Source organism: Kitasatospora sp. NPDC094015 (genome assembly GCF_040304075.1).
Taxonomy (GTDB): domain Bacteria; phylum Actinomycetota; class Actinomycetes; order Streptomycetales; family Streptomycetaceae; genus Kitasatospora.
In genome coordinates this window covers 113,058-343,743 of record NZ_JBEOUL010000005.1, presented here as the reverse complement: position 1 = coordinate 343,743, position 230,686 = coordinate 113,058, and the positions used below count along the sequence as shown (strand labels likewise).

The window sequence follows — 230,686 nt, the reverse complement described above, 5'->3', positions numbered from 1 at the left end:
GGGTCTCGAAGCCCGCCTTGACCAGCGCGGCGGTGCCGCCGCACAGGACGGCCTGCTCACCGAAGAGGTCGGTCTCGGTCTCCTCCGTGAAGGTGGTCTTGATGACGCCGGCCTTGGTGCCGCCGATGCCCTTGGCGTACGACAGGGCCAGATCGAACGCCTTGCCGGTGGAGTCCTGCTCGACCGCCACGATGCAGGGGACGCCGCGGCCCTCCTCGTACTGGCGGCGGACCAGGTGGCCGGGGCCCTTGGGGGCGACCATGCAGACGTCGACGTTCTCCGGCGGGGTGATGAAGCCGAAGCGGATGTTCAGGCCGTGGCCGAAGAACAGGGCGTCGCCCGCCTTCAGGTTCGGCTCGATCGACTCGGCGTAGACGTCGGCCTGGATCGGGTCCGGCACCAGGATCATGATGACGTCGGCCTCGGCCGCGGCGGTGGACGGGTCGGTCACGCGCAGCCCGGCCTCCTCGGCCTTGGCACGGGACTTCGAGCCCTCCAGCAGGCCGACCCGGACGTCCACGCCCGAGTCCCGCAGCGACAGCGCGTGGGCGTGGCCCTGGCTGCCGTAGCCGATGACCGCGACCTTGCGGCCCTGGATGATGGACAGGTCGGCGTCGTCTTCGTAGAACAGCTCGGCCACGGGGGCACATCTCCTTGCGTGGTGGTGGTGCCGGTGCGTACCTACGGTACGTGGACCCGGCGGTGGGGCGGGGCGGTGCTTCAGGGGGTGAGACGGCGGGGTGCGGCGGCCCGTCAGGCGCTGCGGTCGAGCGCCCGCAGCGAGCGGTCGGTGATCGACCGGGCGCCGCGCCCGATGGCCACCAGCCCGGACTGGACCAGCTCCTTGATGCCGTACGGCTCCAGCATCTTGAGCATCGCCTCCAGCTTGTCGGAGCTGCCGGTGGCCTCGATGGTCACCGCGTCCGGCGAGACGTCGACCGTCTTGGCGCGGAACAGCTGCACGATCTCGACGATCTGCGAGCGGCTCTCGGCGTCGGCCCGGACCTTGACCAGGACCAGCTCGCGCTGGACCGCCTGGCTCTGGTCGAGTTCGACGATCTTTATCACGTTGACCAGCTTGTTCAGCTGCTTGGTGACCTGCTCCAGCGGGAGGTCCTCCACGTTGACCACGATGGTCATCCGGGAGATGTCCGGGTGCTCGGTCGGGCCGACGGCCAGCGAGTCGATGTTGAATCCCCGACGGGAGAACAGCGAGGCGATCCGGGCGAGGACGCCGGGCTTGTTCTCGACCAGGACGGAGAGGGTGTGCTTGGACATGATGGTCATGGTCTCTCTATCGGTGAGGTCGGGCCGTCAGTCGAGGTCGTCGCCGAAGTCCGGGCGCACGTCCCGGGCGGCGAGGATCTCGTCGTTGCTGGTGCCCGCGGCCACCATCGGCCAGACCATGGCGTCCTGGTGGACGATGAAGTCGATGACCACCGGGCGGTCGTTGATCTCCATCGCCTGCTTGATCACGGCGTCCAGGTCCTCCGGGCGCTCGCAGCGCAGGCCGACGCAGCCCATCGCCTCCGAGAGCATCACGAAGTCGGGGATCCGGGTGCCCTGGGCCGGCGGCTGCTTGCCGTCGTGCTCCGGGCCGGCGTGCAGCACGGTGTTGGAGTAGCGCTGGTTGTAGAACAGGGTCTGCCACTGGCGGACCATCCCGAGCGAGCCGTTGTTGATGACCGCGACCTTGATCGGGATGTTGTTGAGGGCGCAGGTGACCAGTTCCTGATTGGTCATCTGGAAGCAGCCGTCACCGTCGATCGCCCAGACCGCGGTGTCCGGCTTGCCGGCCTTGGCACCCATCGCGGCCGGGACCGCGTAGCCCATGGTGCCCGCGCCGCCCGAGTTCAGCCAGGTGGCCGGCTTCTCGTAGCTGATGAACTGCGAGGCCCACATCTGGTGCTGGCCGACGCCGGCGGCGTAGATGGCGTCCGAGCCGACCAGCTGCCCGATCCGCTCGATCACCTGCTGCGGCGACAGCTCGCCCTCGGGGGCGGGCTCGTAGCCCAGCGGGTAGGTGGTCTTCCACTGGTTGAGCTTGACCCACCAGTCGGCGTAGTCGCCCTTGTGGCCGGCGTCGAACTCGGCCTGGACGGCGACGATCAGATCGGCGATCACCTCGCGGGCGTCACCGACGATCGGCACGTCGGCCGGCCGGTTCTTGCCGATCTCGGCCGGGTCGATGTCGGCGTGCACGACCTTGGCGAACGGCGCGAAGCTGTCCAGCTTGCCGGTGACCCGGTCGTCGAAGCGGGCACCGAGGGTGAACAGCAGGTCCGACTTCTGCAGCGCGGTGACGGCCGGGACGGAGCCGTGCATGCCGGGCATGCCCAGGTGCTGCGGGTGACTGTCCGGGAAGACGCCGAGCGCCATCAGGGTGGTGACCACCGGGGCGCCGGTCAGCTCGGCCAGGATCCGCAGCTCGGCGCTGGCGTTCGCCTTGAGCACGCCGCCGCCGACGTACAGGACCGGCTTGCGCGCGGCGACCAGCATCTTCGCCGCCTCGCGGATCTGCTTGGCGTGCGGCTTGGTGACCGGCCGGTAGCCGGGCAGCGAGGTCTCCACCGGCCAGCGGAAGACCGTGGTGGCCTGGAGCGCGTCCTTGGCGATGTCGACCAGGACCGGGCCGGGGCGGCCGGTGCCCGCGATGTGGAAGGCCTCGGCGATCACCCGGGGGATCTCCGCCGGGTCGGTGACCAGGAAGTTGTGCTTGGTGATCGGCATCGTGATGCCGCAGATGTCGGCCTCCTGGAAGGCGTCCGTCCCGATCGCCTTGGAGGCGACCTGCCCGGTGATCGCGACGATCGGCACCGAGTCCATGTAGGCGTCGGCGATCGGGGTCACCAGGTTGGTCGCACCGGGGCCCGAGGTGGCCATGCAGACGCCGACCCGGCCGGTCGCCTGGGCGTACCCAGTGGCGGCGTGGCCGGCCCCCTGCTCGTGCCGGACCAGGATGTGCCGCACCTTGACGGAGTCCATCAGCGGGTCGTACGCGGGCAGGATCGCCCCGCCGGGGATGCCGAAGACGGTGTCGGCGCCCACGGCCTCGAGAGAGCGGATGAGCGACTGGGCGCCGGTCATGGTCTCGGTGGTCTGGTGACCCGGAGCGTGGGCTGCCGGGGTGTCCCCGCGGCGGGGGGATGCGGCGTGCTCAGTCATCTGCCTGTCTCTTCTCGGGTTCTGCCGGCCCCGGCAGTTGAGGGTGCTGCCGTCCGGGGGCCGATCTCCGGCTCTGCCCCAATCGTCCCGTTTTAGGACGCTCAGGGCCAGGGGTATCGCGGTGGTGGAGCAGTTCCAGTGCAACAAAAAACCCCTCGTGCCCAGGGCATGCGAGGGGTGGCGCGTCGGTCTGTCATGAGGCAGGCACAGCAGCCCGCTCAGCCGACGCGCCCGCCAAGTACGAGAATTCGGGTGCGCATGGCACCGACCTTCCTCCCGCGTGGGGGCGAGTGTCAAGCTGGTGGGATCGACGTCTCGCCATGCGGACCCCCGGACGGACCCCCCACGGTATGGCGTTGTGGCAGGTCGAGGGGCCCGTGGTGGTGCGCGGAGCGGCCCGGGACGGGCTCCGGGCAGCCACCCGTACGGGCCTCCGGCGCCAGGTGCGGCCGGCGCCCGGTGAGCGACCCGATCGGGCGCGGCAGCGGGTAGACCCGGCGCACCAGGGCCCGGCTCAGCCGGGGGCCGTCCAGCGGCTGCGCGAAGGCCAGCCCCTGGGCCCGGCGGCAGCCCAGCTCCTGCAGCACGGCGACCTGGCGCGGGTGGTCGGCGCCCTCGGCCGCGGTGACCAGCCCCAGGTCGCGGCCGAGCCGCAGCGCGTTGCCGGCCAGCGCCCGGGTGAGCGCCGAGTCGGCCAGGTCCTGGACCAGGCTGCGGTCCAGCTTGAGCACGTCGAAGGGCAGCCTGGCCAGGGTGCCGAGCGAGCCGCCGCCCACCCCGAAGCCGGCGACCGCGGTGCCGACGCCCAGCCGGCGCAGCGCGGCCAGCCGGCGGCCCAGCTCGTCGGCGCTCTCGTCGGCGTCGGTCCGGGCCAGCTCCAGCATCAGCAGGCCGGGCGGCAGGCCGCTGTCCCGCAGCGCGGAGGCCACCGCCTCGTACATGCCGGGGGCGCAGAGCCGCTCGCCGGTCAGCCGGACCGAGACCGGGACGTCGGGGGTGCTCGGGTCGGCCCAGCGGCCGGCGGCGGCCCGGATCGCCTCCTGGAGCATCCAGCGGGCGAACCTGGTGGCCGCGCCGCCGTGCTCGGCGGTCCGCAGGAACTCGGCCGGGGTGAGCAGCAGGCCCTGCGCGGAGCGCCAGCGGGCCTGCGCCTCGACCACCGCGACCTGGCCGGTGGCGAGGTCGACCACGGGCTGGTGGAGCAGGGTGAAGCCGCCCTCCCGGACGGCCAGCCGCAGCCGCTCCTCCAGCTCGGTGCGGCGCTCCAGCTCGGTTCTTATCGCCGGGGTGTACAGCACCACCCGGCCCTTGCCCTCGGACTTCGCCCGGTACATCGCCAGGTCCGCGTTGCGCATCAGCTCGTCGGTGGCGGCCCTGGGGTCGGCGTCCGGGGCGTGGTCGCGGGGGGCGAAGGCGATCCCGATGCTGGCCGCCACCCCCAGCTCGGCGCCGCCGATCCAGTACGGCTCGGAGAGCGCGGTGCGCAGCCGCTCGGCCAGCTCCAGGACCTGGGTGGCGGCCAGCCGGCCGCAGACCAGGGCGGCGAACTCGTCGCCGCCGAAGCGGGCGACCGTGTCGCCGGAGCGGACCGCGCCCTGGAGCCGCCGGGCGGCCTGCACCAGGAGCTCGTCGCCGACCTGGTGGCCGGCGGTGTCGTTGACCGCCTTGAAGCCGTCCAGGTCGAGGAAGAGCACCGCCACCGTGCTGCCGTCGGCCGGCCGGTGCCCGCGCGGGCCGTCCGGCTCGCCGAGCCCCAGCGCCGCCCGCACCCGCTGGGCGAACAGCGCCCGGTTGGGCAGGTCGGTGAGCGGGTCGTGGAAGGCGTGGTGCTGGAGCTGCGCCTGCAGCCGGACCCGCTCGGAGACGTCCCGGCTGTTGAGGATCAGCCCGTCCCGGTAGCGGTTGAGGGTGGACTCCACGTGCAGCCACTCGCCCTCGCCGGAGCGGATCCGGCACTCCACCCGGGCGGACGGCTCCGCGCCGCCCTCCCGGCGGGACGGGGTGCGGCCGCGGGCGAGGATCCGGCCCACCTCGGAGAGCACCCGGTCGACGTCGTCGGGGTGGACCAGGTTGAGCAGGTTGCCGCCGACCAGCTCCTCGGGGTCGCGGCTGTAGACCCGCAGCGCGGCCGGGCTGACGTAGGAGAGCACGCCGTTCGCGCCCGCGATCATGATCACGTCGCTGGAACCCTGCACCAGCGAGCGGAAGTGCGCCTCCTTCTGCGTGAGTTCCTGCGCCAGCGAGAGGTTGTCCAGCAGCATCACGCCCTGCCGCAGGATCAGCGCGAGACCCACCGTGCAGGCGGCGGCGACCACTTCGCGGTCCACGAAGTGGCCCACGATGGCGTTGTAGAGGATGCCGGCGGTGCAGACCGCGGCGGCCACGTACGGGGTCAGCGCGCTGAAGGTGGTGGCCACCCGGCGGCGCGGCACACCCCCCGCGGAGGGGTGCTCGCCGCGGCCGGAGTCGCGCGGGGAGTGCGACCAGGGCGCCCGGGCCAGCAGCACGCTGCCGGCGAACCAGCCGGCGTCCAGCAGCTCGCCCGAGCGGTAGCTGCTGTGCAGCTCCGGCGCGGTGAACAGGGCGTCGCAGACCACCGTCACGGCCAGCGCCACCATCGCGGTGTGCACCGCCGCGCGGTTGCCGTCCCGGCTCCGGAAGCGCAGCCCGACCACCAGGCTGACCAGCAGGATGTCCAGCACCGGGTACCCGAGGCCGATCGCCAGCTTGAGCGGGTCGCCGCCCTCGCCGGTGGCCACCCGGCCGAGCGCCAGGCTCCAGCTGAGGGTGAACAGCGAGCCGCCGACCAGCCAGCCGTCCAGCAGCAGGCAGAGCCAGCCGGCCGCGGTGCGCGGGCGCTGGGCGAGTACCAACAGGCCGGTGATGGCGAGCGGGGCGAACAGCAGGAAGGCGAAGTCGGCGATCGAGTCGGCCGGCACCTCGGTGCGCAGCACCACCTCGTACCAGCCCCAGGTGCCGTTGCCGACGGCGACCATGGCGGAGGAGAGGCCGAACAGCAGCCAGGCGGGGCGGGACGGGCCGGCGACCGAGCAGCCGTGCGCGAGGCAGGACAGGGCGGCCGCCAGTGCGGCGCCGGCCAGGCCGAAGTCACCCATGAACAGGGCGACCGAGGGGGATCCCCAGCCGAACGCGGCCCCCACCGTGTACCCGAGGCAGAGCAGCGCGAGCAGAGCGCCGGCCGGGCCTGCGGTGCGCGCCTGGTGGACCAGCGAGGTGCGCAGCCGGGCGGCGCGCGGGGTGATCCGGGAGGCGGGCAGCACCGCATCGGTGGAGTTCAATCGACATCTCCCCCTCCGACCCCAGGACCTGTTCGGCCCGGGCCTCGGCTGTGCGGCGCTCCGCGGTGCCGTACCGGTGTTCCCGATCCGGACCCTACACCACTTTCGTCACTCAACGACACGCTCACTCAACTTAGAGTAATGACGTGCAGGGACAGCCTGGTGGCGGTGGATCGGGATCGCCCGATCGGCAGCGGCGCACGCCCCCCGGCGCGCTCCCGCCATCCGGTGCGCCGTCGAATGCGCCCGTCCGGACCGCCGGCGCGGGCCGGTGAGGCAGCGCGGGTGGCTCAGCGCTCGCCGGCCACCGGTGCCGGGTCCGGGAACAGCCGCCAGCGGTGGGCCAGTGCGGCCGCCTCGCCGCGGCCGGTGACCTCCAGCTTGGCCAGGATGTTGGAGACGTGCACGCTGGCCGTCTTCGGCGAGATGTAGAGCTCCTCGGCGATCTGCCGGTTGGTCCGGCCGAGCGCCAGCAGCCGCAGCACGTCGCGCTCGCGCGGGGTCAGCCCGAGCGCCTCCAGCACCGGCGGCCGCTGCGAACTCCCCTCCGCCGTCGGTGCGGTGGCCCGTCGGGGGCGGCCCGCCGTCAGCGGCAGCGCGGCCCGCTCGGCCAGCAGGGCGGCCTCCCGCTCCAGGTGGCGGTCACCGCGCCGGCCGGCCAGCGCGTGCGCCTCGCGGAGCAGCTCCGCCGCGGCGTCCCGCCGGCCGTCGGCGAGCTCCCGCTCCGCGGAGCGCAGCAGCGCGTACGCCAGCGGGTGCGCCAGACCGGTGGCGCGCAGGGCGTCCACCGCGGCGGCCCAGTGCGCGGCGGTGTCCGCGCCCTGGGCCCTGGCGAGTTCGCCGTCCAGCAGCCGGGCCCAGCCGATCTGCAGTTCCACCCGGGGCCGGTACTGGGCGACGGCGGCGGCGATCCGGGCGAGCACCTGCTCGCGGCCCGGCTCGGTGGCGGGCAGCCCGCGGGCGTCCGCCTCGGCGGCCGCGGCCTGCACCAGCAGCGGCAGCAGCAGGGCTTCCTGCCCCGGGTTGGTACCGGCGGCGAGCAGGTCGAGCAGGTCCTCCCGGGCGGCCAGCGGGCGGCCCTGCCGGGCGGCCAGCGCGATCCCGATCCGGAGCGTCGGCAGGACGTGCTGCGGCTGCTGGTTGCGCCCGGCCGCCCTGGTCTGCGCGTACGCGGCCTCGGTGGCGGGCAGGTCGTCGGCGAGCAGGGCGAGTTCGCCGCGCAGCCGGCCGAGGAACTCGTGGTGCGAGTCCCGGGACGGGTCCTCCGCCCAGCCGTCGAGCAGCGCGCCGGCCTCCTCCAGCCGGCCGAGCGCGATCAGCGCCTCGGCCCAGTTGCCGGTCAGGATCGCCCCGGTGTTGCCCAGCAGGCCGGTGCTGCCGGCCGCCTCCAGCCCCTCCCGGGCGGCCGCCGCGGCGTCCTCGGCCCGGCCGACCATGTTGAGCAGGCTGGCGAGGTTGTTCAGGCCCCGGCAGAGCAGGTCGGGCACCCCGAGCGAGCGGGCCTGCGCGACCGCCTCGGTGAGCTGGGCCAGCCCGTCGGCCGGCTCCTCGAAGTCGGCGAGCAGGCTGCCCAGGGTCATCCGGGCGTGCGCCTCCACGCTGGACGCGCCGACCTGCCGGGCGATCCCGGCGGCCCGCTCGGCGATCGCCAGGTGGGCCCGGGTCGGGCGCCGGAGCATCGCGTGCGCGGCGTCCAGCGCCAGCACCTCGGCCTGCACCGCGGAGGGGCCGAGATCGGCCACCAGCCGGTGCGCGTACGCGAGTTCGTCGCTGCCGCCGGGCCGGTCCAGGTGGCCGAGCATCCGGGCCCGCTGCATCCGGAACCAGGCCGCCCGGGTCGGGTTCTCCTGCTCGTCGACCAGCTTGATGCCGCGCTTGGCCAGGCTCAGGCCGCGTTCGCGCTCACCGCTGCGGCGGGCCGCGACCACGCCCTCGGCCAGCACGTCCACCACCCGCAGCCGGTCGCAGGAGGCGTCGTGGGTGCCCGGGTCGCAGGCGCAGGGCGGGTAGGTCTCGGCCCAGTCGTACGGGCGCAGGGTGTGTTCCAGGACCTCCTCGGAGACCTCGTCCCAGAGTTCCAGGGCGCGTTCCAGCATCTTGAGCTGCTCGGCGAAGGCGTTGCGGCGGCGGGCCTCCCGGGCGGCTTCCAGGGCGGCCGGCAGGGCGCGGGCCGGATCGTGCGCGTGGTACCAGTAGTTGGCCAGCCGGGCGGGCCGGGCGTCGCAGCCGACCAGCGACGGGTCCGCCTCCAGCACGGCGGCGAAGCGGCGGTTGATCCGGTGCCGTTCGCCCGGCAGCAGGTCGTCCGAGACCGCCTCGCGGACCAGCGCGTGCCGGAAGCAGTAGCCCTCGCCGTCCGGGTCGGGCCGCAGGATGTTGGCGCCGACCGCGGTGCGCAGTGCCTCGATCAGCGGCTCCTCGCCCTCGTCCAGGACGGCCGCCAGCAGCTCGTGCTCGACGCAGGAGCCGCCCTCGGCGGCGAACCTGATCACCTGCTGGGTCTCGTCGGGCAGCGCCTCGACCCGGACCAGCAGGATGTCCCGCAGCGAGTCGGTCATGCCGGCCGGACAGCCCTGCTGGTACGCGGTGGCGAGCTCCTCGACGAAGAACGGGTTGCCCTCGGACCGGCGGTGGATCCGGTCCACCAGGGCCCGGTCCGGCGCGCCGGTGCCGAGGATGCCGGCCAGCTGGGCGGCCACCTCGCCCTGCCCGAAGCGGTCCAGCTCCAGGCGCTGCACCGTGCGCAGCCGGTCGAGTTCGGCGAGGAAGGGGCGCAGCGGGTGGCGGCGGTGCAGGTCGTCGCTGCGGTAGGTGGTGACGATCAGGACCCGGGAGCCGTGCAGGGTGCGGATCAGGTAGGCGAGCAGTTCCCGGGTGGAGCGGTCGGACCAGTGCAGGTCCTCCACCGCGAGCACCAACGTCCGTTCCACGGAAAGCCGTTCGAAGAGCCGGGCGGTGTGCTCGAACAGCCGGGCCCGGCCGAACTCGTCGTTCGGCTCCCCGTCGGCCTCGCCGAAGCCCGGGAGCAGCCGGGCCAGATGGCCCTCCATCCCGGCCGCGGCCTGCTCCAACTCCCGCCCCAGCAGCCGGTGCAGCCGGCGCAGCGCGGCGGCCAGCGGCGCGTACGGCAGGCCCTCGGCGCCGATCTCCAGGCACCCGCCGAGCGTGCTGAGCGCGCCGGCCGCGGCCGCGCTGCCGAGGAACTCCTCCACCAGCCGGGTCTTGCCCACCCCGGCCTCTCCCCCGATCAGCACGGTCTGCGGCTCGCCGGCCTCGGCGCGGCGCAGGGCCGCGGCCAGAAGGTCGGTCTCGCTGCTGCGCCCGACGAAGACCGGGCTGACCGATATCTGCTCCATGTCGGCGAGCATGCCACAGGGCGGTGACCCCGGCCGAGGCGTTATCCCGGCCCCCGGACGGCCCGAAGGGGAGGCGCCGTGGGCGTCCTCCCCTTCCGTCCCGGTTCCGGCACCCGGGATGTGCCTTTCTGTCAGCATTCGCCGAGGCGGGCGGCGCGGACCTGGCCGGCGCCGGCCACGGCGCCGTCGGTGCGGCGTACGCTGCGGGCGAACCTGGCCCGCAGGCCGGGGCGGGCGGCGGGCGCCGCCACGGACCTGGCCTCGCGGACCAGCCGGGCCCGCTCGGCCTCCTGCTGGAGCTGCTGCTGGCGCTGGCGGATGATCTCGTACTCGAACACGGTGGTGGTGTCCCCCTGGTCGGGCCGCGTCCCGGCCTCGGTCGGCCGGTCCGTCGTCCGGGGTCAACCTTTCCGTCCCAGTGGGGGCCCGGACATCGGCAGCATGCCCGATCTTCCGGGGCGCCGGCGCCTTAGGGACCGGCCCCGGAATGCCGGACGGCCCGTCCGCGCCCCCTCGGCGGGGGTACGGACGGGCCGTCCGGTCTAAGGCCGGCCCGGGGTCGCCCGGGATGGGCCTAAGGGGTCCTCAGGAGAGCCGGGCCAGCAGCAGGTCCTTGACCTTGGCGGCGTCGGCCTGGCCGCGGGTGGTCTTCATGACCGCGCCGACCAGGGCACCGACCGCCTGGACCTTGCCGTCACGGATCTTGGCCGCGACGTCCGGGTTGTCGGCGATGGCCTGGTCGACGGCCGCACCGAGTGCGGAGTCGTCCGAGACCACGGCCAGGCCGCGCTGCTCGACGACCGCGTCCGGCTCACCCTCGCCGGCCAGCACGCCCTCGATCACCTGGCGGGCCAGCTTGTCGTTCAGCTTGCCCTCGGCGACCAGCGCGCAGACCCGGGCCACCTGGGCCGGGGTGATCGGCTGCTCGGCCAGCTCGGTGCCGGTCTCGTTGGCCCGGCGGGCCAGCTCGCCCAGCCACCACTTGCGGGCCTGGTCGGCCGGCGCGCCGGCGGCGATGGTCTGCTCCAGCAGCTCCACCGCACCGGCGTTCAGCACCGACTGCATGTCCTTGTCGGACAGCGCCCACTCGGCCTGCAGCCGGGCCCGGCGCACCCGCGGCAGCTCGGGCAGCTCCGCCCGCAGCTCCTCGACCCACGCCCGGGCGGGGGCCACCGGCACCAGGTCCGGCTCCGGGAAGTAGCGGTAGTCCTCGGCGTTGTCCTTGATCCGGCCGGCCGTGGTGCTGCCGTTGTCCTCGTGGAAGTGCCGGGTCTCCTGGACGATCGTGCCGCCGTCGGTCAGCACCGTGGCGTGGCGCTGGATCTCGAACCGGGCCGCCCGCTCGACGCTGCGCAGCGAGTTGACGTTCTTGGTCTCCGAGCGGGTGCCGAAGGTCGTGGTGCCGTTCGGGCGCAGCGACAGGTTGACGTCGCAGCGCATCTGGCCCTTGTCCATCCGGGCCTCGGAGACGCCCAGCGCCCGGATCAGCTCGCGCAGCTCGGCCACGTACGCCTTGGCGACCTCGGGCGCGCGCTCGCCGGCGCCCTCGATCGGCTTGGTGACGATCTCGATCAGCGGGATGCCGGCCCGGTTGTAGTCCAGCAGCGAGTGCGTGGCGCCGTGGATGCGGCCGGTGGCGCCACCGACGTGGCTGGACTTGCCGGTGTCCTCCTCCATGTGGGCGCGCTCGATCTCCACCCGGAAGGTCGAGCCGTCCTCCAACTGCACGTCGAGGTAGCCGTTGAAGGCGATCGGCTCGTCGTACTGCGAGGTCTGGAAGTTCTTCGGCATGTCCGGGTAGAAGTAGTTCTTCCGGGCGAACCGGCACCACTCGGCGATCTCGCAGTTCAGCGCCAGGCCGATCTTGATCGCGGACTCCACGCCGACCGCGTTGACCACCGGCAGCGAGCCGGGCAGGCCGAGGCAGGTCGGGCAGGTCTGCGAGTTGGGCTCGGCGCCCAGCTCGGTCGAGCAGCCGCAGAACATCTTGGTCTTCGTACCCAGCTCGACGTGGACCTCAAGGCCCATCACCGGGTCGTACGAGGCGAGTGCGTCCTCGTACGAGACCAGACTGATGACGCTCACAGCGTCCCCTTCACTTGAGTCTTGGAGGTCCGTCAGCCCAGCAGCACGTCGTCGTCGCCGAGCCGCTTGAGCTCACGGACGAGGAGCGCGGTGCCGGTGATCAGCGCGGCGGCGCCGACCAGGGCGTTGATCAGCTTGAGGGTGTCGTTGTCGCCACGCGCCTTCTTGACGTCCTTGACGATCGAGACCGCGCCGAAGGCGCTCGTCCCGATGGACAGCCACAGGCCGGGCTTGGAGTGCTTGAACCCTTTGGCCTTCGCAACGGTGCTCACAGTGCCGGTGCCTCCTCCAGCAGGGGGTGTCCCCACTTGTCGTTGAGTGCGGCCTCGACGGCGCCGCCCACGCGGTACAGGCGGTCGTCCGCCATCGCGGGTGCGATGATCTGCAGGCCGACCGGGAGATTGTCCTCCGGGGCCAGGCCGCAGGGCAGCGACATGGCCGCGTTGCCCGCCAGGTTCGACGGGATGGTGCACAGGTCCGCCAGGTACATCGCCATCGGGTCGTCGGCGCGCTCGCCGATCGCGAAGGCGGTGGTCGGGGTGGTCGGCGACACCAGCACGTCGACGCCGGCGAAGGCCGCGTCGAAGTCGCGCGAGATCAGGGTGCGCACCTTCTGGGCCGAGCCGTAGTAGGCGTCGTAGTAGCCCGAGGACAGCGCGTAGGTGCCCAGGATGATCCGGCGCTTGACCTCGTCGCCGAAGCCGGCCTCGCGGGTGAGCGCGGTGACCTCCTCGGCGGAGCGGGTGCCGTCGTCGCCGACCCGCAGGCCGTAGCGCATGGCGTCGAAGCGGGCCAGGTTGGAGGAGGCCTCGCTCGGCGCGATCAGGTAGTACGCCGGCAGCGCCAGGGTGAAGGACGGGCAGGAGACCTCGACGACCTCGGCGCCCAGCTCGCGCAGCAGCTCGACCGACTCGTCGAAGCGCTGCATCACGCCGGCCTGGTAGCCCTCGCCGGCGAACTCCTTGACCACGCCGATCCGCATGCCGCGCACGTCGCGCATCTTCGCCGCCGCGACCACGGCCGGCACCGGCGCGTCGATCGAGGTGGAGTCCAGCGGGTCGTGGCCGGCGATCGCCTCGTGCAGCAGCGCCGCGTCCAGCACCGTACGGGCGCACGGGCCGCCCTGGTCCAGCGAGGAGGAGAAGGCGACCAGGCCGTAGCGGGAGACCGAGCCGTAGGTCGGCTTCACGCCGACGGTGCCGGTCACGGCGCCGGGCTGGCGGATCGAGCCGCCGGTGTCGGTGCCGATCGCCAGCGGGGCCTCGTACGCGGCCAGGGCCGCCGCCGAGCCGCCGCCGGAGCCGCCGGGGATCCGGGAGAGGTCCCACGGGTTGCCGGTCGGGCCGAAGGCCGAGTTCTCGGTGGAGGACCCCATGGCGAACTCGTCCATGTTGGTCTTGCCGAGGATGACCACGCCGGCGTCCTTCAGACGCCGGGTCAGGGTCGCGTCGTAGGGCGGGATCCAGCCCTCGAGGATCTTCGAACCGCAGGTGGTCGGGATGCCCTCGGTGGTGAAGACGTCCTTCAGCGCCAGCGGGACGCCGGCCAGCGGGCCGAGCTCCTCGCCCTTGGCACGCTTGTCGTCGACCGCGCGGGCGGCCCGGAGCGCGCCCTCGGTGTCGACGTGCAGGAAGGCGTTGACCTTCTTGTCCACGGCGTCGATCCGGTCCAGGTGCGCCTGGGCGACCTCGACGGCGGAGACCTGGCCGGAGGCGATCGCGCCCGCCGTCTCGGCTGCGGTGTAGCGGATGAGATCGGTCATGGTGATCAGTCCTCCCCGAGGATCTGGGGCACGCGGAAACGCTGCTCCTCGCTGGCCGGGGCGCCGGCCAGCGCCTGCTCCGGGGTGAGCGAGGGCCGCACCTCGTCCGCGCGCATGACGTTGGTCAGCGGCAGCGGGTGGGAGGTCGGCGGGACGTCCTGTCCGGCGACCTCGGAAACGCGGGCGACCGCGCCGATGATCACGTCGAGCTGCTCGGCGAAGTGGTCCAGCTCTTCGGCCCGCAACTCCAGACGCGACAGCCGGGCGAGGTGGGCGACCTCCTCGCGCGTGATGCCAGGCATGCAGCGATCCTCAAGGTGAGTTCTGGTGAGGCCGGAGCGCGCTTGCGCGGTGCCCGGCCCGGACGGGCGGGCGCCGGGCGCACCCCCGTCCTCTTGGTCTGTGGCCCCATCCTATGGGGCGCGGCCCGGCCACCGGCCACGCCGACCGGGCGGCGGGCGGGAAAGCACGGCCGCGACAGGGTAGGAACGCCCGGTCGCGGCGGGCCGGGAACGCCGCGGCCCCGCCCACCCCGGCGAGGGGCGGACGGGGCGCGTCGGCGGCGGACCCCCGGCAGCGGACGCCGGCAGCGGACCTGCGGCGGCAGCCGGTCACGGCTGGCTGGTCGGGGCCCCCAGTTCCGGCTTGGGCTTCGCGCCCGGGCGGACCTGCGGCGCCGGGCGCACCTGGGTCGCCGTCAGCCGCTCCACCGAGGGTGCGCCGGTGCTGTGCACCATCAGCCAGGCGGTGGCCTGGTCGGCCGGCAGCGCGGCCGACACCAGCCAGCCCTGGACGGCGTCCACCCCCATGGCCTGCAGCCGCTCCCAGGTCTCGTCGTCCTCGACGCCCTCCGCGACCACGGTCAGCCCCAGCGAGTGCGCCAGCTCGACCGAGCAGCGCACCACGGCGGCGTCGTGGTCGTCGGCGACCATCCGGGAGACGAAGGAGCGGTCGATCTTCAGCTCGCCGACCGGCAGGCTGCGCAGCCGCACCAGCGAGGAGTGCCCGGTTCCGAAGTCGTCCAGCGACATCCGCACGCCGTAGCGGCGCAGCTCGTCCAGGGTGTCGGCGGCCCGGCGGGAGTCGTCCAGCAGCAGCCGTTCGGTGATCTCCAGCTGGAGCGCGTCGGCCGGCACCTGGTTGCGGTCGAGGTGGCCGGCGACCCGGGCGGCGAAGCCCGGGTTGAGCACGTCCCGCGGCGAGACGTTGACCGCGACCGGCACCTTGAGGCCCTGGGCCCGCCAGATCGCCAGCTGACCGACCGCCGACTCCAGCACGTAGTCGGTGAGCCGCGGCATCAGCCCGCTGGACTCGGCCAGACTGATGAACTCGTCCGGCGCGACCCGGCCCTGGCCGGCCCGCTCCCAGCGCAGCAGCGCCTCCAGGCCGACCACCCGGCCGTCGAACGCCACCTTCGGCTGGTAGTGGAGCTTGACCTCGGCGGTCTCCAGCGCCCTGCGCAGGTCGCCGAGCAGCCCGATCCGGTACGGGGTGTCGATGTCCCGCGACTCGTCGTACTGCTCGACCCCGCTGCGGCTGCGCTGGGCGTGCGCCATCGCCACGTCGGCGCGGCGCAGCAACGATTCGGCGTCCTGCGCGTGGGTCGGGTAGACGCAGACCCCGGCGCTGGCCTCCAGCACCAGCAGCAGCCCGTCGAGCCGGATCGGCGCGGCGAGCTCCACGATCAGGGCCTTGGCCACCCGCTCCATGGTCTCCGGGCTGCCCACCCCGGGCAGCAGGACGGCGAACTCGTCGCCGCCCATCCGGGCCACCACGGCCTGCCCGCTGCGCTGCACCGACGGGGGCAGCGCGCCGAACACGTCCTCGGTGTCCGACCCGCCGGGGCGGGCCTGGCCGGACTGCGGCGCCGGGCCTGAGCGCAGCGCGCGGTTCAGCCGGCGGGCGATGTGCACGAGCAGCCGGTCGCCCGCGGTGTGGCCGAGGGCGTCGTTGAGCGAGCGGAACCGGTCCAGGTCGAGCAGGATCAGGCCGACGCTGTAGCCGTCCTCCCCGTCGTGCTGGGCGATCGCCTCCTGGGCGGCGAGCAGCAGGGCCTGCCGGTTGGGCAGGTCGGTGAGCGGATCGGTGAGCTGGTCCCTGGCCCGGTCGCGGGCGATCCGCCAGGCCGCCACCAGGACGGCCAACGGGACCGCGAACAGCGGCAGCAGCTCGGGTTCGTAGCGGTAGACCAGGACGGCGAGCGGGATGAGCGGCGCGGCCCCGGCCAGCACAACGCCGAGCAGCAGGACCGCACCTGCCACCCCCTGCGGCGGGCGTGTGGGCGCACCGCCGGTCGTACGATCCATAAGCCCTGTCCTCCGTCGGGCCCGCCCCGTCAGGCCGCCTTACGGTGAGGCACCGTACCGGTGCCGATGGACGTCAGGTGACGGGATGTCCCCACGGGCGCCGGCCGAAACCGGTGCCGCCCACCCCTGCTGACTCTCTGTTGCGCTCCAGGGTATGCCGGGGTCGACCGGGAGGGCAGACTTTCGGACATCCCTGAGCGCGCCACCGGCCGGACTTCCCCGTCGGGAGAGGCCGGCACCGCCGCACAGTGACAGAATGCCCGAACTCTTGCGGGCGGGCGCCGGTGACGTCGCATCAGGAGGATAACGACCAAGGGGTGGACAGCCCGTCACCGGTCGGCGGGGCTCTCCTCCCCGGTGACCGCCGCGGGGGCGGCGGCCGGCCCGGCCGGCTCCGCCGGCAGGCCCAGGTGCGCCCTGGCCGCCTCGGGGCCCTGCTCCAGCAGCACGGCGAAGCCCGCGTCGTCCAGCACCGGCAGGCCGAGCTGGACCGCCTTGTCGTACTTGGAGCCCGGGTTGTCGCCGGCCACCACGAAGTGGGTCTTCTTCGACACCGAACCGGTGACCTTGGCTCCGCGCGAGGTCAGCGCCTCCTTCGCGCCGTCCCGGGTGTGGCCGGCGAGCGTGCCGGTGACCACCACCGTCAGCCCCTCCAGCGGCCGCGGACCCTGCTCCTCGGCGCCCTCCTCGACGAAGCGCACCCCGGCGGCGCGCCACTTCTCCAGCACCTCGCGGTGCCATTCCTCCTCGTACCACTCCTTGACGGAGCGGGCGATGGTCGGGCCGACGCCCTCGGCGGCGGACAGCTCCGCCTCGTCGGCGGCGAAGATCCTGTCCAGATCGCGGAACTCCCGGGCCAGCGCCTGGGCGGCGACCGGGCCGACGTGACGGATCGACAGGCCGTTGACGAACCGCCACAGCGGGCGGTCGCGGACGGCCGCGAGGTTGTCCAGCAGGAGCGTCAGGGACTTCTTCGGCTCGCCGCGGAGATTGGCGAAGAAGGCGACCACCTTCTCCTCGCCGGTGCGGTCGTCCAGCTTCGGCATGCCGGTCTTCGGCTCGCGCACCAGCACCTTGATGGGGAGCAGCTGGTCGACGGTGAGGCCGAAGATGTCCCCCTCGTTCTTGACAGGCGGATCGGCCGGCTCCAGCGGCTGGGTCAGCGCGGTGGCCGCGACGTACCCGAGCCCGTCGATGTCCAGCGACTCGCGGCCGCCGAGGTAGGCGATCCGCTCGCGCACCTGGGCCGGGCAGAACTGCGCGTTGGGGCAGCGCAGGTCGATGTCGCCCTCGGACATCGGCCGCAGCTCGGTGCCGCACTCGTGGCAGTGCGAGGGCATCACGAACTCCTGCTCGGTGCCGTCCCGCAGGTCCTCGACCGGGCCGAGGATCTCCGGGATGACGTCACCGGCCTTGCGCAGCACCACCGTGTCGCCGAGCAGCACGCCCTTGGCCTTGACCACCTGCTGGTTGTGCAGGGTCGCGTACTGGACCATCGAGCCGGCCACCTTCACCGGCTCGGCCAGCACCGCGTACGGGGTGGCCCGGCCGGTGCGGCCGATGCCGACCTTGATGCTGGCCAGCTTGGCGGTGACCTCCTCCGGCGGGTACTTCCAGGCGATCGCCCAGCGCGGGGACTTGGAGGTGGCGCCGAGCCGGCCCTGGAGCGCGATCTCGTCGACCTTGACCACCACGCCGTCGATCTCGTGCTCGACCGAGTGGCGCTGCTCGCCGTACTGCCGGATGAACTCCCGCACCTCGTCCAGGCTGCCGACCACCCGGTTGTGCCGGGCGGTGGGCAGGCCCCAGTCGCGCAGCAGCCGGTAGGCGTGCGACTGGCAGTCGATGTCGAAGCCGACCCGGGCGCCGATGCCGTGCACCACCATGTGCAGCGGGCGGGAGGCGGTGACCTTGGTGTCCTTCTGGCGCAGCGAGCCGGCCGCCGCGTTGCGCGGGTTGGCGAACAGCTTCAGCAGCGCCTGCGGGCGCTTGCCGGCGCGCTCCCGCTCGGCGTTCTCCGCCTTGCGGCGCTCGTTCTCCGCGGCCAGCGAGGCGTTCAGCTCGGCGAAGGCCTCGGTGGGCAGGTACACCTCGCCGCGGATCTCCACCAGCTCGGGGATGTCCTCGCCCTGGAGCTGGTGCGGGATCTCCTTGATGGTGCGGACGTTGGCGGTGATGTCCTCGCCGATCCGGCCGGTGCCCCGGGTGGCGGCCAGCACCAGGCGGCCGCGCTCGTAGGTGAGGTTGACGGCCAGGCCGTCCACCTTCAGCTCGCACAGGTAGTGGTAGTCGATCCCGGCCAGCTCGCCGGCGACCCGCTCCGCCCAGGCGGCCAGCTCCTCGTCGTCCATCGCGTTGTCCAGGCTGAGCAGCCGCTCGCGGTGCTCGACCTTGGCGAAGCCCTCGGTGGCGGTGCCGCCGACCTTCTGGGTGGGCGAGTCGGGGGTGACCAGGGCCGGGTGCTCGGCCTCGACGGCCTCCAACTCCCGCATCAGCGCGTCGAACTCGGCGTCGCTGACGATCGGGGCGTCCTGGTCGTAGTACCGGACCCGGTGCTCCTCGATCTCGGCCGCCAGCTCGGCGTGCCTCGTGCGCACCTCGGCCGGGATCTCCTCCCAGCCCTCAACACCCGCCACCCTGGGCCCTCCTGCCGTGCTACTCCGGGTTGTCCACCAGGCTCTGCGCCGCCTTCACGCTGAGTGACAGCGCCCGCCTGGCGTAGTCGGGGGAAGCCCCCGCCAGCCCGCAGCTCGGCGTCACCAGCACCCGGCGGCCCAGCAGCTCCGGGTCGAGCCCGAGCCTGCGCCACAACGTCCTGACACCCTGGACACTACCGGCAGGGTCGGACATTCCCTCGTCGCCGGAGGGCACCACACCGGCCAGGATCACGGTGCCGCCCTCGATCGCCTCGCCGAGGTCGTCGTCGTCACGCTCCGTCAGGAACGAGAAGTCCAGCGAGACCCCCGCCACCCCGGCCCGGCGCAGCAGCGCCAGCGGCACCCGCGGGGCGCAACTATGCACCACCACCGGCACGTCCAGCGCCTCCACCACACCGCGCAGCACCTCCTCGGCGCGCTGCCGGTCGACCGTGCGCAGCCGCTGGAAGCCGCTGGCGGTGGGCACCGAGCCGGCCAGCACGGCCGGCAGCGAGGGTTCGTCGAGCTGCAGGACGGGCTGCGCGCCGGGGATCCGGGCGCGGACGTCGTCGAGGTGGCGGCGCAGCCCCTCGGTCAGCGACCCGGCGATGTCCCGGCAGGCACCGGGGTCGGCGAGCGCCTTCTCGCCGTGCCGCAGCTCGATCGAGGAGGCCAGCGTCCACGGGCCGACCGCCTGGAGCTTCAGCGGACCCTGGTGGCCCTGGGTGAACTCCTCCAGCGCGTCCAGGTCCTCGCCCAGCCAGGAGCGGGCCCGCCGGCTGTCCCGCCCCGGGTGGTCGGCGAACCGCCAGCCGCTCGGCTCGACCTGCGCGAACAGCTCGACCAGCAGCCCCGCGCCGCGGCCGATCATGTCGGCCCCGGGGCCGCGGGCGGGGAGCTCCGGCAGGTGCGGCAGCAGCTCCAGCGAGCCGGTCACGGTCCTCGCCGCCTCGCGCGCGTCGGTGCCGGGCATCGACCCGACGCCGGTCGCGGCGCCGGGCCTGGTCCGCAGGGGGTTCTGGGTGCTGTCGGTGCTCTCGGTGCTCACCCGCCCGAGCCTAGTGCGCGAGCACCCGCACGATCACCGCGAAGGCCCGGTCAGGCTCCCGGGCGGACGGTGATCTCGGTGATCGCGGCGTCGCGGGGCAGGTCGAGGGCGGTGAGGACGGCGGTGGCGACCGAGGCCGGGTCGATCCAGCGGCTCGGGTCGTACTCCTTGCCCTCCTGGTGGTGGACCTTGAGCTGCATCGGGGTGGCGGTGCGGCCCGGGTAGACCGAGGTGACCCGGACGCCGTTCTCCTGCTCCTCGGCGCGCAGCGCGTCGGCCAGCGCCCGCACGGCGAACTTGCTGGCCGCGTAGCCGCTCCAGTTGGCGTCCGCGCGCAGCCCGGCCCCGGAGTTGACGAACAGCACCTGGCCGCGGGCCTGGCGCAGCGAGGGCAGGAAGAGCCTGGTCAGCTCGGCGGGGGCGACCGCGTTGACGTTCAGCTGGTACTGCCAGGCCTTCACCGGCAGGTCGCCGACCGTGCCGAGCTCGACCACCCCGGCGATGTGCAGCAGGGCGTCGACCTCCACCGGCATCTCCTGCTGGCCGAGCGCCCAGGACAGCTTGGCGGGGTCGGCGAGGTCGCCGACCAGGGTGCGGGCGCCGGGGTAGCGGGAGCGCAGCACGGCCGCGCGCCTGGCGTCGCGGGCCAGCAGCCACAGCTCCTCGCCGCGGGCGGCGAGCCGCTCGGTGACGGCCGCGCCGATGCCGGAGCCGGCGCCGGTGATCAGGTGTACACCCATGATGTCCCTCGGGTCGTGGTGGCGGTGTCCGCGCGGGTCGCGGCGGGCGGCCGACGGCGGCCGGGGCCGGGCGGGGCCGGCCGGAGCGCTCCTCGGGCCGGTCAGCGGGCCCGGTCGAGCCGGTCGAGCACCTCGGCCGGGGTCCGCGCGAAGGTGATCAGCTCGGCGAGCGGACGGGGCAGGAAACCCTCCGCGTCCATCCGCTCCAGCTGGGTGCGCAGGCCGGCGTAGAAGCCCTCGGTGTCGAGCACCACGACCGGCTTGTCGTGCAGGGCGTGCTTCTTCAGCTCCAGCACCTCGGTGACCTCGTCCAGCGTGCCGAGCCCGCCGACCAGCACCACCACGGCGTCGGCGCGGGCCAGCAGCTGCGCCTTGCGGGCGGCCAGGTCGACGGTCATCACCAGCTCGTCGGCGCCCTCGTAGGTCTTGTGGGCGAGCAGCTCGACCGAGATGCCGACCAGCCGGCCCCCGGCCTCCTTCACCCCGTCGGCGAGCAGGCCCATCAGGCCGGCGTGCGAGCCGCCCCAGACCAGGGTGTGGCCGCCGGCCCCGAGCAGCCGGGCGAACTCGGCGGCGGGGGCAGTGTAGTGGGCGTCCAGCGAGTACGCGGAGCAGAAGACGGTGATGTTCATGATGGCCTCAGGTCTACCACGGCCGGCGGCGCGCCCGGGAACCCGTCGGCTCAGGCCGGGACGCCGCGCCGCTCGGTGGCCGCGATGGTGGCCGAGCCGACCACCCGGGTGCCGTCGTAGAGCACCACGGCCTGGCCGGGCGCGATGCCCCGGACCGGCTCGGCCAGCCGGACCACCAGCTCCTCGCCGACCACCGCCGCGGTGACCGGCACCTCGCCGCCGTGCGCCCGCAGCTGCGCGGTGTACGCGGCCTCGCCGACCGGCGCCGCGCCGCACCAGCGCGGCCGGATCGCGGTCAGCCCCAGCACGTCCAGCCCCTCGGCGGGGCCGACCGTGACGGTGTTGTCGACCGGCGAGATGTCCAGCACGTAGCGCGGCTTGCCGTCGGCGGCCGGGCGGCCGATCCGCAGGCCCTTGCGCTGGCCGATGGTGAAGCCGTAGGCACCGTCGTGCTCGCCCAGCTTGCTGCCGTCCACGTCCACGATGTCGCCGGTGGCGGTGCCCAGGTGCTTGGCCAGGAAGCCCTGGGTGTCGCCGTCGGCGATGAAGCAGATGTCGTGGCTGTCGGGCTTCTTGGCGACCGCGAGACCGCGCCGCTCGGCCTCCTCCCGGATGGCGTCCTTGGTGGTGTCGCCGAGCGGGAACATCGAGTGCGCCAGCTGCTCGGCGTCCAGCACCCCGAGCACGTACGACTGGTCCTTGGCCGGGTCGACGGCGCGGTGCAGCTCGCGCCCGCCGTCCGGGAGGTCGACGACCCGGGCGTAGTGGCCGGTGCAGACCGCGTCGAAGCCGAGCGCGACGGCCTTGTCCAGCAGCGCGGCGAACTTGATCTTCTCGTTGCAGCGCAGGCACGGGTTGGGGGTGCGGCCGGCCGCGTACTCGGCGACGAAGTCGTCGATCACGTCCTCGCGGAAGCGCTCCGCGAGGTCCCAGACGTAGAACGGGATGCCGATCACGTCGGCGGCCCGGCGGGCGTCGCGGGAGTCCTCCAGGGTGCAGCAGCCGCGGGCGCCGGTCCGGAAGGACTGCGGGTTGGCGGCGAGCGCCAGGTGCACCCCGGTCACCTCGTGGCCGGCCTCGGCGGCGCGGGCGGCGGCCACGGCGGAGTCGACCCCGCCGGACATCGCGGCCAGCACGCGCAGACGGCGGCCATCGGACGGGGCGGTCGGGGCACCGGGGAAGTCACTCATGATGCGACCAGCGTACGTGCTCGCGCCGGGCGGGCGGTAAGGGAATGCGGCTGCCGGCCGCCCCTGGGCACCGGCCCCGCCGGTGCCGCTCAGCGCCGGGCCGCCGCCGCCAGTCCGGCGTTGCGGGCCCGCTCCACGGCCGGGGTGATCGCCGCGGTCAGCGCCTCGACGTCGGCCCGGGTGGAGGTGTGGCCGAGCGAGAACCGCAGCGAGGCGCGGGCCAGCAGCGGATCGGCGCCCATCGCCAGCAGCACGTGGCTGGGCTGCGGCACCCCGGCCGAGCAGGCCGAGCCGGTGGAGCACTCGACGCCCTGCGCGTCCAGCAGCATCAGCAGCGCGTCCCCCTCGCACCCGGGGAAGGAGAAGTGCGCGTTGGCGGGCAGCCGGCCGGCCGCCGCCGGGTCGCCGTTCAGGACGGCGTCCGGCACCGCGGCGCGGACCGCGGCCACCAGCTCGTCGCGCAGCGCGCCGACGCCGGCCGCGTACGGCTCGCGGCGGGCCACGGCCAGGGCGGCGGCGGTGGCGAAGGCGGCGGCGCCGGGCACGTCCAGGGTGCCGGAGCGCACGTCGCGCTCCTGGCCGCCGCCGTGCAGCAGCGGCACCGGGTGGGCCTGACGGGCCAGCACCAGCGCGCCGACCCCGTACGGGCCGCCGATCTTGTGGCCGGTGACGGTGAGTGCGGTCAGCCCGGACTCCGCGAAGGAGACCGGCACCTGACCGAGCGCCTGCACCGCGTCGGCGTGCATCGGGATGCCGAACTCGGCTGCCACCGCGGCGAGTTCGGCGACCGGCTGGAGGGTGCCGACCTCGTTGTTGGCCCACATCACGGTGACCAGCGCGACCGAGCCGGGATCGCGCTCGATCGCCGCGCGCAGCGCCTCGGGGTGCACCCGGCCGAAGCCGTCCACCGGCAGGTAGTCGACCAGCGCGCCCTCGTGCTCGGCCAGCCAGTGCACCGCGTCCAGCACCGCGTGGTGCTCGACCGGGCTGCACAGCACCCGGCGGCGGGCCGGGTCGGCGTCCCGGCGCGACCAGTACAGGCCCTTCACCGCGAGGTTGTCCGACTCGGTACCGCCGCCGGTCAGCACGATCTCGCTCGGGCGGGCGCCCAGCGACTCGGCGAGGGACTCCCGGGACTCCTCGACCACCCGGCGGGCCCGGCGGCCGGCCGCGTGCAGGGAGGAGGCGTTGCCGACGACACCGAGCTGCGCCGTCATGGCGGCGACAGCCTCGGGCAGCATCGGAGTGGTCGCGGCGTGGTCGAGGTAAGCCATAGCGGGACCAAGTGTAGGCGTCGCCGCGGGGGCGACCGGCCGAACACCGTCCCTGGGTCACGATTTGGCCATTGCACCCCCTGCAACGCGCGATTAGCCTCCTGCCACTGCCGGGCGTGGAGGGGGGGACGTGATGTCCCAGACGGTGGACCGGGCGTTGACCATCCTGGCGGCCCTCGGGGAGGGGCCGAGCTCGCTGGAGCAGGCGGCGAACCGGATCGGCGTGCACAAGTCGACGGCCCTGCGGCTGCTGCGCACGCTGCAGGAGCACGGCTTCGTCACCCGCCAGAGCGACCACCGCTACCGCCTCGGCGGCCGGCTGTTCTCGCTCGCCCAGCAGGCGCTGGAGACCATCGACATCCGGCAGGTGGCCGCGCCCTACCTGGCCTCGCTCAACGAGCGCTACGGCCACACCGTGCACCTGTCGGTGCTGGAGGACGGCAAGGTGCTGCACCTGGACAAGGCGCAGAGCCGCTACCCGGACTGGCCGGGCCCCCGGCTCGGCCCGGACGGCCGGTTCGGCCACCGCGCACCGGCGGTCGCCAGCGCGATCGGCAAGGTGCTGCTGGCCGATCTGCCGGACGACCAGCTGACGGCGTTCCTGACGGCCCAGCAGGCCGGCGGCCAGGAGATCGGCTCGACCGCCGACTTCCGCGCCGAACTGGCCGCCGTACGCCGCCGGGGCTGGTCGATGGACGAGGCCGACGGGCCGGCCGCGGTCGGCCTGATCGCGGCACCGATCGCCGGCACCGAGGGCCGGGCGATCGCCACCTGTTCGATCTCCGCCCCCGCGTACGAGGCCTCGACGGCCGAGCTGAGCCGGCTGGTGCCGGAGCTGCTGTGCACGGTGGAGGCGATCTCGCTGGCCTACGGCGGGACGCCTACTCCTCGCTGGTGCGAGAACCGTTGCGGTGCCAAGCACGCGGAGCGCGCCAGCCGTACCTGAGCGCCAGCATCCGGATCACGAACGCGCACAGCGCGGCGGCCGAGGCGTTCAGCGAGGTGAGGCGGTCGGTGGCGATCAGCACCGCGACCACGGTGGACCCGATCAGCGCGGGCACGGCGTAGATCTCGCGGTCCCAGCGCAGCAGCGAGGGCTGTTCGGTGGCGAGCACGTCGCGGATCACGCCGCCGCCGGCCGCGGTCAGCATGCCGAGCGCGACCGAGGCCACCGAGCCCAGCCCGTAGTCGTGCGCCTTGATGGTGCCGGAGACGCAGAACAGGCCGAGGCCGGCCGCGTCCAGGGTCTGCACCGCCGTGTTGATCCGCTCCACCTGCGGGTGCAGGAAGAACACCACCACCCCGGCGGCCAGCGGGGTGGAGAAGTAGCCGAGGTTGGTGAAGGCCGCCACCGGCGTGGCACCGATCACCAGGTCACGCATCACCCCGCCGCCCAGCGCGGTCGCCTCGGCGAGCACGCAGATACCGAAGATGTCCATGTTCTTGCGGACGGCCAGCAGGCCGCCGGACAGGGCGAAGACGAAGATGCCGACCAGGTCCAGGGTCTGCTGCACCCCGGGCGAAAAGATTTGCGATGTCACCGGCTCAGTGTCCATGCCGGCTCCGCGGGCCGCCCAATCGGCCGCCGGCCCGTCCGGTGCGGGGCGCCCGGGCGCCCGGCACCGGGGCGGGCTCAGACGAAGGACTCACGCGGCGGCGGGCCGCCCAGGGCGTCCAGCCGGTCGGGCATCTTCAGCGTGGTCATCCGGTGCCACCCGCCGATCAGCTCGTAGGCGAACACGCCGTGGATCCCGGCGGCCAGCACCGCCGACTTGGCGGTCGGCCAGCGCAGGATCCGCCCCATGTGCGCCATCACCGCGAGGCTGACGTCCCGGTAGGTGCGGATCTCCGCCCGGGCGGTCTCCTGGAGGGTCTGCAGGATCCGCCGGCCGTGCCCGGCGGCGGCCAGCCGGAGCAGTTCCTCGTGGCAGTAGGCGAGGTGGTTGTCCTCGTCGTCGGAGATCATGCGCACCGCCCGGCCGAGCTCCGGGTGCTGCCCGAACACCTTGCGCAGCAGCCGCATCTGCTCGGAGGCGCGCTGCTCGGTGACCCGGCTGTGCGCCAGGTAGGTGATCACGTCCGCCTCGCCGAGCGGCTCGTCCCGGCGCAGCCGGTTGTGCGCCAGACCGATCCCCTGGCGCTCCAGCATCATCGTGTAGTCGGTGTCGTCCGGGACCTCGACCGGCGCGAGCCCGCGCTTGTGCAGCAGCGCGTTGAAGATCCGGCCGTGCTTGTCCTCGTCGGCGCCGTGCCGGGCGATCCGCGGCGCCAGCCACTGGTCCGCCACCAGCCGGGAGATCCGGCCGTTCTCCCAGCCGCCCTGGTCCTCGCCCTTGGCCGCGATGGAGCAGAACAGCTGGAACGCCTCGTCGTGCGCGTGGATCTCCTGGAACAGACTGCGTGCGGACAGCACCGGACAGACCTCCCAGCTGCCCGGCCGGGGTCGGGCGTCGATCGGATCGCAACACCGCTCAGTGAACGCAGCGGGCCGCCCCGCCCGCAACAGCAGCGGCCGCCGCCTGCTCCGTACGGAGGACCACCCGTCCCGCAGAAGGCCTACCGCGGGCCGCCGGCGGCCCCGGGAGCGGGCACGGCGAAGGCCCGGACGCGCGCACGCGTCCGGGCCCCGTCCGGATCGTTCGGACCGACCGGATCAGCCGGTCGCCTCGGTCGCGGTCACCGGGTTCTCCGGGAAGTGGCAGGCCACCTGGTGGCCGCTCTTCGCCGCGACCAGCGGCGGCTCCAGGCTGGAGCAGACGTCCTGCGCCTTCCAGCAGCGGGTCCGGAACCGGCAGCCGCTCGGCGGGTTGAGCGGCGAGGGCACGTCACCGGTGAGCAGGATCCGCTCGCGGCGCTCCTTGCGGCGCGGGTCCGGGACCGGCACCGCCGACATCAGCGCGTTGGTGTACGGGTGCATCGGCGCCCGGTACAGCGAGTCCCGGTCGGCGATCTCGACGATCTTGCCGAGGTACATCACCGCGACCCGGTCCGAGACGTGCCGGACCACCGAGAGGTCGTGCGCGATGATCAGGTAGGTCAGGCCGAGCTCCTTCTGGAGGTCGTCCAGCAGGTTCACCACCTGCGCCTGGATCGACACGTCCAGCGCCGACACCGGCTCGTCCGCCACGATCATCTTCGGCCGCAGGGCGAGCGCGCGGGCGATGCCGATGCGCTGGCGCTGGCCGCCGGAGAACTCGTGCGGGTAGCGGTTGTAGTGCTCCGGGTTGAGGCCGCAGAGCTCCAGCAGGTCCTGGACCTGGCGCTTGAGGCCGTGCTCGCTCGGCACCTTCTGGAGCCGGAACGGGGCGCCCACGATGGTGCCCACGGTCTGCCGCGGGTTGAGCGAGGAGTACGGGTCCTGGAAGATCATCTGGATGTCGCGGCGCAGCGGCCGCATCGCCCCGACGCCCAGGTGGGTGATGTCGGTGCCCTCGAACTCGATCTTCCCGCCGGTGGGCTCGTCCAGCCGCGTGATCAGCCGGCCCATGGTCGACTTGCCGCAGCCGGACTCGCCGACCACGCCGAGGGTCTCGCCCGCGTTGACCGTGAAGTCGATCCCGTCCACCGCGCGCACCGCGCCGGTCTGCCGGCGCAGCAGGCCCTTGGCGATCGGGAAGTGCCTGGTCAGACCGGTCACCCGAAGCAGCGGCTCCTGGTCGCCGGCGGGCGCGGGTGCGGGGATCGTCGCCGTCGATGAGTCCGTCATCGGTTCTCTCCAAAGGGGTGGTACGTGCTCACAGCCGGGGCGCGATCTCTTCGGTGAAGATCCGGTGGCGTTCGGCGATCGGCAGGTGGCAGGCGGCGAAGTGCCGCGTGGCGGCCTCGGCCAGCACCGGACGCTCGGTGGTCGAGCGACCGCCGGTCTGCTCCGCGTACGGGCAGCGCGGGTGGAAGGCGCAGCCGCTCGGCACGTTGATCAGGCTGGGCGGGGAGCCCTTGACCGGGATCAGCCGGTCCTGGAGCTCGCGGTCCAGCCGCGGCATCGAGCCGAGCAGGCCCCAGGTGTAGGGGTGCTCGGGCGCCTCGAACAGGGTCGCGGCGGGGCCGCGCTCCACGCACCGGCCGCCGTACATCACCAGGATGTCGTCGGCGAGCTCGGCGACCACCCCGAGGTCGTGGGTGATGATGATGACGGCCGAGCCGAACTCCTGCTGGAGGTCGCGGATCAGGTCCAGGATCTGGGCCTGCACGGTGACGTCGAGGGCCGTGGTGGGCTCGTCGGCGATCAGCAGCGAGGGGTCGTTGACCAGCGCCATGGCGATCATCGCGCGCTGGCGCATGCCGCCGGAGAACTCGTGCGGGTAGGCGTCCACCCGCTTGTCCGGCTGCGGGATGCCGACCCGGTCGAGCATCTCGATCGCCCGCTTGCGGGCGTCCTTCTTGCTCGCCTGCGGGTGGTGCGCCCGGTAGGCCTCCACGATCTGGGTACCGATCGTGTAGTACGGGTGCATCGCGGTCAGCGGGTCCTGGAAGATCATGGCCATCTTCTGGCCGCGCAGCCGCCGGACCCGGTCGGGGTCGGCGGAGATCAGGTCCTCGCCGTCCAGCCGGACCTCGCCGCTGATCTGCGGGGCGCCGCGCTTGGTGCCCATCCGGTGCAGGCCCATGATCGACAGCGAGGTGACGGACTTCCCGGAGCCCGACTCGCCGACGATGCCGAGGGTCTTGCCCTGCTCCAGGTCGAAGCTCAGCCCGTCGACGGACTTCACCAGGCCGTCGTCGGTCGGGAAGTGCACCTTGAGGTCGCGGACCGAGAGGAAGGCCGAGGAGGTCTTCCCGGTGCCCGTGTCCACCGGCGTGATGGTCTTCTCGGTGTTGCTCATGCCAGCCTCACCCGGGGATCGACAACGGCGTACAAGACGTCAACCAGCAGGTTGGCCAGGATGATGAAGAAACCGGCGAAGAGGGTCACACCCATGATCACCGGTAGGTCGCTGGCGCTGATCGCGGCGACCGCCTCGTAGCCGAGGCCACGGAAGTTGAAGGTCGTCTCGGTCAGCACCGCGCCACCGATCAGGCCGCCGAGGTCCATGCCGAAGACGGTGAGGATCGGGGTCAGCGTGGATCGCATGGCGTGCTTGCCGATGACGGTCCGCTCGGTCAGGCCCTTGGCCCGCGCGGTGCGGATGTAGTCCTCGCCGAGCACGTCCAGCAGGGTGGCCCGGGTGAGCCGGGCGTACGTCGCCGCGTACAGGAAGGCGAGCGTGATCCAGGGCAGCACCAGGTTCTGGAACCACATCAGCGGGTCGGTCCCGAGCTCGACGTAGTCGTGCGGGAACCAGCCGAGCTGGTAGACGAAGATCGCGCTGGCCAGCATGCCGGTGAAGTAGATCGGCAGCGAGACGCCCGCCAGGGCGGTGGTCATCGCGAAGCGGTCCAGCAGGGTGCGGCGGCGCAGCGCCGAGACGACACCGGCCAGGGTGCCGAAGACCAGCCAGAGCACCGAGGCGCCGGCCGCGAGCGAGGCGGTCACGCCCAGCCGGTCGAGCAGGACGGGCCAGACCTCCTGCTCGGTCTTGAAGGAGTAGCCGAAGCAGGGGGCCGCGCAGTGGGTGACGTCGACGCCGGTGCTGTAGTCCCGGCCGACGAACAGCCCCTTCAGGAAGAGGAAGTACTGCTCGACGATCGACTTGTCGAGGCCCATCTTGTGGCGGATGCCCTCGACCGCCGCCTTGTCGGCGATCTTGCCGACGTACAGCAGGGCCGGGTCGCTGCCGGTGAGCTTCGGCACCATGAAGAAGATGCCGAAAGTGACCGCGGAGACCACCAGCAGCATGGCGACGACGTTGATGAGCCGTCGGATGAAATACACGAGCACTGCGGTCGACCCCGCCCCCGGCCGGCCGGGAACCCCGGTGGGGGTTCCCGGCCGACCCGGGCGGAGCCTTCACCTGCCCTTCGGACTAGCTGTGCGAACTACGGGAGCGGGCGGGGCAGGTCACTTGCCGTCGGAGACACCGAGCGCCTGGAAGTCGACCTCGCCGAAGGCCTGGTTGACGAAGACGTTGGTGAGCCGCGGGTTGCGGTAGTTCAGCGCCTTGTCGGCCACGATCGGCAGGTAGACCGCGGAGTCGGTCACCTTGTGGTTGATCTTCTTGTAGAGCTCGGCGGCCTTGGCCGGGTCGGTCTCCGCGGCGGCCTGGTCGAACCAGGCGTTGACCTCCGGGTCGTCCGTCTCGGCGTAGTTGCTGTTGCCGTTCTTGACGATGAAGCGGCCGTCCATGAGGGGCTGCATGTAGCCGGCGCCGTTCGGGTAGTCGGCGCCCCAGCCGACGACCAGCAGGCCGTAGTTCTTGCTGTGCACGACGTCCGGCGCACCGGCCACCGAGGCCAGCAGCTTGCCGTCGTACTGGTCGACGGTGACGTCGACGTTGATGGCCTTCAGCGCGGTCTGGAGGGCAACCGCGGAGTTGACCTCCTTCTCCTTGTTGCCACGGACCGCGATGGTGGTCTTGAAGCCGTCCGGCTTGCCGCAGGCCGCCAGCTCCTCCTTGGCCTTGGCCAGGTCGGGCTTGCCCTTGGTCAGGCCGAACGGGTCGTAGTCGTCCGAGCCGAGGATGTTCGGGGGCAGCATCGAGCCGTAGGTCGAACCGGCCACCGAGCCACCGCGGGCGGTCTGCAGGGCGGTGGTGTCGGCCGCGTACAGGACCGCCTTGCGGCAGTGCTCGTTGTCGAACGGCGCGACCTTGGGGACGATCGTGAAGTAGCGGATGAAGCCGTTGTACGGGTCGTCCGTGTTGGCCTTGAGCGCCGGGTCCTGCAGCACCTTGACCTGGGCGGCCTGGGAGAGGCCGGTCTGGCTGAAGTCGATGTCCGCGCTGCCGTCGAGCAGGCGCGCGTCCATGTCGTCGGCGTTGGAGGTGATGGTCAGCTTGACGGTGTCCGGCAGCGCCTTGCGGAACGGGTCGGTGGCCGCGTCCCAGCTCTCGTTGCGGACCAGCTCGACCGACTTGCCGGGCTCGATCGACTTGAACTTGTACGGGCCGGAGGAGACCGGGTGGTCACCGTACTTGCTGCCGGTGTCCAGCTTCTGCGGGACCGGCGAGGCCGAGCCCATCGCGAGCAGGTACGGGAAGGAGGAGTCGGCCTTGTCCAGGTGGAAGACGATGGTGGTGTCGTCCGGGGTCTCGACCGTCTTCAGACCGAGCTTGTTCGGGTCGGTGTCGGTGTAGGGGCCCTTGTAACCCTGGCCCTGGTCCAGCGAGTTGATCAGGTAGGTCGGACCGCCGGAGACGACGTCCTGCGCGAAGATGCGCTCGATGCCGTACTTGATGTCCTTCGAGGTGATCGCCGAGCCGTCCTCGAACTTCACGCCGGGCTTCAGCTTGAAGGTGTAGGTCTTGCCGTCGGCCGCGATGGTCGGCTGGTCGGCGGCCAGGTCGGGAACGAGCTTCAGGCCGTCCTTGCCCGGCTTGGCGTCGAAGGCCAGCAGGGTGCGGGCGTAGAAGCGCTCGAAGTTCCAGACCGAGGCGTAGTAGGCGCGGCCCGGGTCCCAGGAGTCGGCATCCGTGCTGGTCCAGAGGTTGAGGGTGCCGCCCTTCTTGTCGGACGGGTTCACCACCTTCTCGGCAGCGGCGTTGAAGCCCGCGGCGGCGGCCTTGGTGGCCCCGCCGTCACCGGTGCCGCCACCCTTGCTGCCGCCGCACGCGGCGGTGGTGAGGGCCAGCGAGGCCACCAGGGCGGCGGCGGCGAGCGTCCTGTTACGCGTCATGGGAACTGAATCCTCCTGGAGATGTGCGGGCCCGGACGGTCCGCCGGGGCTGACGCCCCGTGGGGGTGTGGCAGGAACGGACAAGCCCTGCCGGGACTGAGGACTGTGCGGGCTCAGGTGCCCTTGGGGTCGAGCGCGTCACGCAGGCCGTCACCGAAGAGGTTGAAGGCGAGCACGGTGACGAAGATGGCCACACCGGGGACGACCATGTAGGTCGGGTCGGCCTGGTAGATCTTGGTCGCGGCGGACAGCATCTGACCCCAGGACGGCGTGGGCGGCTTGACGCCGGCGCCGAGGAAGCTGAGTGCGGCCTCGCTGAGGATGTTGGTGGGGATGATCAGGGTCGCGTAGACCAGGATCGGTGCCACCAGGTTGGGCAGCAGCTCGCGGAAGAGGATGTGCGCCCGGCCGGCGCCCAGGCTGCGCGCCGCGTCCACGAACTCGCGGTGCCGCAGGGAGAGGGCCTGGCCGCGGACGATGCGTCCGATGTAGGGCCAGCCGAAGAAGCCGATCACCAGGACCAGGATGCCCATCCGCAGCAGGCTACCGTCCAGTCCCAGAAGGGAGTTGGGCATCACCGAGACCAGCGCGATGCTGAACAGCAGCTGCGGGAAGGCGAGCAGCACGTCCATCACCCGGCTGATCACCGAGTCGACCCAGCCGCCGAAGTAGCCGGCCGCGATGCCCATCACCACGCCGATCACCACGGAGACGATCGCCGCGGAGAAGGCCACGCCCAGCGAGATCCGGGCGCCGTAGATGATCCGGCTGAAGACGTCCCGACCGAAGGTCGGGTCCACGCCCAGCAGGAAGTCGCTGCTCATCCCACCGAAGGGGTGGTTGGGCAGGCCCAGGTCGGGGTTGATCTGGTCCGGGTGCGGCTCGTCGACCGGGTGGCCGAACAACGCGGTGAGGACCGGGGCGAAGAGCGCCACCAGGATCAGCAGGATCACCACGATGCCGCCGGCCAGGGCGACCTTGTCACGCTTCAGGCGGTCCCAGGCGATCCGGCCGGGGGACCGTCCTTCGATCTTCTTGGACGGGCCGGCGGCCGCGACGGGCGTCGCCTCGGCCTCGGGACCGGTGGTCTCGGTGGGTGTGCTCATGAGTCAGTTCGTTCCCCTCGCCGACGGTGGCCGGCCCACGGTGTCGCCTCCCCCGGCCGGGTCCGGGCCCGGTCCGGGCCTGGCCCCGGGTGGCCCGGGATCGTGACAGGTGCGTGTGCAGAGCGGTGCGGTGGTACCGAAAACCGTTGCGGCGGTGCAGAGTTCGTTTTCAGGGGGAGCCGGCCGCTGACTCGGCGTGGGGGTCGGGTCAGAGGAGGCTGGACTTCGGATGGTGCCGGTGGTGCGGGGCGGTGCAGATGTGCGCGGTGCGGCCCGACGGAATGCTCGTCGCACGGACCTGTGACTTCGGCTGGCGCGCTCGCCTTCGTGGGGCTCGTTCACGCGCTCTGCATTGCGCAGAACTCTGTGTCATTCGGACAGCTTTGCGCCAGACCCCACCGGTGAAGGATGCCCAACCGTGATCTGCCCGCATGCACGACTGTTTCCACCGCATATCGCTCTTCACACAGCGGTTACTCGCCTGTCAAGACGCATGCTGACGGAAGGTCGCCAATGGCGGAGAACTGCCAGGTGGCCGCCGCCCGGGCAGCACGGAGCACCCGCCCGGGAAAACCCGTCGGGTGCTCAGGGAAATGGTGTACGAACCTGTTTCAGCGGCCGGGGTAACCGGGCCACGGCTGCTGCTGCCAGCCCGCCACGGACTGCCCGTGCTGCGGGGGCGGATAGCCGTACCCCGGATACGCCGGGGGTGCGGCCTGCGGGTGGCCGTAGTGGCTCTCCCGGTCGAAGATCGGGCGCGCGTTGGCAAGCAGCCACATCGCGACCGGGTCGAACTCGTCGGCCAGCATCACCGTGGACACCGCGGTGCCGTCCGGCACGTGCGCGACCGCGCGCTGGACCAGCGCCCGGGCCGCCTCCACCGCCGGCGGCGAGGTGTCGTACAGGTCGAGGCCGATCGCCAGGTACGGCTCGCCCAGTGCGGGCCGGACCCAGGCCTGGCGCAGCGCGCGCAGCGGGCGGACCTCCGCGGCCTGCCGGACCAGCACCTCGTAGAACTGCGGCGCCTGCAGCTGCGGCTCGCCGAGCTGGAGCGGCCCGGCCGGCAGCCGGTCCAGGCCGACCGCGATCCGGCGCAGGTCGGCCCAGGGCACGCCGACCCCGCCGCCGGGCACGTGCGGGTCGAGCCACAGGCCCCAGCGGGTGCGGTAGAGCGCGTTGGCGATCTCCAGGCCGGAGATCACCTCGTGGCCGCGGGCCCAGCCGCTGGCGGTGAGCTGCCCGGGGGAGGTGACCGCCGGGGCGTAGCCGTGGCCGCCGATGTCCATGTTCCCGTACTGGGCGTCCGGGCTGCCGGGCTGCCCGTGCCAGAGCAGCATCCAGACCTGGCCCTCGGCCAGCGCGCGCAGCAGTGCCTCGTAGGCCTCGTACCGCTCGGGCGCGACCTGGCCCAGGGCGCGCTCGATCGCGCCCGGGTCACCACCGGGACGCGCCGCGCCGGCCGGGCCCCACTGGCCCGGCGCGCTGCCGCCTGCCGCTCCCGCGCTCACGCGTCCACCTCGCTCTCGCCCGTCCCGTCGCCTGCGCGCCCCCCGCCGCGCGGGGTCGTCGGCAGCAACCCTATTGGGCCGGGCCGACGAACGTCATACCGCCATCCCCTACCGGAGAGTTGCTCCCCCGCCCGGCGACCGGCCCGGCGCCGCCCGTGGATCAGCCCCGGACGTAGAACGGCCGCACCCGGGCGAGCAGCCAGTCGACCACCGGGTCGGCGGCCAGGTCGAGCAGCACCAGGTGGACGCCCCAGGCCGGAGCGGCGGTCGCGAGCGCCCGGCCGAGCGCCTCCCCCACCCGGGCCGGGTCGGCCGGCAGCCCCGGGTCGAACTGCACGCCCAGGTAGAGCAGGGTGGCCTCGCCCTCCACCTTGGCCAGCGCCCGGCGGGCCGTCAACACTTCCGGCAGCAGCGCGAGTTCGGCGCCGGCCGCAGCCAGGAAGGCGTACGGCTCCTGGTGCGGCTCGGGCTCCTTCAGCGCCACCCGGGCGCCCTCCAGGACGGCCTCCCCGCGCTCGCCCTGCGGCCCGCGGCGCAGCTCCCCCACGCCCTCCGGCGGCACCGGGATGCCCACCGGCGCCTCGGGGTTGACCGCGATCCCGATCCCCAGCGGCAGCCCGCGGGCGAACTCCCACATCGGCGCGATCGCGAACGCCATCCCGGGCGCCTGGCGCAGGAACTCCTCCTGCGAGGAGAACACCGGCACGTACGGGGCGCCGGCCAGCTCGATGGTGGGCAGGTCCAGCGACTCGCCCTGGCGGTCCGCGCCGGCCGGCAGCGGGATCCAGACCTGGCTGCGGGCCAGCACCTCGATCACCCGTGGCGTGGCGCCCGGGTCACCGAGCGCCGCGGTGAGCACCTGTTCCAGCTCGTTGACCGGCCAGCTCCCGCCCTCGGGAGCCGAGCCCGGCTCCGTCCAAGGCTGCGCCTCGCCCGCCGGGTACCCCATCCGCTTGTGCCCCTTCCAACCTGGCCGGGCGGGCCACCTGCCGCGCGGCCCGTGCGCCGGCCGAACGACCGTCCAGCAGAGCGTATCGCCCGGCCCCCCTCCCCCCGGGCCCCACCGGCATGCCATGATGACCCCGATCCAACTTCATACTGGCCGCTCGAACCCGCGCGGGAGAGTCCGGAGTGCCTGATGCAGGCAGGGCCGGCGCCGAAGGAGCAAGTCCTCCCCGGAATCTCTCAGGCCACCCATACCGCCCGGGCTAGGCACATCTGGAAAGTGGACACGGCCGCGCCGTGCGCCCACCCACGGTGCAAGCCGCCATCCTTGGTTGCGGTGAAGCTCTCAGGTTGTGACGACAGACGGGGAGACTCCGCCCCCGCATGCCCGCGTCCAGACGCGGGTGCGCTCCTGTCAGTGCCAGCCGAGGAGTCCCGCCACCATGTCCCTGCGCCACACCGCACTCGACGCCCTGCACCGCTCGCTGGGCGCCACCATGACCGACTTCGCCGGCTGGGACATGCCGCTGCGCTACGGCTCCGAGCGCGAGGAGCACCTCGCGGTCCGCACCAGGGCCGGCCTGTTCGACCTCTCGCACATGGGCGAGATCACCGTCAGCGGCCCGCAGGCCGGCGAGCTGCTGGACCACGCGCTGGTCGGCTTCATCTCCGCGCTCGGCGTGCTGCGCGCCCGCTACACGATGATCTGCCGCGAGGACGGCGGCATCCTGGACGACCTGATCGTCTACCGCACCGGCGAGACCGAGTACATGGTGGTCGCCAACGCCTCCAACGCCCAGGTGGTGCTGGACGCGCTGACCGAGCGGGCCGCGGGCTTCGACGCGGTGGTCCGCGACGACCGCGACGCCTACGCGCTGCTGGCCGTCCAGGGCCCGGAGGCGAACGGCATCCTGGCCTCGGTGACCGACGCCGACCTGCCCGGCCTCAAGTACTACGCGCTGCTGCCCGCCACGGTGGCCGGCCGCCAGGTCTGGCTGGCCCGCACCGGCTACACCGGCGAGGACGGCTTCGAGATCTTCTCCGCCCCGGCCGACGCCGAGCACCTGTGGCAGGCGCTGACCGAGGCCGGCGCCGACAAGGGCCTGGTGCCGTGCGGGCTGTCCTGCCGCGACACCCTGCGCCTGGAGGCCGGCATGCCGCTGTACGGGCACGAGCTCTCCACCGACCTGACCCCGTTCGACGCCGGCCTCGGCCGGGTGGTCCGGTTCGACAAGACCACCAACGACGGCGAGTTCGTCGGCCGCAAGGCGCTGGAGCAGGCCGCCGCCGCGGCCGAGTCCAACCCGCCGCAGGTGCTGGTCGGCCTGGTCTCCGAGGGCAAGCGCGTCCCGCGCGCCGAGTACGCCGTGGTCTCCGCCGACGGCACCCCGATCGGCCGGATCACCTCCGGCTCGCCCTCGCCGACCCTGGGCAAGCCGATCGCCATCGCGTACGTGGACGCGGCGCACGCCGCCCCCGGCACCGCGGTCGCGGTCGACGTCCGCGGCAAGCACGAGCCGGTCGAGGTCGTCGCGCTGCCGTTCTACAAGCGCGCCCGCTGAGGCCCACGCACCCCCGGTTCCGGTCCGCACAGCGGACTGCTTCGCCCTACCCTCTTGCGATCCTGGAGAATGACGTCATGAGCAACCCCACGCACCTGCAGTACACCAAGGAGCACGAGTGGCTGACCGCGGCTGACGCGGACGGCGTCTCCACCGTCGGCATCACCAAGCACGCCGCCGACGCGCTCGGCGACATCGTGTACGTCCAGCTCCCGGAGGTCGGCGAGACCGTCACCGCCGGCGAGACCTGTGGTGAGCTCGAGTCCACGAAGTCGGTCAGCGACCTGTACTCGCCGGCCACCGGCGAGATCGTCGAGATCAACCAGGCCGTCATCGACGACCCGGCGCTGGTCAACGGCGAGCCGTTCGAGGGCGCCTGGCTGTTCAAGCTCAAGGTCGAGGCGACCGACGAGCTGATCGACGCCGAGGCCTACACCGCCTTCACCACCGGCGGCTGACCACCGCGTGCAAGGGGGCCGGCCGCAGCGCGGCGGGCGGCCCCTTCCCCTCAGGTAACCGCCCAGCCCTACGGGAAGACCCCATCATGACGGTTCTCAACCAGTCCCTGCACGCGCTCGACCCGGAGATCGCGACCGCGGTCGACGCCGAGCTGCACCGCCAGCAGACCACCCTCGAAATGATCGCCTCCGAGAACTTCGCCCCGGTGGCGGTCATGGAGGCCCAGGGCTCGGTGCTGACCAACAAGTACGCCGAGGGCTACCCCGGCAAGCGCTACTACGGCGGCTGCGAGCACGTCGACGTGGTGGAGCAGATCGCGATCGACCGGATCAAGGAGCTGTTCGGCGCCGAGCACGCCAACGTGCAGCCGCACTCCGGCGCGCAGGCCAACGCCGCCGCGATGTTCGCCCTGATCCAGCCGGGCGACACCATCCTGGGCCTGAGCCTGGCGCACGGCGGCCACCTGACCCACGGCATGAAGATCAACTTCTCCGGCAAGCTCTACAACGTGGCCGCGTACCACGTCGACGAGAAGTCCGGCCGGGTCGACATGGCCGAGGTCGAGCGCCTGGCCAAGGAGCACCAGCCGAAGCTGATCGTCGCCGGCTGGTCCGCCTACCCGCGCCAGCTGGACTTCGCCGAGTTCCGCCGCATCGCGGACGAGGTCGGCGCGCTGCTGATGGTCGACATGGCACACTTCGCCGGCCTGGTCGCCGCCGGCCTGCACCCGTCCCCGGTGCCGTACGCGGACGTGGTCACCACCACCACCCACAAGACCCTGGGCGGTCCGCGCGGTGGCGTGATCCTCTCCAAGGCGGAGTGGGCCAAGAAGATCAACTCCGCGGTCTTCCCGGGCCAGCAGGGCGGTCCGCTGGAGCACGTGATCGCCGCCAAGGCGGTCTCCTTCAAGGTCGCCGCCTCGCCCGAGTTCAAGGAGCGCCAGCAGCGCACCCTGGAGGGCGCCAAGATCCTCGCCGAGCGCCTGCTGCAGGCCGACGCCACCGGCGCCGGCGTCTCGGTGCTCTCCGGCGGCACCGACGTGCACCTGGTGCTGGTCGACCTGCGCAACAGCGAGCTGGACGGCCAGCAGGCCGAGGACCGGCTGCACGAGGTCGGCATCACGGTCAACCGCAACGCCGTCCCGAACGACCCGCGGCCGCCGATGGTCACCTCGGGCCTGCGGATCGGCACCCCGGCGCTGGCCACCCGCGGCTTCCAGGCCGAGGACTTCCGCGAGGTCGCCGACATCATCGCCGAGGCGCTGCTGCCCGCCTTCGACGAGGCCAAGGCCACCGCGCTCAAGGCCCGCGTCACCGCGCTGGCCGAGAAGTACCCGCTCTACCCGAACCTGTAGTTCACCCGGGGGTAGGGCGGGGGACCCCGCCCCACCCCCCGGTTCTCCGGGGCACCGCGCACACTGGAACGTGGTCGCGGTGCCCCGCGCCGTGTCCGCACGCCCCCCAGCACGTCTCCACGAGACCAGACAAGGACGTCCCCCGTGGCCATCAGCGTCTTCGACCTCTTCTCCATCGGCATCGGCCCATCCAGCTCGCACACCGTCGGCCCGATGCGGGCCGCCCGGATGTTCGCCCGCCGCCTGAAGTCCGAGGGACTGCTGGCCCAGGTCACCTCCGTCCGGGCCGAACTGTTCGGCTCGCTCGGCGCCACCGGCCACGGCCACGGCACCCCGAAGGCCGTCCTGCTCGGCCTGGAGGGCAACTCGCCGCGCACCGTCGACGTCGACCAGGCCGACCTGGACGTGGACCGGATCAAGGCCGAGAAGCGGCTGCGGCTGCTGGGCGTGCACGAGATCGGCTTCGACCCCGACACCCAGCTGGTGCTGCACCGCCGCAGGTCGCTGCCCTACCACGCGAACGGCATGACCCTGTGGGCGTTCGACGCCGAGGGCGCCACCGTGCTGGAGAAGACCTACTACTCCGTCGGCGGCGGCTTCGTGGTCGACGAGGACGCGATCGGCGCCGACCGGGTGGTGCCGGACGACACCGCGCTGCGCTACCCGTTCCGCACCGGCGAGGAGCTGCTGCGGCTCACCCGGGAGACCGGGCTGTCGATCTCCGGCCTGATGCTGGAGAACGAGAAGGCCTGGCGCACCGAGGCCGAGATCCGGGCCGGGCTGCTGGAGATCTGGGGCGTGATGCGCGAGTGCGTCGCCGCCGGCATGACCCGCGAGGGCATCCTGCCCGGCGGCCTCAAGGTCCGCCGCCGCGCGGCCTCCGGCGCCCGGGCGCTGCGGGCCGAGGGCATCGGCCCGGCCAACGCGATGGAGTGGGTCACCCTCTACGCGATGGCCGTCAACGAGGAGAACGCCTCCGGCCAGCGGGTGGTCACCGCCCCGACCAACGGCGCGGCGGGCATCATCCCGGCCGTCCTGCACTACTTCCAGAACTTCATCCCCGGCGCCGACGACGACGGCATCGTCCGCTTCCTGCTCGCGGCCGGTGCGATCGGCATGCTCTTCAAGGAGAACGCCTCCATCTCCGGCGCCGAGGTCGGCTGCCAGGGCGAGGTGGGCTCGGCCTGCTCGATGGCGGCCGGCGGCCTCGCCGAGGTGCTCGGCGGCAGCCCCGAGCAGGTCGAGAACGCGGCGGAGATCGGCATCGAGCACAACCTCGGCCTCACCTGCGACCCGGTCGGCGGCCTGGTCCAGATCCCGTGCATCGAGCGCAACGGCATGGCCTCCGTGAAGGCCGTCACCGCGGCCCGGATGGCCCTGCGCGGCGACGGCCGGCACCACGTCTCCCTGGACAAGGCGATCAAGACCATGAAGGAGACCGGCGCCGACATGAAGATCAAGTACAAGGAGACCAGCCGCGGCGGCCTCGCCGTCAACGTCATCGAGTGCTGATCCCCCACCCCGCCCGCCCCTGACCCCCCGCCCGGCAGCCCGCCGGCCGGGGGCCTCGGGGAGGGCCGTGCGTCAGAAGCCCTCGGGGTAGTCGTCCGTCCGCACCACTCTGGCCACGTAGAAGCCCGGTCCGTACGGGGTCTCCGTCGCGTGGTACTGGACCAACCCGAGATCCCGCACCAACGGGGCCAGGTACGCACCCGGCAGGCCCGGGATCTCCTCGGCGTGCTCCGGGTGCCCGCCACCGTCCACCGTCTCGCGGAGACCGACCAGGAAGGCCGCGATCGCCGACACCACGTCCGGCGGCGTCACCTCGTAGTCGAAGACTTCCTGCACCTGGGGCGACAGGGTGATCGGGTCGTGGGCGTCGTCGCCGTCGTACGGGTCGTCCCAGTCGCTCACCGCGGACCGGTCTCCCGCAGGACCGCCGACAGTGCCCGCCCGGGGGCCGTGCCCTGCTGGACCGCGGCATGCACGCGCGCTGTCGCCGGGTCGTTGTAGACCTCCAGCCGCAGCCGCCAGCGGCGCAGCACACCCGCGATCTCGTCCTCGTCGGCCGAGCCCATGTCGCGGTAGAAGGCCATCCGCTGGGAGGGCGGCAGCGCGGCCCCGATCTCGTCCTGCGTCCGGGGATGCAGGCGGTGGGGCTCGGTGGGCTGTACGGTCATCGGCTCCTCCTGCTCCGAACCGCGCCGACCCTCCTGCAGGAGATCCGGGCGGATGGCCCCAACTCTAGCGAGCGGGGGGCACGACCGGGGCGATCACTGCGTGACCGGACCTGCGACCCACGCTGTGCGCGGGGAACGTGCGCGGGGAACGTGCGCGCCTCACGCCGCCGCCGGTGTCTCCAGGGCGCGGGCGGACTCCAGCCAGGTGGTGAAGAGGCGGGGGTCGAGGTCGGTCGCCGTGCGGAGCTTGACCGCGGCCATCGCGCGGGTGCCGGGGGTGAGGCGGCCGGAGGGGTCGGGGATCTCCTGGCCGCGCCAGAAGCCGAAGGTCAGGTGGCCGGCGTAGGCCTTGAGGTAGCAGACCGGGGCCTGGCCGGGGGTGGCGCCCAGGCTCCAGACCGGGTGGCCGTGCCAGAGCACGCCGGCGCCCGGCAGGGCGGCCTCGACCAGCGGCAGCAGGCGGTCGGCGAGCTCGCGCTGCGCCTCGGGGAGGGCGGCGAGGTAATCCTGCGGGGTGGTGGGCTTCGACATGTCCGGTCTCCTTCTCGGTCGGTCCGTCCGGGCTTCTCGCTGACACGTCGAACCGGTGATGCGACAGGGAACGTCGGGATTCCCTGTCACATCGGGCTGTTCGACGTCAGGCCGGAAGCACCGACCGAGCACCCCACGAAGGAGCACCCCATGCGGTACCTGATGACCACCAAGGCGTCCGACACCGCGCCCGACCAGGCGCTGTTCGCGGAGATGGCGAAGTTCGTCGAGGAGCTGTCGGCGGCCGGCGTGCTGCTCGCCACCGGCGGCCTGGAGCCCGGCGGCCTGCTGGTCTCCTCGCAGGGCGGCGAGATCACCGTGACCGACGGGCCGTTCGCCGAGGCGAAGGAGGCGGTGGCCGGCTTCGCCCTGATCGAGGTCCGGTCCAAGGAGGAGGCGCTCGAGCTGGCCCGCCGCTTCCGCCGGATCGTCGGCGACGGCGAGAGCGTGATGCAGCAGGTCTTCGGCCCCTGACCGGAGCCGGCCGCAGCCGGACCCGCACCCGCCCCGGCTTGCACGACGGCCGCGGCGGGTGCTTGCATCGTGCGGTGCCGGAGCCCCAGGACCCCCATCGCACGGTCGACGCGGTCTGGAAGCTGGAGTCGGCCCGGATCATCGCCGCGCTCGCCCGGATCGTCCACGACGTCGGCCTCGCCGAGGAGTTGGCGCAGGACGCGCTGGTCGCCGCGCTGGAGCAGTGGCCCGTCTCGGGCGTCCCGGACAACCCCGGCGCCTGGCTGACGGCGATCGCCAAGCGCCGCGCCGTCGACCACATCCGGCGCAGCAAGCGGCTGGAGCGCAAGCAGGAGCAGCTCGCCCGGGAGCTGGAGGGGCCGCAGGGCCGCGCCGAGCCCGACCCGGACGACCTGCTGCGGTTGCTGTTCGTCTCCTGCCACCCGGTCCTGCCGGCCGAGGCCAGGGCGGCCCTGACGCTGCGCCTGCTCGGTGGCCTGACCACGGACGAGATCGCCCGCGCCTTCCTCGCCGACACCGCCGTGATCACCCGGCGGATCGCCGCGGCCAAGCGGACCCTGGCCGAGCGGCGGGTCGCCTTCGAGCTGCCGGAGGACGGCGAGCTGGCCGCCCGGCTGTCCTCGGTGCTGGAGGTCATCTACCTGATCTTCAACGAGGGGTACGCGGCCACCTCCGGGGACGACCTGATGCGGCCGGGCCTGTGCCTGGAGGCACTCCGACTAGCCCGGCTGCTGGCCGAGTTGGTGCCCTCGGAGGCCGAGGTGCACGGCCTGGCGGCGCTGCTGGAGATCCAGGCCTCCCGCTCGGCCGCCCGCACCGGCCCGGCCGGCGAACCGGTCCGGCTGGACGAGCAGAACCGCGGCCGCTGGGACCAGTTGCTGATCCGCCGCGGCTTCACCGCGATGCTGCGGGCCAGGGCGCTCGGCGGGCCGCCCGGCCCGTACCTGCTGCAGGCCGCGATCGCCGTCTGCCATGCGCAGGCGCAGCGGGCCGAGGACACCGACTGGGCGCAGATCGCCGCGCTGTACGAGGCGCTGGCCCGGCTGCTGCCGACCCCGGTGGTCCGGCTCAACCGGGCGGTGGCGGTCTCGATGGCGCGCGGGCCGCAGGCGGGGCTCGACCTGGTGGAGGAGCTGACCGCCGATCCGGCGCTGGCCGGCTACCACCTGCTGCCGAGCGTGCGGGGCGATCTGCTGCTCCGGCTCGGGCGGCTCCCGGAGGCGGAGCGGGAGCTGCGCCGGGCCGCCGCACTGACCAGGAACGCCGCCGAACGCGCCTTCCTGGCGAGCCGGGCGGACGCGATCGCGACCGGGGACAGCACGGCGGTGCTCGGCGACGCCGTCCGGGACTTCCTGGCCGGCGCCGACCTCGGGGCGGGCACGCTGCGCTCGTACGGGCAGACCCTGCACCGGCTGTGCCTGGCGCTCGGCGCGGGCCTGCCGCTCGAGGAGCTCACCGCGCAGCGGGTGGCGGGGGTGTTCGCGACCAGCTGGGGACGGACGGCCGCGCAGACCTGGAACCGGCACCGGGCGGCCGTCCGCTCGTTCGCCGACTACGCCGGCCTGGGCGACCTGACCGCCGGGGTGGCGCGCCGCGCCGCTTCCCGGCCCCGGACCCCGGCGGTCTCCGCGGACCGGCTGGACGCGCTCTGGGCCCGCACCGACCTGCCGGTGCGCGAGCTGGCGCTGTGGCACCTGCTGCACGAGTCGGGGGCCGCGATCGGCGCTGTCCTCGCCCTGAACGTGGAGGACCTCGACCTGGCGGACCGCCGCGCCCGTACCGGCGGCGCCCCGGTGAGCTGGCGATCCGGCACCGCCCGGCTGCTGCCGGAGCTGCTGGCCGGCCGGACCAGCGGCCCGCTGTTCCTCACCGACCGGCGCCCGGGCCCGGCCCGGAGGCCGGCGGCCGCCGACCTGTGCCCGCGCACCGGCCGCGGCCGGCTGTCCTACGAGCGCGCCGAGTACCTGTTCAAGCGGGCGACCAGGCCGCTCGACCCGGCCGGCGAGGGGTTCACGCTCGGCCGGCTGAAGCCCCGGGACGGGTGACGGCGCCGGCCCCTGCCTCCCTCCACCACCGAATCCACACACAAGGTGGCCAGGGCCTGAATAATCACAGGCGGGTGCGCGAATCTATTCACACACCTAAGGTGAAGTGGGTTACATACCTTCCAATCCAATTTGCTCACATGCTGAGACCGTGCGATAGTCGAACAAGTCGGGCGCCGCGTGCGCCGGACGCGATCCACGGCCTCCATGACCCGGCACGGCCGTCACCACTGCGCGGCATGCACCCCCATTGGCCTGCGCGGTGACCTGCAGGGGCCCCTGACACCACACACCACTGTGGACCGGGGGCCCCGCACTGGTTTCCGGGGCCCGGCGAGCCCCGCGGCGCGGCTCAGCCGCCGCCCACCACCCGTTCGCGGACCTTCAGTTCGAACCAGACGCCCTTGCCGCGCGGCAGCAGGTCGGCGCCCCAGCGGTCGGAGACCTCCGACACCACCCGCAGCCCGTGGCCGGTCTCGTGCAGCGGCTCGGCGGACATGATCAGGCAGGGCAGCGCCCGCGAGGAGTCCCGCACCTCGACCCGCACCCAGCCGGGCCGGCGGACCATGCGTAAGCCCACCGTGCGACCACCGGCGTGCCGCACCGCGTTGGCGACCAGCTCGCCGGTGAGCAACTCCCCGGCCTCCAACTGCTGGTGCAGACCCCAGTCGGACAGGACGGCGAGCACCACCCGCCGGGCGATGCCACCGGCGAGCGGACGGGACGGCAGCCGGGCTTCCTCGGCCGCGGTGTGGTCGCGCAGCTGCCGGTAGGCGGCCTCCTCGAGTTCCCCGGGAGTCCGCCGTTCCAGCTCCGACAGCGCCAGCACGCTGCACACCGCCAGGCCCGCATCGGCCGGCTCGGCCAAGGAATGTGATGCCTGGTCCGCTTCGCCCCATCCTGCCATGCGCCAATCATTGCGGAACGCATGCGGGCGCGTACGGACAATGACCAAACGATCACTAGTCACTTGGCATATGCCCGCCGCAACCGAACGTCCGCGCGCCAGGACCGTTCGCGGGCCTACCAGTTGGCCCAGGCGAGGTTCCAACCGCTCAGCCCGTTGTCGGCCGCGACCGACTTGCCCTTGGAGTTGACCACGGTGACGACATCGCCGATCAGCGAGGAGGTGTAGAACTTGCCCGCCCGCGAACTCGCGCTGCCGCCCTTGGCGTCGGCGAGGCCGATGCAGCCGTGGCTGGCGTTGTAGGAGCCGAACGCGCTGCTCCAGTAGTTGCCGTGGACGTAGGTGCCCGAGTCGGTCAGCCGCATCGCGTGCGGCACGTCGGAGATGTCGTACTCCTCACCGGAGCCGACCCCGGCGACGCCCTGGGAGCTCATCCGGGTGGTCTCGGCCATGTCCTCGATCACCATCGTGCCGTTCCAGGTGTCGAAGCCCGCCTTGCCGGCGGTGAACGGCACCGAGTCGACCTCCTGGCCGTCCCGCACGACGTTCATCTTGTGGGTGGCCACGTCCGCGGTGCTGATCTGCGAGCGGCCGATGGTGAACGGCTCGTCCCGGTCCACCCCGCCGTACACGCCGGGCGCCACCTCGACGCTCTTCAGCCGGTAGTGGACGTTGACCTTGGTGCCCGGCTTCCAGTACTCCGCCGGGCGGAAGTCGACCCGCTGGCTGCCGAACCAGTGGCCCTTGACCACGGTGCCGTCCGAGGTCTCGAAGGTGATCCCCTTCTCCACCGCCGCCTTGTCCTTGACCGGCCGCTCGAAGGTGAGCGAGACGATCATCCCGACGCCGTAGGTGGCGTTGTCGGAGACGTTGTCGTGCGCGCCGGCCTGCTTGGCCGGGGTGAGCGTGGAGAACGAGCTGGTGGCCGCGGTCTCGAGGCCGTTGGCGTCGGTCGCCCGGGCCGCCACCTTGTACTGGGCGGAGACCGCCAGGTTGCCGTTGGGCACCCAGCTGAGGCCGTCCGCGGCGACCGTCCCGGGCACCTCGGCGCCGTCCGGCCCGGTCACCGACACGGTGGTCAGCTTGCCGCCGGCCACACCGACCTTGAGCGCCCCGGCGGGCTTCACGTCCTTGGCGCCGTCGGCCGGCTCGATGCTCAGCGACGCGGCCGAGACGGTCGGCTTCGCCGGGGCGGGGGCGGCGGCGGGCACCGCGCCGGCCTGGGAGGGACCCGCTGCCAACCGGGCGGCACCGCTGCTGTCGCCGCCGCCCGAACCGCAGCCGGTCGCCAGCAGTACCAGGGCGCTCCCGAGCGCCCCTGCCGCCAGACCCGTGCGTATCGCCTTCACGTCGTTCTCCCGCTCTCCCCGTGGACTGTCAGCCCTATACACGTGGGGTACCCACCCCAGGTTGCGTGACCAGGGTCGAGATTCGGTCACGAACGGAGAACGGCCCGGCCGTTCCGAGGAACGACCGGGCCGCACGGGCCGTACGGGGTGGCTACCAGCTGCCCCAGGCGACGTTCCAGCCGCTCAGGCCGTTGTCCGGGGACACCTGCTTGCCCTTGGAGTTCACGATCTTGACCACGTCGCCGATCAGCGACCCCGACCAGAACTTGCCCGCGGTGGAGGCGTCGTCGCCGCCCTTGCCGTCCTGCATCGAGATGCAGCCGTGGCTGGCGTTGGACTTGCCGAAGGCGCTGCTCCAGTAGTTGCCGTGCACGTAGGTGCCGCTGTTGGTGAGCCGCATCGCGTGCGGGACGTCCGGGACGTCGTACTCGCCGCCGACCACGTTGGCGACCGTGGCGGAGTTCATCCGGGTCACCTTCTCCTTGCTGGAGACGACCATGGTGCCGTTCCACGACGGGTTGTCGTCGTTGCCGGCGGTGATCGGGATGGTCTGGGTCGAGCCGTCGCCCTTCTTGACCGACATCTGGTGGCTGGCCGCGTCCGCGGTGCTCACCTGGTAGCGGCCGATGGTGAAGGGCTCGTCCTTGTCCACGTCGCCGTAGACGCCCGGCGCCACCTCGACGCTCTTCAGCCGGTAGTGGATGGTGACCTTGGTGCCCGGCTTCCAGTACTCGGCCGGACGGAAGTCCAGCCGCTGGGTGCCGAACCAGTGACCCTTGACGGTGGTGCCGTCGGAGGCCTCGAAGGTGATGCCCTGGGTCACCGCCTCCTTGTTCTTGATCGGCTTGCTGAAGGCCACCGAGACGATCATCCCGACCCCGTAGGTGCCGTTGTCGGAGATGTTGTCGTTGGTCGCGGCGGTCTTCGCCGGGGTCAGCGTGGTGAAGGTGCTGGTCGACGCGGCCTCCAGGCCGGCGTCGTCCTTGGCCTGCGCGTTCACCTTGTAGACCATGCCGACCGCGAGCGTCTCGGTGGGCTTCCAGCTCAGGCCGTCCGCCGCGATCGCGCCGGCCACCGCCTTGCCGTTCTTGTCCGTCACCTCGACGTTGACCAGCTTGCCGCTGGCCACCGCGACCTGGAGGCCGTTCGGGGCCACGTCGGTGCTGCCGTCCTTCGGCGTGACGGTCAGCTGCGCGGTCGAGACCTTCGCGGGCGCGGCCGCGGTCGTGGACCCGCCGCCCTGCGCCCCGCCGCCGGACCCGCCGTCGGTCGAGCCCGAGCCGGAGCTGCTGCAGGCCGAGCCGAGCAGCAGGACGCCGCCCATCAGCGCCGCGACCCCGGCCTGTCGGACGGTCCGTCCGGCCGTCCCCGTGTTTCTGCGTATTGCGGCGTCGGCCGCCTGAACCGGCTTCACGTCGGTCTGCTCCCCTCCCGGTAACCCAAGCGAATACACGCGCCGCCACCCGCGCGGGTTGCACCGGGCGGCGAGTTTCTTTCGCGCTGTTCGCCGGGTAGGGACCCCGGATCGGCGCGGGTGGTCAGGATAACTGGCCCGTCCGGGTGAATCTTCGACGGGAGGCGGGTGCCGGTTCGGTGAATGATCACCCGCCGGTCAGCGCGCTCCCCGCGGTCCACTGCGGCCAGCCGAGGTTCCAGCCGTTCAGGCCGTTGTCCGGCGGCACCCGGTCGCCGGCCGCGCCGCGCACCTCGACCACGTCACCGGTGATGGTGTGCTCGAAGAACCAGCCCGCCGGGGAGTCCGCCGAGCCGCCCTTGTCGTCCGGCAGGCCGATGCAGCCGTGGCTGGTGTTGGCCGCACCGAAGATCGTCCGGGGCGACCAGTAGTTGCCGTGCACGAAGGTCCCGGAGGCGGTCAGCCGCATCGCGTGCGGCACGTCCTTGATGTCGTACTCGTCGCCCAGCCCGACCGTCTGCGAGTTCATCCGGGTGACCTGGAACTTCTCCGAGACCACCATCGCCCCCAGGTAGCTCGGGTGCTCCGGACTGCCCGCGCTGACCTTCAGCGTGCGCAGCACCTGGCCGCCCTGCCGCACGGTCATCGTCCGGGTCGCCAGGTCCACGGTGCTGACCTGGGAGCGGCCCACCGTGAAGCGCACCACCTTGGACTGGGTGCCGACGTACCCCGGCGCGCCCGGCACGTCCTTCAGCCGCAGGGTCAGCACCACCTTGGTCCCGGGCGCCCAGTACTTCTGCGGCCGGAAGTCCAGCCGCCGGGCCCCGAACCAGTGGCCGACCACCGGCACCGGCGGGTCCGCGGTCACCGTCACCGCCCGCTCCACCGCCGCCCGCTCGGTGATCGCCCGGGTGAAGCGCAGCGAGACCGGCATGCCGACCCCGACCGTCGAGCCGTTCTCGGGGGTGAAGAAGGCCACGAAGCTCCGGGCGGGCGTACGGGTGGCGAAGGCGACGTGCTGGGCGGACGCCAGCCCGGCGGCGTCCTCGGCGACCGCGTCCAGGGTGTACGGGGTGGCCGGCGCGAGCCGGCCCTGCGGGCTCCAGCTGCGGCCGTCGGCGCTGATCCGCCCCGGCACCTCGGTGCCCTCGTCGTCGGCCAGCCGGACGCTGCGCAGCCGCCCGTCGGTGACGCTCACCCGCACCGGGCCCTCGGCCGGCACCTCCTGGGCGCCGTCGCCCGGCGTCACCGCCAGCTGGGCCCGCGAGACCGGTGGCGCGCCGCCGGCCCCGGTGGCACCGGCGCCGTCGCCGGACGGCCGGGCCACCGGCCCGCCGCACGCGGCCAGCAGGCACAGCCCGAGGGCGGCCGCCCGGCGCGCCCAGCCCCTTGTTCCGGGATGCATCCCGGCCCTCCCCTGATCCGCTGTCCGGCCGCGACCGGCCGACAGCGGGCATAACGACGGCATCGGGACGGGGACACGTGGGAACGATCTCCCCCGACGGGCCGCACGGAAGGGCTCACAGCGGGACACAATCGGTCACGTTCCGTCACGAGGCGCTCCGCCACGTGACTGGGGCATCCGATCAGGGAACAAGAGGAGAGCGGGGAAGGGACCCCCGCGCTGGGAGGGTGCGGCGATGACGGCGTGGCAGGAGCTGGACACGGGGACGAGCCCGGGCGCACCGCGCCCGGTGGCCGACCGGCCGAACGGCACGGCGCCCCACCCGGCCCCGCCCGACCCCTGGCCGGGCAGCTGGCAGCCGCTCGGCGCCCGGTTCCGCACCGACCTGGAGGGCGGCCGGGGCACCAACTTCGCGCTCTGGGCGCCCGCCGCCGAGGCCGTCGACCTCTGCCTGTTCGACGAGCAGGGCCGGGAGAGCAGACACCGGCTGGCCGAGCAGACCTTCCAGACCTGGCACGGCTACCTCCCCGGCGTCCTGCCCGGCACCCGCTACGGGTACCGCGTGCACGGCCGCTGGGACCCGTGGACCGGCGCCCGGTGGAACCCGGCCAAGCTGCTGCTCGACCCGTACGCCCGGGCCGTGGACGGCGACTACACCGCCCACGACGCCACCTGCGCCGCCGTGCGCAACTGGCCCGAGCGCGAGGTCGCCGACACCGTCCGGGACAACCGCGACTCGGCCCCGTACGTGCCCCGCGGCGTGGTGGTGCACGACGACGACGACTGGTACGACGACCACCGGCCCAAGACGCCGTGGGCCGAGACCGTCCTGTACGAGCTGCACGTGCGCGGCTTCACCATGCGCCACCCGGAGATCCCGCCGGAGCTGCGCGGCACCTACGCCGGGCTGGCGCACCCGGCCGCGATCGCCCACCTGACCGCGCTCGGCGTCACCGCCGTGGAGCTGCTGCCGGTCCACCACCACGTCAGCGAGGACCACCTCCAGCAGCGCGGCCTGGTCAACTACTGGGGCTACAACTCGCTCGGCTACTTCGCCCCGCACGCCGGGTACTCCTCCGCCGGCAGCCGCGGCCAGCAGGTCGGCGAGTTCAAGCGGATGGTGCGCGCCCTGCACGCGGCCGGCATCGAGGTGATCCTCGACGTGGTCTACAACCACACCGCCGAGAGCGGCACCATGGGCCCGGCGCTGTCGCTGCGCGGCATCGACAACGGCGGCTACTACCGGCTGGACCGCAGCCGCCGCGGCTACGCCGACTACACCGGCTGCGGCAACACCCTCGACACCCGGCAGCCGCACACCGTCCGGCTGATCACCGACTCGCTGCGCTACTGGGTCACCGAGATGGGCGTCGACGGCTTCCGGTTCGACCTCGCCTCCGCGCTCACCCGGGGCAGCGACGGGGTCGAGATGCACCACCCGTTCCTCGGCGCGGTCTCGCAGGACCCGCTGCTCAGCCGGGTCAAGCTGATCGCCGAGCCCTGGGACGTCGGCGCCGGCGGCTACCAGGTCGGCGGCTTCCCGCCGCTGTGGGCCGAGTGGAACGACAAGTACCGGGACACCGTGCGGGACTTCTGGCGCGGCGCCCGGCCGGACGTCCGCGAGCTCGGCTACCGGCTCTCCGGCTCCTCCGACCTCTACCAGCGCGGCGGCCGCCGCCCGTACGCCTCGGTCAACTTCGTCACCGCCCACGACGGCTTCACCCTGCGCGACCTGGTCTCCTACAACCAGAAGCACAACGAGGCCAACGGCGAGGGCAACCGGGACGGCACCGAGGACAACCGGTCCTGGAACTGCGGCGCCGAGGGCGAGAGCACCGACCCCGAGGTGCTGGCCCTGCGCGGGCGCCAGCTGCGCAACCTGCTGACCACCCTGCTGCTGTCCACCGGCGTCCCGATGCTCACCGCCGGCGACGAGCTCGGCCGCACCCAGGGCGGCAACAACAACGCCTACTGCCAGGACGACGCGACCAGCTGGCTGGACTGGTCGCTGCTGGAGCAGCCCGAATGGCGCTCGCTGGCCGAGCTGACCGGCCGGCTGATCGGGCTGCGCCGCCGGCACCCGGTGCTGCGCCAGCGGGCGTTCTTCTCCGGCCGGGCGGCGGTGCCCGGCGGCCAGCGGGACCTGGCCTGGTTCACCGGCGCCGGCCGGGAGATGACCGAGGCCGACTGGTTCACGCCGACCGCCGCGCTCGGGATGCTGCTGTCCGGCTCCGCGATGTCCGAGCGCGACCAGCACGGCTGCCCGATGCGCGACGACAGCTTCCTGCTGCTGCTCAACGCCGGCCCGCAGGCGGTCGCCTTCACCCTCCCGGGCGAGCCCTGGGCGAGCGCCTACCGGACGGAGGTGGACACCGCCCGGGACGACCTGCCGGACGAGCCGCACCCCGCGCTGACGGCCGTCACGCTGGCCGGGCGCTCCTGCCGGCTGCTGCGGGCGGTGGACGACCTTGGCCGGTTCCCGCCGACAGGGGCGTAAAACCGGATGAGAAATGTCAGGGTCACGGCCTACCCTCTCCGCGATGGCCGAGAACGAGCAGTGCGCGCAGACCACCGACGACCCTGACGAACCGTCGGTGAGCAGACCCGACCCCGCCGCGGGGCCGCCGCCGCACCGGTCGACGGCGCGGTCCTTGCTGCGCCTGTGGCCGTACGCCCGCCCGGCCCGCTGGCAGCTGGCCGGTGCGGTGGCCGCGGCCCTGGTCGCCTCGGTCAGCGTGCTGGGCGTCCCGATCGTGCTGCGCCGGATCGTCGACGGGCCGATCGCCCACCGCGAACTGGCCGGGCTGTGGGCGCCGGCCGGCGTGCTGCTGCTGCTCGGGCTGGTCGAGGCGGGCCTGTTCGGGGTCCGCCGGGTGATCGTGGCCCGGCCGCTGGCCCGGGTGGAGACCGCGATGCGCGGCGACCTCTACGCCCGGCTGCAGCGGCTGCCGGTCTCCTTCCACGACCGGTGGTCCTCCGGCCAGCTGCTCTCCCGGGCCACCTCCGACATGTTCACCATGCGGCTGTTCCTCGCCTTCCCGCTGGTCTTCCTGATCGTCAACACCATGGTCTTCCTGACCGGCACGGTGCTGATGTTCACGCTGAGCTGGCAGCTGGCCCTGATCACCCTGGTGCCCGCGGTGCCGCTGATGGTGCTCACCCGGTACTTCGAGAGCCGGTACGCGGCCGCCGCCCGGCTCGCCCAGGACCAGAACGGCGACCTGGCCACCGTGGTCGAGGAGTCCATCCTCGGCATCCGCATCCTCAAGGCCTTCGGCCGCCACCGCGCGATGGCCGAGGACTTCACCGGGCACAGCCGGCGGCTGCGCACCACCGAGCTGCGCAAGGCCGACCTGCTGGCCAACCTGTGGGCCGTCATCGTCGGCCTGCCCGAGCTGGCGCTCGGCTGCGCGCTCGCGGTCGGCGCCGTCCAGGTCGCCCACGACGACCTGTCGGCCGGCACCCTGGTCGCCTTCCTGTCCACCGCCCTCGCGCTGCGCTGGCCGGTGGAGTCGCTCGGCTGGCTGCTCGCGTACGCCAACGAGGCGGCCACCGCCACCGACCGCTACTTCGAGGTGATGGACGAGCCGGTGCCGGCCGAGCACCCCTCGGGCCTGGCCCCCGCCGCCGACCGGGGCATCCGGTTCACCGGCGTCCGGTTCCGCTACCCCGACGCCCCCGCCGACACCCCCGACCTGCTGGCCGGCGTCGACCTGCACGTGCGCCAGGGCGAGACGCTCGCCCTGGTCGGCGCCACCGGCAGCGGCAAGACCACCCTCACCGCCCTGCTCCCCCGGCTGTACGAGACCACCGGCGGCTCGATCACCCTGGACGGCCGGGACGTCCGGGACATCCCCCGCGAGCAGCTGCGCCGGCTGGTCTCGGTCGCCTTCGAGGAGCCGACGCTGTTCTCCGCCTCGGTCCGCGACAACGTCCTGATGGGCGCCCCCGGAGCCGGCTCCGGGCAGCTCGCCGGCGCGCTCGCCACCGCCCAGGCGAGCTTCGTCGACCGGCTGCCGGACGGCGCCGACACCCAGGTCGGCGAGCAGGGCCTCAGCCTGTCCGGCGGCCAGCGCCAGCGGCTCGCACTGGCCCGGGCCGTGGTCGGCGACCCGGCCTTCCTGGTCCTGGACGACCCGCTCTCGGCGCTGGACGTGCACACCGAGGCGCTGGTCGAGCGGGCGCTGCGCGAGGTGCTCGCCGGCACCACCGCGCTGGTGGTCGCCCACCGCCCGAGCACCGTGCTGCTGGCCGACCGGGTCGCCCTGCTCGCCGACGGGCGGATCATCGCCGTCGGCACCCACCAGGAGCTGCTCAAGAGCTCCCCCGCCTACCGCGAGCTGATGTCCGGCGCGGCCGCCTCGGGGCTCGAAGCGCCGGAGCCCGCAGCCCCGGAGTCCGCAGCCCCGGCGCTCGACGCCTCGGAGCTCGAAGGGAGTGCCCGCCGATGACCACCACCCTGGAGCCGACCGAGGAGCTGGAGGAGCTCCCGCCGCCGGAGGCGGCCGACGAGGAGGACATCCCCGTCCCGCCCGGCGCCGCCCGCGCCCTGCTCGGCGCGCTGCTCGGCCCGCGCCGCCGGCGGATCGTGCTGGCCATGCTGGTGATCCTGATCCAGCAGGCCGCCCTGCAGAGCGGCCCGCTGCTGGTGGCGCTCGCGATGGACCGCGGCATCCCGGCGCTGCGGGACCACGACGCCGGGCCGCTGATCGCGGTCATCAGCGCGTACCTGGGCTGCGCGCTGCTCTCCACCTACCTGCAGCGGCTGTTCATCCGGTACAGCGCGCGGATCAACCAGGACGTCCTGCTGGACCTGCGCGGCCGGATCTTCCGGCACGCCCAGCGGCTCAGCCTGGACTTCCACGAGCGCTACACCTCGGGCCGGATCATCTCCCGGGCCACCAGCGACGTGGACGCGCTGCGCGAGCTGCTGAACGAGGGCCTGCAGGAGCTGCTCTCGGTCGCGCTCTCGGTGAGCTTCATCTCGGTGGTGCTGGTGGTGATGGACTGGCGCCTGGGCCTGGCCGCGCTGGCGTCCTTCCTGCCGATGTACCTGATCGTCCGCTCCTTCCGGCGGCGCTCGCTGCGGGTCTACCGGCGCTCCCGGACCGCCGTCGCCTCGGTGATCGTCAAGTTCACCGAGACCATGAACGGCATCCGCCCGGTGCAGGCCTTCCGCCGCGAGGAGGCCAACGACGAGGCCTTCGGCACCGTCAACCGGCAGTCCGCCGCGGCCACCGCCGACGGCCTGCTGGAGATGGCCCGCTACGTCGGCTTCTCCCGGGCCACCGCCAACACCTGGATCACCGGCGTGGTGGTGTTCGGCGCCTACCTGGTCACCGAGGGCGGCCTGGAGCTGGGCGTGCTGACCGCCTTCGTGCTCTACCTGCGCCGGCTCTACGACCCGATCGACCAGCTGGCGATGTTCCTGAACAGCTACCAGTCGGCCGCCGCCGCCCTGGAGAAGATGGCCGGGCTGCTGGCCCACGAGCCGTCGGTCGCCGAGCCCGCCGCCCCGGTGAGCCTGCCCGCGGCGACCGCCGAGGGCCGCGAGGTCGCCTTCCGCGGGGTCCGGTTCGCCTACCGCACCGGCAAGGAGGTGCTGCCGGTCTTCGACCTGGTGCTGCCCGCCGGGCGGACCACGGCCGTGGTCGGCGCCACCGGCGCGGGCAAGTCGACGCTGGCCAAGCTGCTGGCCCGGTTCTACGACCCGACCGACGGCCGGATCACCCTGGACGGCACCGACCTGCGCGAGCTGGCCACCGCGGAGCTGCGGCGCAACGTGGTGATGGTGACCCAGGAGTCCTTCCTGTTCTCCGGCACGGTCGCCGAGAACATCGCGGTCGGCCGCCCGGACGCCACCCGCGCCGAGATCGAGGATGCCGCCCGGGCGATCGGGGCGCACGGGTTCATCGCCGCCCTGCCGGACGGCTACGACACCGACGTGCGCAAGCGCGGCGGCCGCATCTCGGCCGGTCAGCGCCAGCTGGTCGCCTTCGCCCGGGCGCTGCTGGCCGACCCGGCGGTGCTGATCCTGGACGAGGCGACCAGCTCGCTGGACGTGCCCGGCGAGCAGGCGGTGCAGCGCGCGATGCGGACGGTACTGGCCGGCCGCACCGCCGTGATCATCGCGCACCGGCTGTCCACGGTGGAGATCGCCGACCGCGTCCTGGTGATGGAGCAGGGCCGGATCGTCGAGGACGGCACCCCCGCCGACCTGATCACCGACCGCGGCCGCTTCGCCGACCTCCACCGCACCTGGCAGGACAGCCTGGTCTGACCCCGCCCGGTTCCCCGCGCCACTCCCGAGGGCCAGCACCTCCAGGGGCGCGGGGAACTGCGGCTCCGGCCCCTCACCCCGGCGGCGCAGCCATCCGCATCCCCTCCGCCAGCATCCGGTCCACCGCCCCCAGCGCCGCCCGCAACCGCTCCTGCCGGTCACCGCTCAGTTCCAGCCACGGTGTGCGCCCCGCCGCCAGCACCTCGCGGAAGCGCCCGGTCATCCACGGCCGCAGGTGCTCCCCGTCGCGCAGCCCGTCGTCGTGGAACGGCACCCCCTCGTCCGTGGTCAGCAGGTAGAGCGCCCGCGGCGGGATCCCGGCCGCCAGCTGTCGTACCGGCTCGGTGACCGCCCCCCGGTAGCGCTCCTGCCAGACGGTGGTGGCGAGCGCGTCGGTGTCGCAGACCAGCACCGGCCCGCCGGCCCGCGCGGCCCGCTCCTCCGCCCCGTTCTGCCGCCGGCAGACCAGCTCGAAGTCGGCGTCGTCCCAAGCGAGGTCGAACACGGTGGGCACCGGCTCCCCGGGCCCGGCGGTCGCCCTGGCCACCGCCAGCTTGGCCGCCGTCAGCTCCCGCCCGTACTCGGCCACCCAGCCGGTCGCGGCGTGCGGGCCGCCCCGGGCCCGCAGCGCCGCGGCGAGGTCCCGGGAGAGCGTGGTGGTGCCGGTGGACTCGGCGCCCAGCACCACCACCCGCCGGGCGAACCAGGCCCGCACCGGCGGCTCCAGCTCCGTCCAGTACCCGGCCGGATCGGCCCGTACCGCGGTGCCGGAGACCGGGAAGGTCTCCCGACCCCGGTCCAGCACCACCGCCGCCGCCCCGAACCGCCGGGCCAGCTCCACCCCGTACGGCTCGGAGCTGAACACCGCCGTCACCGGACCGGCGGGCGGTGCCTGGGCCAGGCCCACCCGCATCAGTTGGACCTGCGCCGCCCAGACCTCGTCGCTGTCGTAGTCGACCGGCAGGTTGTCCACCATGCCGGTCACCCGGACGTGCGGCTCGTCGGCCCAGGCCTCGGCCACCCAGGCGACCCGGTCGGCCAGCGGGACGGACTCCAGGTCGGCGGCCATCACCACGACAGTGACCAGCTCGCAGGCGTCGGCGGCGGCGCGGATCAGGAAGTGGTGGCCGGCGTGCGGCGGGTAGAACTTGCCGATCACCAGGCCGTGGCCGAAGCGGGCGCTCATGCCGCCACCGCCGGCAGTCGCGGGGCGGCCAGGTCGCGGCGCCAGGCCCGCAGGCCCAGCCCGCACATGCCCAGGAAGAGCAGGTAGACCAGCGCGGTGAGGTCCAGCGAGCGGCTCAGGTAGAGCGGCACGTAGACCAGGTCGGCGGCGATCCAGAAGTACCAGGTCTCCACCCGCCGGGTGTTGAGCAGCCACTGCGCCGCCAGCGAGAGGGCGGTGGTGAGGGCGTCCCAGAACGGCGCGCTGTCGCCGGCCCGGGTGAGCAGCACGGTGAGTCCCCAGGTGGCCGGCGCCAGCAGCGCGAGGAGGGTGAGGACCGTCCGGGCGCCGGCCCGCTCGAACGCCGGGGCCTCCGCTCCCCGCCGGCCGCCGCGCAGCCACCGCCACCAGCCGTGCACGCCGAGTGCCAGGAAGACCAGTTGCAGCGCGGCGTCGGCGTACAGCCGGGCGCCGGCGAAGAGCACCAGGAAGAACAGGTTGTTGGCGATGCCGACCGGGAAGTTCCAGATCCTCGCCCGGACGGTGAGCCAGACGCTCGCCGCGCCGGTGGCGAAGCCGAGCAGCTCGGCCCAGGTCACCTCGTCCTGCCCCACGTGGCCGAGCACGGTGGTGAGCGGCGCGGTGAGTTCGCTCAGGTAGTCGCTGATGGGCACGGTCCCTCCGCGGTCATTACGTCAGAGTGACGATAATGACCGCGGAGGGACCGCGCAACCATGATTCAGCCGGAGGTCACCGCAGGATGCCCGCGTCCATCCCGGCCGCCTCGGCCGGGAAGGCGATCAGCCCGAGTTCGGCCGGCGAGGCCAGCCGCGGGTGGGCCGGCAGCACCCGGACGGTGTAGCCGAACGGCCCCGTGCGGGACAGCTCCAGCGAGCCCTCGTACCGGCGCCGGCCGTCCAGGTCCGGGCCGCCGGTCGGCTTGAGGGCGAGCGCGACCGCGTCGGAGATGCCGTCGCTCTCGTCCACCTTGCCGGAGACCACCTGCACCTCGACGTCGGTGGGCTGGAGCGCGCCGAGCGAGACCTGCACCCGCAGCGCCAGCGTGCTGCCGAGCTCCTGGGCCTCGTCCGGCCCGTCGGCCTCGACGTGCTCGACCCGGACGGCCGGCCAGGCCTGCCGCACCCGCGCCTTCCACTCGGCGAGCTCCCGTGCGCCGGGGTAGGACGGCCCGTCGGGCTCGGCCACCGCCAGCTCGCGCTGCGCGTCGGCCGCCGGGGCGTACAGCCGCTCGACGTACTCGCGGACCATCCGGCCGGCCAGCACCTTGGGGCCGAGGGTGACCAGGGTGTGCCGGACCATCGAGATCCAGCGGTGCGGCAGCCCGTCCTCGCCCCGGTCGTAGAACCGGGCCGCGACCTGGTGCTCGATCAGGTCGTAGAGCGCGGCGGCCTCGATGTCGTCGCGCTTCTCCGCCTCGGCGCTCTCCGGGTCGAGCCGGCCCATCCCCGAGCTGTCGGCGGTGGGGATCGCCCAGCCGTTCTGCCCGTCGTACCACTCGTCCCACCAGCCGTCCAGGATGGACAGGTTGAGGCAGCCGTTCAGGGCCGCCTTCATCCCGGAGGTGCCACAGGCCTCCAGCGGGCGCAGCGGGTTGTTCAGCCAGACGTCGCACCCCGGGTAGAGGTGGGTGGCCATCGCCATGTCGTAGTCCGGCAGGAAGACGATCCGGTGCCGCACCGCCGGGTCGTCGGCGAACGCGACCAGCTGCTGGATCAGGCGCTTGCCGCCGTCGTCCGCCGGGTGCGCCTTGCCGGCCACCACGATCTGCACCGGCCTGGTCGGGTGCAGCAGCAGCGACCGCAGCCGCTGCTGGTCCCGCAGCATCAGGGTCAGCCGCTTGTACGAGGGGACCCGCCGGGCGAAGCCGATGGTGAGCACGTCCGCGTCGAGCGCGCCGGCCACCCAGCCGAGCTCGGCCTCGCCGGCGCCGCGCTGGCGCCAGGACGCCCGCACCCGGCTCCGGGCCTCCTCCACCAGCTGGGCGCGCAGGCTGCGGCGGAGCTCCCAGATCTCGGCGTTGCCGATCCGCTCCAGGCCCGTCCAGCGCTTCTCCTCGCCGACGGCCATCGCGTCCTCGGCCCGCTGCAGGCCGATCTCGCCGGCGCCGAGCCGGACCACCGCGGGGTCGATCCAGGTCGGCGCGTGCACGCCGTTGGTGACCGAGGTGATCGGCACCTCGGCGGCGTCGAAGCCCGGCCACAGACCGTTGAACATGGCCCGGCTGACCTCGCCGTGCAGGGTGGAGACGCCGTTGGCCCGCTGGGCCAGCCGCAACCCCATGGCCGCCATGTTGAACAGCTTGGGGTCGCCGTCGGCCCAGGTCTCGGCGCCGAGCGCGAGCACCTGCTCGACCGGCACCCCGGCCAGCGCGGCGTCCCCGCTGAAGTGCCGGGCGACCAGGTCCCGGTCGAAGCGGTCGATGCCCGCCGGGACGGGGGTGTGGGTGGTGAACAGGGTGCCGGCCCGGACCGCCTCCAGGGCGGCGGGGAAGTCCAGCTCGGGCCGGTCGACGGGGGCGTCCTCGGCCGGCTTCTCGCCGGCGCCGACCAGCTCGCGGATCCGCTCCAGGCCGAGGAAGCCGGCGTGCCCCTCGTTGGTGTGGAACACCTCGGGGGCGGCGTGGCCGGTGAGCCGGCAGTAGCTGCGCACGGCACGGACGCCGCCGATGCCCAGCAGTATTTCCTGCATCAGCCGGTGCTCGCTGCCGCCGCCGTAGAGCCGGTCGGTGACGTTGCGCTCGGCCGGGCCGTTGGGCTCGATGTCGGAGTCGAGCAGCAGCAGCGGGACGCGCCCCACCTGGGCCTTCCAGATGTGCGCGGCCAGGCTGCGGCCGGCCGGCAGGGCCAGGTCGACCCGGCAGGGGGTGCCGTCCGGTTCCCGGAGCAGGCTGACGGCCAGCTCGTCCGGGTCGAGCAGCGGGTAGCGCTCCTGCTGCCAGCCGTCCCGGGACAGCGACTGGCGGAAGTAGCCGTGCCGGTAGAACAGCCCGACGCCGATGATCGGCACGCCCAGGTCGCTGGCGGCCTTGAGGTGGTCGCCGGCCAGGATGCCGAGCCCGCCGGAGTACTGCGGCAGGGCGGCGGCGATGCCGTACTCGGGCGAGAAATAGGCGATGGCGGCCGGCAGCGGGCCGGAGCCGTCGCCCGGTGGCAGGGCGGACTGGTACCAGCGCGGGCCGGTCAGGTAGTCGCGGAGATCGTCCGCGAGGTCGCCGAGCCGGCGCAGGAAGCGCCGGTCGGCGGCGAGTGCGGACAGCCGGGCCGCCGGCACCTCGCCGAGCAGCCGGACCGGGTCCTCCCCGACGGCGGCCCAGATCTCCGGGTCGACCGAGCGGAACAGCTCCCTGGTCTCGGGATGCCAGGACCAGCGCAGGTTGAGCGCCAGTTCGTGCAGCGGCTGGAGTTGCTCGGGCAGGACAGTGCGGACGCTGAATCTGCGGATTGCCTTCACGACCTGAAGCGTAGACCCCGAGGCGCGCCTGAAGGAGCGTCAACTACCGTATTGCGCACCCGTTCGGACCATTGGTGAGATCGCATCGGGCGCACTCCGGCAGACGGGGGGCGCAGGGGGCGCACGACCGGCAGAGGGCGCGCCCTGGGCGCGTAAACACTTGGGAACAGCTGCATGTCCGCTGTCTGATTTGCCCCCGTTCATCGTCCGAAACCGCATGCATACCGTCTCCTAGGACTTGCCGGTGGTGCGAGGATGCACAAAGGTCGTTGGTGCCGCGGGGAGTGCGAGCCGGTTGGCGCGCCCCGCTGTTCCAGGTCCGGAATGCCTCGTCGGCGAACCGTCATCCTCACCCTCCTTCCTTAGCCCGTTCGGCCCTCAACTGCGGGCTCAGCGCGTGTCCTCGCCCCTGCTCCGCTCGTTTCCGGTTGGGTTGGGTCACCTCGGGGCGTATCCCGAGTGGCGCGCGCCGGGACGCGCGCGGCCGCTCGGGCGCGGGCCGCGGTCGCGGGCCGGTGGGCAGGTTGCCGGGCGCGTCGGTGCGGGCAGGCTTCCGGTCGCACGTCCTTCCTCAGCCAGCAGTTCCCCCGGCACTCCCCGGCCACCGGCCCGCGGGAGCCGCCGCCGATCTCGGGCAGGAGTTTGGCATGCACGGCGACACGCGGGACCAGTCCATCTCGCCGTCGGGCGCACCCGACACACCGTCAACCACGGAGCCACCCTTGCCCGCCCCGCGCGGCGGCGACCCGGGCGCGGCGCCCGCCGCCGACACCCCGGCCCGCCGGGCGACGCGCCGCACGGCGGCCGCGGCGTCGGCCCCCGTCCGGCCGGTCACCGCCCGCACCGCCCCGGCCGGGGCGAGCACCGCGAAGGCCACCACGAAGAAGACCACCACCCCGAAGAAGACCGGCACCGCGAAGGCCGCACCGGCGGGTTCCACCCCCCGCCGGGCCGCGGCCCGCAAGACGACAGAGAGCGACACCGTGATCGGCCGCATCCCCGTCCTGGACGTCTCCCCGCTAGTGGACGCCGGCCGCCGCCCGGCCAAGGCGGTGGTCGGGGAGCGCTTCCTGGTCAGCGCCACCGTGTTCCGGGAGGGCCACGACGCGGTCAACGCCAACGTGGTGCTGCGCGACCCCCGCGGCCGCAGCGGCCCGTGGACCCCGATGCGGGAGCTGGCCGAGGGCACCGACCGCTGGGGCGCGCACGTCACGCCGACCGCGGAGGGCCGCTGGTCGTACCTGGTGGAGGCGTGGAGCGACCCGGTGGCGACCTGGCGCCGGCACGCCGCGGTGAAGCTGCCGGCCGGGATCGACACCGCGCTCGTCCTGGAGGAGGGCGCGCAGCTGCTGGAGCGCGCCGCCGCCGGCGTGCCCAAGAAGGACGGCCGGGCGCACGTGCTGGCCGCCGTGGACGCGCTGCGCGACCAGGGGCTGCCCACCCTCAGCCGCTACGCCGCCGCGCTGGCCCCGGAGGTGTCCGCGCTGCTGGCCCGCTACCCGCTGCGCGAGCTGGTCAGCGCCTCCCGGCCGCTGCCGCTCCAGGTGGACCGTCAGCGCGCGCTGTACGGCGGCTGGTACGAGTTCTTCCCGCGCTCCGAGGGCGCCGAGGTCGACCCGACCGGGGACGCGGCGCCGGTCTCCGGCACGCTGCGGAGCGCCGCCGAGCGGCTGCCGGCGGTGGCCGCGATGGGCTTCGACGTGGTCTACCTGCCGCCGATCCACCCGATCGGCCGAGCCTTCCGCAAGGGCCCGAACAACACCCTGACCGCCGGCCGGCACGACGTCGGATCGCCCTGGGCGATCGGCTCGCCCGAGGGCGGCCACGACGCGATCCACCCGGACCTCGGCACCATCGAGGACTTCGACCACTTCGTCGCCGAGGCCGGCGCGCTGGGCCTGGAGATCGCGCTCGACTTCGCCCTCCAGTGCTCGCCCGACCACCCCTGGGTGAACAAGCACCCGGAGTGGTTCTCGCACCGGGCCGACGGCACCATCGCCTACGCCGAGAACCCGCCCAAGAAGTACCAGGACATCTATCCGGTCAACTTCGACCAGGACTTCGACGGCATCGTCAAGGAGACCGTGCGCGTCCTGAGGTTCTGGATGGCCCACGGGGTGCGGATCTTCCGGGTGGACAACCCGCACACCAAGCCGGTCAGCTTCTGGGAGAAGGTGCTCGCCGACATCGCCAGGACCGACCCCGACGTGGTGTTCCTGGCCGAGGCGTTCACCCGTCCGGCGATGATGCACACCCTGGGCAAGGTCGGCTTCCACCAGTCCTACACCTACTTCACCTGGCGCAACACCAAGCAGGAGCTCACCGAGTACCTGACCGAGCTGAGCGGCGAGGCCGCCGCGTACATGCGGCCGAACTTCTTCGCCAACACCCCGGACATCCTGCCCGGCTACCTCCAGCACGGCGGCCCGGCGGCCTTCGCGGTCCGCGCGGTGCTGGCCGCCACGCTGGCCCCGAGCTACGGCGTGTACGCCGGCTTCGAGCACTACGAGAGCGAGCCGGCCCACCCCGGCTCGGAGGAGTACCTGGACTCGGAGAAGTACGAGCTGCGCCCCCGGGACTGGACGCGGCAGGACTCGCTGGCCCCGCTGCTGACCGCGCTGAACCGGCTGCGCCGCCGGCACCCGGCCCTCCAGCAGCTGCGCGACCTGCGCTTCCACCCGACCGACAACGACCAGGTCATCGCCTACTCCAAGTCCGCGACCACCGAGGACGGCATCGAGGACCACGTGATCGTGGTGGTCAACCTGGACCCGAGGCATGCCCAGGAGGCGACCGTCACGCTCGACGGCGACCACCCGATCACCGTGCACGACGAGCTCACCGGTGCCACGTACACCTGGGCCCGGCACAACTACGTCCGGCTCGACCCGTCCGCCGGGCCGGCCCACCTCCTCACCGTTCGGAGGCATCCTCAGTGACAGTCAACGAGCCCGTCCCCGACACCTTCGCCGAGACACCGAGCAAGGACCGGGACCCGGACTGGTTCAAACGCGCGGTCTTCTACGAAGTCCTGGTGCGGTCCTTCCAGGACAGCAACGGCGACGGGGTCGGCGACCTCAAGGGGCTGACCGAGAAGCTCGACTACCTCCAGTGGCTGGGGGTGGACTGCCTCTGGCTGCCGCCGTTCTTCGCCTCCCCGCTGCGCGACGGCGGCTACGACGTGGCCGACTACAAGTCGGTGCTGCCGGAGTTCGGCGACCTGGCCGACTTCGTCGAGTTCGTGGACGCCGCGCACCTGCGCGGGATGCGGGTGATCATCGACTTCGTGGTCAACCACACCAGCGACCAGCACCCGTGGTTCCAGGCCTCGCGCAACGACCCGGACGGCCCGTACGGCGACTTCTACATGTGGGCCGACGACGACAAGCAGTACCCGGACGCCCGGATCATCTTCGTCGACACCGAGACCTCCAACTGGACCTACGACCCGGTCCGCAAGCAGTACTTCTGGCACCGGTTCTTCTCCCACCAGCCGGACCTGAACTACGACAACCCGCGGGTCGAGGAGGAGGTGATCGCGGCCCTGCGGTTCTGGCTGGACCTCGGGATCGACGGCTTCCGGCTGGACGCGGTGCCCTACCTCTACGCGCGCGAGGGCACCAACTGCGAGAACCTCCCGGAGACCCACGAGTTCCTGCGCCGGCTGCGCAAGGAGATCGACGCGGACTACCCGGACACCGTGCTGCTGGCCGAGGCCAACCAGTGGCCGGAGGACGTGGTCGACTACTTCGGCGACTTCGCCTCCGGCGGCGACGAGTGCCACATGGCGTTCCACTTCCCGGTGATGCCGCGGATCTTCATGGCGGTCCGCCGGGAGTCCCGCTACCCGGTCTCGGAGATCCTCGCCAAGACCCCGGACATCCCCTCCGGCTGCCAGTGGGGCATCTTCCTGCGCAACCACGACGAGCTGACCCTGGAGATGGTCACCGACGAGGAGCGCGACTACATGTACGCGGAGTACGCGAAGGACCCGCGGATGCGGGCCAACGTGGGCATCCGCCGGCGGTTGGCACCGCTGCTGGAGAACGACCGCAACCAGATCGAACTGTTCACCGCGCTGCTGCTCTCGCTGCCCGGTTCGCCGGTGCTCTACTACGGCGACGAGATCGGCATGGGCGACAACATCTGGCTCGGCGACCGGGACGGCGTGCGGACCCCGATGCAGTGGACGCCGGACCGCAACGCGGGTTTCTCCTCCGCCGACCCGGGCAGGCTCAGTCTGCCGCCCATCATGGACCCGGTGTACGGCTATCAGGTGACCAACGTCGAGGCGCAGCAAAGCAGTTCGAGTTCGCTGCTGCACTGGACGCGTCGCATGATCGAGATCCGCAAGCTCAACCCGGCGTTCGGCCTCGGCAGCTACACCGAGCTGCCCTCCAGCAACCCCGCGGTGCTGGCCTTCGTGCGCGAGTACGAGGGCGACCTGGTCATGTGCGTGAACAACTTCTCGCGGTTCGCGCAGCCGACCGAGCTGGACCTGCGGCGCTACGGGGGGCGCTACCCGGTCGAGCTGATCGGTGGCGTGCGTTTCCCGTCCATCGGCGAGTGGCCGTACCTGCTCACCCTGGCCGGCCACGGTTTCTACTGGTTCCAGCTCCGCAAGCCCGGCGCGAAGTAGCACCGCTCTCGAAGTAACGATCCATCAGGCCCCACAGCACCTACCCTCCGGGGGCGCGAGAGCAGCACCCCGCGCCCCCGGAGTCCTCTGCACCACCGCGTACGGAGAACAGCCCAACGGCCACCCACACTATGGCGTGACACCCGAGCCCCGCTCGCGTGCCGTCGCCGCCGCGCCGCCGAAATCCGGAAGACTGACGGACCCGGCCAGGACCCGTCGGGCAGCCCGCCCGCTTCCGGGGAAAGGGAGTCATGTCCGAAACCTCCCGTTCTCAAGCCCAAGTGCACCGCGACACGCCCGACGGCACCCCCGGTCCCGTCGGTACGCGCGGATCCGGGGCCCGGAGAACTGCTGCGGGGGTCAGCGAGCTGGTCCACGCCGCGCTGCCGCTGATCGCCGACTGGCTCCCCACCCAGCGCTGGTACGCCGGGAAGGGGCGGGCGATCACCGGGCTCACGCCGGTGATCGGCACCCCGCTCCAGGTCGGCGACCCGGCGCTGCTGCACCTGCTGCTGCGGGTCGAGCAGGGCACCGGGCCGGCCGCCCAGGGCGACATCTACCAGCTGCTGCTCGGGATCCGCTCGCACGAGCCGGGCGGGATCCCGCCGGGCGCCGTGCTGGGCCGGCTGGAGGGCACCACGTACGACGGGGCGATGCTCTACGACGCGGTGCACGACCCGGAACTGACGGGGCGACTGCTGGAGCACCTGGCCACCGGCGACCGGTTCGGCCCGCTGTCCTTCCGCCGCACGCCCGGCCCCGGGCTGCCCGGCAACCTGCCCGGCCGGGCGTCCACCGCCGAGCAGTCCAACAGCTCGGTGATCTACGGCACCGCCTTCATCCTCAAGCTGTTCCGCCGGATCAGCCCCGGCACCAACCCGGACCTCGAACTCTCGCTCGCCCTCTCGCGGGCCGGCTCCACCCGCATCCCGCGGGTGGCCGCGTGGTTCGAGAGCCGGCTGGAGCGATCGGAACCGGCCACTCTCGGCCTGCTCCAGCGCTACCTCTCCGACGCCGAGGACGGCTGGGAGCTCGCCCTGGACCAGGTCGCCCGGCTCAAGGGCGACCCCTCCCCCGGCAACTTCGCCATCGAGGCGCACCGGCTCGGCCGGGCCACCGCCGAGGTGCACCGGGTGCTGGCCAGGTCGATGCCGACCGACCGGCTCGACCGGGAGCGGATCTCCCGGCTGGCCGGCGCGATGGCCGACCGGCTGGACAGCGCGGTGGCGGCCGTCCCCGGGCTGCTGCGCTACCGCTCGGCGCTGCGGGCCGCGTTCCACCAGCTCACCGCCGACCACCTGGACGGCCTGCTGGTCCAGCGGATCCACGGCGACCTGCACCTCGGGCAGGCCATGCGGACCCCGCACGGCTGGGTGCTGCTGGACTTCGAGGGCGAGCCCGCCAAGCCGCTGGCCGAGCGCAGGCTGCCGCAGCCCGCGCTGCGGGACGTGGCCGCGATGCTCCGCTCCTTCGACTACGCGGCCGCCCACCTGTTGGCCGGCGCCCCCACCACCGACCCGGAGCTGGCCCACCTGGCCGCGGCCTGGGCGGCCCGCAACCGGGCCGCGTACTGCGCCGGGTACACGGCGGGCGGCGGCACCGACCCCGCGGCCGCACCGGAGCTGATGCGCGCCCTGGAGATCGACAAGGCGGTCTACGAGGTGGTGTACGAGGCCCGCCACCGGCCCAGCTGGCTCCCCATCCCGCTGGCCGCCATCAACCGTCTGGCGCTCACCGTCTGACCCCCGCACAACCACCGCCGCAGGAGGATCCCGTCGTGACACCGCTCGGTCCGAAGCCCGACCGCACCAACCCCGCCGTGCCCGCCACCTTCCTGCCCGAGCGGGGCACCCCAGCCCGGGCGGGCCGGTCGCGGGCGGCCGGGGCGGCCCGGCGGACCGAGCCGTCCGACGGCCGGCCCGCGGCCCAGAACGGACCGGCGCCGACCGGCCGCCAGGCGCCGCCGTCGGCGCCCCGGCCGCCGGCCCGGCGCCCCGCCGGGCCGGCCCCGCAGCCGGCGGCGCAGGCCCGCCCGGACGCGGTGCTCCGGCTGCCGGAGGCACCGTTGCCGCCGGCCGAGGTCGACCGGCTGGTGTCCGGCGGCCACCACGACCCGCACGCCCTGCTCGGCGCGCACCCCACCCAGGGCGGCACCGCGATCCGGGTGCTGCGGCCGTTCGCCGAGCGGGTGGTGGTGGAGACCGAGCACGGCCCGGCCGAGCTGACCCACCAGCGCTCCGGCCTGTTCACCGGGCTGCTGGCGGGCGAGGAGTTCCCGACGTACCGGCTCCTGGTCTCCTACCCGGGCACCGGGCTGCTGCCGCAGGAGGACGGCTACCGGATCGCCCCCACCCTGGGCGAGCTGGACCTGCACCTGATCGCCGAGGGCCGGCACGAGCAGCTCTGGCGGGCGCTGGGCTCGCACGTGCGCGAGGTCGAGGGCGTGCACGGCACCGCGTTCGCGGTCTGGGCGCCGAACGCGGTCGGGGTGCGGCTGATCGGCGACTTCAACCACTGGGACGGCACCGGCCACCCGATGCGCTCGCTCGGCTCCTCGGGCATCTGGGAGCTGTTCGTGCCGGGCCTCGCCGAGGGCGCCACGTACAAGTACCAGATCCGCACCAAGCAGGGCTGGGTGCTGGAGAAGGCCGACCCGCTGGCCCGGGCCGCGCAGTGCCCGCCGGACACCGCCTCGGTGGTGCACACCTCGACCTACGCGTGGGGCGACGCCGAATGGCTGGCCCGGCGGGCCGCGGCGGTGCACCACCGGGCGCCGATGTCGGTGTACGAGCTGCACCTCGCCTCCTGGCGGCCGGACCTCACCAGCTACCGCGAGATCGCCGCCGAGCTGCCCGGCTACCTGGAGCGACTCGGCTTCACCCACGTCGAGTTCATGCCGGTGATGGAGCACCCGTTCGGCGGCTCCTGGGGCTACCAGGTGTCCGGCTTCTACGCGCCGACCGCCCGGCTCGGCGGCCCGGACGACTTCAAGTACCTGATCGACACGCTGCACCGGCACGGCATCGGCGTGATCGTCGACTGGGTGCCGGCGCACTTCCCCAAGGACGACTTCGCGCTCGCCCGGTTCGACGGCGAGCCGCTCTACGAGCCCGCCGACCCGCTGCGCGCCGAGCACCCGGACTGGGGCACGCTGGAGTTCGACTACGGCCGCACCGAGGTGCGCAACTTCCTGGTGGCCAACGCGGTCTACTGGTGCGAGGAGTTCCACATCGACGGCCTGCGGGTGGACGCCGTCGCCTCGATGCTCTACCTGGACTACTCCCGCGAGGGCGGCGGCTGGACGCCCAACCAGTACGGCGGCCGGGAGAACCTGGACGCGGCCGCCTTCCTTCAGGAGATGAACGCGACGGTCTACCGGCGCTGCCCCGGCGTGGTCACCATCGCCGAGGAGTCCACCGCCTGGGACGGCGTCACCCGCCCCACCGACAGCGGCGGCCTGGGCTTCGGGCTGAAGTGGAACATGGGCTGGATGCACGACTCGCTGGTCTACATGTCCAAGGAGCCGGTGCACCGCAAGTACCACCACAACGAGATCACCTTCTCGATGGTGTACGCCTACTCCGAGAACTACATCCTGCCGATCTCGCACGACGAGGTGGTGCACGGCAAGCAGTCGTTGGTCGCCAAGATGCCCGGCGACTGGTGGCAGCAGCGGGCCAACCACCGGGCCTACCTCGGCTTCATGTGGGCCCACCCGGGCAAGCAACTCCTCTTCATGGGACAGGAGTTCGCCCAGGGCGCGGAGTGGGACCACGAGCACGGCCCGCAGTGGTGGGTGCTCGCCGACTCCTGGCCGGCCGCCGCCGAGCACCGCGGTGTCCAGCAGCTGGTCGGCGAGCTCAACCGGGTCTACCGGGACAGCCCCGCGCTGTGGGAGCAGGACAACACCCCCGACGGCTTCCGCTGGCTGGACGGCGGGGCCGCCGAGGACAACCTGCTCTCCTTCGTCCGGTACGCCGCCGACGGCTCCCCGCTGGTCGCGGTCTGCAACTTCGCACCGGTGGTCCGCCGCGACCACCGGATCGGGCTGCCCCGGCTGGAGGGGCGCGAGCAGCTCTGGGAGGAGGTCCTCAACACGGACGCCGCGCGGTTCGGCGGCAGCGGCGTGGCCAACTCCCACCCGATCAAGGCCGAGGCCCTCGCCTGGAACGACCAGCCGCGCAGCGCCGAACTGATCGTCCCCCCGCTCGCCACCGTCTGGCTCCGCCCGGCCTGACCACCCGGCCCGACCGCCCGCCGCGCCGGGCCCGCCACCGTGCGGGCCCGGCGCGGCCGTGCCGGCCACCGTCCGTCCGCTTCGGCGCCACCCGGCCGCGACCGCCCGTACGGGCCGCGAAATGTATGGTCGACGTGACGGATGGCCCAGGGCGACGGGACGGAGACAGCCGGGTGGCGCGCAGCGTGTACGTGACCGGGATCGACCGGGGGGACGGCCGGCAGGCCGTCGAGCTGGGGGTCATGGAACTGCTCACCCGCCAGGTGGACCGGGTCGGGGTGTTCCGGCCGCTGGTGCACGCGCCGGCGCCCGGGGAGAGCGCCTCGGACCACGTGGTCGAGCTGCTGCGGGCCAGGTACCGGCTGGACCTCCCGGCGGCGGAGCTGTACGGGATGACCTACGAGGAGGCCGCCGTCCTGCAGGCGGCGCAGGGGCAGGACGAGCTGGTCTCGGCGCTGGTCGACCGGTTCCGCGCGCTGGAGCGGCACTGCCAGGCGGTGCTGGTGCTCGGCACCGACTTCGCGGGCACCAACATCCCGGACGAGCTGGCGTTCAACGCGCGGCTGGCGAACGAGTTCGGCGCCTGGGTGCTCCCGGTGGTCGGCGGGCAGGGCGAGGACCCGAGGACCGTGATCGCCGAGGTCCGCAACGCCCACCGGGCCTACGCCGACCTCGGCTGCTCCACCCTGGCGATGATCGCCAACCGGGTGGTGCCGGCCGCCAAGGACGAGGTCCGACAGACCCTGGCGCAGAAGCTGCCGGTCCCGGCGTACGTGATCCCGGAGGAGCTGGCGCTGGCCGCGCCGACCGTGGCGCAGCTGGTCGAGGCGACCGGCGCGGAGGTGCTGCTCGGGGACGCAGCCGGCCTCGCCCGGGACGTGCGCTCGTTCGTCTTCGGCGGCGCGATGCTGCCGACCTTCCTGACCGCGCTGACCGAGGGCGCCCTGGTGGTCACCCCCGGGGACCGCGCCGACCTGCTGATCGGCTCGCTGGCCGCGCACGCCGCCGGCGCACCGCCGATCGCCGGCGTGCTGCTCACCCTCGGCCAGCACCCCGGGCCGGACGTGATGGCGCTGGCCGCCCGGCTCGCGCCCGGCACCCCGGTCGCGGTCGTCCCGGAGGGCAGCTGGCTCACCGCGGCGGCGCTGACCCACCTGGAGGGCCGGATCGGCCCGGACAGCCCGCGGAAGTCCGAGATCGCCCTCGGCCTGTTCGAACTCCACGTGGACACCGCCGAGTTGACCGAGCGGATCGAGCTGAGCCGGTCCGAGCGGGTGACCCCGATGATGTTCGAGCACGCGCTGCTGGAGCGGGCCCGGGCCGCCCGCCGGCACATCGTGCTGCCGGAAGGCACCGAGGACCGGGTGCTGCGGGCGGCCGAGGTGCTGCTGCGCCGCAACATCTGCGACCTCACCCTGCTCGGCGAGCCGGACGCGGTGCACCGCCGGGCCGCCGCCCTCGGCATCGCGCTGCCGGCGCCGGACGAGAGCGCCGACCGCGCCCGGGTGCGGGTCGTCGACCCGGCCACCAGCCCGCTGCGCCGGCGGTTCGCCGAGCTGTACGCGCAGCTGCGCGCGCACAAGGGCATGACCGTGGAGCTGGCGCTGGACGTGGTCACCGACGTCTCCTACTTCGGCACCCTGATGGTGCAGGAGGGGATCGCCGACGGCATGGTCTCCGGCGCGGTGCACTCGACCGCGGCGACCATCCGGCCGGCCTTCGAGGTGATCAAGACCGCGCCGGGCGCCGCGATCGTCTCCTCGGTGTTCTTCATGTGCCTGGCCGACCGGGTGCTGGTGTACGGCGACTGCGCGGTCAACCCGGACCCGGACGCCCGGCAGCTGGCCGACATCGCCGTGCAGGCCGCCGAGACCGCGGCCCAGTTCGGGGTGGAGCCGCGGGTGGCGATGCTCTCGTACTCGACCGGCACCTCGGGCTCGGGGGTGGACGTGGACAAGGTCCGCCAGGCGACCGAGCTGGTCCGGGCGCTGCGGCCGGAGCTGCCGGTGGAGGGCCCGATCCAGTACGACGCGGCGGTCGACCCGCACGTGGCGCGGACCAAGCTGCCCGGTTCGCCGGTGGCCGGCCGGGCCACCGTGCTGATCTTCCCGGACCTGAACACCGGCAACAACACCTACAAGGCGGTGCAGCGCTCGGCCGGTGCGGTCGCGGTCGGCCCGGTGCTCCAGGGGCTGCGCAAGCCGGTCAACGACCTGTCCCGGGGCGCGCTGGTGGAGGACATCGTGAACACCGTGGCCATCACCGCCATCCAGGCCAGGACCGCCACCGAAGGAGCTGCGCAGTGACCACCGGCACCCGGATCCTCGTCCTGAACGCGGGCTCGTCCTCGCTCAAGTACCAGCTGATCGACATGCTGGACGGCAGCCGGGCGGCGGCCGGTCTGGTGGAGCGGATCGGCGAGCCGGCCGGCCGGCTGGCGCACACCCCGCGCAGCGGGGCCGGGCGCGAGCAGCTGCGGTTCTTCCCCGACCACGGCGCGGCGCTGACCGCGGTCGCCGCGGAGCTGTCCGCCGACGGGCTCGGCCTGGACTCCCCCGAGCTGGCCGCGATCGGCCACCGGGTGGTGCACGGCGGACGCCGGTTCACCGAGCCGACCGTGGTGACCGACGAGGTGCTGGCCGAGATCCGCCGGCTGATCCCGGTCGCCCCGCTGCACAACCCTGCCAACATCACCGGCATCGAGGTGGCCCGCGGCCTGCGCCCGGACCTGCCGCAGGTGGCGGTCTTCGACACCGCCTTCCACGCGACGCTGCCGGAGTACGCGGCCCGGTACGCGATCGACCGGGAGGTGGCGGACGAGCACCGGGTGCGCCGCTACGGCTTCCACGGCACCTCGCACCGGTACGTCTCGCGGGCCACCGCGCAGCTGCTCGGCAAGGACCCGGCCGAGGTCAACGTGATCGTGCTGCACCTGGGCAACGGCGCCTCCGCCTCGGCGGTGGCCGGCGGGGTCTGCGTGGAGACCTCGATGGGCCTCACCCCCCTGGAGGGGCTGGTGATGGGCACCCGATCGGGCGACGTCGACGCGGGGGTGGTGTTCCACCTGCACCGGGTCGGCGGGCTCGGCATCGACGAGATCGACGCGCTGCTGAACCGGCGCAGCGGCCTGCTCGGGCTGTGCGGGGACAACGACATGCGCGAGGTGGTCCGGCGCTCCCAGGAGGGGGACGCGCCGGCCCGGCTGGCCTTCGACGCGTACGTGCACCGGCTGCGCAAGTACCTCGGCGCCTACTGCGCGGTGCTCGGGCGGGTGGACGCGGTGGCCTTCACGGCGGGGGTCGGCGAGAACTCCGCCCCGGTGCGGGAGGCGGCCTGCGCGGGGCTGGACACGCTGGGGATCGCGGTGGACGCCGAGCTGAACTCGGTGCGTTCCTCGCGGGCCCGGATCATCTCGCCGGAGTACGCACGGGTGGCCGTCGCCGTCGTGCCGACCGACGAGGAGCTGGAGATCGCGCAGCAGGCCTTCGCCCTGGTGCACACTGCTGTGGAGTGACCTGACTACCAGTCAGTATCCCAACCCTCGGGATGGTTCGTTGGCGATCCCTCAGGTTTCGAGCGGAATGCACCGATAACACGAACGGATAGACTGACCGATATGCGCCGAGCGAAAATTGTCTGCACCCTGGGTCCTGCCACGGACTCCTACGAACAGCTGAAGGCCATCGTCGAGGCGGGGATGAACGTCGCCCGACTGAACATGAGCCACGGCACCCACCCCGAGCACGAGGAGCGGTACCGCAAGGTCCGCCAGGTGTCCGAGGACACCGGCCGCACCATCGGTGTGCTGGCCGACCTCCAGGGCCCGAAGATCCGCCTGGCGACCTTCGCCAACGGCCCGGTCACCGTCGACAACGGCGACACCTTCACCATCACCACCGAGGATGTGCCCGGGGACCAGCACATCTGCGGCACCACCTACAAGGGCCTGCCCGGCGACGTGAAGCCCGGCGACCCGATCCTGATCAACGATGGCGTCATCGCCCTGGAGGTCGTCAGCGTCGACGGCCCGCGGGTGAAGACCGTGGTGGTCGAGGGCGGCGTGCTCTCGAACAACAAGGGCATCAACCTGCCCGGCGCGGCCGTGAACGTGCCGGCGCTCTCCGAGAAGGACAAGGACGACCTCCGGTTCGCCCTGCGCCTGGGCGTGGACATGGTCGCGCTCTCCTTCGTCCGCAACGCCGGCGACGTCGACGACGTGCACAAGGTGATGGACGAGGTCGGCATCCGCGTCCCGGTCATCGCCAAGATCGAGAAGCCGCAGGCCGTCGAGGCGATGGAGGAGATCGTCCTCGCCTTCGACGCCGTCATGGTGGCCCGTGGCGACCTCGCGGTGGAGTACCCGCTGGAGCGGGTGCCGCTGGTGCAGAAGGAGCTCATCACGCTCTGCCGCCGCAACGCCAAGCCGGTCATCGTCGCCACCCAGATGATGGAGTCGATGATCCACGCCTCGCGCCCGACCCGCGCCGAGGTCTCGGACGTCGCCAACGCCATCCTGGACGGCGCGGACGCGGTCATGCTGTCCGCCGAGTCGAGCGTCGGCAAGTTCCCGGTCGAGACGGTCAAGACCATGAGCCGGATCGCCGAGACCGCCGAGCAGCAGCTGGTCTCCCAGGGCCTGCAGCCGCTCAACCCGGGCCGCAAGCCGCGCACCCAGTCCGGCTCGGTCGCCCGCGCCGCCTGCGAGCTGGGCGACTTCCTGAACGGCAAGGCGCTGATCGCCTTCACCAAGTCCGGCGACACCGCCCGCCGGCTGTCCCGCTACCGCTCGCCGATCCCGGTGATCGCCTTCACCCCGGACGCCGCCACCCGCAACCAGCTGTCGCTCAGCTGGGGCGTCGAGGCGTACGTCACGGAGCAGGTCGAGACCACGGACGAGATGGTCGAGCAGGTCGACCGCGAGCTGCTGCGCCTGGACCGGCTGGCCGAGGGTGACACCGTGATCGTCACCGCCGGCTCGCCCCCCGGCATCCCCGGCACCACCAACATGGTGCAGGTCCACCACCTGGGCACCCGCGTCAAGAACTGACGTCCGGCGACCAGCGCGCGCCCGCGGGGCGGCCCTCCCACGACCGGGAGGGCCGCCCCGCGGTCGTTGCGCCGGCGACCGCGGCGACCGGCACGCCGTCGTGATCCCGCCCGGGAACGGCGCCGGCCCGGCCGCGCGGGGCGGTCGGGCCGGGGACGGCGTGCGGTCGACGGAGCGTCAGTTCTCGTACGGCGTCTCGTCGTTGTAGAGCTTCATGCCGGGGATCTTCAGCGTGCCGCCGAACTGGCCGGCCTGCACGGCGGTGGCGTTGTCGAGGGTGAGGTCCAGCGGGATCGGGATGCCGCTGAGCAGGTCCCAGAGCCACTTCGGCAGGGTGTCGGGGGTGAGGGTGATCTCCCCCAGGTCGATCGGGATCGGCAGGCCGTAGATCTCCGACAGGTGACCGGAGAGCCGCTCCACGTACATCGTGATCGGCCCGTTGCGCATGGTCGAGGTGGAGTTCGGCGCGCTCTTCACGTGGAAGGTCAGACCGGGGATCTGGATGGTCGACATGTCGAGATTGCCGATGTCGACGCTGGCGGTGGTGAACTTCAGCACCCGCTTGCTGCCGGTCGGGGTCTTCACGTCGTAGACGCCGTTGAAGACCGAGCCGTGCAGGGCCAGCCGGGAGGACTTCAGGGTCCAGTTCTGCTCCGGCACCACGTGGCCGGCGGTGGCCGCCCGGGCGGACAGGCCGCTGGTGTCCACCGCGCAGTTGGGGTTGGCCGAGGCGGCGGCGGAGGGCGGCACGGTCGGCGCCGCCGAGGTCTTCGGCTTGCTCGCCGGTGCCTTGGCGGCCGTGGAGCCGGAGGCCTTCGCGGTGGCCGACGGAGCGGCGGGCGCGGCGGCGGCCGGGGCCGCGGGCGCGGCCGCGGCGGGGGCCGACGCGGGCGGCGAGGCCGGGGTGGACGCCGACGATCCGGGCGCGGTCGGGACGGGGGACGGCGTGGCGCTCTTGCCGCCGCCCGGGTGGAATATGCCGTCCACGATGTCGTCGATCAGACCGGCCTGCTGGACGCCGGAGGTCCGCACCGCCTGCCCGGTGCTCGTGGTGAACGCGGCCGGGCCGGCCTGGGCCGAGCCCGTCTGCGCGGGGGCGTCCTGGGGCTTCGCGCTGGCCGTACCGGGCGCGGTGCTCGGCCCGGCCTGCGTGGCCGCACCGCTCCCGGACGAGGCCGAGCCGGTGCCGCCGGACTCCGGGGCGACCTTGATCTCGCTCTGCGGGACCGGCGTCTCCTCGATCACCGTGTCCGGGGCGCTCGCACAGGCCGTCTTGGAGTCGGCCATCGCCAGTGTCGGTGCGTAGGCCGCTCCGACCAGCAGGGCGGTCGGCACCGCGGCGATCGCCAGTGCCCGGCCGCGCAGGCGGCTGCGGACCCCGGCCCGGGGTGCGGCGTGGCGCGGGCCCGCCGCGGTGGGCCCGTCGTGCTCGGTCATCGCTGCTCCTCCGGGTGGGCGGGCTGCGGGGCGGCGGCGCCGTACTCGATCGGCTGTGCCTGCTGCGGCAGGTGCGGTTCCTCCGCCCGGGCCTCGGGCGTGGCGTCCTCGGCCCCGGCTCCGGCCTCCTCGGCCGGCAGCGTCCTCAGCGGGGCCCAGGAGCAGAGCAGACCGCCGGCGACCAGACCGGTCACCGCGCCGAGCAGGAAGCCGCCCAGGTTGGCGACCGGGATCGAGATGAGCGAGAGGATCGTGGTGGCGACACCGCAGAAGATCCGGACGATCGGCTGGAACCAGGCGGTCAGCCCGAGGGCGATCATCAGCAGACCGATGATCAGCGCGCCGGCTCCGGCCGTGGTGGACATCGCCAGCGTCAGGCCGCCGAGCGTCAGGTGCGCGTAGGGGAAGTACAGGATCGGAACGCCGGCGATCATGGCCAGCAGGCCGCCCCAGAACGGCCGGGTTCGACGCCAGGTACGGAATCCCGGCCGGATCCGGCCGAAGCCGCTGCCGGCCTCGGACCGCGGGTGGGCAGTTGCGCTGGACACGATACGACTCCTCGATGGTGCAAACGAGGGGGAAAACTGGAATGTGCAGCCGGGAGGGGTGCCTAGGCACCGCCCCCGGCTGCGCGAAGCTCACGGCGGGGCCGCGCCGTGCGGCGCGGCCTCAGCGGAGCGTCAGTAGCACTCGTTGCCCGGGCCGTCGCCGTTCTTCAGCGACAGCTTCAGGCCGTTGAGCTTGAAGGTGCCGGCCGAGGTGGCCCAGGCACGCTGCTGCACGTTGGACAGGGTCGCCTCGGGGGCGGCCTGGGCGAAGCCCTGCTTGCCGGTGGGCAGGCCCTGCGAGTGCAGCTTCTCGTGGGTCTTCCAACCCTTGAGCGCGTCCGAGTTCAGCGTGGAGGCGTCCTGGCCGATGTTGATGCCGCGGAACTCCGCGTCGGCGTCCAGCTGGTCGAGGTCGATCAGCAGGTTCTGGGCCTCGACCGGCTTGTTCGGGTCGCCGCCCGCGTTCAGCTGGAGGGTGACCTTGCCCAGGCCCAGCGCCGACAGGTCGGTCACCACGGACTGGCACAGGTTGTTGATGGTGGCGGTGTCGAAGGCCGAGACCGCGACCGGGTGGAAGGTGCCGTTGGCCTCCACGTCGACCGAGCCGAACTGCGCGAAGTTGGTGCCGTGCAGCTTGCTGGTGCTGACCTTGAACGACTGACCGGAGACGCTGAACGAGGCGGCCAGGGCGCTGTTGGCCAGGCTGACACCGATGGCGGCGGTCGCGGCGATGCTGGGGACCATCACGACGGCGAAACGACGCCAGCGCGTCTTGCCGAAAGTCTGGGACATGCAGTCCTCCTTCTAGGACGTACATCTCCGGCCGGGTTCCGGTGCGACCCGCACAGGCCCGGCCCGGGATGGCAGAGAGCTACGTCCTCGGTAACGGAGAGCGCCCGACCGGCGTAGGGACGACGGTCACGGCGATCACCCCCGAGCGACAACCGACGGCCGCACGGGGTGCGCGACCGACATGAGGCCAGGAGCCGCGGCGTGGGATCTGCGACTACCCCCCTGTCCTCCAGACACCGACCCCTGGGGGGCCGGCGGCTGCCCGGTGGGGATCCCTCGACCGAGGGACCGGGCGTCGCCGATCGTGCTTGAATCCCGGGCGAAGCACAAGAGGTCCGTTACTGACGGGTAATCCAACAGCAGATGAAGCTGATCATGGAATCCGGGCCTCCGCTACGGAGAGTGACATTCTGGAGATTTCGTGCTGCTGCAATGCACCGGAAACAGGAACGAAACACCCCTCCCCGATCACCTGTGGTGACCGGGGAGGGGTATTGTCAAGATTTGATAAAGCTCTAGGGTTTCGGTGGGATTGTCGCCAAATCAACCACGACACCGCAGGTCATCCGCCGTGCCATCGGAGCAGCCGTCAGAACAGCACCCGGGCCAGCGCGGCCCGCGAGGCGATCACCCGCGGGTCGTCCGCGCCGATCACCTCGAACAGCTCCAGCAGCCGCACCCGCACGGTGTCCCGGTCCTCGCCGAAGGTCTTCGCCACGGTGGCCACCAGCCGGCCGAAGGCGTCCTCGACATGACCGCCCACCAGGTCCAGGTCGGCCGCGCGCAGCTGCGCCTGGACGTCCTTCGGGTCGGCCGCCGCCTCCGCGCGGACCGCCTGCGGGTCCAGGCTCTCCACCCGGCGCAACAGCTGCGCCTGGGCCAGGCCCAGCTTGGCCTCGATGTGGCCGGGCCGGTCGGCCAGCACGTTCTGGTACGCCTGGACGGCGCCGCCGAGGTCGCCCCGGTCCAGCGCGTCGTGCGCGGCCTCCAGCGCCGGGTCGGCGGCCACCCGCGGGGCCGTCGCGGCACGCTCGTCGCCCTCGGCCGCCGGGTCGACCGGCACGCCGGTGATGCCGAACCGCTGCTCGGCCACCGCGATCAGCTGGTCGATGATCTTGCGGACGTTGGCCTCGTTCTCGGCGCCCTGGAAGAGCGGGACGAGCTGGCCGGCCACCACCGCCATCACGGCGGGGATGCCCTGGATGCCGAACTGCTGGGCGATCAGCTGGTTGGCGTCCACGTCGATCTTGGCGAGCACGATCCGGCCGGCGTACTCCTCGGCCAGCCGCTCCAGGATGGGGCTCAGCTGCTTGCACGGGCCGCACCACTCGGCCCAGAAGTCGACCACGACGGGCACCTCGGCCGACCGCTGGACGACCTCCGCCTCGAAGGTCTCCTCGGTGACGTCGAGGACCAAGGGGTACGCCGGTGCGGCGGCCGGGGCGCCACCGGCCTCGGCCTGCCTGGCCCGCTCGGCCCGGGCCTGCTCGGCCTTCTGGGCAGCTTCACCGGCGGCCTTGACGGCGGCGAGGTCGACCGCGCCGCGCAGGGCGGAGTTGTTGAGACGCGAATTCCGTGACTGCATGGCACCATCCTCCCCCGTCGACACGGATGGCGGGCGCCAACCGCTCGGAAACACCCCGCCGAGCCGCCGCGCCCGCACGTCCGCCGGCCGGCGGACGTCCGATTCCCCTGCTGTTCCTGCCCCCTGGTAGCCCTGCACCCCGGTGCGGATCCCCACCCGCACCCGCGCCCGCCCGATCCCTTGGGTCGAGGCGCTCCGGTTGTCGCTCTTTCGCTACGAGTCGTAGCGTATCTGCACCCCGGGCGGGTCCCGCAAGCCCCCGACGGCCTTCCCGGACGTGAGCTGCCCCACTTTCCCGACCCACCCCGCTGCGGGCCGGGCAGGACGGTCGCTACGGTGGCACTGCCCGACAAGTTACTTATCGGTAGAACAGCACCGAACGTCGTATCGGAAGACCGCAAGGAGGCTCGGTGGCCCCCACCACCCGGCAGCCCGCAGCAGCGGACCAGGCCACGGACCAGCCGCCGTTCGGCGTGCCCGGCCGCGGCAAGGGCCGTCCACGCAGCGCCAGTGCCGACCGCGCCATCCTGGACGCCACCAGGGCCGCCCTCGCCGAGATCGGCTGGGGCGGGCTGACCATGGGACACGTCGCCACCAGGGCGGGCGTCGCCAAGACCACCCTCTACCGGCGCTGGCCGTCCAAGAACGAGCTGGTGGTGGACGCCGTGGCCAGCCTGTTCGACGACCTAGAGATGGCCGACCTGGGCAGCCTGCAGGCGGACATCGAGGCGGTGGTGGCGCAGTTCGCCGACCTGCTGGCCCGGCCGGAGACCCAGGCCGCGCTGCTCGCCCTGTTCGCCGAGGGCAGCCGTGACCCGCTGCTGCGCCGGCGGATCCGCGAGCGCATCGTCGACCCGCAGAAGCAGCTGGTGCGCCTCGGCCGCACCAACGCGCAGGCCCGCGGCGAGCTCGGCCCGGACCGGGACGAGGACGCCGCCTGCGAGGAGATCGACATCATCTTCGACACCATCGCCGGCACCGTGGAGCACCGGATGCTGGTCAGCGGCGAACCGATCACCGCGGACTGGATCCACCGCTTCACCACGCTGCTGCTGAGCCCGCTGCCGGGGCTGTCGGCCGCGCTCGGCGGGCCGGGCGCGGCGCCCGGCGACGCCGCGCGGGGCGACTGAACGCGGGGCGCTGCGGGGCGGCCCTGCTCCGCGCGGGCAGCCCGGAAGGGGCGCCGGGTGGACCCGGCGCCCCCACCCGCGCAGGCGGGTCAGAACGAGGCGTTCTCCCGGTAGACGCCCCACTCGTCGCGCAGCGCGTGGCAGATCTCGCCCAGGGTGGCCTCGGCCCGCACCGCCCGGAGCATCGGCGGGATCATGTTCGCCCCGGAGCGGGCGGCGGCGAGCATCTCGGCCAGCCCGTCGCGCACCGCGGCCTCGTCGCGGGCGGCCTTGCGGGCGCCGAGCACCCGGACCTGCTCGCGCTCGACCTCGTGGCTGACCCGCAGGATCTCCAACTCCTTGGTGACGCTGCCCGGGTGGCAGTTGACGCCGACCACCCGCTTCTCGCCCTTCTCCAGCGAGCGCTGGTACTGGAAGGCCGCCTCGGCGATCTCCCCGGTGAACCAGCCCTCCTCGATGCCGCGCAGGATGCCGGAGGTGATCGGCCCGATCGGGTGGTCGGCCCGGCCCTTGTCGAGGATCCGCTGGAAGATCTCCTCGGCCTGCGCCTCGATCCGGTCGGTGAGCGCCTCCACGTACCAGGAACCGCCCAGCGGGTCGGCGACGTTGGTGACGCCGGTCTCCTCCATCAGCACCTGCTGGGTGCGCAGGGCGATCTCGGCGGCCTGCTCCGAGGGGAGCGCCAGGGTCTCGTCCAGCGCGTTGGTGTGCAGCGAGTTGGTGCCGCCGAGCACCGCGGACAGCGCCTCGACGGCGGTGCGCACCACGTTGTTGTACGGCTGCTGCGCGGTCAGCGACACCCCGGCCGTCTGGGTGTGGAAGCGCAGCCACTGCGCCTTGTCGGTCTTGGCGCCGAAGTGGTCGCGCATCCAGCGGGCCCAGATCCGCCGGGCCGCCCGGAACTTGGCGATCTCCTCGAAGAAGTCCAGGTGGGCGTCGAAGAAGAAGGACAGCCCGGACGCGAAGTCGTCCACGTCCATGCCGCGGGAGAGCCCGAGCTCGACGTAGCCGAAGCCGTCCGCCAGGGTGTACGCCAGCTCCTGCGCGGCCGTCGCACCGGCCTCCCGGATGTGGTAGCCGGAGACCGAGAGCGGCTTGTACGCCGGGATGTTGGCCTGGCAGTACTCCATCAGGTCGCCGATCAGCCGCAGGTGCGGCTCGGGGGCGAACAGCCACTCCTTCTGGGCGATGTACTCCTTGAAGATGTCGGTCTGCAGGGTGCCGTTGAGCACCGCCGGATCGGCGCCCTGGCGCTCGGCCGCGACCAGGTACATGCAGAACACCGGCACCGCCGGCCCGCTGATGGTCATCGAGGTGGTGACCTCGCCCAGCGGGATGCCGCGGAACAGGATGTCCATGTCGGCGGCCGAGTCGATGGCCACGCCGCAGTGGCCGACCTCGCCGAGCGAGCGGCCGTCGTCGGAGTCGTAGCCCATCAGGGTGGGCATGTCGAAGGCGACCGAGAGGCCGCCGCCGCCGGCCTGCAGGATCATCCGGTAGCGCTCGTTGGTCTGCTCGGCGTTGCCGAAGCCCGCGAACTGGCGGATGGTCCAGGTCCGGCCGCGGTAGCCGGTCGGGTGCAGCCCGCGGGTGTACGGGTACTCACCGGGCCAGCCGATCCGCTCGAAGCCCTCGTACGGCAGGCCGGCGGGCGGGCCGTAGACCGGCTCGACCTCGTCGCCGCTCAGGGTGGTGAAGTCCGCGTCGCGCTTGCGGGCCTTGTCGTACCGCTGCTGCCAGCGCTGGCGGCCGGCCTCGATCTCGTCGGCGTCCATCGACTCCGAACTCCACTCCGTGCGGCCGTCCGGTCGGGACGGCACAGCTGCTAGGACGTCCTACCAATTTACTCGGACGTCCTAGTATCTGTCGATGGCTCGCCGGGGGCACCCAGGCCGGGCCGAGGAAGGCCGGGGCGCACGGGGAGGTTCCGGGCGCACGGGAGGGCGCACCGGGGGGCGTACGCAGCGCGGGCCGGGCGGGCGGGGCACTGGAAGGCGGGCGGGAACGAGAAGGCGCCCCCTCCCGGCCGGGAGGGGGCGCCTGGCAGAAGCCGAGCGGGGTGCGGGTCAGGCGCTGACCGGCTGCGCGTCCTGGATCAGCGGGGCCACCTCGCGGGAGACCTTGCGCTCGACGAAGAACACGGCGGTGGGGATGGTGCCGGCCAGCAGCACCCAGGCGAGCTTGCCGATCGGCCACTTGGCCTTGGTGCCCAGGTCGAAGGCGAGCACCAGGTAGACCACGTACAGCCAGCCGTGCGCGATGCCGACGGCGGTGGTGAAGCCGGCGGCGCCGGAGACGTCCAGCGCGTACTTGGCGATCACCCCGAGGGTGAGCAGGATCAGGAGGACACCGGTCACGTACGCCAGCGCCCGGTAGCGGGTCAGCACACTCTGCTTCATGGCATCGAGGGTAACCGGCCGAACGGGTCGCTCCCGCCGCACCCCGGGCCGGTCGCCGCCGCCCGCCCGGGCGCCGCCGCCGGACTACTCGCCCGCGCTGTCGCTGAAGTCGCCGGCGGTGACCCGCAGCGGGCGCAGCAGGTCGAAGACCTGCCGGCACTGCTCCTCGTCGTAGCCGTCCAGCCCGAAGTCGACGGCCATCAGCTCGCGGGTGGCCTCCTCCACCACCTCCCGGCCGCGGGTGGTGATCGAGGCGAGCACGCCGCGGCCGTCCAGCGGGTTGGGGCGGCGGGCGACCAGGCCGGCCCGCTCCAGCCGGTCGACGGTGTTGGTGACGCTGGTCGGGTGGACCATCAGCCGTTCGCCGATCTTGGAGAGCGACAGCTCGCCGGTCCGGCTGAAGGTGAGCAGCACCAGTGCCTCGTAGCGGGCGAAGGTCAGCCCGTAGGGCTTGACCACCGCGTCCACCCGGGAGAGCAGGATCTGGTGGGCGCGCATCACCGAGGTGATCGCCGGCATGGCGGGGACGCTTCCCCACCGGCGCTTCCAGAGCTCGTCGGCGCGGGCGATCGGGTCGAAGTCGAGTGCGAGGGGCTTGGCCACCACTCCACCGTACCGGCGGGCCCGCGGGCGGGTAGCAGGTGTCCACGATGCTGGACAAGGCCGCCTGCTGGCGGGATCACGCCAGCGGAATCGGGTTCGCAACAGGCCGGTCAATGCTGTGTATATTCCGGCAATATTCAGTTGAATCAACCGAGTTGTCGGAATTCAGCCGGGGTTCGACCCCTGTTCGAACGGAAACCCCCGGCCCGCCAAGTCATTTGGGCGATTTACCGGATTCATCCCGCCGCCGTCGCGGCATCACGACCCCGCACTGAGCTGGCGAGACATGGCCAACTCTTGCTGTAGACCTGTCATTTGATCAGCTTGATTGTCATGCTTCTGGCCAGCCCCGTGAGGCGGCCGCCACCCCCACCCCGGCAGCCGGCTCGTGACCGCACGGAGCAAGCACGTCAGCGTCCGTTCCGCCCCAGCAGGCACCAGCTCCGGTGTCCCCGGAACGCGGCGCGACCGCGCACGCGGTTGATCCGGAAGGAATCCGTACGTGAAGCGAAAGCTGACAGTCGGAGCCGTTCTCTCTGCCTCGGCCATCCTCGCCAGTGCCATCCAGGTCAGTGCCGGGATCGCGCAGGCCGCCCCGTCCCCGCTCGGCGAGGCCCCGGCTGCCGGCAAGCAGCGCGTCGAGCTGATCGCGCTGGCCGACGCCCAGGCGCCGACCGCGGCCCGCGCCCTCGGGCTCGGCGGCCAGGAGAAGCTGATCGCCAAGGACGCGATCGTCGACACCGACGGCACCCGCCACCTGCGCTACGAGCGCACCCTCGGCGGCCTGCCGGTGATCGGCGGCGACGTGGTGGTGCACCTCGACGCCAAGGGCGCCGTGCAGGCCACCGACCGCGCCGTGCAGGGCTCCGTCGCCCCGGCCACCGCCACCCCGAAGCTGTCGGCCGACCAGGCCGCCGCCGAGGCCACCACCGCTGTGCGCTCCACCCTCGGGATCGCCAAGGACGCCGACGAGCCCGCGCTCGTCTCGGCCGGCGAGGCCGGCCCCGCCGAGCTGGTGGTCTGGGCCACCTCCGGCACCCCGCGCCTGGCCTACCGGACCACCGTCAAGGGCCTGCGCGCCGACGGCACCCCGAGCAGCCAGCTGCTGGTCACCGACGCCGCCACCGGCGAGGTGCTGTCCAGCCACGAGCAGGTGCAGACCGCCAACGCGAACGGCACCGGCAAGGGCGTGTTCGTCGGCAGCGTGCCGCTGACCACCACCACCTCGGGCTCGACCTTCCAGCTCAAGGACGCCACCCGGGGCGGGATGTACACCACCAACCTGGCCAACAAGACCTCGGGCAAGGGCACGCTCTACACCGACCCCGACAACGCCTGGGGCACCGGCGCCGCCTCCAACACCCAGTCCGCCGCCGTGGACGCCCAGTACGGCGCCGCCGCCACCTGGGACTTCTACAAGAACACCTTCGGCCGGCTCGGCATCCGGGGCGACGGCGTCGGCGCGTACAGCCGGGTCCACTACGGCAAGAACTACGTCAACGCGTTCTGGGACGACTCCTGCTTCTGCATGACCTACGGCGACGGTGACGGCAACAGCCACCCGCTGACCGAACTGGACGTCTCGGGCCACGAGATGACCCACGGCGTGACGGCCAACACGGCCGGCCTCAACTACTCGGGCGAGTCCGGCGGCCTGAACGAGGCCACCAGCGACATCTTCGGCACCATGGTCGAGTTCTACGCCAACCTGGCCACCGACAAGCCGGACTACCTGATCGGCGAGCTGATCAACATCAACGGCGACGGCACCCCGCTGCGCTACATGGACAAGCCCTCCAAGGACGGCGGCTCGGCGGACTCCTGGTCCGCCGGCGTCGGCAACAAGGACGTCCACTACTCCTCGGGCGTCGCCAACCACTTCTTCTACCTGCTGGCCGAGGGCAGCGGCGCGAAGGTGATCAACGGCGTCAGCTACAACAGCCCTACCTCCAACGGCTCCACCCTCACCGGCATCGGCCGGGACAAGGCCGCCAAGATCTGGTACCGGGCGCTGACCGTCTACATGACCTCCACCACCAACTACAAGGCCGCCCGCACGGCGACCCTCAAGGCGGCGACCGACCTGTACGGCGCCACCTCCACCGAGTACAAGGCGGTCGCGGCCGCCTGGAGCGGCGTCAACGTCAGCTGACCCGAGCTCACCGAGCCACCTGAACGCGTGGCTGCCGGGCCCTCCGGAGGGGAGGTCCGGCCGCCACGCCGCAGGCCCTGGCGGTGTCCGGCATCGCCGGGTGCCGGACACCGCCGGGCTGACGGGCACCGCCGGACCGACGCGCACGGCCGGGCTGACGGGCTGACGGGCACCGCCGGAATCGGACTGATTCGCGCCAATTCTTGTCGTAGACCTGTCATTTGACAGCCCGGATCGTCATGCTACTGACCAGCCCCGTAGGGCCCCCGTAGCCACCCCCACCCAGGCCGGGGCCCGAAGCCCGCACGGAGCAGCACGTCAGCGTCCGTTCCGCCCCAGCTGGCGCCATCCCCGGCGCCCCCGGAGCGAGGCGCGACCGCGCATCCGCGGTTGGATCCGGAAGGAACCCCAACGTGAAGCGATCCCTCGCACTCGGAGCCGCACTCTCCGCCTCGGCCCTGCTGGCCGGCGCGATCCAGGTCGGCGCCGGCATGGCGCAGGCCGCCCCGGCGCCCGCCGCCGCCCAGCAGCGCGCCGCCCTGGTCGCCCAGGCGAGCTCCGAAGCCCCGGCCACCGCACGGCAGTTGGGCCTCGGCGCCCAGGAGCAGCTGGTCGTCAAGGACGTGCTGACCGACGCCGACGGCAGCCGGCACGTGCGCTTCGAGCGCACCTTCGGCGGCCTCCCCGTCCTCGGTGGCGACCTCGTCGTCCACCACGACGCCCGCGGCGCCGTGACCTCGGTCGACCGGGCCGTGGCGGGTTCCGTCGCCCCGGCCTCGCTGACCCCGAAGCTCTCCGCCGACCAGGCCGCCGCGAAGGCCACCGGCGTGGTGCAGGCGACCGTGGGCAGCACCGAGGACGCCGACCAGGCCGCGCTGACCTCGGTCGGCAGGGCGAGCGCCGCCAAGCTGGTGGTGTGGGCCGCGAGCGGCACGCCGCGACTGGCGTACCAGACCGTGGTCGAGGGGGTGCGCGCCGACGGCACGCCCAGCCGCCAGCTGCTGGTCACCGACGCCGCCTCCGGCGAGGTGCTCTCCACCCACGAGCAGATCCAGACCTCCAACGCGACCGGCTCCGGCAAGGGCGTGTTCGTCGGCAGCGTCACCCTGACCACGAACTACACCGGCAGCACGTACCAGTTGAAGGACAACACCCGCGGCGGCCAGTACACCGTGGACAAGAACGGCACGCTCTACACCGACGCCGACAACGTCTGGGGCACCGGCCTCGCCTCGAACACCCAGTCCGCCGCGGTGGACGCCCAGTACGGCGCCGCGGCCACCTGGGACTACTACAAGAACACCTTCGGCCGGCTCGGCATCCGCGGCGACGGCGTCGGCGCGTACAGCAAGGTCCACTACGGCAGCAACTACGTGAACGCCTTCTGGGACGACAGCTGCTTCTGCATGACCTACGGCGACGGGTCCGGCAACACCCACCCGCTGACCGCGATCGACGTGGCCGGCCACGAGATGACCCACGGCGTCACCTCGGCGACCGCGGGCCTGAACTACTCGGGCGAGTCCGGCGGCCTGAACGAGGCCACCAGCGACATCTTCGGCACCATGGTCGAGTTCTACGCCAACCTGCCCGTGGACACCCCGGACTACCTGATCGGCGAGCGGCTGAACCTGAACGGGAACGGCACCCCGCTGCGGTACATGGACAAGCCCTCCAAGGACGGCGCCTCGGCGGACTACTGGTCCTCGACCGTCGGCAACAAGGACGTCCACTACTCGTCCGGGGTCGCCAACCACTTCTTCTACCTGCTGTCCGAGGGCAGCGGCGCGAAGGTGATCAACGGCGTCAGCTACAACAGCCCGACCTACACCGGAACCGCCGTCACCGGCATCGGCCGGACCAAGGCCGCGGCGATCTGGTACCGGGCGCTGACCGTCTACATGACCTCCACCACCAACTACAAGGCCGCCCGCACGGCGACCCTGAACGCGGCCAAGGACCTGTACGGCGCGACCTCCACCGAGTACAACGCGGTGGCGGCGGCCTGGAAGGCCGTCAACGTCAACTGACGCGACGGCGCCCCGCAGACCCGCGGCGGCCGGGATCTCCATCAGGGAGGACCCGGCCGCTGCGCCAGTTCCCGGCCGCCACCGGCCGGTTCGGGGGCCTCTCGGGCCGGTGCCGGCCCGGTCAGGCGGCCGAGGCCGCGCCCGCCGGCGCCGCCGGGTACTCGCCGCGCTCCTCCTTGGCCAGCATCCGCTCGGCGAAGAAGCCGCCGGTGGGCAGCACCGAGAGCACGAACAGCACGATGCCGCGCTTGGCGTCCCAGCGCTGCCGCTGCCAGGCCAGCGCGAGGAACACCAGGTAGAGGATGAACAGCACGCCGTGCACCATGCCCATCACCGGCACGGCGTTGAAGCTGGTGGTGCGCTTGAGCACCGAGCAGACCAGCAGCAGGATGAACGACAGGCCCTCGGGGCCGGAGACAAGGCGCAGGCGGTGGACGGCGCTGCTCTTCACGGTGGGTTCCTCACGGGGCGGTCGACGTGCGGCGGTCGACGTACGGGCGGGTGCGGGCGGTGCGGGTGCGGGCGGGCGAGTGCGGGCGGTGCGGGCGGGGCGCTTGTGAATCGACGCACAAGCCGCCACCCATTATCACCGACCACACACCCGGCCCCCGGGCGGGGGACGCCCGCCCCGGCGCGGGATTCGTCACAGCCGGGCCACGGAAGCCGCCCGGCGCTGCGTCCGGCCCGCCGCTCCCCCCTATCCTGCTGGCGCGCGGTCCGACCGACGGGCCGCCACGGACACGGGGGCTGCTGCCAGATGTTCAAGCTCGACTGGGACCGCCGGACCTGCTCCCGGCGCGGCCACATCACCTACGCGCCGGCCGAGCCGGAACTGCGGGCGCGGCTGCACGCGAGCACCGCGGTCGGCGACGCCTGGCGCTGCCTGCGCTGCGGGGACTTCGCCCTGGGTGCGCCGCACGGCGCGGGCCCGGCCGAGGAGGCGCCGCTGGTGCCGCGCGGGCGGGCCCTGCGGGACCTGTTCATCCTGCGCTTCCTGGCCGTCGAGCGGGGCCTGCGGGGGCTGCTGGTGCTGGTCGCGGCGTGGGCGGTGTGGAAGTTCTCCAACAGCCAGGACGCGGTGCAGCGGATCTTCGACGAGAACCTGACCGTCTTCCGCCCGGTGGCCGACCACTTCCACTGGGACCTGGAGCACTCCCCGGTGGTGGACACCGTCCGCAAGGCCTTCGGCCACGAGCACCGCACGCTGCTGCTGCTGGCGGCCGGCCTGGTGGCGTACGCGGTGATCGAGATCGTCGAGGCGGTCGGCCTGTGGATGAACCGCCGCTGGGCGGAGTACCTGGCGGTGGTGGCCACCGCAGCCTTCCTGCCGATCGAGGCCTACGAGCTGACCGAGCACATCAGCGTGCTGAAGATCTGCACCCTGCTGCTCAACGTGGTCGCGGTGCTGTGGATCCTGCTCTCGAAGCGGCTGTTCGGACTGCGCGGCGGGCACGCGGCCTTCGAGGCCGAGCGGCACTCGGCGTCCCTGCTGGAGGTCGAGCAGGCGGCCGGGGCGGTGCCTGTCAAGGCCTGATCACCCGTACAAATGCGGACATAGCGCCGCCTTCTGTCGCAGCTGGGTACCGAATGATCCGAGCCCCCTCCCCGGAGGGGGCTCGCTGCCGTTACATTCGCCCGGTGGCACAGTTTCGACTCCAAGGGTCCAAGGTGCTCGCCGTCGACATGACGGGCGACACCGTCAAAGCACGTAACGGGACGATGGTCGCCTACACCGGGCAGATGGGCTTCAAGAAGCTCTCCGGTGGCGGGGACGGTCTGCGGGGCATGGTCACCCGCAGGCTGACCGGTGAGCAGATGGTGGTGATGGAGGTCAAGGGGCAGGGCACCTGCTTCTTCGCCGACAAGGCCAGCGAGGTGAACCTGGTGCGGTTGAACGGCGAGACGCTCTACGTCGAGGCCGAGAACCTGCTCTGCACCGAGGCGACCCTGCACACCGGCACCAGCTTCACCGGTCTCAACGGGATGGCGTCCGGCAACGGGCTCTTCACCACCAAGGTGGAGGGGCACGGCTGGGCCGCGCTCACCTCCCGCGGTCCGGCGATCATCCTGCGGGTCTCCCAGGGCACCCCGCTGCGGGTCGACCCGGGCGCGTACATCGCGCACACCGGGAACCTCAACCGCAGCCTGAAGTCGGGTGCGGGCTGGACGACCCTGATCGGCGAGGGCGGCGGCGAGGCGATGCAGGTGGAGTTCGCCGGCGAGGGCCTGGTCTACGTGCAGCCGTCCGAGAAGATGACCTTCGGGGGTGACGTCTGATGCCGTTCAACAAGATCAACAACAAGATGGTCGAGGCCCAGGTGCTGCCCGGCCAGAAGGTCTTCAGTCAGCGCGGCGCCATGCTCGCGTACACCGGCGAGGTCTCCTTCACGCCCAACGTGATGGGCGGCCAGGGCGGTGTGCTGTCGATGATCGGCCGCCGGGTGGCCAACGAGGACACCCCGCTGATGACCGTCGAGGGCCACGGCAAGGTGATGTTCGGCCACGGCGGCCACAACATCCAGGTGATCGAGCTGACCGGCGACACCCTCTACGTGGAGGCCGACCGGCTGCTCGCCTTCGACGGCAGCCTGCAGCAGTCCACCATGTTCATGGGCCAGCAGGGCGGCGTGATGGGCATGGTCCGCGGCCAGGTCACCGGCCAGGGCCTGTTCACCACCAAGCTGGACGGCCACGGCTCGGTGGCGGTGATGGCGCACGGCGGCGTCATCGAACTCCCGATCAACCCCAACCAGCCGGTGCACGTGGACCCGCAGGCGTACGTCGCGCACCGCGGCCAGGTCACCAACAAGCTGTCCACCGCGCTGGGCTGGCGGGACATGATCGGACGCGGCTCGGGCGAGGCCTTCCAGCTGGAGCTGTCGGGGCACGGCATGGTGTACGTGCAGGCGAGCGAGGAGAAGCTCTGATGTCCTACCCGCCGCAGCAGCCCCCGTACGGGCAGCAGCCGTACGGCCAGCCCCAGCAGCCCTACGGCCAGCCGCAACAGCCGTACAGCCAGCAGCAGTACGACCAGGCCTACCAGCAGACCCAGGTCGGCATGCCGGGCCAGCCCTACGGCGCCCAGCCGCCGCAGCAGCCGTACGGCGCGCCCCCGCAGGGCGCGTACGGCGCCCCGCTGCCGTACGCGGCGCCCGGCGCCGAGGGCCCCACCGTGCACGACGTGCACACCCTGCCGGTGAACGACAACGTCAACCCGTACGCGTTCTCGGTGGACCTGAACGGGGCCTACTACCTGCAGAAGGGCAAGATGATCGCCTACTACGGCGACATGCGCTTCTCGGGCATCGGCCGCGGGGTGATCGACCAGATGCTGGAGCGGAACTTCAACTCCCCGCTGCACGCCTCCGACTGGGTGGTCGCCGAGGGCCGCGGCAAGCTGCTGCTGGCCGACCGGGCCTTCGACCTGAACTCCTACGACCTGGAGAACGGCAACCTGACGGTCCGCTCGGGGAACCTGCTGGCCTTCGAGCCGACCCTGCAGCTGAAGCAGTCGATCATCCCGGGCTTCCTCACCCTGATCGGGACCGGCAAGTTCGTCGCGGCCTCCAACGGGCCGGTGCACTTCGTCGAGCCGCCGATCCGGGTCGACCCGCAGGCGCTGGTCGGCTGGGCGGACTGCCCCGCGCCGTGCCACCACTACGACCACGGGTACATGCACGGGCTGATCGGCGGGCTGCGCCACCTGACCGGGCTCGGCGGCGCCTCCGGCGAGGAGCACCAGTTCGAGTTCATCGGGGCCGGGCAGGTGCTGCTGCAGTCGACCGAGACGCTGATGGCCGAGCGCTCGGTGGGCGTGGTGCACGCGGAGGCCGGCGTCCCCGGCAGCGGCGTGCCGCACCAGCCGGCCGGGCACGGGCAGCAACAGCAGCTGCCGAACGTGAACATCCCGGGCCTGGGCAACCTCGGCGACCTCGGGCGCCGGTTCGGTCTCTGACCGGCCGCGAACCGTCCGCGAACCAGATATTGTACAACTTTTAACAAACAGGGTTATGCTGGGTTCATGGAAACGAACCTGACCGAAGCGCCGGCGGTCTCCGCCTCCGAGTCCGAGGCGGAGACCCCCTGGCTCACCGCCGCCGAGCAGCGGTTCTGGCGTGCCCATCTTGAGGTCAGCAAGCTTCTCGACTACCAGCTCAGCCGGGAACTGCAGCCGCACAACCTGGCGATCAACGACTACGAGATCCTCGTGGTGCTCTCCGAGGCCCCGGACCGGCGGATGCGGATGACCGACCTGGCCACCGCGACGCTGCAGTCCAAGAGCCGCCTCTCGCACCAGATCACCCGGATGGAGAGCGCCGGGCTGGTGCTGCGCCAGGAGTGTCCCGGCGACCGCCGCGGCCTCTACGCCAACCTGACCGACCTGGGCTGGGAGACGATGCAGAAGGTCGCCCCGGACCACGTCCGCAGCGTCCGCCAGCACTTCGTGGACCGGTTCACCCCGGAGCAGATCGACGCGATGTACCAGGCGCTGGCGCCGGTCGCCGAGCACCTGCGGGGGCTGCGCGGCCGCGGCTGAGCGGCCCCGCGCGGGCGCTCGGGCACTCGGCCGCTCGGGCGGCGCCGGGCTCAGCCGGTGCCGGTGAGGTCGGCGATCAGCTGGTCCGCCGCACCGTACGGGTCGAGTTCGCCCGCGGCCACCCGCTCGGCCAGCGCCGACAGCCGCCGGTCGCCGCGCAGGTCGCCGATCCGGGCCCGCAGCGCGGCCAGCGCGATGGCCTGCACCTCGTCCGCCGCGCGGCGGCGGCGCCGGGCGGCCAGCTCGCCGGTCCCGTCCAGCCAGGCGCGGTGCTTCTCCAGCGCCTCGACCACCTCGTCCATGCCCTCGCCGCGGGCGGCCACGGTCTTGACGATCGGCGGGCGCCAGTCGCCGGGGTTGCGCGACTCGCCGAGCCCGAGCATGTGGTTCAGCTCCCGGGCGGTCGCGTCGGCGCCGTCCCGGTCGGCCTTGTTGACCACGAAGAGGTCGCCGATCTCCAGGATCCCGGCCTTGGCGGCCTGGATCCCGTCGCCCATCCCCGGCGCCAGCAGGACCACCGTGGTGTCCGCCTGCGCGGCGATCTCCACCTCGGACTGGCCGACCCCGACGGTCTCCACCAGGATCACCTCGCAGCCGGCCCCGTCCAGCACCCGCAGCGCCTGCGGCGCGGACCAGGACAGCCCGCCCAGGTGGCCGCGGGTGGCCATGGAACGGATGAAGACCTCCGGGTCGGTGGCGTGGTCCTGCATCCGCACCCGGTCGCCGAGCAGCGCCCCGCCGGAGAACGGCGAGGACGGGTCGACGGCCAGCACCCCGACCCGCTTGCCCAGGCGCCGGTACGCGGAGACCAGCGCGGAGGTCGAGGTGGACTTGCCCACCCCCGGCGAACCGGTGAGCCCCACGGTGTAGGCCTGCCCGGTGTACGGGGTGAGCGCGGCCATCACCTCGCGCAGCTGCGGCGCGGCGTTCTCCACCAGCGTGATCAGCCGGGCCACCGCGCGCGGCCGGCCCTCCCTGGCCTGCTCGACCAGCGTCGCCACATCGACCATCAACGTGCTCCTCGATCGGGAACAGGGCTGCTCGCCGGGACGGTGTCCGTCCCGGCGAGCAGCCCTCGTGTCCGTGCCAGCTGGGTGGGTCAGGCCTTCGGCACCCGGACGATCAGGGCGTCGCCCTGCCCGCCGCCGCCGCACAGCGCGGCCGCACCGACGCCGCCGCCGCGCCGCTGGAGCTCCAGCGCGAGGTGCAGCACCACCCGGGCGCCGGACATCCCGATCGGGTGACCGAGGGCGATCGCGCCACCGTTGACGTTCACGATCTCCTCGGTGATGCCGAGGTCCTGCATCGACTGGTGGGCGACCGCGGCGAAGGCCTCGTTGATCTCGACCAGGTCGAGGTCGGCGACGCCGAGGCCCTCCTTGGCGAGCGCGTGCTTGATCGCGTTCGACGGCTGCGACTGGAGCGAGTTGTCCGGGCCGGCCACATTGCCGTGGGCGCCGATCTCGGCGATCCAGCTCAGGCCCAGCTCCTCGGCCTTGGCCTTGCTCATCACGACCACCGCGGCGGCGCCGTCGGAGATCTGCGAGGAGGTGCCGGCGGTGATCGTGCCGTCCTTGGTGAAGGCCGGGCGCAGCTTGGCCAGCCCCTCCACCGTGGTGTCGGCGCGGATGCCCTCGTCCTGGCTGAACAGCACCGGGTCGCCCTTGCGCTGCGGGATCTGCACCGGGGCGATCTCGGCCTCGAAGACGCCGTTCTTCTGGGCGGCGGCGGCGCGCTGGTGGGACAGCGCGGCGAGCCGGTCCTGCACCTCGCGGCCGATGCCCAGCCGGGTGTTGTGCTTCTCGGTGGACTCGCCCATCGGGATGTTCTCGTAGGCGTCCGTGAGGCCGTCGTGGGCCATCGCGTCGAGCAGCTCGATCGCGCCGTACTTGTAGCCCTCGCGGGACTTGGGCAGCAGGTGCGGGGCGTTGGTCATCGACTCCTGGCCGCCGGCCACCACGATGTCGAACTCGCCGGCGCGGATCAGCTGGTCGGCCAGCGCGATGGCGTCCAGGCCGGAGAGGCAGACCTTGTTGATGGTCAGTGCCGGGACGTTCATCGGGATGCCGGCCTTGATGGCGGCCTGGCGGGCCGGGATCTGGCCGGCTCCGGCCTGGAGCACCTGGCCCATGATCACGTACTGGACCTGCTCGCCGGTGACGCCCGCCCGCTCCAGCGCGGCCTTGATGGCGAAACCGCCGAGGTCGGCGCCGGAGAAGCCCTTGAGCGAGCCGAGCAGTCGGCCCATCGGGGTGCGTGCACCCGCGACGATCACTGAGGTAGTCATGGGACGAGCTCCTTCGCGCGTCATGGCCAGGAGAGGGTGTGGGGATGCGGCTCAATGTACTGACCCGTAACCCGGGCGTCACCGGCGCGAGGGTGTGATCAGCGGCACTGGCACCGACCAGTCAACACCGTGTCAGGCCGGCCCGAGTGAATTGTGAGCAGGCTCGCACGTCGCGTGGTGGCCAAGGCCTGCCGCGATGCGCTGCACTGGTGCCCCCACCGTCCGCCCCGCTCCCCGGAGGCCCGTCGTGCTGACCCGCATCGACCACATCGGCATCGCCTGCTTCGATCTCGACCGGACCGTCGAGTTCTACCGTGCCACGTACGGCTTCGAGGTGTTCCACTCCGAGGTGAACGAGGAGCAGGGGGTGCGCGAGGCGATGCTGAAGATCAACGACACCGGGGACGGCGGCGCCTCCTACCTCCAGCTGCTGGAGCCCACCCGGGAGGACTCCACGGTCGCCAAGTGGCTGGCGAAGAACGGCGAGGGCGTGCACCACATCGCGTTCGGCACCGCCGACGTGGACGGCGACGCCGCGGACATCAGGTCCAAGGGCGTGCGGGTGCTCTACGAGGAGCCGCGGATCGGCTCGATGGGTTCGCGGATCACCTTCCTGCACCCCAAGGACTGCGGCGGCGTGCTGACCGAACTGGTCACCTCGGCGGCCCCGCAGGAGCACGGCGAGCACTGACCGCGGGCGGCCCGACCCGGGGGCGACCGGCCGGTAACTTCGGAAAACCCAGATGCCCCCATTCCCCCGGGGGCCGCGCCCACTACAATGCCCAGGTGCGCCAATGCTCCGGGGAGACCGGATCCGTCGGGCACAGCCGAGCGCGAGTGGGGCTGGTCTTCCGACGGCTCGTCTCGTTGCAGGGGAGTCCACTACGCGGGCACGGCTGAACGGTCGCAGTTCGGATCTGTCACCATTCTCCAAAGGCAAGAGTTCGCTCAGGAGTCCACCCGGACGGCGGAGCGCGGTTTCATCGCGCACCACCGCACGGCGCGGGCTCCGACCCGTGGCACCGGCCACGGATGCAAGGACCAGCCGCTCCGTTCCCGAGAGTCTCGGGGACACCGGGGGCGGCCGGGTCGAGGACGCGACCAGGAGATGGATGGGACCGCGGAGTGCGGGGCTACGACCGCTACGAGGTTGATGATCACCTCTCCCAGTTCGAGGCCGAGTTGGAGCGGGCTCGCAAGGAGCGGGACAAGACCGTCGAGCATGCCGAGGACCTCGCCTACCAGGTGGAGGTGCTCCGGGCCAAGCTGCACGAGGCCCGTCGGCAGCTCGCCCAGCCGCGCGCCTTCGACTCCGTCACCGGCCAGGCCGAACAGGTCCTGCGCAACGCCGAGCTGCAGGCCGAGGCGCTGCGCGCGGACGCCGAGCGCCAGTTCCGCGAGTCGCAGGCGGCCACCCAGCGGCTGATGGCCGAGGCCGCCGAGCGCACCGCCCAGCTGGAGGCCGAGCTCGGGCTGCGCCGCCGCCAGCTCGAGGACGAGCTCACCGAGCTGCGCCGCTCCGCCGAGCGCCACGTCAACGAGAACGTCAACTGGGCCGAGCAGGCCCGCGCCGGCACCGAGCAGGAGGCCCAGCGCCTGCTCCAGGAGGCCCGCGCCGAGTCCGACCGGATGGTCGCCGCCGCCCGGGCCGAGGCCGCCGCCCTCGCCGACCAGGCCCGCGCCCAGACCGCCGCCGACGTCGACGCCGCCCGCGGCGAGGCCAGGGCCGCCGCCGAGGCCGCCCTGCAGCGCGCCCAGACCGACGCCGAACGCCTGCTGCGCGCCGCCTCCGAGCAGGCCCAGCAGGCCAGCGTCGCCGCCGAGCAGATGCGCGGCAGCGCCGCCAACGAGGCCCAGCAGCAGCTGGCCGGTGCCCAGGCCGCCGCCGAACGCCAGCTCGCCGCCGCCCAGGCCGAGATCACCGCCCTCAAGCAGCGGGTCCAGGCCGACCAGGAACGGGCCGCCGCCGCGCTGGCGCAGGCCCAGGCCGAGATAGAGCGGCTGCGCGCCGAGGCCGAGGCGGAGGCGGAGCGGGCCCGGCAGGAGGCCACCGAGCTCCGGATCCACGCCGAGGCGGCCGCGCAGCGTCTGCAGGCCGAGGCCGAGGCGGCCGCCGAACAGCGGGTCGCCGACGGCGAGGCCGCCAGCGAGCAGCGCTCGCTCACCGCCCGGGCCGAGATCGCCCGGATGGTCGCCGCCGCCACCCGCGAGGCCGACCTGATCAAGGCTTCGGCCGCCACCGCCAAGGCCGAGGCGGAGGCCGCCAAGGCCGCCGCCGCCGAGGAGGGCGAGCGCCTGCGCGGCGCCGCCGAGAGCGTCGCCACCCAGCTGCGCAACGAGGCCGAGACCGCCATCGCCACCCTGCGGGCCGAGGCCGAGCAGGAGATCGCGGCGCTGCGCGCCGAGACCGAGGCGGCCGCCGGGACGCTGCGCCGCGAGGCCGAGGAGGCCGGGCGCGCCGAGGGTGCCAAGGACGCCGCCATCCACCTCGCCAAGGCCGCCAAGCAGGCCGAGGACGTCCGGCTGCGCACCGCCCGCGAGGCGGAGGCCGCCCGGGAGGAGGCCACCGCCGAGGCCGACCGCCTGCTCGAGGAGGCCGCCACCGAGGCCGCCCGGCTGCGCGCGGAGGCCGCCGCCGCCGTCGAGCAGGCCCAGAACGCCGCCCTGGACGACGCCGCCTCGATCCGCGAGCAGATGGAGCGGATGCACGAGGAGGCCACCCGGCTGCGCGCCGAGGCCGAGGAGCTGCGGGCCGAGGCCCAGGCCGAGGCGGAGCGGGTCCGTACCGAGTCCCGGCGCCAGGCCGTGGTCCAGATCGAGGAGTCGGCGAAGACCGCCGAGGAACTCCTCACCAAGGCCAAGACCGACGCGGACGACCTGCGGGCCGGTGCGGCCGCCGAGGTGGAGCGCCGGCGCGAGCAGGCCGCCGAGCAGGCGGCCGAGACCCAGGCCCGGGCCGAGCAGACCCTCGGCCGGGCCCGCGCCGAGGCCGAGAAGCTCGCCGCGACCGCCGCCCAGCAGCACCAGGAGGCGCTGGCCGCAGCCAAGGCGGCCGCCGCCGAGAACCGCGCCGCCGCCGAGCGGGAGACCGCCGAACTGCGGCGCGAGGCAGCCGAGTTCGACCAGCGGATCCGGGCCGAGGCGGTGGCCGCCGCGGAGGCGCTGCAGTCGCGGGCCCAGGCCCGCGACGCGGAACTGCGCGAGCAGGCCGCCACCGCCGCCGAGGACACCCGCGAGGAGGCCCGCGGCTGGGCCGACAGCCACCGCACCGAGGCCGAGAACTGGGCCCGGCAGCAGCGGGCCGAGGCCGAGGCGGCCGCTGGCGCGCTGCGCGAGGAGAGCCAGCGCGAGCGCGAGGAGGCCTCCGCCGACCTGCTCCGCGAGCAGACCGAGACCGCCGAGCTGCTCGCCGCCGCCAAGGCCGACCGGGAGGCCGCCGAGACCGAGGCGGCCGCGCTGACCGAGCGCACCACCGCCGAGACCACGGCCCTGGTCGAGCGCACCGCCGCCGAGAGCGCCGAGCTCGTCGAGCGCACCGCCACCGAGACCGCCGAACTGCGGGCCACCGCCGAGCGGGAGAGCGCGGAGCTGCGCGAGCAGGCCGCGCAGGCCCTGGAAGCCGCCGGGGCGAGCGCCGCCGAGCAGCTCGCCGAGGCCCAGGAAGCCGCCCGGACCGTCCGCGCCGAGGCCGAGGCCGCCGCCGAACAGCAGCGCGCCGAGGGCGCCCGCGAGCTGGCCGCGGCCCAGGAGAAGGCCGCCGCGGTGCTGGCGCAGGCGCAGGAGCAGCGGACGCTCGCCGCCACCGAGGCGGAGGAGCTGACCACCGGCGCCACCCGCCGGGCGGCCGAGCTGGTGTCCGCCGCCGAGGACGAGGCCTCCGGGATCCGCCAGTCCGTGGCCGGCCTGCACGAGTCCGCCTCGCAGCAGATCGCCGAACTGCGGGCCACCGCCGAACGCGAGACCGGTGAGCAGCGCGCCACCGCCGAGCGGGAGAGCAGCGAGCTGCGCGAGCGCGCCGAGCGGGAGAGCAGCGAGCTGCGCGAGCGCGCCGAGCGGGAGAGCAGCGAGCTGCGCGCGGCCGTCGCCGCCGAGCTGGCCGCCGACCGGGAGGGCGCGGCCGAGGAGATCGCCCGCGACCGGGCCGAGGCGCAGGAGTACGACGCGCAGCTGCGTGCCCGGGCCGAGGCCGAGCGACAGTCCGCCGAGGAGTTCGCCGCGCAGCACCGGGCCGAGGCCGAGGAGCAGGCCCGTACCACCGTCGCCGGCGCCGAGGAGCGGGCGGCCGCGGTGATCGCGGAGGCGGAGGAGTTCGCCGCCGCGCTGCGCGCCGAGGCCGAGGAGTACGCGCTGGCCACCCGCACCCTGGCGGAGGACTTCGACACCGCCACCCGGGCCCGCGCCGAGGAGTACGACAACCGGACCCGGGAGGCGGCCGAGCAGTTCGACAAGTCCACCCGGGACCAGGCCAAGTCGGTGCTGGAGCGGGCGTTCAACGACGCCGAGCAGCTCGGCGAGGACGCCCAGACCACCGCGCTGGCGACCACCGCGGCCGCCGAGGAGCAGGCCGACGCGATGGTGGCGGCCGCCCGCAAGGAGGCCGAGCGGCTCACCGCGGCCGGCGAGGCCGCCGGCCAGGCCGAGGTCGAGAAGGCCCGGTCGGACGCCGACGCCCTGCTCTCCGAGGCCAGGCGGGACGCCACCGCGATCCGCGAGCGGGCCGAGGAGCTGCGCGAGCGCACCGACACCGAGATCGAGGCGCTGCACGAGCGGGCCCGCAAGGAGAACGCGCAGGCCATGAAGTCGGCCGGCGAGCGGGTGGACACGCTGGTCACGGCCGCCCAGGAGCAGCTGACCGAGGCCGAGGAGCAGGCGGTGGCCGCGGTCGCGGACGCCGAGGAGCGGGCGGCCGCGCTGGTCGGGGCGGCCGAGGAGCGCGCCGCCGAGCTCACCTCCGAGGCCTCCGCCGAGGCCGGCAAGGTCCGGATCGCCGCCGTGCGCAAGGCCGAGGGCCTGCTGAAGGAGGCGGAGCAGAAGCTCGCCGACTCCACCTCGCGGGCCGAGGCACTGATCGTCAAGGCCGAGGCGAAGCTCAAGTCGGCCGAGGAGGAGGCGGAGCAGCAGATCGAGGCCGCCGCCGACGAGGCCGAGAAGCGGCTGCGCCGGGTCGAGGAGAGCGCGGACGAGCAGCTGCGGACGGCCACCGAGGAGGCCGAGCGGGTGCTCGCCGAGGCCAAGGCCGAGGCCGGCCGCGTGACCGACGAGGGTCAGCGGGAGTTGGACGAACTGGTCCGGCGGCGCAAGGACATCAACACCGAGATCTCTCGGGTCCAGGACGTGCTGTCGGCGCTGGAGGCCTTCGAGGCACCGTCACCGGTGGCCCAGACCAACGGGGGAAGCGGTAAGGGCGGGAGCGGGGGCCGTGGTTCGGGCCCCGCCACCCGCGAAGGGGCGTCGAAAGCCGGCGCCGGAGCGGGCGCTCCCCGTTCGGGTGGCAATCGCTCCGGAGGGGCGCCACCCGATTGAGCGGACATTGTCCGCGAAGCATCGGCATTTCGCCGATGACACTCCGGTAACGTGTCAGGATTCCCTCAACCACCTCAGCGGTTCGACGACAGGAAGCCCAGAAATCCCATGAGCGACAGTCACTCCCCGCACGGCTTCGACCTGGTACGCCGTGGGTACGAGCGCGCCCAGGTCGACGAGCGGATCGCCAAGCTGGTAGCCGACCGCGACAGCGCGCTGGCCCGGATCGGTGCGCTGGAGAAGCGCATCGAGGAGCTCCACCTGGAGACCCAGAGCGCCCAGGCCCAGGTCGCCGAGGCGGAGCCCTCGTACGCCGGTCTCGGTGCTCGGGTGGAGAAGATCCTCCGGCTCGCCGAGGAGGAGGCCAAGGACCTGCGCGAGGAGGCGCACCGCGCCGCCGAGCAGCACCGCGAGCTGGCCGAGGCGGCCGCCCAGCAGGTCCGCACCGAGGCGGAGAACTACGCCAAGGACCGCAAGGCCAAGGCCGAGGACGAGGGCCTGCGGATCGTCGACAAGGCCAAGAGCGACAGCGCCCAGCTGCGCGCCGAGGCCAACAAGGACGCCCAGAACAAGCGCGAGGAGGCGGACGCCCTCTTCGAGGAGACCCGCACCAAGGCCGCCCAGGCCGCGCTGGAGTTCGAGACCAACCTGGCCAAGCGCCGGGAGCAGTCCGAGCGCGACCTGGCCGCCCGCCAGGCCAAGGCCGAGAAGCGGCTGGCCGAGATCGAGCACCGCGCCGAGCAGCTGCGCCTCGAGGCCGAGAAGCTGCGGACCGACGCCGAGCGCCGGGCCCGCCAGACGGTGGAGACCGCGCAGCGCCAGGCCGAGGACATCGTGGCCGACGCCAACGCCAAGGCCGATCGGGTGCGCAGCGAGTCCGAGCGCGAGCTGGCGGCGCTGACCAACCGCCGCGACTCGATCAACGCCCAGCTGACCAACGTCCGCGAGATGCTCGCCACGCTGACCGGCGCGGCGGTGGCCGCCGCCACCCTGCCGACCGACGACGCCCTCGGCGTCCCGGCCCAGCAGTCCCGCTGACCCCAGCACCCCGGTAGGGCCCGCACCGCACCCGCGGCGCGGGCCCTACTGCCGTTCCATCACCAAGCCCTCCAGGGGCGCGAGGAACTGCGCGAAGCGGAAGCCCCCCGACCCGCACCCGGCAACGGTCTCACCACCCCACCCACCATCGCCGGCAGCACCCCCGTACGCGCCCGCCCTCGCGCAGTTCCCCGCGCCCCCGAACAACGCTGCGCGCGGTCAGTCGCGGACGCGGCGCAGCAGGGCGCGGACCGCCGCGTCGAAGGTTTCCGGGGCCTCCAGGGAGCTGAGGTGGCCGACGGCCGGGATCACCGTGAGTTCGGCGTCGGCCATGGCCTCCGCCATCATCCGGGCCTCGGCGAGAGGCGTGACCGTGTCGGCCTCACCGACGATCACCGCCGCCGGCACCTCCAGCCCCGCGAGCACCTCCAGCGAGTCCCCCCGCGCGGCCATCGCCCGCTGCGCCCAGGCGACCGCCCCCGGTGCGGCCTCGGCGACCATCCCCCGTACCTCGGCGAGCAGCTCCGGCCCGGCGGCGGGCCCGAGCAGGGTTTCGGCGGTCTTCTCCTCGGCGAGCAGCTGCACGCTGTCGCGGGCGAGCACCGCCCGCGCGATCCGCTCCCGGTTGGTGCGGGCCGGTTCGGTGTCGGGGGCGGCCTTGGTGTCGGCCAGCAGCAGCCCGCACAGCCGGTCGGGGTGGCGCCGCGCGAACGCCATCGCGACGTACCCTCCCATCGAGAGCCCGCCGACGACGGCCCGCTCCACCCCGGCCCCGTCCAGCAGCCGGGCGACGTCGTCGGCGACGATGTCCAGCGAGGGTTCGTCGTCACCGAGCGGCGCGCTGCCGAAGCCGCGCTGGTCGGGGGTGAACACCCGGGCCACCTCGCCCGCAGGCCCGGAGAGCCGGTCCAGCTGGGCGGCCCACATCCGGGCGGAGAAGGGGAAGGCGTGCAGCAGGACGAGCGGGGTGCCGGGGCCGTGCGCGTGGACGGGCGGCGTGCTGGGGAGGGTCATGACGCCACCGTATTGCCGGTCACCGGCCCTCCGCAGCCAGCGCGCCTCAATACCCGCTCTGCCATAATCTGACGGAGAGTGAGGGAGCGAAATGATCGAACTTCATCAGTTGACGAAACGTTACGGCACCAAGCTCGCGGTCGACGGGCTGAGTTTTCAGGTCCCCCAGGGCGTGGTGACCGGCTTCCTCGGGCCCAACGGCGCCGGCAAGTCCACCACCATGCGCATGATCCTCGACCTCGACCGCCCGACCAGCGGCAGCGTCACCATCGACGGCAAGCGCTACGGTCAGCTGGCCGAACCGCTCAAGAAGATCGGCGCGCTGCTGGAGGCGAAGGCCGTCCACCCCGGGCGGTCCGCCTACGACCACCTGCTCTGGCTGGCCCAGAGCAACCGGATCCCGCGCTCCCGGGTGGACGAGGTGCTCGCCCTGGTGGGGCTCCACCCGGTGGCCAAGAAGCGCGCCAAGGGCTTCTCGCTCGGCATGGGCCAGCGCCTGGGCATCGCCTCCGCGCTGCTCGGCGACCCCGAGATCCTGATGTTCGACGAGCCGGTCAACGGGCTCGACCCCGAGGGCATCCTGTGGATCCGCAACCTGATGAAGGGCCTGGCCTCGGAAGGCCGGACGATCTTCGTCTCCTCCCACCTGATGAGCGAGATGGCCCTCACCGCCGACCACCTGGTGGTGATCGGCAAGGGCCGGCTGCTGGCCGACCTGTCGATGGCCGAGTTCATCAAGCAGAACTCCCGCTCCGCGGCGCGGATCCGCACCCCGCACGTCGAGCAGCTGCTGGACGCCCTGAACGGCGCCGGCCTGCGGGCCGAGCCGGTCGGTGACGGCAGCTACGAGGTCGAGGACGGCGACCTGGTCCGGCTCGGCGAGCTGGCCGCGCAGCACCGCATCACGCTGCACGAGCTCAGCCCGCAGCAGGCCTCGCTGGAGGAGGCGTTCATGCAGATGACCGCCGACTCGGTGGAGTACCACGCGGGTCCGGGCGCGGCCGCCCCGGGGGCGCCGCCCGGATGGGGCGCCGGCTGGCAGCAGAACCCCGGCGAGCAGGACCAGGGCCGGCAGGCCTCGGCGGCCCCGCAGCCCGCCTCGCAGGCCACGGCGCAGGCCGCCCCGCAGGGCGGAGAGGAGATCTGAGATGGCGTCCTTCCCCGCGATCCTGCAGTCCGAGTGGACCAAGATCCGCAGCGTCCGCTCCACCGTCTGGACCCTGGCGCTGACCTTCGTGGTCACCCTGGGCCTGGGGGCGCTGCTCTCCCTGCTCACCAAGAACAACTTCGAGGAGTTCGCCGGCGACGGCCCGTTCGACGCCACCAGCACCTCGCTCTCCGGCATCGGGCTCGGCGAGCTGGCCATCATCGTGTTCGGCGTGCTCGCGGTCGGCAACGAGTACAGCAGCGGCCTGATCCGGGTCTCGCTGGCGGCGGTGCCGCAGCGCGGCACCCTGCTGACCGGCAAGGCCGTGGTGCTGGGCGCGCTGGCGCTGGCGGTCTCCACGGTGACGGTGTTCATCACCTTCTTCGTCGGCCAGGCGCTGCTCGGCGACCACTCCACCGGTCTCGGCGAGCCGAACGTGCTGCGCGCGGTGCTCGGCGCGGCGGCGTACCTGACCATGCTCTGCCTGTTCTCGGCCGGCGTCACCGCGATGCTGCACAACCAGACCCTGGCGCTCGGCATCCTGGTGCCGTTCTTCTTCCTGCTCTCGCCGATCCTGTCGGCGGTGCCCAAGGTGAAGACCGTCGCGCACTACTTCCCCGACTACGCGGGGCGGCGGATGCTGCTGGTGTACGGCGAGAGCGGCCAGCCGTACGGCGCCGGGGCGGGCTTCGTGATCTGCCTGGCCTGGACGCTGGCGGCGCTGGTCGGCGGCGCGCTGGTGCTGAAGAACCGCGACGCCTGAGTTCCCCTCCACCCCTCCCCGCCCGGGCGCGCCTGCGTGCCCGGGCGGTGGCGTCTCAGTAGCGCGGGGCGCCGCGGCCGCGCTGGACGTTCGAGCCCCGGCGCTCGCGGGCGCCCCAGCAGGCCCGGTGCCAGTGCCGCCGGTCGTCCACCCCGGCGCCGTGCTCCGGCCAGGCCACCACGTGGCCGACCCCGGGCGGGATCTCCTGGTCGCACCCCGGGCAGCGGTAGTACCGGCCCGCCGTGCCGGCCACCGTCTGCACCACCCACTCCTCGCCCCGGTAGCTCTCGGTACGGCGCAGCGAGCCGCCCAGCGGGGCGGCCGGCCCGGCCTCGCGGTCGGCGGCGCTGTTGATCCGGTTACGGCGGGGCGACACGTCGACTACCTCTCGGCCGGGCACGATGTACGGGGTGCACGTCCAAGGGTAGAGGGCCGTGAGCGGCCCGCGGGGCCACTATCACGAGGTGCGCCGGGGGCCGGGGGTTTCCCCGGAGATCCATCCTTTCTTTCGGGAAATTGGTCGATCGGCGTGCCATTGGCACATGACATGGGTTACTCACAAGGGGACAAGGCGGGGCACGCAGACCCTGCGCGCTCCCGAGGAGGCCTCCGATGACCAAGACCACCCCGCGGCCCGGGTTCCAGCTGCCGGCCGTCGTGCCGGTGCCCGACCCCGCGCAGCCGACCGGCACCGACGCGATCCGGGTCGGTGCCTTCCTGCTCTCCGCGCAGTTCCCCGGCCAGAGCCACGCGCAGGCGCTGGAACGCACGGTGAGCGCCACCACCGCCGCCGAGCGCGCCGGCCTGGACAGCGTCTGGCTGGCCGAGCACCACTTCGTGCCGTACGGGGTCTGCCCGGACGCCGCCACGCTGGCCGCGATGCTGCTCGGGCGGACCCGCCGGATCGGCATCGGGACGGCGGTGAGCGTGCTGCCCACCAACCACCCGGTGCGGCTCGGCGAGCAGGCGGCGCTGCTGCACCTCACCTCGGGCGGCCGGTTCACGCTCGGGGTCGGCCGCGGCGGCCCGTGGATCGACCTGACGGTCTTCGGCACCGGCATCGACGCGTACGAGCAGGGCTTCCCGGAGCGCCTCGACCTGCTGCTGGCCTGGCTGCGCGGCACCCGGGTGGGCGCCGACGGACCGCAGTTCCGCTTCCCCGAGGTGGACGTGGTGCCGAGGGCGACCGAGCCGCTCCCGCCGGCCGAGCCGACCGGGCTGGACGGCCTGGCGGGCTGGCTGGGGCTCGAGGAGGAGCCGGAGGCGGTGCTGCGGGCCTTCCCGCGCCAGCGGCACGATCTGGGGCCCCGCCAGCGGCACGAGCAGTCCCCGCTGCGCGGCCGGCCCGGCCACCGGTCGACGCCGCGCCCGGCGCCCGGGGCCGGCGGCCCGCCGGTGGTGATGGCCTGCACCTCGCCGGGCGGGGTGCGTACCGCGGCCGAGCGCGGCCTGCCGATGCTGCTGGGCATGCACTCGGGCGACGAGGACAAGAAGGAGCTGCTGGCGGCGTACCGGGCGGCCTGGCGGGCCGCCGGCCGGAGCGAGGAGCAGCTGGCCAGGGTCGAGCGGGAGCACGTCGCCGCCGGCGTGGCGCAGGTGGACGACCGGGCCGGCGACGCGCGCGCGGAGCTGCTGCGGTCGATGCCCGACTTCTTCGCCCACGGTCTGGGCGCCCACCGAACGGTGGACGGTCAGGAGCGGCGGATGCGGGACCCGCGCGCGTACACCGAACTGCTCTGCGACCTGCACCCGGTGGGCACGCCGCGGCAGTGCGCGGACCGGTTGCTGGCCACCGCCGAGCGGACCGGCATCCGCCGGTTCGCGCTGCTCGCCGAGGGGTCGGGCGACCGGGACAGCACCCTGCACAACATCGCCCGGCTGGGCGCCGAGGTGCTGCCGCAGCTGGGCTGAACGCACGTCGGTGGGCCGCCCCGCAGGGCGGCCCACCGGCGGACGCGCGGTTCAGCAGTCGCGCAGTTCGGCCGACTGGTTGAGCACCTGGGCCCGGACGGAGGTGAAGCGCCGGTGGCGCTCCGCGGAGGTCGCGGAGGGCGCGAACACCGCCACCCGGTGGCAGTTCTGGAACGCCAGCTGCACGCCGAAGTGCCGCTGCAGGGCACCCCGGATCGCGTCGCTGGCCATGGCGCGCAGGAGCTGGCCGCGGGCCTGCTCGCTGGGCGGCGGGACCTGGTTGTCGGCGAAGTCGGTGCCGTCGACCTTGAGCTGGGCGACCAGCGAGCTGATCAGCTCCCAGGCGTACGGCAGGGAGACGCGGACGCAGTCGACGAACTCCCTCTCGTCGACCTCGCCTCTCTCGGCCTTCTCAAGCAGGGCCGGTGAGACGTCGAGCGACATGGGTTCTCCTCTCGCGGTCCACCCGGGCGCGGCTGCCGGGGTGGTCGTGCGGTGGTGCGGATGGTGCCGTGCCGTGCTCACGCAGGTGGTGCTGGTGGCGGGTACCGCCCGGGCCGGACCGACGTCCGGTCAGGCTGACAGCGGCTCGGTGGAGCGGCGGTGGGTTTGCAGGGCCCGTCCGTCCGCACACCGAGGACAGGGGACAGCACCCGGGTCGGCCGATGCCCGGGCGTACGCCGAAACCGTGGCGACACCACCAGGTGGGGCGGCAGCCACTCACTCCAGCCTGGCAGGCAACGCTCAGCCCGGCTGGAGAATCCCTCGATTCACCCCTTGTACGCGGCCGGCCGGCACAGATTGGCCGGATCCCGTCGGAGCGTTCATCTCACTTCTCCATCCCCGTTGCCCGCACCCCGGCGACCGGACATCCGGGTGCCGTAGCCTCACGGGCCGCTCCGGGCGGCGCGGGGTGCCGTCCCTCCATGGTTCGCCGCCTTCGCGCGTTCTTCACCCGGCTGTCGCGGAATCGCATCAACTGGCCTCGGTGGGCTAGCGTGGTCGACCGTGCGTCTCGTAATTGCCCGCTGCTCCGTCGACTATGCCGGACGGCTCTCCGCCCATCTCCCGTCCGCGACCCGCCTCATCCTGGTGAAGGCCGACGGGAGCGTCAGCATCCACGCCGACGACCGCGCCTACAAGCCGCTCAACTGGATGTCGCCCCCGTGCAGTCTCAAGGAGGGCGACAGCAGTTGGACGGTCACCAACAAGGCCGGTGAGAAGCTGATCATCACCCTGGAAGAGGTGCTGCACGACTCCTCGCACGAACTCGGCGTCGACCCCGGCCTGGTGAAGGACGGCGTCGAGGCCCACCTCCAGGAGCTGCTGGCCGACCGGATGGAGGTGCTCGGTGCCGGCTGGCAGTTGATCCGCCGCGAGTACCCGACCGCGATCGGCCCGGTCGACATCCTGTGCCGGGACGCCGACGGTGCCACCGTCGCGATCGAGATCAAGCGGCGCGGCGAGATCGACGGCGTCGAGCAGCTCACCCGGTACCTGGAGCTGCTGAACCGCGACCCGCTGATCGCTCCGGTCAAGGGCGTGTTCGCCGCGCAGGAGATCAAGCCGCAGGCCCGGGTGCTGGCCACCGACCGCGGGATCGGCTGCGTGGTGCTCGACTACGACGAGCTGCGCGGCATCGAGGACGACAAGCTCAAGCTGTTCTGATCCGCCCGCCTCACGGGGTCGCGCTGGCGCTGGTCTCCGGCGACGGGCTGGCCGAGGTGGTCGGCGGCGCGGAGGACGAGGGCGGCGTGGCCGGCGGAGGGGTCGGCTGCCCGCCTCCCTTGGTCGAGGTGACCGGGGCCGGCGAGCCGGCCGTCGACCTGCTCGGGGTGGGCTTGCGGGAGGTGCTGCGCGAGGCGCTCGGCGTCGGTGCGGTGCTGGCGGAGGCCTCCTCGGTCGGGCTCTCGACGGCCTCCGGGGTCGCGGAATCCGAGGCACCGCCGCTGGGCGACAGGTTGAGGCCGCTCGGCAGCACGTAGTCGTCGACCGAGCTGCCCGGCCTGCTCCGCCCGCCGCCGTCGCTCTCCGGCCCGCCGGCCACGCTCAGCCCGATCGCGGTGCCGAGCACCCCGAGCGCCAGCACGGCCGCGGAGGCCGCCAGCACGGTGCGCCGGGTGTCCTGCCCGGTCCGCGGCGCCGCCTTGAACCGGAACGGTGCCTGCGCGATCGCCCGGATCACCGGACGGCGGCCGCTCGGGGCGCTCTCGGCCTCCTCCTCGGCGGGCGTGTCCAGGTTGGCCCGCAGCAGCTCGATCATCCGCCGCGCCGCCGCCCCACCGCGCGGCTCGCCGAGCGCCGACCGCAGCGCGACCGCGGCGTCCAGCTCGGCCGCGGCCTTGCGGGAGGTGCCCTGGCACAGCGCGAGCGTGCCGAGTTCCTGGTGGAACCAGGCCTCCTCCCCCGTCGCCCCGAGCCGGCGGGCCGCCTCCAGGCCGAGCTGCAGGGCCCGTTCCCAGGCCCCCCAGCGCAGCGAGAGCGCCAGCGCCGGGGCGGCCGCCCGGGCCAGCTGGAGCACGGCCTGCGCCCGTCCGGCGTCGCGGTCGGCGAGCATCACGCCGAGCACCACCTCCGCCTCGGCGGCGATCTGCTCGGTGTCCACCGAACCGTGCCCGACCCACCAGGAGAAGTGCTCCGCGCCGCCGAACCCGATCTCGCCGATCTCCCAGTGCCCGGTCAGGCTCTCCAGCACGCCGGCGGCCAACCGGTGGTGGCCGCCGATCGACACCGCCAGGCCGGCATCCACCAGTTCCTGCAGCGCGCTCTCGCCGAGCCCGACGTCGATCAGCGCCGGCAGGTGCGAGGCGGTCGGGCACTCCCCACCCAGCGCCAGGGCCAGGCGCAGTACCTCGCGCGCGGACTCCCCCAAGCCCTCGGCCAGCCGCAGCGCGGGCGCCGCGGTCTCCGCGACCGTCGGCAGCGGCACCGACCGCCGCAGCTCCGCCTCCAGCTCGGCCGGGTCCTCCGGCCCGTCGACCTCCTTGACCAGGCCGAACACGCTGTGCCGGTCCTCCTGCGCGGCCACCAGCGCGTCCACCGCGACGTCCCGCTGGCGCAGCAGCGCGGCCGCCTGGACGAAGCGCAGCGGCAGCCCCTCCGACTCGAACCAGAGGTCGACCGCCCAGGCCCGCTCGGCCTCGTCCAGCTGACGGCCGGCCAGCCGGACCACCAGGTTGAGGCAGGCTCCGCGGGCCAGCCCGGCCACCAGGTGGTCGCGCAGCCGGGCACCGGGCTGGGCCGGCGGGCTGTCCGGCGGCACCGATATCAGGAAGGCGCAGTCGGGGGCCATCGCGAGCACCGGCTCCAGGTCGGCCTCGGCCAGCTCGACGTCGTCGATCACCACGACGGCGCCGACCGCGCCGAGCCGCTCCGTCAGCTCCCGCTGGTCCGGCCGCACGCCGGGGGCGTGGTGGGTGGCGGCGAAGAGGTCCTGCAGCAGGTCCGCCGCCGTCCGTCGGTGGCCGTTGAGCCGGACCACCCCGTCGGGGGCCAGCCCCTCGGCGGCCGCCGCGACGGCCGCCAGCAGGGCGCTGCGGCCCGAGCCTGCCTGGCCGACCAGCCGGACCGAGCGGCCCTCGGCGAGCAGGCCGAGCAGCTGGGCGATGTCGGCCTCGCGGTCCAGCAGCGGCAGGTCGGCGGGGCCGGTGCCGAGCGCCAGCGGGCCGACCGCGAGGTCCGGGCCGAGCGACGGGCCGGCCTGTGAGGGCTGCCGGCCGCGGCGGGGCTCGGGACGCCAGCCGTCCGGGCAGGCGGTGGCCTCGGAGCCGTCGGCGCCGCCCACCGAGAGCATCAGGTCGCCGGGGAACACCTCACCGGTGCGGGGGCGCAGCCCGTCCTGCCCGAACTCGCCGGTTGGCTGTCCCACGTCCATGCTCCACCCATGTTCGACCGCCCGCCGCCGAGGCCCCGAGCGCTGACAACCGGCCGCGGACCGGGCCCGGGCGGCCGTGACTTCTGAGCGCAGACTTTCCCACACCCGTGTCGCGGAGCACAGCCCCGGCCCCGGTTTGCGGGGTGACGGGCGAAGAGTCGGACACGACCGATCCGCGCCGGCCCGGCGCCGGGCGCCGATCCTCGGGCCGCGCCCGGGAGTTGGCGACAGCTAGCGGGTCGGGGCGACCAGGGGCTGCGGGGTGACGCCGATGGCCGGGAGGGTGGTGCCGTACGCGTCGGGGACGGCGCCCTCGACCGCGAGGATGCGGTGCAGGCGGGTCGCGACCAGCAGCCGCTGCAGCTGGGCGGGCACGTCGCGCAGCACCAGGCGGCGGCCGAGCCGGCCGGCCCGGCGGTGGGTGCCCATGATGACGCCGAGGCCGGTGGCGTCCCAGAACTCCAGACGGCCGAGGTCGAGCACCAGATCGCCGTGACCGCCGTCGACGGCGGAGTGCAGGCGGGCCCGCGCGTCGGCGGCGCTGCGCACGTCGAGGCGGCCTTCGATGGCCAGGCCGCGGTGGTCGCCGGTGATACGCACGCTCTCCTCCTCCGCCGTGCTGCTGCGCTGTGCGATACGGGTCCGCAGGGGCTCCGCCACGGGCGCAGGCACCGGGTGCCCACGCGCCGGGGGCCGCGCCGGTCTCCCCCTCATCTGACGGTGAACCAACTCCGCAGGTTGCTCCCACTCGGCAGGGTGGCGGTCAACTTCACCCGTCCGAGGGAATATACGCAGGAAGTCACCACACTCACGCTCGATTCCCGCCCAAATCACCCGTCTGCGGCGCGGTCGTGAGCAAACTCACCCGGGTGGTGGGCCGGACAGCCGGTCGCCACCACCCGGACGAGCGCTACTTGCTCTCGTAGCCGTAGAAGCCGCGGCCGCTCTTGCGGCCGAGGTCCCCGGCGGTCACCATCCGGGCCATGATCTCCGGGGCGGCGAACTTCTCGTCCTGGGTCTCGGCGTAGATGTTGTGCGCGGCGTGCAGCAGGATGTCGACGCCGGTCAGGTCGGCGGTCTGCAGCGGGCCCATCGGGTGGCCGAAGCCGAGCCGGCAGGCGGTGTCGATGTCCTCGGCGGTGGCGACGCCCGACTCGTACAGCTTGGCGGCCTCCACCACCAGCGCGGTGATCAGGCGGGTGGTGACGAAGCCCGCCACGTCCCGGTTGACCACCACGACCTCCTTGCCCACGCCCTCGGCGTAGGCCCGGACGGTGGCGAGGGTCTCGTCACTGGTCTTGTAGCCGCGCACCAGCTCCACCAGGCGCATCAGCGGCACCGGGGAGAAGAAGTGCACGCCGACCACGCTCTCCGGGCGCGAGGTGGCGGCCGCGATCCGGGTGATCGGGATGGCGGAGGTGTTGGAGGCCAGCACCGCGCCGTCCTTGGCCAGCTTGTCGAGCTCGCGGAAGACCGACTCCTTGACCTCCAGCTGCTCGAACACCGCCTCCACCACGATGTCCGCCTCGGCGACCGCGCCCAGGTCGGTGGTGGTGGTGATCCGGCCGAGCGCGGCCTCGGCCTGCTCGGCCGTCAGCTTCCCCTTCGCGACGAACTTCTCGTACGAGGCGCGGATCCCGGCCAGGCCACGCTGCAACGCCTCGTCCGTGACGTCGCGCAGCACCACCGGGTGGCCGGCCTGGGCCGAGACCTGGGCGATGCCGGCGCCCATCAGGCCGGCACCGATGACGGCGATCTGCTGGGTGGCTGCGTTGCTCATGGCTGGGTCTCCCGAGTGACGATGTTCGCCCGTCGGGCCGGCCGGGGCTCCGGGTTCGAGTCCGCTGCTCCAGCTGGTCCGGGGCGGTGCCTGAAGGCGGCTCAGGGCAGGGGTCTCCCCTCCGAGCCGCGCCGCTCACGCGCCGGACTCTAACGCCCCGGCGGGCTCCGTGGTGAGATTGAGGAGTGTGATCTGTGCCGGACCGAGGAGAGGTAGGCGCGTTGACCGCTGTGCACCCGCTGGTGGCGCTGCTGCTCAGCCTGGGGGTGGTCGCCGTCCTGATTCTGCTGCTGCGCTGGACGTACCGCCGGGGCAGCTCGCTGGTGGCCCGCCCCCCGCACTCCGGCAACCCGGACGAGTACGGGCTGCTGGTGACCGTCGCCGCACCCACCGACCCGGCCGAGGCGGCCCGGCTCGGCGGGCTGCTGACCGCCGCCGGGGTGCGGCACACCCTGGTGGACACCACGGCCGGGCCCCGGCTGATGGTCTGGGCCGGCGACGCCGACCGGGCCAGGTCGGCGCTGGACCGCAGTTGACGGTCAGTCGGGCGCACCGACGCCCAGCTCCTGCGCGAGGATCGCGGCCTGCACCCGGCTGCGCAGCCCGAGCTTGGCCAGGATCCGGCTCACATGGGTCTTGGTGGTGGCCTCGGCCATCGCCAGCCGGGCGGCGACCTCGCCGTTGGACAGGCCCGCCCCGAGGCAGCCGAGCACCTCGCGCTCGCGGGGCGTGAGGCCGGCCAGTGCGGCCCGCCCGTCCACCTGGTCCGGCCGGCCGGGCCGGGCGAAGGTGCTGATCAGCCGCCTGGTCACGGAGGGCGCCAGCATGCCGTCGCCGCGCGCCACCGCCCGGATCCCGTCCACCAGGTCGGCGGCCTCCACGTCCTTGAGCAGGAAGCCCGCCGCGCCCGCCCGCAGCGCACCGTAGACGTACTCGTCCAGGTCGAAGGTGGTCAGCACGAGCACCTGGGCCGACCCCTCGGCGACCACGCGCCGGGTCGCCGCGATCCCGTCCAGCCGGGGCATCTGGACGTCCATCAGCACCACGTCCGGGCGCAGCTCGGCGGCCAGCCGGACGGCCTGCTCGCCGTCGGCCGCCTCGCCGGCCACCTCGATCCCGGGCTCGGCCCGCAGGATCATCACCAGCGCGGCCCGGACCGCCGCCTGGTCCTCCGCCACCAGGACGCGCAGCGTCATCCCCGCTCCTCCTCCCGCCCGCTCCCGCGCGGCAGCACCGCGCGCACCTGCCACTCCCCGCCCACCGGACCGGCGTCGAGCCGGCCGCCGAGCAACTGGGCCCGCTCCCCCATGCCCACCAGGCCGGCCCCCGCGCCCGCCGGAACCCGGCCGTCCACCGGCCGGTACGGGCTGCGGGCGACGATCTCCAACTCCTCGGGACGGTAACCGATCCGCAGCCGCACGGTGCCGGCGGCGGCGTGCTTGAGCGCGTTGGTCAGCGACTCCTGGACGATCCGGTACGCCGCCAGCTCCACCGGCGCGGACAACTCCCCGCGCTCGCCGCTCTCCTCGGCCTCGAAGACCAGCCCCGCCTCCCGGCCGACCGCCCTGGCCTGCTCCAGCAAGGTGTCCACCGCGTCCAGCCGGGGCGCGGCGTACGACTCCTCGGGGTGCTCCTCGCGCAGCAGGCCGATCATCCGGCGCATCTCGGCCAGGCCCTGGACGCTGTTGTGCCGGATCACCGCCAGCGCCTCCACCAGCGGCTCGTCCGCCGCCCTGGCCTGCCGCCGGGCCAGCGCCTGCGCGCCGGTCGCGTGGATCGCGATCGCCGACAGGTGGTTGGCGATCACGTCGTGCAGCTCGCGGGCCATCCGGGCGCGCTCGGCGGCGACCGCTCCCCGGCGGTCCAGCTCGGCCAGCAGGGCGGTCTGCTCGGCCCGCAGCCGGGCGCTCTCGGTCTCCTCGCGCTGGCGTCTGAGCAGGTCGCCCGTCCACACCGGGGCGATGAACACCAGCCCGCACAGGCCGCCCACCACCAGCGCCGTCGACACCCCGCTGTGCAGCAGGGTGAGGCCGCTGAGCACCAGCGTGGTGCCCGCCCCGGTCAGGTGCAGCACCCGGGACATCCGGGGCGGCCCGTACAGGGTGGCCGCGTACAGCAGGTCGGTGTACATCACGACGGTGGCCAGCACCGAGCCGGCGAAGATGTTGGCGGCGAGCACCAGCCCGCCGAGCGACACCGTCCAGATCGTCCAGCTGCGGCGCAGCGGCTCCAGCGCGGCCATCACCAGCAGCGGCAGCACCGCCACCCAGGACGGCACCTGCGCGTTGCGGTCGTAGGCGCCCGCGACGATCAGCACCAGGCCGCCGAGCAGGCCGGCCGCTGCGATCGCCAGGTCCTGCCGGCGTGGGGTGAGGGTCACGCTGCTCATCCCACCACCGCCGGGCCCCGGCCCGCACCGCCCGCCGGGAGGATCCGGGGGTACATCGAAGGATGCAGCACGGACCACCCCTGCCGACGATGCCCCCGGGAGCCAGGACCGGCCAGGCTGTGGCCATGGTCGCCGGCGAGGTCGGCTTCTGGGTCCTGCTGGCGCTCGCCCTGGCCGCCCGTTACCTGCTGCGCCGGCGGGCGGTGAGCACCGCGCTGCTGCTCGCCCTCCCGCTGGTCGACCTGGTGATCCTCGGCGCCACCGTGGCCGACCTGCGGCGGGGCGCCGTCGCGGACTGGAGCCACGGTCTGGCCGCCTGCTACGTCGGCTTCTCGGCCGGCTACGGCCACGCGCTGGTCCGCCGGGCCGACGCGCACGCCGCGCACCGCCTCGCGGGCGGCCCGCGGCCGCCGAGGCCGCCGAAGTACGGCCGGGAGCGGGCCGCGTACGAGTGGCGGATCTTCTTCCGGACACTGGCCGCCGCGGTGATCACGGTGGTGCTGATAGCCGGCGTGCAGGCACTGGTCGGGGATCCTGCCCGGACGGCGGGGCTGGACCCTTGGTACCCGCGGGCGGCCGCGGTCACCGGGATCAGCCTGCTGATCGCCGCCAGTTACACCGTCCTGCCCACGCGGGGGAAGCGGGGCTAGCGGTTCTCCCCCGGCACCCACAGCACGTCGCCGCGCTCCTTGTTGGCCGCCCGGGCCAGGATGAACAGCAGGTCCGAGAGCCGGTTCAGGTACTTGGCGGTGAGCGGGTTGACGCTGTCACCGTGCAGGTCGATCGCCGCCCAGGTGGCCCGCTCGGCCCGGCGGACCACGGTGCAGGCCAGGTGCAGGTAGGCGGCGCCGGGCGTGCCCCCCGGGAGGATGAAGCTGCGCAGCTTCTCCAGCTGCTCCAGGTACAGGTCGCAGTCCGACTCCAGCCGGTCCACGTAGCTCTGCAGGACGCGCAGCGGCGGGTACTTCGGGTCCTCGACCACCGGGGTCGCCAGGTCGGCGCCGACGTCGAAGAGGTCGTTCTGAATCCGCGTCAGCACCGCCACCACGTCCTCGGGCAGCGCGCCGACGGCGAGGGCCACGCCGAGGGCGGCATTGGCCTCGTTGGTGTCCGCGTAGGCGATCAGCCGGGGGTCGGTCTTGGTGGTGCGGCTCATGTCGCCGAGTGCGGTCGTGCCGTCGTCACCGGTGCGGGTGTAGATCCGCGTCAGATTCACCATGCCGGCCAGCCTAGTCAGGCCTCGCGCGGCCCACCCGTGATTGCGACGCCGATCACAAAGCCCTTCGCCGGGCCTTCGGGGATGGTGACGTCCGTGCCGTACGGCATCCGGACCTCGGCCTCGTAGGTCGCCTTGTCCGGATCGGGTGCGGCCAGCACCGTGACGTGCCCGGGGCCGTCCGCCTCGTCGATCACTGGGAGGGGCCCCCAATCTCCGTCGCTAGGCGACTCCCCCAGCCTCCGGCCGGGAGGTGCCCCCATCCTCCGTCGCTACGCCACGTTGACCCTCTGCCCGGGCGGGGCGGCTTCGAGCCAGGCGAGGAAGCCGGTGAGGGCGTCGTCGCTCATGGCGAGCTCCAGGGGGGCGCCGTTGTGCAGGCAGCGCAGGACGACGGAGCCGGAGAGCAGGGCGAGCTCCTCCTGGCCCTCCGGGTAGCGGCGGCCGAGCACCTCGATCTGGGTGCGGGGCAGCACCCGCCGCGGGCGGGGCGCGTACGAGAAGACCCGGAACCACTCGATGGAGTCACCGCTGTACCGCCCGATACCGAAAACCCACCCCTTGCCGTCGGTCACCGGGACCGGGGCGGAGGTGGGCTGGCCGTTCTCGTCGAGGTCGGGCTGCGTCGAGGCGTCGGCGGGCATTTTGAGCCGGAAGCTGCAGTCGAAGGTTCCTCCGACCCGCTGGATCACCCGGCGGCGTACCGCGAAGGCGACCAGTCCGGCCACTCCCAGGGCCACCACCGTCGCACACACCACAAGGGCGAGGACCATGCTCACCGACCTCCTCGCTACCTGCGTCCCCGTTGCGGTCGTATCAACGACCGCACTGTCCTACCAACTGATACGACAGTCCCGGGGTCACGCATTCGCGTCCCCGGGACCGTCGGTCTGACTTGCGCTCAGGCGGCCTTGAGGCCGCGGGCCGCCACCAGGCGGACCTCGGCCCGGCGCTCGGCGTGCGCGTCGAGCTCGCCCTGGGCGTTCTCCAGCGCGCGCTGCGCCCGCGCGACGTCGATCTCGTCCGCCAGCTCGGCCACCTCGGCGAGGATGGAGAGCTTGTTGTCGGCGAAGGAGATGAAGCCGCCGTGCACGGCAGCGACGACGGTGCCGCTGTCGGTGGTGCGGATGGTGACCGGACCGCTCTCCAGCACGCTCAGCACCGGAGTGTGACCGGGCATGATGCCGGTGTCACCGGAGGCCGTACGGGCGACAACGATGGTGGCCGCACCGGACCACACCTTGCGGTCGGCTGCGACCAGCTCGACGTGCAGCTCAGCCAACGTGGGCTCCTAGGCTCTTGCCGGGGAATCGGAGCAGACCCGATCACTCGGCAGTTTCGGTAAGAATAACGGGCCCGTGCCCCCGGCATGAAACCAAGGGCCCGGAGATGACCGGGATCACAGCCGCCGCGTGCCGTGAGGGGTGGCCCCCGGGAGCCCGGGGACCACCCCTCACGAACGGTCGGCCATCACTCGGCCGCTACTGCTGGACTACTTCTTCGCCAGGTCGGCGGCGTTCTTCTCGAGGTCCTCGATGCCACCGCACATGAAGAAGGCCTGCTCCGGGATGGAGTCGTACTTGCCGTCCGCGATCGCGTTGAAGGCCTCGATGGTCTCCGACAGCGGCACGGTCGAACCCTCGACGCCGGTGAACTGCTTGGCGACGTAGGTGTTCTGCGACAGGAAGCGCTCGATCCGACGCGCACGGTGAACCGTGATCTTGTCGTCCTCGGACAGCTCGTCGATGCCGAGGATCGCGATGATGTCCTGGAGGTCCTTGTACTTCTGCAGGATCCCCTTGATGCGCACCGCGGTGTCGTAGTGGTCCTGCGCGATGTAGCGCGGGTCCAGGATGCGGGACGTGGAGTCCAGCGGGTCGACGGCCGGGTAGATGCCCTTCTCCGAGATCGGGCGCGACAGAACGGTGGTCGCGTCCAGGTGGGCGAAGGTGGTGGCCGGCGCCGGGTCGGTCAGGTCGTCCGCGGGGACGTAGATCGCCTGCATCGAGGTGATCGAGTGACCGCGGGTCGAGGTGATGCGCTCCTGGAGGAGGCCCATCTCGTCGGCCAGGTTCGGCTGGTAACCCACCGCGGAGGGCATACGGCCGAGCAGGGTCGACACCTCGGAACCGGCCTGGGTGAACCGGAAGATGTTGTCGATGAAGAGCAGAACGTCCTGCTGCTCCACGTCACGGAAGTACTCCGCCATGGTCAGCGCGGAGAGCGCGACCCGCAGACGGGTGCCCGGCGGCTCGTCCATCTGGCCGAAGACCAGCGCGGTCTTGTCCAGAACGCCCGAGTCGACCATCTCGTGGATGAGGTCGTTGCCCTCACGGGTGCGCTCGCCGACACCGGCGAACACCGACACACCACCGAAGTTCTCGGCGACGCGGTAGATCATCTCCTGGATCAGAACGGTCTTGCCGACACCGGCACCACCGAACAGACCGATCTTGCCACCCTGGACGTACGGGGTGAGCAGGTCGATGACCTTGATACCGGTCTCGAACATCTCGGTCTTGGACTCGAGGTCCTTGAACTCGGGAGCCTTGCGGTGGATCGGCCAGCGGACCTCGACCTGGGACTCGAACTCGTCCTTGTCGACGTTCAGCACCTCACCGAGGGCGTTGAAGACCTTGCCCTTGGTGATCTGGCCGACCGGGACGGAGATCGCCGAACCGGTGTCGGAGACCTGCGCGCCACGGACCAGACCGTCGGTCGGCTGCATCGAGATGCCGCGGATCAGGCCGTCGCCGAGGTGCTGGGCGACCTCGAGGGTCAGCACCTTCTTGCCCGAGCCGTCGGGGTTGTCCACCTCGACGTGCAGGGCGTTGAACATGTCCGGAATCGCGTCGACGGGGAACTCCACGTCGACGACCGGGCCGATGACCCGCGCGACGCGGCCCGTCGCCGTGGTCGGCTCAACAGTGGTGGTCATTCTCATTCGCTCCCCGCGCTAGCGTCGGCCAGCGCGTTGGCGCCACCGACGATCTCGCTGATTTCCTGGGTGATCTCGGCCTGACGGGCCGAGTTGGCAAGCCGCGTGAGCGACTTGATGAGCTCGCCCGCGTTGTCGGTCGCGCTCTTCATCGCACGCCGGCGGGCGGCGTGCTCCGAGGCGGCCGACTGCAGCAGCGCGTTGTAGATCCGGCTCTCGACGTACCGCGGCAGCAGCGCGTCCAGGACGCCCTCCGCCGACGGCTCGAAGTCGTACAGCGGGAAGATCTCCGCCTTGGCCGGCTGGTCGTCGCTGAGCTTGACCTCGTCCAGCTTCAGCGGCAGCAGCCGCGCGTCCACCGGGGTCTGGGTCAGCATCGACTCGAACTTGGTGGAGACCAGGTGCAGCTCGTCCACGCCGCCCGTCTCGGCCGTGAAGGCCGCGATCAGGTCGACCGCCACGGCCTTCGCGTCGCCGTAGGTCGGCTTGTCGGAGAACCCCGTCCACGAGTCCGCGACCGCCAGGTCACGGAAGTTGTAGTACGAGACGCCCTTGCGACCGACGATGTAGGTCACCACGTCCTTGCCCTCGGCACGCAGCTGCGCGGAGAGCGCGAGCGCCTGCTTGATGGCGTTGGTCGAGTAGCCGCCGGCCAGGCCGCGGTCCGCCGTGATCAGCAGGACAGCGGCCGTCTTGGCCTGGGGGTTCTCGGTGGTGAGCGGGTGCTTGGCGTTGGACCGGGTGGCCACCGCCGTCACCGCCCGGGTGAGCTCATCGGCGTACGGAGTGGAGGCGGCCACCGCGCGCTGCGCCTTGACGATGCGCGACGCGGAGATCATCTCCATCGCCTTGGTGATCTTCTTCGTCGCGGTGACAGAGCGGATCCGGCGCTTGTAGACCCGAAGCTGTGCTCCCATGGGTCGTTACGTCCTTTCCCTCGTTACCGGACTCAGGCCTGCTCGGACAGGAGCTTGCCGTCGGCCGTGGTGAAGCCCTGCTTGAAGGCGGTGATCGCCTCGGTCAGCGCGTCGATCGTGCCGTCCTCGAGCTTCGAGGTCTCGACGATGCCCGCCAGCAGGTCCTTCTTCTCGATCCGCAGGTGGTCCAGGAACTCGCGCTCGAAGCGGCGGATGTCCGCGACCGGGACGTCGTCCAGCTTGCCGGTGGTGCCGGCCCAGATGGAGACGACCTGCTCCTCGACCGGGAACGGCTGGTACTGGCCCTGCTTGAGCAGCTCGACCATGCGCGCACCGCGCTCCAGCTGGGCCTTGGAGGCCGGGTCCAGGTCGGAACCGAAGGCGGCGAACGCCTCCAGCTCGCGGTACTGGGCCAGGTCCAGGCGCAGGCGGCCGGCGACCGACTTCATGGCCTTGATCTGGGCCGAGCCACCGACGCGGGAGACCGAGATGCCGACGTTCACGGCCGGGCGGATGCCGGCGTTGAACAGGTCGGACTCCAGGAAGCACTGGCCGTCGGTGATGGAGATGACGTTGGTCGGGATGTACGCCGAGACGTCGTTCGCCTTGGTCTCGATGATCGGCAGACCGGTCATCGAGCCCGCGCCCAGCTCGTCGGAGAGCTTCGCGCAGCGCTCCAGCAGGCGGGAGTGCAGGTAGAAGACGTCACCCGGGTAGGCCTCGCGGCCCGGCGGACGGCGCAGCAGCAGCGACACGGAGCGGTAGGCCTCGGCCTGCTTCGACAGGTCGTCGAAGATGATCAGGACGTGCTTGCCGTCGTACATCCACTCCTGGCCGATGGCCGAGCCGGTGTACGGGGCGAGGTACTTGAAGCCGGCCGGGTCGGAGGCGGGAGCAGCCACGATGGTGGTGTACTCCAGCGCGCCGGCGTCCTCCAGGGCGCCGCGCACGGACGCGATGGTGGAGCCCTTCTGGCCGACGGCGACGTAGATGCAGCGGACCTGCTTCTTCGGGTCGCCCGAGCGCCAGTTGTCGCGCTGGTTGATGATCGTGTCGATCGCCACCGCGGTCTTGCCGGTCTGGCGGTCGCCGATGATCAGCTGGCGCTGGCCGCGGCCGATCGGGGTCATCGCGTCGATGGCCTTGATGCCGGTCTGCATCGGCTCGTGCACCGACTTGCGGACCATGACGCCCGGCGCCTGCAGCTCCAGGGCGCGGCGGCCGCTGGAGGCGATCTCGCCCAGACCGTCGATCGGGTTGCCCAGCGGGTCCACGACGCGGCCGAGGTAGCCCTCGCCGACCGGCACGGAGAGGACCTCGCCGGTGCGGTGCACCGTCTGACCCTCCTCGATGCCCGAGAACTCACCGAGGATGACGACACCGATCTCGCGGGTGTCGAGGTTCAGCGCGAGGCCGAGGGTGCCGTCCTCGAACTTCAGCAGCTCGTTGGCCATGACCGAGGGAAGGCCCTCGACCTTGGCAATACCGTCCATGGCCTCGGTGACCGTACCGACCTCTTCACGCGAGGCGGCGTCCGGCTGGTACGACTGGACAAAGTCGGCCAGCGCGTCCCGGATCTCCTCCGGACGGATCGTAAGCTCCGCCATCAGGCTTCCCTGCTCTCCTAGTTTGCGATCCTCGGCCCGCCATTGAGGGCCGCAAGTACTCGACTCTCGGCCGGGTCAGGTGAACCGGCCGTACGTTTTGCCGGTCCACCACGAGTGGATCCGACGCCCGACCGAGGGTCGGATGATGCGTTGGTGTGATCAGCCTTCGAGGACCTGGCGAGCGCCTTCGAGGCGGCTCGACACGGTGCCGTCGATGATCTCGTCACCGATCTGCACCCGCACACCGCCAAGGACCTGGGGGTCGATGTCGATGTTCAGGTGCACCTGGCGGCCGTACAGCCCGGCCAGCGAAGCGGCGAGCCGCTCCTTCTGGGCGTCCGACAGCGGAACCGCGGTGGTGACCAGGGCCACCACCCGGCCGCGACGGGCCGCCGCGAGCTTGGAGTAGGTCTCCAGGCCCTGCTCAAGGCTACGTCCACGCGGGTGGGTGACCAGGGCGGTGACCAGCCGGACGGTGCCCGGGTTGGCCCGGCCGCCGAGCAGCTTCTTGATCAGCTCCGCCTTGGCGGCGGTGCCGGCCTTCGGCTCGGTGAGCGCCGAGCGCAGCTCGTTCGACCCGCTGACGACCCGGCCGAACCGGAACAGCTCGTCCTCGAGGTCGTCCAGCACGCCGGCCTTGTCGGCGGCGATGATCTCGGCCAGGGCCGAGAGCTCCTCCACCGAGTCGACCAGGTCACGGGCGCCCGACCAGCGGGAGCGGACCAGACCGGAGACCAGGTCCACGGCCTCGCCGGAGACCTGCCCGGAGAGCAGCGACGCGGCCAGCCGGGCCTTGTCCTGACCGGACCGCGAGGGGTCGGTCAGCACGCGGCGCAGCGACACCTCGCGGTCCAGCAGGGCGGTCACGGCGGTGAGTTCCTCGGCGAGCTTGGCCGCGTCCACCGAGGTGTTGTCGGTCAGGCTCTGCAGGTTCTCCCGGCCGGCGGCCAGGGCCTCGCGGCTGGCGCCGATCACTTGGCGCCCGCCGAGGCAGCGGCCTTGCTCTCCAGGTCGGCCAGGAAGCGGTCGATGACGCCGCTCTGGCGGGCGCTGTCCTCCAGGGACTCACCGACGATGCGGGAGGCCAGCTGGGAGGCCAGCGAACCGACGTCCTGACGCAGCGCAGCAGTCGCCTGCTTCTTGTCGGCCTCGATCTGGGCGTGACCGGCAGCGACGATGGCCTCGCGCTGACGCTGGCCCTCGGCGCGCATCTCGGTGATCAGAGCAGCACCCTGCTCACGGGCGTGCTCGGTGATCCGGGCGGCCTCGTGACGCGCCTCGGCGAGCTCGGCGCGGTACTGCTCCAGCAGGGCCTGGGCCTCGGCCTGGGCGACCTCGGCCCGCTCCATGCCGCCTTCGATGGCGTCACGGCGCTCCGACAGCACCTTCTCGATGCTGGGGAGGAGCTTCTTGCCGAGAAGACCGAAGACGATGAAGAAGCAGAGCAGGCCGATGATGACCTCGGGCCACGCGGGGAGGAGCGGGTTCATCTGCTCCTCCGCCGCGAGGGCGAAACCGGGGTTCATATCAGAACCTTTCGTCGAAAAGGGCTACCGGTGTGCCGGGACTTACTTGCCGTAGACGAACGGCATGACGATGCCGATCAGCGCGAGCGCCTCGGTCAGCGCGAAGCCGATGAACATGTTGGAGCGGATCAGGCCGGCAGCCTCGGGCTGGCGGGCCATGGCCTGCACACCGTTGCCGAAGATCAGACCGACACCGATGCCGGGGCCGATCGCGGCGAGGCCGTAGCCGATGGAAGCGACGGAACCGGAAACCTCAGCGAGAGCGGACATCTCTGCTAATCCTTTGCGGGATGGAGTACCGGTGGTGGTTGGCCACCGGGAGTTCGGGGCGCAGCCGGGAGGCTGCGGGGCTCAGTGCGCCTCTTCGAGGGCACCGGCGATGTAGCTGCTCGCCAGCATCACGAAGATGTAGGCCTGCAGGAACTGGACCAGCAGCTCGAAGGCGGTCAGGGCGACGGCCACCACGAAGGAGACCGAGCCGTACAGCGCGCCGATGCTCGGGCTGAGCAGGTACCAGGAGGCGACCGAGAACACCACGATCAGCAGGTGGCCGGCGAACATGTTCGCGAAGGCTCGCACCGCGAGGGTGAAGGGGCGCACGAAGATGTTCGAGAAGAACTCGATCGGGACCAGGATGAACATGACCCAGCCGGGGATGCCCGACGGCCAGCAGAGGTTCTTCAGACCGCCGACGAAGCCGTGCTTCTTGAAGGTCAGCGTCATGTAGGTGATCCACACGATCGCCGCGAGCCCGACCGGGAAGGCGATCTTCGACATCACCGGGAACTGGGCGAACGGGATGATGGACATGATGTTCATGATCCACACGAAGAAGAACATCGAGACCAGCATCGGGACGTACTTCTCGCCCTTCTTGCCGATCGTCTCCAGCACGATGCTGCGCTTGACGAAGTCGTAGCCGATCTCGCCGACCAGCTGCAGCTTGCCGGGGAGGAGCTTCGGCTTCGCGAAGGCGGCCCAGAAGAAGCCGACGACCAGCAGCGCGCAGATGATCGACAGCAGCATCGGCTTGTTGAAGTCGATGCCACCGACGGTGAAGATCGGCTTGAAGTCGAACTCGTTCAGGCCGGGGGCGGGGAAGCCGCAGCCGGAGTTCAGGTGGCATCCGGCCTCAGAGGCAAGCTGCCTTACGTCAGCACCCACCACAGACTCCTTCGTCATGACGCATGGTTACGGCAACCTCGGTGTGTCGGCGTGGCCTGCGGCCACGGAGCGGCACTGGAACTTGATGGAAATCTCGCTGACCCCAGGCGGCCTCGTACACAGCCGCGGAATCTTCGAAGACCTGTCGGAATCGGGGGGCGATGCGTCCGAGCGGTATGCCTTCACCGCTTGGAGGGACCAGGCCGCATCCCGTACTCCGTTGTCGCGACGGACGATAGCAGTCCGTCAGGAGGGCATAAACACCGCCCCCCTCGCGCGAGGGACAGCCGGCAGCCGTCACGGTTGACGCTCCGACTTGGAGTCCTCGCGTTCGGACTCACCGGTGTGCACGTAGTACTGCTTCGCCTTCATCGCGGCGCGCACCTGGAAGCCCGTCCAGATCAGAACGCAGCCGAGCAGCGTGAAACCGAAGACCTTGGTGTCGAAGAGTGAGGTGTTCTTGAACACCGCGAGAACGATTCCGACCAGCAGGATCTGCGTGGTGTACACCGCGAGTGCGCCGGCCATCAGCAGCTGGGGGTTGTTCCTGGTCAGCCGGTCGAGAGCGACCTGACCGAAACTGAAGAACGCCATCACCAGCAGTGACGCGAAGAGGGCGCCGAGCAGGCCCTTGACCCCCACGAGGGCGGTGGAGATCGCAATGGCGAGCACTCCGGCGACCGCAGTGGGGATTGCGGCGCCACGGAGGATCCGGGCGTCGTGGGACGGCATGTCGGCAGCTCCGGCGGCATGTCGGTGTGACGGGGGACGGGCACGGGGTGCGGCGGGGACACCGCGCCGAGAACGCCGGCCGTGGGACGGCCGCTCGGCGGCCGCTCCGTCGAGGGAGACCGACCGGGGACGGAAGTCCTCCACCTGTCAGGTCTTTCGGCGTGTTCTCGGTACTCGTGAACGGTATCACAAACTATTTGATGAGAGCTTTACCATGAACGTGTGGTACCTGTCACACTGACGGCCCAAGCGTGCCGCCGTACGGGCGCGGCCACTTGACGCAACGTCAGCCGTTGCGCTCCGCGTGCGAGCCCACCGCGGTGGCCCCGGTACCCAGCCGTCCCAGCAGCTCCTGGTCGGCCGCGGAGAGCTCCGCGGCGACGGGCCGGCCCTCCCCCGCCCCGACCGGCTCGGCCACCTCCTCGGCCGCCGCGGCGACCGCACCGGCCACCGGCTCGGCCGCACCGGGCTCCTTGCGGTAGCGCGGCGGCACGAAGGCCTGGACGGCGCGCGGCGCGTGCGGGCGGAACCGCGGCATCAGCAGCACCACCAGGCCGACCAGGCAGAGCCCGGCGAGCGCCAGCACCACGGTGCGTCCGGTGTTGGTGATCGAGAAGGCGACCGTCCCGAAGGCGATCAGCGCGGCCCAGAAGTACATGATCAGGACGGCCCGGCTGTGCGAGTGGCCGACCTCCAGCAGGCGGTGGTGCAGGTGCTGCTTGTCCGCCGCGAACGGGGACTTCCCGGCCCAGGTGCGGCGGACCACGGCCAGCAGCAGGTCGGCCAGCGGCAGCGCGATCACCGTCAGCGGCAGCAGCAGCGGGATGTAGGTCGGCACCAGGGCGTGCACGGTGGCGGTCTGCGAACCGGTCTGGTCGGTGACCAGGTCCGGGTCGACCCGGCCGGTGATCGAGATCGCGGCGACCGCGAGCATCAGGCCGAGCATCATCGAGCCGGAGTCGCCCATGAAGATCCGGGCCGGGTGCAGGTTGTGCGGCAGGAAGCCCAGGCACATGCCGATCAGCACCGCGCTGAACAGCACGGCGGGGGCCGCGTCGTTGATCCCGTAGCCGTACCAGAGCCGGTAGGAGTAGAGGAAGAACGCGCCGGCCGCGATGCAGACCATGCCGGCGGCCAGGCCGTCCAGACCGTCGATGAAGTTCACCGCGTTGACCATGACGACCACCAGCGTGACCGAGATGATCATGCCCTGGGTCGGGGTGACCGCGACCGGGCCCACTCCGGGCACCGGGATGGAGATCACCGTGATGCCCTGCCAGACCATCACACCGGCGGCGATCATCTGACCGCCCAGCTTGACCAGCGCGTCCACGCCCCACTTGTCGTCCAGCACGCCGAGGATCCACATGATCCCGGCCCCGGAGAGCAGCGCCTTGGTGTCCTCGCTCTGGATGAACAGACGGCCCAGGTGGGTCAGTTGCGCGGCCACCAGCAGGCCCGCGCACAGGCCGCCGAACATCGCGATGCCGCCCAGCCGGGGCGTCGGTTCGCGGTGCACGTCCCGGGCCCGGACCGGCGGCATGGCGCCCGCCAGGATGGCGAACTTCCGCACCGGGCTGGTCAGCAGGTAGGTCACGGCCGCCGTCACGAACAGGACCAGCAGATACTCACGCACCACTGGCCTCCTGGTTCACGGTCCGACGATTGAGTACGGAGCGTACTCCGCCGCCCGGCCGGGGCGTGCTGGATCGGGGTTCGAGGTGCGTCGCCACGCTGCACACCTTATTGAGTCGGACGCACCGGTTGTGCACCGCGGTTCGCCTCGGCCCGCACCGGAATCCCCCGGAACGCTACCGGCGGCCCACGAAGGCCCGCGCCAGCTCCTGCACCCGGCCCCGGATCCGGGCGTCCGTACCGCTCGCGAGCACCTGTCCGATCAGCGTCCCGACCTCGGCCAACTCGGCCGGCCCCATCCCCTGCGCGGCCACCGCGCCGGTGCCCAGCCGGATGCCGGACGCCTCCGACGGGGGCGCGGGGTCGAACGGCAGGGCGCACTTGCCGAGCATCAGCCCGGCCCCGGCGCACCGCCGCTCCGCCTCCGCACCGGACAGGCCGAAGCCGCTGATGTCGACGGTGACCAGGTGGGTGTCGGTCCCGCCGGTCAGCGGCCGGGCACCGGCCTCGCCCAGCGCCCGTGCCAGGGCGCGCGCACCGTCCACCGCCCGCCCGATGTACGCGGCGTACTCCGGGGTGCCCGCCTCCAGCAGGGCCACCGCCTTGCCGGCCACCTCGTTCATCGCCGCCCCGCCCTGGGTGAACGGGAACACCGCCCGGTCGATCCGGTCGGCCAGCTCCGGACCGCACAGCAGCAGACCGCCGCGCGGTCCGCGCAGCAGCTTGTGGGTGGCCGCCACCGTGACGTCCGCGTACGGCACCGGCGAGGGCGCCGCGCCCGCCGCCACCAGCCCGATGGTCTGCGCGGCCGAGGCGACCAGGTAGGCGCCCACCTCGTCGGCGATCTCCCGGAAGGCCGCCCAGTCCAGGTGGCGTGGGTGCGAGATGCCGCCGGCGATGATCGCCTTCGGCCGGTGGGTGCGGGCCAGGTCGCGGACCTGGTCGAGGTCGACCGTGCCGTCCTGCTCGCGCACCCCGTAGCCGACGAAGTCGAACCACCGGCCGGAGAAGTTGGCCCGCGAGCCCGCGCTCAGGTGGCCGCCGTGCTGCAGGGACATCGCCAGCACCGCGTCGCCCGGCCGCAGCAGCGCGGCGTAGGCCGCCAACATCGCCGAAGTGGCCGACCGGGGCTGGACGTTGGCGTGCGCGGCACCGAACAGCGCGCGGGCCCGGTCCACCGCCAGCAGTTCCACGGTGTCGGCCGGCGCGCAGCCGGTGTGGTGCCGGCGGCCCGGATAGCCCTCGGCGTACTTGTCGATCAGCGGGCCGCCCAGCGCGGCCAGCACGGCCGGGCTGGTCAGGTTCTCGCCGGCCAGCAGCTGGAGGCTGTCGGCCCGGCGCTCGCTCTCGGCCGACAGCAGGTCCGCGACCAGCGGGTCGGCCTGCCGCAGGGCCGGCGCGGCCTGCCAGGGCACGCGGGCCTCGGCGCGGGTCTCGGTGGAGCCGGACACGGTGTCGGTGACGGTCATGGCGGCGCTCCCGGGCAGCGGCGGGCGAGGTGCTTCCAGGGTAGGACGGCGCTGCCGCCCGGGCCCGCCCGCGCGCACCGGGTACACCCGTCAGGGCGGGAGCACACCCTGAGCACCCGACAGGCACACTTCGGACACAGCACCCCCCTGAGCCCTCCCCAACCACCGCGTGTGGCCTCGGGACGGCCTCACCGGACCGCGCACGGCTGCACGGCGGACCGGAGCGAACGGCCCGGCACGCGCCGGGCACGCGGGGGTCAGTGCACGCCGGGTACGCCGGTCAGCGCCGTCACCACCGGGTCGAGGGCGTCGAATATCTCCTCGCCGCAGTTGCGGAACATCCCGATCGGCGCCCCGTACGGGTCGTCCACCTCGTCGAACTCGGGCGAGGCGGCCAGCAGCCAGCCGCGCAGCGCCGCCGCCGAACGGACCAGCGCCCGCGCCCGGTCGGTCAGCCGGGAACCGTCGCCCGGGTACGGCAGGGTGCCCGGGTCGACCCGGCGCACCAGCCGGGTGAACTCCTTGAGCGTGAAGGTCCGCAGGCCCGCCGAGTGCCCCATCGAGATCACCTGCGCCCGGTGGTCGAGGGTCGCCGTGAGCACCAGGTCGGCGTCGATGACGTGCTCGTCCAGCAGCTCGCGCCCGGCGAACCCGGCGCTGTCCGCGCCGTACTCGTCGAGCACGGTGGCCGCGTGCGCCTCCATCGGCGCACCCTCATGGCCCCAGGTGCCCGCGCTCTCCACCACGATCCGCCCGGCGGCGGGGCCGAGCCGGGTGGCCAGCTCCAGCCGGGTCAGCCGCTCGGCGATCGGCGAGCGGCAGACGTTGCCGGTGCAGACGAACAGGATCCGGAACGAGTCGAGCGGACGGGGCACCACGGCCAGGACCGCGGGTATGCCGGGGTCGGCGCCGTGCAGCGAGGCGGCGGCCGTCAACTGCCGGCCTCCAGGTCCGGGACGACCTCCCTCAGCTGCTCGACGCTGATCGCGCCCGCCCGCAGCACCACCGGCACCTTCCCGGTGACGTCGACGATGGTGGAACCGGTCGCGTGGTCGGCCTGACCGCCGTCGAGGTACACCGAGATGGCGTCGCCGAGCTGCCCCTGGGCCTCGTCGCAGGTGGCCGGCGAGGGGCCGCCGGTCCGGTTGGCGCTGGAGACCGCGAGCGGGCCGGTGGCGTTCAGCAGCTCGATCGCGACCGGGTGCAGCGGCATCCGGACGGCGACGGTGCCCCGGGTGTCGCCCAGGTCCCAGCGCAGCGACGGCTGGTGCTTGGCGACCAAGGTCAGACCGCCCGGCCAGAACGCGTCCACCAGCTCCCAGGCCTGCTCCGAGAAGTCGGTGACCAGCCCGTGCAGGGTGGTCGGCGAGCCGACCAGCACCGGCGAGGGCATGTTGCGCCCGCGGCCCTTGGCGGCGAGCAGCGCGCCCACCGCCTCCGGGGAGAAGGCGTCGGCGCCGACCCCGTACAGGGTGTCGGTCGGCAGCACCACGAGCTCGCCGCGGCGGATCGCCGAGGCGGCCTCACGCAGACCGGTGGCCCGGTCCCCGGCATCGGCGCAGTCATAACGGCGGCTCATCGGTGCGGTCCCCTTCCGAGATGGCTCAAGCTGAGAGGTGCGCTGCGGTGCGCGACGGCGCGCTGCCGGCAGTGGTGCGGTGCCCGGTCGCCCGGGACCCGGTGGAGTGGTGCCCGGTCGCCCGGGACCCGGTCGTGCGGTGCCCGGTCGCCCGGGACCCGGTGGAGTGGTGCCCGGTCGCCCGAGGTGGGCTGCTTCACAACGACGCCCTCCGGGCTGTCGTGCTGTGCTCGATCCTTCACAACGACGCCCTTCGGGCTGTTGTGCTGTGCTCGATCCTTCACAACGACGCCCTCCGGGCTGTTGTGAAGCGGGGCCGGTGGTTGAGGTCGCGGTGGTCGGCGGCGTCCGTCCAGCCGCTCTCCTCCTTGAAGATCCACGGGACCTGGCCGCCCTGGGTGTCCGCGTGCTCGATCACCACCGCGCCGCCCGGCCGCAGAAGCCGGGCCGCGACGCGTTCGATGCCGCGGATGGTGTCGAGCCCGTCCTCGCCGGAGAACAGGGACATCTGCGGGTCGTGGTCGCGGGCCTCGGGCGCCACGTACTCCCACTCGGTGAGCGGGATGTACGGCGGGTTGCTGATCACCAGGTCGAACCGGCCGTCCCAGGCGCGGTCGTCCTCGAAGGCCCGGGTAGCGTCGCCGGCGTGCAGGCTGATCCTGGCCCGGTCGGGGCTGGCCGCGATGTTGCGCCGGGTGTACTCCAGGGCGCCCTCGTCCAGTTCGAAGGCGTGCACGGTGGAGCGCGGCAGCTCCTGGGCCAGCGCCAGCGCGATCGCGCCGGAGCCGCTGCACAGGTCGACCACCAGCGGTTCGGCCACGTCCATGTCGCGGACCGCGTCTATGGCCCACTCCACCACGCTCTCGGTCTCCGGCCGCGGCACGAAGACGCCGGGGCCGACCTCCAGCTCCAGGTAGCGGAAGAAGGCCCGCCCGGTGATGTGCTGGAGCGGCTCACGCGCCTCGCGGCGCGACACCGCCTCCCAGTAGCGGGCGTCGAAGTCGCCGTCCGGGACGGTGTGCAGCTGGCTGCGCTTGACGTTGTGGATGTACGCCGCCAGTTCCTCCGCGTCGAAGCGCGGCGACGGCACGCCGGCCGCGGCCAGCCGCTGGGTGGCCTGGGCCACCTCGGCGAGCAGCAGGTTCATCCGTACACACCCCTGGGTCGTGGGCTTGGGCTGGTGCTCAGTTCTCCTGCGCGGCAGCCAGTTTGGCGGCCGCGTCGGCGTCCACGCAGGACTGGATGACCGCGTTCAGGTCACCGTCGAGGACCTGGTCCAGGTTGTAGGACTTGAAGCCGGTCCGGTGGTCCGAGAGACGGTTCTCCGGGTAGTTGTAGGTCCGGATCCGCTCCGACCGGTCCACCGTGCGGACCTGGCTGCGGCGCGCGTCCGAGGCCTCCTGCTCGGCGGCCTCCTGCGCGGCGGCCAGCAGCCGCGAACGCAGGATGCGCATCGCCTGCTCCTTGTTCTGCAGCTGGCTCTTCTCGTTCTGGCAGGACGCCACGATACCGGTCGGCAGGTGGGTGATCCGGACCGCGGAGTCGGTGGTGTTGACCGACTGGCCGCCGGGGCCGGACGAGCGGTAGACGTCGATCCGCAGGTCGTTGGCGTGGATCTCCACCTCTACCTCCTCGGCCTCGGGGGTGACCAGCACGCCCGCCGCGGAGGTGTGGATCCGGCCCTGCGACTCGGTGGCCGGCACCCGCTGGACGCGGTGCACGCCGCCCTCGTACTTCAGCCGGGCCCAGACGCCCTGGCCGGGCTCGGTGGTGCCGCGGGTCTTCACGGCGACCGAGACGTCCTTGTAGCCGCCGAGGTCGGACTCGTTGGCGTCGATCAGCTCGGTCTTCCAGCCCACCCGCTCGGCGAAGCGCAGGTACATCCGCAGCAGGTCGCCGGCGAACAGGGCGGACTCCTCGCCGCCCTCCCCCGCCTTGACCTCCAGGATGACGTCCTTGTCGTCGTTGGGGTCGCGCGGCACCAGCAGCAGCCGCAGCTCCTCGGTCAGCTCGTCCCGGCGGGCCTCGGAGGACTTCACCTCGGCGATGAAGTCCGGGTCCTCGGCGGCCAGCTCGCGGGCGGCCACGATGTCCTCGCCGGCGGCGCGCCAGGCGCGGTAGGTGGCGGTGATCGGGGTCAGCTCGGCGTACCGCTTGGCGAGCTTGCGGGCGTTGGCCTGGTCGGCGTGGACCGACGGATCGGCCAGCCGCGTCTCGAGGTCGGCGTGCTCGGTGAGGAGCTCTTCGACTGCCTCGAACATGGCGTGGGCCTACTTCCCGTGGGAGCTGGTGGTGCGGGGCGGAGAGGGTGCGCGACCGGGGCGCCGGGGTGCGCGGGGGGACGCGAACGGCGCCGGCCCCAGCCTCCCCACCGTACGACGGGGACGCTGGAGACCGGCGCCGAGGAAGCGCTAGGCCTGGGTGGTGCTGTGCTTCTTGCCGAAGCGGGCCTCGAAGCGGGCCACGCGGCCACCGGTGTCGAGGATCTTCTGCTTGCCCGTGTAGAACGGGTGGCACTGCGAGCAGACCTCGGCGCGGATCTCGCCACTGGTCTCGGTCGAGCGGGTCGTGAACTCGGCGCCGCAGGTGCAGGTCACCTTGGTGAGCACGTAATTGGGGTGAACGTTGGGCTTCAAGGGATTCTCCTAGGTTTCGGGAGGGCACCGGGTCGGCAGCCTGGAGCTGCACGTGAACCGGGACCGACGGACCAGTGTGCCAGCACTGACCGCATCTTCCCAAACCGGGTACATTTCCCGGTTATTCCACCGACCCGCGGGCACCGGCCGTGGCCGCGCCGCCGCCCGGTACGGCCGTCGCCTTCGCCGTGGCCGTCCCCGTACCCGTCCCCGTGGCGCGCCCGGTGGGGCCCTGGGCGGGGTCGGCGGACTGCGAGGCGGTGACGGACTCCGGGACGGGCCGGTCGGCTTTCAGGGCCGCCCACAGCTGGTCGGCCGCGGGACGGGTGGGCACCACCCGGTTCGGGTCGCCGGGGGCGGTGACCACGGGCAGGGTGACCATCGTCATCTGGTCCGGCCCGATCGCCTTCAGGGTGGTGACCAGGCCCGCCAGCGCGCTGACCGAGCCCAGGTCGGAGTCGGTGGTGACGCTGCTGGTGAGCTTGTCGGCGGTGGCCCAGAGCTTGGCCGGGTTGGTGGTGATCCCCGCCCCGCCCACCTGCTTCATGATCGACTTCACCATCTGCTTCTGCAGCTCGATCCGGCCGAGGTCGCTGCCGTCCCCCACCCCGTGCCTGGTCCGCACGAAGGCGAGCGCCTGGTCCCCGTTCAGGTGCGTGGTGCCGGCCGGCAGCTTCAGCCCGCTGTCCTGGTCGGATATCGCGACCGAGGTGGTCACGGTGACCCCGCCGATGGTGTCGATCAGGTCGGCGAAGCCGGCGAAGTCGATCTGGACGAAGTGGTCCATCCGCATCCCGGTGAGCTGCTCGGTGGTCTTCACGGCGCAGGCCGGGCCGCCGACCTCGAACGCGGAGTTGTACATCGCGCTGCGGGCCGCGGGCACCGCCTTGCCGTCCGGCGCCGTGCAGGCGGGCCGGGCGACCAGGGTGTCCCGGGGGATGCTCACCACCGCGGCGTGGGTGTGGGCCTGGTCGATGTGCACCACCATCGCGGTGTCGGAGCGGGCCGTGCCCTCGACGGCACCGCCGGCCAGTGCCCCGTTGGCCCCGGCGCGCGAGTCGGAGCCGAGCACCAGCAGGTTGAACGAGCCGTCGGTGGCGGCCGGCGGCCGGGCCTCGCCGAGCTGGCCGTCGATGTCGACGCTGTGGATGTTGCCGTTCAGCTTGAAGTAGACGTAGCCGCCCGCCCCTGCCACGACCAGCAGCAGCGCGCACCCGCCGATCACCAGGTTGCGGGTCAGCCGGCGGCGCGGGGCGTCCTGCGGGGCGTCGGGGCCACCCTTGCCCCGAGAGCGGCGCAGCCGCGGCCCGCGGGGCCCGTCCTTCGGTGCGGCCATCTCGCCTCCTCCCGCGCTCGGGGCGATCCGGGCCCGGCTCGCCGCTCGGGCTCGCCGCGCCGACCGGTACGACCGTTATTTCGAGGATAAGCGTAGGTATTCACCTTTAGTCCATTTCAGGACTCTCCGTCGCCTTTTCTCAGCCACTCCTCACGGACCGTGGCCGCCCGCCCGGTGCCGGCGCCGGCACCAATGCCCGTACCGGCGCCGGACAAGCCGCGAGCCCCGGACCGCGGGTGCGGTCCGGGGCTCGGTGGCCGATCCTGCTGGGATCAGTCGCCGGAACCGGGGGTGGTCTTGGCGATCTGCATCAGGAACTCGGCGTTGCTCTTGGTCTGCTTCATCTTGTCCAGCAGCAGCTCGATGGCCTGCTGCGAGTCGAGGGCGTGCAGCACCCGACGGAGCTTCCAGGTGATCGCGAGCTCGTCGTTGCCGAGCAGGATCTCCTCCTTGCGGGTGCTGGACGCGTCCACGTCCACCGCCGGGAAGATCCGCTTGTCGGAGAGCTTGCGGTCGAGCTTGAGCTCCATGTTGCCGGTGCCCTTGAACTCCTCGAAGACCACCTCGTCGGCCCGCGAGCCGGTCTCCACCAGCGCGGTGGCGAGGATGGTCAGCGAGCCGCCGTTCTCGATGTTGCGCGCGGCGCCGAAGAACTTCTTCGGCGGGTAGAGCGCGGTCGAGTCGACACCACCGGACAGGATGCGGCCGGAGGCCGGCGCCGCCAGGTTGTAGGCGCGGCCCAGGCGGGTGATCGAGTCGAGCAGGATCACCACGTCGTGGCCCAGCTCCACCAGGCGCTTGGCGCGCTCGATGGCCAGCTCCGCGACCACGGTGTGGTCCTCGGCCGGGCGGTCGAAGGTCGAGGAGATGACCTCGCCCTTCACCGACCGCTGCATGTCGGTGACCTCTTCCGGACGCTCGTCGACCAGGACGACCATCAGGTGGCACTCGGGGTTGTTGTGGGTGATCGCGTTGGCGATCGCCTGCATGATCATGGTCTTACCGGTCTTCGGCGGGGCCACGATCAGACCGCGCTGGCCCTTGCCGATCGGCGACACGAGGTCGATGATGCGGGTGGTCAGCACGCCCGGGTCGGTCTCCAGGCGCAGGCGCTCCTGCGGGTACAGCGGGGTCAGCTTGCCGAACTCGGGGCGGCCTCGGCCGCTGTCCGGGTCCATGCCGTTGACGGAGTCCAGCCGCACCAGGGCGTTGAACTTCTCGCGGCGCTCGCCGTCCTTGGGCTGGCGCACCGCGCCGGTGATGGCGTCACCCTTGCGCAGGCCGTGCTTGCGGACCTGGGCGAGCGAGACGTACACGTCGTTGGAGCCCGGCAGGTAGCCGGAGGTCCGGACGAAGGCGTAGTTGTCGAGGATGTCCAGGATGCCCGCGACCGGGATCAGGACGTCGTCGTCGCCCACCACCGGCTCCGGGGCGCCGGTGCCCTCGAAGCCCTCGCGGCGGCGGCCGCGGCGGTCGCGGTAGCGGCCGCGACGGCCGCGACGGCCGTCACCGAACTCGTCGTCGTCGTAGCCGCCGGCCTGCTGCCCGGCCGGCTGGCTCTGGCGCGGGGCCTGGCCGCCGTCCTGCTGGCCGCCCTGCTGCTGGCCGCCCTGGCGCTCGCCGCGCTCCGGACGCTCGGTGCGGTCGCGCTCGCGGCGGTTGCGGCGGTCCCGGCGGGACTCGCGGGAGTCGCCGTCCTGGGCCTCGGTGGTCTCCGGACGCTCGGCGCCGCCCTCACGGCGGTCCCGGCGGTCACGGCGGTCGCGGCGCTCGGTACGGGCCTCGCCCTCGAAGCCGCGCTGCTCGGCGGTACGGGTCTCGGCCTTGGCCTCGGCGACCACGGCGCCGGCCTGCTCGGCGGCGGCCTCGGCGGTCGGGGCGCCGGCGGCCGAGGTGGCCCGGCGACGGGTGCGCTCGGTACGGGCGGGCGCGGTGGTCTCGGCGGCGGCCTGACCCGGGATGTCGATCTGCGGCTGGGCCTCGGCGGCCGGGGCCGCAGCGGCGGCGGCGCGGGTGCGGCGGGCCGGCTTCTCCTCGGCCGGGGCGGCCTCGGCGGGGGCCTCCTCGGCGACCGGGGCGGCGGCGGCCTTGGCGGCACGCTTGGCGGCCGGCGCGGGCGCGGCGGCGGAGCCGGCGAGCAGCGGGTCACCGCCGCTCTTGTCCTTGATGGCCTCGATCAGCTGGCTCTTGCGCATGCGTCCGGTACCGCTGATTCCAAGAGTCGAGGCGAGCTTCTGAAGCTCGGCCAGGACCAGGCCGTCCAGGCCCGCGGCGGCGCTACGACGGCGCCGTGCCGGGGCCGCGGGGGCGGCGGCTGCGTCCGACGCCTCGGCGTCCGGGCGCGCGCCCATCAGATCGGTGGTGTCGCTCACTAAGGGTCCTTCCCTGGAGCGGACGTCGGCCTGTCTGGCTCGGCGACCGGTTGTGCTGTCCTGACCAACGTCTGTTCGCGCTGGTCCGAGGCGGGATTCCCCCGAAAGGCTGATCCGATCGGGAGAACTGCGAAGTGCGGTGCACTGTGGTGCGAAGTGGCGCGTGCGGCCGGGCTCGGTAGCCGACCATGCTGCCTGCGATACCCGGGCCCCCGTCGCGATCCGGCACCCAGGGCGCTGCCCGTCCGGGCCTCAGTCTGGAGGCTGCGGGTGGGAGTCAGGTGCCTTCACGGCTTCGGGATGCGCCGCAGACGCGCAGGCAGGCTGCGTACGCGCTGTGGTGGGCTCCCGGAGAATCGTGGTCCCGCACTTCCGCAGCTCACCCGGTACGGCTGTCGGGCCGTGCAGGCGGGATGTCGGGATCGGGACGCAACGCACCGCGCCCCGGAGGGCACCTGGTGCAGCATTGAGGTTAACACTACCGACCCCCTGACACATTCCCCAGCCCTGTCCTTGTCAATCGTGTCCGTCCCGCCCATCGCGGCGGATACGTTTTGGCTGCTCAGCCCGGCGTACGCCCCGCGCGCCGTCACATCTCCAGCGGCAGTACGCGGGCTCCGGCGCGGTCGAGCTCCAGCCGGTGCGCGGCGAAGCCCGGGCCGGCGAAGTGCAGCACCTTGTCGGCGCCGGCCTCGTCGGTCAGCGCCAGCACGGTCGGTCCGGCGCCCGAGATGACGGCCGGGAAGCCCTCGTTGCGCAGGGTGGCCACCAGCGCGGCGCTGTCCGGCATCGCCGAGGCCCGGTAGTCCTGGTGCAGGCGGTCCTCGGTGGCGGTGAGCAGCAGTTCCGGGCGGCGGGTGAGCGCCTCGACCAGCAGCGCGGCCCGGCCGGCGTTGACGGCGGCGTCGGCCAGCGGGACGGTCCTGGGCAGCAGGCCGCGGGCGGTCTCGGTGAGCACCTCGGTGGAGGGCACGAAGACGATCGGCACGACCTGGGTGGAGGGTTCCAGCACGATGGTGCGGGCGCCGTCCTCCTCCGTCCAGGCCACGGTGAAGTTGCCGCGCAGGCAGGCGGCGACGTTGTCGGGGTGGCCCTCCAGCTCGGAGGCGAGGACCAGCAACGCGTCGTCGTCCAGCAGGTTCTGGCCGCCGATGGTGACGGCGCGCGCGGCGACCAGGCCGGCGCAGATGGCCGCCGACGAGGAGCCGAGGCCGCGGCCGTGCGGTATCCGGTTGGCGCAGACCACTTCGAGGCCGCGCGGCTGGCCGCCCAGGCGGTCGAAGGCGGCCCGCAGGGAGCGGACCACCAGGTGGCGCTCGTCCCGGGCCAGGTTCTCCGCGCCCTCGCCGGCGATGTCGACGGTGAGGCCGGAGTCGGCGACCCGGACGACGACGTCGTCGTAGAGGCCCAGGGCGAGTCCGAAGGCGTCGAAGCCCGGGCCGAGGTTGGCGCTGGTCGCGGGAACCCGGACCCTGACGGCGGCAGCGCGGAACGCGGGACCGGCCATGTGGTTGGTGTCTCCTGGGGAGTGGGACGGCCCGGTTGCGTACGGGCCAGTGGTACGGCGGCGGGGCCTGCCCGGCAGACTCCGGCGGAGCGGGCAACCGCAGGCCGAAGGCGCGGCCCGCCGGGAGCCAGACTATCGAAGAGAGGTTCCAGAGCGGTACACCCCGCTCCCGTTCGATCTGCCGTGTTGCCGGTTGTGGCCGGAAACAGCGCGGGAAATCGCATGGAAAACAGCAGCGAACCGACACCGAACGCGTCATTCGGACACCAAGGGTGGGCCGACCCCCGAGCGGGGCGGCCCACCGTTGACGTACCGTCAGGCGAGGGTCAGTCGAGCAGTCCGAGCCGGACCGCGGCCGCCTCGGCGTCGATCGGGACGATCTGCGGCTGCGGCGCGCCGGCCACCGCCCAGTCCGGGTCCTTGAGGCCGTTGCCGGTGACGGTGCAGACGATCCGCTGGCCCGGGTCGACCAGACCGGCCTCCGCCTTGGCCAGCAGGCCGGCCACCGAGGCGGCCGAGGCGGGCTCCACGAAGACGCCCTCCTGGGAGGCCAACAGCCGGTAGGCGGACAGGATCTGACGATCCGTCACCTTGTCGATGAGGCCGCCCGACTCGTCCCGCGCGGCCAGCGCGAAGTCCCAGGAGGCCGGGTTGCCGATCCGGATCGCGGTGGCGATGGTCTGCGGCGCGAGCACCGGGGCACCGTCCACGATCGGGGCCGAACCGGCGGCCTGGAAGCCCCACATCCGCGGCGTGCGGGCGGCCAGGCCGTCCGCGGCGTACTCGCGGTAGCCCTTCCAGTAGGCGGTGATGTTGCCCGCGTTCCCGACCGGCAGGACGTGGATGTCGGGGGCGTCGCCGAGCATGTCGACGATCTCGAAGGCCGCGGTCTTCTGGCCCTCGATCCGGACCGGGTTCACCGAGTTGACCAGCGCGACCGGGTACTTCTCGGACAGTTCACGCGCGAGGGTGAGGCAGTCGTCGAAGTTCCCGTCCACCTGGAGGATCTTCGCGCCGTGCACCAGCGCCTGGCCCATCTTGCCGAGCGCGATCTTGCCCTGCGGCACCAGCACGGCCGAGACCATGCCGGCCCGCACCGCGTACGCCGCGGCCGAGGCCGAGGTGTTGCCGGTGGACGCGCAGATGACGGCCTGGGCGCCGTCCTCCTTGGCCTTGGAGATCGCCATCGTCATGCCGCGGTCCTTGAAGGACCCGGTCGGGTTGGCACCCTCGACCTTGAGGTAGACCTCGCAGCCGGTGCGCTCGGACAGCACCTGCGCGGGGACGAGCGGCGTGCCGCCCTCCAGCAGGGTGACCACGGGGGTGGCGGCGCTCACCGGGAGGCGGTCGCGGTACTCCTCGATGAGACCGCGCCACTGGTGGGTGTGACCGCTGACTCTGTCGATGACGGCGTTCATGGCTTTCCTACTCCCCTTCGACCCGCATGATGCTGGCCACGTCGCGCACGCTGTCCAGCGCGCGCAGCTTGTCGACCGTCGCCGACAGCGCGGCGTCGGTGGCGCGGTGGGTGACCACCACGAGCGAGGCGTCGCCGTCGCGACCCTGCTGGCGGACGGTGTCGATGGACACCCCGTGCTCGGCGAAGACCGAGGCGACCTGGGCGAGCACGCCCGCGCGGTCGTCCACGTCCAGGCTGACGTGGTAGCGGGTGACGACCTCGTCCATCGGCTTGGCCGGCAGCCGCGTGTAGACCGAGTCGCCCGGACCGGTGGTGCCGCTCAGCCGGTTGCGGCAGACCGCGACCAGGTCGCCGAGCACCGCGGAGGCGGTCGGCGCGCCGCCCGCGCCCGGGCCGTAGAACATCAGCCGGCCGGCCGCCTCGGCCTCCACGAACACCGCGTTGTAGGCCTCGCGGACGGAGGCCAGCGGGTGGCTGAGCGGGATCATCGCGGGGTGCACCCGGGCGGTCACCGAGCCGCCGTCGCCGGCCCGCTCGCAGATCGCGAGCAGCTTGACCACGCAGCCCATCTGCTTGGCGGAGGCGATGTCCGCGGCGGTGACCTCGGTCAGGCCCTCGCGGTAGACGTCCGCGGCGGTGACCTTGGTGTGGAACGCGATGCCGGCCAGGATCGCGGCCTTGGCGGCGGCGTCGAAGCCCTCCACGTCGGCGGTCGGGTCGGCCTCGGCGTACCCCAGCGCGGTGGCCTCCTCCAGCGCCTCGGAGTACCCGGCGCCGGTGGTGTCCATCTTGTCGAGGATGAAGTTGGTGGTGCCGTTGACGATGCCCAGCACCCGGTTGACCTTGTCGCCGGCCAGCGACTCGCGCAGCGGGCGGATCAGCGGGATGGCACCGGCCACGGCGGCCTCGTAGTACAGGTCCACGCCGGCCTTGGCGGCCGCCTCGTGGAGCTCGGCGCCGTCCTGGGCGAGCAGCGCCTTGTTGGCGGACACCACGGAGGCGCCCTTGCCGATGGCCGAGAGGATGAGGTGCTTGGACGGCTCGATGCCGCCCACCACCTCGATCACCACGTCGAGGTCGCCCCGGGTGACCAGGGCTTCGGCGTCGGTGGTCAGCAGGTGCTCGGGCACGCCCGGGCGGGCCCGGCCGGTCCGTCGGACGGCGATGCCCACGAGCTCCACGGGCGCGCCGATCCGCGCGGCGAGGTCGTCGGCCGTCGTCGTCATGATGCGCGCCACCTCGGAGCCCACCACACCACAGCCCAGCAACGCCACCTTCAGCGGGCGCGTACGCATCATCCGACTCCGCTCTGCATTCTCGGTCTCCGACGGCGCTCGGTCGGCAGCCATCGGTATTCGGTCTCTACCAGTCTCGGGGACTTTCCGCACAGATCTACGGTCGTTCCATGATCTGAGACGAGGATTTCGTCATCCGATATCCAGGCGCAGCAGATCCTCTTCCGTCTCGCGCCGGACGATCACCCGGGCCCGGCCGTCCAGGACGGCCAGCACGGGCGGCTTGAGGGCGTGGTTGTAGTTGCTCGCCATCGACCGGCAGTAGGCGCCGGTGGCCGGGACGGCGAGCAGGTCGCCGGGGGCGAGGTCCTCGGGCAGGAAGGCGTCCCGCACCAGGATGTCGCCCGACTCGCAGTGCTTGCCCACCACGCGGGACAGCATCGGGGCGGCCGTGCTGGTCCGCGAGACCAGGGCGACCGAGTACTCGGCGTCGTACAGCGCGGTGCGGATGTTGTCGGACATCCCGCCGTCCACGCTGACGTAGGTGCGCAGGCCGTCCAGGTGCTTGACGGTGCCCACCTCGTAGAGCGTGAAGGCGGTCGGGCCGACGATCGCCCGGCCGGGTTCGACCGACAGCCGGGGGGCGGCGAGCCGGGCGGCCGCGCACTCGCGGCGGACGATCCCGTCCAGCGCGGCGGCGATCTCGGCCGGCTCGCGCGGGTCGTCCTCGCTGGTGTACGCGATGCCGAGGCCGCCGCCGAGGTCGATCTCCGGCAGCTCGATGCCGTACTCGTCGCGGATCCCGGCCAGCAGGCCGACCACCCGGCGGGCGGCCACCTCGAAGCCGGCCGTGTCGAAGATCTGCGAGCCGATGTGCGAGTGGATGCCGCGCAGCTCCAGGCTGTCGTGCGCCAGCACCCGGCGGACCGCCTCCAGCGCGGCGCCGCCGGTCAGCGACAGGCCGAACTTCTGGTCCTCGTGGGCGGTGGCGATGAACTCGTGGGTGTGCGCCTCGACACCGACGGTCACCCGGATCAGCACCGGCTGGCGCACGCCCTGCCCGGCGGCGATCGCGGCCAGCCGCTCGATCTCCTGGTACGAGTCGAGGACCACGTGGCCGACCCCGGCCTTGACCGCCTGCTCCAGCTCGGCCGCCGACTTGTTGTTGCCGTGCAGCGCGATCCGCTCGGCCGGCATCCCCGCCGCCAGCGCGACCGCCAGCTCGCCGGGGCTGCACACGTCGAGGTTGAGGCCCTCCTCGTGCAGCCAGCGGACCACGGCCTTGGAGAGGAAGGCCTTGCCCGCGTAGTACACGTCGGCGCCCGGGCCGAAGGCGTCCCGCCAGGCGCGGGCGCGGGCCCGGAAGTCCGCCTCGTCCAGCACGTACGCCGGCGTGCCGAACTCGGCGGCGAGCGCGCGCACGTCCAGGCCGCCGACGGTGACCACGCCGTGCGCGTCGCGGGCGACGGTGGCCGACCAGACCTTGGGGTCCAGCGCGTTGAGGTCGCTCGGTGGGGCCTGGTAGTGGCCCTCGGTCAGCACATCGCCGTGGCGGGGGCCTGCGGGGTGGGCGGAGCGGCTCATCTGGGGCCTCTTCCTGTTCCTGCGCTGTGCCGGGGTCGGGGTGGGGTTTCGGTGCTCGGGCTGGGTTCGGTGGTCGGGGGCTGTTGCGCGAAGGGGCGGTGACCGTCCTGACGGACCGTCACCGCCCCCGCTGTCGCCGGGAGTTGCTGCCCGCTACATCCGCTCGGGGGCGGATACGCCGAGCAGCGTGAGGCCGTTGGCGATCACCGTACGCGTCGCGTCGGCCAGCCAGAGCCGGGCGTGCGTGAGGTCGGTGACCTCCTCGTCGCCCTTGGGCAGGATCTGGCAGTGGTCGTAGAACCGGTGGTAGTCCCGGGCCACGTCCTCCAGGTAGCGGGCGACCCGGTGCGGCTCGCGCAGCTCGCCGGCGGAGGCCAGCACCCGGGGGAACTCGCCGAGCTGGCCGAGCAGCGTCGACTCCCACTCGGTGGCGAGCAGCTCCGGCTTGAAGTCCGCGGCCTTGGTGATGCCGAGCTCGTTCGCCTTGCGCTGGACGCCGCACATCCGGGTGTGCGCGTACTGGACGTAGTAGACCGGGTTCTCGTTGGTCTGGCTGGTCAGCACGTTGATGTCGAGCGTGATCGTGGAGTCGGTGGGCGACCGGACCAGGGTGTACCGGGCCGCGTCGACGCCGATCCAGTCGACCACGTCGTCGATGGTGATGATGTTGCCCGCGCGCTTGGACATCCGGACCTCTTCGCCGTCCCGGACCATCTTCACGAACTGGCCGATCTTCACCTCGATGTTGCGGTCCATGTCGTCGCCCGCGCAGGCGGCGATGGCCTTGAGGCGGTTGACGTAGCCGTGGTGGTCGGCGCCGAGCATGTAGACCGAGACCTCGCTGCCCCGGTCCCGCTTGCTCAGGTAGTAGGCGGCGTCGGCGGCGAAGTAGGTGGTCTCGCCGTCGGCCTTGATCAGGACGCGGTCCTTGTCGTCGCCGAAGTCGGTGGTGCGCAGCCAGATCGCGCCGTCCTGGTCGAAGACGTGGCCCTGCTCGCGCAGCCGGTCGATGGCCTTCTCGACGGCGCCGGACTCGTGCAGGGTCTTCTCCGAGAACCAGACGTCGAAGTGGGTGCCGAACTCCTCCATCGAGCGCTGGATCTCGCCGACCATGAGCTCCAGGCCCTTGGTGCGGAAGACCTGCAGCTGCTCGTCCTCGGGGAGGTCGAGGATGCCGGGGACGCCGTCGGTGATCGCCTTGGCGATGTCGACGATGTACTCGCCGACGTAGCCGCCCTCGGGGGCCGGCCGACCGTTGGCGACGGCCTGCAGCGAGGCGGCGAACTTGGTGATCTGCACGCCGGCGTCGTTGAGGTAGTACTCGGTGGTGACCTCGGCGCCGGTGGCCTTGAGCACCCGGGCGAGCGAGTCGCCGACGGCCGCCCAGCGGACGCCGCCGATGTGGATCGGGCCGGTCGGGTTGGCCGAGACGAACTCCAGGTTGATCTTCAGACCCTTGAGCGCCTCGTTGCGGCCGTAGGCCTCACCGGCCTCGACGATGGTCCGGGCCAGCCCGCCCTGGGTCGCGGCGTCCAGGGTGATGTTCATGAAGCCCGGCCCGGCGATGTCGACCTTGGCGACCCCGGGCAGCTCTCGCAGGCGGGCGGCGACCAACTCGGCCACGGCTCGCGGCGGCTGACCGGCCGGCTTCGCGAGCTGGAGGGCCACGTTCGTCGCGTAATCGCCGTGGTCCCTGTTCTTGGGCCGCTCGACCGTCACGTGCTCGGGCACGGCGACGGCCAGGTCGCCTGCCTCGACGGCGGCGCTCACTGCGGCCAGGACTGCCTGGGAAAGCTCTGCGGGTGTCACGAGCCCAAGGGTAGGCGAGAGAGGGGAGGGGGCCGCCACCCGGTTTGCCGGCTGAGACGCCGGCGATCAGGGGTAACTGTCCCCCGGAGCGCTCTGTTCGCCCAGAGCGGAATCCCTCCGGGCGGGCGCGCCGACCCCGAAGCCGTACGCGAAACCGCCCGCCCGGCCGGCCGCACCGAGGCCCTGGAGCCGGGCCACCAGGGCCAGCAGATCGGCCGGGTCGAAGGGCTTGGCCAGGTAGCCGTCCACCCCGACCGCCTCGCCGCGGCGCAGGTCCGACGGGGTGCAGGCGCTGATGATCGCGATCGGCAGCCGCCGGGTCTCGGGGGCGGCCCGCAGCCGGGCCGCCGTCCGCAGGCCGTCCAGCCGGGGCATCACCACATCGAGGGTCACCACGTCCGGCGCGACCCGGTGGACCACTTCCAGGCACTCGGCACCGTCGGCGGCAGTCACCACCTCGAAGCCCTCGAGCTCCAGGTTGACTCTGATCAGCTGGCGGATCACCTCGCTGTCGTCCACCACGAGGACCCGCCCCGACGCTCCCGGCACATCACCGAGGGTAGCCGCGCACCTGTCACGCCGTCCGGGCTTTGGCCAGAGCCGCCGTCCGCGACCCTCCGCGGAAACCCGTGCACGGAGCACGCCGCGAGCCTGGTAATGTTCTCCACGTCGCAAGAACACCGCGACACACAGCAGGCCCCCGTAGCTCAGGGGATAGAGCACCGCCCTCCGGAGGCGGGTGCGCAGGTTCGAATCCTGCCGGGGGCACTTCGCAAGAAGTGCAACAAAGGCCCAGCTCAGCGGAGTACTTCCGCCAAGCTGGGCCTTCGTCATGTCCGGGGCCGGGCCCGGGCCGTGGCGGACGGATCCGGCCCGCGCCGGGGCGCAGTCCTATCGCGGCACCGCCGTCGGGTCGCTCGGCCGGCCGCTGAGCGGGTCCACGGTGAAGACCGTGGTCCTCTCCCCCGCGGTCACGGTGATCTGGTTCGGCCCGGTCCAGTCGGCGCTCTTGAAGGAGCCGCGCCCGTCGCGCTCCGCCCAGACGCCCAGCTCCCAGTGGCGCACGGACCAACCGCTGCCGGTCAGTACCTCCACGCGGTAGACCGGGTCGATCGAGAAGGCCACGTCGGTCACGGTCAGCACGTGGTCCGGGTGGCTCGGGTCGGCCTTCCGGTCGACCGCCCGCCCGCCTTCGCTGAACGCGATCGCCAGGAGCGCGGTCGGCACCCCGACGGCCACGAGTGCCACCAAGGCGACGGCACAGCCGATCTGCGACCACCTCGTACGGAACCTGAACTCGACCACCACCGAGACCACGATCAGCACCACGCCGGCCCCGATCAGCAGCACCGGGCGGTCGAACCACCGCTCGACCACCACCAGTCCACCCGAGCGGGCGGCCTGAACACCCAGCAGGTACGCCAGGAGCGCCACCACCGCCAGGCCCCTGAGCCCCCACGCGATCTGCCTGCGCCGTCTCGCCGCCATCTGTCCCCCCGGATGATCGTTTGGGCGGACTGTACTAGGAGCGTCCCCCCTGCGCGGCGGGCGAGGGGACGGTGGCGGCCCGGACGCGGACCACCGATTCGCCGATTCGGCCGGTCGGTGCGGAAACGTCAGGCCGTGTCGGTGGTGCGCCCCTAGGATGCCGAGGACGGAGGAGGCAGGTCATGCCCGGTGGAGATGGCGGCAAGGAGCCCGCGGACCGGGCGGGTGACCGGCTGCCGGGCGGGAACGCGGTCGAGGTCCGGGAGTTCCGGCCGTTGCGGCGGCGTGGTGTCCAGCGGTTGGCCCGGGAGCAGTGGGGCGCGGGGCGGTCGATCTGGTCGGCGGACGTCGACGACCGGGCCCTGACGGTGGACCAGGTCCGGGTCACCGAGGCCGGTGCTCCGCTGCGGGTCGCGGAGGTGTTCGGCCTCGAACCGGGCGAGCCGGTGTGCGTCCGCAGCCGGCGGTTCGTCCTGGACGGCACCCCGGTGATGCTCTCCACCTCCTACCTGCCGGCGGCGCTGGTCGCGGGCACCCGGATCACCGAGGAGGATTCCGGCCCGGGCGGCACCTACGCGCGGCTCGCCGAGATCGGTGCGGCCCCGGTCCGGTTCCGCGAGGAGGTCCGCTCGCGGATGCCCACCGAGGAGGAGGTCTCCCGGCTGGCGCCGGCCGCGGGCACGCCCGTGGTGCTCGTGCGTCGTACGGCGTTCACCTCGGGTGGGCAGGGTGTGGAGGTCAACGAGATGGTGTTGGACTCCGCCTGCTACGTGCTGGAGTACGAGTTCGACGCCTGAGCGCGAGAGGGTGCCGTGCAGATCAGTTCGGTGTGCGTGTCGGGGCCGGGCGGTGCGGAGAACGAGGACTTCGTGCTGACCGGCGGGCGGTTCGTGGTGGTGCTGGACGGGGCGACGGCGAGCGGCCTGCCGAGCGGGTGCGCGCACGGGGTGAGCTGGCTGGCGTCGCGGCTCGGTGCCGCTCTCGGCGGGGTGCTGGTGGAGGAGCCGGGGCTGCCCCTGCGGGAGGTGCTGCGGGAGGGGATCGTCCGGGTACGCGCGCTGCACCCCGGGTGCGACCTGGAGAATCCGGACAGCCCGTCGAGCACGGTGGCCCTGGTGCGGGAGCACGCCGGGTGGCTGGACTGCCTGACGCTGGCCGATTCGCCCGTGGTGGTGGAGACGGTGGACGGCGCGGTGACCGCGATCGTGGACGACCGGCTGGACCGGTTGCCGCCGCTCGGCCGGGAGGCGGTGAGCCGGCTGCGGAACACCGACGCCGGGTTCTGGGTGGCGAGCACCCGCCCCGAGGCCGCCGACCGGGCGGTGACCAGGCGCCTGCGGACCGCCGAGGTACGCAGCTTCGCGGTGATCAGCGACGGCGTGACCCGCCTGGTGGAACGCTTCGGATGGACCTGGGAGCAGCTGATGGAGACCCTGGAGAAGCAGGGCCCGGCGGAGGCGGTGCGGGCCGTGCGGGAGGCCGAACTGGCCATGCCGGACGGCAGCTTCCGGGGCAAGCGGCACGACGACGCGACGGCGGTGTTCGCGCTGGCCGGTCCGGCGGTGCGGTGAGCGGTCAGCCGGCGGCCTTCAGGGCCTGCTGGTACAGGTCGGCGACGGTCTTGCCGAAGGTCGCGCTGTAGGAGGTGTCGTCGGTGTCGCCGCCCTGCTGGTAGCCGCCGATGACGCCGATCACCTCGCCGTCGGTGGTGTCGATCCACGGCCCGCCGCTGGTGCCGCCGGGGAAGGACGGGCAGTCGATCCGGCGCTGGGTGCTGCTCCTGCGGGTGGTGTCGTTGATGCACAGGATCGGCTCCTCGGAGCCGTCCGGGTACCCGTACAGCCGGACCTTGGCGGTGCCGGAGGCGTCCAGGCCGAGCGGGTTGCCGCCGACCACGTCCTCGATGCTGCGGCCGCCGAGCGGGGCGACCCGCAGGATGGCGAAGTCCTCGTCCTGGTCGCCGTCCTGGCGCCAGCCGTCCGTGGTGAAGACCGCGGTGACCTGCCAACTGCCGTACGGCGCCTTGCCGTCGCGGTAGCCGGGGGCGAACCGCAGGCCGGCGGCGCCGGAGACGCAGTGCGCGGCGGTGAGCACCAGGTCCTTGGTGTCGCTGTGGATGACACTGGCCGTGCAGTCGTGGTTGCCCGCCGTCACCGCTCCGCTGAACAGGGCGCCGACCCGGTCGGGTTCGGCCCCGGCGACGGCCGTGTCGGTGGTCCCGTCGCCGTGGTACATGGTGGCCTTCTCGCCCTGGTGCCCGGAGCCGACCGTGGGGACGGTCACCGAGCGGGCGGACTGCGCGTCGGCACCGTCCGAGGCATCGGCCGAAGTCGTGGCGGAAGGCGCGGCGGAGGCTTCCGCGGACGGGTCCGCGGTGGCCTGCGGGGAGCCGGACGGCGCGGCCGGTCCGGCGACGGCCGCCGGGTCCGCCGGGCGGCGGGCCGCGGCGATCTGCGGGGCGAGCGTGCCGACTCCGGCGACCGCACCCGCCAGGCCCAGCACCAGCAGGGAGGTCATGGCCACCGGACGGCGCACCCGGCGCCGCTTCCCGCCTCGACGGTCCATCAGCTGCTCCACTTCCTGCCCGGGATCAGGGACGCTGCCGCGCCGGGTCGGCGCGTACATTCAAGTTATGGGCTGCGGAGGTGGGAAGGGGATGATCCGCCCCTGGGAGACTCGTGAGAATCGGCGGCCCCGATCGTTCGTCCACCCCTGGCCCGGCGCCAGCGTAGTGCCCCGGCCGGCGGGCCGGGCGGGGACGGTGGGTGACGTCCCCGGCCAACGGGTCGGCCGGGGACGGTAGGTGGACAGGTGGTGGGCAGGTGGGGGCCGGGTCAGGCCAGGACCTGCGCCTCGGAGGCGGCGTCCTTGCGGTCGGCCTCGCCGGGCGCCGGGCGGTGGTTGATCAGCAGGAAGGCGATCACGGCCGCGCCGAGCAGGATGCCCATCGCGACGCCGGTGGCCACCGCGTAGCCGTGCACGGCGCCTTGGGCCTGCACCAAGGGGTCGGCGGCGTTGCGGGAGACCAGATAGGTGGTGGTGACGCTGGCCGCGATGGTGTTCAGCAGGGCGATGCCGATCGATCCGCCCACCTGCTGCGAGGAGTTGATGGTGGCCGAGGCCGCGCCGACCTCGTCGGGGGCGACGCCGAGCGTCGCCAGGCTCATCGACGGCATGAAGACCAGGCCCATGCCGAGGCCGAGCAGGATCTCGGCCGGCAGCACCAGCGCGGCGTACGAGCTGTCGACCTTCATCTGGGTCAGCAGCGCCATGCCCGCGGCGGCGAGCAGCAGGCCCGGCACGATCAGGGCGCGGGAGGGGATCCTGGTCATCAGCCGCGCGGCGATGCCGGTCGAGCTGAGGATGATCGCGCCGACCATGGGCAGGAAGGCGACGCCCGCCATCACCGGCGAGTATCCCTTCACCACCTGGAGGTAGTAGGTCAGGAACAGGAACAGGCCGAACATCCCGACCACCGCGAGGCCCACCGACAGCGCGGCGCCGCCGCGGTTGCGGTCGCCGACGATGTGCGTCGGCAGCAGGGCGTGCGGGGTCCGCCGCTCGACCAGGACGAAGATCGCCAGCAGGGCGACGCCGCCGAGCAGGCAGGTCAGCACCAGCCAGTCGCCCCAGCCGCGGGACTCCGCCTCCGAGGTGCCGAAGACGATCGCCAGCAGACCGCCGCAGCCGAGGAACGCGCCGGGCAGGTCGAGCCGGACCCGGTGGCTCTTGTCGATGTGGTCGCGCTTGAGCAGGGAGTACGCACCGAGCGCCGCGGCGATCGAGACCGGGACGTTCACGAACAGGCACCAGCGCCAGTCCAGGTACTCGGTGAGCAGACCGCCCGCGATCAGGCCGATGCCGGCTCCGGCGCCGGCGATCGCGCCGAAGATGCCGAAGGCGGTGGCCCGCTCGCGCGGGTTGGTGAAGGTGGTGGACAGCAGGCCCAGGGCGGAGGGCGCGAGCAGCGCGCCGAAGGCGCCTTGCAGGGCGCGGGCCGCGAACAGCATGACCGAGTCGACCGCGAAGCCGCCCAGCGCGGAGGCCAGCGCGAAGCCGAGCAGACCGATGGTGAAGGTGCGTTTGCGGCCGAAGAGGTCGCCGATCCGGCCGCCGAGCAACAGCAGGCCGCCGAACGCGAGGGTGTACGCCGTGATCACCCATTGCCGGTTGCCGTCGGATATGCCCAGGTCCTTCTGCGCCGACGGCAGCGCGATGTTCACGATGGTCGCGTCGAGCACGATCATCAGCTGGGCGATCGCGATCACTGCCAGCGCCCACCAGCGGCGCGGATCCGCCGCTTGGACGTCTGGGGTGGGCTGAGAGGACACCGTAGGCCGCCTTCCGGGAGGGAACTGGGCTCGGGCGCGCGCAGCGCTCCTTTCCAGAGAAGCTCTCGGACGGACGATGGGCAAGGCGATATTCGCGTTTATGTCAGAGAATGTCGCATTTTGAGACCTGGAGGCAGCCCCATGGCACCCGGCGGGCCGGTCGGACGGGGGCGTTCCCCCGCCCGGCCGACCCGCCGGAGTACCGGCTGAACGGGCCGGCTCAGAGCGCGCCGAGCTCGGCCACCAGGTCGTCCAGGCCGAGCGAGCCCTGGGAGAGCGCGGCCATGTGCCAGGCCTTGAGGTCGAACTCCTCGCCGCGGGCCTCGGCGGCGGCCCGGGCGGCGGCGCGGCCCTGCAGCCAGGCCCGCTCGCCGAGCTTGTAGCCGATCGCCTGGCCGGGCAGGCCCAGGTAGCGGATCAGCTCGCTGTCCAGGAAGTCGGTGGACAGGCCGCAGTAGCGGCCGAAGAACTCACGGGCGTCGTCCGGCAGGACCGGCTCGCCGGGCTTGAACGGCGAGTCGGCCGGGAAGTCCAGGCCGACGTGCATGCCGATGTCGACGATCACCCGCAGCGCCCGCATCATCTGGGCGTTCAGGTAGCCGAGCCGGTGGCCGGGGTCGGTCAGGTAGCCGAGCTCGTCCATCAGGCGCTCCGCGTACAGCGCCCAGCCCTCCAGGTTGGCGCTGACGCCGCCCAGGGTGACCTGGTAGGTGGAGAGCCGGTCGGCGACGTACGTCCACTGCGCGAGCTGGAGGTGGTGGCCGGGGACGCCCTCGTGGTACCAGGTGGAGACCAGGTCCCAGACCGGGAACGACTCGCGGCCCAGGGTCGGCAGCCAGGTCCGGCCGGGGCGGGAGAAGTCCAGCGAGGGGCCGGTGTAGTACGGCGCGGCGGCGCTGCCGGCCGGGGCGAGCCGGGACTCGACCTTGAGCAGCGGCTCGGCGAGGTCGAAGTGGGTGCCCTGGAGGTCGTTGATCGCCTGGTCCATCAGGCCCTGGAGGTACTCGCGGGCGGCCTCGGGGCCCTTGATCGCCGGGCCGTCGGACTCCAGCCACTTCATGGCTTCCATCGGGGTGGCGCCGGGGCGGACCTTGTCCGCCTCCACCCGCATCTGCGCGTCGAGGTCGTGGAACTGGCCCCAGGCCCAGCGGTAGGCCTCGTCCAGGTCCAGGTCGGCGCCGGTCCAGTAGCGGACCCAGCGGGCGTAGCGCTCGCGGCCGACCGGGTCGGCGGTGCCGGCGGCAGCCGGGGCGTACACCTCGCTCAGCCAGTCGCGGAAGTCCGCCAGCGCGGCGGTGGCCTCGACGGCGGCGGCCGACAGCTCGGCGGCGACCGGCGCGGGCGCGTCCTGCACGAAGGTGCCGAACCAGCCGCCGGGGACGTCGCCCGCCACCCACTCGTCCAGCTGGCCGATCACCGTGGTGATCTGCCGCGGGCCGGACAGCAGGCCGCGCTCGACGCCCTCGGCGAGGGTGGCGCGGTACTGGTCGACGGCCTGCGGCACCTTGGCCAGCCGGCGGCCGATGAGCTGCCAGTCCTGCTCGGTCTCGGTGGGCATCAGGGTGAAGGCCTCGCGCACGTTGTGCACGGGCGAGCCCAGGTTGCGCAGCGAGCGCAGGTGCTCGCCGGCGTCGTGCACGGCGAGTTCGGCGAGCAGCCGCTCGCGGAGCAGGCGGGCGCAGCGTTCCTCGGCCTCGTCGAGGTCGCCGGCGGCCCGGACGTCGTCGAGCTGGGCGAGGGTGCGGCGGGCGAGGTCGGCGAGGGCCTCGTTGCCGGCCGGGGAGAGGTCGGGCAGCCGGTCGTCCTGAGGGTTGAGTCCGAGGTAGATCGCGGTCAGCGGGTCGAGCTCGGCGAGGGCGTGCACATAGGCATCGGCGATACGGCGCGGGGTGGGGCCGTCTTCGGGCGAGGTGATCAGTTCATCAGCCATCCGGCCATCCTGTCGCAGCCGGTCGCGATTTCAAGACCTTCTCGGGCCCTCGCCCCCGGGCCCGATGACGGAATGTCCGGTGGTGGGTGATCCGGCCGGATCCGGGCCGCTCAGACGGCGTCGGCCGGGCCCGGGCCGTCGGCCGGACCGGTGGAGTCGGCCCGCCCGGACGGCGGCGCGGACGGCGGGCCCGACGGCGGCGCGGGCGGCGGCGCGGGCGGCGGCGCGGGCGGCGGCGCGGGCGGACGCGGCCGCAGTCGGCGGCGCAGGCCGCGCCAGGCCTCGGCCGGGTCCCAGGTGGGCCGGCCGCGGGTCATCCGGTGGAAGGAGAGGCCGATCAGGACGGCGCAGAAGTGCCCGAGGTCGGTGAAGGTGTGCGAGACGGCGAGCGGCACCAGGTAGAAGGTGAGCACCGCGCCGCCGTACAGCAGCCGCCAGCGGCCGCCGGCCAGGCGGTAGGTGAGCACGCCCTGCACACCGGCCAGCGCGTAGGAGACCCCGACGTCCACGGTGTCGGACAGGCTCGGCGACAGGCGGCCGGTCTCGACCCCCCAGGCCACCACTCCCTCGCTGATCAGGGTGGCCAGCACATGGGCGGTGAGCGCCACGGTGAGCCAGCGCCGGGTGCCCAGCCAGCGTTCGGCGGGCACGTGGAAGAGGTTGAAGACCACGAAGTAGAAGAAGAAGTCGGCCCGCTCGGTCCAGATCGCGCTGGCCACCAGGGCGTGCACCGGCCGGCTGCGGAGCTGTTCGAGGTTGGTGCTGCGCTTGGCCAGGAACCAGTCCAGCGAGGCCGGTTTGATCTGGGTGACGATGAGGCTGGTGACGGCGAGCAGCAGCAGCCACACGTAGGTGCCGGGGGCGGCGCGGATCCAGCGCCACGCCGCGCCCGGGGCGCGGGAGGCCAGTGCGGCGAGGGACCGGCGGATGCCGCGCAGCCGCCCGTCCGTCCGCCGCATCCCGCCGCTCCTCCGTGCACCGCCGCGCTGACTTTCTGTCACATGATGCGGTGATATGTCCCGCCTGCACCCGGCGACCCGCCGGACCGGACCGGCCCCGGTTCGCGGGCTCCGGCCCCCTCCGCCGCGGCCCCGGGGCGATTACGCTGGCCGGCATGGCAGCGCGCGCAGCATCCCCCGCCTCCCCGGACGCCCCCTCCGAGCCCGGTCCCGACACCGGCGAGCGCCCGCGCCGGGCCGGGTACCGCCGGCTGCCCGTGCAGCAGCGCCGCGAGCAGCTGATCGCGGTCGCGCTGGAGCTGTTCGGGTCCCGGCCGCCGGAGGAGGTCAGCCTGGACGACGTGGCCGAGGCCGCCGGCGCCTCCCGCCCGCTGGTCTACCGGTACTTCGCCGGCGGCAAGCAGCAGCTGTACGAGGCCGCCCTGCGGACCGCGGCCGAGGAGCTCACCGGCCGGTTCCGGGTGCCGGCCCGGGGCACGCCGACCGAACAGCTGGCGGCGGTGCTGGGCCGGTACTTCGACTTCGTCGCCGAGCACGACGCGGGGTACGGCGCGCTGCTGCGCGGCGGCTCGGTGGTGGAGACGGCGCGGACCACCGCGATCGTGGACGAGGTCCGGCGGGCGGCGCTCCGGCGCACCCTGCGCCACCTGGGGGTGCGCGAGCCGGGGCCCCGGCTGACCCTGCTGGTGCGGTCGTGGATCTCGGTGGTGGAGGCCTCGGCGCTGAGCTGGCTGGACGAGGGGCGGCAGATCCCGCCGGACTCCCTGCGGGACTGGCTGGTCGACCAGTTCGTGGCGATGAGCGCGGCGACCGCGGGCCACGATCCGCAGACCGCCCGGATGCTGGCCGGGGTGCTGGCGCTGGAGGTGCCGGGCGGGCCGGCGGACTCGCTGCTGGCCCGGCTGCGCGGGCTGCCGGCCGCGGGCGGATCACCGGCAGCGCCGGAGCCGCCGGCCGAGAGCCGAGCGGGCCGCGAGAGCTGAGCGGGCCGCGGCTGCCGGGGACCCGACCCCGTGCCCGGGTCGGGTCGGCGGCCGTACGGCGCCGCCCGCGGATCAGGCCTTGCCGAGCACCTGCCGCTGCCGGCCGAGGCCCTCGACCTCCAGCTCGACCACGTCGGACGGCCGCAGGAACGGGGTGCCCGGGTGGCCCAGGGTCACCCCGGCCGGGGTACCGGTGATGATCACGTCGCCCGGTTCCAGCACCATGAAGTGGCTGAGGTAGCGGACGATCTCCAGCACCGGGAAGACCATCTCGGCGGTGTTGCCGTCCTGCCGCAGCTGCCCGTTGACCCAGAGCCGCAGGCCGAGCGCCTGCGGGTCGCCGACCTCGTCCGGGGTGACCAGCCAGGGGCCGAGCGGGGTGAAGGTCTCGGCCGACTTGCCCTTGTCCCACTGCCCGCCGCGCTCGAACTGGAAGGCCCGCTCGGTCACGTCGTTGACGGCCGCGTAGCCGGCGATCACCCCGGCGGCCTCCTGGTGGCTCTCCAGGTACCGGGCCGGGTGGCCGATCACCACCGCCAGCTCGACCTCGTAGTCGGTCTTCTCGCTGCCGCGCGGCACCAGCACCTCGTCCTCGGGGCCGACCACCGTGTTGCTGGGCTTGAGGAAGACCACCGGCTCCTCGGGCAGCTGCGCGCCCGCCTCCGCCGCGTGGTCGCGGTAGTTCAGACCGATCCCCACCACCTTGCCCGGCCGGGCCACCGGGGCGCCCAGCCGCTGGCCGGCGAGGTCGACCCGGGGCAGCTCGCCCGCCTCGACGGCGGCCTCCAGCTCGGCCCGGTCCAGGCCGGCGAGGAAGGCACCGTCGATGTCCGCGGCGCGGCCGGAGAGGTCGTACGCGGCGCCGTCCCGGCCCAGCACGACCGGACGCTCGGCGCCCACGGGGCCCACACGGAGAAGCTTCACTGACCATCACCACCTGGTTCGTCGCATCCCGACGGGAGAGGTCGCAGACCTCTCCCGTCCTATGCGTCCGAGGTATATCAACCCTCCCGACCTGCGAACCAGTGGGTGGGCGTCGGCGAATTCCTATCAATCCGTACAGGCGGCCGGGGTGCCGAATCAGGTGGCCGCACCCTTGACAAGCCGTCGCGCTCAGGTCTCGCGCTGCGGCCGGTAGTCCTGCGCGGACACCCCGAAGGTCCAGGCCACCCCGGCCCGGGCGGTCCGGGTGGCGGGCGGCACGCGCAGCCAGTAGGTGCGGAAGGTGCCGTCCGGCTCGGCGGTGGAGTTGACCACCTCCACCATCACCACCGGCTCGTCGTCCGGCAGCTGGATCCGCCACAGCACCCCGGTCTCGTCCCGGTGCAGCGGCTCGGCGCCGGAGTCCGCCAGGTAGCGCTCGTAGCCGTAGTGCTCCAGCAGCACCCGGCGCAGCTCGGCGTTCTCCTCGGCGCGGATCCGCTCCGGGGTGACGGCGGACAGGCCGCCGAGGAACTCGGCCGGCACCGGCATCCCGCGCCAGGCGTGCAGTTCGAAGCCGTCCGGGTAGGCCAGCGCGGGGCCGTCGGCGCGGTCGAGCCGGCCGGCCTCGTCGCGGTGCAGGGCGAGCGGGCGCTCGCTGAGCAGCACCACCCCCTCGTACGGCCACCACCAGCCGGCGCCGCCGGCGACCTCGGCGAGCGGGGCCAGCGGGCCGAGGTCGCCGGCGGCGTCGAAGGCCGCCAGCCAGGGGGCGTCCTGCGGGCCGAGCACCGCGTCCAGCAGGGCCAGGCGGGCGGCGGTGCGGGCGGCGGTGGCCCGGTGCCAGTCGTCGCCCGGCGCGTCCTGGTCCGGTTCCGGGGCCAGCCGGTCGAGCACCGCGTCCCGGATCCGGCCGGCCAGCGTCCGGGTCTGCGGCCAGAGTTCGGCGCCGGTCAGCGCCCACAGCTCGGCCCAGCCGGGGGCGCCCAGCTCGGTGTGCACCCGGCGCCGGGCGGCCTCCCAGGGGGCGGTGCGGACCGCCTCCCGGACGCTGACGGCGCCGCCCGGCCGGACCCCGGCCCCGGCCAACCGCGCGGCCACCTCGGCGGGCAGCTCGCTCGCCGGCCGGGCGCCGGTCACCGCCAGGGCGGCCGCGGCCGCCTCCAGCGGGGAGCCGAACCAGAGCACCACCTCCGGCTCCGCCAGGCCGGCCGCCCGGTAGGCCGCCCGCACCGCCCGCTCGACGGCGGGCCGGTCGGCGGGGCCGGTGGCCGCGGCGGCCGTGCGCCAGCGGGCCACCGCCTCGCGGGCCGAGGACTGCTGCTGCTGAATGGTCATCGAACTCTCTCCGTTCCCTCTCACGAACCGCCGACCGCCCGCCGCCGCGCGCTCAGTCCGCCACGACCCGGACCGCGCCCGGCGTGTACTCCCGCTGGCGCACCACCCGGTACCAGCCCTTGGGCAGCGGGATCACCGCGTGCTCCTCGTGCACCACCCGGCCGCCCTCCGACAGCCGGAGCCAGGCCGCGGCGAACGGCCCGGCCTCCCGGCGCAGTTCACCGGGGCCGACCACGGCGTGCGCGTGGCCGGTGACCTCGCCGAGCGCCAGCACCAGGCGTCCGCGCGCGTCCCGCGGCTGCTGCGGCAGGGCCGCGACCGTGCTCGGCACGGCGTCCTCCTCGACCGGCACGATCAACACGTCACCCTGGCGGTACATCCGGCCTCCAACGCTGCGCCCCGGCCCGGTGCCGGATCCACTGCGGGAAAGCTAGACCGGGGTGCTGACAGTCCGTCGAGCCGCGCCCGGACGGGACATCCCGGGCCCGCCCCCGGTCGGCCACCCTGTCGGCGGCGCCTGATAGACAGGCCGTCCCGCCTCGTTCCCAGGAGCAGCGCATGGCCATCTCCCAGCACCCCGAGCACTTCCACGACCTCCCGGTCTTCGACCTCGTCCCCGCGCTGCAGGAGGGCGCCGAGCTGCCCGAGCCGGCCGCGGTCGCCTGGAAGATCGGCCTGGAGTACGACTCCGCGGAGACCTTCCGGCAGCGCTGGGAGGAGTTCCTCGACCGGGTGGACACCACCCTGGTACGGGCCCTGGTGATCGGCGCCTGGTGGCAGGACGAGCAGAAGCCGGCCGCGGAGACGGTCGAGCTGATCACGGCGAACGCCGGGCGGCTGCCCGCACTGCGCGCGCTGTTCCTCGGCGAGGTCACCTACGAGGAGTGCGAGATCTCCTGGATCCAGCAGTCGGACGTGACGCCGCTGCTGACCGCCTTCCCGGCGCTGGAGGAGCTGGTGGTCCGCGGGGCCGGCGGCGACTGGGACGGCAACGGCGGGCTCCGGCTCGATCCGGTGCGCCACCCGGCCCTGCGCAGCCTGCGGTTGGAGAGCGGCGGCCTGCCCGCCGAGGTGGTGCGCGCGGTCGGCGCCTGCGACCTGCCGGCGCTGGAGCAGCTGGAGCTGTGGCTCGGCGTCGACCAGTACGGCGGCGACTCGACCGTCGCCGACCTGGAGCCGATCCTGGCCGGCCTGCGGCTGCCCGCGCTGCGCCGGCTCGGCCTGCTCGACAGCCTGGCGCAGGACGAGATCGCGGCCGCCGTCGCGCAGGCCCCGGTGGTGGCCCGGCTGGAGCACCTCGGCCTCTCCATGGGCCTGCTGACGGACGCCGGGGCCGGCGCCCTGCTGGAGGGCCAGCCGCTCACCCACCTGAAGTCGCTGGACCTGCACCACCACTACCTGAGCGACGGCATGCAGCAGCGCCTCACCACGGCCCTGGCCGGGGTGGACGTGGACCTCTCCGAGGCCGGGAAGCCGGACGAGCGCTGGCGCTACGTGGCCGTCGCCGAGTGACCGGCCGGTAGCCGGCGCCTGGTCGAACGGGTGTCGTCCGGGCCTGGTAGACAGGTCCCTCCCGTCCCGTTCTCCCCCGTCCGCACCGAGGAGCAGCGCATGACCGTCAGCAGGCATCTCGACCAGTTCCACGGGCTCCCGGTGCACGACTTCGCCCCGGGCCCGGACGCCGAGGGCCGGCAGCCGGCGGCCGACGCCGTCGCCTGGCGGATATCGACGGGCTACCGCTCCGGGGTCACCTTCGAGGACGTCTGGCGGGAGTTCCTCGACCGGGTCGACGCCGCCCGGGTGCGGGCCGTGGTGATCGGCCCCTGGTGGGAGCGGGACTACCAGCCGGTCGCCCGCACGCTGGCCGCGGTGGTGGACGCGGCCGGGGAGCTGCCCGCACTGCGCGGCCTGTTCCTCGGCGACGTCACCTACGAGGAGTGCGAGATCTCCTGGCTGGAGATGTCCGAGGTGACACCCGCGCTGACGGCCTTCCCCGGGCTGGAGGAGCTGGTGGTGCGCGGCGGCAACGGCCTGAAGCTGGCTGCCGTCCGGCACGAGCGGCTGCGGGCGCTGCGGTTCGAGGCCGGCGGCCTGCCCGCCGAGGTGGTCCGCGCCGTCGGGGCCAGCGACCTGCCGGCGCTGGAGCGGCTGGAGCTGTGGCTCGGCGTCGACGAGTACGGCGGCGACCACTCGGTGGCGGACCTCGACCCGTTCCTGACCGGGGTGCGCTTCCCGGCCCTGCGCCACCTGGGCCTGGAGAACTCCGAGTACCAGGACGAGATCGCGGCCGCCGTCGCGCAGGCGCCGGTGGTGGCCCGGCTGGAGCACCTCGGCCTGGCCATGGGCGTGCTCACCGACGAGGGCGCCGCCGCCCTGCTGGAGGGCCAGCCGCTCACCCACCTGACCTCGCTCGACCTGCACCACCACTACCTGACCGAGGAGATGCAGCAGCGCCTCACCACCGCCCTGCCGGGGGTGAAGGTCGACCTCTCGGACGCCGAGACCGAGGAGGACGAGGAGGACCGCTACGTGGCCGTGGCCGAGTAGCGGAACGCCACCCGATGACCTCCGCCCCCCGGCTCACCGTGGTCGGCAACCCGGGCCACCGCCGGGTCACCCTGTTCGCCGCCGCCGCCCGGGCCGCCGGCCTGCCCGAACCGGCCGTACTGCCCTGGCTGGACGTGCTGCGCGGCGGGTACCGCATCGCCCCGGGCGCGCTGCTGCGGGTCGAGTCGCCCGGCGAGGACGGGACGGTAGACCGGCTGCTGCGCGGCGCCGCCCTCGGCGCCGGCTACGCGCCGACCAGGGTGGAGGGCGGCGCCGCCTGGTACGCCGGGCTGACGGCCGCGCTGGACGGGCTGGCCGAGGCGGTCCGCCAGACCCCCGGTGCCCGGCTGCTGGCCGACCCGGCGGAGATCGCGGTGATGTTCGACAAGCGCCGGGCGCACCGCCGGCTGGCCGCCGCCGGGGTGCCGGTGCCGCCCGCACTGGGCGGCGAAAGCCCGTCCGGCTGGGCGGAGTTGAAGGAGCGACTGGCCTCGGCCGGGCTGCGCCGGGTGTTCCTGAAGCCAGCGCACGGCTCCTCCGCCGCCGGGGTGGTCGCGCTGGAGTTCGGCCCGCGCGGGCAGGTGCAGGCCACCACCTCGGTGGAGCTGGCGGACGGGCAGCTGCACAACTCGCTGCGGGTGCGCCGCTACCGCTCCGAGGCCGAGACCGCGGCCGTGGTCGACCTGCTCGCCCCGGACGGGCTGCACGTCGAGCAGTGGGTGCCGAAGTCCGCGCAGCGCGAACACGCCGCCGACCTGCGGGTGGTGGTGGTCGCCGGCCGGGCCACCCACGTGGTGGTGCGCACCAGCCGCCACCCGATGACCAACCTGCACCTGGGCGGCGCCCGGGGCGACCTGGCCCTGGCCCGCGCCGCGGCCGGCCCGGCCTGGCCGGAGCTGCCGGCCGTCGCCGAGCGGGCGGCCACCTGCTTCCCGCACTCCCCGATGGTCGGCGTCGACGTGCTGCCGACCGCCGGCTGGCGGCGCGGCCTGGTCGGCGAGGTGAACGCCTTCGGCGACCTGCTGCCGGGCCTCACCGGGCTGGCGGGCGGCCCCGCCGAAGGCCTGGACACCTACGGGGCCCAGCTCGCCGCCCTGCAGACCGGCCCACCCCCCGGGCCACCACCGCATCCGCACCGCCCCGCACCACCGACCGGAGCCGCCCGATGACCGACCCGACCCCCGACATGCGCCAGGTCGTCGGCAGCCACGACCTGCTCCTGGTCACCCTGGACACGCTGCGCTTCGACGTCGCCGAGGAGCTGGCGGCGGCCGGGCGGATCCCGCACCTCGCCGCCGTGCTGCCGGGCGGGCGCTGGGAGCGCCGGCACTCCCCCGGCAGCTTCACCTACGCCGCGCACCAGGCCATCCTGGCCGGCTTCCTGCCCACCCCCGCGCACCCGCACGGGCCGCACCCGCGGCTGTTCGCCGCCCGCTTCGCCGGCTCGGAGTCCACCGCGTCCGGGACCTGGGTGTTCGACGCCCCCGACCTGCCGTCCGCGCTGGCCGCGGCCGGGTACCGCACGGTGTGCATCGGCGGGGTGGGTTTCTTCAACAAGCAGGGCCCGCTCGGGTCGGTGCTGCCGGGCCTGTTCCAGGAGAGCCACTGGGAGCCGGAGATGGGCGTGCCCTCGCCCACCTCCTTCGAGGCCCAGGTGGCCCGCGCCGAGCAGGTCGCCGCCGAGCAGCCGGCCGGGCAGCCGCTGTTCCTCTTCCTCAACGTCTCGGCGCTGCACCAGCCGAACTGGTTCCACCTGCCCGGCGCGACCCGCGAGCACGGCGACTCCCGGGCCAGCCACGCCGCCGCGCTGGAGTACGTGGACGCGCACATCGGGCGGCTGTTCGCCGCGATGACCGGCCGCCGGCCCTGCTTCGCCATCGTCTGCTCCGACCACGGCACCGCGTACGGCGAGGACGGCTACACCGGCCACCGGATCGGCCACGAGGTGGTCTGGACGGTCCCGTACGCGCACTTCACCCTCCCCGCCGCCGCCGCGACCGCCGCCATCGACGAGGAGCCCGCCCGATGACCACCGCCGCCACCGACAACGCGAGTGCCACCGCCACCGGGACGGCCGCCCCGCGTCCGTACCAGTCGTACGTCTACGCCTACCCGCACAAGACCGCCTACCGGCCGCTGCCCGACCGCCCGGCGCTGCGCGAGCTGTGGGCCGGCGAGCCGCAGCACGCGCTCTCGCTCTACCTGCACATCCCGTTCTGCGAGGTGCGCTGCGGCTTCTGCAACCTGTTCACCCGGATCGGCAGCCCCGAGGGCCTGACCACCGCCTACCTGGACGCGCTGGAGCGCCAGGCCACGGCCGTCCGCGCGGCGCTCTCGGACGGCGCCCGGTTCGCGCTCGCGGCGTTCGGCGGCGGCACCCCGACCTACCTGACCGCCGGCGAGCTGGAGCGGCTCTGCGACATCGCCGAGCAGCGGATGGGCGTCGACCTGCGGGCGGTGCCGCTGTCCGTGGAGGCCTCCCCCGACACCTGCACCGCGGACCGGCTGGCCGTGCTGGCCGAGCGCGGCACCACCCGGCTCAGCCTGGGCGTGCAGTCCTTCCTGGACGAGGAGGCCCGCTCGGCCGTCCGCCCGCAGAAGCGGGCCACGGTGGAGGCGGCGCTCGGCCGGATCCGGGCGGCCGGCTTCCCGGTGCTCAACATCGACCTGATCTACGGCATCGACGGCCAGACCGAGCACAGCTGGCTGCGCTCGCTGGACGCCGCGCTGGCCTGGCGCCCGGAGGAGCTCTACCTCTACCCGCTGTACGTGCGGCCGCTGACCGGGCTCGGCCGGCGCGCCACCGAGGCCACCGCGGCCGGCTGGGACGCCCAGCGGCTGGCGCTCTACCGCGCCGGCCGCGACCACCTGCTGGCCAACGGCTACCAGCAGGTGTCGATGCGGATGTTCCGCCGGCTCGACTCCCCCGCGGCGGGCGAGAGCGAGTACGCCTGCCAGACCGACGGCATGGTCGGGCTCGGCTGCGGCGCGCGCTCGTACACCTCCCGGCTGCACTACTCCTTCGACTACGCGGTCAACGCCTCCGAGGTCCGCGGCATCATCGACGACTACGTGGCCACCGAGGACTTCGGGCACGCCGCGATCGGGCGCCGGATGGACCAGGGTGAGGCCCGCCGCCGGCACCTGCTCCAGTCGCTGCTGCAGGCCGAGGGGCTCGAACTGGCAGACTACCGGGAGCGGTTCGCCGGCACGCCCGCCGAGCACTTCCCGCCGGAGCTGGCCGAGCTGGCCGGCCGCGGCTGGCTGGAGCAGCGCGGCGGGCGCCTCGCGCTGACCCCGGAGGGCCTGGCGTACTCGGACGCGATCGGGCCGCTGCTGTTCTCGCCCGAGGTCCGGGCGCTGATGGAGGGCTACGAGGCGAAGTGACGGTCTTCCTCGGCCTGCCCGAGCCCCGGCCGGCCCCGCAGCCCCGGTCGCTGCCCGGTCCGGCGCCCGAACCGCCGGCGCCGACCCCGCTGGAGCTCACCGTGCTCTACCGCGGCCCGCTCGCCTCCTGCGACTACGACTGCCCGTACTGCCCGTTCGCCAAACGGCGTGACACCCCGGCGCAGCTGCGGGCCGACCGGGCGGCGCTGGAGCGCTTCACCGGCTGGGCGGCGGCGCAGACCGGCGACACCCTCTCGCTGCTGTTCACCCCGTGGGGCGAGGGGCTGGTCCGGTCCTGGTACCGGCGGGCGCTGGCCGAGCTGAGCCGGCTGCCGCACGTGCGGCGGGTGGCGATCCAGACCAACTTCAGCTGCCGCACCGACTGGCTGGCCGAGGCCGATCTGGACACCCTGGCGTTCTGGATCACCTACCACCCGGGCCAGGTCACCCACGAGCGCTTCCTCGCCCGGTGCCGGGAGCTGACCGCGCTCGGCGCGCGCTACAGCGTTGGCGTGGTCGGCGAGCCGGAGCACCTGGCCCCGGCCCGCCGGCTGCGCGCCGAGCTGCCGCCCGAGGTCTACCTGTGGATCAACGCGGCCGACGGGCGGACCTACGACGACCGCCAGGCCGCCGACTGGGCGGCGCTCGACCCGCTGTTCGGCTACAGCCGCGACCCGCACCCCAGCGGCGGGCGCCCCTGCCGCACCGGCGAGTCGGTGATCTCGGTGGACGGGGACGGCACGGTGCGCCGCTGCCACTTCGTCCGGCCGCCGCTGGGCAACCTCTACGACGGCTCGTACCGCGCCCAGTTGGAGCCCCGGCCGTGCCCGCTGCCGGTCTGCGACTGCCACATCGGGTACGTGCACCTGGAGACCCTGCCGCTGTACGAGGTGTTCGCGGGCGGGGTGCTGGAGCGGATCCCGGCCGCCGCCGGCCCGGGGCTCAGTCCGTCCTCGGCAGGCCGGGCGGGTTGATCTCGGAGCTCGGCACCGCCTCCTCGGACAGCCCCCAGCGCTTGAGGACCTGGGCGTAACTGCCGTTCTTCAGCACCTCGTTGATGGCACCGTTGAGCGCCCCGACCAGGCCGTTGTCCTTCCTGGTGGTGGCCGCGATCTTGCCCAGCACCTGGTCCCCGGCGCCGGAGTAGGTGCCGATCACCTTCGTCTCGCCGGTCTGCGCGGCGTGGAAGGCCGCGGTGGGGTTGGGGCCGAGGTAGGCGTCGATCCGGCCGGAGGACAGCGCCAGGTAGTAGTCGGCGGAGTTCTGGAAGTACTTGATGTCGACCGGCTTGCGGCCGGCCTTCACATCCGCCTCGCTCCAGGCGATCAGCAGCTTCTCCTGGTTGGTGCCGGAGGCGACGGCGATGGTGCGCCCGGCCACGTCCGCGGGCCCGGTGACCTTCCAGCCGGCGCCCTTCCTGGCCTCGAACCCGAGGATGTCCAGCCGGTAGGTGGCGAAGTCGTACTTCTCCTTGCGGGCCTCGGTCACCGTGATGTTGGTGAGGCCGACGTCGTACTTGCCGCTGTCCAGGCCGACGAAGACGTTCTCCCAGGAGACCGGGTTGAGCTCGACCTTCAGGCCCAGCACGTCGCCGATCAGGTAGGCCAGGTCGGGCTCGGCGCCGATGATGGTCTTGTCGTCGGTGGCGTGGAAGTCCAGGGGCGGCACGGTGCCCAGCGAGTCCACCACCTGGAGGGTGCCTCTCTTCCTGATCTCCTCCGGCACCAGGGCGGCGATCGCGTCGACCTTGGAGGTGGTGACCCTCTTCTGGTCGGCCGTCAGGTTCACCGTGATTCCGTTCGGTGCCACGCTGCCTTTCGAGCCGCCGAGGTCGGCGGTGGCGTCCGAGGACGAGCCGCAGGCGCCGAGCACCAGGACGGCGGCCAGGCCGACGGCGGCGAGCGGGGCACGGCGGGACAGGGACAGGGGCCGGGACATGGCGGAACTCCGTTCGACGGTAGGGGTGTTACAGGACCTTGGCGAGGAAGGCGCGGGTCCGTTCGTGCTGCGGGTGGTCGAGCACCTCGGCGGGTGGCCCCTGCTCGACCACCACGCCGCCGTCCATGAAGACCACGGTGTCGGCCACCTCGCGGGCGAAACCGATCTCGTGCGTGACGACGATCATGGTGGTGCCGCCGTTGGCCAGGTCCTTGATCACGTCGAGCACCTCGCCGACCAGTTCGGGGTCGAGGGCGGAGGTGGGCTCGTCGAAGAGCAGCACCTTGGGCTCCAGGGCCAGCGCCCGGGCGATCGCCACCCGCTGCTGCTGGCCGCCGGAGAGCCGGCGCGGGTACTCGCCGGCCTTGTCGGCCAGACCGACCCGGGCGAGCAGGTCCAGCGCCCGCGCCCGGGCCACCGCCTTCGGCACCTTGAGCGCGCCGACCGGCGCCTCCATCAGGTTCTCCACCACGGTCAGGTGCGGGAACAGGTTGAAGTTCTGGAACACGAAGCCCAGCCTGGTCCGCTGGCGCAGCACCTCGCGCTCCTTGAGCTCGTACAGCCGGTCGCCCGAGCGGCGGTAGCCGATCAGCTCGCCGTCGATCGCCACGTACCCGCGGTCGAGCTTCTCCAGGTGGTTGATCGCCCGCAGCAGGGTGGACTTGCCGGAACCGGACGGCCCGAGGACGACCGTCACCGATCCGGCCGCGGCCTGCAGGTCGACCCCGCGCAGCACCTCCAGCCGGCCGAAGCTCTTGTGGACGCCGCGGACGTCCACCATGGTCGTGGTCATGAACGGCCTCCCGGGGCTGCGGAGAGCCGGCTCTCCTGGATCTGGCGGACGAGGGCGCGGGCGCGCCCGAGCGGGGACGGCGGCGCGGTGCGCCCGGCGCCCCGGGCGAAGTGGCGCTCGACGGCGTACTGGACGATCGACAGCAGGGTGGTCAGCAGCACGTACCAGGCGGTGGCCACCATCAGCAGCGGCACCACCCGGCCGGTGCGGCCGTAGACCACCTGGACCTGGTAGAAGAGCTCGCCGATCGCCATCACGTAGACGATCGAGGTGCCCTTGAACAGCGAGATCACCTCGTTGGCGGCGTTCGGCAGGATGCCGCGCATGGCCTGCGGCAGGACGATCCGCCAGGCCTGCCGCAGGCGCGGGATGCCGAGTGCGGCGGCGGCCTCCAGCTGTCCGGCGTCCACCGAGAGCACCCCGGCACGGATGATCTCGGCGGCGTACGCGGCCTGGTGCAGCGCCAGCCCGAGCACGGCCGCGCCCAGCGCGCCGAGCACGTCCATGGTCTCGAAGCGCCAGAAGGTGGGCCCGAACGGGACCCCGACCCCGAGCCGCTTGTACAGGTAGGACAGGTTGAACCAGAAGACCAGCTGGACGATCAGCGGGATCGACCGGAAGGCCCAGACGTACGTCCAGGCGATGGTCCGCAGGATCGGGCTGGCGGACAGCCGCAGGGCGGCGATCACCGCACCCAGCGCGAAGCCCAGGACCGTTCCGTAGCAGGTGAGTTGGAGGGTGACCTGGACGGCGCGCAGGATGCTGTCGGTGGCCACGAAGGCCCGGAAGGTGGGCCAGTCCCAGCCCGGGTTGGTGGCCAGCCCGTGCAGGAACTGGGCGACCAGCACCACGGCGGCGGCGCCGGCCAGCCAGCGCCAGGGGTGGCGGGCGGGGACCACCCGCAGGGCGGCCGGGCCCGCGTCGTCCCCGTGGCCGGTGGTGCTCGTGCGGTCGGTGGTGCGGTTGGTGCGGTCGGTGCTGTCGGGCGGTGCGGTGGTGGCGGTCATGGCGGCCGATTCCTCCGATGTGGCCGGCTGCCGGCCGGCGGTGGCTGACACGGGATCACGGGTGCTCGGGCGGACTGATCAGCGATTCGGTGATCGCCGAGTCCGCGGTGCCCCACTTCTGCAGGATCCGGCCGTAGGTGCCGTCCTTGATCAGCTGGTTGACGGCGGCCCGGAACGCCGGGGTCAGCGGCGAGCCCTTCTTGAACGCGAAGCCGACGTCCAGCCGGTGGAACTCGCCCAGGAACCTCGTCCCGGACGCCTCCTGGCCGGCCTGGTAGCGCAGCCCGTTGATGGTGGACATCACCACGTCCACCCGCCCCTGCTGGAGGGCGGTCAGCACCGCCCCGCTGTCCGCGAACGCCCGTACCTCGTACGGCTTCTTCCCGGCGTCGGTGCAGACGTTCTTCCGGCCGTTCAGCGTCGTCTCGAAGGTGGTGCCGACGCCGGTGCCGATGGTCAGCCCGCAGAGCTGGACCAGGTCCGTGGCGGACCGGATCGCGGTGTTGTCCTTCTTCACCGCGAAGCCCTGGCCGTCGTCGATGTAGGTGACGAAGTCGATGGTCCGCAGCCGGGCGGTGGTGACGCCGAAGTTGCCGGCGCCCACGTCGTACTTGCCGCTGTCCAGGGCCGGCAGGATGGTCTCGAACGACGCCTCCTCGCGTTGGATCGTGATGCCCAGGACCTTGGCCACCGCGTCCGTGAAGTCCACGTCGAGGCCGGCCGCCCGGTGCCGGGCGGGGTCGGGGAAGAACGCGCTCGGCGGGGTGCCGCCCGCGCCGCCCAGCCGGAGCGTGCCCGCGGCGCGGACGTCCGGCGGCAGCAGGGCCGCGATCGCCTCGACCTTCTGCTCGGCCGCCACCACGTCCTGGCCCGCCGCGGCGACGGCGGAGGCACCCGGGGCGCCCGGGCCCGCGGGCGCCCCGGCGGAGCCGCAGCCCGCCAGCAGCACGGCGGCGGCGGCGAGGGCGGCGGGAAGTGCGCGTCTCACGGTGGTACCTCTCAGTGGGGTGCGATGAGGTGCTTCTCGAACGGCAGCGGGCCGGCGGCCGGCGGCGGCCCGGCGCCGGGCGCGTGGTCGGAGCCGGGACCGGGCCCCTGGTCAGGGCCGGTGCCGGTCACCGGGTCCCGGCCCAGGTCGAACAGCGGGGTGTACCCGGTGGCCAGGTAGAGCGCCTTGGCCTCGGGCTGGCGCGGGCCGGTGGTCAGGACGATCCGCCGGTAGCCCGCCGCCGCGGCGGCCCGCTCCAGCTCCGCCAGCACCCGACGGGCCAGCCCCCGGCGGCGGTGCGCCGAGTGCGTCCACATCCGCTTCAGCTCCGCGGTGCGCCCGTCCGCCCGGCGGTACGCGCCGCCCGCCACCGGCCGTCCGTCCTCCAGCAGGAGCAGCAGCAGGCCGTGCGGCGGGGCGAACTCGGCGGCCGGGTAGCGGGCCATCTCGGCGTGGCCGCCGGGCCCGTACCGGGTGACGTACTCGTGGGTCAGCTCGCGCACCAGCGGCTCGGTCAGCGGATCGCCGAGCAGCGCCTGCCGGACCTGGAGCGCCGGGCTGCTCACGCCTGCGCCGCGATCAGCTGGTGCCGGTCGCGCTCCCGGGCGGCGGCCGCGGCGGCCGCGCGCTCGGCGGCCTCGGTGGCGGCCGCGGCGGCGGCGGCCTTGGCGGCGTCCCGCCGGGCGACCTCCGCGCGGACCAGCGGGATGACGTGCCGGCCGAAGTCGATGGTGTCGCCGACCAGGTCGTACCCGCGCGCGGAGAGGATGTCCACGCCCAGGTCGTAGTAGTCCAGCAGGGCCTCGGCGACCGTCTCGGGGGTGCCGACCAGCGCGTTGGAGTTGCCCGCTCCGCCGGTGGCCGCGGCGGTCGGCGTCCACAGCGCCCGGTCGTAGCGCTCGCCCTGGGCGGCGAACTCGATCAGCCGTTGCGAACCGGTGTTCTCCGGGGCGCCGGCGGGGCGCCGGCGGACCAGGTCGGTGTCGGCCGCCGCCCGCCGGGCCCGGATCGCGCCCACCGTGCGGTGCGCCTTCTCCCAGGCCAGCTCCTCGGTGGGCGCGATGATCGGCCGGAAGGCGACCTGGATCCGCGGGGTGTCGGTGCGGCCCGCCGCCCGGGCGGCCTGCCGGACCTGCTCGATCTGCTCGGCGGTGGCGGCCAGCGGCTCGCCCCAGAGGCAGAAGATGTCGGCCTCGGCGCCGCCGGCCGCGTAGGCGGCGGCCGATGAGCCGCCGAAGGAGACGTTCGGCCGGGGCTGCTGGACGGGGAAGACGTCCGAGACGAAGTCGTTGAAGCGGTAGTGCTCGCCCTCGTGGTCGAAGGGCTGGTGGCTGGTCCAGGCCTTCTTGACGATCCCGATGTACTCCCGGGTGCGGGCGTAGCGCTGGTCCTTGGTCAGGAAGTCGCCCTCGCGCTGCTGCTCGTGGTCGCTGCCGCCGGTGATGAAGTGCACCGTCAGCCGGCCGTCGCTGATCCGGTCCAGGGTGGCGAAGGTCTTGGCGGCGAAGGTCGGGTAGGACACGTTGGGGCGGTGCGCCAGCAGGATCTGCAGCCGCTCCAGCCGGGCGGCGAGGAAGGCGGCGGCCGGGGCCGGGTCCGGGGCGCCGGCCCCGTAGGCAAAGAGCACCCGGTCCCAGCCGTGGTCCTCGTGGGCACGGGCCAGGCGCAGGGTGTAGTCGCGGTCGAAGGCGGCGGTGGTCCGGGCGGTGGTCTCCGAACCGTCGCCGGTGGCGGCGATACCGAGGAACTCGACGGGCATGGGTGCGGGCCTTTCCAGGACGGAGCGGGGCGTGCCGGGGCCGGGGCACGGGTGCCCGGGGCGTGCGGCAGCACGGAACGGCGGGGAGTGGGCAGGAGGCAGGAGGCAGGAGGCAGGACGAACGGACCGTCGTACGGCGGAGTGTGACGGTGGATCAGCGACTATCGGGGAGGGGCGGCAGCGCACGCCTGTCGATCCGTCGGACATGACGGCATCCCGGCCCGCGACGGGGCAACCGAGGGAGGTCTCCGAGGGAGAGCAGGGCCGGTCAGGCGGCCCGCTGCCGGGTCAGCCGCAACACGCCGCGGACCACACCCGACCGAAGTCGATGTGGCCGCGCGTGACCAGACGCTGCTCGGCATTCATGGCGCAAGTTGAGCAGCGAACCTCCGCATTCGTCAACCACCGTCCAGGAAACGGCCGTCCGGGCCACCGCCGGCCGGGCCGGCCCGCCCTTGACAGTCCGGGACGGCGCCCGCGTACGATCGGCCGCGGAGTGAGTACGCCTCGGGAGCCGGCCGAACCAGGGCCGCCCCCGGCCGTGTTGAGGGACACGGCGGGCGCGCGTGACGGACAGCGGACCCCTGCCTGCCCGCTCGCCCCTGGAGCCCTCCATGGCCACCACGCCGGACGTCCTGCCACCCGCCGCCACCTCTCCACCATCACCCCTGCCCCGCACGCCCCCGGGATCACCCGTCCCGCCCGCCGCCGCGCTGCGGATCGTCGCGCGCCGCCGCCCCGGCCGGCTGCTGGCCGCCGGCGCGGCGCTGCTGCTGTTCGGCCTGGTGCTCAACTCCCTGCTCCGCAACCGCGCCTTCGGGTGGGAGGTGGTCGGCCGGTACCTCACCAGCGCCTCGATCGTCGACGGGCTGCTGCTCACCCTCTGGCTGACCGCGCTGGTGATGGTGCTCGGCTTCGCCCTGGGCACCCTGCTGGCGCTGGCCAGGCTCTCCGACAACCCCGTTCTGGCATCGTTGAGTTGGGGCTACGTCTGGGTGTTCCGGGCGACCCCGCTGCTGGTCCAGCTGCTGTTCTGGTTCAACATCGGGGCGCTCTACCCGCACCTGGCGCTGGGCGTCCCGTTCGGCCCCGAGCTGCTGTCCGTGAAGACGGTGAACCTGCTCGGCCCGGTGCTCACCGCCGTGGTCGGACTCACCCTGCACGAGGCCGCGTTCGCCGCCGAGGTGGTGCGCAGCGGCGTCCTGTCGGTGGACCCGGGCCAGCTGGAGGCCGCGGCCTCGCTGGGCCTGCGCCGCGGGCGGGTGCTGCGCCGGATCGTCGTCCCGCAGGCGATGCGCTCGATCGTGCCGACCGCCGGGAACATGCTGATCGGCACCCTCAAGGGCACCTCGATCGTCAGCGTGCTGGACGTGCAGGACCTGCTGTACTCGGCCCAGCTGGTCTACAACCAGACCTACCAGGTGATCCCGCTGCTGATGGTGGCCACCCTCTGGTACATCGGGGTGACCAGCGTGCTCTCCGTCGGGCAGTACTACCTGGAGCGGTACTACGCCCGCGGCGCCTCCCGGGACGGGCTGCCGCCGACCCCGGTGCAGCGCGCGGTCGCGGGCTGGCGGCGGCTGCGCGGCGGGGCCGGTGGAGCACGGTGAGCACGCTGGTGATCATCGGCGCCGGACCGCGCGGGACCGGCCTGCTGGAGCGGCTGGCCGCCGGCGCGGCCGAACTGCTGCCGCCCGACCGGCCGCTCCACATCCACCTGGTCGATCCGTACCCGCCGGGCGGCGGCCGGATCTGGCGCGACCGCCAGTCGCCGCTGCTGCGGATGAACTCGATGGCCGAGGACGTCACCATGTTCACCGACGAGACCTCCACCACCGAGGGGCCGGTCCGGCCGGGGCCGTCGCTGGCCGAGTGGGCCCGCGCGCCCGAGCGGTACGCGCCGTACCGGCCGGTGGCCGACCGTGCGCTGCGCGCCGAGCTGGCCGCGCTGCGGCCGACCGACTTCGCCACCCGCCGGGCCCAGGGCGCGTACCTGGACTGGGTGTTCCGCCGGGCGGTGGCCGACCTGCCGGCCCAGGTGACACTGTCGGTGCACCGCGACACCGCCCGCGCGGTCGAGGGGCCGCCGGACGGCCCGCAGCTGGTCCGGCTCTCCGACCGGGTGCTGGTCGCCGACCAGGTGGTGCTGACCCTGGGCCACCTGGAGTCCGAGCCCGATCCGCGGCACCGGGCGATGGCCGACTTCGCCGAGCGGCACGGCCGCTTCCACCTCCCGCCGGCGTTCTCCTCGGACGCCGACCTGTCCCGCCTGGCCCCGGGCGAGCAGGTGATCGTCCGGGGCTTCGGGCTGGCCTTCGTGGACCTGATGGCGCTGCTCACCGAGGGCCGGGGCGGACGCTTCGAGCCGGGCCCGGCCGGCCTGGTCTACCACCCCAGCGGGCGCGAACCGGTGCTGCACGTCGGCTCGCGGCGCGGGGTGCCGTACCACTCCAAGACCGGCTACCGGCTCCAGGGGCCGCCCGCACCGCTCCCCCGGTACTTCGACGCCGCCGCCGTGGACGCCCTGCTCGCCCGCCCCGGACCGGTCGAATTCCGGCGCGACGCCTGGCCGTTGATGGCCAAGGAGATCGGTTTCGGCCACTACCACGAGCTGTTCCACGCCCACCCGGAGCGCACCGCCCTGCCCTGGCCGGAGTTCCTCGCCGGCTACGACCGGCTCGGCTGGGCGGACCCGGCGCTCGCCGAGCTGGTCGCGGCGGCCGTCCCGGACCCGCTCGACCGGCTGGACCTCGACCGGCTGGACCACCCGCTGGCGGGCCTGCGGCTGGACGGGCCCGAACAGCTGCAGCAGCACCTGCGCCGCTACGTCGCCGACGACGCCGACCGGCGCGCCGACCCCGCGCACAGCGCCGACCTCGGCGCCTTCCTCGCCCTGCTGTCGCTGTACGGCACCCTGCCCCGGCTGGTCGGCTCCGGCCGGCTGTCGGCCCGCTCGGTGGCGCAGGAGCTGGACGGCTGGTGGTTCGGCTTCTTCAGCTTCCTGGCGTCCGGGCCGCCGGGCTTCCGGCTGCGGCAGCTGCTGGCGCTCGCCGAGGCCGGGGTGGTGCGGTTCCTGGGCGCCGAGGTCGCCGTCGAGGGCGACGAGCGCGACGGCACCTTCGTCGCGAGCAGCCCCACCGTGCCCGGTCACCTTGTCCGGGCCACCGCGCTGATCGAGGCCTACCTGCCGCGGCACGCCGTGGACCGCAGCGCCGATCCCCTGCTGGCCGGGCTGCACCGGGCCGGCCGGCTGATCGAGGAGGAGGTCCGCGACCAGGAGCACGCCTACCGCTCCGGGCTGATCGTCACCGACCCCGCCGACGGCCGGATCCTCGACCCGGCGCTGGGCGGCGCCCCGCACCCGCGCCGGACCGCGCTCGGCCCGCACACCGACGGCCGCGCCCAGGCGGCCTTCGCCCGGCCGCGGACCGACGCGCCGGCCTTCCGGCACAACGACGCCGCCGCCCGCAGGCTGCTGCGCGCGCTGGCCCGGGAAGCGCCGGTGGACCCGGTACGGCCGGTGGACCCGGTACGGCCGGTGGACCCGGTACAGCCGGCGCAGCCGGCGCAACCGGTACAGCCGCCCCGAACCGCCCTCAGGCCGACCGGGGTTGTCCGAGCGCGAGGGCGGTGACCTGTTCGGTGGTGAGGTGGTCGGGGGCGGTGTAGATCCGGTCGGCCAGCCCCTTGAGGCCGGTCCGCCGCTCCAGCTCGGCGACGCAGTCCAGCGCCTCCCGGTCGGCCTCGAAGTCCCAGACCATCAGCCGGTGGACCACCGCCACCGCCTCCACCCAGCCGATCCCGGTCGGCGCCCCCGGCAGCCGCCCCAGCTGCTGCACCTGCCGCCCGAGCTGGGCCCGGGCCTGCCCCAGCAGCGGGTGCTCCTCCCCGAGCGCCTGCTGCAGCTGGGGGACGAGCTGCGCCAGCTGCCCGGCCGCACCAGCGGGGTCGCCGAGCGCCCCGGTCATGGCGGCCAGGTCGACCCGGGCGCCGAGCGTCTCCGGGTCACCGGGCCCGAGCGCCTGGACCAGGTCGGCGACCACCTGCCCCAGCAGGTGCGCCGCCGTCGCCGGATCCCCGGCCTCGCCCTGCCGGCGGGCCGCCTCCCGCCAGGTCGCCAGGGTCTCCCGGTCGTACCGGCCGAGCTCGGCGACCATCTCCCGGGCCACCGCCTCCAGCAGCTGCGCGGCGCCGTCGGCGGTACGGGCCGACCCGGCGGCGGCGCGCAGCCGCAGCAGCAGCTCGCGCACCCCGGGGGCCGGGTCCTGCTGCTGCTCCGCGGGGCCGAACCGGCCTGCGGATCCTTCGGTGGACGACATGGACCGGCTCACTCCTGGACGCTGGGCGGCTCGCACGGCCCGCGGGGCTGCGGGGCTGCGGGACTGCGGAGCTGCGGGCGGTGGCCTGTACGGGCCCGGTCGAGCGCCAATTCTGGCCCGGGGCGCCCGCCCGGTGCCACCCCTCCACCCCGGCCCGGCACAGTGCGAGGATGGGCGGCAGGGGCACGGCAACGGTGCGGGCCCCATCCGCAGGAAAGGTGTCAGCCATGGCCAAGCAGGCCCCGCACAGCGACCCGGCGCAGGACGCGCCCGAGGTGGGTGCGCCCCAGCACGCCGCGGCCGGGCTGACCGCCGTCGCCAAGAGCCTGCAGATGGCCGGGGAGCAGATGGGCGCCCGGCGGACCCTGGCCACCCTGCGCAAGGTCAACCAGCCTGACGGCTTCGACTGCCCCGGCTGCGCCTGGCCCGAGCCGGGGAAGACGCACACCGCCGAGTTCTGCGAGAACGGCGCCAAGGCGGTCGCCGAGGAGGCGACCGAGCGCCGGATCACCGCCGACTTCTTCGCCGCCCACCCGGTGGCCGAGCTGGCCGAGCGCTCCGGCTACTGGCTGGGCCAGCAGGGCCGGCTCACCGAGCCGATGCTGCTGGAGGAGGGCGGCACGCACTACACGCCGGTCTCCTGGGAGCGCGCGTTCGCGATCGTCGCCGAGGAGCTGGCGGCGCTGGACACCCCGGACGGCGCGGCCTTCTACACCTCGGGCCGCACCAGCAACGAGGCTGCCTTCGCGTACCAGCTGTTCGCCCGCCAGCTGGGCACCAACAACCTGCCGGACTGCTCCAACATGTGCCACGAGTCCTCCGGCTCGGCGCTCACCGAGACGCTCGGCGTGGGCAAGGGCAGCGTCCACCTCAAGGACCTCTACCAGGCCGACCTGATCATCGTGGCCGGCCAGAACCCCGGCACCAACCACCCCCGGATGCTCTCCGCGCTGGAGCGGGCCAAGCGGGCCGGCGCCAAGGTGGTCAGCGTCAACCCGCTGCCGGAGGCCGGGCTGGAGCGGTTCAAGAACCCGCAGAACGCCCGCGGCCTGGTCGGCGCGGGCACCAAGCTGACCGACCTGTTCCTGCAGATCCGGCTCGGCGGCGACCTGGCGCTGTTCCGGGCGCTGAACCAGCTGGTGCTGGCCGCCGAGGGCGGGGTGGACCACGCCTTCGTCGCCGAGCACTGCCTCGGGTACGAGGAGTTCGCCGCCGAGGCGGCCGCCACCTCTCGGGCCGAGGTGCTGGCCGCGACCGGGCTGCCCTGGGAGCAGATCGAGGAGCTGGCCGAGCTGGTGCTGGCCTCCGAGAAGATCATCGTCTGCTGGGCGATGGGGCTGACCCAGCACAAGCACTCCGTGCCGACCATCCGCGAGGTGGTCAACTTCCTGCTGCTGCGCGGCAACGTGGGGCGCCCCGGCGCCGGCGTGTGCCCGGTGCGCGGGCACAGCAACGTCCAGGGCGACCGGACGATGGGGATCTTCGAGCGCCCCTCCGCCGCCTTCCTGGACGCGCTGGCGAAGGAGTTCGACTTCGAGCCGCCGCGCGAGCACGGCCTCGACTCGGTGGACACCATCCGGGCGATGCGCGACGGCCGGGTCAAGGTGTTCTTCGCGATGGGCGGCAACTTCGTCGCCGCCACCCCGGACACCCTGACCACCGAGGCAGCGATGCGCAGCTGCCGGCTCACCGTGCACGTGTCGACCAAGCTCAACCGCTCGCACGTGATCACCGGCGCCCGGGCGCTGATCCTGCCGACCCTCGGCCGCACAGACCGCGACCGCACCGCGGCCGGCCTCCAGTTCGTCAGCGTCGAGGACTCGATGAGCATGGTGCACTCCTCGCGCGGCGGGCTGAGGCCGCCGTCCGAGAGCCTGCTGTCCGAGGTGGCGATCGTCTGCCGGCTGGCCCGCGCCGCCCTCGGCCCGCAGAACCCGGTGCCCTGGGAGGAGTTCGCCGAGTCCTACGACAGCATCCGGGACCGGATATCCCGGGTGGTGCCCGGCTTCGAGGACTTCAACGAGAAGGTCCGCCGCCCCGGTGGCTTCGTGCTCCCGCACGGTCCGCGCGACCGCCGCGCCTTCCCCACCGCCACCGGCCGGGCCAACTTCACCGTCAACCCGCTGACCGCCCCCGAGGTGCCCGAGGGCCGGCTGCTGCTCCAGACGCTGCGCTCGCACGACCAGTACAACACCACCGTGTACGGCCTGGACGACCGCTACCGCGGCATCACCGGCGGCCGCCGGGTGGTGCTGGTCAACCCGGCGGACGCCGCCGAGCTGGGCCTGGCCGACGGCGCGTACACCGACCTGGTGAGCGAGTGGCGGGACGGGGTGGAGCGGCGGGCGCCGCACTTCCGCGTGGTGCACTACCCGGTCGCCCGGGGCGGCGCCGCGGCCTACTACCCGGAGACCAACGTGCTGGTGCCGCTGGACTCCACCGCCGACATCAGCAACACCCCGACGTCGAAGGCCGTGGTGATCCGGTTCGAGCCGGACAGCGGCAGCTGAGCACGCGCCGGCGCCCGGCCCCCGTCGAGGGAGCCGGGCGCCGGCCCGCACGGTCCGCCGTGCTCAGTCCTGGCTGGCGTGCGCGCTGCCGCTCGGCGACAGCTGGGCCGGCGAGCCGCTGCCGGTGGGCGCGGCGCTGCCGGCCGGCGGAGTGCCGGTGGTCGAGGGCGTCGCGGGCGATCCGCCGCCGGCCGCCGGGGTGGTGGGGTCGGACGGCGTCGACGGCGTGGTCGACGGGTCGGTCGAACCGCCACCGCTGGGCGTGCCCGAACCGCTCGGCGTACCGCCACCGCTCGGCGTGCCGGAGCCGGACGGGGTGCCCGAGCCGGACGGCGTACCGGAGGGGGTGCCGCCGGTGGAGGGCGACGGGTCCGGCGCGGTCGGGGTGGTGGTCGGCGGGGCCGGCGGCGCCGGCGGGTTGGGCGTCAGGGTGGACGGCTTGGCCGGCGCGATCCGCACCTCGCCGAGCTTCACGTCCGGCACCTTCCAGGCGCCGCCCTTGTCGTCCGCGGCCGCGTCCGGGTCGGGGCGCACCACACCGAGGATCGGCATCGCGCCGATCTGGGTCACCTTGACCACGTCGCCGGTGTGCGGGGCCTGGACGATCAGCCCGCCGCCGATGTACATCCCGATGTGGGTGGCGCCGCTGAAGTAGACCACCAGGTCGCCGGCCCGGATCTGGTTCAGCGGGATGTGCTTGAGCTGGGCCCACTGCTCCTGGCTGGTGCGCGGGATCGGCACCCCGGCGTGGATCCAGGCCTGCGAGGTGAGGCCCGAGCAGTCGAAGACGTCCGGCCCGGCGCCGCCCCAGACGTAGTCCTTGCCGAGCTGCGCCAGCGCGTACGCGACCGCCTTGCGGCCGGCCTCGGACGGCGTGCGCTCGCCCTTGCCGAGCGCGCCGGAGGCGAGGAAGGCCAGCTGGGCCTGGTCGGCCTCCTGCTTCTCCAGCGCCTCCAGCTCGCTGCGCTGGGCGCCGGTGAGCGAGCCGACCAGCTGCTCGACCTCGGCCAGCCGCTTGGCCACGTCCGCCTTGGCCTGCTCCTGCTGGACGGCCACCGCCTGCTCCTGGGCGACCGAGAGTTCGGCCTGCTGCTGGAGCACGGTCAGGGTGGCCCGGTCGGCCTTGAGCCGGTCCAGGAAGGCCGTCTGCGAGCGCCCGGCCGCCTGCAGCAACTCGGCCACCACCACGGCCTCGTAGGGGTTGTCGGCCATCAGCAGCTCGCCGAGCTCGGAGGCGTGGCCGTTGCGGTACTGCGCGGCGGCCAGCTGGGCGGCCAGGTCGCCGCCGGCGTCCACCGCGGCCTGCTGGCGCTCGATCCGGGTGCGCAGGTCGGTGAGGGTGCTCTGGAGCGCGGTCAGCCTGGCGACCGAGCCGTTGTACTGCTCGGTGGCGACCTCGGCCTGCTGGTAGAGCTGGTGCAGCTGGTCGAGCAGCGGGCCCAGGGTGGCCTTGGCCGCGGCCAGCGGGTCGGCGCCGGGCGCGACGGTCGGTGCGGTCACCGGCGGGGCCGGCTCGGGCGCGGCGTAGGCGGTCGAGGCGAGCGACAGCGAGAGCGCGGCGGCGGCCAGCACCGCCCCGCACCGCAGGGCGGCCCGCACCCACGGCCGTACGCCGGCCGTGTCCATCCCCTGCGCAGCCCCCATCGGCCCGCCCTCCCCCACCTAGCGACCTCGGACCGGGCATGCCGCCCGGCGATCCAACCGGCCTGATCCTGCCATGTCGGGGCGGTCGGGGGGCAGGTGGCATCGGTACGTACTGATGAACTTCTCATCTTGGCCGGACGGCGGGTGTGAGACAGGTCTCAGCAAACCGCCATCAGATCGGTCATTCCCGGCATAAGAGCTGATCAGGGGCCCGGAAGACACCCCCTGGATGCCTGGCCGAAACCCCTGGGACACCATCAGAACCTCAACTCCCGGCCCAGTTAACCTTCCGTTCACCGAATCTCCCTACGGTCGGCGAGACACCAGCGTCAGTCCGACAACTACGACGATTGTTTGGGTATGGAACACATCACGTTCCTGGTGGCCGTTGTGATCATCACGGCGCTCGCCTTCGACTTCACCAACGGTTTCCACGACACCGCCAACGCGATGGCCACCTCCATCGCCACCGGTGCCCTCCGCCCGAAGGTCGCGGTCGCCATCGCCGCCGCGCTGAACTTCGCCGGCGCCTTCCTCTCGGTGAAGGTCGCCACCACCATCTCGGGCGGCATCGTCAACGAGAAGGCCGGCATCCACCCCCAGGTGATCTTCGCGGCGCTGGCCGGCGCGATCCTGTGGAACCTGCTGACCTGGCTCAAGGGCCTGCCCTCCAGCTCCTCGCACGCCCTCTACGGCGGCCTGATCGGCGCCACCGTGGTCGGGGTCGGCATGGACGGCGTCAACTTCAGCGTCGTGGTCAGCAAGATCCTGATCCCGGCCGTCGCGGCTCCGCTGGTCGCCGGCGTGGCCGCCTGGGGCGCCACCAAGCTCGCGTACCTGATCACCCGCGGCGGCGGCGACGCCGGTACCAAGGGCTTCAAGCGCGGCCAGATCTTCTCCTCCTCGCTGATCTCGCTCGCGCACGGCACCAACGACGCCCAGAAGACGATGGGCATCATCACGCTGACGCTGGTCTCGGTGGGCGCCCTGCCCAAGGGCGCGCTGCCCCCCACCTGGGTCATCATCGGCGCCGGCGGCGCGATCGCACTCGGCACCTACATGGGCGGCTGGCGAATCATCCGCTCGATGGGCAAGGGCCTGGCCGACATCAAGGCCCCGCAGGGCTTCGCCTCCGAGACGGCCGCCGCCACCGCGATCCTGACCTCCACCCACATGGGGTACGGCCTGTCCACCACCCAGGTCTGCTCCGGCAGCATCATGGGCGCCGGGCTCGGCGGCCCGAAGGGCAAGCTGCACTGGGCGCTGGTCCGCCGCATGGTCTACACCTGGGGCCTGACCCTGCCCGCCGCCGCCGCGGTCTCCGGCGCCGCCGCGTACGTCGCCGACCGCGGCGACTGGGGCGTGGCCGTGGTCGGCACGGTGCTGGTGCTCGGCTCCGGTGCGATGTGGCTGCTCTCGCGCCGCCAGCCGGTGAGCGCGGACAACGTCAACGACATCACCCCGGTCGAGCTCCCCGGCGGCCCCGCGCCGCTCACCCCGACCACCACCACCGCCGCCGTCGCGGCCTGACGCCGGAAGGACACCCGATCATGAGCATCAAGTGGGCCGCACTCGGCCAGACCGCGGCGTTCAGCCTGCTGATCACCCTCGCGGTGGTCGCCGTCTTCGCCCTCGGCAACCTCGCCCTCACCCGCCGCGAGGCCGCCCTGGCGGCCCGCGAGGCCGGCACCCCGGGGGCCGGCAGCGGCAACCTGGCGCTGGCCGGCGCCGGCGCCTGCTTCGCGGTCTGCGCGGGCGTGGTGCTGTACGGGATCTCGCTGATCGCGGGCTGACGCCCCGGGTACGACGAAGGGCCCGCGCAGCGTTGGCTGCGCGGGCCCTTCGTCGTACCGGACAGGCGGCGGGGGTCAGTCCCCGACCGGGGCCGGCACCGGCCGGGACTGCGGCTCGGGGTGCGGCTCGTGCGCGGTGCGCAGCGGCTCCTCCCGGATGAACAGCACCACCAGGAAGGCCAGCAGCGCGAACGGCGCCGCCACCAGGAAGACCACGCCCACCCCGTGCCCGAAGGCGTCGGTGACCAGCGGCACCAGGGGCGCGGGCAGCCGGTGCAGGTCGGGGATCTCCCCGCCGAGCGCACCCCCGGCGCCGGGCCGCACGTGGGCGGCGGCGAGGTTCTCCGCCAGGTAGTGCGAGACCCGGTTCGAGAGCAGCGCGCCGAGCGCCGAGACGCCCATGGCGCCGCCCATGGTGCGGAAGAAGGTGACCACCGAGCTGGCGGCGCCCAGCTCGTGCCGGGGCACGGTGTTCTGCACGGCCAGCACGAGGTTCTGCATGGTGAGGCCGAGCCCGAGGCCGGCCAGGGCCATGGAGAGCGCCAGCCACCCGTACCCGGTGTCGTCCCGGACGGTGCCGAGCAGGCCGAAGCCGATCGCCAGCAGCAGCGTGCCGGCCACCAGGTAGGCCTTCCAGCGCCCGTACCGGGTGATCAGCCGGCCGGCCACGGTGGAGGCGAGCGCGAGGCCCAGGATCATCGGCAGGGTGAGCAGCCCGGCCATGGTCGGCGTCTCCTTGCGGGCCAGCTGGAAGTACTGGCTCAGGAAGGTGGTCGCGCCGTACATCCCGATCCCGACCAGCACGCTGGCGGCGGAGGCGAGCGCGACGGTGCGGTGGCGGAACAGGCCGAGCGGGACGATCGGCTCGGCGGCCCGGCGCTCGGCCAGCAGGAAGAGCAGCGCGAGCACCAGCCCGCCGCCGACCATCGCGGCGCTCTGCCAGGAGACCCAGTCGTAGTTCTTGCCGGCCAGGCTGATCCAGATCATCAGCAGGCTGACCGCGCCGGTGATCAGCGTCGCGCCCAGGTAGTCGATCCGGACCGTGCGGCGCGGCGCCTGCGGCAGGTGCAGCGTGCGCTGGAGCACCAGGATCGCGATCAGCGAGAACGGGATGCCCACGTAGAAGCACCAGCGCCAGCCGAGCCAGTCGGTGTCCACGATGACGCCGCCGATCAGCGGGCCGCCGATGGTGGCCAGGGCGAAGACCGCCCCGAAGTAGCCGCTGTAGCGGCCTCGTTCGCGCGGCGGGACCATCGCGGCCAGGCAGATCTGGGCCAGCGCGGTGACGCCGCCGGCGCCGATGCCCTGCAGCACGCGGCAGGCGATCAGCTCGCCGGTGTTCTGCGACAGGCCGGCCAGCGCGGAGGAGCCGATGTAGATCACCAGCGCGATCTGGACCAGCAGCTTCTTGCTCACCAGGTCGGAGAGCTTGCCCCAGATCGGGGTGGAGGCGGTGAGCGAGAGCAGCGCCGCGGTGATCACCCAGGTGTAGGCGGATTCGCCACCGTGCAGGTCGGTGAGGATCCGCGGCAGCGCGTTGGAGACGACGGTGGAGGAGAGCACGGCCACGAAGAGGCCGAGCAGCAGGCCGGACAGGGCTTCGAGCACCTGCCGGTGGGACATGGGGGTCGTCGGCATACGGATCCTTCGACGATAGATTTGTTGCGTTTAACAACCATACGAGCAGATGGTTGAAGAAGGCAACCTTCCAGCTTCGAAGTCCGACCCGCGCTCCGGCCCCGCGCTCCGGCCGTCCACCCCGCCAGCCCACCACCGAAGTACTTCATGATATGAAGTATCCATCCGGTTTGTCCTCATCTCCAGGGAGCTGTGCGATGGCTGAACCCGCCTCAGGTTTTCTCGCCGAACTCAAGGACGCGGTGACACCCCGGGCCGCCCTGCTGGTGCTCGGCACCCTGCTGCTCCAGCTCGGCTTCATCACCTCGTACGTCGGCGCGCTGCACCACCCGCACCCGCACCAGCTGTCGATCGCCGTGGTCGCGCCGCAGCAGGTCGCCCCCAAGCTGGTGGCCGGCCTGGAGTCCGTCCCGGGCGACGCGGTGAAGACCTCCACCTCCCCGGACCGGGCGAGCGCCGAGGCCCGGATCAGGAACCAGGAGATCTACGCCGCCTGGATCTTCGACCCGGCCGGCAGCAAGGACACCCTGCTGGTCGCCGACGCCCGCGGGCCGGCCGCCGCCCGGGCCGCGACGGAGATCGTCACCCAGGTCGACGGGAGCCAGGGCCGCACCGTGGCCACCGAGGACGTGGTGCCGCTGGCGGCCGGCGACGCCGAAGGCCTGTCCTCCTTCTACCTGGTGGTCGGCTGGTGCGTCGGCGGCTACCTGGTCGCCTCGATCCTCGGCATCAGCGCCGGCTCCCGCCCCGCCAACACCAACCGCGCGCTGATCCGCCTGGGCACCCTCGCGGTGTACTCGGTGTCGGCGGGCATCGGCGGCGCGGTGATCATCGGACCGGTGCTGAACGCGCTGCCCGGCTCCCTGGGGGCGCTGATCGGCCTGGGCTCGCTGGTGGTGTTCGCGGTCGGCGCGATCACCATGGCGATGGAGTGCCTGTTCGGGGTGATCGGGATCGGCCTGGCGGTGCTGGTCTTCGTGGTGCTGGGCAATCCCAGCGCCGGCGGGGTCTTCCCACCGCCGCTGATGCCGCCGTTCTGGCGGGCCATCGGCGCCTGGATCCCGAACGGCGCCGGCACCGACGTGGCGCGCTCGATCGCCTACTTCGGTTCCACCGACATCACCGTGCCGCTGCTGGTGCTGGCCGCCTGGGCGGTGCTCGGGGTGGCCGTCACGCTGGCCGCGGTCGCCCGGCGGCCCGGCTCGGCACCGGCCGGGGAGCCGGCCGGCGCCGCGCTGTAGGGCGGCTCGGGCGTCAGACCCGCTCGGAGGCGCGGTCCCCCGCCCGCACCCGGGGTGACAGCCGGGTGAAGACGAAGCGGTTCATCGCCCAGAACCGGAACCCCATCGCCAGCAGCGTGCCCACGATCATGCCGCTGAGGAAGTCGGCCACCTCCTGGGTGAGGTGGCCGACCGCCGGCTCCCGCAGCTCCAGCAGGTAGCGGGAGACCGCCAGCGGCAGGTCGTTGACCACCACGGCCACCGCGCTGACCACGAAGTACAGGACGGCCTCGCGCTGGCGCCCGGCCGCCCGGAAGGACCACTGGCGGTTCAGCACGTACGAGACGGCGGTCGCCAGCGCGGTCGCCACGGTGAGCGCCAGTACCGGCTTGTCCCGCAGCACGGTCAGCTTGAGCCCGAAGTTGACCACCGCCGTCAGGACGAAGCAACTCCCGCCCACCATCATGAACTTGACCAGGGTTCGGTGCTTCACCAGGAACGGACGGAAGCGCTGGGGCACCCGGGTCAGGGCCCGCTGAGTGGGCGACGGCACGGCGAAAGTGTCGCACGTCACACACCCGCTCCGGTACTCGGCCGGTCACCGGCCCCGCACCGCCCCGCCTCACCCCGCCTCGCCCCGCCTCACCCCGCGGCGATCCGCAGCACACCGGTGGTGGTGCCCTGGAGCACCACCCGGCCCGGCGCGATCGACCCGACCATCTGCAGGGTGTCGAAGAGGAAGCCGCTGCCCAGCCACTTCGTGCGGACCACCGCACCGGTCTCCGGGTCGATCTCGGCGTAGGAGTAGGGGTCGAGCAGCGAGGTGGCGTCGGTGCCGGGGACGACCGGGCCGCGCAGCACGGTGTGGATCAGCCCGTCGCCGGTGGACAGCCGCGGCACCGCCGCCGAGCGGAGGGTGTTGTCCCAGCGCAGGTCGCAGCCCGAGCCGTCGGCCCGGACGTCGACCCGGCTCAGCCCGCCCCGGAACGCGCCCGACGCGGGCACCGCGGGGCCGGCGTCCTGCGGCAGCTTCGGGTAGGGGTAGCCGTACGTGCTGGCCACGAAGACCGCGTTGCCCAGCGCGATCGGCGAGTTCTCGCTGCCGCTGCCGCCCGCCCGCAGCACCGGCACCGAGCAGACCGGCTCGCCGCCGGCCGTCCGGTAGACCAGCAGGTGGACGGTGGGTGCGGCGTTGTCGACCACCGTCAGGTAGTCGGTGCCGGTGGCCGGGCCGAAGAAGGTCGGGGTGGAGCCGGTGCCCCAGCTGAGCTGCCCCGGCTTGCGACCGGGCCCCCGGTCGTACGGCTGCCGCCAGGCGATCCGCGGGGTGCCGTCGGCGTCGGCGGTGAGCAGGTAGGTGGCGTGGGTGGAGGCGACCGCGGTGCCGGTGGGGGCGGTGGAGATGGAGTTGGCGATCCGCTCGCCCGGCGGCAGGGGGAGCGCGCGGACCGTCCCGGTGCGGTCGTCGGCGGTGCCCACCACCCCGTGGCCGGTGGCGAACCAGACCCGGCCCTGCCAGTCCGGGGAGACGCCGGTGACGGCGTCGTCGGCGGGGACGGCGGCGGCGAGCGACAGCCGGCCGGCCACCGTCAGCTCCCAGCCGCCCGCGGCGGTGCGGCGGTGGCCGATCCGCAGCAGGTCGCGGTTGCCGTCCACGGCCACTAGCTGGTCCCGGTCGTCCAGGTAGGCGTACACCCCGCCGAGCAGGGAGCCCTTGGCCAGCGGGAGCTCGGCGAGCGAGCGGCCGTCGGCCGGGTCCAGCAGGTGCACGGTGGGGGTGAGGCCGAAGATCGCGGTGCAGAGCGCGACCGGGTAGCCGTCGGTGCCGACCAGGACGGTCGGGCAGGCGGAGGCGAGCGCCGTGCGGTGCGAGGTCAGCTGCCCGGCCCCGGGGCCGGGCAGCGGGGTGGCGTCCGAGGAGCCGGTGTCCCCGTGCATGGTGGCGGTGCCGTCGGGGCCCGCGTAGGGGTTGTGCGGCGGCAGCGGCCCGTAGCGGGCGGCGGCGGGCGCGGGGGTGGCGAGCAGCAGCAGGGCGGCGGCCGCCAGTACGGCGGCGCGGGTGGGCAGGGCGAAGCGCACAGGGATGTCCCGTCGGTCGGCAGCAGAGGGTGGACCGCGCGGCGGTGCACACACCCGGACGTGCTCCCGGCTCCGGCCGGGCGGGGACACCGCGATCAGAGCGCGGTGCGACAGCTCGCGGAGCAGGCGTGACCCAGGTCGACGTCGAGTCGACGGCTCAGGTACGCGTGGCGATGCATGCGCCCAGGATGGCCTGCTGACAATGCCTCTTACAACACCCGTCCCGCCTGATGGACGGTCACCCGCACAACGGGGCGGCCCGCCCGCGCGCAACTGCGCACGGGCGGGCCGCCCCGTTCGGTCAGCGGCTCACGCCGCGACCAGCACCTCGGCCGGCTCCAGGGCCAGCTTCAGCACCTCCCGGACGTCGGCCACCGGGTGCACCGTCAGCCGCTCCAGCACCTCGGCGGGCACCTCGTCCAGGTCGGCCTCGTTGCGCCGGGGGATGATCACCGTGGTGATCCCGGCCCGGTCGGCGGCGAGCAGCTTCTGCTTCACCCCGCCGATCGGCAGCACCCGGCCGGTCAGTGAGACCTCCCCGGTCATCGCCACGTCGGTGCGCACCTTGCGGCCCGACAGCAGCGAGGCCAGCGCGGTCGTCATGGTGATGCCCGCGCTCGGCCCGTCCTTGGGGACGGCGCCGGCCGGCACGTGCAGGTGGATGCCCTGCTCGCGCAGGCCCGTGACGGGCAGCTCCAGCTCGGCGCCGCGCGAGCGCAGGAACGAGAGCGCGATCTGCGCGGACTCCTTCATCACGTCGCCCAGCTGGCCGGTCAGGGTCAGCCCGGTCGAGCCGGTGACGGCGTCGGCCAGCGAGGCCTCGATGTAGAGGACGTCACCGCCCGCGCCGGTCACGGCCAGGCCGGTGGCCACGCCCGGGACGGCGGTGCGCCGCTCGGCCGGCTCCTGGGCGGCCTCCGGGACGTGGTGCGGACGCCCGATCAGCGTCCGCAGGTCGTCCGACCCGATCGCCACGGGCAGCTCGCGCTCGCCCAGCTCGCTCTGCGCCGCGACCTTCCGCAGGATCCGGGCGATCGAGCGCTCCAGGTTCCGCACCCCGGCCTCGCGGGTGTACTCGCCGGCCAGCCGGCGCAGCGCGTCCTCGCCGAGCGCGACCTCGGTGCCGGTCAGGCCGGCCTTCTCCAGCTGCCGGGGCAGCAGGTGGTCGCGGGCGATGACGACCTTCTCGTCCTCGGTGTAGCCGTCCAGGCGGACCAGCTCCATCCGGTCGAGCAGCGGCTCGGGGATGGCCTCCAGCACGTTGGCGGTGGCGAGGAAGACCACGTCGGAGAGGTCGAGCTCGACCTCCAGGTAGTGGTCGCGGAAGGTGTGGTTCTGTGCCGGGTCCAGCACCTCCAGCAGGGCGGCCGCCGGGTCGCCCCGGTAGTCCGAGCCGACCTTGTCGATCTCGTCCAGCAGCACCACCGGGTTCATCGACCCGGCCTCCTTGATCGCGCGGACGATCCGGCCGGGGATCGCCCCGACGTACGTCCGGCGGTGGCCGCGGATCTCCGCCTCGTCCCGGACGCCGCCGAGCGCCACCCGGACGAAGGAGCGACCCATCGCGCGGGCCACCGACTCGCCCAGCGAGGTCTTGCCGACCCCGGGCGGGCCGACCAGCGCCAGCACCGCCCCGCCGCGCCGGCGGCCGATCTGTCCGAGCCCCTGGTCGGCCCGGCGCTTGCGGACGGCCAGGTACTCGACGATCCGGTCCTTCACGTCGGTGAGCCCGGCGTGGTCGGCGTCCAGCACCGCCCGGGCGCCGGAGATGTCGTAGGCGTCCTCGCTGCGCTCGTTCCACGGCAGTTCCAGGACGGTGTCCAGCCAGGTCCGGATCCAGGAGCCCTCGGGCGACTGGTCGGAGGAGCGCTCCAGCTTGTCGACCTCCTTGAGGGCCGCCTCGCGGACCTTCTCCGGCAGGTCGGCGGCCTCCACCCGGGCGCGGTAGTCGCCCTCCTCGTCGGCGGGCTCGCCGTTCAGTTCGGCCAGCTCCTTGCGGACGGCCTCCAGCTGGCGGCGGAGCAGGAACTCCTTCTGCTGCTTGGCCACGCCCTCCTCGACGTCCTTGCGGATGGTGTCGTTGACCTCCTCCTCGGCGAGGTGGTCGCGCAGCAGCGTCAGCGCGTACTCGAGCCGGGCCACCTGGTCCGACTCCAGCAGCACCTTGAGCTTCTGCTCGGTGGTGGCGAAGGGCGCGTAGCCGATGTTGTCGGCCAGCTCGCCGACGTCGTCGATCTGGGCGACCCGGTCGACGATCTGCCAGGCGCCGCGCTTGCGCAGCCACTGGGTGGAGAGTGCCTTGTACTCCTTGACCAGCTCGGCGGCCCGGCCGGCGACCGGGAGCCCGGGGTCGGACTCGCGGAACGGGGTGGTCTCCACCCACAGCGCCGCCCCCGGCCCGGTGGTGCCGGAGCCGATCCGTACCCGGCGCACGGCCCGGACCAGCGCGGCCGGGTCGCCGTCGGCCAGCCGGCCGACCTGCTCGACGGTGGCCAGCGTGCCGACCGCCCCGTACGAGCCGTCCAGCCGCGGCACCAGCAGCACCTGCGGCTTGCCCGCCCCGCGCGCCGCGGCCCGGGCGGCCTCGACGGCGGCGCGCACCTCGGGGTCGGAGAGGTCGAGCGGAACGACCATGCCGGGGAGCACGACCTCGTCGTCGAGCGGCAGCACGGGCAGAGTGAGCGGAGTGGACGTCGATGCCATGATCTCTCCCCAGTCAGCGAAGTTGAGTTGACCTGACTAAGGTCTGGCGCCCGACGAATGTTCCCGGGCTGCTGTTCGCCCACAGCGATCGGGCCCTGACGTGCGTGGAGGGGGCGTGGCAGGGCGTACGGAGTCCCGGGAGGGGCGCCCGCGCAGTGGCCGGGCGGTCAGACCTCGGAGCGCGCGGGGGCAGTGCGCCGGGGCGACCAGCCGCGCAGCCGCAGCGGGCGCAGCGGGAGCGGTGCCCGACCCGGGGCGCGGCGGACCCGGCCCCAGAGCGCGACGCCGACCAGCAGCGCGGCGGGGTGCCCGACGCCCGTCACCAGGTCGGTGTCGGCGAGCAGCTGGTGGACGACCAGCGCGGCGGCCGTCCCCAGCGCGAGCACCCGACCGGGCGGCGGCAGCAGGCCGGCGAGCGCGGCGAGGCAGGTCAGCACGCCGTAACTGACGCCGATGTCCCGCTCGTCGAGGGTGCCGGCGCCGACCGCACCGGCGGCCACCGCGGCGATCACGACCAGCTGGGAGAGCAGGGTGGCGGCGATGTGCCCGGCCACGAACACCCCGGCGGCGCGGCGCGGGCCGATCCGGCGCTCCAGCGGGGCGACGGTGGCGAGGAAGGCCCAGAAGTACGGCATCCAGACCGGGCCGGCCACCCACAGGCCACTGAACAGCAGCGCGGAGACGGGCCGGACCAGCAGGTTGTGGGCATCGCTGCTGGAGGCGTCCTGCAGCCGCTGCACCAGGCCGGGGTCGCCGAACCGGGCGAACAGCGTGGTGCCCAGCAGTACGGCGAGGTAGCCGAGCGCGAAGGGGTTGCGGCGCGGGGTGGGCAGCGCCCGGGCCGCGGCCCGGAGCAGGCCGGCCGCACGCACGGCCCGGCGGCCCGCGGGCTCGCCGGCGGGCGGCTCGGTCACCGGGGCTCCGGTCATCGCGCCTCCGTCCGCAGGTCGGCCGTCACACCCTTCCGTAACGCCCGCGCGGGCGTCGGAGATCCCCACCCCAAGCTTGTCGTGCCCACGATACGTTGGCTCCCTGGGAGTCCGCTGGGCGTCCGCTGGGAATTCCTCAGGTCTCGACCCTCGACTCCCGCCGGGCCTGGTACGGACCAACCCTCTGTTTACGGACGAGTAGCTTCCCGGCCCGACCGGACAATCGGATTGGACGGCATACGTACCGTTACAACGTCCGATTTGAGCCGGGTAAGGTATCGCCCCGTGCCCGGTCCGGAACCGGACAGCAGCCGGTCCGCGGGCCGGAAATGTCCCGTCCACCTGCCGGAACAGGCACGGTGTCCGTACTCTGCGATGAGTACGGAGAGGTGCGCCGACCCACACGGCGTACCGTCCGCTCCAGCGCCTTCGGCGGAAGGGTGCTCGGCGGATCCGACGGCCCGGGCACAGCCCACGACGGAACAAGACGACTACGAGCGGAGCCCCGCCACCCCCACAGGTGGCCGGCCCGCAGCCCTGGGGGCGGTGGCGTGACCGTGACAGAAATGCAGCAAGAGAACACCGGCGGCAACCCGGTGGGCACTCAGCGACGAGTACTCGTCGTCGAGGACGAGCCCACCATCGCCGAGTCCATCGCGGCCCGGCTCGGCGCGGAGGGCTTCAAGGTCGCCGTGGCCCACGACGGCCCCGGCGCGGTCGACGGCTTCCACACCTGGCAGCCCGACCTGGTGGTGCTCGACATCATGCTGCCCGGCTTCGACGGCCTGGAGGTGTGCCGCCGGATCCAGGCGCAGCGCCCGGTGCCGGTGCTGATGCTCACCGCGCGCGACGACGAGACCGACCTGCTGGTCGGCCTCGGGGTCGGCGCGGACGACTACATGACCAAGCCGTTCTCGATGCGCGAGCTGGCGGCCCGGGTCAACGTGCTGCTGCGCCGGGTCGAGCGGGCCCAGCAGGCGGCCAGGACCCCGGCGCTCGGCTCGCTGCGGTTCGGCGAGCTGGAGATCGACCACGTGCAGCGCCGGGTGCGGCTCGGCGCGGGCGACGTCCACCTGACGCCGACCGAGTTCGACCTGCTGGCCTGCCTGGCCGCCCAGCCGCGCGCGGTGCTCACCCGTGAGCAGCTGCTGGCCGAGGTCTGGGACTGGACGGACGCCTCGGGCACCCGCACGGTCGACAGCCACGTCAAGGCGCTCCGCCGCAAGATCGGCGCCAGCTGGATCCGCACGGTGCACGGCGTCGGGTACGCCCTGGAGGCACCGCTCTCCTAGTCGGCGGCGGCGCCGACGACTTGGGCCACCGGGGGGCCCAGGTCGTACAGCCGCGCACCGGCGCAGCGCTGCACCGGCGTGGTGCGGGGACGAAGTCAGGACTCCATGACCTTTCCACAGCAACGCAACGGGGACGCCAAGGCCTCCCCGCCCCCCAGCCTGGCCACCCGCGCCGTCCTGCGGGTCTGGGCCGACATCCGGCCGCTCGATCCGGTCCGCTCGATCAAGGGCAAGCTGGCCCTGCTGGTGATCGTCTCGGTGGTGCTGGCCACTGGCATGGTCGTGGTCGCGATCCGGTCCGAGACGCAGATCCGGATCATCATGATCTTCTCGATCATCGCCTCGCTGCTCTTCATGCAGTTCCTGGCGCACGGGCTGACCGCCCCGCTGCGCGACATGACGGCGGCCGCCCGCGCGATGGCCGACGGCGACTACAGCGCCCGGGTGCACGTCTCCTCGCGGGACGAGATCGGCGAGCTGGCCGCCACCTTCAACCGGATGGCCGGCGACCTGGAGGCCGCCGACCGGCACCGCCGGGAGCTGATCGCCAACGTCTCGCACGAGCTGCGCACGCCGATCGCGGCGCTGCGCGCGGTGCTGGAGAACGTGGTGGACGGCGTGGTCCAGCCCAATCCGCAGACCCTGGGCGCCGCCCTGGAGCAGACCGAGCGGCTCGGCCGCCTGGTCACCCACCTGCTCGACCTCTCCAAGCTGGACGACGGCGTGGTCCCGCTGGACGCCCGCCCCTTCGAGGTCCGGCCGTTCCTGGACGGCGTGCTGCGCGGGGTGACGGTGGACGGCGCGACGGCCGGCGGCGCCTACGCCCGGCGCGGTGACGTGCGGCTGCGGCTGGACGTGAAGCCGGGCGCGCTGAGCGCCGTGGCGGACCCGGAGCGGCTGCACCAGGTGGTGGCCAACCTGGTCGACAACGCCTGCAAGCACTCCCCCGCCGGCGGCACGGTGACCGTGCGGGCCCGCCCCGGCGAGCAGCCCGGCGCCCTGCTGCTGACCGTCGAGGACCAGGGCCCGGGGATCCGGGTGGAGGACCGCGAGCGGGTCTTCGAACGCTTCGGCCGGGCCGGCAGCGCGACCGCGCAGGGTCCGGGCAGCGACGGCGGCACCGGCCTCGGGCTGGCGATCGCCCGCTGGGCGGTGGATCTGCACGGCGGCGAGATCCGGGTGGCGGAGGCCGCCCGCGGCTGCCGGATCGAGGTCACCCTCCCGGGCGAGCCGGCCGTCCTGGCCCCGACCCTCCCGGTCTAGGGTTCGACCGGGGTTGTCACCGAACTGGGACACAGTCGGCGTGAACTCCCCGGTCGGGCCCGGCCGCACGGCCACCAGCTGGGCTTTTGTCCGATTTGATGCCAGTATGGATGGGCGAATGATGTGCTCCAGTTCCCATACTTGACAGGTTTCTAACGCACACATCCGGCCAAATTCCAGCTCGACACTGTGATCTGGGCGACGCTCGGCCCCCGGGGACTGCGCGATCACTGGTCAGGGGCGTAGCCTTAATCCCCGCTGTCCACCATCCAAAAAGGAAGCGGAAGAGGGCGGTTGCCCCGATGTCGCCACACCCAGAAACCCCCAGCAGCTCGGCAAGCTCCACTGGCTTCGGCCCCAATGAGTGGCTCGTCGACGAGATCTACCAGCAGTACCTCCAGGATCCGAACTCGGTCGACCGAGCCTGGTGGGACTTTTTCGCCGACTACAAGCCCGGTACCGAGGTGACTTCAGTGACCCAGGCCGCAACCCCGGTCGGCCCCACGCCGACCACCGTTGCCGCTCCCGCTGCCCCTGCCGCTGCCGCTCCGGCTGCGTCCGCCCCCGCTGCCCCGGCGCCCGCGCCGGCCCAGCCGGCGCCCGCGCCCGTTGCCGCCGCAGCCCCCGCCGCGCCGCCGGCGCCGAAGGCCGCCGCCGCGGCCCCGGCCGCCGCCCCGGCGGACGGGCCCGAGCTCGTCCCGCTGCGTGGTCCGGCCAAGGCCGTCGCCACCAACATGGACGCCTCGCTGGAGGTCCCGACCGCGACGTCGGTGCGTGCCGTTCCGGCCAAGCTGCTGATCGACAACCGCATCGTCATCAACAACCACCTGCAGCGCGCCCGCGGTGGCAAGGTCTCCTTCACGCACCTGATCGGCTACGCCCTGGTCCAGGCCATCAAGGCCTCCCCGGGGATGAACCACAGCTACCAGGTCAAGGACGGCAAGGCCTTCCTGGTGAAGCCGCCGCACGTGAACCTGGGTCTGGCCATCGACCTGGTGAAGCCCAACGGCGACCGCCAGCTCGTGGTCGCGGCCATCAAGAAGGCCGACACCCTGGACTTCTTCGGCTTCTGGCAGGCCTACGAGGACATCGTCCGCCGGGCCCGCGCCAACAAGCTGACGATGGACGACTTCACCGGCGTCACCGTCTCGCTGACCAACCCCGGCGGCATCGGCACCGTGCACTCCGTGCCGCGCCTGATGCAGAACCAGGGCACCATCGTCGGCGTCGGCGCCATGGAGTACCCGGCCGAGTTCCAGGGCTCCTCCCCGGAGACCCTGGCCCGCCTGGGCATCTCCAAGATCATGACGCTCACCTCGACCTACGACCACCGGGTCATCCAGGGTGCGGCGTCCGGCGAGTTCCTGCGGACGATCCACCAGCTGCTGCTCGGCGAGCACGACTTCTACGACGAGGTCTTCGAGTCGCTGCGGATCCCGTACGAGCCGGTGCGCTGGGCGACCGACGTCGCCACCACCCACGACGACGAGGTCAACAAGACCGCCCGCGTCATGGAGCTGATCCACGCGTACCGCGTGCGCGGCCACCTGATGGCCGACACCGACCCGCTGGAGTACAAGCAGCGCAAGCACCCCGACCTGGACGTGGTCCAGCACGGGCTCACCCTGTGGGACCTGGAGCGCGAGTTCGCGGTCGGCGGCTTCGGCGGCCAGCGGATGATGAAGCTCCGTGACATCCTCGGCCTGCTGCGCAACACGTACTGCCGCACCGTCGGCATCGAGTACATGCACATCCAGGACCCGAAGCAGCGCAAGTGGCTGCAGGAGCGCCTGGAGAAGCCGTACTCCAAGCCGGAGCGCGAGGAGCAGCTGCGGATCCTGCGCCGGCTGAACTCGGCGGAGGCCTTCGAGACCTTCCTGCAGACCAAGTACGTCGGCCAGAAGCGCTTCTCGCTGGAGGGCGGTGAGTCGCTGATCCCGCTGCTGGACGCGACCATCGACGCCGCCGCCGAGCACCGCCTGGACGAGGCCGTCATCGGCATGGCCCACCGCGGCCGGCTGAACGTGCTGGCGAACATCGTCGGCAAGCCGTACTCCCGGATCTTCGGCGAGTTCGAGGGCAACCTCGACCCGAAGTCCATGCACGGCTCCGGCGACGTCAAGTACCACCTGGGCGCCGAGGGCACCTTCACCGGCCTGGACGGCGAGACCATCAAGGTGTCGCTCGCCGCCAACCCGTCCCACCTGGAGACGGTCGACCCGGTCGTCGAGGGCATCGTCCGCGCCAAGCAGGACGTGCTGGACCAGGGCGGCACCTCCTTCCCGGTGCTGCCGATCCAGATCCACGGCGACGCGGCCTTCGCCGGCCAGGGCGTGGTGGCCGAGACGCTCAACATGTCGCAGCTGCGCGGCTACCGCACCGGCGGCACCATCCACCTGGTCGTCAACAACCAGGTCGGCTTCACCGCCGCCCCGGCCAGCAGCCGCTCGTCGATGTACTGCACCGATGTGGCGCGGATGATCGAGGCCCCGATCTTCCACGTGAACGGCGACGACCCGGAGGCCGTGGTCCGCGTCGCGCGGCTCGCCTTCGAGTTCCGCCAGACGTTCCACAAGGACGTCGTGATCGACCTCATCTGCTACCGCCGCCGCGGTCACAACGAGGCCGACAACCCGTCGTTCACCCAGCCGCTGATGTACGACCTGATCGACAAGAAGCGCTCGGTGCGCAAGCTGTACACCGAGGGTCTGATCGGTCGCGGCGACATCACCATGGAAGAGGCGGAGCAGGCGCTCCAGGACTTCCAGGGCCAGCTGGAGAAGGTCTTCTCCGAGGTCCGCCAGGCCGCCGGCGCGCAGAGCCCGGCCACCAACGGCAAGCCGGTCGCGGACTTCCCGGTCAACATCCAGACCGCGATCTCCGAGGAGACCGTCAAGCGGATCGCCGCCTCGCAGGTCAACCTGCCGGACTGGCTGACCGTCCACCCGCGCCTGCTGCCGCAGCTGCAGCGCCGCGCGGCCTCGGTCGAGGACAACACCATCGACTGGGCCACCGGCGAGACCCTCGCCATCGGCTCGCTGCTGATGGAGGGCCACCCGGTCCGCCTCGCCGGCCAGGACAGCCGCCGCGGCACCTTCGGCCAGCGCCACGCGGTCCTGATCGACCGCAACAGCGGCGAGGACTACACCCCGCTGCTGTACCTGACCGAGGACCAGGCCCGCTACACCGTCTACGACAGCCTGCTGTCGGAGTACGCGGCGATGGGCTTCGAGTACGGCTACTCGCTGACCCGCCCGAACGCGCTGGTCATGTGGGAGGCGCAGTTCGGCGACTTCGTCAACGGCGCGCAGACCATGGTGGACGAGTACATCGCCTCCGCCGAGCAGAAGTGGGGCCAGCACTCCGGCGTCACCCTGCTGCTGCCGCACGGCTACGAGGGCCAGGGCCCGGACCACTCGTCCGCCCGCCCGGAGCGCTTCCTCCAGATGTGCGCGCAGGACAACATGACGGTCGCGATGCCGACGTCGCCGTCGAACTACTTCCACCTCCTGCGGTGGCAGGTCCACAACCCGCACCACAAGCCGCTGATCGTCTTCACCCCGAAGTCGATGCTGCGTCTGAAGGCCGCGGCCTCGGCGACCTCGGAGTTCACCAGCGGCTCGTTCCGCCCGGTGATCGGCGACAGCACGGTCGACCCGGCGAACGTCCGCAAGGTGGTGATCACCTCCGGCAAGTTCTACTACGACCTGGAGGCGGCCCGCACCGAGCGCGGCGTCACCGACACGGCGATCGTCCGGGTCGAGCGGCTCTACCCGCTGCCGGTGGCCGAGCTCCAGGAGGAGCTGGGCCGCTACGGCGAGGACGTCCAGTTCATCTGGGCCCAGGAGGAGCCGGCCAACCAGGGTGCCTGGCCGTTCATCGCGATGAACCTGGTCGACCACCTCCAGGTGGTCGTCGGCCGCAGCGCCAACGGCGCCCGGCTGCGCCGCGTCGCCCGCACGGCCTCCTCGGCCCCCGCGGTCGGCTCGGCCAAGCGGCACGCCGCCGAGCAGCAGGCGCTGGTGGACGAGGTCTACAGCATCTGAACCGCTGACGCCTGATCAGCACCGCCCGGGCCCGGGCTCCGCAGCGACGGAGCCCGGGCCCGGGCGCGTTCCGGGCCGGCGGCGGGACGCCGATCCGCCGGGGGCGGGGCACGGCCGGGCATCACGCAAGGCCACAGCTCTGCAACCAATTGTCCAACCCGGTGGGACGCGGAGCTGACGCACCGATAGGTTTGGCCCCGCCACGCTGCCCCCCGTGCCCGCACCGGGGTGGCGGCCGAGACACACGTCGCCACAGGGGGCCCACCATGACCGCCGACACGCCACGGGACGCGGCCGCGCCGCTGCCGCCGATCTTCCAGCCGCTGCACCCCGACGACCCCCGGGAGGTCGGCGGCTACCGGCTGTTCGCCCGGCTGGGCGCCGGCGGCATGGGCCGCGTCTACCTCTCGTACACCCCGGGCGGGCGGCCCGTGGCGCTCAAGGTGGTCCGCCCCGAGTTCGCCGAGGACGCCGAGTTCCGCCGCCGGTTCGCCCAGGAGGTGACCAACGCGCAGCGGATCCACGGCCTCTACACCGCGCAGGTGATCGACTCCGGTCTGGCGGCCGACGCGCCCTGGCTGGTCACCGCGTACGTGCCGGGGCCCTCGCTCCAGCAGGTGGTCCGCGAGCACGGCGCGCTGCCGGTGCGCACGGTGCTGCTGCTGGTCGGCGGCATCGCGGAGGCGCTCCAGGCGATCCACAGCGTGGAGGTGGTGCACCGCGACCTGAAGCCGGCCAACGTGCTGATCGCGGGCGACGGACCCCGGGTGATCGACTTCGGGATCGCCCGGGCCGCCGACGCCACCGCGCTCACCGGCACCGGCTTCCGGATCGGCTCGCCCGCCTTCATGTCCCCCGAGCAGGCCCAGGGCAAGCCGGTCACCCCGGCCACCGACGTGTTCGCGCTCGGCGCGCTGGCCGCGTACGTGGCCGGCGGCATCCCGCCGTTCGGCGAGGGGCCGGAGACGGCGGTGCTCTACCGGGTGGTGCACGAGGAGCCGGTGCTGGACGGCGTCCCGGACGGGCTGCGCGAGCTGCTGCTGCGCTGCCTGGCCAAGCGTCCGGAGGACCGTCCGCGGCCCGCCGAGATCATCGAGGCGGCGCGCAGCCACCCCGCGGTCGGGGGCCAGCTGCGGTTCACCGACGACTGGCTGCCGCGGCAGATCAACACCGAGATCACCCGCCGCTCCGATCTCCCGAGGACCCCGCCCACCCCGCTGCCGGTGGCGCCCACCCTGGCCGCGCCCGCGGTCCCGCCGGCGCCGACCACCGCCCCGACCGCCGGGTACCCGACCGCGCCCGGCGCCACCCCGCCGCCGGTGCCGGCCACGACCCCGCTGCCGCCCGCCGCGCCGGCCGGCTTCGGCCCGCCGCTCGGGGCGTTCGGCCCGCCGCAGCCCGCCACCGAGGCGCCGACCGCTCCGGTGCCGGGCCCCGGGCCGACCGCGCTGCACCAGCCCTCGTTCGACACCCCGCCGCCCGGCCCTGTGGTGACCGGCCCGGTGCCGGTGGCCGTCCCGGCGCCCGCCGAGCCGCGCCGCAAGGGCGTGTCCTGGAAGGTGCTGCTGACCGTCGCCCTGGTGATGGCCCTGGGCGGTACGGCCGGCGGCGTGGTGCTGATGAACCAGCTCGACAAGAAGGACTCGCACTCCGACGCGCAGGCCAAGGGCAGCGACTCGGCCGCGACCCCGGACGACCGGCAGAGCTCGGACGCCGCCGGGTCGGACGGTGCCGGGTCGGACAGCGCCTCCTCGGACGGGAGCGCCGAGTCGCCCGGCGCCTCCCCCTCGCCCCGTGCCCGCAGCAGCGCGAGCGCCGGCGCGGCCGCCGCGGGCGGCGGCTCCTCGCCCTCCGGGCCGGCCAGGTACACGATGGTCTACCAGGACCGCGAGCTGTCCAGCCCGGACTCCAGCCACAGCTTCGACCTGGCGAACGGCAACGTGGTGCCCGACTCGGCCACGCCCACCTGGGCCCTGTCGCCCTCGTACGAGTCCTTCGACTGGTCCTCCGGGAGCAGCGACGTCTACATCACCCGGGAGCAGGCGCTGACCCCGGAGCAGTGCTCGGCGGCGATCGACCAGCACCCGGCGGCCGACCTCAAGTACGACGACCTGCCGCCCGGCCGGATCTTCTGCCTGCGCAACCGGGCCAACGGCGGGGTGGTGGTCGGCAAGGTGGTGGAGCAGGGCAACAAGTCGACCGGGGCGGTGAAGATCTCGCTGACCTACTACCGCAACGACAGCTGACCCGTCCCGACTATCCTGACCGGGTCCCATCCCACCGGACCGGAGCGCACCGTGTACTTCACCGACCGCGGCATCGAGGAACTGCAGAGCCGGCGGGGCGACGAGGAGGTCACCTTCGAGTGGCTGGCCGAGCGCCTGCGCGAGTTCGTCGACCTCAACCCGGACTTCGAGATCCCGGTCGAGCGGCTGGCCACCTGGCTGGCCCGGCTCGACGACGAGGACGAGGACGACTGAGCGGCCGAGCCGCCGTCCGACGGCCCGGGAGGCACCCGCCTCCCGGGCCGTCCGCGTGTCCGGGTCCGGAACCGCTTGACTTCCGCGATACGCGATATATCGTGTTGAACAGAGGAACGCGATACATCGCGAACGGGAGGCGGGACGAGATGGGCCAGTGGACGGTCAGCGAGCCTGACAGGATCAGCTTCGACGAGCCGGTGAAGACCCTGCACGTCAGGATCATCGGCGGCGAGGTGAACGTGGTGGCCGCCGACGGCCCGGCCCTCCTGGAGGTGACCGCGCTCGACGGCGAGCCGCTCCAGGTGACCCTGGAGGAAGGGGTCCTCACCGTCGCGTACAAGGACCTCAGCTGGCACGACTTCGGTGAGACCGTGAAGTCGGTGCAGTCGGTCAAGAGCTTCTTCGCCTCGCTGCGGCGCAAGCGCAGCGCCGCCGTCTCGCTGGCCGTCCCGGCCGGCGTCGAGGTCAAGGTCGGCACCGTCTCCGCCGAGGCCACCGTCTCCGGGATCTCCGGCAACGTCGGCGCGCACAGCGCCAGCGGCGGCGCCACCCTGGTCGGCCTGTCCGGCAAGGTGCTGGCCAACACCGTCTCCGGCGACGTGGACGCCCAGCGGGTGGCCGGCGAGCTCAAGGTCAACACGGTCTCCGGTGCGATCACCCTGGTCGCCGGCGCGGCCGAGCGGATCCTCGCCAACTCGGTGAGCGGCGCGGTCACGCTGGACCTGGACGTCACCACCCCGACCGACATCAAGGTCTCCACCGTCAGCGGCCAGGTCGGCGTCCGGCTGCCCTCGCTGGCCGACGCCAAGGTGGAGGCCGGCACCACCAGTGGTGACATCTCCAGCACCTTCGAGGAGCTCAGGGTCTCCGGCACCTGGGGCGCCAAGCGGCTCTCCGGCCAGCTCGGCTCCGGCACCGGCAAGCTCCAGGTGAACACCGTCTCCGGCCCGGTGACGGTGCTGCGCCGCCCCGACGAGGAGGACCACCCCGAGCTGGTCAAGGAGCTCCCCGCCGGGCCCGATCTGACCAAGGAGGTCTGAGATGACGCCGGTCTTCGGCCACGGCCGCCTGCGCCTGTACCTGCTGAAGCTGCTGGACGAGTCCCCGCGCCACGGGTACGAGGTGATCCGCCTGCTGGAGGAGCGCTTCCAGGGCCTGTACGCGCCCTCCGCCGGCACCGTCTACCCGCGGCTGGCCAAGCTGGAGCAGGAGGGGCTGGTCAGCCACAGCACCGAGGGCGGCCGCAAGGTCTACCGGCTCACCGAGGCCGGCCGCCTGGAGCTGGCCGGCCGTCAGCAGGAGCTCGCCGAGCTGGAGGTGGAGATCCGCGACTCGGTCTCCCAGCTGGCCGGCGCGATCCGCGAGGACGTCCGGGACAGCGCCAAGGACCTCCGCGAGGAGCTCTGGGGCGAGGCCCGGCAGGCCCCGAAGCCCGCGGCCGGCGGCGGGGACCCGTGGGCCGGCCCGTGGGGCGACCGCGAGTCCTGGCAGCGTGCCAAGGAGGAGTTCGCCCAGTTCAAGAGCCAGGCCAAGGAGCAGGCCAAGCGGGCCAAGGAGCAGGAGCGGGCCGCCAAGGAGAAGGCCAGGGCCGCCGAGCAGGAGGCCCGCCGGCTGCGCGAGCAGTCCAAGGCCGCCCGCAGCGCCGCCCAGCAGGAGGCGCTGCGGCTGAAGCGGCGGGTCGAGCAGCAGGTGCGCGAGCACGCCGCCCGCGGCGACTGGTCGGCCGGGCTGAGCGAGGGCCTGGCCGAGCTGACCAAGGGGCTCTCCTCGCTGGCGGACGCGGCCCGCTGGGGAGCGCCGTCGGAGCCCGAGGAGATCCGGGTCACCCGGATCGACCTGGACGAGGACGACACCGGTACCGAGCTGCCGGACTGGGCCCGGACCGACCCGGCCGGCGACCCGGCCCGGGAGCTGGAGCGGCTGCTCGACCGCTTCCGCGACCAGGTCCGCGACACCGCCCGGGACGGCGACGGGGTGACGGCGGAGCAGGTCGCCGGCTCGCAGGCCGTGCTGGCCGCGGCCGCCGAGCGGATCCGGCGCCTGTTCGGCTGAGCCGGCGCCACCCGAACGGGCCCCGGAGGCGGCATCGCCTCCGGGGCCCGGGCGTCTTCGCGCGGGTCCTACGCCCCCGACCGCGAGGACGTCACGGCGTCACGGCGTCACGGCGTCACGGCGTCACGGCGTCACGGCGTCACGGCGTCACGGCGTCAGGACGATCTTGCCGAAGACGTCGCCCTTGGCCAGCCGGGCGAAGCCCTCGGCCGCGTCCGCCAGCGGCAGCACCGAGTCGATCACCGGCCGCACCCCGGCCGTCCGGCACAGCGAGAGCAGCCCGGCCAGCTCCTCCTTGGTCCCCATGGTCGAGCCCACCACCCGCAGCTCCAGGAAGAAGATCCGGTTGAGCTCGGCCGCGGCCGGGCTCGGGCCCGAGGTGGCGCCCGAGATGACGATCGTGCCGCCGGGCCGCAGCGACTTCACCGAGTGCGACCAGGTCGCCGCGCCGACCGTCTCCATCACCGCGTCCACCCGCTCGGGCAGCCGCGCGCCGCTCTCGAACGCCGCGTCGGCGCCCAGCTCGACGGCCCGGGCCCGCTTGGCCTCGTCCCGCCCGGTGACCCAGACCCGCAGCCCGGCGGCCTTGGCCAGCACCACCAGCGCGGTGGAGACCCCGCCGCCGGCGCCCTGCACCAGCACGGTGTCCCCGGGCCGGACGCCCGCGTTGGTGAACAGCATCCGGTAGGCGGTCAGCCAGGCGGTGGGCAGGCAGGCGGCCTCCTCGAAGGAGAGCTCGGCGGGCTTGGGCAGCAGGTTCCAGGTCGGCACCGCGACCCGCTGCGCGAAGGTGCCCTGGTAGCGCTCGGTCAGGATGGAGCGCGGCTCGGCCGGGCCGACCCCGTGCCCGCTCTGGCCGATCACCGAGTGGATCACGACCTCGTTGCCGTGCTCGTCCACCCCGGCCGCGTCGCAGCCCAGGATCATCGGCAGCCGCTCGGCGGGCAGGCCGACCCCCTTCAGCGACCACAGGTCGTGGTGGTTGAGCGTGGCGGCGCGCACCGTGACCACGCTCCAGCCCGGTCGGGCTTCGGGCTCGGGGAGGTCACCGAGCTCCAGTCCGCTCAGCGGATCGGCGGGATCGATACGGGCGGCGTAGGCAGCGAACATGACCGGGACGATAGCGGCGACGGCCGGGGCCCGGTACCACGCGAGGGTGTGAGCTGCGCCGCGTGTCCCGTCCCCGGCCGTCCGCCGGTGCTGTCCGTCGAGGCGTCAGACCCGGGCGACGCCCTCGGCGCGGGCGGCCTCGGCGACCGCCTTGGTGACGGCCGGGGCGACCCGCTCGTCGAACGGCGAGGGGATCACCTTCTGCGCCGTCAGCTCGTCCGCGACCACCGCGGCCAGCGCCTTGGCGGCGGCCAGCTTCATGCCCTCGGTGATCCGGCTGGCCCGGACCTGGAGCGCGCCGGCGAAGATGCCGGGGAACGCCAGCACGTTGTTGATCTGGTTCGGGAAGTCGGAGCGGCCGGTGGCCACCACGGCCGCGTACTTGTGCGCGACCTCGGGGTGGATCTCCGGGTTGGGGTTGGCCATCGCGAAGATGAAGCAGCCCTTCGCCATGGTCGCCACGGCCTCCTCCGGCACGGTGCCGCCGGACACGCCGATGAACACGTCCGCGCCGACCAGCGCGTCGGCCAGGCTGCCCTTGACCCCGGTCCGGTTGGTCAGCGCGGCGATCTCGGCCTTGACGTCCGTCAGGTCACCCCGGCCCTCGTGCACCACGCCGCGGCGGTCGCAGACCGACACGTCGCCGATGCCGGCCGCGACCAGCATCTTGGCGATCGCGATGCCGGCCGCACCGGCGCCGGAGATGACCGCGCGCAGGTCGCCGATCTCGCGGCCGGTCACCCGGGCCGCGTTCCAGAGCGCGGCGGTGGTGACGATCGCGGTGCCGTGCTGGTCGTCGTGGAAGATCGGGATGTCCAGCGCGTCCTGCAGCCGGCGCTCGATCTCGAAGCAGCGGGGGGCGGAGATGTCCTCCAGGTTGACGCCGCCGAAGGACGGGGCCAGCCGGACCACCGTCTCCACGATCTCGTCCACACCGGTGCAGGCCAGCGCGATCGGGACCGCGTCCACGCCGCCGAACTGCTTGAACAGGATCGCCTTGCCCTCCATCACGGGCAGCGAGGCCTCCGGGCCGATGTCGCCGAGACCCAGCACGGCGGTGCCGTCGGTGACGACCGCGACCACGTTCGACTTCCAGGTGTAGTCGTTCACCAGCTCGGGCTGCTCCGCGATGGCGGTGCAGACCCGGGCGACACCCGGGGTGTAGGCCAGGGACAGGTCGTCGGCGTCCCGGACCGGGACGGTCGCCCGGACCTCCATCTTGCCCCCGCGGTGGAGGGCGAAGACGTCGTCGACCGGATCGACGGTGTCCTGAGTGTTGGGGTGGATGATCTCCGCTGCCACGATGACCTCTTCGTCAATGATCAGCAAGGGCGGCCGACGGTCGGGCGATCCGGCCGGGGACGGAAAACCCGGGTGCGCGCGAGGCGTACCCGGTGGCCGTGATCGGGACGCGGCCGTCGGGCGGCGCCCTCGATTGAGGGTTTTCGGTGTTCTGCTCTGTTCTTCCGGTCGTACCCAGGCGTCACCAGCCGGAGCCGGGAAGGTGACAGACACCGCTTGAGCCTAGGTCGGGCGAAGGCACCGCACCTGTGCCTTTTCGTCCTTGTCACGCGCTGTTCACGGCCTTCCGGACACTTGACGGCGCCCCGGTTCTCGGAAGGAACCAGGGGCCAGTGACGGCGGAACCGTGCAGCACGTGCACCCGTAGGAGTGAACGCAGACGCGGAGGGGAGCCGGTGCATCGGATCCAGAGTCACCGTCTGTGACTTCCGGTCCTGCGCACCCCGGTCCTGTCTCGAACCGGCGGTCTGCGTTCGGGCTTCGGGGGTCACCCGATACCGGATTCTGACACATCCGACACCCGGAACAGGAGGCCGGGATGGCAGGATCCTCGAAATCGACCACCGGGACCGGCCGGACGCGCTCCCCCGTCGGCTGCTGCCGATCCGCGCCCGCCACCGTCCGCGCACCCCCGCGCACCCCGGTGGGACAGCACCACCCTCTCCCACAGGAGGACCCGCTCCCATGCACCACACCGCCCGCATATCAGGCCGCCTCGGCCGCTCCGGTGCCGCACTCACCGCCGGCACCCTGCTGCTGACCGGCTGCAGTTCGCTCGGCGGCGGCAGCACCGCCGAGGAGAACCTGCACGAGCGGCTGCCGGACTCGGTGAAGTCGGCCGGCGTACTCAAGATCGCGTCGGACCTGAACTACGCCCCGGTGGAGTTCAAGGGCCAGGACGGGCAGGCCACCGGCCTCGACCCGGAGCTCGCCGAGGCGCTCGGCCGGCAGCTCAAGGTGAAGATCCAGATCATGGACACCGACTTCGACAAGCTCATCCCCGACCTGCAGGCCAAGCAGTACGACGCCGTGATGTCCGCGCTGACCGACAACCGGCAGCGCCGCGACGGCACCGACGACGCCGGCAAGCAGGTCAACCCGGGCGTCGACTTCGTGGACTACTTCATGGCGGGCACCTCGATCCTGGTGGCCAAGGGCAACCCGAAGTCGATCAAGTCGTTGGACGACCTGTGCGGCCAGACCATCGCCGTGCAGCGCGGCACCACCCAGGCCGACATCGCCCAGCGCCAGACCGGCGCCTGCGACAAGGGCCGCAAGGCGCTGGTGGTGAAGCTGACCGAGACCGATGCCGAGGCCCTGGCGATGGTCGCCGGCGGCAAGGCCGCGGCCGACATGAACGACTACCCGGTGGCCGCCTACACCGTGCAGCGGGGCGTGGCCGGCGCCCAGTACGAGATGCCCGGTCAGCAGCTCCAGCCCTCGCCGTACGGCATCGCGGTCACCAAGGAGAACACCGAGCTGCGCGACACGCTGGCCAAGGCGATGAACAGGATCATCCGCAGCGGTGAGTACGACAAGATCCTCGAGAAGTGGAACCTCAAGGACGGAGCGGCCCAGAACGCGGTCGTGAACGGCGGCTGAGCCACCCGCGGCCGAGGTGCTCGCCTTGCGCACTCCGGTCTGCATACTTATACACAGGGTGACAGGGCCACGGAATTCGTCCGAATAGCGGACATCAAGGTGCCTTGTTATCCGATTTTGATCTGGAGAGAGGCCCGTTCACCGGTCCTCAGTGGCAGGATTCCCCCAACTCGGTCGCTACGGCCTTCCCCCAGCCCAAGCAGCCGGGAGTCGCCCAGAAGTCGAGGACGTTCGATCGAATTCGGCCACCTCGGCGGAGGGTGACGATCGAATTCAGTCAGGACAGGCACCAACCGAACGACCGGTCGCGGCCGGCCCGGCCCATTGACGCGCCGGGCCTGCCGCACCCGGACCCTTCGCTCCCCCCGGCGTGCTCCGCCCGACTCTCCTACAGGAGGAGATCCCCCTGATGTCCGCTCGTACCTTCCGCCCCCGCCTCGTCGCGGCCGGCGCCGCCCTCGCCGCCGGCACCCTGCTGATGACGGCCTGCAGCAGCAGCTCCGACTCCGGCTCGGGCTCCGGCTCCAGCGCCGTGAACCCGAGCGCCTCGGTCAACAGCGTGACGGCGGACCCGTCGCTGGCCGCCCTCGTGCCCGCCGACCTGAAGTCGGGCGGCAAGATCGTCGTCGGTTCGGACGCCTCGTACGCCCCCAACGAGTTCCAGGACGACAAGGGCACCATCGTCGGCATGGACGTCGACCTGGCCAACGCCATCGCCGCCAAGCTGGGCCTCAAGGCCGAGGTCCAGAACGCGGGCTTCACCGCGATCATCCCGGGCATCGGTGCCAACAAGTACCAGCTCGGCATGAGCTCCTTCACCGACACGAAGGAGCGCGAGCAGACCGTCGACATGGTCACCTACTTCACCGCCGGCACCGGCATGGCGGTCAAGAAGGGCAACCCGGACAAGATCTCCCCGGACGACCTGTGCGGCAAGAAGATCGCGGTCCAGACCGGCACCACCCAGGCCGACCAGATCGTCGACGTGATCAACCCCGCCTGCGTCGCCGCCGGCAAGCCCACCGTCCCGAACGACGGTGACAAGTTCGACCTGCAGACCGACGTCACCAACGCCGTGGTCTCCGGCCGCGACCAGGTGATGATGGCCGACTCCCCGGTCATCGACTACGCGCTCAAGCAGACCGGCGGCCAGCTGGAGAAGCTCGGCCCCACCACCGACTCGGCCCCGTACGGCATCGCGCTCGCCAAGGGCTCGGCGCTCACCCCCGCCGTCCAGGCCGCGGTGCAGTCGCTGATGAACGACGGCACGTACAAGCAGATCCTGCAGAAGTGGGGCGTCGACGCCGGCGCGATCGACAAGGCGCAGGTCAACGGCGCCACCAGCTGATCTCGTCCCTCGTTCCACAGCGACCTGTTCTGAGGCCACAAAGTGAACTCTCTCCACAAGGGGCCGGCGACCCCGGGGCAGCATGACGTGATCAAGGCTGTCCCGGTCCGCCACCCCGGCCGCTGGGTCGGCGCCGCCGTGATCCTCGTGCTCGCGGCCATGCTGATCCACGCCGTCCTGACCGTCCCCGCGTTCAAGTGGGACCTGGTCGGCACGTACCTGTTCGACGACCGCATCCTGCACGGCCTGCTGGTCACCCTGGAGCTGACCGCGCTGGCCATGCTCATGGGCGTGGTCGGCGGCATCCTGCTGGCGGTGATGCGGCTCTCGCCGAACCCGCTGCTCTCCGGCACGGCCTGGGTCTACATCTGGGTCTTCCGCGGCACGCCCGTCCTGGTCCAGCTGGTGTTCTGGAACTTCCTGGGCGTGCTCTGGGCGCGGCTCTCCATCGGCATCCCGTTCGGCCCGGAGTTCTGGTCGCAGGAGACCAACGTCCTGATCCCGACCTTCGTGGCGGCCCTGCTGGGCCTCGGCCTCAACGAGGCCGCGTACATGGCGGAGATCGTCCGCGGTGGCATCCAGTCGGTGGACGAGGGACAGCACGAGGCCTCCCAGGCGCTCGGCATGAACCGGTTCGACACCATGCGGCGGATCATCCTGCCGCAGGCGATGCGGGTGATCATCCCGCCGACCGGCAACGAGACCATCTCGATGCTGAAGACCACCTCGCTGGTCAGCGTCATCGCCCTGGAGGAGCTCTTCCGGGCCGGGCAGAACATCTACTCCCGGAACTTCCAGAGCATCCCGCTGCTGATCGTGGTCAGCCTCTGGTACCTGTTCCTGACCTCGATCCTCACGATCGGGCAGTACTACATCGAGCGTCACTACGCCCGCGGCTCCAACCGGGCCCTGCCGCCCACCCCGCTGCAGCGGATGCGGGGCCTGTTCCGCGGCATCAGGTCGACGCCGACACCCCGGCCGGCCGACGCCGGAGTCCACGGCGGCGGCGGCGAAGGAGGCGGCAACGCATGACCGAGCAGACCAATCCCATTCCCACCGCCGGCGCCCAGCCGGACCGACCGATGGTGCGCGCCGAGGGCGTGCGCAAGTCCTACGGGCCGGTCGAGGTGCTCCAGGGGATCGACCTGGAGGTCAAGCAGGGCGAGGTGTTCTGCCTGATCGGCCCGTCCGGCTCCGGCAAGTCGACCTTCCTGCGCTGCATCAACCACCTGGAGAAGGTCAACGCCGGCCGGCTCTGGGTGGACGGCGAGCTCGTCGGCTACCGCCAGAAGGGCGACAAGCTGTACGAGCTGAAGGACCGCGAGGTCGCGATGAAGCGTCGCGACATCGGCATGGTCTTCCAGCGGTTCAACCTGTTCCCGCACATGACGGCGATGGAGAACGTCATCGAGGCGCCGGTCCAGGTCAAGGGCGAGAGCAAGGCCGACGCCCGGGACCGGGCGATGGGCCTGCTGGAGCGGGTCGGGCTGGCCGACAAGGCCAAGAACTACCCGTCCCAGCTCTCCGGCGGCCAGCAGCAGCGGGTGGCGATCGCCCGCGCGCTGGCGATGAAGCCCAAGCTGATGCTGTTCGACGAGCCCACCTCCGCGCTCGACCCCGAGCTGGTCGGCGACGTCCTGGACGTCATGCGCGGGCTCGCCGAGGAGGGCATGACCATGATCGTGGTCACCCACGAGATGGGCTTCGCCCGCGAGGTCGGTGACGCGCTGGTCTTCATGGACGGCGGCGTGGTGGTCGAGTCCGGCCACCCGCGCGAGGTGATCGGCAACCCGCAGCACGAGCGGACCAGGGCATTCCTGTCCAAGGTGCTCTGAGCCCGATCCGTCCCCGAGGGGCCCGCCGGACCACCGGCGGGCCCCTCGGGCGTCCGCCCCCGGTCCCGGCGGGCGCCCGAGGACGGCACCGGCGGGTGACCCGGTCGACGTAATACCCTGGAGGCAGTACACCCGTTACCGCCTCTGGAAGGACCACCGTGGAGCTCGCCTCGTACGCCGACTTCGCCGTCCGGCTGGTGAACAGCGAGGAGCCCGAGCGCGGCACCGACGCGCTGACCTCGGTGGACGCGGTGCGGGCGCTGTTCCGGGTGCCCTCGCGGGCCGCGGCGCTCGCCGACGAGTCCGACCTGCCCCGGCTGCGGGCGGTCCGCACCAGGCTGCGCGGGGTGTTCGAGGCCGCCGCCGACGGCGAGGACGTCCGCGCCGTCGACCTGCTGAACAGCCTGATGGTGGAGTACCCGGTCAGCCCGATGATCTCCGGCCACGACGACCTGGACGAGAGCGGCAAGCCGCACTGGCACCTGCACCTGGCCGACAACGCCCCCACCGCCGCGGCCAACTACTCCGCGGTGGCCTGCATGGGCCTGGCCATCCACCTGACCGAGCTGGGCGTGGACCGGCTCGGCATCTGCCAGGCCGCCCCCTGCCGCAACGCCTACCTGGACACCTCCACCAACCGCTCGCGCCGCTACTGCTCCGACCGCTGCGCGACCCGCGCCAACGTCGCCGCCTACCGGGCCCGCAAGCGCGAGGAGGCGCTGCGCGGCGCCGGCGCCGCACTCACTCCCCGGGGCTGACCCGCTCCCCGGGGCCGAACCCGGGCTCGGCCGGCCGCACCCCGAACCGGGCCCCCACCGCCGGCAGCGCACTCCACGGCCGGCGGCCGAGCACCCGCTCCAGCCCGGCCGCCGGGGCCAGCCAGGCGGGTGAGGGGCGCAGCCGCAGCAGCACCCGGCCGAGCACCAGGTCGTCCGGCACCGCCCCGTACTCCCGGCTGTCGGTGCGCACCAGCGGGTTCTCCGAGAGCATCCACCAGCCGCCCGGGCGGCGCCCGACCGCCCGCTTGATCACCAGCAGGTCCTGCTGGAACGGGTGCCGGAACAGCGCCACCGCACCGGGCCGCAGCGTCGCCCCGTAGCGGACCAGCACCCGGTCGCCGTCGAAGAGCAGCCTGCGCATGGACGGTCCCGCCACGTCCACCACCCCGAAGGGTGCACCTCCGCCACGCCGACTCTCCGGCATCCGACCGCTCCTGACCTCGTGTCCACCGCTCGCCCGGTCCCAGTGTCACCCGTCGCACGGTCACCTGGCACCCCGTCCGGAATCGGCCGGTTCGACCTCCGACTTTGGTCCCGGGCCCCCGGGGCAGACGCGAATCCTGAGGCACGTGAGGGTAATCTCGGGCGCGGGAAGACGATCCAAGGAAGGACTCCCATGTTCTCTCGTCTGTTTGCTCCGCGCGTCACCGCGCACGCCCACTGCGACCTGCCCTGCGGTGTCTACGACCCGGCCCAGGCCCGGATCGAGGCCGACTCGGTGAAGGCCACTCAGGAGAAGTACCAGGCCAACGAGGACCCGCACTTCCGTGCGCGCGCGATCGTGATCAAGGAGGAGCGCGCCGAGCTGGTCAAGCACCACCTCTCGGTGCTGCACACCGACTACTTCAAGGCCCCGCACTTCGAGGCCTACCCGCAGCTGCACGACCTGTTCAACCGGGCCGGCAAGGCCGCCTCGGCCGCCAAGGCCTCCACGGACCCGGCCACCGGCCAGGCCCTGCTGGACCTGATCGCCGAGATCGACACCATCTTCTGGGAGACCAAGAAGGCCTGATCACGGCAGCCACTGCCCCGGCGGGCCACGGCCCGCCGGGGCAGTGGCGTACCCGGGAGCGGTCCGGCAACCGGGTCGCCGCGAGGCTCCCGTTCCCGTGGTCGGCGCGAGTAGGCTCGGCCCTATGATCCGCACCGCCCGCACCACCGACGTCCCCGTCATCCACGCCCTGATCCGCGAGCTGGCCGAGTACGAGAAGGCCCCGGACGAGGCGAAGGCCACCGAGGAGCAGCTGCGCGACGCGCTGTTCGGCGAGCACCCGGCGCTGTTCGGCCTGATCGCCGAGGACGACGCCAGCGGTGAGGCGGTCGGCTTCGCCCTGTGGTTCCGGAACTTCTCCACCTGGCGCGGCACCCACGGCGTGTACCTGGAGGACCTGTACGTCCGCCCGGACCGCCGCGGCGGCGGCCACGGGAAGGCGCTGCTCACCGAGCTGGCCCGGATCTGCGTGGAGCGGGGCTACTCCCGGATGGAGTGGTCGGTGCTGGACTGGAACGCGCCGTCGATCGGCTTCTACAAGTCGCTCGGCGCCGTACCGATGGACGGCTGGACGGTCTACCGGCTCACCGACGAGCCGCTCGCCGAGCTCGGATCCACCCCGCGCTGAGCCGGTTTCGGCCACGGGGTTAGCTCGTTCCCGTGACGGTGGCCGAAGATCACCACATCCGTCCCCCGATCGCGGTAACGTCACCGGCGGATGCGCGGCGTTCCGGCCCTTCCCAGTGGGTATGACCGGTACGTACCGCACCACCGCTGCGCACAGTTGGGGCGAAGCAGTTGAGCCAAGCAAGAGGAAGTGCCGCGGCCGTTCGGCCGCAAGCACCGCGCGCCACCCAGGAGGTGAGGGTGTCCCAGATCGACGGCGAGCCCGGAGTGAAGGACTTCGTGGAGGTCCGGCTGCCCGCAGCGGGGGCCTACCTCTCGGTGCTGCGAACGGCGACAGCCGGACTCGCGGCCCGGTTGGACTTCACCCTGGACGAGATCGAGGATCTCCGGATCGCGGTGGACGAGGCCTGCGCCATCCTGCTCCAGCAGGCTGTCCCCGGGTCCGTCCTGAGCTGCGAGTTCCGGCTGGTCGGCGACTCCCTGCGGGTCACGGTCAGCGCACCGACCACGGACGGCCGGGCCCCCGAGCGGGACACCTTCGCCTGGACGGTGCTCTCCGCACTGGCCGGCGAGGTGGAGTCCTCGGTGGCGGAGGACCGGACGGTCAGCATCAGCCTGCACAAGAAGCGGGGCGGGGCCTCGGCCTCGCTGTAGTCCGGACCTGCCGCAGTGCCCGCCGTACGCACGGTGTCGTATTCACCGCGCGTACGGCGCCCCGTATCGCAGTGCTCTGCGGTACAACCAGTGAGAAGTGCTCCCGGAACGGAACGGGTGATCGCCGTGAGTGATCTGGACCGCACAGCAGCCGCCGCTGGCCCGGCCGCCGCCGACCTGACCGTCCGTGCCGACTCCGCGGTGCTCGACCGCGGTACGGCCGGCCCTGCCGTACCGACCCAGGCGAGCGCCGACCGCACCGCCGCCCAACCCGACGCGCACCCGAAGGACTCCCACCGGATGACCCAGCCGACCGATCCGACGCCGGAGCGGCCCGAGGCGGTGCCCGCGAGCGAGCCCGACGCGGGCGAGCTCCGGGCCGCCGCGGAGGCCGTCCGCAGTGCCGTGCCCGCCCAGGGGCACCGCTCGGGCGCACCGGACCGGGAGGCCGCCAGGGCGCTGTTCGTCCGGCTCGCCGGGCTGCCGGAGGGTTCGCCGGAGCGGGTGGAGATCCGCAACCAGCTGGTCCGGATGCACATCCCGCTGGTCGAGCACCTGGCCCGGCGGTTCCGCAACCGCGGCGAGCCGCTGGACGACCTGACCCAGGTCGCCACCATCGGCCTGATCAAGTCGGTGGACCGGTTCGACCACGAGCGCGGCGTGGAGTTCTCCACCTACGCCACCCCGACCATCGTCGGCGAGATCAAGCGGCACTTCCGGGACAAGGGCTGGGCCGTCCGGGTCCCGCGCCGGCTCCAGGAGCTGCGGCTGTCGCTGACCACCGCGACCAGCGAGCTCTCCCAGCGGCACGGCCGCTCCCCCACGGTGCACGAGCTGGCGGAGCACCTGGGGATCTCCGAGGAGGACGTGCTGGAGGGGCTGGAGTCGGCCAACGCCTACTCCACCCTCTCGCTGGACGTCCCGGACAGCGACGACGAGTCGCCGGCCGTGGCGGACACCCTGGGCGCCACCGACGAGGCGCTCGAAGGGGTCGAGTACCGGGAGTCGCTGAAGCCGCTGCTGGCCCAGTTGCCGCCGCGGGAGCAGAAGATCCTGGTGCTCCGCTTCTTCCGGAACATGACGCAGTCGCAGATCGCCGCCGAGGTCGGCATCTCGCAGATGCACGTGTCCAGACTGCTCGCCAGGACGCTGGCCCAGCTCCGGGAGAAGCTGCTGGTCGAGGAGTGAGTCGCCGGACAGCCGGACGGCCGGGAGGCACCGCCTCCCGGCCGTCGGCCGTTCCGGGGTTCGGGGGCGTGCGGCTGCGGGCCCGCGCCCCCTGGCTCAGGCCCGCGCGTCGTAGAGCAGGCCGGTGACCTTCGGGTTGAGCAGCGCGAGGATGCCGGTCAGGCCGAGCACCGCGACCGCCACCGCGACGGCCGCCATCGCACCGCCGGACTGCCACATGTAGTAGGCGACCGGCAGGCAGATCGAGTTGGTCAGCACCGCCGGGCTGCGGCCCCAGCGGCGGCCGCGCAGCAGCGCCCGGCCGGCCAGCAGCGGCAGCAGGCCCATCAGCAGCAGGACCACTCCGCCGGCCTCGCTGCGGCCCATCGAGGCCGAGTCCCCGAGCAGCCCGGCGACGAGGTCGTAGAGGCCCCAGCCGGTCAGCGCGGCGCCCTCCAGGACGGTGATGCCCGCGCCGAGCAGCAGCGCTGCGGGCCGGGCGGGAGCAGGGGCGGGAGCGGCGGTTTCTGCGGTCACTCCAGCAGGGTAACCGCCGTCCCTCGATCGACGCCCCGTAGGCTGGCGCCATGCGCGCTCTCCTGGTCGTGAACCCCAAGGCGACCACCACCAGCAGCCGGACCCGGGACGTGCTGACGCACGCGCTGCGCAGTGATCTGAAGCTGGACGTCGCCCTCACCGAGTACCGCGGCCACGCCCGCGACCTGGCCCGGGAGGCGGCCGCCGACGGCACGGTGGACCTGGTGGTGGCGCTGGGGGGCGACGGCACGGTCAACGAGGTGGTCAACGGGCTCCTCGCGAACGGCCTGTCCGAGCGGGTGCCCCGGCTGGCGGTGGTGCCGGGCGGCAGCACCAACGTGTTCGCCCGGGCGCTCGGCCTGCCGAACGATCCGGTGGAGGCCACCGGGGCGCTGCTGGACGCGCTGGAGCAGGGGCGGGAGCGGGCCGTCGGGCTGGGCAAGGCGATGACCGAGGGGCTGGAGGACCGCTGGTTCACCTTCACCGCCGGCCTCGGCTTCGACGCGGGCGTGGTGGGCAGGGTGGAGCAGCAGCGCAGGGCGGGACGCAGGTCCACGCACGCGCTCTACGTCAACCAGGCGCTCCGGCACTACGTCACGGAGCGTGAACACCGCCGTTCCGGGCCGGTTTCCCTGGAAATGCATGGCCAGGAGCCGGTTCCCGGCCTGGTCCTGGCCATAGTGTCCAACACCTCGCCATGGACCTTCCTGGGGAACCGCCCGGTGTTCCCCTCACCCTCCGCCTCCTTCGACACGGACCTCGACATCTTCGGCATCACTCGAATGACCGCGTTCGGCACGGCTCGAACGGTCCGTCAGATTCTGCGCTCGCACGCCCCTGCGGACGGGGCTTCCCAGCCCCCCGGGCCGTCCGGGAAGCACGTCGTCTCCTATCACGACGTCCGGCACTTCACCTTGGTTTCACAGGAACCGGCCCCGTTTCAGGTCGACGGGGACCACCTTGGAGACAGGAGTCGCGTCAGTTTCACAGGCGTTCGGCGGGCACTGCGTGTGATTGTGTGACCAGAAGGGGGTCCTGCCCTTCTTCTCGAACGCGCTAGCCCCCTTCACCCCATAGAAGTACGGGCTGTGAGCTAGGCGACACCGAAGAATCAAAAATTCCTCCCCGAAGGGGGTTGTATCCGAGCCCGAGGTTTGCGAACCTCTACATGGCGATCGGGACACGTCGCAGCGACAGCGGGACCTAGCCCTCACGGGCGTGGCCGCGACGAATCCCTTGATAGCCGGAACCCCACCCCAGCACAGACCACCCAGGCCCGATGGGCCTTTGGTCCCTTTTGCTGTTGCGGGATTCGTGAAAGCGTTCACATTCACAAGCCATCGAGTGAGTCGCGCGGGCCGCAGCCCGCCGACCGGAGGAGTTGGACGACCATGGACTGGCGCCACCGCGCTGTCTGCCGCGAAGAGGACCCGGAGCTGTTCTTCCCGATCGGGAACACCGGTCCTGCTCTGCTGCAGATCGAGGAAGCCAAGGCCGTGTGCCGCCGCTGTCCCGTCATGGAGCAGTGCCTGCAGTGGGCGCTGGAGACCGGCCAGGACGCCGGCGTCTGGGGCGGAATGAGCGAGGACGAGCGTCGCGCGATGAAGCGCCGTGCCGCCCGCAACCGCGCCCGCACCGCCTGACACACCGTCAAGCAGCAATCCGATCAACCCATGATCAAGGGCTCCGCCGCATCGGACGGCCGAGCCTTCCGCTTCACGGACCACGTTCGCGCGAGGTCCGACGACGCGAGCGGCCCGGGCACTTGATACTGCTCACTGAGAGCAATATTGTGGAGCTCAGGCGCTCACCGTGTGCAACACGCGGGGCGGGCGTCGCGCCACCCAAGAGCCCCCGTTCCGGCCGACTCCCCCCGACGGCCGGAGCGGGTTGAGAGGCCCTGTCGACCCACCCCCCCCGGTCGACAGGGCCTCGTTTCTCGTTCCGGGCCCGGAGCGCGGGCCCTCCCCCGCTCTGACCCGCCCCCGCCCGCTACGGGACGGGGATCTCCAGCACCACCTTGGTCCCGCCGCCCGGCGCCGCGACCATGTCGAAGGTGCCGCCCAGTTCGCCGGTGACCAGGGTGCGGACGATCTGCAGACCGAGGTTGCCGCTCTGCTGCGGGTCGAAGCCCTCCGGCACGCCCTTGCCGTCGTCCTGCACCGTGATCAGCAGGTACTCGTCCGGCCGGGCGCCCCCGTTCCAGCTCTCCGACCAGCCCGCACCGGACGCCGGGGCCCGCCCGCGCAGCGCGCTGACCTCCAGGTTCCCGGAGGCGGACGGGCCGAACGCGTGCTCCAGGGCGTTCTGCAGCACCTCGGTGAGGATCATCGCCAGCGGGGTGGAGATCTCCGCCGACAGGATGCCGAAGCTGCCGGTCCGGCGGGCCGCCACCCGGCCGTCCTGGGACAGCTCCACGCACATCGCCAGCACCCGGTCGGCGATCTCGTCGAAGGCCACCTTCTCGTCCAGCGCCTGGGAGAGGGTCTCGTGCACGATGGCGATCGAGCCGACCCGGCGGACCGCCTCGTCCAGCGCGGCCCGGCCGGCGTCCGAGTCCATCCGGCGGGACTGCAGCCGCAGCAGGGCCGCCACGGTCTGCAGGTTGTTCTTCACCCGGTGGTGGATCTCCCGGATGGTGGCGTCCTTGGTCATCAGCTCCCGGTCGCGGCGCCGCAGTTCGGTGACGTCGCGGCAGAGCACCAGCGAACCGGTCAGCACGTCCTTGGGCTTGAGCGGGATCGTCCGCAGGGTCACCACCCCGCCCTGGGCCTCCACCTCGGTCTGCCGCGGCGCCCAGCCGCTGGCCATCTTCACCAGCGCCTCGTGCACGGCGCCGCGCGAGGGCGGCACCAACTCGGCGGTGGTACGGCCCAGATGGCTGCCGACCAGGTCGGTGCTGAGCCCGATCCGGTGGTAGGCGGAGAGCGCGTTGGGGCTGGCGTAGGTGACCACGCCGTCCATGTCCAGCCGGATCAGCCCGTCGCCCACCCGGGGCGCGGCGTCCATGTCGGCCTGCTCGCCCGGGTACGGGAAGGTGCCGGCCGCGATCATCTGGGCCAGGTCGGAGGCGCTCTGCAGGTAGGTGAGCTCCAGCCGGCTCGGGGTGCGGACGGTCAGCAGGTTGGTGTTGCGCGCGATCACGCCCAGCACCCGGCCCTCGCGGCGGACCGGGATCGACTCGACCCGGACCGGCACCTCCTCGCGCCACTCCGGGTCGCCCTCGCGGACGATCCGGCCCTCGTCGAAGGCCGCGTCCAGCAGCGGCCGGCGCCCGCGCGGGACGAGGTGGCCGACCATGTCGTCGTGGTACGAGGTGGGGCCGGTGTTGGGGCGCATCTGGGCCACCGAGACGTAGCGGATGCCGTCCCAGGTCGGGATCCAGAGCACCAGGTCCGCGAAGGAGAGGTCGGAGAGCAGCTGCCACTCCGAGACCAGCAGGTGGAGCCACTCCACGTCGGCACCGGTGAGGGTGGTGTGGCGGCGGACGAGTTCGTTCAGCGAGGGCACACACCGAGCGTAGCCAACGGCCGCCGGGGGCGGCCTGCCGGAGTGGGCCGCTCCGGTTGTCCAGACCAATCCCGGCACTCCTCTGGACAACCCAGATTGGTCTAGTCCACAATGAAGGAGCACCAAGGAGAGACCCCCCGCGCACACTGCCCTGACCGCGCGAGGCCCCTCCTCGGTCGGACACCGTCGGCCTGGAGTCCCGCACAACTCCCGGCCCCCTCGATGTCCGACGACAGCTCCGGGCTGCGGTGCCGCGCAGGTTGAGGGTCCTGCGTCGGCGCCGTGGCCCGTAGTGCTTTCCGGCGCCGGGGAGCACCGACCCCCGCCGGCCCCGCCGGCCCTGCCGGCCCCCGCCGGTCAGTGCGTCTCGGTGACCTTCGCGAGGGCGCGGGGCGCGTCCGGGTCCTGGCCGCGGGCGATGGTGACCTCGTACGCGAGCAGCTGGAGCGGGAGGATCTCCAGGACGGGCTGGACCTCCTCGGGCACCCCGGGCGGCAGGACGAAGCCGGCGGAGGCCGCCCGGACCTGCTCGCGCTGCCCGATCACCACCAGGTCCGCGCCACGCCCCCGCAACCGGTCGAGCACCGGCTGCAGCGCCTCGCCGCCCTTGCCGTCCGGCACGATGGCGATCACCGGCGAGACGTTGTCCACCATCGCCAGCGGCCCGTGCAGCAGGTCGGCGCCGGAGAACGGCGAGGCCGGGATGTAGGTGGTCTCCATCAGCTTGAGCGCCGCCTCGCGGGCCGTCGGGTAGCCGTACCCGCGCGAGGTGATCACCAGCCGCTGGGCGAACCGGTACCGCTCGGCGAGCGCCCTGACCTCGGCCTGCCGGGCCAGCACCCCGGCGGCGAGCCCCGGCAGCACCCCGGCCGCCGCCCCGTCGCCGCCGCGCAGGCCCTCCACCAGCAGGTAGAGCGCCAGCAGCTCGGCGGTGTAGGTCTTGGTGGCCGGCAGCGCCTTCTCCGCGCCCGCGAGCACGTCGATGTGGAACTCGGAGACCTCGGCCAGCGGCGAGGCCGCGTTGTTGGTCACCGCGAGCGTGATCGCCCCGGCCTCCCGGGCGGCCTTGGTCGAGGCCACCAGGTCGGGCGAGCCGCCGGACTGGCTGACGGTGATCACCAGCACGTCGGTGAGGTCCGGCTTGGCCCCGTACGCGGTGGTGGTGGACATCGAGGTGAGGCCGGCCGGCTTCCCCAGCAGCACCTCCACCAGGTACTTGGCGTACAGCGCCGCATTGTCGGAGGTGCCGCGGGCGGTCAGCAGGACGAACCGGGGGCCGCGGGAGGCGATCTCGGCGGCGATCCGGCGGATCCTGGGGGCGCCCTGGTCGAGGATCCGCTGCAGGACGGCCGGCTGCTCGGCCATCTCCGCCGCCATGATCCGGCCCGGGGCCGGGGAGAGGGTCTGAGGGTCGGACATCTGTGGTGCCTCCGATGAGATGGATCGACCCCGCGGCGGGCGGCTGCCCGGCGGGGACCTCTACGGCGGCGAGTCCGCACACTCGCTGCGGGCGCCGGTGGTCGTCCCGGCGCCCACCGGAATCCTACGGCCGGGCCCCCTGGCGGGCACCCCTTCGGGCGCCCGCCAGGTGCCTGGCCGCGCCCCGGCTCAGGACGGGTTGTTGATCAGCTGGTCGATCTGCGCGTCGGCGGTCTTGGTCGCGTCCTCGACCGACTTCCCCTTGAGGATGTCGGTCAGCATGGTGACCAGGATGTTCTGCTTCTCCACCGCGCCCCACCCGGGCGCCATCGGGATGAACCAGGCGTCCGGCACCGCGTTGGCGGCGGCCGCGGTCTGCGGCTTGGTCCGCAGCGGGCCGAGCTGGGCGAGGTTGTTCGGCAGGGTGTCCTTGTCGACCAGCACCTGCTGGGACTTGGTGGAGGTGAACATCCGGATCCAGTCCGCGGCCAGCTCCGGCGCGGCCGACCTGGAGGTCACCGCCAGGTCGGATCCGCCGATGAAGGAGGGCAGCGGCTTGCCGTTGGGGCCGGGCATGCCGGCCAGCTTGACGGTGTCCTTGAGCTTGGGGTCGCCGGTGATCGGCGCGACCGCCACCGACACCTCCCAGCCGTTGCCGTAGAGCATGGCGGCCTTGCCGTGGCCGAGCACGTTGGCCTGGTTGAGCTCGTTGACCTTCCAGTCGCCCCGGTTGTACTTCTTCACCAGGTCGACGAAGTGCTGCACGCCCTGCTGCGACTTGGGGTCGCTGAGCGTGCCGTGCCAGACGCCGCCCGAGTCGAAGCGGGCGATCGCCCCGCCGTACGCCGCCACGTAGGACATCGCGGCGTACCAGTAGGGGCCGGGCAGGTAGAGCGCGGAGAAGCCGGCGTTGCCCTTGTTCTTCGCCTGGATCCGGTCGAGCGCGGAGAACAGCTCGTCCTCGGTGGTGGGCACCTCGGCGCTGCCGGTGGCGTCCTGGAACAGCTGGGAGTTGTAGATCCCGACCCGGGCGCCCGCGTAGTACGGGACGCAGTAGATCTTGTCCTGGTACGTGCAGGTGTCGGCGAGGCCCTTGATCCAGCTGTCCGAGTTGTCGAAGGTCGACCGCTCCACCGGGGCGAGCGCCCCGCCGAGGATGTACTTCATGGTCTCGGTGTTGCCGAGCTCGACCACGTCCGGCGCGGCCCCGGCCTTGATCGCGTTGTCCAGGTTGGCGATCTTGTCGGTCCAGTTCTGGTAGCTCAGTCTGAGCTCGACCTTGGGGTACTTGGCCGCGAACTGGTCGTTGACCTGCTGGACCAGCTCGGGCCAGGTGGTCTGGGCCTCGTTCATCAGCCACACCGTGACCGTGCCGGTCATCGTCTTCGGATCGGGGGCCGCGGCGGCGGGCTTCTTCGCCGGTCCTTCCGATCCGCAGCCTGCCACCGTGGCCAGCAGGACCGTGGCTCCGAGAGCCGCCAGGAACTGACGCTTCACGCATTCCTCCGATGACGGACGAGGTCTGCGCTGTGGAACAGACCGGATTTCCGGATACTGGCCTAGACCACTTAACGCGTCAACGCGCGACCGACGGGCAGGCGGCTTCCGTTGCAGACCCGTTGTCAGACGTGAGCCGTGCGCGTCAAGAGGGCCGCTTTCAGGTCCGGCTGAGGCTGGCTTAACCCACCCTTGAGGAACCACCGGTCCATCGCTGCGACCACCCTCCGGACCGCCCAATTCGCACCGTTTCAGGGCGATTTGCCGGGAGGGTTGGTCCGGACCAACCCCGAACGGCCACCGACAGTGCACGGTCGCATCAAGCGTTGGTAACGGGTTGCGCAGAGCGCTGATGAACCCTTGACGCCCTTCATTGGTCCATGCCAATCTCCAGGCGTTGGTCTAAACCAATGGTCTACTCCACCGCGCGGATCGCACCGCCGACCTCGGCAGTTCGTGTTCGCGCCATCCGGTGACAACCCCCCACAGGCACAGCGAAGCTCAGGGCTCTGGCCCGACAGCCCGGTGCCATTCCTTGCTCATCCCTCTGGAGGATGGTTTGAACCGCAAGATCGCAGCCGTGGCCGCCATTGCCACCGTGCTCGTCGCCTCTGCTTGCTCCTCGTCCGGTTCCAGCAGCGACGCCAAGCAGGCGACGCTGAGCAAGGACGGCAAGGGCAAGACCGTCACCGTGTGGCTGATGGACGACGCGCAGAAGGGCTGGCCGGCGGTTGTCGACGCCGCCAAGAAGCAGTTCGAGGAGGAGACCGGCGCCACCCTCAAGATCGAGTGGCAGACCTGGACCAACTACACCACCAAGCTCGACACCGCGCTGCTCTCCGGCAACGCGCCCGACGCGCTGGAGCTCGGCAACACCCAGGCCGCCAAGTACATCGAGGCCGGCTCCTTCGTCGACCTGACCGGCGTCAAGGGCCAGTTCGACAACTCGGACAAGTGGCTGGACTCGCTCGCCGCCTCCGGCCAGAGCGCGGACGGCAGCAAGACCTTCGCCGTGCCGTACTACGCCGGCGCCCGCGTCCTGATCTACCGCAAGGACCTGTTCGCCGCGGCCGGCGTGACCGCCGCGCCGACCACCCTGGACGAGCTGAAGGCCGGCCTGGCCAAGGTCAAGGCCGCCAACGCGAGCGTCCCCGGCTTCTCGGCCCTCTACATCCCCGGCCAGAACTGGTACACCGCCACCGCGTTCGGCGCCGGCGGCTTCGGCGTCAAGAACGTCATCGCCAAGAAGGACGGCGACAAGTTCACCGGCACGCTGACCGACCCGAAGTTCCTCGACGGCATCAAGACCTGGAACGACCTGCAGAAGGAGTTCTCGGTCGGTGGCACCACCACCGACGAGGCCACCCAGGACGCCCTGATGGCCAAGGGCAACATCGCCGCCATCATCGGCGCCGGCTGGGAGGTCGGCTCGGTCGTCGACCCGAAGACCGGTGACCCGAGCCTGGCCGACAAGCTCGCCACCATCGCCGTCCCCGGCACCGCCGCCGGCTCCCCGACCCCCGCCTTCCTCGGCGGCTCGGACCTGGCCGTGCCGGCCAAGGCCGCCAACGCCGGCCTGGGCGCGACCTTCCTGCAGATCTACACCAACACCAAGCAGCAGACCGAGCTGGCGAAGTTCGCCATCCCGAACAACAAGACCCTGGTCGCCGCCTACAAGGCCGCCAAGCCGGAGAACAAGGCCGCCGGTGACGCGGCCGAGGGCTCGACCTGGTTCATCCCGAACTCGCCGCTGTGGTCCGGCGCCGACGAGACCGCGCTGAAGAACGCCTTCGGTGCCATCGCCGCCGGCGGCGACGCGGCCGCCGAGCTGAAGAAGGCTCAGGACACCATCGTCAAGGACCTGAACGGCTGAACCCGCTGACCGCAGTGCCGTCGGGAGCCCGCCGGGGCTCCCGGGCCTGCCAGCGCCGATCGCCGAGGGGGTGGGCAGTTCGCGAGGTCATGCGGACTGCCCACCCGCGCGCGAGGACCCACCCAGTTCGCGGGCCCGGGAAGGACCCTGATGAGTGTGACTAGCAACGAGACCCTGACCCGGTCCGAATCGGCCCCGCCCGCGGCGCCGGCACGGGCCCGCCGCGGCTTCTTCGCCTCCGGCCGCCACATCCCCTACACGCTGATCCTGCCGGCCGCCGCCGTGCTGGTGGGGATCATGGCGTACCCGCTGTTCAGACTGTTCGACCTGTCGTTCCAGAACATCAACCGGTACGCCTACATCGTCAACCCGTCGCTGGGGAAGTACATCGGGTTCGAGGGCTTCACCAAGATCCTGGGTGACGGCCAGTTCTGGGAGGTCGTGCTCCGCTCGGTCTACTTCACGGCCGAACTGGTCATCCTCTCGATGGTGCTGGGGATGCTCTTCGCGCTGCTGCTGAACCGGGTCTCGAACTGGGTCAAGGTCACCGTCATCACCGTGATGATGTTCGTCTGGGCCATCCCGGCGCTGGTCAGCGGCACCGTCTTCCGCTGGCTGTTCGCGAGCAACGGCGGCGTGGTCGACTACATCGGCTACCTGCTCACCGGCGACGAGTCGGTCAAGCACTACGACTGGTTCGGCGACCCGACGGTCGGCCTCTACGTGGTCTGCGCCGCAGTGATCATCTGGGGCGCGCTGCCGTTCCTGGTGCTCGGCCTCAACGCCGCGCTGACCCAGGTGCCCAAGGAGCTGATGGAGGCCGCCAAGCTGGACGGCGCCGGGCCGCTGCAGGCGTTCCGCCACGTGGTGATCCCGGTCATCCGGCCGTTCCTGCTGGTCACCACCGCGCTCAGCTTCATCTGGGACTTCCAGGTGTTCGCGCAGATCTTCTCGATCCGCAACACCTCGCCCGAGGACGGCTACTGGACCATCGGGATCTACCTGTACGAGAAGGGCATCGTCGCGTCCAAGTACAGCGACAGCTCGGTGATCTCGATCGCCATGATCGTCCTCATGCTGGCGGTGCTCGTCTTCTACATCCGCCAGATGCTCAAGATCGGAGCCAACGAGCGATGACCACCGTCGACGTGCAGGCGGACCGCCCGGCGCAGCCGGCCACCACCGCCCCCAAGGTCAGGACCAAGGTCCGCGCCACCGGCGAGAGCCGGGGCATGACCTGGGTCTGGAACACCCTCGGTCTCGGCTTCGCCGCCGTGATGGGCTTCCCGATCTACTGGATGATCATCACCACGTTCAAGACGAACAAGGACCTGATCTCCAAGGACCCGACCTTCTGGCCGAGTTCGTTCTCCTTCGACAGCTACACCACGATCTTCGACGACAAGGCCTTCCTGCCGGCCCTGCAGAACACCGCGGTGATCACCCTCGGCTCGGTGCTGCTCGGCCTGGTGATCGGCTTCCTCGCCGCGGTCGCGGTCGCCCGGTTCGACTTCCGCGGCCGCAACTTCTTCATCGTCACCATGCTGGTGGTCCAGATGGTGCCGCTGCTGGCGATCCTGATCCCGCTCTACGTGGTGATGAACGAAGCCGGGCTGACCAGCTCGCTGTTCGGCGTGGTCCTGGCCTACCTGGTCTTCACCGTCCCGTACGTGGTGTGGACCCTGCGCTCGTTCATCGTGAACATCCCGGCCGAGCTGGACGAGGCGGCCATGGTCGACGGCTGCACCAAGTGGGGCGCGTTCTTCCGGGTCATCCTGCCGCTCACGCTGCCCGGTCTGATCACCACCGGCGTGTACAGCTGGATCCAGGCCTGGAACGAGTTCATCGTCGTCAACACCATGCTCAGCAGCGGCGGCAAGCAGACCTCGATGGCCTGGCTGACCTTCTACGCCACCACCCCCACCCGTGGCGCGGACTACGGGGCCCAGATGGCCGGCGCCCTGCTGGTCTCGCTGCCCGTGATCCTGATGTTCGTGATCTTCCAGAAGAAGGTGTCGGCGGGCCTCACCGCCGGTGCGGTCAAGGGCTGACCCCCTCATCCCCACCCCACCGCACCTCTGCACCTCATCCCCCAGGGAAGGAACCATGGCGACTCCTGGCACGGAAAGCGTCGAACTCCTGACGGACGCCGGAGCGGTCCTCCAGCCCGGGTTCGCCGGCCTGACCGCGCCCGACTGGCTGCGCCGCAGACTGGGCGAGGGCGAGCTGGGCGGGGTGGCGCTGTTCGGCCGCAACATCCGCACCCCGCAGCAGGTGGCCCGGCTGACCGGGGAGCTCTACGGGCTCAACCCGGACCTGCTGATCGCCACCGACGAGGAGGGCGGGGACGTCACCCGCCTGGAGGTCACCAGCGGTTCCTCCTACCCGGGCAACTTCGCGCTCGGCCGGGTCGACGACGTCGACCTGACCGAGCGGGTCGCCCGCTCGATCGGCTTCGACCTCGCCACCGTCGGGGTCAACCTGGACTACGCGCCCAGCGCCGACGTCAACTCCAACCCGCTCAACCCGGTGATCGGGGTGCGCTCCTTCGGGGACGACGGCGAGCTGGCCGCCCGGCACACCGCCGCCTACGTGCGCGGTCTCCAGTCGGCCGGCGTGGCGGCCTGCGCCAAGCACTTCCCCGGGCACGGCGACACCACCGGCGACTCGCACCTCGGGCTGCCCCGGATCGACCTGAGCCAGGAGCAGTTCCAGCAGCACCTGCTGCCCTTCCGGGCCGCGGTCGCGGCCGGCGTGAAGAGCATCATGACCGCGCACATCCTCTTCCCCGCCTACGACGAGCACCTGCCGGCCACCATGTCCTCGGCGATCCTCACCGACCTGCTCCGCGGCGAGCTCGGCTTCGAGGGCCTGATCGTCACGGACGGGATCGAGATGGGCGCCATCTCGGGCACCCACGGCGTGGCCGCCGGTACCGTCCAGGCGATCGCGGCCGGCGCCGACACCATCTGCGTGGGCGGCGGGCTGCAGGACGAGTCCGCCTTCCTCTACCTGCGCGACGCGCTGGTCTGGGCGGTCCGCGAGGGCCGGCTGTCCGCCGAGCGGCTGCACCGGGCGGCCGAGCGCAACCGGGCGGTGGCCCGCTGGTCCGCGCAGGTGCGGGAGTCCCAGGTGGGCACCCACGGCGAGGTCGGGATCGGGCTGGCGGCGGCCCGCCGGGCCCTGCGGGTGCACGGCGGGCTGCGCCCGGTCCAGGGCGTGCCGCACGTGGTCGAGTTCTCGCCCGGCGCCAACATCGCGGTCGGCGAGGAGACCCCCTGGGGGGTGGCCGGCCCGCTGGCCGAGCTGATCCCCGGCACCACCCGGACCCGGGTCGCCCCGCCGGCCACCCGGCTGGAGGGCTCCGGCCTGCTGCACGTCCCGGTGGCCGCCGAGGGCGCCGAGGTCGACCTCGCGCCGCTGCTCGGCGCCGCGGTCGGTCGGCAGCTGGTGCTGGTCGTGCGCGACGTGCACCGGCACCCGTGGATGCGGCGGGCCGCGCTCGCGCTGGTGGAGGCCCGCCCCGACGCGGTGGTGGTGGAGATCGGCACCGCGTACGGGCTGGGCGAGCTGTTCGGCGCCCGCGGGGTGACCGTGCTGGCCACCCACGGCGGGTCCCGGGTCTGCGGGATCGCCGCCGCCGAGGCGCTGGCCGGGCTCGGGGCGCCGGCGGCCCAGTCCGGCTGAGTCCGTACGGGGCCGGGCCGCGAGCCGCTCCGCGGACCGGCCCCGCGGGCCCCGGCGGGCCGCCACGCGCGGACACCCGCCGGGGCCCGCGGATTTTGGTCGCCGAAGGGAACTCACGCCGACCGGCCCCCGCGTGCGACCATGTCCTGATACATCGATGGAGGAGCCGGTGACGGCTGCACTGCGAGGAGTGAGAGCGGCCATGAGCGGCGACAGGGACACGGCGGACCTCCCCGGAGGAACCACGGTGCCGGCACAGTCCGGCCCTGCCACCGACACGGCGGCCCGGGTCCCCAAGTACTACGGCCTCAAGCGGCACCTGCTGCAGCTGACGGAGGTTCAGCCGGCCGGTACGCCGGTCCCGCCGGAGCGCGCGCTGGCCGCCCAGTTCGACACCTCGCGGACCACCGTCCGCCAGGCCCTCCAGGAGCTGGTGGTGGAGGGCCGGCTGGAGCGGATCCAGGGCAAGGGCACCTTCGTCGCCAAGCCCAAGGTCGCCCAGGCGCTCCAGCTGACCTCGTACACCGAGGACATGCGGGCCCAGGGCCTGGAGCCGACCTCCCGGCTGATCGAGCTCGGCTACATCACCGCCGACGAGCGGCTGGCGCCGCTGCTGGACATCAAGCCCGGCGGCCGGGTGCTGCGGATCGAGCGGCTGCGGCTGGCCAACGGCGACCCGATGGCGATCGAGGTGGCCCACCTGTCGGCCAAGCGCTTCCCGGCGCTGCGCCGCAACCTGGCCAAGCACAACTCGCTCTACACGGCGCTGCGCGAGGTCTACGGGGTGACCGTGGCGGAGGCCGAGGAGACCATCGAGACCACCCTGGCCGACCCGCGCGAGGCCGGTCTGCTCGGCTCCGACCTGGGCCTGCCGATGCTCCAGCTGTCCCGGCACTCCTTCGACACCGAGGGCCAGCCGGTCGAGTGGGTCCGCTCGATCTACCGCGGCGACCGGTACAAGTTCATCACCCGGCTCAAGCGGCCGGAGTAGGGGCGCGCGACGGCTCCGGAGCGGGTCCGGTTCGCCCGGATTCCGCCCGGTACGTCCGTCCGATTCGCGAGAACTTCCGTCGCGCCCAGTGACACACGTCACCGGGTGCCCTACATTTCGCTCCCGTACTGACTACTGGTCACCACCGGTGCTGCTCGGCGGGCGGACAGCGATGTGCGTTGCGGCGCCGACGAGGTGAGCCCTCTTCAGCCGGAGCCGCAATCATGTCGTCAGAAGTCCCCGCAGTCCCCCAGGTCACGCCGGCCCGGGTGCTGGCCGGGCTGTGCCTGGCCGTGCCCGTCGTCTCGATGCTCTGGGTCGCCTCCTACACCAAGACCGGGCCCGAGCTCGGCGGGATGCCGTTCTTCTACTGGTACCAGCTGATGTGGGTGCCGGTGTCGGCGGTGTTCACGGTCGGCGCCTACCTGCTGATCAGCCGGGACGAGAAGGCCCGCAAGGCCGCCGAGGGCGGTGCCGGGCGGTGAAGGACCTCAACACCGTCGCACTGACGGTCTTCCTGCTGTTCTTCGCCCTGGTCACCGTGATGGGCTTCCTGGCCGCGCGCTGGCGCAAGGCCGACAACGCCCTCCACCTCGACGAGTGGGGCCTGGGCGGCCGCAGCTTCGGCACCTGGGTCACCTGGTTCCTGCTCGGCGGCGACCTGTACACCGCGTACACCTTCATCGCCGTCCCGGCGGTGATCTACGGCGCGGGCGCGGCGGGCTTCTTCGCGGTGCCGTACACGATCATCGCCTACCCGCTGGTCTTCCTGTTCCTGCCGCGGCTGTGGTCGGTCTCCCGGGTGCACGGGTACGTCACCCCGGCCGACTTCGTGCGCGGGCGGTACGGCTCCAAGGGCCTGTCGCTGGCGGTCGCGCTGACCGGGATCCTGGCCACCATGCCGTACATCGCACTCCAGCTGGTCGGCATCCAGGCGGTGCTGGACGTGCTCGGGGTGGGCGGCTCGGGGAACTGGTTCATGAAGGACCTGCCGCTGTTCCTGGCCTTCGCGGTGCTGGCGGCCTACACCTACTCCTCCGGGCTGCGGGCGCCGGCGCTGATCGCGTTCGTCAAGGACGCGCTGGTCTACCTGGTGATCATCGTCGCGGTGATCTACATCCCGCTGCGGCTGGGCGGGTACGGGCACATCTTCGACGCCGCCGCGCAGAAGTTCTCCACCGTCAACCCGGCCACCGGCAAGCCGGTGGGCCAGCTGGTCACCGGGCCGACCGCGCAGTGGGGCTACGCCACGCTGGCGCTGGGCTCGGCGATGGCGCTGTTCATGTACCCGCACTCGGTGACCGGGGTGCTGGCCTCCAAGTCGCGCAACACGGTGCGCCGGAACATGGCGCTGATGCCCGCCTACTCGCTGATGCTGGGCCTGCTGGCGCTGCTCGGCTTCATGGCGATCGCGGCCGGGGTGGGCAAGGGCGTCAAGGGCTTCAACGCCCAGCTGTCGGTGCCGCAGCTGTTCGAGGACATGTTCCCGGACTGGTTCACCGGGGTGGCCTTCGCCGCGATCGGCATCGGCGCGCTGGTGCCGGCCGCGATCATGTCGATCGCGGCGGCCAACCTGTTCACCCGCAACGTCTACAAGGAGTTCCTGAAGCCGGACGCCACGCCGGCCGAGGAGACCAAGGTCGCCAAGATCGCCTCGCTGCTGGTCAAGGTCGGCGCGCTGGCCTTCGTGCTGACCATGGACAAGCAGTTCGCGATCAACCTGCAGCTGCTGGGCGGGCTGTGGATCCTGCAGACCTTCGTCTCGATCGTCGGCGGCCTGTTCACCCGCTGGTTCCACCGCTGGGCGCTGCTGGCGGGCTGGGCGGCCGGCATGGCGTACGGCACGTGGAAGGCGTACGGGGTCTCCTCCCCCGCCACCAAGCACTTCGGCGGCAGCTCGGCGGAGATCCCCGGGATCGGCGAGATCGGGTACATCGGTCTCACCGCGTTCGTGCTGAACCTGCTGGTTGCCGTGGTGCTGACGTTGGTGCTGCGGGCCGCCAAGGCCCCGGAGGGCGTGGACGCCACCTCGCCGGCCGACTACAGTGCCGACGCCGGCGAGCCGGCCGTCGAGAGCGCCCCGCAGCCTGCGGCAGCGCACTGAGTCATCGGGAGCGCGCGAAAAGCCCTGCGTGCGCCCTGTGATCGCACCGTCGCCTCGGTCAACACTTGAGGCGACGGCGCGTTCATATCGGGCGATGATCTGCGTGGCGGGCCGTTCGTCCCAGGCAGAGACGAGGAAACGGGGAGACGCTGCCATGACCGAGCTCGGCACCATCCTGAACGGACACCGGGACCACCGCGAGGGCACCCGGCTGCCCTCCCTGCTGATCGCCACCCGGCACGGCGAGTCCACCGCGAACGTGGAGTTCAAGCACGCCGACGCGACCGGGGCGCTGACCGTCCCGATCACCAGCCGGGACGCCGACATCCCGCTCTCGATGCGCGGCCAGGCCCAGGCCCAGGCACTCGGCCGCTGGTGGGCCGCGCTGCCGGCCGCCGACCGCCCGCGCAGCGTCTGGTGCTCGCCCTACCTGCGCACCACCGAGACCACCCGGATCGCCCTCGCCCAGGCCTCGGGGCTGGGTGCGGTCCCGGTCAAGATCCCGATCCGGCAGGACGAGCGGCTGCGGGACAGAGAGCTGGGCATCCTGGAGATGCTCACCAAGGCCGCGATCGACAAGGAGCACCCCGCCGAGGCCACCCGCCGCCGCCGGATGGGCGAGCTGCACTACCGGCCGCCGGGCGGCGAGTCCTGGCTGGACGTGGCGCTGCGGGTGCGCAGCCTGCTGCGCGACCTCGGCGAGGAGGAGGACGGCCGGCCGGTGCTGGTGGTCGCGCACGACTGCACCGTGCTGATGCTGCGCTACATCCTGGACCGGCTCACCGAGCCCGAGCTGCTCGCCCTCGACCCGGTCCGCAACTGCTCCGCCAGCCGCTGGCGGGCCGACTGCGGCCGGCTGCGGCCGGACGGCTGGAACGACACCGGCCACCTGGACCGGCCGGGCGCCTGAACGCGCCCCGACCCGCCCGCGACCCCGCCCCGCCCCGGCGCCGCCCGCTCAGCGGCCGGCGCCCTGCCCCACGCCGCCGAAGGCCCGCCGGTACGCCTGCGGCGTGGTGCCCAGCCAGCGCCCGAAGTGGTGCCGCAGGGTGGCCGCGTTGCCGAACCCGCAGCGCGCCGCGACCGCGTCCACCGGCTCGCCGGTCCCCTCCAGCAGGCGCTGGGCCAGCAGCACCCGCTGACCGGTCAGCCAGCGGTGCGGGGTGGTCCCGGTCTCCTGCTGGAAGCGGCGGGCGAAGGTGCGCGGCGACATGTGGGCCCGGGCGGCCAGCTGGTCCACCGTGAGGTCCAGGTCGAGGTGGTGGCGCAGCCACTCCAGCAGGCCGCCCAGCGACTCGCCGTCCTCGGCCGGCAGCGGCCGGGCGACGAACTGGGCCTGGCCGCCGTCCCGGTGCGGGGCGACCACCATCCGGCGGGCGATCCCGCGGGCCACCTCGGGCCCCTGGACCTTGCGGACCAGGTGCAGGCAGGCGTCGATGCCGGACGCGGTGCCGGCGGCGGTGATCACCGGGTCCTCGTCCACGTAGAGCACGTCCGGCTCGACCGTGGTGAGCGGGAAGCGCGCGGCGAGCCGCTCGGAGTGCCGCCAGTGGGTGGTGCAGCGCCGCCCGTCCAGCAGCCCGGCGGCGCCCAGCAGGAAGGTTCCGTTGCAGATCGACAGCACCCGGGCGCCCCGCTCCACGGCCGCCCGCAGCGCCTCGATCAGCGGGGCGGGGAACTCGTCCCGGATGCCGGTCGCGGCGGCGATCACCAGGTCGGCCTCCGCGATCCGCTCCACGCCGTGCGGCACGTCGACGCTGAAGCCGGCGTGCGTGCGCAGCGGGCCGGGGCGGGCCGAGGCGAGCGCGAAGTCGTAGACCGGCAGGCCGTCGTCACTGCGGTCCAGGCCGAAGATCTCGCAGGCGACCCCCAGTTCGAACGGGTGGATCTCCTCCAGCACCACGGTGACCACGTTCTTCAGCATGGCTCCAGGATGACGGTGGCAGGTTTTCGAGGCAAGTGGGCATTTCTGCCACTCGTGGCCCGGCCGGGGCCCGGCGAAGGTGGAGACATGACCTCCTCATCCCTGCTCGGCGTGCTCGCACTGGCCGGTGCGGTCGGCGGCTTCGGCCTGCTCGGCCTGCTGGTCGGGCGCGACCTGGACCGCACCGGCCGGCACGGCCGGGACAACTGGCACCGCCCCGGCGGCCGTCCGGCCGACCCCGACCTCCCGGACCGGCTGCACGGCACCTCGCCCCGCGCCCTGGCCGGGCCCCTGACCGGCTCCGGGCGCCCCGCCCGGCCCGGCACCCTGCCCGCTGCCCCCGGGCCGGCCACCGGCAGACTGGGGGCATGGACGCCGCCACCGATCTCGTCATCCGTCCCGCCCGCGAGGAGGACCTCGCCCCCGCCGGAGCGCTCTGCGTCGAGGTCTACGTCGGCGAGGGCCACAGCAAGCCCGACGGCCCGTACGCCGAGCTCCTCGGGGACGCCCGGCGGCGGTCCGAGGAGGCCGAACTGCTCGTCGCCCTCGACCCGGCCGGCGGACCGGGAGCCGTGCTCGGCTGCGTGACCTTCGCCGCGGGCGGCAACCCGTGGGCGGACATCGCCGAGCCGCACGAGGGCGAGATCCGGATGCTGGCGGTCGCGCGGGCGGCCCGCGGCCGCGGCGCCGGCAGCGCGCTGGTGCGCGCCGCGATGGCCCGCAGCCGCGAGCTCGGGCTGACCGGGATGGCGTTCTCCACCCGCCCGCAGATGACCGCGGCGCACCGCGTCTACGAACGACTGGGCTTCCGGCGGACCCCGGAGCGGGACTGGGAGCCGGCGCCCGGGATCGACGTGATCGTCTACTCCATCACATTCTGAGGCCCGTCCGGCGGCCGACCCCGTGGCGCAACGCGATCGAGCGACCACGACACGCGGCACTACATCTGGTGGCGCATCCTGAGCCCGCCCACAACATGTATGCTCGCTCTCGCTGTCGACGCAGGGGAACCCGGTGGGAGTCCGGGACTGCCCCGCAACGGTGAGCGGGCTTCGCAACACCTTGACCCGCGAGTCCGAGACCTGCCGACGGTGTGCCACACGGCTTCCCCGCAGATGCCTTGCAGCACCGCAGTACTTGTCCGGGCCTCGCGGGTGGGCCGGGGTGGGACCACGCGCGCCTGGTGATTTCGGCGTGCCGCTCCGCCCTGTCCGAGACGGTCCGGCTGATCTCGTCCGCCGCCGCCACAGGAGAGAGTGCGCCTTGACCGTCGCTGCCTCAGTCGCCCTGCCGTCCCAGGGTTCAGCCTCCGTCGCCCAGACCGATCCCGGTGCCGCGCTGCTCCGGCTGCTCACCGACCGGAGCACCGACCTCCCCCAGGTGGACCCCGGCCACGTCGCCGCCGCCGCGCTGCGCGGCCGCCACGCCGGCTCCGACTTCGCGGAGCTGCGCGGGCTGGCCGTGGAGGCCGCCGCGTCGATGATCGCCGAGGACCCCCAGTACTCGAAGCTGGCCGCCCGCCTGCTCGCGCTGGAGATCTCGGACGAGGCGATCGGCCAGGGCGCCCTCTCGTTCTCCGCCTCGATCGCCGTCGGCCACGCCGAGGGCCTGATCGGCGACACCACCGCCGCGTTCGTGGCCAAGCACGCGGACGCCTTCGACGCGCTGATCGACCAGCGCGGCGACGACCGCTTCGAGTACTTCGGCCTGCGCACCGTGCAGTCCCGGTACCTGCTGCGCCACCCGATCACCCGCAAGGTGATCGAGACCCCGCAGCACTTCCTGCTCCGCGTGGCGGCCGGTCTGGCGGTCGGCGACAGCGAGCAGTCGGTGCGCGAGGTGGCCGAGCTGTACGCACTGATGAGCGCGCTCTCCTACCTGCCGTCCTCGCCGACCCTGTTCAACTCCGGCACCAAGCACCCGCAGATGTCCAGCTGCTACCTGCTGGACTCGCCGCTGGACAACCTGGACTCGATCTACTCGCGCTACGCGCAGATCGCCCGGCTGTCCAAGCACGCCGGCGGCATCGGCCTGTCCTACAGCCGGATCCGCTCGCGCGGCAGCCTGATCCGCGGCACCAACGGCCAGTCCAACGGCATCGTGCCGTTCCTGCGCACGCTGGACTCCTCGGTCGCCGCCGTCAACCAGGGCGGCCGGCGCAAGGGCGCGGCCTGCGTCTACCTGGAGACCTGGCACGCCGACATCGAGGAGTTCCTGGAGCTCCGCGACAACACCGGCGAAGAGGCCCGCCGCACCCACAACCTCAACCTGGCGCACTGGATCCCGGACGAGTTCATGCGCCGGGTCAACGCCGACGCCGACTGGTCGCTGTTCTCGCCGGCCGACGTGCCCGAGCTGGTCGACCTCTGGGGCGCCGAGTTCGACGAGGCGTACCTGAAGGCCGAGCAGGCCGGCAAGGCCGTCCGCACCATCCCCGCGCAGACCCTGTACGCCCGGATGATGCGCACCCTGGCGCAGACCGGCAACGGCTGGATGACCTTCAAGGACGCCTCCAACCGCGCCGCCAACCAGACCGCGCTGCCCGGCCGCACGGTGCACTCCTCGAACCTGTGCACCGAGATCCTGGAGGTCACCGACGACTCCGAGACCGCGGTCTGCAACCTGGGCTCGGTCAACCTGGGCTCGCACGTGGCGGACGGCGCCTCGGTCGAGGACCTGCTCGGCGCGATGGACTGGGACCGGCTGGACGCCACCGTGCGCACCGCCGTGACCTTCCTGGACCGGGTCATCGACATCAACTTCTACCCGACCCCCGAGGCCGGGAACTCCAACTCCCGCTGGCGGCCCGTGGGCCTGGGCGTGATGGGCCTGCAGGACGTCTTCTTCAAGCTCCGGATCGACTTCGACTCGGCCGAGGCCAAGCGGCTGTCCACGCTGATCTCCGAGCGCATCATGCTCACCGCCTACGAGCGCTCCAGCGAGCTGGCCGAGCAGTTCGGTCAGCACACCGCGTACGCGGAGACCCGCGCGGCGCGCGGCCAGCTGCACATCGACCACTTCGACGCCGCCCCGCAGTGGACCGAGCGCTGGGACGCGCTGCGCGCCCGGATCGCCACCACCGGCCTGCGCAACTCGCTGCTGCTGGCGATCGCGCCGACCGCGACCATCGCCTCGATCGCCGGCGTGTACGAGTGCATCGAGCCGCAGGTCTCCAACCTGTTCAAGCGCGAGACGCTGTCCGGCGAGTTCCTCCAGGTCAACCCGTACCTGGTGCGCGAGCTCAAGGAGCTCGGCGTCTGGGACCAGCAGACCCGGGACGCGCTGCGCGAGGCCAACGGCTCGGTGCAGGAGCTCAACTGGCTGCCGGCCGGCGTGCGTTCGCTCTACCGCACCGCGTGGGAGCTGCCGCAGCGCGCGCTGATCGACCTGGCCGCCGCACGGCAGCCGTACATCGACCAGAGCCAGTCGCTGAACCTGTTCATGGCCGCGCCGACCATCGGCAAGCTCAGCTCGATGTACGCCTACGCCTGGAAGGTCGGTCTGAAGACCACCTACTACCTGCGTTCGCGTCCGGCCACCCGGATCGCCCAGGCCGCGTCCGGCGCCGCCCGCACCGCCGCCCCCGTGCCGGTGCCCACCCCGACCCTGTCCCCGGAGGAGGAGGCGGCGCTCGCCTGCTCCCTGGAGAACCCCGAGTCCTGCGAGGCCTGCCAGTGAGCACCGCCCCCGTCGACCCGACCGCGAGCCGCGAGAAGATGCTGCTCGACCCGGGCTTCGAGCTGACCCTGCGTCCGATGCGCTACCCGTCGTTCTACGACCGGTACCGGGACGCGATCAAGAACACCTGGACCGTGGAGGAGGTGGACCTGCACTCCGACGTCGCCGACCTCGCCAAGCTGAGCGAGGGCGAGCGGCACATGATCGGCCGGCTGGTCGCCTTCTTCGCCACCGGTGACTCGATCGTCGCCAACAACGTGGTGCTGAGCCTCTACAAGCACATCAACTCGCCCGAGGCCCGGCTCTACCTGTCCCGGCAGCTGTTCGAGGAGGCCGTGCACGTCCAGTTCTACCTGACGCTGCTCGACACCTACCTGCCCGATCCCGAGGACCGGGCGGCGGCCTTCGCCGCGGTGGAGAACATCCCCTCCATCCACCAGAAGGCGCAGTTCTGCTTCACATACATGAACGCCGTCGACCACCTGGACTCGCTGCAGTCCAAGGACGACCGCCGTGCGTTCCTGCTCAACCTGATCTGCTTCGCCGCCTGCGTCGAGGGCCTGTTCTTCTACGGCGCCTTCGCGTACGTGTACTGGTTCCGCAGCCGCGGCCTGCTGCACGGCCTGGCCACCGGCACCAACTGGGTGTTCCGGGACGAGTCCATGCACATGGACTTCGCCTTCTCGGTGGTGGACACCGTGCGCGCGGAGGAGCCCGACCTCTTCGACGACCAGATGGCCAAGCAGGTCACCGAGATGCTGGAGGAGGCCGTCGAGGCCGAGCTCCAGTTCGCCCGCGACCTGTGCGGCGAGGGTCTGCCGGGCATGAACACCGAGTCGATGCGGGAGTACCTGCAGGCCGTCGCCGACCAGCGGCTGGCCCGGCTGGGGCTGCCGATCCGCTACGGGTCCAGCAACCCGTTCGGGTTCATGGAGCTGCAGAACGTGCAGGAGCTGACCAACTTCTTCGAGCGCCGGGTGTCGGCGTACCAGGTCGCGGTCGAGGGCTCGGTCGCCTTCGACGACGACTTCTAGGCCGCGCGCGCCGCGCACGGCCGACACGCCGAAGGGCCGGTACCGGGGTGACCCGGTACCGGCCCTTCGGGCTGCGGCGGCTCAGTCGTTGGGCACGGTGGCGTAGCGGGCGGTGCCCTCGGCCATCTGCTTCAGGGCGTCCTTGCGGTCGCGCTTGGAGAGCCGGTCGATGTACAGGTAGCCGTACAGGTGGTCGGTCTCGTGCTGGAGGCAGCGGGCGAAGAAGCCGGTGCCCTCGACCCGGATCGGGTTGCCGTCCTTGTCCTGGCCGGTGACCGCGGCGAAGTCCGGGCGGGCCAGGTCCATGTAGGCGGTCGGCACGGAGAGGCAGCCCTCCGGCGAGTCGTCCAGCGCCCGGCGGCCGGCCGGCAGCTCCTCGAGCACGGGGTTGATCACGTGGCCGATGTGGCGCACGCCCTCGTCGTCCGGGCAGTCGTAGACGAAGACCTTGAGGTCCACGCCGATCTGGTTGGCCGCCAGGCCGACGCCCTGGGCCGCCTCCATCGAGACGAACATGTCGTCGATCAGCGCGGCGAGTTCGGCGTCGAAGGAGGTGACGTCCTTGCACTCGCGGTGCAGGACGGGGTTGCCGACCACGGTGATCGGGCGGGCGGTGCCCTTGGAGAGGTCGGGCACCTCACCGATCACCTGCTGGGCCTCGGGCTCGGCGTGGTCGTGCTCGTGGTCGTGCTCGTGGTCGTGCTGGTCCGCCATGGTCGCTTCCGCTTTCGTGGATCTGCCGGATGTACCGCTCAAGGGTACGGCCCCACGGCGACCGCCGGTCCTTACTCCCCGCAGCCCGCGGCACTGCGCGGGGCACGGCGCCCGGCGACCGGGCGACCGGCGTTCAGCAGACCTCTTCCAGGTCCCGGTAGGCCCGGGTGGCGGGTGAGCCGGCCACCCAGCGCTCCAGCAGGATCCGCACCAGCGCCGAGGGGGCGGCGATCCCGCACTCCCGCTCCACCAGCCAGGCCAGCCCGGCGCTGCCCTGGCTGAGGTGGCTGAGGTGGCCGGGGTGGAACGCGTCGCCGTCGTCGTGCGGGTCGTGGTGCACGGTGCGGCCGTCGTCGATCGCCATCCGGCTCTCCGAGCAGGCCCGGCACAGCAGCCGCACCGAGGAGGTCCAGTCCTCGGCCGCGTAGCCGGCGTCGGACACCAGGCGCTCCAGCGCGTCCCGGTCGCCGGCGGTGGCGGCCTGGAGCAGCACCACGTGGGTGGGCACCGGGGAGGGCGCCCAGAGCTCGATCTCGTCGAAGACCGGGTACGCCACCGAGTCGGCGACCCGCTCGCCGTGCGGGGCGCCGTCGTGCAGCACCACCTCGCCCCAGCGGCGGCCGGAGGACGGCAGCGGGATGGAGAGCACCTCGATCCGGGCCGGGTCGAGCCGGCGCCCCCAGACCACCTCGGACTCGCCCTCCGGGGAGAGCCGTACCGGGGTGGTGCCCAGGTCCAGCTCGATGGTGCCGGCGGCGGCCGCCGGGCCGCCGGGCAGCTTCAGCCCGTACGCCTGCCAGGCCCGGCGGGCCAGCGGCCAGTCCTGCAGCGCGGTGGCGGTGATGCCGAGGTTCCACCAGTCCGGGGCGCCCTGGGCGCGGTCGAGCAGCGCGACGGCGCGCAGGCCGGCGGTGCGGGACTGCTCCCAGTCCCGGCGGAACTTGTGCAGCAGGGCCAGGTTGAACCAGGAGTCGGACAGCCACGGCTCCAGGTCCGCGGCCATCACCAGCAGGGCCCCGGCGTCCTCGTACCGGCCGTCGCCGATCAGCGTGAAGGCCCG

190 protein-coding genes, 1 tRNA gene, 1 pseudogene and 2 riboswitches (2 of these 194 only partly in view) are annotated in these 230,686 nt (G+C 72.8%); of the genes and pseudogenes, 79 read left to right on the top strand and 113 right to left on the bottom strand.

Annotation, left to right across the window (positions count from 1 at the left end; genetic code table 11):
* The 17 genes and pseudogenes from ilvC to ABT014_RS09375 all read right to left on the bottom strand — a co-directional run.
* Nucleotides 1–640: the 5' portion of a ketol-acid reductoisomerase gene (gene ilvC / locus ABT014_RS09455; RefSeq protein WP_350638084.1), read on the bottom strand. It extends 359 nt beyond the left edge of the window; 640 of the gene's 999 nt are visible here — the first part of the coding sequence; its start codon is at nucleotides 638–640; the stop codon falls past the left edge of the window.
* Between the two features lie 113 nt (nucleotides 641–753).
* Nucleotides 754–1,278 carry an acetolactate synthase small subunit gene (ilvN, locus tag ABT014_RS09450; RefSeq protein ID WP_033821081.1) on the bottom strand — a complete coding sequence of 175 codons (525 nt, stop codon included), beginning with the start codon at nucleotides 1,276–1,278 and terminating at the stop codon, nucleotides 754–756.
* Between the two features lie 36 nt (nucleotides 1,279–1,314).
* On the bottom strand, nucleotides 1,315–3,165 hold the full coding sequence (locus ABT014_RS09445) for an acetolactate synthase large subunit (RefSeq protein ID WP_350638082.1): 1,851 nt from the start codon (nucleotides 3,163–3,165) through the stop codon (nucleotides 1,315–1,317).
* Between the two features lie 293 nt (nucleotides 3,166–3,458).
* A complete protein-coding gene (locus ABT014_RS09440; protein WP_350638081.1) occupies nucleotides 3,459–6,464 on the bottom strand; it encodes a putative bifunctional diguanylate cyclase/phosphodiesterase in 3,006 nt (1,001 codons plus the stop codon).
* Nucleotides 6,465–6,754: 290 nt separating this feature from the next.
* Nucleotides 6,755–9,820, bottom strand: a complete 3,066-nt coding sequence (locus ABT014_RS09435) for a helix-turn-helix transcriptional regulator (RefSeq protein WP_350638080.1) — start codon at nucleotides 9,818–9,820, stop codon at nucleotides 6,755–6,757.
* Between the two features lie 131 nt (nucleotides 9,821–9,951).
* Nucleotides 9,952–10,158, bottom strand: a complete 207-nt coding sequence (locus ABT014_RS09430) for a hypothetical protein (protein ID WP_350638079.1) — start codon at nucleotides 10,156–10,158, stop codon at nucleotides 9,952–9,954.
* Nucleotides 10,159–10,405: 247 nt separating this feature from the next.
* Nucleotides 10,406–11,905, bottom strand: a complete 1,500-nt coding sequence (gene gatB, locus ABT014_RS09425; RefSeq protein ID WP_350638078.1) for an Asp-tRNA(Asn)/Glu-tRNA(Gln) amidotransferase subunit GatB — start codon at nucleotides 11,903–11,905, stop codon at nucleotides 10,406–10,408.
* Between the two features lie 32 nt (nucleotides 11,906–11,937).
* Nucleotides 11,938–12,177, bottom strand: coding sequence for a hypothetical protein (locus ABT014_RS09420; RefSeq protein WP_350638077.1), 240 nt, complete (start codon nucleotides 12,175–12,177; stop codon nucleotides 11,938–11,940).
* Nucleotides 12,174–13,667 carry an Asp-tRNA(Asn)/Glu-tRNA(Gln) amidotransferase subunit GatA gene (gene gatA / locus ABT014_RS09415; RefSeq protein ID WP_350638076.1) on the bottom strand — a complete coding sequence of 498 codons (1,494 nt, stop codon included), beginning with the start codon at nucleotides 13,665–13,667 and terminating at the stop codon, nucleotides 12,174–12,176. The genes ABT014_RS09420 and gatA overlap by 4 nt, the downstream gene beginning before the upstream one ends.
* A gap of 5 nt (nucleotides 13,668–13,672) precedes the next feature.
* A complete protein-coding gene (gatC, locus tag ABT014_RS09410; protein ID WP_350638075.1) occupies nucleotides 13,673–13,969 on the bottom strand; it encodes an Asp-tRNA(Asn)/Glu-tRNA(Gln) amidotransferase subunit GatC in 297 nt (98 codons plus the stop codon).
* A 309-nt stretch (nucleotides 13,970–14,278) separates the two neighbouring features.
* A pseudogene (locus tag ABT014_RS09405) lies at nucleotides 14,279–15,910 on the bottom strand (putative bifunctional diguanylate cyclase/phosphodiesterase); the annotation flags it as partial.
* Between the two features lie 392 nt (nucleotides 15,911–16,302).
* A complete protein-coding gene (gene ligA / locus ABT014_RS09400) occupies nucleotides 16,303–18,609 on the bottom strand; it encodes an NAD-dependent DNA ligase LigA (RefSeq protein WP_350638073.1) in 2,307 nt (768 codons plus the stop codon).
* A 19-nt stretch (nucleotides 18,610–18,628) separates the two neighbouring features.
* Entirely contained in the window at nucleotides 18,629–19,582 is a 954-nt protein-coding gene (locus tag ABT014_RS09395; protein ID WP_502894914.1) for a methionine synthase, read from the bottom strand.
* Between the two features lie 125 nt (nucleotides 19,583–19,707).
* Nucleotides 19,708–20,397 carry an SDR family oxidoreductase gene (locus tag ABT014_RS09390; RefSeq protein ID WP_350638071.1) on the bottom strand — a complete coding sequence of 230 codons (690 nt, stop codon included), beginning with the start codon at nucleotides 20,395–20,397 and terminating at the stop codon, nucleotides 19,708–19,710.
* Between the two features lie 101 nt (nucleotides 20,398–20,498).
* Nucleotides 20,499–21,029, bottom strand: a complete 531-nt coding sequence (locus ABT014_RS09385) for an LOG family protein (RefSeq protein ID WP_350638070.1) — start codon at nucleotides 21,027–21,029, stop codon at nucleotides 20,499–20,501.
* 50 nt (nucleotides 21,030–21,079) lie between these two features.
* Nucleotides 21,080–22,219: a tRNA 2-thiouridine(34) synthase MnmA gene (gene mnmA / locus ABT014_RS09380; protein WP_350638069.1), complete on the bottom strand. Its 1,140-nt coding sequence runs from the start codon at nucleotides 22,217–22,219 to the stop codon at nucleotides 21,080–21,082.
* 89 nt (nucleotides 22,220–22,308) lie between these two features.
* Nucleotides 22,309–23,493 (bottom strand): cysteine desulfurase family protein, encoded by a 1,185-nt coding sequence (locus tag ABT014_RS09375; RefSeq protein ID WP_350638068.1) that lies wholly within the window; start codon nucleotides 23,491–23,493, stop codon nucleotides 22,309–22,311.
* Between the two features lie 133 nt (nucleotides 23,494–23,626).
* On the opposite strand from ABT014_RS09375, the gene ABT014_RS09370 reads away from it, so the two are divergent.
* Nucleotides 23,627–24,439 carry an IclR family transcriptional regulator gene (locus ABT014_RS09370; RefSeq protein WP_350638066.1) on the top strand — a complete coding sequence of 271 codons (813 nt, stop codon included), beginning with the start codon at nucleotides 23,627–23,629 and terminating at the stop codon, nucleotides 24,437–24,439.
* Here the strand turns inward: ABT014_RS09370 and ABT014_RS09365 are convergent.
* The 9 genes from ABT014_RS09365 to ABT014_RS09325 all read right to left on the bottom strand — a co-directional run bounded on the left by ABT014_RS09365 (nucleotide 24,375) and on the right by ABT014_RS09325 (nucleotide 34,767).
* Nucleotides 24,375–25,034 carry a trimeric intracellular cation channel family protein gene (locus ABT014_RS09365; RefSeq protein WP_350638065.1) on the bottom strand — a complete coding sequence of 220 codons (660 nt, stop codon included), beginning with the start codon at nucleotides 25,032–25,034 and terminating at the stop codon, nucleotides 24,375–24,377. The two genes, ABT014_RS09370 and ABT014_RS09365, sit on opposite strands and share 65 nt — an antisense overlap.
* Nucleotides 25,035–25,126: 92 nt before the next feature.
* Complete coding sequence (locus ABT014_RS09360) at nucleotides 25,127–25,906, bottom strand: ferritin-like domain-containing protein (RefSeq protein WP_350638064.1); 780 nt, start codon at nucleotides 25,904–25,906, stop codon at nucleotides 25,127–25,129.
* A 240-nt stretch (nucleotides 25,907–26,146) separates the two neighbouring features.
* Nucleotides 26,147–27,199 (bottom strand): ABC transporter ATP-binding protein, encoded by a 1,053-nt coding sequence (locus ABT014_RS09355; RefSeq protein WP_350638063.1) that lies wholly within the window; start codon nucleotides 27,197–27,199, stop codon nucleotides 26,147–26,149.
* Nucleotides 27,200–27,227: 28 nt separating this feature from the next.
* On the bottom strand, nucleotides 27,228–28,316 hold the full coding sequence (locus ABT014_RS09350) for an ABC transporter ATP-binding protein (protein WP_350638062.1): 1,089 nt from the start codon (nucleotides 28,314–28,316) through the stop codon (nucleotides 27,228–27,230).
* Complete coding sequence (locus ABT014_RS09345; protein ID WP_350638061.1) at nucleotides 28,313–29,311, bottom strand: ABC transporter permease; 999 nt, start codon at nucleotides 29,309–29,311, stop codon at nucleotides 28,313–28,315. Before ABT014_RS09345 ends, ABT014_RS09350 begins: the two co-directional genes overlap by 4 nt.
* Before the next feature lie 120 nt (nucleotides 29,312–29,431).
* The gene (locus ABT014_RS09340; protein WP_350638060.1) at nucleotides 29,432–31,204 is read right to left on the bottom strand and encodes an ABC transporter substrate-binding protein; all 1,773 of its coding nucleotides are present in this window, start codon (nucleotides 31,202–31,204) and stop codon (nucleotides 29,432–29,434) included.
* 113 nt (nucleotides 31,205–31,317) lie between these two features.
* Nucleotides 31,318–32,310: an ABC transporter permease gene (locus ABT014_RS09335; protein WP_350638059.1), complete on the bottom strand. Its 993-nt coding sequence runs from the start codon at nucleotides 32,308–32,310 to the stop codon at nucleotides 31,318–31,320.
* A 611-nt stretch (nucleotides 32,311–32,921) separates the two neighbouring features.
* Complete coding sequence (locus ABT014_RS09330; RefSeq protein WP_350638108.1) at nucleotides 32,922–33,734, bottom strand: enhanced serine sensitivity protein SseB C-terminal domain-containing protein; 813 nt, start codon at nucleotides 33,732–33,734, stop codon at nucleotides 32,922–32,924.
* A 244-nt stretch (nucleotides 33,735–33,978) separates the two neighbouring features.
* Nucleotides 33,979–34,767, bottom strand: coding sequence for an enhanced serine sensitivity protein SseB C-terminal domain-containing protein (locus ABT014_RS09325; protein ID WP_350638058.1), 789 nt, complete (start codon nucleotides 34,765–34,767; stop codon nucleotides 33,979–33,981).
* Between the two features lie 158 nt (nucleotides 34,768–34,925).
* A riboswitch (glycine riboswitch) is annotated at nucleotides 34,926–35,030 on the top strand.
* Between the two features lie 176 nt (nucleotides 35,031–35,206).
* On the opposite strand from ABT014_RS09325, the gene gcvT reads away from it, so the two are divergent.
* The 4 genes from gcvT (at nucleotide 35,207) to ABT014_RS09305 (ending at nucleotide 39,650) form a co-directional block, all read left to right on the top strand.
* Complete coding sequence (gcvT, locus tag ABT014_RS09320; protein ID WP_350638057.1) at nucleotides 35,207–36,325, top strand: glycine cleavage system aminomethyltransferase GcvT; 1,119 nt, start codon at nucleotides 35,207–35,209, stop codon at nucleotides 36,323–36,325.
* Between the two features lie 77 nt (nucleotides 36,326–36,402).
* On the top strand, nucleotides 36,403–36,783 hold the full coding sequence (gene gcvH, locus ABT014_RS09315) for a glycine cleavage system protein GcvH (RefSeq protein WP_350638056.1): 381 nt from the start codon (nucleotides 36,403–36,405) through the stop codon (nucleotides 36,781–36,783).
* 86 nt (nucleotides 36,784–36,869) lie between these two features.
* Complete coding sequence (gene glyA, locus ABT014_RS09310; protein ID WP_350638055.1) at nucleotides 36,870–38,138, top strand: serine hydroxymethyltransferase; 1,269 nt, start codon at nucleotides 36,870–36,872, stop codon at nucleotides 38,136–38,138.
* A gap of 144 nt (nucleotides 38,139–38,282) precedes the next feature.
* Nucleotides 38,283–39,650: an L-serine ammonia-lyase gene (locus ABT014_RS09305; protein ID WP_350638053.1), complete on the top strand. Its 1,368-nt coding sequence runs from the start codon at nucleotides 38,283–38,285 to the stop codon at nucleotides 39,648–39,650.
* A gap of 72 nt (nucleotides 39,651–39,722) precedes the next feature.
* Here the strand turns inward: ABT014_RS09305 and ABT014_RS09300 are convergent, their stop codons facing one another.
* From ABT014_RS09300 to ABT014_RS09290, 3 genes are all read right to left on the bottom strand, one after another.
* Nucleotides 39,723–40,052, bottom strand: coding sequence for a hypothetical protein (locus tag ABT014_RS09300; RefSeq protein WP_350638052.1), 330 nt, complete (start codon nucleotides 40,050–40,052; stop codon nucleotides 39,723–39,725).
* A complete protein-coding gene (locus ABT014_RS09295; protein ID WP_350638050.1) occupies nucleotides 40,049–40,318 on the bottom strand; it encodes a hypothetical protein in 270 nt (89 codons plus the stop codon). The genes ABT014_RS09300 and ABT014_RS09295 overlap by 4 nt, the downstream gene beginning before the upstream one ends.
* Nucleotides 40,319–40,477: 159 nt before the next feature.
* The gene (locus ABT014_RS09290; protein WP_350638049.1) at nucleotides 40,478–40,849 is read right to left on the bottom strand and encodes a DUF1801 domain-containing protein; all 372 of its coding nucleotides are present in this window, start codon (nucleotides 40,847–40,849) and stop codon (nucleotides 40,478–40,480) included.
* Between the two features lie 150 nt (nucleotides 40,850–40,999).
* Here ABT014_RS09290 and ABT014_RS09285 point away from each other — a divergent pair, with 150 nt between their 5' ends.
* Nucleotides 41,000–41,323 carry a YciI family protein gene (locus tag ABT014_RS09285; RefSeq protein ID WP_350638047.1) on the top strand — a complete coding sequence of 108 codons (324 nt, stop codon included), beginning with the start codon at nucleotides 41,000–41,002 and terminating at the stop codon, nucleotides 41,321–41,323.
* 74 nt (nucleotides 41,324–41,397) lie between these two features.
* Nucleotides 41,398–43,368, top strand: a complete 1,971-nt coding sequence (locus tag ABT014_RS09280) for a DUF6596 domain-containing protein (protein ID WP_350638046.1) — start codon at nucleotides 41,398–41,400, stop codon at nucleotides 43,366–43,368.
* Nucleotides 43,369–43,720: 352 nt separating this feature from the next.
* Here ABT014_RS09280 and ABT014_RS09275 read toward each other — a convergent pair whose 3' ends face one another.
* The 4 genes from ABT014_RS09275 to ABT014_RS09260 form a co-directional block, all read right to left on the bottom strand.
* Nucleotides 43,721–44,275 (bottom strand): ATP-binding protein, encoded by a 555-nt coding sequence (locus tag ABT014_RS09275; RefSeq protein ID WP_350638045.1) that lies wholly within the window; start codon nucleotides 44,273–44,275, stop codon nucleotides 43,721–43,723.
* 116 nt (nucleotides 44,276–44,391) lie between these two features.
* The gene (locus tag ABT014_RS09270) at nucleotides 44,392–45,624 is read right to left on the bottom strand and encodes a L,D-transpeptidase (protein WP_350638044.1); all 1,233 of its coding nucleotides are present in this window, start codon (nucleotides 45,622–45,624) and stop codon (nucleotides 44,392–44,394) included.
* 151 nt (nucleotides 45,625–45,775) lie between these two features.
* Nucleotides 45,776–46,948, bottom strand: a complete 1,173-nt coding sequence (locus tag ABT014_RS09265) for a L,D-transpeptidase (protein WP_350638043.1) — start codon at nucleotides 46,946–46,948, stop codon at nucleotides 45,776–45,778.
* 277 nt (nucleotides 46,949–47,225) lie between these two features.
* Nucleotides 47,226–48,443 carry a L,D-transpeptidase gene (locus ABT014_RS09260; protein WP_350638042.1) on the bottom strand — a complete coding sequence of 406 codons (1,218 nt, stop codon included), beginning with the start codon at nucleotides 48,441–48,443 and terminating at the stop codon, nucleotides 47,226–47,228.
* 235 nt (nucleotides 48,444–48,678) lie between these two features.
* On the opposite strand from ABT014_RS09260, the gene glgX reads away from it, so the two are divergent.
* Genes glgX through ABT014_RS09245 form a run of 3 tightly spaced genes read left to right on the top strand, consistent with a single transcriptional unit; the run spans nucleotide 48,679 to nucleotide 54,723 of the window.
* Nucleotides 48,679–50,940, top strand: coding sequence for a glycogen debranching protein GlgX (glgX, locus tag ABT014_RS09255; protein ID WP_350638041.1), 2,262 nt, complete (start codon nucleotides 48,679–48,681; stop codon nucleotides 50,938–50,940).
* Between the two features lie 43 nt (nucleotides 50,941–50,983).
* Nucleotides 50,984–52,894, top strand: a complete 1,911-nt coding sequence (locus ABT014_RS09250) for an ABC transporter ATP-binding protein (RefSeq protein WP_350638040.1) — start codon at nucleotides 50,984–50,986, stop codon at nucleotides 52,892–52,894.
* Nucleotides 52,891–54,723 carry an ABC transporter ATP-binding protein gene (locus tag ABT014_RS09245; protein WP_350638039.1) on the top strand — a complete coding sequence of 611 codons (1,833 nt, stop codon included), beginning with the start codon at nucleotides 52,891–52,893 and terminating at the stop codon, nucleotides 54,721–54,723. Before ABT014_RS09250 ends, ABT014_RS09245 begins: the two co-directional genes overlap by 4 nt.
* Before the next feature lie 73 nt (nucleotides 54,724–54,796).
* On the opposite strand, the gene ABT014_RS09240 is transcribed toward ABT014_RS09245, so the two are convergent.
* The 3 genes from ABT014_RS09240 to glgP all read right to left on the bottom strand — a co-directional run bounded on the left by ABT014_RS09240 (nucleotide 54,797) and on the right by glgP (nucleotide 59,359).
* On the bottom strand, nucleotides 54,797–55,909 hold the full coding sequence (locus ABT014_RS09240; RefSeq protein ID WP_350638038.1) for an AAA family ATPase: 1,113 nt from the start codon (nucleotides 55,907–55,909) through the stop codon (nucleotides 54,797–54,799).
* Nucleotides 55,906–56,562: a nicotinamide riboside transporter PnuC gene (pnuC, locus tag ABT014_RS09235; protein ID WP_350638037.1), complete on the bottom strand. Its 657-nt coding sequence runs from the start codon at nucleotides 56,560–56,562 to the stop codon at nucleotides 55,906–55,908. The genes ABT014_RS09240 and pnuC overlap by 4 nt, the downstream gene beginning before the upstream one ends.
* A 76-nt stretch (nucleotides 56,563–56,638) precedes the next feature.
* On the bottom strand, nucleotides 56,639–59,359 hold the full coding sequence (gene glgP / locus ABT014_RS09230; protein WP_350638036.1) for an alpha-glucan family phosphorylase: 2,721 nt from the start codon (nucleotides 59,357–59,359) through the stop codon (nucleotides 56,639–56,641).
* A 983-nt stretch (nucleotides 59,360–60,342) separates the two neighbouring features.
* Here glgP and ABT014_RS09225 point away from each other — a divergent pair.
* The 7 genes from ABT014_RS09225 to pyk all read left to right on the top strand — a co-directional run bounded on the left by ABT014_RS09225 (nucleotide 60,343) and on the right by pyk (nucleotide 73,282).
* On the top strand, nucleotides 60,343–62,298 hold the full coding sequence (locus tag ABT014_RS09225) for an alpha-1,4-glucan--maltose-1-phosphate maltosyltransferase (RefSeq protein ID WP_350638107.1): 1,956 nt from the start codon (nucleotides 60,343–60,345) through the stop codon (nucleotides 62,296–62,298).
* Entirely contained in the window at nucleotides 62,295–63,998 is a 1,704-nt protein-coding gene (gene treS / locus ABT014_RS09220; RefSeq protein ID WP_350638035.1) for a maltose alpha-D-glucosyltransferase, read from the top strand. Before ABT014_RS09225 ends, treS begins: the two co-directional genes overlap by 4 nt.
* A gap of 251 nt (nucleotides 63,999–64,249) precedes the next feature.
* On the top strand, nucleotides 64,250–65,740 hold the full coding sequence (locus ABT014_RS09215) for a maltokinase N-terminal cap-like domain-containing protein (protein ID WP_350638034.1): 1,491 nt from the start codon (nucleotides 64,250–64,252) through the stop codon (nucleotides 65,738–65,740).
* Nucleotides 65,741–65,775: 35 nt separating this feature from the next.
* Entirely contained in the window at nucleotides 65,776–68,235 is a 2,460-nt protein-coding gene (gene glgB / locus ABT014_RS09210; RefSeq protein WP_350638033.1) for a 1,4-alpha-glucan branching protein GlgB, read from the top strand.
* A 173-nt stretch (nucleotides 68,236–68,408) separates the two neighbouring features.
* Complete coding sequence (gene pta, locus ABT014_RS09205) at nucleotides 68,409–70,541, top strand: phosphate acetyltransferase (protein WP_350638032.1); 2,133 nt, start codon at nucleotides 68,409–68,411, stop codon at nucleotides 70,539–70,541.
* Nucleotides 70,538–71,749: an acetate kinase gene (locus ABT014_RS09200; protein ID WP_350638031.1), complete on the top strand. Its 1,212-nt coding sequence runs from the start codon at nucleotides 70,538–70,540 to the stop codon at nucleotides 71,747–71,749. Before pta ends, ABT014_RS09200 begins: the two co-directional genes overlap by 4 nt.
* A gap of 102 nt (nucleotides 71,750–71,851) precedes the next feature.
* Nucleotides 71,852–73,282: a pyruvate kinase gene (gene pyk, locus ABT014_RS09195; RefSeq protein ID WP_350638030.1), complete on the top strand. Its 1,431-nt coding sequence runs from the start codon at nucleotides 71,852–71,854 to the stop codon at nucleotides 73,280–73,282.
* 177 nt (nucleotides 73,283–73,459) lie between these two features.
* Here pyk and ABT014_RS09190 read toward each other — a convergent pair whose 3' ends face one another.
* From ABT014_RS09190 to trxA, 4 genes are all read right to left on the bottom strand, one after another.
* Nucleotides 73,460–74,719 carry a hypothetical protein gene (locus tag ABT014_RS09190; protein WP_350638029.1) on the bottom strand — a complete coding sequence of 420 codons (1,260 nt, stop codon included), beginning with the start codon at nucleotides 74,717–74,719 and terminating at the stop codon, nucleotides 73,460–73,462.
* Nucleotides 74,716–75,267 (bottom strand): DUF6114 domain-containing protein, encoded by a 552-nt coding sequence (locus ABT014_RS09185; RefSeq protein WP_350638028.1) that lies wholly within the window; start codon nucleotides 75,265–75,267, stop codon nucleotides 74,716–74,718. The genes ABT014_RS09190 and ABT014_RS09185 overlap by 4 nt, the downstream gene beginning before the upstream one ends.
* Before the next feature lie 132 nt (nucleotides 75,268–75,399).
* Nucleotides 75,400–76,059 (bottom strand): DUF6230 family protein, encoded by a 660-nt coding sequence (locus ABT014_RS09180; RefSeq protein ID WP_350638027.1) that lies wholly within the window; start codon nucleotides 76,057–76,059, stop codon nucleotides 75,400–75,402.
* A 589-nt stretch (nucleotides 76,060–76,648) separates the two neighbouring features.
* Nucleotides 76,649–77,644 (bottom strand): thioredoxin, encoded by a 996-nt coding sequence (gene trxA, locus ABT014_RS09175; protein ID WP_350638026.1) that lies wholly within the window; start codon nucleotides 77,642–77,644, stop codon nucleotides 76,649–76,651.
* A gap of 473 nt (nucleotides 77,645–78,117) precedes the next feature.
* Here trxA and ABT014_RS09170 point away from each other — a divergent pair, with 473 nt between their 5' ends.
* Entirely contained in the window at nucleotides 78,118–78,774 is a 657-nt protein-coding gene (locus ABT014_RS09170) for a TetR/AcrR family transcriptional regulator (RefSeq protein ID WP_350638106.1), read from the top strand.
* An 89-nt stretch (nucleotides 78,775–78,863) separates the two neighbouring features.
* Here the strand turns inward: ABT014_RS09170 and icmA are convergent, their stop codons facing one another.
* From icmA to ABT014_RS09155, 3 genes are all read right to left on the bottom strand, one after another.
* Nucleotides 78,864–80,549: a coenzyme B12-dependent isobutyryl-CoA mutase large subunit gene (icmA, locus tag ABT014_RS09165; protein WP_350638025.1), complete on the bottom strand. Its 1,686-nt coding sequence runs from the start codon at nucleotides 80,547–80,549 to the stop codon at nucleotides 78,864–78,866.
* Nucleotides 80,550–80,840: 291 nt separating this feature from the next.
* Complete coding sequence (locus tag ABT014_RS09160) at nucleotides 80,841–81,173, bottom strand: DUF3817 domain-containing protein (protein WP_350638024.1); 333 nt, start codon at nucleotides 81,171–81,173, stop codon at nucleotides 80,841–80,843.
* A gap of 84 nt (nucleotides 81,174–81,257) precedes the next feature.
* Nucleotides 81,258–81,776 (bottom strand): MarR family winged helix-turn-helix transcriptional regulator, encoded by a 519-nt coding sequence (locus ABT014_RS09155; protein ID WP_350638023.1) that lies wholly within the window; start codon nucleotides 81,774–81,776, stop codon nucleotides 81,258–81,260.
* Between the two features lie 502 nt (nucleotides 81,777–82,278).
* Between ABT014_RS09155 and ABT014_RS09150 the strand changes: the two genes are divergently transcribed.
* Together ABT014_RS09150 and ABT014_RS09145 are read left to right on the top strand one after the other, a co-directional pair.
* Nucleotides 82,279–83,928 carry a M4 family metallopeptidase gene (locus tag ABT014_RS09150; RefSeq protein ID WP_350638022.1) on the top strand — a complete coding sequence of 550 codons (1,650 nt, stop codon included), beginning with the start codon at nucleotides 82,279–82,281 and terminating at the stop codon, nucleotides 83,926–83,928.
* Nucleotides 83,929–84,341: 413 nt separating this feature from the next.
* Entirely contained in the window at nucleotides 84,342–85,958 is a 1,617-nt protein-coding gene (locus ABT014_RS09145; RefSeq protein WP_350638021.1) for a M4 family metallopeptidase, read from the top strand.
* Nucleotides 85,959–86,079: 121 nt separating this feature from the next.
* Here the strand turns inward: ABT014_RS09145 and ABT014_RS09140 are convergent, their stop codons facing one another.
* Nucleotides 86,080–86,409 carry a DUF3817 domain-containing protein gene (locus ABT014_RS09140; RefSeq protein ID WP_350638020.1) on the bottom strand — a complete coding sequence of 110 codons (330 nt, stop codon included), beginning with the start codon at nucleotides 86,407–86,409 and terminating at the stop codon, nucleotides 86,080–86,082.
* Nucleotides 86,410–86,715: 306 nt separating this feature from the next.
* On the opposite strand from ABT014_RS09140, the gene ABT014_RS09135 reads away from it, so the two are divergent.
* From ABT014_RS09135 to ABT014_RS09115, 5 genes are all read left to right on the top strand, one after another.
* Nucleotides 86,716–87,492: a DUF2127 domain-containing protein gene (locus tag ABT014_RS09135; RefSeq protein WP_350638019.1), complete on the top strand. Its 777-nt coding sequence runs from the start codon at nucleotides 86,716–86,718 to the stop codon at nucleotides 87,490–87,492.
* Between the two features lie 104 nt (nucleotides 87,493–87,596).
* On the top strand, nucleotides 87,597–88,235 hold the full coding sequence (locus tag ABT014_RS09130; RefSeq protein WP_350638018.1) for an AIM24 family protein: 639 nt from the start codon (nucleotides 87,597–87,599) through the stop codon (nucleotides 88,233–88,235).
* A complete protein-coding gene (locus ABT014_RS09125; protein ID WP_350638017.1) occupies nucleotides 88,235–88,885 on the top strand; it encodes an AIM24 family protein in 651 nt (216 codons plus the stop codon). The genes ABT014_RS09130 and ABT014_RS09125 overlap by 1 nt, the downstream gene beginning before the upstream one ends.
* 131 nt (nucleotides 88,886–89,016) lie before the next feature.
* Nucleotides 89,017–89,913, top strand: coding sequence for an AIM24 family protein (locus ABT014_RS09120; RefSeq protein ID WP_502894913.1), 897 nt, complete (start codon nucleotides 89,017–89,019; stop codon nucleotides 89,911–89,913).
* Between the two features lie 66 nt (nucleotides 89,914–89,979).
* The gene (locus tag ABT014_RS09115) at nucleotides 89,980–90,495 is read left to right on the top strand and encodes a MarR family winged helix-turn-helix transcriptional regulator (protein WP_350638016.1); all 516 of its coding nucleotides are present in this window, start codon (nucleotides 89,980–89,982) and stop codon (nucleotides 90,493–90,495) included.
* A gap of 50 nt (nucleotides 90,496–90,545) precedes the next feature.
* Here ABT014_RS09115 and meaB read toward each other — a convergent pair whose 3' ends face one another.
* Both meaB and ABT014_RS09105 read right to left on the bottom strand, forming a co-directional pair.
* Nucleotides 90,546–91,505, bottom strand: a complete 960-nt coding sequence (gene meaB / locus ABT014_RS09110; protein WP_350638015.1) for a methylmalonyl Co-A mutase-associated GTPase MeaB — start codon at nucleotides 91,503–91,505, stop codon at nucleotides 90,546–90,548.
* A gap of 89 nt (nucleotides 91,506–91,594) precedes the next feature.
* Nucleotides 91,595–92,782: an acetyl-CoA C-acetyltransferase gene (locus ABT014_RS09105; protein ID WP_350638014.1), complete on the bottom strand. Its 1,188-nt coding sequence runs from the start codon at nucleotides 92,780–92,782 to the stop codon at nucleotides 91,595–91,597.
* Nucleotides 92,783–93,029: 247 nt separating this feature from the next.
* Between ABT014_RS09105 and mce the strand changes: the two genes are divergently transcribed.
* The 3 genes from mce (at nucleotide 93,030) to ABT014_RS09090 (ending at nucleotide 99,343) form a co-directional block, all read left to right on the top strand.
* The gene (mce, locus tag ABT014_RS09100; RefSeq protein ID WP_350638013.1) at nucleotides 93,030–93,473 is read left to right on the top strand and encodes a methylmalonyl-CoA epimerase; all 444 of its coding nucleotides are present in this window, start codon (nucleotides 93,030–93,032) and stop codon (nucleotides 93,471–93,473) included.
* Nucleotides 93,474–93,907: 434 nt separating this feature from the next.
* Nucleotides 93,908–98,305 (top strand): polarized growth protein Scy-related protein, encoded by a 4,398-nt coding sequence (locus ABT014_RS09095; protein WP_350638012.1) that lies wholly within the window; start codon nucleotides 93,908–93,910, stop codon nucleotides 98,303–98,305.
* Nucleotides 98,306–98,413: 108 nt separating this feature from the next.
* Nucleotides 98,414–99,343 (top strand): coiled-coil domain-containing protein, encoded by a 930-nt coding sequence (locus ABT014_RS09090; RefSeq protein WP_350638011.1) that lies wholly within the window; start codon nucleotides 98,414–98,416, stop codon nucleotides 99,341–99,343.
* Nucleotides 99,344–99,562: 219 nt separating this feature from the next.
* Here ABT014_RS09090 and ABT014_RS09085 read toward each other — a convergent pair whose 3' ends face one another.
* Entirely contained in the window at nucleotides 99,563–100,357 is a 795-nt protein-coding gene (locus ABT014_RS09085) for an alpha/beta fold hydrolase (protein ID WP_350638010.1), read from the bottom strand.
* Between the two features lie 91 nt (nucleotides 100,358–100,448).
* Here ABT014_RS09085 and ABT014_RS09080 point away from each other — a divergent pair, with 91 nt between their 5' ends.
* Nucleotides 100,449–101,504 carry an ABC transporter ATP-binding protein gene (locus ABT014_RS09080; protein WP_350638009.1) on the top strand — a complete coding sequence of 352 codons (1,056 nt, stop codon included), beginning with the start codon at nucleotides 100,449–100,451 and terminating at the stop codon, nucleotides 101,502–101,504.
* Nucleotide 101,505: 1 nt separating this feature from the next.
* Nucleotides 101,506–102,267 carry an ABC-2 transporter permease family protein gene (locus ABT014_RS09075; RefSeq protein WP_350638008.1) on the top strand — a complete coding sequence of 254 codons (762 nt, stop codon included), beginning with the start codon at nucleotides 101,506–101,508 and terminating at the stop codon, nucleotides 102,265–102,267.
* A 55-nt stretch (nucleotides 102,268–102,322) separates the two neighbouring features.
* Here the strand turns inward: ABT014_RS09075 and ABT014_RS09070 are convergent, their stop codons facing one another.
* On the bottom strand, nucleotides 102,323–102,643 hold the full coding sequence (locus ABT014_RS09070; protein WP_350638007.1) for an Rv1322 family protein: 321 nt from the start codon (nucleotides 102,641–102,643) through the stop codon (nucleotides 102,323–102,325).
* 323 nt (nucleotides 102,644–102,966) lie between these two features.
* Between ABT014_RS09070 and ABT014_RS09065 the strand changes: the two genes are divergently transcribed.
* Nucleotides 102,967–104,178, top strand: coding sequence for an LLM class flavin-dependent oxidoreductase (locus ABT014_RS09065; protein ID WP_350638104.1), 1,212 nt, complete (start codon nucleotides 102,967–102,969; stop codon nucleotides 104,176–104,178).
* A 51-nt stretch (nucleotides 104,179–104,229) separates the two neighbouring features.
* Here ABT014_RS09065 and ABT014_RS09060 read toward each other — a convergent pair whose 3' ends face one another.
* Nucleotides 104,230–104,622 carry an SCO5389 family protein gene (locus ABT014_RS09060; protein ID WP_350638006.1) on the bottom strand — a complete coding sequence of 131 codons (393 nt, stop codon included), beginning with the start codon at nucleotides 104,620–104,622 and terminating at the stop codon, nucleotides 104,230–104,232.
* Nucleotides 104,623–105,186: 564 nt separating this feature from the next.
* Between ABT014_RS09060 and nucS the strand changes: the two genes are divergently transcribed.
* Nucleotides 105,187–105,846, top strand: coding sequence for an endonuclease NucS (nucS, locus tag ABT014_RS09055; RefSeq protein WP_350638005.1), 660 nt, complete (start codon nucleotides 105,187–105,189; stop codon nucleotides 105,844–105,846).
* Nucleotides 105,847–105,856: 10 nt separating this feature from the next.
* Here nucS and ABT014_RS09050 read toward each other — a convergent pair whose 3' ends face one another.
* The 3 genes from ABT014_RS09050 to ABT014_RS09040 all read right to left on the bottom strand — a co-directional run bounded on the left by ABT014_RS09050 (nucleotide 105,857) and on the right by ABT014_RS09040 (nucleotide 109,832).
* The gene (locus tag ABT014_RS09050; RefSeq protein ID WP_350638004.1) at nucleotides 105,857–108,046 is read right to left on the bottom strand and encodes an ATP-binding protein; all 2,190 of its coding nucleotides are present in this window, start codon (nucleotides 108,044–108,046) and stop codon (nucleotides 105,857–105,859) included.
* 237 nt (nucleotides 108,047–108,283) lie between these two features.
* Nucleotides 108,284–108,652, bottom strand: coding sequence for an STAS domain-containing protein (locus ABT014_RS09045; protein WP_350638003.1), 369 nt, complete (start codon nucleotides 108,650–108,652; stop codon nucleotides 108,284–108,286).
* Between the two features lie 310 nt (nucleotides 108,653–108,962).
* On the bottom strand, nucleotides 108,963–109,832 hold the full coding sequence (locus tag ABT014_RS09040; protein WP_350638002.1) for a 3-hydroxyacyl-CoA dehydrogenase family protein: 870 nt from the start codon (nucleotides 109,830–109,832) through the stop codon (nucleotides 108,963–108,965).
* A gap of 221 nt (nucleotides 109,833–110,053) precedes the next feature.
* On the opposite strand from ABT014_RS09040, the gene ABT014_RS09035 reads away from it, so the two are divergent.
* Nucleotides 110,054–110,368 (top strand): putative signal transducing protein, encoded by a 315-nt coding sequence (locus ABT014_RS09035; protein ID WP_350638001.1) that lies wholly within the window; start codon nucleotides 110,054–110,056, stop codon nucleotides 110,366–110,368.
* Nucleotides 110,369–110,371: 3 nt separating this feature from the next.
* Here ABT014_RS09035 and ABT014_RS09030 read toward each other — a convergent pair whose 3' ends face one another.
* Together ABT014_RS09030 and ABT014_RS09025 are read right to left on the bottom strand one after the other, a co-directional pair.
* The gene (locus ABT014_RS09030) at nucleotides 110,372–111,028 is read right to left on the bottom strand and encodes a response regulator (RefSeq protein ID WP_350638000.1); all 657 of its coding nucleotides are present in this window, start codon (nucleotides 111,026–111,028) and stop codon (nucleotides 110,372–110,374) included.
* Nucleotides 111,025–112,221 carry a sensor histidine kinase gene (locus tag ABT014_RS09025; RefSeq protein ID WP_350637999.1) on the bottom strand — a complete coding sequence of 399 codons (1,197 nt, stop codon included), beginning with the start codon at nucleotides 112,219–112,221 and terminating at the stop codon, nucleotides 111,025–111,027. Before ABT014_RS09025 ends, ABT014_RS09030 begins: the two co-directional genes overlap by 4 nt.
* Before the next feature lie 125 nt (nucleotides 112,222–112,346).
* Here ABT014_RS09025 and ABT014_RS09020 point away from each other — a divergent pair, with 125 nt between their 5' ends.
* Nucleotides 112,347–112,871, top strand: a complete 525-nt coding sequence (locus tag ABT014_RS09020) for a hypothetical protein (RefSeq protein ID WP_350637998.1) — start codon at nucleotides 112,347–112,349, stop codon at nucleotides 112,869–112,871.
* On the opposite strand, the gene ABT014_RS09015 is transcribed toward ABT014_RS09020, so the two are convergent.
* The 27 genes from ABT014_RS09015 to ABT014_RS08885 form a co-directional block, all read right to left on the bottom strand.
* Nucleotides 112,868–113,440, bottom strand: a complete 573-nt coding sequence (locus ABT014_RS09015; protein WP_350637997.1) for a cob(I)yrinic acid a,c-diamide adenosyltransferase — start codon at nucleotides 113,438–113,440, stop codon at nucleotides 112,868–112,870. The genes ABT014_RS09020 and ABT014_RS09015 overlap by 4 nt on opposite strands.
* A 14-nt stretch (nucleotides 113,441–113,454) precedes the next feature.
* Complete coding sequence (locus ABT014_RS09010) at nucleotides 113,455–113,634, bottom strand: hypothetical protein (protein WP_350637996.1); 180 nt, start codon at nucleotides 113,632–113,634, stop codon at nucleotides 113,455–113,457.
* 75 nt (nucleotides 113,635–113,709) lie between these two features.
* Nucleotides 113,710–114,210 (bottom strand): DUF2550 domain-containing protein, encoded by a 501-nt coding sequence (locus ABT014_RS09005; protein ID WP_350637995.1) that lies wholly within the window; start codon nucleotides 114,208–114,210, stop codon nucleotides 113,710–113,712.
* Nucleotides 114,211–114,338: 128 nt separating this feature from the next.
* On the bottom strand, nucleotides 114,339–114,719 hold the full coding sequence (locus ABT014_RS09000) for a F0F1 ATP synthase subunit epsilon (RefSeq protein WP_350637994.1): 381 nt from the start codon (nucleotides 114,717–114,719) through the stop codon (nucleotides 114,339–114,341).
* Between the two features lie 210 nt (nucleotides 114,720–114,929).
* Nucleotides 114,930–116,375 (bottom strand): F0F1 ATP synthase subunit beta, encoded by a 1,446-nt coding sequence (atpD, locus tag ABT014_RS08995; RefSeq protein ID WP_350637993.1) that lies wholly within the window; start codon nucleotides 116,373–116,375, stop codon nucleotides 114,930–114,932.
* Nucleotides 116,376–116,377: 2 nt separating this feature from the next.
* Nucleotides 116,378–117,292 (bottom strand): F0F1 ATP synthase subunit gamma, encoded by a 915-nt coding sequence (locus tag ABT014_RS08990; RefSeq protein WP_350637992.1) that lies wholly within the window; start codon nucleotides 117,290–117,292, stop codon nucleotides 116,378–116,380.
* Nucleotides 117,293–117,324: 32 nt separating this feature from the next.
* Complete coding sequence (atpA, locus tag ABT014_RS08985) at nucleotides 117,325–118,899, bottom strand: F0F1 ATP synthase subunit alpha (RefSeq protein WP_350637991.1); 1,575 nt, start codon at nucleotides 118,897–118,899, stop codon at nucleotides 117,325–117,327.
* Nucleotides 118,900–119,058: 159 nt separating this feature from the next.
* Nucleotides 119,059–119,874, bottom strand: a complete 816-nt coding sequence (locus ABT014_RS08980) for a F0F1 ATP synthase subunit delta (protein WP_350637990.1) — start codon at nucleotides 119,872–119,874, stop codon at nucleotides 119,059–119,061.
* Entirely contained in the window at nucleotides 119,871–120,425 is a 555-nt protein-coding gene (locus tag ABT014_RS08975; RefSeq protein WP_350637989.1) for a F0F1 ATP synthase subunit B, read from the bottom strand. Before ABT014_RS08975 ends, ABT014_RS08980 begins: the two co-directional genes overlap by 4 nt.
* 42 nt (nucleotides 120,426–120,467) lie before the next feature.
* The gene (atpE, locus tag ABT014_RS08970; protein ID WP_030909515.1) at nucleotides 120,468–120,695 is read right to left on the bottom strand and encodes an ATP synthase F0 subunit C; all 228 of its coding nucleotides are present in this window, start codon (nucleotides 120,693–120,695) and stop codon (nucleotides 120,468–120,470) included.
* A gap of 81 nt (nucleotides 120,696–120,776) precedes the next feature.
* Nucleotides 120,777–121,607, bottom strand: a complete 831-nt coding sequence (atpB, locus tag ABT014_RS08965; RefSeq protein ID WP_350637988.1) for a F0F1 ATP synthase subunit A — start codon at nucleotides 121,605–121,607, stop codon at nucleotides 120,777–120,779.
* 279 nt (nucleotides 121,608–121,886) lie between these two features.
* Nucleotides 121,887–122,321 carry a Cg1360 family ATP-synthase-associated protein gene (locus ABT014_RS08960; RefSeq protein ID WP_502894904.1) on the bottom strand — a complete coding sequence of 145 codons (435 nt, stop codon included), beginning with the start codon at nucleotides 122,319–122,321 and terminating at the stop codon, nucleotides 121,887–121,889.
* Between the two features lie 286 nt (nucleotides 122,322–122,607).
* Nucleotides 122,608–123,957, bottom strand: a complete 1,350-nt coding sequence (locus ABT014_RS08955; RefSeq protein WP_350637986.1) for an MraY family glycosyltransferase — start codon at nucleotides 123,955–123,957, stop codon at nucleotides 122,608–122,610.
* Between the two features lie 175 nt (nucleotides 123,958–124,132).
* Entirely contained in the window at nucleotides 124,133–125,425 is a 1,293-nt protein-coding gene (gene glyA, locus ABT014_RS08950) for a serine hydroxymethyltransferase (RefSeq protein WP_350637985.1), read from the bottom strand.
* Between the two features lie 257 nt (nucleotides 125,426–125,682).
* Nucleotides 125,683–126,342: an arsenate reductase/protein-tyrosine-phosphatase family protein gene (locus tag ABT014_RS08945; protein ID WP_502894912.1), complete on the bottom strand. Its 660-nt coding sequence runs from the start codon at nucleotides 126,340–126,342 to the stop codon at nucleotides 125,683–125,685.
* 14 nt (nucleotides 126,343–126,356) lie between these two features.
* A complete protein-coding gene (locus tag ABT014_RS08940; RefSeq protein ID WP_350637984.1) occupies nucleotides 126,357–127,004 on the bottom strand; it encodes an L-threonylcarbamoyladenylate synthase in 648 nt (215 codons plus the stop codon).
* Nucleotides 127,005–127,284: 280 nt separating this feature from the next.
* Nucleotides 127,285–128,151, bottom strand: coding sequence for a peptide chain release factor N(5)-glutamine methyltransferase (gene prmC / locus ABT014_RS08935; protein ID WP_350637983.1), 867 nt, complete (start codon nucleotides 128,149–128,151; stop codon nucleotides 127,285–127,287).
* A 37-nt stretch (nucleotides 128,152–128,188) separates the two neighbouring features.
* Nucleotides 128,189–129,265, bottom strand: coding sequence for a peptide chain release factor 1 (prfA, locus tag ABT014_RS08930; protein WP_350637982.1), 1,077 nt, complete (start codon nucleotides 129,263–129,265; stop codon nucleotides 128,189–128,191).
* 150 nt (nucleotides 129,266–129,415) lie between these two features.
* Nucleotides 129,416–129,640 (bottom strand): 50S ribosomal protein L31, encoded by a 225-nt coding sequence (gene rpmE, locus ABT014_RS08925; RefSeq protein ID WP_350637981.1) that lies wholly within the window; start codon nucleotides 129,638–129,640, stop codon nucleotides 129,416–129,418.
* Nucleotides 129,641–129,761: 121 nt separating this feature from the next.
* Nucleotides 129,762–130,976 (bottom strand): LCP family protein, encoded by a 1,215-nt coding sequence (locus ABT014_RS08920; protein WP_350637980.1) that lies wholly within the window; start codon nucleotides 130,974–130,976, stop codon nucleotides 129,762–129,764.
* 272 nt (nucleotides 130,977–131,248) lie between these two features.
* Nucleotides 131,249–133,348, bottom strand: coding sequence for a transcription termination factor Rho (gene rho / locus ABT014_RS08915; RefSeq protein ID WP_350637979.1), 2,100 nt, complete (start codon nucleotides 133,346–133,348; stop codon nucleotides 131,249–131,251).
* Nucleotides 133,349–133,937: 589 nt separating this feature from the next.
* The gene (gene thrB, locus ABT014_RS08910; protein WP_350637978.1) at nucleotides 133,938–134,855 is read right to left on the bottom strand and encodes a homoserine kinase; all 918 of its coding nucleotides are present in this window, start codon (nucleotides 134,853–134,855) and stop codon (nucleotides 133,938–133,940) included.
* Nucleotides 134,856–135,181: 326 nt separating this feature from the next.
* Nucleotides 135,182–136,273, bottom strand: coding sequence for a threonine synthase (thrC, locus tag ABT014_RS08905; protein WP_350637977.1), 1,092 nt, complete (start codon nucleotides 136,271–136,273; stop codon nucleotides 135,182–135,184).
* 7 nt (nucleotides 136,274–136,280) lie between these two features.
* On the bottom strand, nucleotides 136,281–137,573 hold the full coding sequence (locus ABT014_RS08900) for a homoserine dehydrogenase (protein ID WP_350637976.1): 1,293 nt from the start codon (nucleotides 137,571–137,573) through the stop codon (nucleotides 136,281–136,283).
* A gap of 129 nt (nucleotides 137,574–137,702) precedes the next feature.
* Nucleotides 137,703–139,094: a diaminopimelate decarboxylase gene (gene lysA / locus ABT014_RS08895; RefSeq protein WP_350637975.1), complete on the bottom strand. Its 1,392-nt coding sequence runs from the start codon at nucleotides 139,092–139,094 to the stop codon at nucleotides 137,703–137,705.
* A 153-nt stretch (nucleotides 139,095–139,247) separates the two neighbouring features.
* Nucleotides 139,248–140,903, bottom strand: coding sequence for an arginine--tRNA ligase (gene argS / locus ABT014_RS08890; protein WP_350637974.1), 1,656 nt, complete (start codon nucleotides 140,901–140,903; stop codon nucleotides 139,248–139,250).
* A 66-nt stretch (nucleotides 140,904–140,969) separates the two neighbouring features.
* The gene (locus ABT014_RS08885) at nucleotides 140,970–141,452 is read right to left on the bottom strand and encodes a response regulator (RefSeq protein WP_350637973.1); all 483 of its coding nucleotides are present in this window, start codon (nucleotides 141,450–141,452) and stop codon (nucleotides 140,970–140,972) included.
* A 147-nt stretch (nucleotides 141,453–141,599) separates the two neighbouring features.
* Between ABT014_RS08885 and ABT014_RS08880 the strand changes: the two genes are divergently transcribed.
* Nucleotides 141,600–141,671, top strand: a tRNA-Arg gene (locus tag ABT014_RS08880).
* Between the two features lie 123 nt (nucleotides 141,672–141,794).
* Here ABT014_RS08880 and ABT014_RS08875 read toward each other — a convergent pair.
* Nucleotides 141,795–142,340, bottom strand: coding sequence for a hypothetical protein (locus ABT014_RS08875; protein ID WP_350637972.1), 546 nt, complete (start codon nucleotides 142,338–142,340; stop codon nucleotides 141,795–141,797).
* Nucleotides 142,341–142,573: 233 nt separating this feature from the next.
* Between ABT014_RS08875 and ABT014_RS08870 the strand changes: the two genes are divergently transcribed.
* Together ABT014_RS08870 and ABT014_RS08865 are read left to right on the top strand one after the other, a co-directional pair.
* Nucleotides 142,574–143,188, top strand: a complete 615-nt coding sequence (locus tag ABT014_RS08870) for a GntR family transcriptional regulator (RefSeq protein ID WP_350637971.1) — start codon at nucleotides 142,574–142,576, stop codon at nucleotides 143,186–143,188.
* A 15-nt stretch (nucleotides 143,189–143,203) separates the two neighbouring features.
* Complete coding sequence (locus tag ABT014_RS08865; protein WP_350637970.1) at nucleotides 143,204–143,962, top strand: protein phosphatase 2C domain-containing protein; 759 nt, start codon at nucleotides 143,204–143,206, stop codon at nucleotides 143,960–143,962.
* 4 nt (nucleotides 143,963–143,966) lie between these two features.
* On the opposite strand, the gene ABT014_RS08860 is transcribed toward ABT014_RS08865, so the two are convergent.
* From ABT014_RS08860 to ABT014_RS08845, 4 genes are all read right to left on the bottom strand, one after another.
* Nucleotides 143,967–144,956 (bottom strand): trypsin-like serine peptidase, encoded by a 990-nt coding sequence (locus tag ABT014_RS08860; RefSeq protein ID WP_350637969.1) that lies wholly within the window; start codon nucleotides 144,954–144,956, stop codon nucleotides 143,967–143,969.
* Nucleotides 144,957–145,225: 269 nt separating this feature from the next.
* Nucleotides 145,226–146,722, bottom strand: a complete 1,497-nt coding sequence (locus tag ABT014_RS08855) for an MFS transporter (protein WP_350637968.1) — start codon at nucleotides 146,720–146,722, stop codon at nucleotides 145,226–145,228.
* 220 nt (nucleotides 146,723–146,942) lie between these two features.
* A complete protein-coding gene (locus tag ABT014_RS08850) occupies nucleotides 146,943–148,652 on the bottom strand; it encodes a DUF885 domain-containing protein (RefSeq protein ID WP_350637967.1) in 1,710 nt (569 codons plus the stop codon).
* Between the two features lie 110 nt (nucleotides 148,653–148,762).
* Nucleotides 148,763–149,611, bottom strand: a complete 849-nt coding sequence (locus tag ABT014_RS08845) for a rhomboid-like protein (protein WP_350637966.1) — start codon at nucleotides 149,609–149,611, stop codon at nucleotides 148,763–148,765.
* 155 nt (nucleotides 149,612–149,766) lie between these two features.
* Between ABT014_RS08845 and ABT014_RS08840 the strand changes: the two genes are divergently transcribed.
* On the top strand, nucleotides 149,767–150,594 hold the full coding sequence (locus tag ABT014_RS08840; RefSeq protein WP_350637965.1) for a TetR/AcrR family transcriptional regulator: 828 nt from the start codon (nucleotides 149,767–149,769) through the stop codon (nucleotides 150,592–150,594).
* 72 nt (nucleotides 150,595–150,666) lie between these two features.
* Here ABT014_RS08840 and ABT014_RS08835 read toward each other — a convergent pair whose 3' ends face one another.
* The 3 genes from ABT014_RS08835 to ABT014_RS08825 all read right to left on the bottom strand — a co-directional run bounded on the left by ABT014_RS08835 (nucleotide 150,667) and on the right by ABT014_RS08825 (nucleotide 153,232).
* On the bottom strand, nucleotides 150,667–151,518 hold the full coding sequence (locus ABT014_RS08835) for a fumarylacetoacetate hydrolase family protein (protein ID WP_350637964.1): 852 nt from the start codon (nucleotides 151,516–151,518) through the stop codon (nucleotides 150,667–150,669).
* A 189-nt stretch (nucleotides 151,519–151,707) separates the two neighbouring features.
* On the bottom strand, nucleotides 151,708–152,853 hold the full coding sequence (locus ABT014_RS08830; RefSeq protein WP_350637963.1) for a DUF6745 domain-containing protein: 1,146 nt from the start codon (nucleotides 152,851–152,853) through the stop codon (nucleotides 151,708–151,710).
* A gap of 52 nt (nucleotides 152,854–152,905) precedes the next feature.
* Nucleotides 152,906–153,232, bottom strand: coding sequence for a DUF8820 family protein (locus ABT014_RS08825; RefSeq protein ID WP_350637962.1), 327 nt, complete (start codon nucleotides 153,230–153,232; stop codon nucleotides 152,906–152,908).
* Nucleotides 153,233–153,411: 179 nt separating this feature from the next.
* On the opposite strand from ABT014_RS08825, the gene ABT014_RS08820 reads away from it, so the two are divergent.
* The 6 genes from ABT014_RS08820 (at nucleotide 153,412) to ABT014_RS08795 (ending at nucleotide 159,761) form a co-directional block, all read left to right on the top strand.
* The gene (locus ABT014_RS08820) at nucleotides 153,412–154,365 is read left to right on the top strand and encodes an STM4015 family protein (protein WP_350637961.1); all 954 of its coding nucleotides are present in this window, start codon (nucleotides 153,412–153,414) and stop codon (nucleotides 154,363–154,365) included.
* 99 nt (nucleotides 154,366–154,464) lie between these two features.
* The gene (locus tag ABT014_RS08815) at nucleotides 154,465–155,400 is read left to right on the top strand and encodes an STM4015 family protein (protein WP_350637960.1); all 936 of its coding nucleotides are present in this window, start codon (nucleotides 154,465–154,467) and stop codon (nucleotides 155,398–155,400) included.
* Nucleotides 155,401–155,414: 14 nt separating this feature from the next.
* Nucleotides 155,415–156,569, top strand: coding sequence for an STM4014 family protein (locus ABT014_RS08810; protein ID WP_350637959.1), 1,155 nt, complete (start codon nucleotides 155,415–155,417; stop codon nucleotides 156,567–156,569).
* A 17-nt stretch (nucleotides 156,570–156,586) separates the two neighbouring features.
* Complete coding sequence (locus ABT014_RS08805) at nucleotides 156,587–157,429, top strand: STM4013/SEN3800 family hydrolase (protein ID WP_350638102.1); 843 nt, start codon at nucleotides 156,587–156,589, stop codon at nucleotides 157,427–157,429.
* Nucleotides 157,426–158,787 (top strand): STM4012 family radical SAM protein, encoded by a 1,362-nt coding sequence (locus tag ABT014_RS08800; RefSeq protein WP_350637958.1) that lies wholly within the window; start codon nucleotides 157,426–157,428, stop codon nucleotides 158,785–158,787. Before ABT014_RS08805 ends, ABT014_RS08800 begins: the two co-directional genes overlap by 4 nt.
* Before the next feature lie 89 nt (nucleotides 158,788–158,876).
* Nucleotides 158,877–159,761, top strand: coding sequence for an STM4011 family radical SAM protein (locus tag ABT014_RS08795; protein WP_350638101.1), 885 nt, complete (start codon nucleotides 158,877–158,879; stop codon nucleotides 159,759–159,761).
* Here ABT014_RS08795 and ABT014_RS08790 read toward each other — a convergent pair.
* The 6 genes from ABT014_RS08790 to ABT014_RS08765 are packed head-to-tail and all read right to left on the bottom strand — an operon-like array spanning nucleotide 159,730 to nucleotide 165,272.
* Entirely contained in the window at nucleotides 159,730–160,725 is a 996-nt protein-coding gene (locus ABT014_RS08790) for an ABC transporter substrate-binding protein (RefSeq protein WP_350637957.1), read from the bottom strand. The two genes, ABT014_RS08795 and ABT014_RS08790, sit on opposite strands and share 32 nt — an antisense overlap.
* Nucleotides 160,726–160,753: 28 nt before the next feature.
* The gene (locus ABT014_RS08785; RefSeq protein ID WP_350637956.1) at nucleotides 160,754–161,518 is read right to left on the bottom strand and encodes an amino acid ABC transporter ATP-binding protein; all 765 of its coding nucleotides are present in this window, start codon (nucleotides 161,516–161,518) and stop codon (nucleotides 160,754–160,756) included.
* Nucleotides 161,515–162,525 carry an amino acid ABC transporter permease gene (locus tag ABT014_RS08780; RefSeq protein ID WP_350637955.1) on the bottom strand — a complete coding sequence of 337 codons (1,011 nt, stop codon included), beginning with the start codon at nucleotides 162,523–162,525 and terminating at the stop codon, nucleotides 161,515–161,517. The genes ABT014_RS08785 and ABT014_RS08780 overlap by 4 nt, the downstream gene beginning before the upstream one ends.
* Nucleotides 162,526–162,580: 55 nt before the next feature.
* Nucleotides 162,581–163,513 carry an ABC transporter substrate-binding protein gene (locus ABT014_RS08775; protein WP_350637954.1) on the bottom strand — a complete coding sequence of 311 codons (933 nt, stop codon included), beginning with the start codon at nucleotides 163,511–163,513 and terminating at the stop codon, nucleotides 162,581–162,583.
* An 11-nt stretch (nucleotides 163,514–163,524) separates the two neighbouring features.
* Complete coding sequence (locus ABT014_RS08770; protein ID WP_350637953.1) at nucleotides 163,525–164,079, bottom strand: GNAT family N-acetyltransferase; 555 nt, start codon at nucleotides 164,077–164,079, stop codon at nucleotides 163,525–163,527.
* Nucleotides 164,076–165,272: an LLM class flavin-dependent oxidoreductase gene (locus ABT014_RS08765; RefSeq protein WP_350637952.1), complete on the bottom strand. Its 1,197-nt coding sequence runs from the start codon at nucleotides 165,270–165,272 to the stop codon at nucleotides 164,076–164,078. Before ABT014_RS08765 ends, ABT014_RS08770 begins: the two co-directional genes overlap by 4 nt.
* A gap of 614 nt (nucleotides 165,273–165,886) precedes the next feature.
* On the opposite strand from ABT014_RS08765, the gene ABT014_RS08760 reads away from it, so the two are divergent.
* Both ABT014_RS08760 and ABT014_RS08755 read left to right on the top strand, forming a co-directional pair.
* Nucleotides 165,887–166,882 (top strand): amino acid ABC transporter permease, encoded by a 996-nt coding sequence (locus ABT014_RS08760; RefSeq protein WP_350637951.1) that lies wholly within the window; start codon nucleotides 165,887–165,889, stop codon nucleotides 166,880–166,882.
* Entirely contained in the window at nucleotides 166,879–168,906 is a 2,028-nt protein-coding gene (locus tag ABT014_RS08755; protein ID WP_350637950.1) for an FAD/NAD(P)-binding protein, read from the top strand. The genes ABT014_RS08760 and ABT014_RS08755 overlap by 4 nt, the downstream gene beginning before the upstream one ends.
* Here the strand turns inward: ABT014_RS08755 and ABT014_RS08750 are convergent.
* Nucleotides 168,869–169,591, bottom strand: a complete 723-nt coding sequence (locus ABT014_RS08750; RefSeq protein ID WP_350637949.1) for a hypothetical protein — start codon at nucleotides 169,589–169,591, stop codon at nucleotides 168,869–168,871. The two genes, ABT014_RS08755 and ABT014_RS08750, sit on opposite strands and share 38 nt — an antisense overlap.
* A 227-nt stretch (nucleotides 169,592–169,818) precedes the next feature.
* Here ABT014_RS08750 and ABT014_RS08745 point away from each other — a divergent pair, with 227 nt between their 5' ends.
* Nucleotides 169,819–172,101: an FdhF/YdeP family oxidoreductase gene (locus tag ABT014_RS08745; protein WP_350637948.1), complete on the top strand. Its 2,283-nt coding sequence runs from the start codon at nucleotides 169,819–169,821 to the stop codon at nucleotides 172,099–172,101.
* Between the two features lie 63 nt (nucleotides 172,102–172,164).
* On the opposite strand, the gene ABT014_RS08740 is transcribed toward ABT014_RS08745, so the two are convergent.
* Nucleotides 172,165–173,745: a C40 family peptidase gene (locus ABT014_RS08740; protein ID WP_350637947.1), complete on the bottom strand. Its 1,581-nt coding sequence runs from the start codon at nucleotides 173,743–173,745 to the stop codon at nucleotides 172,165–172,167.
* A gap of 360 nt (nucleotides 173,746–174,105) precedes the next feature.
* Here ABT014_RS08740 and ABT014_RS08735 point away from each other — a divergent pair, with 360 nt between their 5' ends.
* Together ABT014_RS08735 and ABT014_RS08730 are read left to right on the top strand one after the other, a co-directional pair.
* Nucleotides 174,106–175,275: an inorganic phosphate transporter gene (locus ABT014_RS08735; protein WP_350637946.1), complete on the top strand. Its 1,170-nt coding sequence runs from the start codon at nucleotides 174,106–174,108 to the stop codon at nucleotides 175,273–175,275.
* A 20-nt stretch (nucleotides 175,276–175,295) separates the two neighbouring features.
* Complete coding sequence (locus ABT014_RS08730) at nucleotides 175,296–175,538, top strand: hypothetical protein (protein ID WP_350637945.1); 243 nt, start codon at nucleotides 175,296–175,298, stop codon at nucleotides 175,536–175,538.
* A 75-nt stretch (nucleotides 175,539–175,613) separates the two neighbouring features.
* On the opposite strand, the gene ABT014_RS08725 is transcribed toward ABT014_RS08730, so the two are convergent.
* Nucleotides 175,614–177,176, bottom strand: coding sequence for an MDR family MFS transporter (locus tag ABT014_RS08725; protein ID WP_350637944.1), 1,563 nt, complete (start codon nucleotides 177,174–177,176; stop codon nucleotides 175,614–175,616).
* 197 nt (nucleotides 177,177–177,373) lie between these two features.
* Between ABT014_RS08725 and ABT014_RS08720 the strand changes: the two genes are divergently transcribed.
* Nucleotides 177,374–178,417, top strand: a complete 1,044-nt coding sequence (locus tag ABT014_RS08720; RefSeq protein ID WP_350637943.1) for an ABC-2 transporter permease — start codon at nucleotides 177,374–177,376, stop codon at nucleotides 178,415–178,417.
* A 13-nt stretch (nucleotides 178,418–178,430) separates the two neighbouring features.
* On the opposite strand, the gene ABT014_RS08715 is transcribed toward ABT014_RS08720, so the two are convergent.
* From ABT014_RS08715 to ABT014_RS08700, 4 genes are all read right to left on the bottom strand, one after another.
* Entirely contained in the window at nucleotides 178,431–178,949 is a 519-nt protein-coding gene (locus ABT014_RS08715) for a GtrA family protein (RefSeq protein WP_350637942.1), read from the bottom strand.
* Between the two features lie 89 nt (nucleotides 178,950–179,038).
* On the bottom strand, nucleotides 179,039–180,481 hold the full coding sequence (locus tag ABT014_RS08710; RefSeq protein ID WP_502894911.1) for a hypothetical protein: 1,443 nt from the start codon (nucleotides 180,479–180,481) through the stop codon (nucleotides 179,039–179,041).
* Between the two features lie 303 nt (nucleotides 180,482–180,784).
* Nucleotides 180,785–183,178, bottom strand: coding sequence for an endopeptidase La (gene lon / locus ABT014_RS08705; RefSeq protein ID WP_350637941.1), 2,394 nt, complete (start codon nucleotides 183,176–183,178; stop codon nucleotides 180,785–180,787).
* Nucleotides 183,179–183,345: 167 nt separating this feature from the next.
* Nucleotides 183,346–184,107, bottom strand: coding sequence for a rhomboid-like protein (locus ABT014_RS08700; protein WP_350637940.1), 762 nt, complete (start codon nucleotides 184,105–184,107; stop codon nucleotides 183,346–183,348).
* 566 nt (nucleotides 184,108–184,673) lie between these two features.
* On the opposite strand from ABT014_RS08700, the gene ABT014_RS08695 reads away from it, so the two are divergent.
* The 7 genes from ABT014_RS08695 (at nucleotide 184,674) to ABT014_RS08665 (ending at nucleotide 195,243) form a co-directional block, all read left to right on the top strand.
* A complete protein-coding gene (locus ABT014_RS08695; RefSeq protein WP_350637939.1) occupies nucleotides 184,674–185,399 on the top strand; it encodes a response regulator transcription factor in 726 nt (241 codons plus the stop codon).
* Nucleotides 185,400–185,504: 105 nt separating this feature from the next.
* Nucleotides 185,505–186,662: a sensor histidine kinase gene (locus ABT014_RS08690; protein WP_350637938.1), complete on the top strand. Its 1,158-nt coding sequence runs from the start codon at nucleotides 185,505–185,507 to the stop codon at nucleotides 186,660–186,662.
* A gap of 302 nt (nucleotides 186,663–186,964) precedes the next feature.
* The gene (locus ABT014_RS08685; protein ID WP_350637937.1) at nucleotides 186,965–190,708 is read left to right on the top strand and encodes a multifunctional oxoglutarate decarboxylase/oxoglutarate dehydrogenase thiamine pyrophosphate-binding subunit/dihydrolipoyllysine-residue succinyltransferase subunit; all 3,744 of its coding nucleotides are present in this window, start codon (nucleotides 186,965–186,967) and stop codon (nucleotides 190,706–190,708) included.
* 266 nt (nucleotides 190,709–190,974) lie between these two features.
* Entirely contained in the window at nucleotides 190,975–192,954 is a 1,980-nt protein-coding gene (locus tag ABT014_RS08680; RefSeq protein ID WP_350637936.1) for a serine/threonine-protein kinase, read from the top strand.
* Nucleotides 192,955–193,005: 51 nt separating this feature from the next.
* The gene (locus ABT014_RS08675; RefSeq protein WP_350637935.1) at nucleotides 193,006–193,188 is read left to right on the top strand and encodes a DUF6104 family protein; all 183 of its coding nucleotides are present in this window, start codon (nucleotides 193,006–193,008) and stop codon (nucleotides 193,186–193,188) included.
* Nucleotides 193,189–193,337: 149 nt separating this feature from the next.
* Nucleotides 193,338–194,231, top strand: coding sequence for a DUF4097 family beta strand repeat-containing protein (locus ABT014_RS08670; RefSeq protein ID WP_350637934.1), 894 nt, complete (start codon nucleotides 193,338–193,340; stop codon nucleotides 194,229–194,231).
* Nucleotide 194,232: 1 nt separating this feature from the next.
* Complete coding sequence (locus ABT014_RS08665) at nucleotides 194,233–195,243, top strand: PadR family transcriptional regulator (protein WP_350637933.1); 1,011 nt, start codon at nucleotides 194,233–194,235, stop codon at nucleotides 195,241–195,243.
* A 147-nt stretch (nucleotides 195,244–195,390) separates the two neighbouring features.
* Here the strand turns inward: ABT014_RS08665 and ABT014_RS08660 are convergent, their stop codons facing one another.
* Complete coding sequence (locus ABT014_RS08660) at nucleotides 195,391–196,353, bottom strand: zinc-binding dehydrogenase (RefSeq protein WP_350637932.1); 963 nt, start codon at nucleotides 196,351–196,353, stop codon at nucleotides 195,391–195,393.
* 105 nt (nucleotides 196,354–196,458) lie between these two features.
* The gene (locus tag ABT014_RS08655; RefSeq protein WP_350637931.1) at nucleotides 196,459–197,655 is read right to left on the bottom strand and encodes an NAD(P)-dependent malic enzyme; all 1,197 of its coding nucleotides are present in this window, start codon (nucleotides 197,653–197,655) and stop codon (nucleotides 196,459–196,461) included.
* A 684-nt stretch (nucleotides 197,656–198,339) separates the two neighbouring features.
* Between ABT014_RS08655 and ABT014_RS08650 the strand changes: the two genes are divergently transcribed.
* The 5 genes from ABT014_RS08650 (at nucleotide 198,340) to ABT014_RS08630 (ending at nucleotide 203,198) form a co-directional block, all read left to right on the top strand.
* Nucleotides 198,340–199,257 (top strand): ABC transporter substrate-binding protein, encoded by a 918-nt coding sequence (locus ABT014_RS08650; RefSeq protein ID WP_350637930.1) that lies wholly within the window; start codon nucleotides 198,340–198,342, stop codon nucleotides 199,255–199,257.
* 409 nt (nucleotides 199,258–199,666) lie between these two features.
* Nucleotides 199,667–200,605 carry an ABC transporter substrate-binding protein gene (locus ABT014_RS08645; protein ID WP_350637929.1) on the top strand — a complete coding sequence of 313 codons (939 nt, stop codon included), beginning with the start codon at nucleotides 199,667–199,669 and terminating at the stop codon, nucleotides 200,603–200,605.
* An 87-nt stretch (nucleotides 200,606–200,692) separates the two neighbouring features.
* Nucleotides 200,693–201,637, top strand: coding sequence for an amino acid ABC transporter permease (locus ABT014_RS08640; RefSeq protein WP_350637928.1), 945 nt, complete (start codon nucleotides 200,693–200,695; stop codon nucleotides 201,635–201,637).
* 50 nt (nucleotides 201,638–201,687) lie between these two features.
* On the top strand, nucleotides 201,688–202,440 hold the full coding sequence (locus ABT014_RS08635) for an amino acid ABC transporter ATP-binding protein (RefSeq protein ID WP_350638099.1): 753 nt from the start codon (nucleotides 201,688–201,690) through the stop codon (nucleotides 202,438–202,440).
* Nucleotides 202,441–202,598: 158 nt separating this feature from the next.
* The gene (locus ABT014_RS08630) at nucleotides 202,599–203,198 is read left to right on the top strand and encodes a CGNR zinc finger domain-containing protein (protein ID WP_350637927.1); all 600 of its coding nucleotides are present in this window, start codon (nucleotides 202,599–202,601) and stop codon (nucleotides 203,196–203,198) included.
* Here the strand turns inward: ABT014_RS08630 and ABT014_RS08625 are convergent.
* Nucleotides 203,182–203,580, bottom strand: coding sequence for a S24/S26 family peptidase (locus ABT014_RS08625; RefSeq protein WP_502894903.1), 399 nt, complete (start codon nucleotides 203,578–203,580; stop codon nucleotides 203,182–203,184). The two genes, ABT014_RS08630 and ABT014_RS08625, sit on opposite strands and share 17 nt — an antisense overlap.
* A 255-nt stretch (nucleotides 203,581–203,835) precedes the next feature.
* Here ABT014_RS08625 and sodN point away from each other — a divergent pair, with 255 nt between their 5' ends.
* From sodN to ABT014_RS08605, 4 genes are all read left to right on the top strand, one after another.
* Nucleotides 203,836–204,231 carry a superoxide dismutase, Ni gene (sodN, locus tag ABT014_RS08620; RefSeq protein ID WP_350637925.1) on the top strand — a complete coding sequence of 132 codons (396 nt, stop codon included), beginning with the start codon at nucleotides 203,836–203,838 and terminating at the stop codon, nucleotides 204,229–204,231.
* Between the two features lie 124 nt (nucleotides 204,232–204,355).
* On the top strand, nucleotides 204,356–204,838 hold the full coding sequence (locus tag ABT014_RS08615) for a GNAT family N-acetyltransferase (protein WP_350637924.1): 483 nt from the start codon (nucleotides 204,356–204,358) through the stop codon (nucleotides 204,836–204,838).
* A 239-nt stretch (nucleotides 204,839–205,077) separates the two neighbouring features.
* Entirely contained in the window at nucleotides 205,078–205,491 is a 414-nt protein-coding gene (locus tag ABT014_RS08610) for an ATP-binding protein (RefSeq protein ID WP_350637923.1), read from the top strand.
* Nucleotides 205,492–205,692: 201 nt separating this feature from the next.
* Entirely contained in the window at nucleotides 205,693–206,679 is a 987-nt protein-coding gene (locus ABT014_RS08605; RefSeq protein WP_502894910.1) for an RNA polymerase sigma factor SigF, read from the top strand.
* 96 nt (nucleotides 206,680–206,775) lie between these two features.
* Here the strand turns inward: ABT014_RS08605 and ABT014_RS08600 are convergent, their stop codons facing one another.
* Entirely contained in the window at nucleotides 206,776–207,195 is a 420-nt protein-coding gene (locus ABT014_RS08600) for a hypothetical protein (RefSeq protein ID WP_350637921.1), read from the bottom strand.
* Nucleotides 207,196–207,245: 50 nt separating this feature from the next.
* Here ABT014_RS08600 and ABT014_RS08595 point away from each other — a divergent pair, with 50 nt between their 5' ends.
* Together ABT014_RS08595 and ABT014_RS08590 are read left to right on the top strand one after the other, a co-directional pair.
* A complete protein-coding gene (locus ABT014_RS08595; protein ID WP_350637920.1) occupies nucleotides 207,246–208,217 on the top strand; it encodes a diacylglycerol/lipid kinase family protein in 972 nt (323 codons plus the stop codon).
* Nucleotides 208,218–208,586: 369 nt separating this feature from the next.
* Nucleotides 208,587–208,838: a WhiB family transcriptional regulator gene (locus tag ABT014_RS08590; protein WP_014138019.1), complete on the top strand. Its 252-nt coding sequence runs from the start codon at nucleotides 208,587–208,589 to the stop codon at nucleotides 208,836–208,838.
* Between the two features lie 349 nt (nucleotides 208,839–209,187).
* Here ABT014_RS08590 and ABT014_RS08585 read toward each other — a convergent pair whose 3' ends face one another.
* The 3 genes from ABT014_RS08585 to ABT014_RS08575 form a co-directional block, all read right to left on the bottom strand.
* Complete coding sequence (locus tag ABT014_RS08585; protein WP_350637919.1) at nucleotides 209,188–210,705, bottom strand: histidine kinase N-terminal domain-containing protein; 1,518 nt, start codon at nucleotides 210,703–210,705, stop codon at nucleotides 209,188–209,190.
* A gap of 357 nt (nucleotides 210,706–211,062) precedes the next feature.
* Nucleotides 211,063–212,124 (bottom strand): SIS domain-containing protein, encoded by a 1,062-nt coding sequence (locus ABT014_RS08580; RefSeq protein WP_350637918.1) that lies wholly within the window; start codon nucleotides 212,122–212,124, stop codon nucleotides 211,063–211,065.
* A gap of 189 nt (nucleotides 212,125–212,313) precedes the next feature.
* Nucleotides 212,314–213,621, bottom strand: a complete 1,308-nt coding sequence (locus ABT014_RS08575) for an extracellular solute-binding protein (RefSeq protein WP_350637917.1) — start codon at nucleotides 213,619–213,621, stop codon at nucleotides 212,314–212,316.
* Nucleotides 213,622–214,180: 559 nt separating this feature from the next.
* Here ABT014_RS08575 and ABT014_RS08570 point away from each other — a divergent pair.
* The 8 genes from ABT014_RS08570 (at nucleotide 214,181) to ABT014_RS08535 (ending at nucleotide 223,186) form a co-directional block, all read left to right on the top strand.
* The gene (locus ABT014_RS08570; RefSeq protein ID WP_350637916.1) at nucleotides 214,181–215,494 is read left to right on the top strand and encodes an extracellular solute-binding protein; all 1,314 of its coding nucleotides are present in this window, start codon (nucleotides 214,181–214,183) and stop codon (nucleotides 215,492–215,494) included.
* Nucleotides 215,495–215,644: 150 nt separating this feature from the next.
* Nucleotides 215,645–216,631, top strand: a complete 987-nt coding sequence (locus ABT014_RS08565) for a carbohydrate ABC transporter permease (RefSeq protein WP_350637915.1) — start codon at nucleotides 215,645–215,647, stop codon at nucleotides 216,629–216,631.
* Nucleotides 216,628–217,545, top strand: coding sequence for a carbohydrate ABC transporter permease (locus tag ABT014_RS08560; RefSeq protein WP_350637914.1), 918 nt, complete (start codon nucleotides 216,628–216,630; stop codon nucleotides 217,543–217,545). Before ABT014_RS08565 ends, ABT014_RS08560 begins: the two co-directional genes overlap by 4 nt.
* A 55-nt stretch (nucleotides 217,546–217,600) precedes the next feature.
* Entirely contained in the window at nucleotides 217,601–219,181 is a 1,581-nt protein-coding gene (locus ABT014_RS08555; RefSeq protein ID WP_350637913.1) for a glycoside hydrolase family 3 protein, read from the top strand.
* Nucleotides 219,182–219,383: 202 nt separating this feature from the next.
* Nucleotides 219,384–220,172 carry a GntR family transcriptional regulator gene (locus ABT014_RS08550; RefSeq protein WP_350637912.1) on the top strand — a complete coding sequence of 263 codons (789 nt, stop codon included), beginning with the start codon at nucleotides 219,384–219,386 and terminating at the stop codon, nucleotides 220,170–220,172.
* A gap of 224 nt (nucleotides 220,173–220,396) precedes the next feature.
* Nucleotides 220,397–220,657 carry a DUF3311 domain-containing protein gene (locus ABT014_RS08545; RefSeq protein ID WP_350637911.1) on the top strand — a complete coding sequence of 87 codons (261 nt, stop codon included), beginning with the start codon at nucleotides 220,397–220,399 and terminating at the stop codon, nucleotides 220,655–220,657.
* On the top strand, nucleotides 220,654–222,276 hold the full coding sequence (gene mctP, locus ABT014_RS08540) for a monocarboxylate uptake permease MctP (protein WP_350637910.1): 1,623 nt from the start codon (nucleotides 220,654–220,656) through the stop codon (nucleotides 222,274–222,276). The genes ABT014_RS08545 and mctP overlap by 4 nt, the downstream gene beginning before the upstream one ends.
* Nucleotides 222,277–222,430: 154 nt before the next feature.
* Nucleotides 222,431–223,186 (top strand): histidine phosphatase family protein, encoded by a 756-nt coding sequence (locus ABT014_RS08535; RefSeq protein WP_350637909.1) that lies wholly within the window; start codon nucleotides 222,431–222,433, stop codon nucleotides 223,184–223,186.
* Between the two features lie 48 nt (nucleotides 223,187–223,234).
* On the opposite strand, the gene ABT014_RS08530 is transcribed toward ABT014_RS08535, so the two are convergent.
* Together ABT014_RS08530 and ABT014_RS08525 are read right to left on the bottom strand one after the other, a co-directional pair.
* A complete protein-coding gene (locus ABT014_RS08530; RefSeq protein WP_350637908.1) occupies nucleotides 223,235–224,200 on the bottom strand; it encodes a helix-turn-helix domain-containing protein in 966 nt (321 codons plus the stop codon).
* Nucleotides 224,201–224,296: 96 nt separating this feature from the next.
* Nucleotides 224,297–224,461, bottom strand: a complete 165-nt coding sequence (locus ABT014_RS08525; RefSeq protein WP_350637907.1) for a hypothetical protein — start codon at nucleotides 224,459–224,461, stop codon at nucleotides 224,297–224,299.
* A 107-nt stretch (nucleotides 224,462–224,568) separates the two neighbouring features.
* On the opposite strand from ABT014_RS08525, the gene ABT014_RS08520 reads away from it, so the two are divergent.
* The 3 genes from ABT014_RS08520 to ABT014_RS08510 all read left to right on the top strand — a co-directional run bounded on the left by ABT014_RS08520 (nucleotide 224,569) and on the right by ABT014_RS08510 (nucleotide 228,912).
* Nucleotides 224,569–225,081 (top strand): GNAT family N-acetyltransferase, encoded by a 513-nt coding sequence (locus ABT014_RS08520; RefSeq protein WP_350637906.1) that lies wholly within the window; start codon nucleotides 224,569–224,571, stop codon nucleotides 225,079–225,081.
* Nucleotides 225,082–225,174: 93 nt separating this feature from the next.
* Nucleotides 225,175–225,304, top strand: a riboswitch (cobalamin riboswitch).
* Nucleotides 225,305–225,463: 159 nt separating this feature from the next.
* Complete coding sequence (locus tag ABT014_RS08515; RefSeq protein WP_502894901.1) at nucleotides 225,464–227,878, top strand: ribonucleoside-diphosphate reductase subunit alpha; 2,415 nt, start codon at nucleotides 225,464–225,466, stop codon at nucleotides 227,876–227,878.
* Nucleotides 227,879–227,916: 38 nt separating this feature from the next.
* A complete protein-coding gene (locus tag ABT014_RS08510; RefSeq protein WP_350638097.1) occupies nucleotides 227,917–228,912 on the top strand; it encodes a ribonucleotide-diphosphate reductase subunit beta in 996 nt (331 codons plus the stop codon).
* 81 nt (nucleotides 228,913–228,993) lie between these two features.
* On the opposite strand, the gene def is transcribed toward ABT014_RS08510, so the two are convergent.
* Nucleotides 228,994–229,626: a peptide deformylase gene (gene def / locus ABT014_RS08505; protein ID WP_350637905.1), complete on the bottom strand. Its 633-nt coding sequence runs from the start codon at nucleotides 229,624–229,626 to the stop codon at nucleotides 228,994–228,996.
* A gap of 133 nt (nucleotides 229,627–229,759) precedes the next feature.
* Nucleotides 229,760–230,686 carry the 3' portion of a tetratricopeptide repeat protein gene (locus ABT014_RS08500; RefSeq protein WP_350637904.1) on the bottom strand. The gene runs 60 nt beyond the window's last position, so only the last 927 of its 987 coding nucleotides appear in the window; its start codon lies off the right edge, out of view — the gene reads right to left on this strand; it ends in the stop codon at nucleotides 229,760–229,762.

Bases quoted from the DNA above. Each gene is read 5' to 3' on its own strand.
- ilvN (WP_033821081.1), bottom strand. From the start codon at position 1,278: ATGTCCAAGCACACCCTCTCCGTCCTGGTCGAGAACAAGCCCGGCGTC.
- ABT014_RS09445 (WP_350638082.1), bottom strand. From the start codon at position 3,165: ATGACTGAGCACGCCGCATCCCCCCGCCGCGGGGACACCCCGGCAGCC.
- ABT014_RS09435 (WP_350638080.1), bottom strand. From the start codon at position 9,820: ATGGAGCAGATATCGGTCAGCCCGGTCTTCGTCGGGCGCAGCAGCGAG.
- gatA (WP_350638076.1), bottom strand. From the start codon at position 13,667: ATGACCGATCTCATCCGCTACACCGCAGCCGAGACGGCGGGCGCGATC.
- gatC (WP_350638075.1), bottom strand. From the start codon at position 13,969: ATGCCTGGCATCACGCGCGAGGAGGTCGCCCACCTCGCCCGGCTGTCG.
- ABT014_RS09395 (WP_502894914.1), bottom strand. From the start codon at position 19,582: ATGCCCGGCACCGACGCGCGCGAGGCGGCGAGGACCGTGACCGGCTCG.
- ABT014_RS09390 (WP_350638071.1), bottom strand. From the start codon at position 20,397: ATGGGTGTACACCTGATCACCGGCGCCGGCTCCGGCATCGGCGCGGCC.
- ABT014_RS09385 (WP_350638070.1), bottom strand. From the start codon at position 21,029: ATGAACATCACCGTCTTCTGCTCCGCGTACTCGCTGGACGCCCACTAC.
- mnmA (WP_350638069.1), bottom strand. From the start codon at position 22,219: ATGAGTGACTTCCCCGGTGCCCCGACCGCCCCGTCCGATGGCCGCCGT.
- ABT014_RS09375 (WP_350638068.1), bottom strand. From the start codon at position 23,493: ATGGCTTACCTCGACCACGCCGCGACCACTCCGATGCTGCCCGAGGCT.
- ABT014_RS09370 (WP_350638066.1), top strand. From the start codon at position 23,627: ATGTCCCAGACGGTGGACCGGGCGTTGACCATCCTGGCGGCCCTCGGG.
- ABT014_RS09355 (WP_350638063.1), bottom strand. From the start codon at position 27,199: ATGACGGACTCATCGACGGCGACGATCCCCGCACCCGCGCCCGCCGGC.
- ABT014_RS09350 (WP_350638062.1), bottom strand. From the start codon at position 28,316: ATGAGCAACACCGAGAAGACCATCACGCCGGTGGACACGGGCACCGGG.
- ABT014_RS09340 (WP_350638060.1), bottom strand. From the start codon at position 31,204: ATGACGCGTAACAGGACGCTCGCCGCCGCCGCCCTGGTGGCCTCGCTG.
- ABT014_RS09335 (WP_350638059.1), bottom strand. From the start codon at position 32,310: ATGAGCACACCCACCGAGACCACCGGTCCCGAGGCCGAGGCGACGCCC.
- ABT014_RS09325 (WP_350638058.1), bottom strand. From the start codon at position 34,767: ATGGGGTACCCGGCGGGCGAGGCGCAGCCTTGGACGGAGCCGGGCTCG.
- gcvT (WP_350638057.1), top strand. From the start codon at position 35,207: ATGTCCCTGCGCCACACCGCACTCGACGCCCTGCACCGCTCGCTGGGC.
- gcvH (WP_350638056.1), top strand. From the start codon at position 36,403: ATGAGCAACCCCACGCACCTGCAGTACACCAAGGAGCACGAGTGGCTG.
- glyA (WP_350638055.1), top strand. From the start codon at position 36,870: ATGACGGTTCTCAACCAGTCCCTGCACGCGCTCGACCCGGAGATCGCG.
- ABT014_RS09295 (WP_350638050.1), bottom strand. From the start codon at position 40,318: ATGACCGTACAGCCCACCGAGCCCCACCGCCTGCATCCCCGGACGCAG.
- ABT014_RS09290 (WP_350638049.1), bottom strand. From the start codon at position 40,849: ATGTCGAAGCCCACCACCCCGCAGGATTACCTCGCCGCCCTCCCCGAG.
- ABT014_RS09285 (WP_350638047.1), top strand. From the start codon at position 41,000: ATGCGGTACCTGATGACCACCAAGGCGTCCGACACCGCGCCCGACCAG.
- ABT014_RS09275 (WP_350638045.1), bottom strand. From the start codon at position 44,275: ATGGCAGGATGGGGCGAAGCGGACCAGGCATCACATTCCTTGGCCGAG.
- ABT014_RS09265 (WP_350638043.1), bottom strand. From the start codon at position 46,948: ATGGGCGGCGTCCTGCTGCTCGGCTCGGCCTGCAGCAGCTCCGGCTCG.
- ABT014_RS09260 (WP_350638042.1), bottom strand. From the start codon at position 48,443: ATGCATCCCGGAACAAGGGGCTGGGCGCGCCGGGCGGCCGCCCTCGGG.
- glgX (WP_350638041.1), top strand. From the start codon at position 48,679: ATGACGGCGTGGCAGGAGCTGGACACGGGGACGAGCCCGGGCGCACCG.
- ABT014_RS09250 (WP_350638040.1), top strand. From the start codon at position 50,984: ATGGCCGAGAACGAGCAGTGCGCGCAGACCACCGACGACCCTGACGAA.
- ABT014_RS09245 (WP_350638039.1), top strand. From the start codon at position 52,891: ATGACCACCACCCTGGAGCCGACCGAGGAGCTGGAGGAGCTCCCGCCG.
- ABT014_RS09240 (WP_350638038.1), bottom strand. From the start codon at position 55,909: ATGAGCGCCCGCTTCGGCCACGGCCTGGTGATCGGCAAGTTCTACCCG.
- ABT014_RS09215 (WP_350638034.1), top strand. From the start codon at position 64,250: ATGTCCGAAACCTCCCGTTCTCAAGCCCAAGTGCACCGCGACACGCCC.
- pyk (WP_350638030.1), top strand. From the start codon at position 71,852: ATGCGCCGAGCGAAAATTGTCTGCACCCTGGGTCCTGCCACGGACTCC.
- ABT014_RS09190 (WP_350638029.1), bottom strand. From the start codon at position 74,719: ATGACCGAGCACGACGGGCCCACCGCGGCGGGCCCGCGCCACGCCGCA.
- ABT014_RS09180 (WP_350638027.1), bottom strand. From the start codon at position 76,059: ATGTCCCAGACTTTCGGCAAGACGCGCTGGCGTCGTTTCGCCGTCGTG.
- trxA (WP_350638026.1), bottom strand. From the start codon at position 77,644: ATGCAGTCACGGAATTCGCGTCTCAACAACTCCGCCCTGCGCGGCGCG.
- icmA (WP_350638025.1), bottom strand. From the start codon at position 80,549: ATGGACGCCGACGAGATCGAGGCCGGCCGCCAGCGCTGGCAGCAGCGG.
- ABT014_RS09160 (WP_350638024.1), bottom strand. From the start codon at position 81,173: ATGAAGCAGAGTGTGCTGACCCGCTACCGGGCGCTGGCGTACGTGACC.
- ABT014_RS09135 (WP_350638019.1), top strand. From the start codon at position 86,716: ATGTTCAAGCTCGACTGGGACCGCCGGACCTGCTCCCGGCGCGGCCAC.
- ABT014_RS09125 (WP_350638017.1), top strand. From the start codon at position 88,235: ATGCCGTTCAACAAGATCAACAACAAGATGGTCGAGGCCCAGGTGCTG.
- ABT014_RS09120 (WP_502894913.1), top strand. From the start codon at position 89,017: ATGCCGGGCCAGCCCTACGGCGCCCAGCCGCCGCAGCAGCCGTACGGC.
- ABT014_RS09115 (WP_350638016.1), top strand. From the start codon at position 89,980: ATGGAAACGAACCTGACCGAAGCGCCGGCGGTCTCCGCCTCCGAGTCC.
- meaB (WP_350638015.1), bottom strand. From the start codon at position 91,505: ATGGTCGATGTGGCGACGCTGGTCGAGCAGGCCAGGGAGGGCCGGCCG.
- ABT014_RS09105 (WP_350638014.1), bottom strand. From the start codon at position 92,782: ATGACTACCTCAGTGATCGTCGCGGGTGCACGCACCCCGATGGGCCGA.
- ABT014_RS09090 (WP_350638011.1), top strand. From the start codon at position 98,414: ATGAGCGACAGTCACTCCCCGCACGGCTTCGACCTGGTACGCCGTGGG.
- ABT014_RS09085 (WP_350638010.1), bottom strand. From the start codon at position 100,357: ATGACCCTCCCCAGCACGCCGCCCGTCCACGCGCACGGCCCCGGCACC.
- ABT014_RS09080 (WP_350638009.1), top strand. From the start codon at position 100,449: ATGATCGAACTTCATCAGTTGACGAAACGTTACGGCACCAAGCTCGCG.
- ABT014_RS09075 (WP_350638008.1), top strand. From the start codon at position 101,506: ATGGCGTCCTTCCCCGCGATCCTGCAGTCCGAGTGGACCAAGATCCGC.
- ABT014_RS09060 (WP_350638006.1), bottom strand. From the start codon at position 104,622: ATGTCGCTCGACGTCTCACCGGCCCTGCTTGAGAAGGCCGAGAGAGGC.
- ABT014_RS09040 (WP_350638002.1), bottom strand. From the start codon at position 109,832: ATGAGCAACGCAGCCACCCAGCAGATCGCCGTCATCGGTGCCGGCCTG.
- ABT014_RS09030 (WP_350638000.1), bottom strand. From the start codon at position 111,028: ATGACGCTGCGCGTCCTGGTGGCGGAGGACCAGGCGGCGGTCCGGGCC.
- ABT014_RS09025 (WP_350637999.1), bottom strand. From the start codon at position 112,221: ATGAGCAGCGTGACCCTCACCCCACGCCGGCAGGACCTGGCGATCGCA.
- ABT014_RS09020 (WP_350637998.1), top strand. From the start codon at position 112,347: ATGGTCGCCGGCGAGGTCGGCTTCTGGGTCCTGCTGGCGCTCGCCCTG.
- ABT014_RS09015 (WP_350637997.1), bottom strand. From the start codon at position 113,440: ATGGTGAATCTGACGCGGATCTACACCCGCACCGGTGACGACGGCACG.
- ABT014_RS09005 (WP_350637995.1), bottom strand. From the start codon at position 114,210: ATGGTCCTCGCCCTTGTGGTGTGTGCGACGGTGGTGGCCCTGGGAGTG.
- atpD (WP_350637993.1), bottom strand. From the start codon at position 116,375: ATGACCACCACTGTTGAGCCGACCACGGCGACGGGCCGCGTCGCGCGG.
- ABT014_RS08990 (WP_350637992.1), bottom strand. From the start codon at position 117,292: ATGGGAGCACAGCTTCGGGTCTACAAGCGCCGGATCCGCTCTGTCACC.
- atpA (WP_350637991.1), bottom strand. From the start codon at position 118,899: ATGGCGGAGCTTACGATCCGTCCGGAGGAGATCCGGGACGCGCTGGCC.
- ABT014_RS08975 (WP_350637989.1), bottom strand. From the start codon at position 120,425: ATGAACCCCGGTTTCGCCCTCGCGGCGGAGGAGCAGATGAACCCGCTC.
- atpE (WP_030909515.1), bottom strand. From the start codon at position 120,695: ATGTCCGCTCTCGCTGAGGTTTCCGGTTCCGTCGCTTCCATCGGCTAC.
- atpB (WP_350637988.1), bottom strand. From the start codon at position 121,607: ATGACGAAGGAGTCTGTGGTGGGTGCTGACGTAAGGCAGCTTGCCTCT.
- ABT014_RS08960 (WP_502894904.1), bottom strand. From the start codon at position 122,321: ATGCCGTCCCACGACGCCCGGATCCTCCGTGGCGCCGCAATCCCCACT.
- glyA (WP_350637985.1), bottom strand. From the start codon at position 125,425: ATGACCGTCACCGACACCGTGTCCGGCTCCACCGAGACCCGCGCCGAG.
- ABT014_RS08940 (WP_350637984.1), bottom strand. From the start codon at position 127,004: ATGAGCCGCCGTTATGACTGCGCCGATGCCGGGGACCGGGCCACCGGT.
- prmC (WP_350637983.1), bottom strand. From the start codon at position 128,151: ATGAACCTGCTGCTCGCCGAGGTGGCCCAGGCCACCCAGCGGCTGGCC.
- prfA (WP_350637982.1), bottom strand. From the start codon at position 129,265: ATGTTCGAGGCAGTCGAAGAGCTCCTCACCGAGCACGCCGACCTCGAG.
- ABT014_RS08920 (WP_350637980.1), bottom strand. From the start codon at position 130,976: ATGGCCGCACCGAAGGACGGGCCCCGCGGGCCGCGGCTGCGCCGCTCT.
- thrB (WP_350637978.1), bottom strand. From the start codon at position 134,855: ATGGCCGGTCCCGCGTTCCGCGCTGCCGCCGTCAGGGTCCGGGTTCCC.
- thrC (WP_350637977.1), bottom strand. From the start codon at position 136,273: ATGAACGCCGTCATCGACAGAGTCAGCGGTCACACCCACCAGTGGCGC.
- ABT014_RS08900 (WP_350637976.1), bottom strand. From the start codon at position 137,573: ATGATGCGTACGCGCCCGCTGAAGGTGGCGTTGCTGGGCTGTGGTGTG.
- lysA (WP_350637975.1), bottom strand. From the start codon at position 139,094: ATGAGCCGCTCCGCCCACCCCGCAGGCCCCCGCCACGGCGATGTGCTG.
- ABT014_RS08870 (WP_350637971.1), top strand. From the start codon at position 142,574: ATGCCCGGTGGAGATGGCGGCAAGGAGCCCGCGGACCGGGCGGGTGAC.
- ABT014_RS08860 (WP_350637969.1), bottom strand. From the start codon at position 144,956: ATGGACCGTCGAGGCGGGAAGCGGCGCCGGGTGCGCCGTCCGGTGGCC.
- ABT014_RS08850 (WP_350637967.1), bottom strand. From the start codon at position 148,652: ATGGCTGATGAACTGATCACCTCGCCCGAAGACGGCCCCACCCCGCGC.
- ABT014_RS08845 (WP_350637966.1), bottom strand. From the start codon at position 149,611: ATGCGGCGGACGGACGGGCGGCTGCGCGGCATCCGCCGGTCCCTCGCC.
- ABT014_RS08840 (WP_350637965.1), top strand. From the start codon at position 149,767: ATGGCAGCGCGCGCAGCATCCCCCGCCTCCCCGGACGCCCCCTCCGAG.
- ABT014_RS08830 (WP_350637963.1), bottom strand. From the start codon at position 152,853: ATGACCATTCAGCAGCAGCAGTCCTCGGCCCGCGAGGCGGTGGCCCGC.
- ABT014_RS08825 (WP_350637962.1), bottom strand. From the start codon at position 153,232: ATGTACCGCCAGGGTGACGTGTTGATCGTGCCGGTCGAGGAGGACGCC.
- ABT014_RS08820 (WP_350637961.1), top strand. From the start codon at position 153,412: ATGGCCATCTCCCAGCACCCCGAGCACTTCCACGACCTCCCGGTCTTC.
- ABT014_RS08815 (WP_350637960.1), top strand. From the start codon at position 154,465: ATGACCGTCAGCAGGCATCTCGACCAGTTCCACGGGCTCCCGGTGCAC.
- ABT014_RS08810 (WP_350637959.1), top strand. From the start codon at position 155,415: ATGACCTCCGCCCCCCGGCTCACCGTGGTCGGCAACCCGGGCCACCGC.
- ABT014_RS08805 (WP_350638102.1), top strand. From the start codon at position 156,587: ATGCGCCAGGTCGTCGGCAGCCACGACCTGCTCCTGGTCACCCTGGAC.
- ABT014_RS08800 (WP_350637958.1), top strand. From the start codon at position 157,426: ATGACCACCGCCGCCACCGACAACGCGAGTGCCACCGCCACCGGGACG.
- ABT014_RS08790 (WP_350637957.1), bottom strand. From the start codon at position 160,725: ATGTCCCGGCCCCTGTCCCTGTCCCGCCGTGCCCCGCTCGCCGCCGTC.
- ABT014_RS08785 (WP_350637956.1), bottom strand. From the start codon at position 161,518: ATGACCACGACCATGGTGGACGTCCGCGGCGTCCACAAGAGCTTCGGC.
- ABT014_RS08780 (WP_350637955.1), bottom strand. From the start codon at position 162,525: ATGACCGCCACCACCGCACCGCCCGACAGCACCGACCGCACCAACCGC.
- ABT014_RS08765 (WP_350637952.1), bottom strand. From the start codon at position 165,272: ATGCCCGTCGAGTTCCTCGGTATCGCCGCCACCGGCGACGGTTCGGAG.
- ABT014_RS08760 (WP_350637951.1), top strand. From the start codon at position 165,887: ATGGCCACCACGCCGGACGTCCTGCCACCCGCCGCCACCTCTCCACCA.
- ABT014_RS08750 (WP_350637949.1), bottom strand. From the start codon at position 169,591: ATGTCGTCCACCGAAGGATCCGCAGGCCGGTTCGGCCCCGCGGAGCAG.
- ABT014_RS08745 (WP_350637948.1), top strand. From the start codon at position 169,819: ATGGCCAAGCAGGCCCCGCACAGCGACCCGGCGCAGGACGCGCCCGAG.
- ABT014_RS08740 (WP_350637947.1), bottom strand. From the start codon at position 173,745: ATGGGGGCTGCGCAGGGGATGGACACGGCCGGCGTACGGCCGTGGGTG.
- ABT014_RS08735 (WP_350637946.1), top strand. From the start codon at position 174,106: ATGGAACACATCACGTTCCTGGTGGCCGTTGTGATCATCACGGCGCTC.
- ABT014_RS08730 (WP_350637945.1), top strand. From the start codon at position 175,296: ATGAGCATCAAGTGGGCCGCACTCGGCCAGACCGCGGCGTTCAGCCTG.
- ABT014_RS08725 (WP_350637944.1), bottom strand. From the start codon at position 177,176: ATGCCGACGACCCCCATGTCCCACCGGCAGGTGCTCGAAGCCCTGTCC.
- ABT014_RS08720 (WP_350637943.1), top strand. From the start codon at position 177,374: ATGGCTGAACCCGCCTCAGGTTTTCTCGCCGAACTCAAGGACGCGGTG.
- lon (WP_350637941.1), bottom strand. From the start codon at position 183,178: ATGGCATCGACGTCCACTCCGCTCACTCTGCCCGTGCTGCCGCTCGAC.
- ABT014_RS08700 (WP_350637940.1), bottom strand. From the start codon at position 184,107: ATGACCGGAGCCCCGGTGACCGAGCCGCCCGCCGGCGAGCCCGCGGGC.
- ABT014_RS08695 (WP_350637939.1), top strand. From the start codon at position 184,674: ATGCAGCAAGAGAACACCGGCGGCAACCCGGTGGGCACTCAGCGACGA.
- ABT014_RS08690 (WP_350637938.1), top strand. From the start codon at position 185,505: ATGACCTTTCCACAGCAACGCAACGGGGACGCCAAGGCCTCCCCGCCC.
- ABT014_RS08685 (WP_350637937.1), top strand. From the start codon at position 186,965: ATGTCGCCACACCCAGAAACCCCCAGCAGCTCGGCAAGCTCCACTGGC.
- ABT014_RS08680 (WP_350637936.1), top strand. From the start codon at position 190,975: ATGACCGCCGACACGCCACGGGACGCGGCCGCGCCGCTGCCGCCGATC.
- ABT014_RS08670 (WP_350637934.1), top strand. From the start codon at position 193,338: ATGGGCCAGTGGACGGTCAGCGAGCCTGACAGGATCAGCTTCGACGAG.
- ABT014_RS08665 (WP_350637933.1), top strand. From the start codon at position 194,233: ATGACGCCGGTCTTCGGCCACGGCCGCCTGCGCCTGTACCTGCTGAAG.
- ABT014_RS08660 (WP_350637932.1), bottom strand. From the start codon at position 196,353: ATGTTCGCTGCCTACGCCGCCCGTATCGATCCCGCCGATCCGCTGAGC.
- ABT014_RS08650 (WP_350637930.1), top strand. From the start codon at position 198,340: ATGCACCACACCGCCCGCATATCAGGCCGCCTCGGCCGCTCCGGTGCC.
- ABT014_RS08645 (WP_350637929.1), top strand. From the start codon at position 199,667: ATGTCCGCTCGTACCTTCCGCCCCCGCCTCGTCGCGGCCGGCGCCGCC.
- ABT014_RS08635 (WP_350638099.1), top strand. From the start codon at position 201,688: ATGGTGCGCGCCGAGGGCGTGCGCAAGTCCTACGGGCCGGTCGAGGTG.
- ABT014_RS08625 (WP_502894903.1), bottom strand. From the start codon at position 203,580: ATGCGCAGGCTGCTCTTCGACGGCGACCGGGTGCTGGTCCGCTACGGG.
- sodN (WP_350637925.1), top strand. From the start codon at position 203,836: ATGTTCTCTCGTCTGTTTGCTCCGCGCGTCACCGCGCACGCCCACTGC.
- ABT014_RS08615 (WP_350637924.1), top strand. From the start codon at position 204,356: ATGATCCGCACCGCCCGCACCACCGACGTCCCCGTCATCCACGCCCTG.
- ABT014_RS08595 (WP_350637920.1), top strand. From the start codon at position 207,246: ATGCGCGCTCTCCTGGTCGTGAACCCCAAGGCGACCACCACCAGCAGC.
- ABT014_RS08590 (WP_014138019.1), top strand. From the start codon at position 208,587: ATGGACTGGCGCCACCGCGCTGTCTGCCGCGAAGAGGACCCGGAGCTG.
- ABT014_RS08580 (WP_350637918.1), bottom strand. From the start codon at position 212,124: ATGTCCGACCCTCAGACCCTCTCCCCGGCCCCGGGCCGGATCATGGCG.
- ABT014_RS08565 (WP_350637915.1), top strand. From the start codon at position 215,645: ATGAGTGTGACTAGCAACGAGACCCTGACCCGGTCCGAATCGGCCCCG.
- ABT014_RS08560 (WP_350637914.1), top strand. From the start codon at position 216,628: ATGACCACCGTCGACGTGCAGGCGGACCGCCCGGCGCAGCCGGCCACC.
- ABT014_RS08555 (WP_350637913.1), top strand. From the start codon at position 217,601: ATGGCGACTCCTGGCACGGAAAGCGTCGAACTCCTGACGGACGCCGGA.
- ABT014_RS08550 (WP_350637912.1), top strand. From the start codon at position 219,384: ATGAGCGGCGACAGGGACACGGCGGACCTCCCCGGAGGAACCACGGTG.
- ABT014_RS08545 (WP_350637911.1), top strand. From the start codon at position 220,397: ATGTCGTCAGAAGTCCCCGCAGTCCCCCAGGTCACGCCGGCCCGGGTG.
- ABT014_RS08535 (WP_350637909.1), top strand. From the start codon at position 222,431: ATGACCGAGCTCGGCACCATCCTGAACGGACACCGGGACCACCGCGAG.
- ABT014_RS08530 (WP_350637908.1), bottom strand. From the start codon at position 224,200: ATGCTGAAGAACGTGGTCACCGTGGTGCTGGAGGAGATCCACCCGTTC.
- ABT014_RS08520 (WP_350637906.1), top strand. From the start codon at position 224,569: ATGGACGCCGCCACCGATCTCGTCATCCGTCCCGCCCGCGAGGAGGAC.
- ABT014_RS08510 (WP_350638097.1), top strand. From the start codon at position 227,917: ATGCTGCTCGACCCGGGCTTCGAGCTGACCCTGCGTCCGATGCGCTAC.
- def (WP_350637905.1), bottom strand. From the start codon at position 229,626: ATGGCGGACCAGCACGACCACGAGCACGACCACGAGCACGACCACGCC.